This is a genomic window from Mycobacterium heckeshornense (assembly GCF_016592155.1).
GTDB classification, from domain to species: domain Bacteria; phylum Actinomycetota; class Actinomycetes; order Mycobacteriales; family Mycobacteriaceae; genus Mycobacterium; species Mycobacterium heckeshornense.
The window spans coordinates 4,408,190-4,638,875 of sequence record NZ_AP024237.1 but is presented as its reverse complement, the minus strand read 5'-3'; the positions used below and the strand labels follow the sequence as shown (position 1 = coordinate 4,638,875).

General features: G+C 66.3%; 205 protein-coding genes, 1 tRNA gene, 9 pseudogenes and 1 riboswitch (2 of these 216 cut by a window edge). Of the genes and pseudogenes, 115 read left to right on the top strand and 100 right to left on the bottom strand.

Going from position 1 to position 230,686, the window contains the following annotated elements; genetic code table 11:
- The 11 genes from eccA to eccE all read left to right on the top strand — a co-directional run.
- Positions 1-881, top strand: the final stretch of a protein-coding gene (gene eccA, locus MHEC_RS22380; protein WP_048890529.1) for a type VII secretion AAA-ATPase EccA. The gene continues 961 nt to the left of window position 1, outside the view; the window shows 881 of its 1,842 coding nt (coding positions 962-1,842); its start codon lies beyond the left edge, outside the window; it ends in the stop codon at positions 879-881.
- A complete protein-coding gene (eccB, locus tag MHEC_RS22375; RefSeq protein WP_048890530.1) occupies positions 878-2,473 on the top strand; it encodes a type VII secretion protein EccB in 1,596 nt (531 codons plus the stop codon). The genes eccA and eccB overlap by 4 nt, the downstream gene beginning before the upstream one ends.
- Positions 2,470-6,429 carry a type VII secretion protein EccCa gene (eccCa, locus tag MHEC_RS22370; protein WP_048890531.1) on the top strand — a complete coding sequence of 1,320 codons (3,960 nt, stop codon included), beginning with the start codon at positions 2,470-2,472 and terminating at the stop codon, positions 6,427-6,429. Before eccB ends, eccCa begins: the two co-directional genes overlap by 4 nt.
- 24 nt (positions 6,430-6,453) lie before the next feature.
- Positions 6,454-6,762: a PE family protein gene (locus tag MHEC_RS22365; protein ID WP_048890532.1), complete on the top strand. Its 309-nt coding sequence runs from the start codon at positions 6,454-6,456 to the stop codon at positions 6,760-6,762.
- A 2-nt stretch (positions 6,763-6,764) separates the two neighbouring features.
- On the top strand, positions 6,765-8,279 hold the full coding sequence (locus tag MHEC_RS22360) for a PPE family protein (protein ID WP_048890533.1): 1,515 nt from the start codon (positions 6,765-6,767) through the stop codon (positions 8,277-8,279).
- Positions 8,280-8,328: 49 nt separating this feature from the next.
- A complete protein-coding gene (gene esxG / locus MHEC_RS22355) occupies positions 8,329-8,622 on the top strand; it encodes a type VII secretion system protein EsxG (RefSeq protein WP_048893952.1) in 294 nt (97 codons plus the stop codon).
- Positions 8,623-8,653: 31 nt separating this feature from the next.
- A complete protein-coding gene (locus MHEC_RS22350) occupies positions 8,654-8,944 on the top strand; it encodes a WXG100 family type VII secretion target (RefSeq protein WP_048893951.1) in 291 nt (96 codons plus the stop codon).
- 15 nt (positions 8,945-8,959) lie between these two features.
- Entirely contained in the window at positions 8,960-9,820 is an 861-nt protein-coding gene (locus MHEC_RS22345) for an ESX secretion-associated protein EspG (RefSeq protein WP_048893591.1), read from the top strand.
- 63 nt (positions 9,821-9,883) lie between these two features.
- Positions 9,884-11,293 carry a type VII secretion integral membrane protein EccD gene (gene eccD / locus MHEC_RS22340; RefSeq protein ID WP_048893590.1) on the top strand — a complete coding sequence of 470 codons (1,410 nt, stop codon included), beginning with the start codon at positions 9,884-9,886 and terminating at the stop codon, positions 11,291-11,293.
- Positions 11,290-12,678, top strand: a complete 1,389-nt coding sequence (gene mycP / locus MHEC_RS22335; RefSeq protein ID WP_048893589.1) for a type VII secretion-associated serine protease mycosin — start codon at positions 11,290-11,292, stop codon at positions 12,676-12,678. Before eccD ends, mycP begins: the two co-directional genes overlap by 4 nt.
- Entirely contained in the window at positions 12,675-13,682 is a 1,008-nt protein-coding gene (eccE, locus tag MHEC_RS22330; RefSeq protein ID WP_082170022.1) for a type VII secretion protein EccE, read from the top strand. Before mycP ends, eccE begins: the two co-directional genes overlap by 4 nt.
- Positions 13,683-13,689: 7 nt before the next feature.
- Here eccE and MHEC_RS22325 read toward each other — a convergent pair whose 3' ends face one another.
- Positions 13,690-14,622, bottom strand: a complete 933-nt coding sequence (locus MHEC_RS22325) for an amidohydrolase family protein (protein ID WP_048893588.1) — start codon at positions 14,620-14,622, stop codon at positions 13,690-13,692.
- Positions 14,623-14,699: 77 nt separating this feature from the next.
- Here MHEC_RS22325 and MHEC_RS22320 point away from each other — a divergent pair, with 77 nt between their 5' ends.
- A complete protein-coding gene (locus MHEC_RS22320; protein WP_048893592.1) occupies positions 14,700-15,464 on the top strand; it encodes a trans-aconitate 2-methyltransferase in 765 nt (254 codons plus the stop codon).
- Positions 15,465-15,475: 11 nt separating this feature from the next.
- Here the strand turns inward: MHEC_RS22320 and stf0 are convergent.
- A pseudogene (gene stf0, locus MHEC_RS22315) lies at positions 15,476-16,255 on the bottom strand (trehalose 2-sulfotransferase).
- 123 nt (positions 16,256-16,378) lie between these two features.
- Positions 16,379-17,803 (bottom strand): sulfatase family protein, encoded by a 1,425-nt coding sequence (locus MHEC_RS22310; protein WP_048893586.1) that lies wholly within the window; start codon positions 17,801-17,803, stop codon positions 16,379-16,381.
- A gap of 148 nt (positions 17,804-17,951) precedes the next feature.
- Between MHEC_RS22310 and MHEC_RS22305 the strand changes: the two genes are divergently transcribed.
- On the top strand, positions 17,952-18,167 hold the full coding sequence (locus MHEC_RS22305; protein WP_048893585.1) for a hypothetical protein: 216 nt from the start codon (positions 17,952-17,954) through the stop codon (positions 18,165-18,167).
- Here the strand turns inward: MHEC_RS22305 and bluB are convergent.
- Positions 18,129-18,830 (bottom strand): 5,6-dimethylbenzimidazole synthase, encoded by a 702-nt coding sequence (bluB, locus tag MHEC_RS22300; RefSeq protein ID WP_048893584.1) that lies wholly within the window; start codon positions 18,828-18,830, stop codon positions 18,129-18,131. The genes MHEC_RS22305 and bluB overlap by 39 nt on opposite strands.
- 234 nt (positions 18,831-19,064) lie before the next feature.
- Between bluB and MHEC_RS22295 the strand changes: the two genes are divergently transcribed.
- Positions 19,065-19,697: a phosphatase PAP2 family protein gene (locus MHEC_RS22295; protein ID WP_048893583.1), complete on the top strand. Its 633-nt coding sequence runs from the start codon at positions 19,065-19,067 to the stop codon at positions 19,695-19,697.
- Here MHEC_RS22295 and MHEC_RS22290 read toward each other — a convergent pair.
- From MHEC_RS22290 to MHEC_RS22235, 11 genes and pseudogenes are all read right to left on the bottom strand, one after another.
- A complete protein-coding gene (locus MHEC_RS22290) occupies positions 19,694-20,608 on the bottom strand; it encodes a hypothetical protein (protein WP_071700568.1) in 915 nt (304 codons plus the stop codon). The two genes, MHEC_RS22295 and MHEC_RS22290, sit on opposite strands and share 4 nt — an antisense overlap.
- Before the next feature lie 4 nt (positions 20,609-20,612).
- A complete protein-coding gene (locus MHEC_RS22285) occupies positions 20,613-21,731 on the bottom strand; it encodes a DUF5632 domain-containing protein (protein ID WP_142358651.1) in 1,119 nt (372 codons plus the stop codon).
- A 1,106-nt stretch (positions 21,732-22,837) separates the two neighbouring features.
- Complete coding sequence (locus MHEC_RS22280; protein ID WP_071700565.1) at positions 22,838-23,332, bottom strand: hypothetical protein; 495 nt, start codon at positions 23,330-23,332, stop codon at positions 22,838-22,840.
- Between the two features lie 418 nt (positions 23,333-23,750).
- Positions 23,751-24,257 carry a hypothetical protein gene (locus tag MHEC_RS24585; protein ID WP_235434994.1) on the bottom strand — a complete coding sequence of 169 codons (507 nt, stop codon included), beginning with the start codon at positions 24,255-24,257 and terminating at the stop codon, positions 23,751-23,753.
- A pseudogene (locus MHEC_RS22270) lies at positions 24,230-26,117 on the bottom strand (TNT domain-containing protein). The gene MHEC_RS24585 and the pseudogene MHEC_RS22270 overlap by 28 nt, the downstream one beginning before the upstream one ends.
- 566 nt (positions 26,118-26,683) lie before the next feature.
- Positions 26,684-28,200, bottom strand: a pseudogene (locus MHEC_RS22265) (IS1634 family transposase).
- Positions 28,201-28,684: 484 nt separating this feature from the next.
- Positions 28,685-29,182, bottom strand: a complete 498-nt coding sequence (locus tag MHEC_RS22260; RefSeq protein WP_048893881.1) for a hypothetical protein — start codon at positions 29,180-29,182, stop codon at positions 28,685-28,687.
- 929 nt (positions 29,183-30,111) lie between these two features.
- A pseudogene (locus MHEC_RS22250) lies at positions 30,112-32,001 on the bottom strand (TNT domain-containing protein).
- 47 nt (positions 32,002-32,048) lie between these two features.
- Positions 32,049-32,537, bottom strand: coding sequence for a hypothetical protein (locus tag MHEC_RS22245; protein WP_099869037.1), 489 nt, complete (start codon positions 32,535-32,537; stop codon positions 32,049-32,051).
- Positions 32,538-32,647: 110 nt separating this feature from the next.
- A complete protein-coding gene (locus MHEC_RS24580) occupies positions 32,648-32,830 on the bottom strand; it encodes a hypothetical protein (RefSeq protein WP_235435027.1) in 183 nt (60 codons plus the stop codon).
- Positions 32,831-33,229: 399 nt separating this feature from the next.
- Positions 33,230-33,373, bottom strand: coding sequence for a hypothetical protein (locus MHEC_RS22235; RefSeq protein ID WP_201399633.1), 144 nt, complete (start codon positions 33,371-33,373; stop codon positions 33,230-33,232).
- Between the two features lie 155 nt (positions 33,374-33,528).
- Here MHEC_RS22235 and MHEC_RS22230 point away from each other — a divergent pair, with 155 nt between their 5' ends.
- Positions 33,529-34,875 carry an IS256 family transposase gene (locus MHEC_RS22230; RefSeq protein WP_081235376.1) on the top strand — a complete coding sequence of 449 codons (1,347 nt, stop codon included), beginning with the start codon at positions 33,529-33,531 and terminating at the stop codon, positions 34,873-34,875.
- A 196-nt stretch (positions 34,876-35,071) separates the two neighbouring features.
- Here MHEC_RS22230 and MHEC_RS22225 read toward each other — a convergent pair.
- From MHEC_RS22225 to MHEC_RS22205, 5 genes and pseudogenes are all read right to left on the bottom strand, one after another.
- A pseudogene (locus tag MHEC_RS22225) lies at positions 35,072-35,450 on the bottom strand (putative alpha/beta hydrolase); the annotation flags it as partial.
- Positions 35,451-35,496: 46 nt separating this feature from the next.
- Positions 35,497-35,985: a hypothetical protein gene (locus MHEC_RS22220; RefSeq protein WP_071700573.1), complete on the bottom strand. Its 489-nt coding sequence runs from the start codon at positions 35,983-35,985 to the stop codon at positions 35,497-35,499.
- Positions 35,986-36,097: 112 nt separating this feature from the next.
- Complete coding sequence (locus MHEC_RS22215; protein ID WP_048893116.1) at positions 36,098-38,038, bottom strand: putative alpha/beta hydrolase; 1,941 nt, start codon at positions 38,036-38,038, stop codon at positions 36,098-36,100.
- The gene (locus tag MHEC_RS22210) at positions 38,020-38,334 is read right to left on the bottom strand and encodes a DUF2563 family protein (RefSeq protein WP_048893117.1); all 315 of its coding nucleotides are present in this window, start codon (positions 38,332-38,334) and stop codon (positions 38,020-38,022) included. Before MHEC_RS22210 ends, MHEC_RS22215 begins: the two co-directional genes overlap by 19 nt.
- A gap of 78 nt (positions 38,335-38,412) precedes the next feature.
- Entirely contained in the window at positions 38,413-40,773 is a 2,361-nt protein-coding gene (locus MHEC_RS22205) for an ATP-binding cassette domain-containing protein (protein WP_048893141.1), read from the bottom strand.
- Between the two features lie 381 nt (positions 40,774-41,154).
- On the opposite strand from MHEC_RS22205, the gene MHEC_RS22200 reads away from it, so the two are divergent.
- A complete protein-coding gene (locus MHEC_RS22200; RefSeq protein WP_275999891.1) occupies positions 41,155-41,799 on the top strand; it encodes a L,D-transpeptidase family protein in 645 nt (214 codons plus the stop codon).
- Here the strand turns inward: MHEC_RS22200 and MHEC_RS22195 are convergent, their stop codons facing one another.
- Positions 41,800-42,273: a nuclear transport factor 2 family protein gene (locus MHEC_RS22195; RefSeq protein WP_372507358.1), complete on the bottom strand. Its 474-nt coding sequence runs from the start codon at positions 42,271-42,273 to the stop codon at positions 41,800-41,802.
- Positions 42,273-42,899 (bottom strand): TetR/AcrR family transcriptional regulator, encoded by a 627-nt coding sequence (locus tag MHEC_RS22190; RefSeq protein WP_048893120.1) that lies wholly within the window; start codon positions 42,897-42,899, stop codon positions 42,273-42,275. Before MHEC_RS22190 ends, MHEC_RS22195 begins: the two co-directional genes overlap by 1 nt.
- 38 nt (positions 42,900-42,937) lie before the next feature.
- Between MHEC_RS22190 and MHEC_RS22185 the strand changes: the two genes are divergently transcribed.
- From MHEC_RS22185 to MHEC_RS22160, 6 genes are all read left to right on the top strand, one after another.
- Positions 42,938-44,167, top strand: coding sequence for a hypothetical protein (locus MHEC_RS22185; protein ID WP_048893121.1), 1,230 nt, complete (start codon positions 42,938-42,940; stop codon positions 44,165-44,167).
- A 156-nt stretch (positions 44,168-44,323) separates the two neighbouring features.
- A complete protein-coding gene (locus MHEC_RS22180; RefSeq protein ID WP_048893122.1) occupies positions 44,324-46,261 on the top strand; it encodes an Hsp70 family protein in 1,938 nt (645 codons plus the stop codon).
- 297 nt (positions 46,262-46,558) lie between these two features.
- Entirely contained in the window at positions 46,559-48,016 is a 1,458-nt protein-coding gene (locus MHEC_RS22175; protein ID WP_048893123.1) for a DUF7159 family protein, read from the top strand.
- Between the two features lie 89 nt (positions 48,017-48,105).
- A complete protein-coding gene (locus MHEC_RS22170; protein ID WP_048893124.1) occupies positions 48,106-48,498 on the top strand; it encodes a hypothetical protein in 393 nt (130 codons plus the stop codon).
- 144 nt (positions 48,499-48,642) lie between these two features.
- Positions 48,643-49,470: a glycoside hydrolase family 16 protein gene (locus tag MHEC_RS22165; protein ID WP_275999895.1), complete on the top strand. Its 828-nt coding sequence runs from the start codon at positions 48,643-48,645 to the stop codon at positions 49,468-49,470.
- Between the two features lie 174 nt (positions 49,471-49,644).
- On the top strand, positions 49,645-50,487 hold the full coding sequence (locus tag MHEC_RS22160) for a glycoside hydrolase family 16 protein (RefSeq protein WP_048893126.1): 843 nt from the start codon (positions 49,645-49,647) through the stop codon (positions 50,485-50,487).
- Between the two features lie 11 nt (positions 50,488-50,498).
- Here MHEC_RS22160 and MHEC_RS22155 read toward each other — a convergent pair whose 3' ends face one another.
- Complete coding sequence (locus MHEC_RS22155; protein WP_142358650.1) at positions 50,499-51,998, bottom strand: glycosyltransferase family 39 protein; 1,500 nt, start codon at positions 51,996-51,998, stop codon at positions 50,499-50,501.
- Between the two features lie 518 nt (positions 51,999-52,516).
- On the opposite strand from MHEC_RS22155, the gene MHEC_RS22150 reads away from it, so the two are divergent.
- Both MHEC_RS22150 and MHEC_RS22145 read left to right on the top strand, forming a co-directional pair.
- A complete protein-coding gene (locus MHEC_RS22150) occupies positions 52,517-53,182 on the top strand; it encodes a hypothetical protein (protein WP_200902209.1) in 666 nt (221 codons plus the stop codon).
- 181 nt (positions 53,183-53,363) lie between these two features.
- The gene (locus MHEC_RS22145; RefSeq protein WP_201399631.1) at positions 53,364-53,954 is read left to right on the top strand and encodes a hypothetical protein; all 591 of its coding nucleotides are present in this window, start codon (positions 53,364-53,366) and stop codon (positions 53,952-53,954) included.
- Positions 53,955-54,058: 104 nt separating this feature from the next.
- Here MHEC_RS22145 and MHEC_RS22140 read toward each other — a convergent pair whose 3' ends face one another.
- Positions 54,059-54,865, bottom strand: coding sequence for a L,D-transpeptidase (locus tag MHEC_RS22140; protein WP_048893129.1), 807 nt, complete (start codon positions 54,863-54,865; stop codon positions 54,059-54,061).
- A gap of 440 nt (positions 54,866-55,305) precedes the next feature.
- Between MHEC_RS22140 and MHEC_RS22135 the strand changes: the two genes are divergently transcribed.
- A complete protein-coding gene (locus MHEC_RS22135) occupies positions 55,306-56,136 on the top strand; it encodes a hypothetical protein (RefSeq protein WP_235434963.1) in 831 nt (276 codons plus the stop codon).
- On the opposite strand, the gene MHEC_RS22130 is transcribed toward MHEC_RS22135, so the two are convergent.
- Together MHEC_RS22130 and MHEC_RS22125 are read right to left on the bottom strand one after the other, a co-directional pair.
- Positions 56,133-56,273, bottom strand: coding sequence for a hypothetical protein (locus MHEC_RS22130; protein WP_160315070.1), 141 nt, complete (start codon positions 56,271-56,273; stop codon positions 56,133-56,135). The genes MHEC_RS22135 and MHEC_RS22130 overlap by 4 nt on opposite strands.
- Positions 56,274-56,580: 307 nt before the next feature.
- On the bottom strand, positions 56,581-57,747 hold the full coding sequence (locus MHEC_RS22125; RefSeq protein ID WP_048893130.1) for a hypothetical protein: 1,167 nt from the start codon (positions 57,745-57,747) through the stop codon (positions 56,581-56,583).
- A gap of 167 nt (positions 57,748-57,914) precedes the next feature.
- Between MHEC_RS22125 and MHEC_RS22120 the strand changes: the two genes are divergently transcribed.
- The 8 genes from MHEC_RS22120 to MHEC_RS22085 all read left to right on the top strand — a co-directional run bounded on the left by MHEC_RS22120 (position 57,915) and on the right by MHEC_RS22085 (position 66,745).
- Positions 57,915-58,184: a hypothetical protein gene (locus tag MHEC_RS22120; RefSeq protein ID WP_142358649.1), complete on the top strand. Its 270-nt coding sequence runs from the start codon at positions 57,915-57,917 to the stop codon at positions 58,182-58,184.
- On the top strand, positions 58,184-58,906 hold the full coding sequence (locus MHEC_RS22115; protein WP_048893131.1) for a hypothetical protein: 723 nt from the start codon (positions 58,184-58,186) through the stop codon (positions 58,904-58,906). Before MHEC_RS22120 ends, MHEC_RS22115 begins: the two co-directional genes overlap by 1 nt.
- A gap of 851 nt (positions 58,907-59,757) precedes the next feature.
- Entirely contained in the window at positions 59,758-60,024 is a 267-nt protein-coding gene (locus MHEC_RS22110; RefSeq protein WP_048893133.1) for a hypothetical protein, read from the top strand.
- Between the two features lie 177 nt (positions 60,025-60,201).
- The gene (locus MHEC_RS22105; protein WP_236591515.1) at positions 60,202-62,493 is read left to right on the top strand and encodes a bifunctional DNA primase/polymerase; all 2,292 of its coding nucleotides are present in this window, start codon (positions 60,202-60,204) and stop codon (positions 62,491-62,493) included.
- 1,033 nt (positions 62,494-63,526) lie between these two features.
- Complete coding sequence (locus tag MHEC_RS22100; RefSeq protein ID WP_048893135.1) at positions 63,527-63,766, top strand: hypothetical protein; 240 nt, start codon at positions 63,527-63,529, stop codon at positions 63,764-63,766.
- A 29-nt stretch (positions 63,767-63,795) separates the two neighbouring features.
- Positions 63,796-64,440: a recombinase family protein gene (locus MHEC_RS22095; protein ID WP_048893136.1), complete on the top strand. Its 645-nt coding sequence runs from the start codon at positions 63,796-63,798 to the stop codon at positions 64,438-64,440.
- Positions 64,440-65,876, top strand: coding sequence for a tyrosine-type recombinase/integrase (locus MHEC_RS22090; protein ID WP_048893137.1), 1,437 nt, complete (start codon positions 64,440-64,442; stop codon positions 65,874-65,876). Before MHEC_RS22095 ends, MHEC_RS22090 begins: the two co-directional genes overlap by 1 nt.
- 146 nt (positions 65,877-66,022) lie before the next feature.
- Positions 66,023-66,745 (top strand): DNA methyltransferase, encoded by a 723-nt coding sequence (locus MHEC_RS22085; RefSeq protein WP_071700527.1) that lies wholly within the window; start codon positions 66,023-66,025, stop codon positions 66,743-66,745.
- Here the strand turns inward: MHEC_RS22085 and MHEC_RS22080 are convergent.
- Positions 66,683-67,633 (bottom strand): hypothetical protein, encoded by a 951-nt coding sequence (locus tag MHEC_RS22080; protein WP_048893138.1) that lies wholly within the window; start codon positions 67,631-67,633, stop codon positions 66,683-66,685. The two genes, MHEC_RS22085 and MHEC_RS22080, sit on opposite strands and share 63 nt — an antisense overlap.
- A 98-nt stretch (positions 67,634-67,731) precedes the next feature.
- A tRNA-Gly gene (locus MHEC_RS22075) sits at positions 67,732-67,805 on the bottom strand.
- 76 nt (positions 67,806-67,881) lie between these two features.
- On the opposite strand from MHEC_RS22075, the gene dcd reads away from it, so the two are divergent.
- The 8 genes from dcd to MHEC_RS22035 all read left to right on the top strand — a co-directional run bounded on the left by dcd (position 67,882) and on the right by MHEC_RS22035 (position 75,640).
- The gene (dcd, locus tag MHEC_RS22070) at positions 67,882-68,490 is read left to right on the top strand and encodes a dCTP deaminase (RefSeq protein ID WP_048893139.1); all 609 of its coding nucleotides are present in this window, start codon (positions 67,882-67,884) and stop codon (positions 68,488-68,490) included.
- Between the two features lie 103 nt (positions 68,491-68,593).
- Positions 68,594-70,087: a DUF7159 family protein gene (locus MHEC_RS22065; protein ID WP_200902210.1), complete on the top strand. Its 1,494-nt coding sequence runs from the start codon at positions 68,594-68,596 to the stop codon at positions 70,085-70,087.
- A gap of 207 nt (positions 70,088-70,294) precedes the next feature.
- The gene (locus tag MHEC_RS22060; RefSeq protein ID WP_201399661.1) at positions 70,295-71,749 is read left to right on the top strand and encodes a DUF7159 family protein; all 1,455 of its coding nucleotides are present in this window, start codon (positions 70,295-70,297) and stop codon (positions 71,747-71,749) included.
- Between the two features lie 92 nt (positions 71,750-71,841).
- Positions 71,842-73,167, top strand: a complete 1,326-nt coding sequence (locus MHEC_RS22055) for a UDP-glucose dehydrogenase family protein (protein WP_048889406.1) — start codon at positions 71,842-71,844, stop codon at positions 73,165-73,167.
- A 4-nt stretch (positions 73,168-73,171) separates the two neighbouring features.
- Positions 73,172-73,927: a maleylpyruvate isomerase family mycothiol-dependent enzyme gene (locus MHEC_RS22050; RefSeq protein WP_048889407.1), complete on the top strand. Its 756-nt coding sequence runs from the start codon at positions 73,172-73,174 to the stop codon at positions 73,925-73,927.
- A 25-nt stretch (positions 73,928-73,952) separates the two neighbouring features.
- A complete protein-coding gene (locus MHEC_RS22045) occupies positions 73,953-74,327 on the top strand; it encodes a nuclear transport factor 2 family protein (protein ID WP_048889408.1) in 375 nt (124 codons plus the stop codon).
- A 10-nt stretch (positions 74,328-74,337) separates the two neighbouring features.
- Positions 74,338-75,204, top strand: coding sequence for a glucose-1-phosphate thymidylyltransferase RfbA (rfbA, locus tag MHEC_RS22040; RefSeq protein WP_048889409.1), 867 nt, complete (start codon positions 74,338-74,340; stop codon positions 75,202-75,204).
- 25 nt (positions 75,205-75,229) lie between these two features.
- Entirely contained in the window at positions 75,230-75,640 is a 411-nt protein-coding gene (locus MHEC_RS22035; protein ID WP_160315024.1) for a DUF732 domain-containing protein, read from the top strand.
- Between the two features lie 11 nt (positions 75,641-75,651).
- Here MHEC_RS22035 and MHEC_RS22030 read toward each other — a convergent pair whose 3' ends face one another.
- The 10 genes from MHEC_RS22030 to MHEC_RS21985 form a co-directional block, all read right to left on the bottom strand.
- The gene (locus tag MHEC_RS22030) at positions 75,652-76,944 is read right to left on the bottom strand and encodes a pyridoxal phosphate-dependent aminotransferase (protein ID WP_048889411.1); all 1,293 of its coding nucleotides are present in this window, start codon (positions 76,942-76,944) and stop codon (positions 75,652-75,654) included.
- 15 nt (positions 76,945-76,959) lie between these two features.
- Complete coding sequence (locus MHEC_RS22025; RefSeq protein ID WP_275999899.1) at positions 76,960-79,605, bottom strand: heterodisulfide reductase-related iron-sulfur binding cluster; 2,646 nt, start codon at positions 79,603-79,605, stop codon at positions 76,960-76,962.
- Positions 79,606-79,967: 362 nt separating this feature from the next.
- Positions 79,968-80,510: a hypothetical protein gene (locus MHEC_RS22020; protein ID WP_071700190.1), complete on the bottom strand. Its 543-nt coding sequence runs from the start codon at positions 80,508-80,510 to the stop codon at positions 79,968-79,970.
- 57 nt (positions 80,511-80,567) lie between these two features.
- Complete coding sequence (locus tag MHEC_RS22015) at positions 80,568-81,497, bottom strand: LLM class F420-dependent oxidoreductase (protein ID WP_048889414.1); 930 nt, start codon at positions 81,495-81,497, stop codon at positions 80,568-80,570.
- 22 nt (positions 81,498-81,519) lie between these two features.
- Positions 81,520-82,029: a hypothetical protein gene (locus MHEC_RS22010; RefSeq protein WP_201399660.1), complete on the bottom strand. Its 510-nt coding sequence runs from the start codon at positions 82,027-82,029 to the stop codon at positions 81,520-81,522.
- Between the two features lie 120 nt (positions 82,030-82,149).
- On the bottom strand, positions 82,150-82,863 hold the full coding sequence (locus tag MHEC_RS22005) for an oxygen-binding di-iron domain-containing protein (RefSeq protein ID WP_048889648.1): 714 nt from the start codon (positions 82,861-82,863) through the stop codon (positions 82,150-82,152).
- Positions 82,864-82,954: 91 nt separating this feature from the next.
- Entirely contained in the window at positions 82,955-83,446 is a 492-nt protein-coding gene (locus MHEC_RS22000; protein WP_048889416.1) for a (2Fe-2S)-binding protein, read from the bottom strand.
- Positions 83,443-84,324 carry an FAD binding domain-containing protein gene (locus tag MHEC_RS21995; protein WP_048889417.1) on the bottom strand — a complete coding sequence of 294 codons (882 nt, stop codon included), beginning with the start codon at positions 84,322-84,324 and terminating at the stop codon, positions 83,443-83,445. Before MHEC_RS21995 ends, MHEC_RS22000 begins: the two co-directional genes overlap by 4 nt.
- A complete protein-coding gene (locus tag MHEC_RS21990) occupies positions 84,321-85,010 on the bottom strand; it encodes an SRPBCC family protein (RefSeq protein ID WP_048889418.1) in 690 nt (229 codons plus the stop codon). Before MHEC_RS21990 ends, MHEC_RS21995 begins: the two co-directional genes overlap by 4 nt.
- On the bottom strand, positions 85,000-87,327 hold the full coding sequence (locus tag MHEC_RS21985) for a xanthine dehydrogenase family protein molybdopterin-binding subunit (protein WP_048889419.1): 2,328 nt from the start codon (positions 87,325-87,327) through the stop codon (positions 85,000-85,002). The genes MHEC_RS21990 and MHEC_RS21985 overlap by 11 nt, the downstream gene beginning before the upstream one ends.
- Positions 87,328-87,456: 129 nt before the next feature.
- Between MHEC_RS21985 and MHEC_RS21980 the strand changes: the two genes are divergently transcribed.
- From MHEC_RS21980 to MHEC_RS21970, 3 genes are read left to right on the top strand one after another with little or no spacing between them, the layout of a single operon-like run.
- Positions 87,457-88,584: an XdhC family protein gene (locus MHEC_RS21980; protein WP_048889420.1), complete on the top strand. Its 1,128-nt coding sequence runs from the start codon at positions 87,457-87,459 to the stop codon at positions 88,582-88,584.
- Positions 88,581-89,120 carry a nucleotidyltransferase family protein gene (locus MHEC_RS21975; protein ID WP_048889421.1) on the top strand — a complete coding sequence of 180 codons (540 nt, stop codon included), beginning with the start codon at positions 88,581-88,583 and terminating at the stop codon, positions 89,118-89,120. Before MHEC_RS21980 ends, MHEC_RS21975 begins: the two co-directional genes overlap by 4 nt.
- 44 nt (positions 89,121-89,164) lie before the next feature.
- Positions 89,165-89,773: a TetR/AcrR family transcriptional regulator gene (locus MHEC_RS21970; RefSeq protein WP_048889422.1), complete on the top strand. Its 609-nt coding sequence runs from the start codon at positions 89,165-89,167 to the stop codon at positions 89,771-89,773.
- A 4-nt stretch (positions 89,774-89,777) separates the two neighbouring features.
- Here MHEC_RS21970 and MHEC_RS21965 read toward each other — a convergent pair whose 3' ends face one another.
- Positions 89,778-90,533, bottom strand: a complete 756-nt coding sequence (locus MHEC_RS21965) for a cutinase family protein (protein WP_048889423.1) — start codon at positions 90,531-90,533, stop codon at positions 89,778-89,780.
- Positions 90,534-90,786: 253 nt separating this feature from the next.
- Here MHEC_RS21965 and MHEC_RS21960 point away from each other — a divergent pair, with 253 nt between their 5' ends.
- Complete coding sequence (locus tag MHEC_RS21960; protein WP_048889424.1) at positions 90,787-91,191, top strand: MmpS family transport accessory protein; 405 nt, start codon at positions 90,787-90,789, stop codon at positions 91,189-91,191.
- Positions 91,188-94,070 (top strand): MMPL/RND family transporter, encoded by a 2,883-nt coding sequence (locus MHEC_RS21955; RefSeq protein WP_048889425.1) that lies wholly within the window; start codon positions 91,188-91,190, stop codon positions 94,068-94,070. The genes MHEC_RS21960 and MHEC_RS21955 overlap by 4 nt, the downstream gene beginning before the upstream one ends.
- A gap of 51 nt (positions 94,071-94,121) precedes the next feature.
- Here the strand turns inward: MHEC_RS21955 and MHEC_RS21950 are convergent, their stop codons facing one another.
- Positions 94,122-95,663, bottom strand: a complete 1,542-nt coding sequence (locus tag MHEC_RS21950; protein WP_048889426.1) for an amino acid permease — start codon at positions 95,661-95,663, stop codon at positions 94,122-94,124.
- A 377-nt stretch (positions 95,664-96,040) separates the two neighbouring features.
- Here MHEC_RS21950 and dnaK point away from each other — a divergent pair, with 377 nt between their 5' ends.
- From dnaK to MHEC_RS21920, 6 genes are all read left to right on the top strand, one after another.
- A complete protein-coding gene (gene dnaK / locus MHEC_RS21945; protein ID WP_048889427.1) occupies positions 96,041-97,906 on the top strand; it encodes a molecular chaperone DnaK in 1,866 nt (621 codons plus the stop codon).
- Positions 97,903-98,628, top strand: coding sequence for a nucleotide exchange factor GrpE (gene grpE, locus MHEC_RS21940; RefSeq protein ID WP_048889428.1), 726 nt, complete (start codon positions 97,903-97,905; stop codon positions 98,626-98,628). Before dnaK ends, grpE begins: the two co-directional genes overlap by 4 nt.
- A 63-nt stretch (positions 98,629-98,691) precedes the next feature.
- A complete protein-coding gene (gene dnaJ, locus MHEC_RS21935; RefSeq protein ID WP_048889429.1) occupies positions 98,692-99,870 on the top strand; it encodes a molecular chaperone DnaJ in 1,179 nt (392 codons plus the stop codon).
- The gene (locus MHEC_RS21930; protein ID WP_048889430.1) at positions 99,870-100,241 is read left to right on the top strand and encodes a heat shock protein transcriptional repressor HspR; all 372 of its coding nucleotides are present in this window, start codon (positions 99,870-99,872) and stop codon (positions 100,239-100,241) included. Before dnaJ ends, MHEC_RS21930 begins: the two co-directional genes overlap by 1 nt.
- Positions 100,242-100,278: 37 nt before the next feature.
- Positions 100,279-101,436 carry an oxygenase MpaB family protein gene (locus MHEC_RS21925; RefSeq protein ID WP_048889431.1) on the top strand — a complete coding sequence of 386 codons (1,158 nt, stop codon included), beginning with the start codon at positions 100,279-100,281 and terminating at the stop codon, positions 101,434-101,436.
- Between the two features lie 114 nt (positions 101,437-101,550).
- Positions 101,551-102,384, top strand: a complete 834-nt coding sequence (locus MHEC_RS21920; RefSeq protein WP_048889432.1) for a DUF5995 family protein — start codon at positions 101,551-101,553, stop codon at positions 102,382-102,384.
- Between the two features lie 10 nt (positions 102,385-102,394).
- On the opposite strand, the gene MHEC_RS21915 is transcribed toward MHEC_RS21920, so the two are convergent.
- Positions 102,395-105,583: an ATP-binding protein gene (locus tag MHEC_RS21915; RefSeq protein ID WP_048889433.1), complete on the bottom strand. Its 3,189-nt coding sequence runs from the start codon at positions 105,581-105,583 to the stop codon at positions 102,395-102,397.
- Positions 105,584-105,623: 40 nt separating this feature from the next.
- Between MHEC_RS21915 and MHEC_RS21910 the strand changes: the two genes are divergently transcribed.
- Positions 105,624-106,082, top strand: coding sequence for an IS5/IS1182 family transposase (locus MHEC_RS21910; RefSeq protein ID WP_048889434.1), 459 nt, complete (start codon positions 105,624-105,626; stop codon positions 106,080-106,082).
- On the opposite strand, the gene MHEC_RS21905 is transcribed toward MHEC_RS21910, so the two are convergent.
- The 3 genes from MHEC_RS21905 to MHEC_RS21895 all read right to left on the bottom strand — a co-directional run bounded on the left by MHEC_RS21905 (position 106,079) and on the right by MHEC_RS21895 (position 108,914).
- Positions 106,079-106,966: an aldose 1-epimerase gene (locus MHEC_RS21905; protein WP_048889435.1), complete on the bottom strand. Its 888-nt coding sequence runs from the start codon at positions 106,964-106,966 to the stop codon at positions 106,079-106,081. The genes MHEC_RS21910 and MHEC_RS21905 overlap by 4 nt on opposite strands.
- Positions 106,967-106,991: 25 nt before the next feature.
- The gene (locus MHEC_RS21900; protein WP_048889436.1) at positions 106,992-108,158 is read right to left on the bottom strand and encodes an FAD-binding oxidoreductase; all 1,167 of its coding nucleotides are present in this window, start codon (positions 108,156-108,158) and stop codon (positions 106,992-106,994) included.
- Positions 108,159-108,242: 84 nt separating this feature from the next.
- Entirely contained in the window at positions 108,243-108,914 is a 672-nt protein-coding gene (locus MHEC_RS21895; protein ID WP_048889649.1) for a GAP family protein, read from the bottom strand.
- 20 nt (positions 108,915-108,934) lie between these two features.
- On the opposite strand from MHEC_RS21895, the gene MHEC_RS21890 reads away from it, so the two are divergent.
- The 9 genes from MHEC_RS21890 (at position 108,935) to MHEC_RS24895 (ending at position 118,183) form a co-directional block, all read left to right on the top strand.
- Positions 108,935-109,105, top strand: coding sequence for a hypothetical protein (locus MHEC_RS21890; protein WP_235434704.1), 171 nt, complete (start codon positions 108,935-108,937; stop codon positions 109,103-109,105).
- A 161-nt stretch (positions 109,106-109,266) separates the two neighbouring features.
- Complete coding sequence (gene clpB, locus MHEC_RS21885; RefSeq protein ID WP_048889437.1) at positions 109,267-111,813, top strand: ATP-dependent chaperone ClpB; 2,547 nt, start codon at positions 109,267-109,269, stop codon at positions 111,811-111,813.
- A gap of 151 nt (positions 111,814-111,964) precedes the next feature.
- Positions 111,965-112,780, top strand: a complete 816-nt coding sequence (gene ttfA, locus MHEC_RS21880; RefSeq protein WP_048889438.1) for a trehalose monomycolate transport factor TtfA — start codon at positions 111,965-111,967, stop codon at positions 112,778-112,780.
- Between the two features lie 43 nt (positions 112,781-112,823).
- Positions 112,824-113,600, top strand: a complete 777-nt coding sequence (locus MHEC_RS21875) for an SDR family NAD(P)-dependent oxidoreductase (RefSeq protein ID WP_048889439.1) — start codon at positions 112,824-112,826, stop codon at positions 113,598-113,600.
- Position 113,601: 1 nt separating this feature from the next.
- Entirely contained in the window at positions 113,602-114,135 is a 534-nt protein-coding gene (gene pyrE / locus MHEC_RS21870) for an orotate phosphoribosyltransferase (protein ID WP_172442083.1), read from the top strand.
- Positions 114,136-114,149: 14 nt separating this feature from the next.
- Complete coding sequence (locus MHEC_RS21865; RefSeq protein WP_048889650.1) at positions 114,150-115,046, top strand: hypothetical protein; 897 nt, start codon at positions 114,150-114,152, stop codon at positions 115,044-115,046.
- The gene (locus tag MHEC_RS21860) at positions 115,043-115,687 is read left to right on the top strand and encodes a TrmH family RNA methyltransferase (protein WP_048889441.1); all 645 of its coding nucleotides are present in this window, start codon (positions 115,043-115,045) and stop codon (positions 115,685-115,687) included. The genes MHEC_RS21865 and MHEC_RS21860 overlap by 4 nt, the downstream gene beginning before the upstream one ends.
- Positions 115,688-115,703: 16 nt before the next feature.
- Positions 115,704-116,837, top strand: a complete 1,134-nt coding sequence (locus MHEC_RS21855; protein WP_048889442.1) for a glycoside hydrolase family 76 protein — start codon at positions 115,704-115,706, stop codon at positions 116,835-116,837.
- Entirely contained in the window at positions 116,834-118,183 is a 1,350-nt protein-coding gene (locus MHEC_RS24895) for a 3-oxoacid CoA-transferase (protein ID WP_048889443.1), read from the top strand. The genes MHEC_RS21855 and MHEC_RS24895 overlap by 4 nt, the downstream gene beginning before the upstream one ends.
- Here the strand turns inward: MHEC_RS24895 and MHEC_RS21845 are convergent, their stop codons facing one another.
- Positions 118,184-118,861 carry a VTT domain-containing protein gene (locus MHEC_RS21845; protein ID WP_048889444.1) on the bottom strand — a complete coding sequence of 226 codons (678 nt, stop codon included), beginning with the start codon at positions 118,859-118,861 and terminating at the stop codon, positions 118,184-118,186.
- Positions 118,862-118,981: 120 nt separating this feature from the next.
- Here MHEC_RS21845 and fbaA point away from each other — a divergent pair, with 120 nt between their 5' ends.
- Positions 118,982-120,016: a class II fructose-bisphosphate aldolase gene (gene fbaA, locus MHEC_RS21840; protein WP_048889445.1), complete on the top strand. Its 1,035-nt coding sequence runs from the start codon at positions 118,982-118,984 to the stop codon at positions 120,014-120,016.
- Here the strand turns inward: fbaA and MHEC_RS21835 are convergent.
- Positions 120,013-120,921: an Rv0361 family membrane protein gene (locus tag MHEC_RS21835; RefSeq protein WP_048889446.1), complete on the bottom strand. Its 909-nt coding sequence runs from the start codon at positions 120,919-120,921 to the stop codon at positions 120,013-120,015. The genes fbaA and MHEC_RS21835 overlap by 4 nt on opposite strands.
- Positions 120,922-121,080: 159 nt before the next feature.
- On the opposite strand from MHEC_RS21835, the gene MHEC_RS21830 reads away from it, so the two are divergent.
- Entirely contained in the window at positions 121,081-121,497 is a 417-nt protein-coding gene (locus MHEC_RS21830; RefSeq protein ID WP_048889447.1) for a DUF3151 domain-containing protein, read from the top strand.
- A 9-nt stretch (positions 121,498-121,506) separates the two neighbouring features.
- Here MHEC_RS21830 and MHEC_RS21825 read toward each other — a convergent pair whose 3' ends face one another.
- The 4 genes from MHEC_RS21825 to MHEC_RS21810 form a co-directional block, all read right to left on the bottom strand.
- Complete coding sequence (locus tag MHEC_RS21825; protein ID WP_048889448.1) at positions 121,507-122,451, bottom strand: GNAT family N-acetyltransferase; 945 nt, start codon at positions 122,449-122,451, stop codon at positions 121,507-121,509.
- 12 nt (positions 122,452-122,463) lie between these two features.
- Positions 122,464-123,351 (bottom strand): cation diffusion facilitator family transporter, encoded by an 888-nt coding sequence (locus tag MHEC_RS21820; protein WP_048889449.1) that lies wholly within the window; start codon positions 123,349-123,351, stop codon positions 122,464-122,466.
- A 41-nt stretch (positions 123,352-123,392) separates the two neighbouring features.
- A complete protein-coding gene (locus MHEC_RS21815; RefSeq protein ID WP_048889651.1) occupies positions 123,393-124,118 on the bottom strand; it encodes a site-2 protease family protein in 726 nt (241 codons plus the stop codon).
- A 63-nt stretch (positions 124,119-124,181) separates the two neighbouring features.
- A complete protein-coding gene (locus MHEC_RS21810; protein WP_048889652.1) occupies positions 124,182-124,772 on the bottom strand; it encodes a hypothetical protein in 591 nt (196 codons plus the stop codon).
- Positions 124,773-124,878: 106 nt separating this feature from the next.
- On the opposite strand from MHEC_RS21810, the gene MHEC_RS21805 reads away from it, so the two are divergent.
- From MHEC_RS21805 to MHEC_RS21790, 4 genes are all read left to right on the top strand, one after another.
- Positions 124,879-126,177 carry an adenylosuccinate synthase gene (locus tag MHEC_RS21805; RefSeq protein WP_048889450.1) on the top strand — a complete coding sequence of 433 codons (1,299 nt, stop codon included), beginning with the start codon at positions 124,879-124,881 and terminating at the stop codon, positions 126,175-126,177.
- Positions 126,174-126,809 (top strand): PaaI family thioesterase, encoded by a 636-nt coding sequence (locus MHEC_RS21800; protein ID WP_048889653.1) that lies wholly within the window; start codon positions 126,174-126,176, stop codon positions 126,807-126,809. The genes MHEC_RS21805 and MHEC_RS21800 overlap by 4 nt, the downstream gene beginning before the upstream one ends.
- Positions 126,810-126,992: 183 nt before the next feature.
- Positions 126,993-127,238, top strand: a complete 246-nt coding sequence (locus MHEC_RS21795) for a hypothetical protein (protein WP_048889451.1) — start codon at positions 126,993-126,995, stop codon at positions 127,236-127,238.
- Positions 127,225-127,620: a type II toxin-antitoxin system VapC family toxin gene (locus tag MHEC_RS21790; RefSeq protein ID WP_048889452.1), complete on the top strand. Its 396-nt coding sequence runs from the start codon at positions 127,225-127,227 to the stop codon at positions 127,618-127,620. Before MHEC_RS21795 ends, MHEC_RS21790 begins: the two co-directional genes overlap by 14 nt.
- An 86-nt stretch (positions 127,621-127,706) precedes the next feature.
- Here MHEC_RS21790 and MHEC_RS21785 read toward each other — a convergent pair whose 3' ends face one another.
- Both MHEC_RS21785 and MHEC_RS21780 read right to left on the bottom strand, forming a co-directional pair.
- Positions 127,707-128,522: a class I SAM-dependent methyltransferase gene (locus tag MHEC_RS21785; RefSeq protein ID WP_048889453.1), complete on the bottom strand. Its 816-nt coding sequence runs from the start codon at positions 128,520-128,522 to the stop codon at positions 127,707-127,709.
- Between the two features lie 64 nt (positions 128,523-128,586).
- Positions 128,587-129,045: a winged helix-turn-helix transcriptional regulator gene (locus tag MHEC_RS21780; protein ID WP_048889454.1), complete on the bottom strand. Its 459-nt coding sequence runs from the start codon at positions 129,043-129,045 to the stop codon at positions 128,587-128,589.
- Positions 129,046-129,140: 95 nt separating this feature from the next.
- On the opposite strand from MHEC_RS21780, the gene purT reads away from it, so the two are divergent.
- The 4 genes from purT (at position 129,141) to MHEC_RS21760 (ending at position 133,396) form a co-directional block, all read left to right on the top strand.
- Positions 129,141-130,448 carry a formate-dependent phosphoribosylglycinamide formyltransferase gene (gene purT / locus MHEC_RS21775; RefSeq protein ID WP_048889455.1) on the top strand — a complete coding sequence of 436 codons (1,308 nt, stop codon included), beginning with the start codon at positions 129,141-129,143 and terminating at the stop codon, positions 130,446-130,448.
- Between the two features lie 19 nt (positions 130,449-130,467).
- The gene (locus tag MHEC_RS21770; RefSeq protein ID WP_048889456.1) at positions 130,468-130,881 is read left to right on the top strand and encodes a rhodanese-like domain-containing protein; all 414 of its coding nucleotides are present in this window, start codon (positions 130,468-130,470) and stop codon (positions 130,879-130,881) included.
- Entirely contained in the window at positions 130,878-132,098 is a 1,221-nt protein-coding gene (locus MHEC_RS21765) for an O-succinylhomoserine sulfhydrylase (RefSeq protein WP_048889457.1), read from the top strand. The genes MHEC_RS21770 and MHEC_RS21765 overlap by 4 nt, the downstream gene beginning before the upstream one ends.
- A 143-nt stretch (positions 132,099-132,241) precedes the next feature.
- A complete protein-coding gene (locus MHEC_RS21760; protein ID WP_048889458.1) occupies positions 132,242-133,396 on the top strand; it encodes a glycoside hydrolase 5 family protein in 1,155 nt (384 codons plus the stop codon).
- Positions 133,397-133,411: 15 nt separating this feature from the next.
- On the opposite strand, the gene MHEC_RS21755 is transcribed toward MHEC_RS21760, so the two are convergent.
- The 4 genes from MHEC_RS21755 to MHEC_RS21740 all read right to left on the bottom strand — a co-directional run bounded on the left by MHEC_RS21755 (position 133,412) and on the right by MHEC_RS21740 (position 139,681).
- Entirely contained in the window at positions 133,412-134,794 is a 1,383-nt protein-coding gene (locus MHEC_RS21755) for an NAD(P)/FAD-dependent oxidoreductase (RefSeq protein WP_048889459.1), read from the bottom strand.
- Positions 134,791-137,691 carry an aminotransferase class I/II-fold pyridoxal phosphate-dependent enzyme gene (locus tag MHEC_RS21750; RefSeq protein WP_048889460.1) on the bottom strand — a complete coding sequence of 967 codons (2,901 nt, stop codon included), beginning with the start codon at positions 137,689-137,691 and terminating at the stop codon, positions 134,791-134,793. Before MHEC_RS21750 ends, MHEC_RS21755 begins: the two co-directional genes overlap by 4 nt.
- Before the next feature lie 91 nt (positions 137,692-137,782).
- Positions 137,783-138,640 (bottom strand): SDR family oxidoreductase, encoded by an 858-nt coding sequence (locus tag MHEC_RS21745; RefSeq protein ID WP_048889461.1) that lies wholly within the window; start codon positions 138,638-138,640, stop codon positions 137,783-137,785.
- A gap of 42 nt (positions 138,641-138,682) precedes the next feature.
- Entirely contained in the window at positions 138,683-139,681 is a 999-nt protein-coding gene (locus MHEC_RS21740) for a YihY/virulence factor BrkB family protein (protein WP_048889462.1), read from the bottom strand.
- 113 nt (positions 139,682-139,794) lie between these two features.
- Here MHEC_RS21740 and cysD point away from each other — a divergent pair, with 113 nt between their 5' ends.
- Both cysD and cysC read left to right on the top strand, forming a co-directional pair.
- Positions 139,795-140,739, top strand: a complete 945-nt coding sequence (gene cysD, locus MHEC_RS21735) for a sulfate adenylyltransferase subunit CysD (RefSeq protein WP_235434705.1) — start codon at positions 139,795-139,797, stop codon at positions 140,737-140,739.
- Positions 140,739-142,646 (top strand): adenylyl-sulfate kinase, encoded by a 1,908-nt coding sequence (gene cysC / locus MHEC_RS21730; protein WP_048889464.1) that lies wholly within the window; start codon positions 140,739-140,741, stop codon positions 142,644-142,646. The genes cysD and cysC overlap by 1 nt, the downstream gene beginning before the upstream one ends.
- Before the next feature lie 23 nt (positions 142,647-142,669).
- Here cysC and MHEC_RS21725 read toward each other — a convergent pair whose 3' ends face one another.
- From MHEC_RS21725 to MHEC_RS21715, 3 genes are all read right to left on the bottom strand, one after another.
- Positions 142,670-143,008 carry a P-II family nitrogen regulator gene (locus MHEC_RS21725; RefSeq protein WP_048889465.1) on the bottom strand — a complete coding sequence of 113 codons (339 nt, stop codon included), beginning with the start codon at positions 143,006-143,008 and terminating at the stop codon, positions 142,670-142,672.
- A gap of 7 nt (positions 143,009-143,015) precedes the next feature.
- Complete coding sequence (locus MHEC_RS21720; RefSeq protein WP_048889466.1) at positions 143,016-144,467, bottom strand: ammonium transporter; 1,452 nt, start codon at positions 144,465-144,467, stop codon at positions 143,016-143,018.
- A 573-nt stretch (positions 144,468-145,040) separates the two neighbouring features.
- A complete protein-coding gene (locus MHEC_RS21715; RefSeq protein WP_048889468.1) occupies positions 145,041-145,673 on the bottom strand; it encodes a TetR/AcrR family transcriptional regulator in 633 nt (210 codons plus the stop codon).
- A 240-nt stretch (positions 145,674-145,913) separates the two neighbouring features.
- On the opposite strand from MHEC_RS21715, the gene MHEC_RS21710 reads away from it, so the two are divergent.
- Positions 145,914-146,387 carry an LGFP repeat-containing protein gene (locus MHEC_RS21710; RefSeq protein WP_235434706.1) on the top strand — a complete coding sequence of 158 codons (474 nt, stop codon included), beginning with the start codon at positions 145,914-145,916 and terminating at the stop codon, positions 146,385-146,387.
- Positions 146,388-146,956: 569 nt separating this feature from the next.
- Here MHEC_RS21710 and MHEC_RS21705 read toward each other — a convergent pair.
- The 4 genes from MHEC_RS21705 to MHEC_RS21690 are packed head-to-tail and all read right to left on the bottom strand — an operon-like array spanning position 146,957 to position 150,646.
- Entirely contained in the window at positions 146,957-147,604 is a 648-nt protein-coding gene (locus MHEC_RS21705) for a TetR/AcrR family transcriptional regulator (protein WP_048889469.1), read from the bottom strand.
- Entirely contained in the window at positions 147,604-148,749 is a 1,146-nt protein-coding gene (locus tag MHEC_RS21700; protein WP_048889470.1) for an acyl-CoA dehydrogenase family protein, read from the bottom strand. The genes MHEC_RS21705 and MHEC_RS21700 overlap by 1 nt, the downstream gene beginning before the upstream one ends.
- Positions 148,746-149,915 (bottom strand): acyl-CoA dehydrogenase, encoded by a 1,170-nt coding sequence (locus tag MHEC_RS21695; RefSeq protein ID WP_048889471.1) that lies wholly within the window; start codon positions 149,913-149,915, stop codon positions 148,746-148,748. Before MHEC_RS21695 ends, MHEC_RS21700 begins: the two co-directional genes overlap by 4 nt.
- Positions 149,912-150,646, bottom strand: a complete 735-nt coding sequence (locus MHEC_RS21690) for an SDR family NAD(P)-dependent oxidoreductase (RefSeq protein WP_048889472.1) — start codon at positions 150,644-150,646, stop codon at positions 149,912-149,914. The genes MHEC_RS21695 and MHEC_RS21690 overlap by 4 nt, the downstream gene beginning before the upstream one ends.
- A gap of 206 nt (positions 150,647-150,852) precedes the next feature.
- On the opposite strand from MHEC_RS21690, the pseudogene MHEC_RS21685 reads away from it, so the two are divergent.
- Positions 150,853-151,781, top strand: a pseudogene (locus MHEC_RS21685) (SAM-dependent methyltransferase).
- A gap of 18 nt (positions 151,782-151,799) precedes the next feature.
- Positions 151,800-152,294, top strand: a complete 495-nt coding sequence (locus tag MHEC_RS21680; protein ID WP_082169458.1) for a GNAT family N-acetyltransferase — start codon at positions 151,800-151,802, stop codon at positions 152,292-152,294.
- Between the two features lie 111 nt (positions 152,295-152,405).
- Here the strand turns inward: MHEC_RS21680 and MHEC_RS21675 are convergent, their stop codons facing one another.
- A complete protein-coding gene (locus MHEC_RS21675; RefSeq protein ID WP_048889475.1) occupies positions 152,406-153,149 on the bottom strand; it encodes an MBL fold metallo-hydrolase in 744 nt (247 codons plus the stop codon).
- 62 nt (positions 153,150-153,211) lie between these two features.
- Here MHEC_RS21675 and fgd point away from each other — a divergent pair, with 62 nt between their 5' ends.
- The 4 genes from fgd to MHEC_RS21655 are packed head-to-tail and all read left to right on the top strand — an operon-like array spanning position 153,212 to position 159,348.
- Positions 153,212-154,222 carry a glucose-6-phosphate dehydrogenase (coenzyme-F420) gene (gene fgd / locus MHEC_RS21670; RefSeq protein WP_048889476.1) on the top strand — a complete coding sequence of 337 codons (1,011 nt, stop codon included), beginning with the start codon at positions 153,212-153,214 and terminating at the stop codon, positions 154,220-154,222.
- Between the two features lie 6 nt (positions 154,223-154,228).
- Positions 154,229-156,304 carry a phosphate acetyltransferase gene (gene pta, locus MHEC_RS21665; protein ID WP_048889477.1) on the top strand — a complete coding sequence of 692 codons (2,076 nt, stop codon included), beginning with the start codon at positions 154,229-154,231 and terminating at the stop codon, positions 156,302-156,304.
- Positions 156,297-157,463, top strand: a complete 1,167-nt coding sequence (locus MHEC_RS21660) for an acetate kinase (protein ID WP_048889478.1) — start codon at positions 156,297-156,299, stop codon at positions 157,461-157,463. Before pta ends, MHEC_RS21660 begins: the two co-directional genes overlap by 8 nt.
- A complete protein-coding gene (locus tag MHEC_RS21655; protein WP_048889479.1) occupies positions 157,456-159,348 on the top strand; it encodes a serine/threonine-protein kinase PknD in 1,893 nt (630 codons plus the stop codon). The genes MHEC_RS21660 and MHEC_RS21655 overlap by 8 nt, the downstream gene beginning before the upstream one ends.
- A 21-nt stretch (positions 159,349-159,369) precedes the next feature.
- On the opposite strand, the gene MHEC_RS21650 is transcribed toward MHEC_RS21655, so the two are convergent.
- Genes MHEC_RS21650 through glnX form a run of 3 tightly spaced genes read right to left on the bottom strand, consistent with a single transcriptional unit; the run spans position 159,370 to position 163,942 of the window.
- Entirely contained in the window at positions 159,370-161,613 is a 2,244-nt protein-coding gene (locus MHEC_RS21650) for a serine/threonine-protein kinase PknG (RefSeq protein WP_071700542.1), read from the bottom strand.
- A complete protein-coding gene (locus tag MHEC_RS21645) occupies positions 161,613-162,596 on the bottom strand; it encodes a glutamate ABC transporter substrate-binding protein (RefSeq protein WP_048889655.1) in 984 nt (327 codons plus the stop codon). The genes MHEC_RS21650 and MHEC_RS21645 overlap by 1 nt, the downstream gene beginning before the upstream one ends.
- Positions 162,596-163,942, bottom strand: a complete 1,347-nt coding sequence (glnX, locus tag MHEC_RS21640; RefSeq protein WP_048889481.1) for a protein kinase G-activating protein GlnX — start codon at positions 163,940-163,942, stop codon at positions 162,596-162,598. Before glnX ends, MHEC_RS21645 begins: the two co-directional genes overlap by 1 nt.
- Before the next feature lie 182 nt (positions 163,943-164,124).
- Between glnX and MHEC_RS21635 the strand changes: the two genes are divergently transcribed.
- Positions 164,125-164,757: an NUDIX hydrolase gene (locus MHEC_RS21635; RefSeq protein WP_048889482.1), complete on the top strand. Its 633-nt coding sequence runs from the start codon at positions 164,125-164,127 to the stop codon at positions 164,755-164,757.
- On the opposite strand, the gene thiE is transcribed toward MHEC_RS21635, so the two are convergent.
- Complete coding sequence (thiE, locus tag MHEC_RS21630) at positions 164,729-165,400, bottom strand: thiamine phosphate synthase (RefSeq protein ID WP_048889483.1); 672 nt, start codon at positions 165,398-165,400, stop codon at positions 164,729-164,731. The genes MHEC_RS21635 and thiE overlap by 29 nt on opposite strands.
- A 178-nt stretch (positions 165,401-165,578) precedes the next feature.
- Between thiE and thiO the strand changes: the two genes are divergently transcribed.
- From thiO to MHEC_RS21595, 7 genes are all read left to right on the top strand, one after another.
- Complete coding sequence (thiO, locus tag MHEC_RS21625; RefSeq protein ID WP_048889484.1) at positions 165,579-166,601, top strand: glycine oxidase ThiO; 1,023 nt, start codon at positions 165,579-165,581, stop codon at positions 166,599-166,601.
- The gene (thiS, locus tag MHEC_RS21620) at positions 166,598-166,795 is read left to right on the top strand and encodes a sulfur carrier protein ThiS (protein ID WP_048889485.1); all 198 of its coding nucleotides are present in this window, start codon (positions 166,598-166,600) and stop codon (positions 166,793-166,795) included. The genes thiO and thiS overlap by 4 nt, the downstream gene beginning before the upstream one ends.
- Positions 166,788-167,546 (top strand): thiazole synthase, encoded by a 759-nt coding sequence (thiG, locus tag MHEC_RS21615; RefSeq protein ID WP_048889486.1) that lies wholly within the window; start codon positions 166,788-166,790, stop codon positions 167,544-167,546. Before thiS ends, thiG begins: the two co-directional genes overlap by 8 nt.
- A 53-nt stretch (positions 167,547-167,599) precedes the next feature.
- Positions 167,600-168,364, top strand: coding sequence for an SGNH/GDSL hydrolase family protein (locus tag MHEC_RS21610; RefSeq protein WP_048889487.1), 765 nt, complete (start codon positions 167,600-167,602; stop codon positions 168,362-168,364).
- A 79-nt stretch (positions 168,365-168,443) separates the two neighbouring features.
- Positions 168,444-169,409 carry a sensor histidine kinase gene (locus MHEC_RS21605; protein ID WP_048889488.1) on the top strand — a complete coding sequence of 322 codons (966 nt, stop codon included), beginning with the start codon at positions 168,444-168,446 and terminating at the stop codon, positions 169,407-169,409.
- A 97-nt stretch (positions 169,410-169,506) separates the two neighbouring features.
- Entirely contained in the window at positions 169,507-171,009 is a 1,503-nt protein-coding gene (locus MHEC_RS21600; protein ID WP_048889489.1) for a M28 family metallopeptidase, read from the top strand.
- A complete protein-coding gene (locus MHEC_RS21595) occupies positions 171,006-172,469 on the top strand; it encodes a M20/M25/M40 family metallo-hydrolase (protein WP_048889490.1) in 1,464 nt (487 codons plus the stop codon). The genes MHEC_RS21600 and MHEC_RS21595 overlap by 4 nt, the downstream gene beginning before the upstream one ends.
- Before the next feature lie 905 nt (positions 172,470-173,374).
- Here MHEC_RS21595 and MHEC_RS21590 read toward each other — a convergent pair.
- From MHEC_RS21590 to thiC, 5 genes are all read right to left on the bottom strand, one after another.
- Positions 173,375-174,859: a flavin-containing monooxygenase gene (locus tag MHEC_RS21590; protein WP_048889492.1), complete on the bottom strand. Its 1,485-nt coding sequence runs from the start codon at positions 174,857-174,859 to the stop codon at positions 173,375-173,377.
- A gap of 117 nt (positions 174,860-174,976) precedes the next feature.
- Entirely contained in the window at positions 174,977-175,354 is a 378-nt protein-coding gene (locus MHEC_RS21585; protein WP_048889656.1) for a MerR family transcriptional regulator, read from the bottom strand.
- A 179-nt stretch (positions 175,355-175,533) separates the two neighbouring features.
- The gene (locus MHEC_RS21580) at positions 175,534-176,157 is read right to left on the bottom strand and encodes an alpha/beta hydrolase family protein (RefSeq protein WP_048889493.1); all 624 of its coding nucleotides are present in this window, start codon (positions 176,155-176,157) and stop codon (positions 175,534-175,536) included.
- Positions 176,154-176,984, bottom strand: coding sequence for a bifunctional hydroxymethylpyrimidine kinase/phosphomethylpyrimidine kinase (gene thiD, locus MHEC_RS21575; protein ID WP_048889657.1), 831 nt, complete (start codon positions 176,982-176,984; stop codon positions 176,154-176,156). Before thiD ends, MHEC_RS21580 begins: the two co-directional genes overlap by 4 nt.
- A gap of 50 nt (positions 176,985-177,034) precedes the next feature.
- Positions 177,035-178,681 carry a phosphomethylpyrimidine synthase ThiC gene (gene thiC, locus MHEC_RS21570; RefSeq protein WP_048889658.1) on the bottom strand — a complete coding sequence of 549 codons (1,647 nt, stop codon included), beginning with the start codon at positions 178,679-178,681 and terminating at the stop codon, positions 177,035-177,037.
- Positions 178,672-178,781, bottom strand: a riboswitch (TPP riboswitch). It overlaps the preceding gene by 10 nt.
- A gap of 159 nt (positions 178,782-178,940) precedes the next feature.
- Between thiC and MHEC_RS21565 the strand changes: the two genes are divergently transcribed.
- Both MHEC_RS21565 and MHEC_RS21560 read left to right on the top strand, forming a co-directional pair.
- Positions 178,941-179,597, top strand: coding sequence for a PAS and ANTAR domain-containing protein (locus MHEC_RS21565; protein WP_048889494.1), 657 nt, complete (start codon positions 178,941-178,943; stop codon positions 179,595-179,597).
- 159 nt (positions 179,598-179,756) lie between these two features.
- Positions 179,757-180,128, top strand: a complete 372-nt coding sequence (locus tag MHEC_RS21560; RefSeq protein ID WP_048889495.1) for an STAS domain-containing protein — start codon at positions 179,757-179,759, stop codon at positions 180,126-180,128.
- A gap of 3 nt (positions 180,129-180,131) precedes the next feature.
- Here the strand turns inward: MHEC_RS21560 and MHEC_RS21555 are convergent, their stop codons facing one another.
- Entirely contained in the window at positions 180,132-180,410 is a 279-nt protein-coding gene (locus tag MHEC_RS21555) for a hypothetical protein (protein ID WP_048889496.1), read from the bottom strand.
- A gap of 60 nt (positions 180,411-180,470) precedes the next feature.
- Between MHEC_RS21555 and MHEC_RS25160 the strand changes: the two genes are divergently transcribed.
- Positions 180,471-180,758 (top strand): Rv1535 domain-containing protein, encoded by a 288-nt coding sequence (locus MHEC_RS25160; RefSeq protein WP_372507361.1) that lies wholly within the window; start codon positions 180,471-180,473, stop codon positions 180,756-180,758.
- Here MHEC_RS25160 and MHEC_RS25155 read toward each other — a convergent pair.
- The 5 genes and pseudogenes from MHEC_RS25155 to MHEC_RS21530 form a co-directional block, all read right to left on the bottom strand.
- Positions 180,727-182,886: pseudogene (locus tag MHEC_RS25155) on the bottom strand (cation-translocating P-type ATPase); the annotation flags it as partial. The gene MHEC_RS25160 and the pseudogene MHEC_RS25155 overlap by 32 nt on opposite strands.
- 2,137 nt (positions 182,887-185,023) lie before the next feature.
- Positions 185,024-185,527: a hypothetical protein gene (locus MHEC_RS21545; RefSeq protein ID WP_162838773.1), complete on the bottom strand. Its 504-nt coding sequence runs from the start codon at positions 185,525-185,527 to the stop codon at positions 185,024-185,026.
- Between the two features lie 187 nt (positions 185,528-185,714).
- Positions 185,715-186,632, bottom strand: a pseudogene (locus MHEC_RS21540) (exodeoxyribonuclease III).
- Entirely contained in the window at positions 186,625-187,533 is a 909-nt protein-coding gene (locus MHEC_RS21535) for an N-acetylglutamate synthase, CG3035 family (protein ID WP_048889498.1), read from the bottom strand. Before MHEC_RS21535 ends, MHEC_RS21540 begins: the two are co-directional and overlap by 8 nt.
- Positions 187,533-188,126 carry a peptide deformylase gene (locus MHEC_RS21530; RefSeq protein ID WP_048889499.1) on the bottom strand — a complete coding sequence of 198 codons (594 nt, stop codon included), beginning with the start codon at positions 188,124-188,126 and terminating at the stop codon, positions 187,533-187,535. The genes MHEC_RS21535 and MHEC_RS21530 overlap by 1 nt, the downstream gene beginning before the upstream one ends.
- A gap of 212 nt (positions 188,127-188,338) precedes the next feature.
- On the opposite strand from MHEC_RS21530, the gene MHEC_RS21525 reads away from it, so the two are divergent.
- Genes MHEC_RS21525 through MHEC_RS21505 form a run of 5 tightly spaced genes read left to right on the top strand, consistent with a single transcriptional unit; the run spans position 188,339 to position 191,701 of the window.
- The gene (locus MHEC_RS21525) at positions 188,339-188,647 is read left to right on the top strand and encodes a DUF3263 domain-containing protein (RefSeq protein WP_048889500.1); all 309 of its coding nucleotides are present in this window, start codon (positions 188,339-188,341) and stop codon (positions 188,645-188,647) included.
- A 52-nt stretch (positions 188,648-188,699) separates the two neighbouring features.
- Complete coding sequence (locus tag MHEC_RS21520) at positions 188,700-189,176, top strand: LytR C-terminal domain-containing protein (protein ID WP_048889501.1); 477 nt, start codon at positions 188,700-188,702, stop codon at positions 189,174-189,176.
- 35 nt (positions 189,177-189,211) lie between these two features.
- On the top strand, positions 189,212-189,919 hold the full coding sequence (gene sodC / locus MHEC_RS21515; protein ID WP_048889502.1) for a superoxide dismutase[Cu-Zn]: 708 nt from the start codon (positions 189,212-189,214) through the stop codon (positions 189,917-189,919).
- The gene (locus MHEC_RS21510; RefSeq protein ID WP_071700521.1) at positions 189,900-191,051 is read left to right on the top strand and encodes a glutamate--cysteine ligase; all 1,152 of its coding nucleotides are present in this window, start codon (positions 189,900-189,902) and stop codon (positions 191,049-191,051) included. The genes sodC and MHEC_RS21510 overlap by 20 nt, the downstream gene beginning before the upstream one ends.
- Positions 191,051-191,701 carry an LON peptidase substrate-binding domain-containing protein gene (locus tag MHEC_RS21505; protein ID WP_048889504.1) on the top strand — a complete coding sequence of 217 codons (651 nt, stop codon included), beginning with the start codon at positions 191,051-191,053 and terminating at the stop codon, positions 191,699-191,701. The genes MHEC_RS21510 and MHEC_RS21505 overlap by 1 nt, the downstream gene beginning before the upstream one ends.
- Positions 191,702-191,710: 9 nt before the next feature.
- Here MHEC_RS21505 and MHEC_RS21500 read toward each other — a convergent pair whose 3' ends face one another.
- From MHEC_RS21500 to MHEC_RS21475, 6 genes are all read right to left on the bottom strand, one after another.
- A complete protein-coding gene (locus MHEC_RS21500; RefSeq protein ID WP_235434707.1) occupies positions 191,711-193,060 on the bottom strand; it encodes an HNH endonuclease signature motif containing protein in 1,350 nt (449 codons plus the stop codon).
- Between the two features lie 248 nt (positions 193,061-193,308).
- Positions 193,309-195,447 (bottom strand): AAA family ATPase, encoded by a 2,139-nt coding sequence (locus MHEC_RS21495; protein ID WP_048889505.1) that lies wholly within the window; start codon positions 195,445-195,447, stop codon positions 193,309-193,311.
- Positions 195,444-196,304 (bottom strand): CDP-alcohol phosphatidyltransferase family protein, encoded by an 861-nt coding sequence (locus tag MHEC_RS21490; RefSeq protein ID WP_048889660.1) that lies wholly within the window; start codon positions 196,302-196,304, stop codon positions 195,444-195,446. Before MHEC_RS21490 ends, MHEC_RS21495 begins: the two co-directional genes overlap by 4 nt.
- Positions 196,304-197,002, bottom strand: a complete 699-nt coding sequence (locus MHEC_RS21485) for a phosphatidylserine decarboxylase (protein ID WP_071700087.1) — start codon at positions 197,000-197,002, stop codon at positions 196,304-196,306. The genes MHEC_RS21490 and MHEC_RS21485 overlap by 1 nt, the downstream gene beginning before the upstream one ends.
- Before the next feature lie 9 nt (positions 197,003-197,011).
- Positions 197,012-198,223 carry a molybdopterin molybdotransferase MoeA gene (moeA, locus tag MHEC_RS21480; RefSeq protein WP_048889506.1) on the bottom strand — a complete coding sequence of 404 codons (1,212 nt, stop codon included), beginning with the start codon at positions 198,221-198,223 and terminating at the stop codon, positions 197,012-197,014.
- Between the two features lie 11 nt (positions 198,224-198,234).
- Positions 198,235-199,158, bottom strand: a complete 924-nt coding sequence (locus tag MHEC_RS21475) for an SDR family NAD(P)-dependent oxidoreductase (protein WP_048889507.1) — start codon at positions 199,156-199,158, stop codon at positions 198,235-198,237.
- 101 nt (positions 199,159-199,259) lie between these two features.
- On the opposite strand from MHEC_RS21475, the gene MHEC_RS21470 reads away from it, so the two are divergent.
- The 3 genes from MHEC_RS21470 (at position 199,260) to groL (ending at position 203,155) form a co-directional block, all read left to right on the top strand.
- A complete protein-coding gene (locus MHEC_RS21470) occupies positions 199,260-199,769 on the top strand; it encodes a PH domain-containing protein (RefSeq protein ID WP_082169445.1) in 510 nt (169 codons plus the stop codon).
- A 23-nt stretch (positions 199,770-199,792) separates the two neighbouring features.
- Positions 199,793-201,211, top strand: a complete 1,419-nt coding sequence (locus MHEC_RS21465) for a PH domain-containing protein (RefSeq protein ID WP_048889663.1) — start codon at positions 199,793-199,795, stop codon at positions 201,209-201,211.
- A gap of 321 nt (positions 201,212-201,532) precedes the next feature.
- Complete coding sequence (groL, locus tag MHEC_RS21460; protein ID WP_048889508.1) at positions 201,533-203,155, top strand: chaperonin GroEL; 1,623 nt, start codon at positions 201,533-201,535, stop codon at positions 203,153-203,155.
- 116 nt (positions 203,156-203,271) lie between these two features.
- On the opposite strand, the gene MHEC_RS21455 is transcribed toward groL, so the two are convergent.
- Positions 203,272-203,679: a hypothetical protein gene (locus MHEC_RS21455; protein WP_048889509.1), complete on the bottom strand. Its 408-nt coding sequence runs from the start codon at positions 203,677-203,679 to the stop codon at positions 203,272-203,274.
- Positions 203,680-203,727: 48 nt separating this feature from the next.
- Between MHEC_RS21455 and MHEC_RS21450 the strand changes: the two genes are divergently transcribed.
- Entirely contained in the window at positions 203,728-204,591 is an 864-nt protein-coding gene (locus MHEC_RS21450) for a DUF559 domain-containing protein (RefSeq protein WP_235434708.1), read from the top strand.
- A gap of 85 nt (positions 204,592-204,676) precedes the next feature.
- Here MHEC_RS21450 and MHEC_RS21445 read toward each other — a convergent pair whose 3' ends face one another.
- Positions 204,677-206,407, bottom strand: a complete 1,731-nt coding sequence (locus MHEC_RS21445) for an N-acyl-D-amino-acid deacylase family protein (protein WP_048889510.1) — start codon at positions 206,405-206,407, stop codon at positions 204,677-204,679.
- Positions 206,408-206,562: 155 nt separating this feature from the next.
- Here MHEC_RS21445 and MHEC_RS21440 point away from each other — a divergent pair, with 155 nt between their 5' ends.
- Genes MHEC_RS21440 through MHEC_RS21430 form a run of 3 tightly spaced genes read left to right on the top strand, consistent with a single transcriptional unit; the run spans position 206,563 to position 208,130 of the window.
- Positions 206,563-207,093, top strand: a complete 531-nt coding sequence (locus MHEC_RS21440; RefSeq protein WP_048889511.1) for a mycothiol transferase — start codon at positions 206,563-206,565, stop codon at positions 207,091-207,093.
- A 29-nt stretch (positions 207,094-207,122) separates the two neighbouring features.
- Complete coding sequence (locus MHEC_RS21435) at positions 207,123-207,287, top strand: hypothetical protein (RefSeq protein ID WP_160315025.1); 165 nt, start codon at positions 207,123-207,125, stop codon at positions 207,285-207,287.
- Positions 207,288-207,293: 6 nt separating this feature from the next.
- A complete protein-coding gene (locus MHEC_RS21430) occupies positions 207,294-208,130 on the top strand; it encodes a hypothetical protein (protein WP_048889512.1) in 837 nt (278 codons plus the stop codon).
- A 17-nt stretch (positions 208,131-208,147) separates the two neighbouring features.
- Here the strand turns inward: MHEC_RS21430 and MHEC_RS21425 are convergent, their stop codons facing one another.
- The 8 genes from MHEC_RS21425 to MHEC_RS21390 form a co-directional block, all read right to left on the bottom strand.
- On the bottom strand, positions 208,148-208,846 hold the full coding sequence (locus MHEC_RS21425) for an anti-sigma factor (RefSeq protein ID WP_048889513.1): 699 nt from the start codon (positions 208,844-208,846) through the stop codon (positions 208,148-208,150).
- Entirely contained in the window at positions 208,843-209,406 is a 564-nt protein-coding gene (locus MHEC_RS21420; RefSeq protein WP_048889665.1) for a sigma-70 family RNA polymerase sigma factor, read from the bottom strand. Before MHEC_RS21420 ends, MHEC_RS21425 begins: the two co-directional genes overlap by 4 nt.
- Positions 209,407-209,441: 35 nt before the next feature.
- The gene (locus tag MHEC_RS21415; protein ID WP_048889514.1) at positions 209,442-210,224 is read right to left on the bottom strand and encodes a DUF1295 domain-containing protein; all 783 of its coding nucleotides are present in this window, start codon (positions 210,222-210,224) and stop codon (positions 209,442-209,444) included.
- Positions 210,221-211,492 (bottom strand): class I SAM-dependent methyltransferase, encoded by a 1,272-nt coding sequence (locus MHEC_RS21410; RefSeq protein ID WP_048889515.1) that lies wholly within the window; start codon positions 211,490-211,492, stop codon positions 210,221-210,223. The genes MHEC_RS21415 and MHEC_RS21410 overlap by 4 nt, the downstream gene beginning before the upstream one ends.
- The gene (locus tag MHEC_RS21405) at positions 211,489-212,187 is read right to left on the bottom strand and encodes a DUF1365 domain-containing protein (protein WP_048889516.1); all 699 of its coding nucleotides are present in this window, start codon (positions 212,185-212,187) and stop codon (positions 211,489-211,491) included. The genes MHEC_RS21410 and MHEC_RS21405 overlap by 4 nt, the downstream gene beginning before the upstream one ends.
- Positions 212,181-213,488: an NAD(P)/FAD-dependent oxidoreductase gene (locus MHEC_RS21400; RefSeq protein WP_048889517.1), complete on the bottom strand. Its 1,308-nt coding sequence runs from the start codon at positions 213,486-213,488 to the stop codon at positions 212,181-212,183. Before MHEC_RS21400 ends, MHEC_RS21405 begins: the two co-directional genes overlap by 7 nt.
- A gap of 41 nt (positions 213,489-213,529) precedes the next feature.
- Positions 213,530-214,000: an SRPBCC family protein gene (locus MHEC_RS21395; protein WP_048889518.1), complete on the bottom strand. Its 471-nt coding sequence runs from the start codon at positions 213,998-214,000 to the stop codon at positions 213,530-213,532.
- A gap of 176 nt (positions 214,001-214,176) precedes the next feature.
- On the bottom strand, positions 214,177-216,204 hold the full coding sequence (locus MHEC_RS21390; protein WP_048889519.1) for a prolyl oligopeptidase family serine peptidase: 2,028 nt from the start codon (positions 216,202-216,204) through the stop codon (positions 214,177-214,179).
- 57 nt (positions 216,205-216,261) lie between these two features.
- On the opposite strand from MHEC_RS21390, the gene exaC reads away from it, so the two are divergent.
- The 5 genes from exaC (at position 216,262) to MHEC_RS21365 (ending at position 219,932) form a co-directional block, all read left to right on the top strand.
- Positions 216,262-217,785, top strand: a complete 1,524-nt coding sequence (gene exaC, locus MHEC_RS21385; RefSeq protein ID WP_048889520.1) for an acetaldehyde dehydrogenase ExaC — start codon at positions 216,262-216,264, stop codon at positions 217,783-217,785.
- A gap of 10 nt (positions 217,786-217,795) precedes the next feature.
- Positions 217,796-218,305, top strand: a complete 510-nt coding sequence (locus tag MHEC_RS21380) for a DUF779 domain-containing protein (protein ID WP_048889521.1) — start codon at positions 217,796-217,798, stop codon at positions 218,303-218,305.
- 30 nt (positions 218,306-218,335) lie between these two features.
- Positions 218,336-218,614 (top strand): putative holin, encoded by a 279-nt coding sequence (locus MHEC_RS21375; RefSeq protein ID WP_048889522.1) that lies wholly within the window; start codon positions 218,336-218,338, stop codon positions 218,612-218,614.
- On the top strand, positions 218,607-219,131 hold the full coding sequence (locus MHEC_RS21370) for a hypothetical protein (RefSeq protein ID WP_048889523.1): 525 nt from the start codon (positions 218,607-218,609) through the stop codon (positions 219,129-219,131). The genes MHEC_RS21375 and MHEC_RS21370 overlap by 8 nt, the downstream gene beginning before the upstream one ends.
- 159 nt (positions 219,132-219,290) lie before the next feature.
- On the top strand, positions 219,291-219,932 hold the full coding sequence (locus MHEC_RS21365) for a TetR/AcrR family transcriptional regulator (RefSeq protein ID WP_048889524.1): 642 nt from the start codon (positions 219,291-219,293) through the stop codon (positions 219,930-219,932).
- Between the two features lie 17 nt (positions 219,933-219,949).
- On the opposite strand, the gene MHEC_RS21360 is transcribed toward MHEC_RS21365, so the two are convergent.
- A complete protein-coding gene (locus MHEC_RS21360; RefSeq protein WP_048889525.1) occupies positions 219,950-220,972 on the bottom strand; it encodes a zinc-dependent alcohol dehydrogenase in 1,023 nt (340 codons plus the stop codon).
- Complete coding sequence (locus MHEC_RS21355; RefSeq protein ID WP_048889526.1) at positions 220,969-222,153, bottom strand: sulfotransferase family protein; 1,185 nt, start codon at positions 222,151-222,153, stop codon at positions 220,969-220,971. The genes MHEC_RS21360 and MHEC_RS21355 overlap by 4 nt, the downstream gene beginning before the upstream one ends.
- Positions 222,154-222,211: 58 nt before the next feature.
- Between MHEC_RS21355 and MHEC_RS21350 the strand changes: the two genes are divergently transcribed.
- Complete coding sequence (locus MHEC_RS21350) at positions 222,212-223,456, top strand: alkyl sulfatase dimerization domain-containing protein (protein WP_048889527.1); 1,245 nt, start codon at positions 222,212-222,214, stop codon at positions 223,454-223,456.
- Positions 223,453-223,923: a VOC family protein gene (locus tag MHEC_RS21345; RefSeq protein ID WP_048889528.1), complete on the top strand. Its 471-nt coding sequence runs from the start codon at positions 223,453-223,455 to the stop codon at positions 223,921-223,923. Before MHEC_RS21350 ends, MHEC_RS21345 begins: the two co-directional genes overlap by 4 nt.
- A 98-nt stretch (positions 223,924-224,021) precedes the next feature.
- Here the strand turns inward: MHEC_RS21345 and MHEC_RS21340 are convergent, their stop codons facing one another.
- Positions 224,022-224,201 (bottom strand): hypothetical protein, encoded by a 180-nt coding sequence (locus tag MHEC_RS21340; RefSeq protein WP_048889529.1) that lies wholly within the window; start codon positions 224,199-224,201, stop codon positions 224,022-224,024.
- Between the two features lie 169 nt (positions 224,202-224,370).
- Here MHEC_RS21340 and MHEC_RS21335 point away from each other — a divergent pair, with 169 nt between their 5' ends.
- The 4 genes from MHEC_RS21335 to MHEC_RS21320 are packed head-to-tail and all read left to right on the top strand — an operon-like array spanning position 224,371 to position 229,018.
- The gene (locus tag MHEC_RS21335; RefSeq protein WP_048889530.1) at positions 224,371-225,741 is read left to right on the top strand and encodes a cryptochrome/photolyase family protein; all 1,371 of its coding nucleotides are present in this window, start codon (positions 224,371-224,373) and stop codon (positions 225,739-225,741) included.
- Between the two features lie 13 nt (positions 225,742-225,754).
- Entirely contained in the window at positions 225,755-226,234 is a 480-nt protein-coding gene (locus MHEC_RS21330) for a TspO/MBR family protein (protein WP_048889531.1), read from the top strand.
- 55 nt (positions 226,235-226,289) lie between these two features.
- The gene (locus MHEC_RS21325; RefSeq protein ID WP_048889532.1) at positions 226,290-227,648 is read left to right on the top strand and encodes a TIGR01777 family oxidoreductase; all 1,359 of its coding nucleotides are present in this window, start codon (positions 226,290-226,292) and stop codon (positions 227,646-227,648) included.
- 20 nt (positions 227,649-227,668) lie between these two features.
- Positions 227,669-229,018, top strand: a complete 1,350-nt coding sequence (locus MHEC_RS21320) for a DUF2867 domain-containing protein (protein ID WP_048889533.1) — start codon at positions 227,669-227,671, stop codon at positions 229,016-229,018.
- Between the two features lie 27 nt (positions 229,019-229,045).
- Here MHEC_RS21320 and MHEC_RS21315 read toward each other — a convergent pair whose 3' ends face one another.
- Positions 229,046-230,056 carry a DUF5914 domain-containing protein gene (locus tag MHEC_RS21315; RefSeq protein ID WP_048889534.1) on the bottom strand — a complete coding sequence of 337 codons (1,011 nt, stop codon included), beginning with the start codon at positions 230,054-230,056 and terminating at the stop codon, positions 229,046-229,048.
- A pseudogene (locus MHEC_RS21310) lies at positions 230,053-230,686 on the bottom strand (FAD-dependent oxidoreductase) (it continues 892 nt past the right edge of the window). Before MHEC_RS21310 ends, MHEC_RS21315 begins: the two are co-directional and overlap by 4 nt.

Below are 230,686 nucleotides of genomic sequence, written 5' to 3'. Positions count from 1 at the left end.
GCGAGCTCGACGAGTTCATCGGCCTGGACAAGGTCAAAGACCAGGTGGCCCGATTGAAAAGTGCGGTGGCCATGGAGGTGGTGCGCAAGCAGCGCGGTTTGGAAGTGGCACAGCGCACCCACCACCTGGTGTTCGCCGGCCCGCCCGGGACCGGTAAGACCACCATTGCCCGGGTTATCGCCAAGATCTATTGCGGGCTGGGCTTGTTGAAGAAGGAAAACATCCGGGAAGTGCACCGCGCCGATTTGATCGGCCAGCACATCGGGGAGACCGAAGCCAAGACCAACGCGATTATCGACAGCGCGCTGGACGGTGTGCTGTTTCTCGACGAGGCGTACGCGCTGGTGGCCACCGGCGCGAAAAACGACTTCGGGCTGGTCGCCATCGACACCCTGCTCGCGCGGATGGAAAACGACCGCGATCGCCTGGTGGTGATCATCGCCGGCTACCGCGCCGATCTCGACAAGTTCTTGGACACCAACCAAGGTCTGCGGTCGCGCTTTACCCGCAGCATCGACTTCCCGTCCTACAAACCGGCTGAGTTGATCGAGATCGCCAAATTCATGGCCGCCAAGCGTGACAGCGTCTTCGAACAGGCCGCCCTCGACGATCTCGAAGCGTTGTTCGCCCATCTGGCCGACATCTCCAAGCCCGACGCGGCCGGCGTTGAACGCCGCGGCCTAGACATTGCCGGTAACGGGCGGTTCGTGCGCAACGTCGTCGAAAAATCCGAAGAAGAACGCGAATTCCGGTTAGACCATTCTGAGCACGCCGAAACCGGCGAGTTCACCGACGAGGAGTTGATGACGATCACCGCCGAGGACGTCCGCAATTCGGTAGAGCCGCTGCTGCAAGGCCTCGGCTTGCTGGAGCTCGCATGACCAGGAATGAGCTCGACGACGAGCGTCGCTCGTTCGCCTCGCGCACACCGGTCAACGAAAACCCGGACAAGGTGGTGTATCGGCGCGGCTTCGTCACCCGCCACCAGGTAACCGGCTGGCGTTTCGTCATGCGGCGCATCGCTTCCGGTGTCGCCCTGCACGACACCCGGATGCTTGTCGACCCGCTGCGCACCCAGTCGCGGGCGGTCCTGATGGGCGCGCTGATCCTCGTCACGGGATTGATCGGTTGCTTCGTGTTCTCGCTGATCCGGCCCGGCGGGTCGGCGGGCACCAACCCCGTATTGGCCGACCGATCCACCGCCGCCCTGTACGTGCGGGTCGGCGACCAGCTTCACCCAGTGCTCAACCTCGCGTCAGCCCGGCTGATCGCCGGTCGGCCGGTCAATCCCACCACGGTGAAAAGCACGGAGCTGGACAAGTTTCCGCGCGGAAATTTGATCGGTATTCCCGGTGCCCCGGAACGCATGGTGCAAAACACCTCAGCGGACGCGGACTGGACGGTATGTGATGCGATCAGTGGGCTGGGGCACGCGGCACACAGTGCTGGTGTCACGGTCATCGGCGGCCCCCTGGACACCAGTGGCGCGCGGGCCGCGGCGCTAGGTGCCGGGCAGGGGCTGCTTGTTGACAACGGCGCCGGTACGTGGCTGCTCTGGAACGGCAGGCGCAGCCGCATCGATCTGTCCGACCACGCCGTCACCACCGCCTTGGGACTGGGCACCGATGTGCTTGCCGCGCGGCCGATCGCGTCGGGCCTGTTCAACGCGGTTCCGGAGGCCCCCCCGTTGACGCCGCCGGCCATCCCGGACGGGGGCCGCCCAGCGCATTTCCCGTTGCCACCGAACGTGCCGATCGGAGCGGTGGTGGTGGCTCACGCGTTAGAGACCAACTCAGATCACGGAGTGGTGTACTACGCGGTGCTGCCGGACGGGTTGCAGCCGATCTCGCCGGTGCTTGCCGCGATCTTGCGCAACACCAATTCCTATGGCCTGGACCAGCCGCCGCGGCTGGCCGCTGATCAGGTTGCACGGCTTCCCGTTTCACGGATGCTCGACACCTCACGCTATCCGGACCAGCCGATCAGCCTCGTCGATGCGGCAAAGGCGCCGGTGACCTGCGCCTACTGGAGTAAGCCGGCCGGGGCTGCCACCAGCTCGCTGACGGTGCTGTCCGGGTCTTCGCTGCCAGTGCCCGACGGGGTGCGCACCGTGGAGCTGGTGAGCGCCGGCGCTGGCGGGACCGCGGCTCGCGTCGCGCTGAGACCCGGTCGCGGGTATTTCGCTCAGACCGTCGGCCAGGACGCGTCTTCGCCACCCGCGGGGTCGCTGTTCTGGATCGCCGACACCGGTGTCCGATACGGCATCGACAACGAAACCGGTCCGACTGGACACGCCAAAGCCATTGAGGCGCTTGGCCTGAACCCGCCGCCGGTTCCGGTCCCGTGGTCGGTGTTGTCGCTGTTTGCACCCGGCCCCACGCTTTCCCGGGCCGACGCGCTGCTGGCCCACGACGGGTTGCCGCCTGACTCTCGACGCAGCCGCGAAGCTTCAGCCCAACAGGAGACCCGATGAGCCGCCTGATTTTCGAGGCCCGCCGCCGGCTGCCGCCTCCCGCGACCCGCCAGGGAACGATCGCCATCGAGGCACCGCCGGAGTTGCCGCGGGTGATCCCGCCGTCACTGCTGCGGCGCGCACTGCCGTATCTGATCGTGATTCTGATCGTCGGGATGATCGTGGCGATGGTCGCCACCGGGATGCGACTGATTTCGCCGCAGACACTGTTCTTCCCGTTCGTGCTGCTGCTGGCCGCCACCGCGTTGTACCGGGGCACCGACAACAAGACACGCACCGAGGAGGTCGACGCCGAACGCGCCGACTACCTGCGTTACTTGTCGGTGGTTCGCGACAACATCCGCACCCAGGCTGCCGAGCAACGGGCGGCCGCCGAATGGTCACACCCTGACCCCGCGGAGCTGGCCAGCATCCCCGGCTCGCGTCGGCAATGGGAGCGCGACCCCAACGACTCCGATTTTCTGGTGGTGCGGGCCGGCCGGCACACCGTGCCGCTGGCCACCCCGGTGCGAGTCAACGACATTGCCGACGAAGTCGACTTAGAGCCGGTGTGCCACAGCGCATTACGCAGCCTGCTGGACACCCAGCGCACGGTGCGGGACGTTCCGGTAGGAATCGATTTGGCCAAGGTCTCGCGCATCACCGTACTGGGCGAAGCCGGCGAGGTGCGCGCCATGCTGCGGTCCCTGATCGCCCAGGCGGTGACGTGGCACGACCCGACGGTGCTCGGAGTTGCTTTGGCCACACCGGATTTGGAAGACGCGGACTGGTCGTGGCTGAAGTGGTTGCCGCATGTCGACATTCCCGGCGAGCTGGACGGCGTCGGCCCGGCCCGCTACCTGTCGACCAACCCCGGTGAGCTGTGCCGGTCGCTCGCTGCGGCCCTGGCGGATCGTCCGGCGTTCACCGGTGGCTCGGCTGAGGCGCTACGACACCTGCTAATCGTCGTCGACGACCCCAACTTCGACATTAACTCCTCGCCATTGGCGGCGGCGCGGGCCGGAGTCACTGTGATCCAGCGCTCCGCAACACCTCCGCACCGCGAACAGTATCCGGATCCCGAGCGTCCGATTCTGCGTATCGCGCACGGCCGTATCGAACGTTGGCAGTCCGGCGGCTGGGCGCGCTACATTGACGAGGCCGACCAGCTCGACGCCGACGAAGCCAGCCACCTGGCTCGTCAGCTTTCCCGCTGGGATTCCAACCCCACCCATGCCGGGCTGCGCTCGGCGGCCACCCGGGGCGCGACGTTCACCACGCTGCTGGGCATCCCCGACGCGTCAGCGCTCGATGTTCCCGCGCTGTGGGCGCCGCGACCCCGGGAGCAGGAATTGCGCGTGCCGATCGGGGTCACCGCCACCGGCGAGCCGCTGATCTTCGACCTCAAAGACGAAGCCGAGGGCGGGATGGGCCCGCACGGGCTGATGATCGGGATGACCGGCTCCGGTAAGTCGCAGACCTTGATGTCAATCTTGTTGTCGTTGTTGACAACCCACTCGGCTGACCGGCTTATCGTGATCTACGCCGACTTCAAGGGGGAGGCCGGCGCCGATAGCTTCCGCAACTTCCCGCAGGTCGTCGCGGTCATCTCGAATATGGCCGAAAAGAAGTCGCTGGCCGACCGGTTCGCCGAAACGCTGCGCGGCGAGGTGGCCCGCCGGGAGGTGCTGCTGCGGGAAGCCGGCCGGCGCGTGCAGGGCAGTGCATTCAATTCGGTGACCGAATACGAGAACGCCATCGCGGCCGGACACGACCTTGCCCCGATTCCGACGTTATTTGTGGTCGCCGACGAATTCACGCTGATGCTGGCCGACCATCCCGAGTACGCCGAGCTTTTCGACACCGTGGCCCGCAAGGGCCGATCTATGCGAATCCACATCCTGTTCGCGTCGCAGACGCTGGATGTGGGCAAGATTAAGGACATCGACAAGAACACCTCCTACCGAATCGCGTTGAAGGTGGCCAGTCCCGCGGTGTCCCGCCAGATCATCGGCGTCGAGGACGCCTACCACATCGAATCCGGCAGGGAGCACAAGGGTGTGGGCTTCCTGGTGCCCGCACCCGGTGCGGCGCCGATCAAGTTCCGCAGCACCTACGTCGACGGTATCTATGAGCCGCCACGGACCACGAAAACCCTTGTGGTGCACGCGGCGCCGGAGCCGAAGCTGTTCACCGCCGGGCGGGTCGAGCCGGATCCGGAGACAGTCCTCACCGCGGGAGACGAGGAACAGCCAACCGGTCCGCCGCGCAAGCTGATCGCTACGATCGGCGACCAGCTGGCCCGCTACGGGCCCCGCGCGCCCGAGCTGTGGCTGCCGCCGCTAGACGATCCCATCCCGCTCAACGCGGTTCTCGCGCGCGCTGCGATACCGCCAGGGCGATGGCGATGGCCGCTGGGTGAGATCGACAAACCGTTCGAGATGCGCCGCGACCCACTGATTTTCGACGCGCTCTCCTCAGCCGGCAACATGGTTATCCATGGTGGCCCGAAGTCGGGCAAGTCGACCGCATTGCAGACGTTCATCCTGTCGGCCGCCAACTTGCATTCGCCCCGCGAAGTGACCTTCTACTGCCTGGACTACGGCGGCGGCCAGCTGCGAGTGCTGGAAGACCTGGCCCACGTGGGCAGCGTGGCGGCGCCGCTGGAACCCGAACGTATCCGTCGCACCTTCGGTGAGCTCGAGCAACTGCTGCTGTCTCGCCAGCGGCGGGAGGTCTTCAGAGACCGGCGAGGCAACGGCTCCGGGCCCGACGACGGCTACGGGGAGGTGTTTCTGGTCATCGACAACATCTACGCGTTCGGCCGCGACAACACCGACCAGTTCAACACCCGAAACCCGTTGCTGGCGAAGGTGACCGAGTTGGTCAATATCGGTTTGGCGTACGGAATCCACGTCGTGATCACCACTCCGAGCTGGCTCGAGGTGCCGCTGGCAATGCGCGACGGCCTGGGCTTGCGCCTGGAGCTCAAGCTGCACGACCCCCGAGACAGCAATGTGCGGGTTATCGGTGCGCTGCGTCGTCCGGCCGAGGCCGTGCCGGCCGACCAGCCGGGCCGGGGGCTGACGATGGCCGCTGAGCACTTCCTGTTCGCCGAACCCGAGCTCGACCAGATTGCCGAGATCAACGACCGCTACCCGGGTGTCAGCGCACCGCCGGTGCGGTTGCTGCCGACGAATCTGCCGCCCAGCGCGGTTGGCGACATCTACCCGGGTCCGGAGCGGGTGGTCATCGGTCAGCGCGAAGAAGACCTGGCGCCAGTCGAAGTCAACTTCGCCGAGAATCCACTCCTGATGGTGTTGGGCGACACTAAGTCCGGCAAGACCACGCTGCTGCGCCACATCATCCGCACCGTTCGTGACCACTCCACTTCCGACCAGGTCGCGTTCACGGTGGTGGATCGCAGACTGCACCTCGTCGACGAACCGCTGTTCCCAGACAACGAATACACGGTCAACGTCGACCGGGTGCTGCCGGCGATGCTGGGGCTATCGGCGCTCATCGAGTCGCGGCGCCCGCCGACGGGTATGTCTGCGGCGCAACTAACCAACTGGAGCTACCAGGGACACACCCACTACCTGATCATCGATGACGTCGACCAGATACCCGACACCCCGGCCATGACCGGCGCATTCGCCGGCCAGCGGCCGTGGACCAGCCTGATCGGGTTGTTGTCACAGGCTGGCGACCTGGGATTGCGGGTGATCGTCACCGCGCGCGCTACGGGATCGGCGCACGCGTTGATGACCAGCCCGCTGCTGCGCCGGCTCAACGAACTCCAGGCGACCACCCTGCTGCTGTCAGGCAACCCGCAAGACGGCGGCAAGATTCGCGGCCAGCGGTTCGGCCGCCTGCCTGCAGGACGCGCAATCTTGCTGGACGACAACGATATTCCGACTTATGTGCAGTTGGTCAACCCGCTGGTCGACGAAAGTGTGAGCGTTGACGGTCGGTGAGATTCACCGGAAGGAGTAGATGCTATGACGCTACGAGTTGTTCCCGAAGGCCTGGCCGCGACCAGTGCCGCGGTCGAGGCGCTGACCGCACGTCTAGCGGCCGCGCATGCCAGTGCCGCCCCGCTGATCACCGGGGTGGTGCCGCCGGCGGCTGACCCGGTGTCACTGCAGACCGCGGTTGGATTCAGCGCCCAGGGCGCCGAGCACGCCGCCGTGGCGGCCGAAGGTGTCGAAGAGCTGGGCCGGGCCGGTGTCGGGGTCGGGGAGTCCGGGGCAAGCTACGCTGCCGGCGATGCGGCCGCGGCGTCGACCTACCTGATTGCCGGCTCCTGAGCATGACCGCACCGATCTGGATGGCGTCGCCGCCGGAGGTGCATTCGGCGTTGTTGAGCGCCGGTCCGGGCCCGGGTTCATTGTTGGCGGCGGCGGGCGCGTGGTCGTCGTTGAGCGCCGAGTATGCCTCGGCGGCAAGTGAACTGAGCGCATTGGTGGCACAGGTTCAAGCCGGCTCGTGGGAGGGGCCCACCGCGGCGCAGTACGTGGCCGCGCACATGCCCTACCTGGCATGGCTGACCCAGGCCAGCGTCAACAGCGCGGGGGTGGCCGCCCAGCACGAGATTGCGGCGGCGGCCTACACCTCCGCCTTGGCCGCGATGCCCACCTTGGCCGAGTTGGCCGCCAACCACGCCATCCACGCAGTGCTGGTGGCGACAAACTTCTTCGGCATCAACACGATTCCGATCGCCCTCAACGAAGCCGACTACGTGCGAATGTGGATACAGGCCGCCAGCACGATGGCCACCTACCAGGCGGCCTCCGGTATGGCGCTGGCCTCCGCGCCACGCACCGCCCCAGCACCAATAGTGGTCACGCCCGGCGTCTCTGAAGTCGGCAACGCCGTAGCCACTGCGGCCCAGACGGGCGCGCAGGCCCAGGCAACCCAATCCGGTTCGTCGCTCAATCTCTCAGACATCTTGTCGCAACTACTGCAGTTTCTGCGGGATCCGCTCGGCAGCTTCCAGCAGATGCTCAGCGCCTTCGCGGCGAATCCGTTAGCGGCACTGGTGGCCTACGGACCGTTTCTGTTCTTCGTCGGTGCCTTCGCCGCCTATGAAGTGCTCTCACCGATAGCGACCTACGGGCCCATGCTTGCACTGGCGGTGGCACTGCCGATCATCCTCGGGCTGGGCCTCAACTACCTGCAGTCGTTGACCCAACCCGTGGCCGCTGCCGGCGTGCCCGCCGTCGTCGGTCCCGCCGCGGCGACCGCAGCCGCCCAGCCCGCGATGTGGCCCGTGGCTGGATTGGCGACAACCGGTGCCGCGCCGGCGGTTTCCCCCGCACCGACCGCCGCGGCACCGGGTACCGCTGCCGCCGCGACAGCACCGGCGGCAGGCACGGCTGCGGCGGCCTACCTGGTTGGCGGCATCGGTCCGGACGACGGGCCCGGACCGACGCTGCGGGACCGAGAGGAAACCAAAGCTCCCGCTTCGCCAATCCCGGCCGCTGCCGTTGTGGGAATGTCAAGCCGGGAGAAGGCGCGGGCGCGCCGGCGCCGGCGGGCGGCGATGCGCGATTACGGCGACGAATTCGCCGATATGAATATCGAGGTCGACCCGGACTGGGACGCGCCGCGCGACCAGGAAGCAGCCCCCTCGGCGGCGGCCTCCGACACTGGAGCCGGGCCGCTGGGCTTCAGTGGGACCGTGCGCAAGGAAGCTGCCGCGGAAGCCGCGGGGTTGGCGACGCTGGCCGGTGATGAGTTCGGTGAGGGGCCGCGGATGCCGATGGTGCCCGGCAGCTGGGAGCTTGACCGGCCCGCCGACGGGGAGGGGGGAAAGCGCAACTGACGAACAGCATTGTGGATCAGTCTGAGCAGTCGAAGAGAAAGGAAGTGTGATGAGTTTGTTGGATGCTCATATTCCGCAGTTGGTGGCCGCGCAGTCGGCGTTTGGTGCCAAGGCGGCGTTGATGCGCTCGACGATCGGGCAGGCCGAGCAGGAGGCGTTGTCGGCGCAGGCGTTTCACCAGGGGGAGTCGGCGGCGGCGTTTCAGGCCGCCCATGCCCGGTTTGTGGCGGTGGCGGCCAAGATCAACACGCTGCTGGATATCGCGCAGGCCAATCTGGGTGAGGCGGCGGGCACCTACACCGCCGCCGATGCCGCGGCCGCGTCCACCTACACCGGGTTCTGAGCGGTCAAGGTTTGAAGCGAAAGGGGTTGTGATGTCGCAGATCATGTACAACTACCCGGCCATGCTGGCGCATGCTGCCGATATGGCCGGTTATGCGGGGACCCTGCAGGCGCTGGGGTCGGATATCGCCAGTGAGCAGGCGGCGTTGTCGGCGGCCTGGCAGGGCGATACCGGGATGACCTATCAGGCCTGGCAGGCGCAGTGGAATCAGGCGATGGAGCAGCTGGTGCTGGCGTATCGGGCGATGGCCGGCACCCACGAAACCAACACCACCGCCATGCTGGCCCGCGACCAAGCCGAAGCCGCCAAATGGGGCGGCTGATCACCCATCACCTCGATGGACGCTGAGCCCAACGCCGTCGAGCTGACCGTAGAACAGGCGTGGTGCATCGCCGAAACTGTCGGTGCGGGAACCTTTCCGTGGGTACTCGCGATCACCACGCCGTACTACGACGTCGCGCACCGAGCCGCGTTCATGGATCAGCAGACCGCCGAGCTGAAGCGGATGGGCCTGATGTCGCCGGACGGCGTCGTCAACCCGGCGGTGGCGGAATGGATCCGGGTGGTGTGCTTCCCGGAGCGGTGGCTGGACCTGCGATACGTGGGACGGTCCCGGACCACCGGTGCCGACGAGATGCTGCGCGGCATCGTCGCCCGCCGCGACGATAAGACCGTGGTCGCGCTGCGCAACGCGCAGCTGGTCACGTTCACCTCGATGAAGATCGACGACCCCCGCGCACTGGTCCCGGTCCTCGGCGTCGGCCTTGCGCAGCGCCCGCCGGCGCGGTTCGACGAGTTCAGCCTTCCGGCCCGGGTCGGCGTCCGCGCCGACGAGCGGTTGCGTGCCGGCGCACCACTCACCGAAGTCCTTGACTACCTGGGTATTCCAGCGTCCGCGCGGCCGGTTGTGGAGTCTGTGTTCACCGGTCCGCGCAGCTATGTCGAGGTGGTCGCCGGCTGTCGCCGCGACGGCCAGCACACCACCACCGAGGTCGGGATGAGCATCGTCGACACCACAGCCGGGCGGATACTAGTCAGCCCGTCGAGAGCGTTCGACGGCGAATGGGTGTCGACATTCCGGCCCGGGACACCATTTGCGATCGCCGTCGCGATCGAGCAGCTGACCTCCGAATTACCGGACGGCCAGTGGTTTCCGGGTCTTCGGCTGTCCCGGGATTTCACCACCCAGTCGCCCTAACGAATATCCGAAGAGAAGAAAGAGAACTCATTTTCATGTCCCACCAACTCTTGAGGCCCCCGTATGTCTAGCGCCGTGATGCCAATCGTGCGGGTCGCCATCCTTGCCGAAAGCCGGCTGACGGAAATGGCATTGCCTGCGGAACTGCCGTTGCGCGAAATCCTGCCCGCGGTCCAGCGGTTGGTGGCTCCAGACGGTGACACCGACTCCGAGGTGTCGACGACACCGGCGCGGCTGAGCCTTGCCCCGATCGGCGGGGCGCCATTCAGCCTGGATGCCAGCTTGGACACGGTAGGGGTTGTCGACGGCGATCTGCTGGCGCTGCAGCCGCTGTCTTCCGGGCCGGCCGCACCGGGCATCGTCGAAGACGTCGCCGACGCCGCGGTGATCTTTTCCGCTTCGCGGTTCAAGCCGTGGGGCATCGCCCATATCCGGCGCGGGGCGCTGACCGCCGTCATCGGTGCGGTGCTCGCGGGCACCGGCCTGGCGGCCACCCACCACGTCGTCACCAAGGCGCCCGTGGGGCTGGTCGCCGTTGGTGCGATCGCGGTGCTCGCCGCGCTGGCCGGGCTGGTGGGCAGGGCGCGGTCACCGCGAACCGGCGTCGCCGTGTCAATCGCCGCGCTGGCGCCGATTGCCGCCGCCCTCAGTTTGGCGGTGCCCGGCGAATTCGGGCCCGCACAGGTGATGCTGGGCGGCGCGGGCGTCGCCGCGTGGTCGTTGATCAGCCTGATCCTTCCCACCCGTGAGCGTGAGCCCGCCATCGCGTTCTTCACCGCAACTGCGGTGTTGGGCATAGCGGTTCTGCTGGCAGCCGGGGCCGAATTGCTTTGGCAGTTACCGTTATTGAGTATCGGCTGCGGCCTGATCGTGGCGGCACTGCTGGTCACCATCGAAGCCGCCCAATTGTCAGCGCTATGTGCGCGGTTCCCGTTGCCCGTCATTCCCGCGCCCGGAGACCCCACTCCGTCGGCGCCGTCATCGCAGGTCCTGCAAGACCTGCCGCGGCGGGTGCGCGTCAGCGACGCCCACCAGAACGGCTTCATCGCCGCCGCCGTGCTGCTCAGCGTGCTTGGCTCGGTGGCAATCGCGGTGCGACCGGAAGCGGTGCCGGTAGTGGGCTGGTATGTCGTCGCCGCTACCGCCGCGGCCGCCGCGCTGCGGGCACGGATATGGGATTCGGCCGCCTGCAAGGCCTGGCTGCTGGCCGAGCCATATCTGGTCGCCCTGGCCCTGCTGGTGCTCTACACGGCAACCGGACGCTATGTGCCGGCGTTGGGCGCGGCCGCGGCACTTGCCGCGCTGGTGTTGGTGTGGGTGGTGGTCGCGCTGAATCCGCGAATCGCCTCACCGGATAGCTATTCGCTGCCGCTGCGCCGGTTGCTGGCGTTTGCCGCGGCAGGGCTCGACGGCTCGCTGATACCGGTCATGGCCTACCTGGTCGGCCTCTTCAGCTGGGTGCTCAATCGATGACAGTGACCCGTTTGGGTTGTGCTGCTGCGGTTTTCACTACCGCCGTGATGTGGAGCTGCGCCCCGGCGCTGGCGATCAGCCCCCCGGTCGTCGACCCCGGTGTCAAGCCGCCCAGCGGCGCCCCCGGGCCGGTGCAGCCGGTGGAGCGGCGTGCTGAATGCAGCAGCTCCGCCGTCATGCCGGGCACCGACCCCGGCGTCACGACCCCGAACCAGGTGATGCTGAATTTGCCTGCGGCATGGCGGCTTTCCCGTGGCGAAGGCCAGCTGGTGGCCATAATCGACACCGGTGTGCGGCCGGGGCCGCGGCTGCCCAACGTCGTTCCCGGCGGTGACTACGTGGAAACGACCGACGGGCTGACCGACTGCGACGGCCACGGAACGCTGGTCGCCGGCCTGGTTGCCGGCCAGCCGGGCGACGACGGGTTCTCCGGTGTGGCACCGGCCGCGCAGGTGCTGTCGCTGCGAGCCGCCTCCGGCAAGTTCATGCCGAAGATTGCTGGCGGCGACCCGATGCTGGCCCAGGCCTCGGCCGATGTGGCCGCGTTGGCCCGGGCGATCGTGCATGCCGCCGACCGCGGCGCCCGGGTGATCAACATCTCGACGGTCACTTGCCTGCCAGCTGATCGCGGCGTCAACCAGGCGGAGCTGGGGGCGGCGATCCGGTATGCGGCGGTGGACAAGGACGCGGTGATCGTGGCCGCCGCCGGCAACACCGGAACCACGGGTTCGTTCGGCGGGGCAACCCCTTGCGAATCCAACCCGCTCACCGACCTGAGCCGCCCCGACGATCCGCGTAACTGGTCGGGTGTCACCTCGGTTTCCATTCCGTCGTGGTGGCAGCCCTACGTGCTGTCGGTGGCCTCGCTTACGCCCGAGGCGCAACCGTCGAAATTCACCATGGTCGGGCCGTGGGTGGGTATCGCCGCGCCCGGTGAGAACATCGTGTCGGTCAGCAATCGCGATGACGGTGGCCTGGCCAACGCGCTGCCCAACGACAAGCAGCAGTTGGTTCCGCTCAACGGCACCAGCTACGCGGCCGGCTACGTGGCGGGCGTCGCGGCACTGGTCCGCAGCAAGTACCCGCAACTGACCGCCGCCCAGGTCGTGCAGCGCATCACCGCGACCGCGCACAACGCGGCCCGAGCGCCCTCCAACCTCGTCGGCGCCGGCACCGTCGACCCGGTCGCCGCCCTGACGTGGGAGCTGCCGGCGAGCGGTGACTCGCACGCACCGGCGGTCAAACAGCTTGCCGCCCCGTCCGAACCGGCACCCAAGGATCCCACACCGCGAGTCGTCGCCTTCACCGGCACCGCGGTACTCGCGCTGGTCGTCGTGGTCGTCGCTGCGATTGCCGCGCACCGACGAAAGGAGCCCACCCCGTGAGCCTGCGCCGATCCTCCCTCTGGCCGGGAACCGGACGGGTGACGCTGCTGTTGCTGGCCGCCGTGCCCGCCGCGATGGCGTATCCGTGGCAATCGATGCGTGACCGTTGGGTGCTGGGCATCGGCGCCGCGGTGGCGATTCTGCTTCTGGGCCGGTGGCGCGGGCTTTACGCCACCACGATCCTGCGCCGCCGGATGGCAATGAGCAGTCGCAACAGCGGGCTGCGGCGAGCCCGGGATCCAGGCATCGATGTGCGGGCCACCGCGCTGCTGCATGTCAGGCCGTCGGCGGAAACCGTTGACGTGCTTCCGCTTCCGCTGATCACGCGATACCTGGACCGCTACGGCATTCGCGCCGATGCGGTGCGTATCACCAGCCGCGACACCGGGTCGGACACCGGGGTGCTGCAGCGGGACACCTGGATCGGCATGACAGTTTCGGCCGTGGCGAACCTAGCGGCACTGCAGGCGCGGTCACCGCAAATTCCGCTACTGAAGACCACCGAGGTCGCAGTGCGCCGACTTGCCGACCATTTGCGTGAGTTGGGCTGGAGTGCCAGTACTGTTGGAGCCCAAGATATTCCGCCGCTATTTAATCGATCTGCACGGGAGACCTGGCGGGGTGTCCGCGACCAGCGCACGGAGTACGTTGCGGCATACCAGGTTAACGTCGATTCGGCGCTGCCCGACATGCTCGCAGCTATCCGATCGCACGTCGCGCGCGAGACTTGGACGTCGTTGGAGATCAGCGGCACCGAAGAGCGGACCACGGTGGCGGTGGCATGTGCGTTCCGCACCGAGGGCCGGCCCAGCGGTAGCGCACCTCTGCCCGGGCTGACCCCGCAGAACGGAAACCACTGGCCGGCGCTGACGGCACTGGACCCGTTGTCGACGCGCCGGCTCGACGGACACACCGAGCTGCCCGCGAGTCTGCTGGAACGGTTGCGCTGGCCCAGTGTCGCGGGTCCCGCGCCGTCGAGGCCACGGCACGCGGCCGCGGTGTGACGCTGAGCTACTGCGCGAGCCCGTCGAACAGCCGCGCGGCGTTCTCGTAGAACACGCCGCGCAACCAGGCGTCGTCGATACCCGGGAGCCGGGTGAGTGAGCGCATTGCCTCCAGGTAGCCGTAGGGAATGTTGGGAAAGTCGCTGCCGAACAGAATTCGGTCACCGAGTTGGCGCAACCGGTGCCGCTCAGACCACGGGAACGGCATGGTTTCTTCGGCGAACGAAGTGAAGACCATCGTGGTGTCCAGCCTCACCTCTGGATGGCGCTCGCAGATGTCGAAAAACTCGGCGTACTCGGGCATTCCCATGTGTGCGATGATTAACCGCAGTCGCGGGTAACGGTGCAGCAGGCGCTCGATCGGCTCGGGCCCGGTGTGTTCACCTGGCGTCGGGCCTGATCCGCAGTGGATGACGACCGGTAAGCCAGCGTCTTCGATGGTTCCCCAAACCCAATCAAGCAGTGGATCATTCGGGTCATAGCGGCCGACCTGGATGTGCGCCTTGAAAATCTGGGCGCCGCCACGGATGGCTTCCTCGACATACTCGGCGGCGTCGGGTTCGGGGTAAAATGTCGCAGTGGCAAGACAATCCGGCGTGTAACGGGCGAACCGGGCGGACCACTGGTTCAGCCATGCCGCCATTCGCGGCTTGTGCGGGTACACCAGCGCGGTGAACCGCCGCACCCCGAACTGCCGTAACGTGTTTACTCGCTGAGACTCGTTGTCACGATATGTAATTGGCCAGGTACGCCCGACCAGCGGACCGGCCGAGTCGAAGTAGTGCCACACCTTGTCCAGCACTGATTTGGGCATGAAATGGGTGTGCACATCGATCACCCCGCGCAGTCCCAGCGTCGACCAAATCTGCCGCACCTGGGTGGTCTCGTCGGTTAGCACGGCGCGGCACCCGGTTGTCGATGGTGGCGGGGCATCGGTCATCCTCGCTTGGTAAGTATCCGGTAATACGGTTTGTCTATATCAGCCGGCGCGTGGCGGTGTTGATCAGGAGGGCCGACATGTGGGATCCCGACATCTACCTGGTCTTCGCGGATCAGCGCGCCCGCCCGTTTTACGACCTGCTCGTCCGCGTCGGCGCCGAACGGCCGCGCCGGGTCGTCGATCTTGGCTGCGGGCCGGGCAACCTGACTTTGGAGCTGGCGCGGCGCTGGCCCGACGCGGTGATCGAGGCGCTGGACAGCTCCCCGGAGATGGTGGCCGCGGCCCGCGAGCGGGGGGTTGACGCCACCGTCGGCGACCTGCGGGACTGGAAGCCGCGGCACGACACCGACGTGGTGGTGAGCAACTCGGCGATGCAATGGGTGCCCGAGCACGCCGAGCTGATGGTTCGCTGGGCCAGCCAGCTGGGCTCCGGCTCGTGGATCGCCGTTCAGATGCCGGGCAATTTCGAGTCGCCGTCGCACGCCGCGGTACGTGCGGTCGCCCGCCGCGAGCCCTTCGCGAAAGCGTTGCGCGACATCCCATTCCGGGTCGGGGCGGTCACCCACGCGCCGGCCTATTACGCCGAGCAGCTCATCGACGCCGGGTGCACGGTCGACGCCTGGGAAACCACCTACTTGCACCAGCTGACCGGCGAACACCCGGTGCTGGACTGGATCACCGGCACCGCGCTGCTGCCGGTTCGCGAACGGCTCAGCGATGAAGAATGGCAACACTTTCGCAGCGAGCTCATCCCACTGCTCGCCGACGCCTATCCCACTCGCCGCGATGGCACCACGTTCTTTCCATTCCGGCGGGTGTTCGTCGTCGCCCAAGTAAACTGACCGCCCAGCGCTTACAGGGGAAGCCCTTTTTGCTGCGCTTCCTGACGGTAGCGGTCTACCCATTCATCCGAGCGCTGGTCGGCTTGACGTTCCAGCACGGGCTCGGGCGCCAGCCGCGGATCAAGGCCCAGCGCCTCCAGCACGGTGCCGACGATCGCGCTCAGGTTGCGCCAGAGCACCGGATACGCCACCTCGATCGGGGTGATGTTCTCCTCGGCGAACCAGGTGCGCCAGCCCTTCTCCTGATCGCGCAGCATTGTGACGATATGGGCGATGGCGCCGGCGTGGTATTCGGCTCGCTTGTCACGCTCGGGATCGCCGCGACCCCGCCACACCTGGGTTTGCACCGCGCGCCAGAACGAGACCGCCTGCGAGACCACGTCGGGTCGATAGACGTGCACGAACACCGGCTCGCCGCCGATTACGTCGCGAATGGCCGAACGCAGCCCGTCACCGGAGCGGTCGGGAAGCCCCGCCGCGCGCTGCAGCAGCAGGGGGGGTCTGATTCCACATCAGCTTGCCCCCCCCCATACCCCGTTGGGGGTGCGGCCCGAACTGCGGATGTGTTCGCGCCAGGCAACCGGGGTTGACATGTCAGGTGTGCCGGGCTTGAGTGGGTCGAGCAGCCGCAGGATCGACTCGTCGTCGACGCCGGCAAACCAGTCTCGCGGTTGGGGTGCCATGCCGGTGCTCGGTAGGTACTGAAAGAACTCCTGCGGCTCGCCGGCGCTACCGGTTGCGCGCAGCGATTCGACCAGCAACGTGCTGCCGCTGCGCTGGGTAGCCAGCACCAGATACGACTTCGAAGTCACGGCCACGACGTGAGCGTAATGCCCGATACGCCCGGTGGTGCATCGGTGCCGGGCCAGCGGGTGCGGCTGGCTTGACGACTACCCCCGGCCCGCCCTGCCAACCTAGTCCTCGGCGTGTTTGACCTCTTCCTCGATGCCGCGGTCGGCGGCGATTGCCGAGCGGCTGGTCGGTGCCCGGTGGTGGATCTGCAGATAGGTCTGGGTGTAGCGCTCTGAAATCCGTGTTCCGGCGAATTCCGACGGGATGACATCACCGGTCCGCTGCCGCCAGTCATTCAGGCGCACCGCCAAATCGTCGGCAATCGCCTGGGCGCCATCGGGATTGGCGTCGGTGAGCAGGTTATTGGCCTCACCGGGATCGGTACGCAGATCGTAGAGTTCGCGTTCCGGTCGTGGCACCGTCACCAACGGCGCGACGACTTTCCCGGACGGGCTCTCTTCGATGTCCCAGGGCAGGTCCAGCAGTGGACGCCGCGCGTAGTTCTCGATGTAGCTGTATTCCTTTGTACGGATGGCGCGGATGGGATCGAACGAGTCGTGGTAGGTCTTCATGGTGTACACGTGGTCCCGCGCCGGAGTGGGGTGCGGGTGGGAAGCGACAAGGTTTTGCGCGTGTGACACCCCGTCGACGTCGCTCGGCACGGCGAGACCGAGTAGTTCGAGCAGCGTGGGGACCAGGTCGACACCGCTGAACAGCTCGTCGTAGACACGCGGCGCCAGCCCAAGCCGGGCGGGTGGTCGGATGATCATCGCAATGCCCGTTCCGGCGTCATACAGGGTGGATTTCGCGCGCGGGAAGGCCGGACCGTGGTCGGTGAAAAACACCACCCACGTGTTGGTGTCCAGACCGGTGGCGGCGAGCGTATCCAGCAGCTGGCCGACGGCGGCGTCCGCGGTGGCGATGGACCCGTAGAAATCGGCGAGATCCTGGCGAACCTCCGGCGTGTCGGGCAGGTAGTCGGGCGGCCTGACCGCGGCGGCGTCGGCCGGTTGGTAGCGGTCGTGCGGGTAGGGGCGGTGGGTTTCGAAGAACCCGGCGGTTAACAGGAACGGCTGGCCGCCGTCGTGGTGGCGCAGCCACGCTTGCGTCTTGTCGACGACGTAGTCGCAATACGAATTCGACACGTCGAACTCATCGAAGCCCAGCCGGGTCGGATACGACGTCTCGTGCTGCATCCCGAAAAGTGCTGAGTACCAGCCAAATTCGGACAGAATCTGCGGAAGTGTGCGGACACCGGAGCGGTACTCCCAGCCGTGGTGGGCCAGACCGAGCAGCCCATTGCTGTGCGGGTAGCGCCCGGTGAACAGCGAGCCACGCGACGGCGAGCACAGCGGGGCGGTGGCGTGTGCTCGGGTAAACAGGATTCCCTCGTTGGCCAGCTTGTCCAGCCGCGGACTGGACACGTCGGTGTGGCCATATACGCCGAGATAGCGTCCCAGGTCATGCCAATGCACGAGCAGCACGTTGTCGCGTCCGGGCTGCCTCGCATCGCGCTCGCTGATTGCCGTCACGTCCCTAGCTTGCATCGGGGCACCTTGGGGCTTGCTGTGCCCCCCTTTTTCCGGTCGTGATTTTTATGCACGAGCACAGCTGATCGGCCCGGTGCGCCGACCAACCGGTGGTGGGTCGAGCGCCCGTTGTGGTCGAATCGCAGCACAGAAAGGAGTTCTGCCTGTGGCATCGTTTGTCGTGCACCTGGCCAGCGGCGAGTCGATGACTGTTGACGGCGAATTCGCCATCGGGGGTAACGGTGTGCTCACCGTGGTGCGAAACCAGCCCCTGCGTCCCGCCGTCACGATGCACTTCGCGCCCACGGCATGGATCTCCGTCGAGGCCGCCAGCCAGCCCCCGCTAGCGGCTGCGGTCGACGCCGCCGAGTCCGTCGGGTAACACGGCCGGCTGCGGCGAGCTGCTCCAGCCGTTTTCCGAAACGAACTCTGCTAAGGGGCGGCCGAAGGCCCAGCCGTCCAACTCGAGCGCCGGTCGATCGGGAAAGTCGGGCACCGGCCCGAGGCACAGGATCGCCACTGGTTCGGCGTCGTCGGGCATGGACAGCAGGGCGGCCAGCCGCCGGGGATCGAACAGCGACACCCAGCCCATGCCAAGCCCCTCCGACCGGGCCGAGAGCCACAAATTTTGGATGGCGCATGACACCGACGCCAGGTCCATCTGCGGCAGCGTGCGCCGCCCGAACACGTAGGCGTCCCTCCCGTCGCACAGCGCCACCACCAGCAACTCGGCGCAGTCGAGGATGCCCTCCACTTTGAGCCGCAGAAATTCTTGGGCGCGTGTTCCCAGCGCTTGTGCGGTGAGCTGGCGCTCCTCGTCGACGATCGCGTGGATGCGCCGCCGCAGCGCGTCGTCGGTGATGCGGATGAACCGCCACGGCTGCATCAGGCCCACGCTGGGCGCAGCGTGCGCGGCCCGCAGCAGTCGCTGCAACACGTCGTCGGGGATCATGCTGCCGGGCAGGAATCGGCGCATGTCCCGCCGCTCGAAGATGACCCGGTACACGGCGGCGCGTTCCTGCGGGCTAAACGCGTGGCCGGTCATGCAGCCATCGTAGAAACGACCCGTCGCCCACCGATGACGTTGTGCGGTGCGTCTTCGGTGAGCCGTCTCGTACGGCCGACGGCACCGCCGTCACCGCTGCCGCCCGGATCGGACCGAGTCATGGGACCGAGTCGAACAACGACTGCCGTCACCCAGCACGGCCTCGGGCGCGGCGGCTATGTGCTTTGCGCTGATGCGCTCGTGAGGATCGCTTTCGCTGGTAGGGATGTAGGCATGCGTTCGGTCCAGACCGTCGTGGCGCCTGTTGCTGCGGTGCTTGCAGTAGTGGTGTATGCGTTGATGTGGCTGGGGTTTCACTGTCGATGGGGCTGGCTGGCCTGGCTGGACCGCTCGTCGTTACAGGTTTTCTACGACGTCGGCCTCAAGCACCCGGTGTGGATACGGTTTTGGGACAGCGTGTGCACGGTGTTCGGCCCGAACGCGTTTCGGCTATTGGGCGCGGTGGCTGTGGTGGTTGCGCTAGCCAAGCACCGGCTGCGGGTAGCGCTGTTCTTGGTGGCCACCATGGAATGCAGCGGGCTGATCACCGAGATCGCCAAGCTTGCGGCGCATCGGCCGCGGCCGGTGACGACGCTGTCGAACGCATCTTCTTGGTCGTTTCCCTCAGGGCATGCCCTGGGCGTCATGGTTTGCGTGCTGGCGTTGCTGATCGTATTGGTGCCAGTACTGAGCCATTGGATGCGCGTGGTTACGGTTGCGTTGAGCGCGTTGATAATCGCAGCGGTCGGGTTCGGCCGTGTTGCGTTGAATGCGCATCACGTCTCCGACGTGCTGGCCGGCTGGGCGTTGGGATATGTGTATTTTCTGCTGTGTTTCTTGGCTTTTCGACCGTTGCGTAGAAACTAGCGTTCTGGGTCAGCGCTGTTTTCGTCAGATTTCTGGTCGGGCGCAAGTATGCGACGGGTCGTAACCGGCTTGCCCTCCAAGCGCTTTACCACGTCCGGTACGGTCGGGGGAGCGGTAACGCGTCCCTGTACCGGGGCGCCGTTTTTCACCGACGGGGGAACGACACGCTTGGTGTCGGCCTTGGCATCTTTGTTTGTTCCGTCGCCGCCGTGCATCGCACCTGGGGGCACCATCGGCATGCCCGCCATCCCGCCCCTGGGAGCCGTGGTCTGCTCGGGTGCGGTCGACGGTGCCGGCGGCGTGGTTGGCGACGACATCGGGACCGTACCGGCCGATGGAGCCGGTGGCGGCCCGAGCATCGCGGCCGGTGTGGTGCCGCCCAGGCCTCCAGCGCCGCCACCTCCTGCCCCGGCTAATTCGGCCGCGCCACCGCCAGCGCCGCCGCCCGCGCCGAGCAGCTCGCCGGGGATCGCCTCCGCCGCCGCGGCACCGCTGCCGGCTCCGTGTTGGAACGCGCCCATTCCGGCTTGCATGGCCTGCATACCGGCCTGGGCCACCTGTTGGGGAATCTGGGTCATGGGTTGGAGCGCACCGCCGAGGGCACCAGCGATTCCGCCTGCAAGCCCGGAAGCCATCTGCGGGATTTGCTGAAGCATCTGTGCCGACTGCTCCTCATTGGCGGGAAATTTCGTCAGCGCGTCGGTGACCTTGGCCTCGCGTTCGGTCTGATTCTTCTGGCTCTCCGCATTGTCGGCGGGGTCGCCGCTGTTTGCGGCCAGGCCTAGCGCCGCAAGAGCTTGGTCGAAGGGAACGCCGCCAGGGACTACCGGATCGGACGTGCTCATGGGCGGCGGCGGAAGCCCTAACGCGCCCGCCAATTCTTCAATAATTATCCGGAGGTCTGGTGGCATTACCTCACCCTCCTGTTGTCACTTGGCTCAGCGCCTGGAACCAGGCGAAGTGGTAATTGGCCCCGGTCTTGTCACCCTCAACGAGTGCGTTGATCGACGCAAGCAACTGCCAGTTTCCCACAGCGGCGGCGTCGACATCGTCTGGATACGAGTCAAGGACTCGATCGCGGGCGTCGGTCAGCAGCTCGCGAAGCGTCTCGATTTCAGTGTCGAGCACCCCGGTTCCTCGCGAGGCGGCCTTGGCCAGGGTGTGCGCCAGCCGCGGTAAGCCGTCGCGCCAATTGGTGGCCTGCCCCAGCTCCCAGCCGAGTTCTTCGATCGCAGGTACCTGGCGGGCTCGGGGCGAAGTCGGGACCGGCTCGTCATCGTCTGCCGGAGGCACGTGATGAAGACGGGTGTAGCTGACGGTGATTGTCACCTCACCGAGAAGTGCTTCCAGGTCACCGCGACGCTTGGCCGGATCACGCAGCTGCACACCGACCGGGATGTCGATGCCCGGCGGAATCCAACCGCTGGCAAGGTCGGTCACCAAGACGGTGGTGCCGTCGGGCCGGTCTCCGGCGGCCCAATTCAGCCGCGGCTCTTGGCGGGCGACGAAGTCGACAAGCTGCTGCAGCCGGGCCCGGGCCGTCGCCGCCGCGGAGGCGACTCCGGCGCTGGCGCCACCAGCGGTGGCGACGGCCGTCTGCTCGCCCATTCCCATCGGTGTTGGTGACGGTGGGGGCACGGCGTCAGGTCGACGCACGACCGCAGGCTGGCCGATGCCGCCAGCACCGCTTGAGGGAGTGACCGGCGCCGACGCCGCAGCTGCCGGGGGTGGAGCCGCCGGCGCGGTTGCAGGTGCAGCAGCCGTCGGTGCAGCGGGCCTGATGTCGGCGCCGTAGGCCGGCAACGGGCCGGCCGGTGCCGCCGCAGCGGACGGGTTCGCTGTCGGGGCGGGCCCGGCCACGTAGGTCGTTCCCGCTTCGCTTGTCGGAGTGTGGGTGGTCGGCGCTGGGGGTGCGACATCGGCGGCCGGTGTATGCGGGGTATCGAATACCGGAACATGAGCACTCGCCGGTGACGTCGACGCGACAGCCGGTGCTGCGGGCGGGTTCGGTATTTGCGGCTCCGCCGGAGTCATGGGCGGCACCGCGTTTGCCGCCGCCGACATCGGTGCGCCCATCTGTAGCCCCTGGTCAAAACTTTGCAACAAACCGTTCGGCGTCAATCCAGTCGGCGCAGCTGGGGGCGACGCCGACGGCGCCGACGGCATGCCCGGCATGCTGAGTGCGGAGACGGGTGGGGCGGCATTCGTGGCGGGGATCGACGGCCTGACTGGGCTAGCGGGCGGGGAAGCGGGAACGGCAGGTGCGGCCGTTGGCAATGTCGGCGGCGGTGCTGCTCCAAAGTTCGTGGGTGGGGTTGTGTATCCTGCGGCGGCCGAGGATGGTGGTGTGGGCGGCTGCGCTGCCCCAAAGCTTGTTGGTGGAGTTGCGGGTGGAGCGGTGGTGGCATTGGGTGGCAGGGTTGTTGGAGGAGTCAGACCCAGGCTTGATACTTGATCTTCCAGCGGTGAAGAGGGGGCGTCCGTTGGCGAAGACTGGTTGCCTAACGGTTGAATACTCCCAGGCGTACTAGATGGATTGAGCGCTGTCTCCACTTGCTCCCGCAATGCGTCCTTATTCGGCGATCCGAAGCTGCCAGAGAGGTCGATCCCATGGTCTTTGGCAAACTGCCGAGCCGACGATGGCATACCCCGCCCGTCGAGGATTTTCTGAATCTCATTAAACACGTTATCTACGTATGTCGCAGCTTTGACATTAGCCTCAGTCTGGCACTCGACTACGACATCAGTGATTTTGCCAATTTTAATCGGAAGCGGGTCATTAGAGCTTTGGATCTGTTTGATCCTGGAATTTCCTTCTTGGGCGATGTTGTCCAGTTGGCGTGTTAATTCAATCCCCGAGTCGTAGGCGGATTGGTAAGAGGATTTTATTATATCGTTTATTTCTCCAACGTGACGGTGATGCTGCTCGCTGTTGTAGTGCACTTCTCGAATATCGTTCGCACTTATGCCTTCTTGATTGAGCAGCGAGGTGAACTGCTGTTGTGCTAGTTGGTCGGCAAATAGATTATGCGCGGCTGCGTTGCCCCCCCGACTAGATGCGACATTACTGATAATTTCCAAACCCCGCGGTCGCTGGTGACCCACGAGAATTTCGGTCCAATCTACATTAGAGGAAGCGCTCACTTGCATAACTCATCTATCTTCGAGATATCGCTGTCTACGGCGTGGCGTAATGGGTCTAGAGCCGCGCTAGGCTCATCGTTGAGAATACGCATCGCGGCTTGTTCATATGAGTTGGCAAGCGACCGCACAGCGTCTGCTAGTTCAGCGGGAGTAGCGGGCTGTGCTGTCAGACGGGTCAGAAGATAATCTCCTGCAGCGTAAAGCGACAGGCGTTTCATAGTAGCCGCCGCGAGCGAGCCAACCGGGTCTCCTTCAAAATCCGGTCGGTGGGTGTTTAACGCCACTTCGTTTTTCGCGTAGTTGTAAGCAACGCAAACATCCGTTTTCGCGTTGGCGATTTGTTGATCGCTGTACGCGGGTGCGGTCGGGGCCTGCTCGTGAATCTCGTGCGGCAGTGGTCGAAACCATCCAGTAATCCCCACCCCTAGGCCGATAATCGCGATCGCTAGGGCGGCGAAGCTTGGCCAGCGTGAGGGACTGCGAAACGACATCGGTGGCGGGGGGACCCACCAGGGAGATGCGGTTGTCGGAGCCGAAAGCCCAGGATTACTGTATCCTGGGGGGACTCCAGAGGAGGGCGTCGTATCCGGCATGGGGCTATGGTATCGCCGATTGCCGATTCCGCTATCCACCTGCGCTGGCTGCGTGATGTCAGTCAGTCGAGGCTGGTGATTTAGCGAATGCTGATCCAAGAGCCAGTAAAAGTCGGGTAAAATACAGATCGCCACATCAGCGGAATCTTCAAGGCCCGCATTGTTAAGCGGGGTTGGCCAAGGTCCGGATGGCATTAATCGCTCCTGCCAACACGTTGAAGCAAAAGCGATGCGGTTTGTACGTACGCGAACGTGCCGATAGCTTTTACAGCAAAGTCGAGGCTGACAGCCCCCATTTATCGACGGCCATTCTTAGCTACTTAGCTAGATCCTCCCTCACCATCTGCTCTATCTCATTGATCGACTTTGACATCAGATGACTAAAAATCGTCGCATTAACCACGGACAGTATGGCGCAATCATTACGTAAACATATTTTGTAACCACCGTTAGCCGGAGTAACCTCGACGCCAGTTGCGTATCCTCGCCTGGCGAGTTCAGTGCCTAGACGCCCGGAAGCAAGGCTCGAACGCGCGGTGGTTGCCCAGTCCCAGATAAGATATTTCTCTGTCAGATCGAAACTTGACAGTTTGGCAGCACCATTCCGGCGCTGTCCACGGTCGTTGACCGTGTCCACGACCCACCATGACCCATCAGTGCGGAGATGCACTGAATAATCGTCCGAGCTGAAGAAAATTTGGCAGTCTTCGCAGTCGGTCGAGACAGATATATTGCCCCCACCAATCTCCGGTGCCCAATGACGCCAGTTTGTCGATAAGCGGGAGAAATCCACCATCAGTTGATCCTCCTCAGGTGCCCCCACCTGACTAGTTCCTCAACGCTACCATTGTTTCCGAATTCATCAATAATTCGGTATTGTGTGCCGCCGCCGGGTTGATGAAACCATGGGGCTGCTTGGGATTGTTCGATGTGCCAGCCGGGTGGGAGTGCTGTGGGGTCGTTGACGACGTATCGGTAATACGGTTTGGCGGCGCTTTCCGGGGGAGGGAGAGTTGTGCGAAGGGGGTTCCTTCGGGGGCTAGGTAAGAGCCGCCGGGGTAGCCGAAGCGGCCAAGCTCGGTGCCTGCAGGCAGGTGCGCGTCGGGGATGACGGTACTGGGTATGGCGTAGGGCTTGCTGGGCAGGCTGTCGTCGGGGTAGATGAGGCTGCCGTCGGCTCTGGTGAATTCCGGGCCGGGTTCGATCGGGTGATATCCGTGAAACAGCGGCGAATCGGAGGGCAACGGGTGCGGCACCTCGCTGCCCGGTATAGGCGCGGTGTGCGGGCCGCCGCCGGGCTGCGCTGGCTCGTGCGCGGTTGGCCCTGCTGGATGTTCGCTCGCGGTTAACGGGGTCGGGTGCTCTGAATTTGTGGTGGGCGAAAAGTGAAGCGGGTGGTCGGTGGTGAGACTTTGGGCGACGGCGTGGGCGCGGGACTCGGCTGCGTCGGCGGCGCGACCTTCACGGGTGAATAGTGCCTTGAGGCCTTGCCAGGCGGCCTCGGCGCCGGCTTTGCCGGCCACAAGGGTGGGGCCAGCACCTACGGCGGTGACGAAGGCGTTTTGCAGTAGTTGGTCGTCGGGGATGGCGCGGCCCTCATCGAGCGTGCGAATGCCGGTGAGTTTGCCGTTTGTGAACGTGTAGTACGTCTGCGTGCGCTGATCGAAAATCTCGCCGGTGCCATTCTTAAGCTGACCGGTGACCTGCACGGGTTGCCCGTCGACGGTGTAGCCAAAGATGAAACGGCCATCGGGGCTGCTGCGCAGGGTGCTGGGATCGATGTTGCTGTAGTCGGGCAGTTTGCCCAAATCGATGAGCGCGTCGGCGAGGTTCTTTGTGAGTTGGGGCAGACGCGCAAGCGCGGCTTGTCCCTCCGGGGATCCTTGGCCTGTGGTGTAAGCCGTGGCGGCGGCATCGTCGATGGCCTTTTGTGCTGCGCGCACTTTGGCCATCTGATCCAGCACAGCCTGATTGGTGAGCCGTTTGATATCGGCCAGCTTGGTGGTCTCCAGTCCAGACGGTGGAATATCTCCGGGGACTGGATCTTTGGGCTGTTCGGCATCCACACCGTGGATCGCATCCGGGTCGTATCCATCGGTGCGCAGGCTGGCCAGCGACTTCTGTAGATAGTCCGAGTAGCCGGCCCGGATCGACTGCAGTTGGGCCAGTGTGGATTTCGTGTCGTCAATTGCGGTGTGTTCGAGGCTCGCGATGAGTTGATCAACCGCCTCCTTATCCGCGGCGGACAGGTGGCTGGTTGTTTCGAGATCTTCCGCTGCGCCGATCTTTTGGTCGATGTCTGTTAGTTGCGTCTCCAGTGTGGAGATCAGCGTGGCGCAGCTACGTTGGGCTTCGGCGAGGGTGGCGGCGATATTTTCCAGGTCGACGGCGATCTTGGGCAGTTGGGCCACTTGCCCCGCAGTGATCGGATGGTGCGCTGCACTTCGGCGGAGTCATTGATCGGGTGCTCCCCGTTCTCCCGGTTCCACGACACCTCGAACCGGCGATACGCCTCAACAAACGCGTTGTCGGCCTCGGCGGTGCACTGACCGGCACTATGAAACGCTTGCCCCAGCTCGGCGATCTGGGCCGGTCGTCCACTTTGAATGCTGGCATTGACGTGCCAGGGATCACCGCCAGCCGCCGCGATGAGTTTTCCGAGATCTATATGTTGTAGCTGCACCTACCGATCCAATGTCCAGATCCCTCGCAGGCATGCCGACCGGGAGTTCAGGCTTGACGAAGTTGGCCGGTGATCTCGAAGCCCATCACCGTGCCGTTCTCGCGATGCTTGGTCATGTTGCGGCACTCAGATGTCCAGACCTCTCGGTCGCTGATGGCCTACCAGAATTTCCGACCAATCACCAGATGTTGAAGCGTTCATTTGCATAACCGATCTATTGTTCCCACATCTGAGTCGAGATCTCGGCGGAGCGGATCTTGAACGGAATCGGGCGCATCGGCGAGGGCTACGATGCCGAACTTCTTCAGCGTTCTCGCGAGTGCCTGAACTGCAGTCGCTAAGTCAGCGGGAGTTGCGGGCTCTGCCGCGAGCTGGTCCAGGAGGTAATCACCACCGGCGTAGAGAGCGAGACGTCCGTTCGCAACTGCTGCCAGTGAGCCGGTTTCGTCGTCGGGTTTGGGGCGGTGGGTGTTTAATCTCACTGCGTCGGCCACTGTCTTATAAGCGCCGCAAACATCCGCCTTCGCGTCGGTGACTTCTTTTTCAGTGACCCGACTTGGGCCAAATTAGTGCGCACCGTCGGTGCGGATCTTGGCGAGTGCTTCGGCGAGGTCGTCGGGTAGGGCGTCGGCGGCGGTGAGGATTTGTCGTCCGGCGCGAATCTGCACGGTGCGGTAGCGGCGTGCGGTGCGGACGAATTTCTTGATGCTCCAGCCGGTTTGGCGTTCGATCCAGTGCGATACAGCCATGGCGGCGAACACGACGCTGAGGTGCGCCTCGATCGAGTCGCGAGTGCGGTGGTAGATCGGGCGAGCTTGAAGGTCATGCTTGGACATTCGGAAGGCCTTCTCGATGCGCCACAGCTGGTGGTAGGCGTCGATGACGAACTGCGCGGGTTGTTCGACCAAGTTGGTGGTGTAGCCCTTCCAGCCGCCAGCGCACGGGTCTTGGCCTCCAAGGCGCGGTTGACCGATTTGGTCGCACCGCTGAGTTGGATGTAGCGGTTGCGCTTGACCGGGGCATGCCCATCCACGGCGCGCTGGGCCTTGGCGATCTGCTCGTCGATGCCGCGCAGGGTGCGCCGGGCCCGGTCATGTCGGTACTGGTAGTAGATGACCCGATCCGGGATACCGCGGGCTTTCTCCGCTGAGGTGGCCGGCCACGGCTGGGTTAACACCAACCCGTCCGGGATGACCTCGTCCGGGTGCTTGGCGCGCCATTCGGCGATCACGTTGGGCAGCAATGAGATCCGGGTTCCCAGAATGAACGACAACCCCGCGGCCTGCAGGGCGATCTGGTTGGCTTCAGAGATCATCCCGGCATCAGCGACCACGGTGACCTCGCTCAAGCGGTGGGCGGTCTTGAACGCGTTGATCACCGGCAACATGGTCGCGGTCTCGGCCTTGTTGCCCTCGAAGGCAGCCACTGTCAGCGGGAACCCAGTCGCATCGGTCAACAAACCCAGGGTGATCTGTGGATCGAGTCGACGTTCCTTGGAAAACCCGGGCTCGCGAAACCCATCAACGGCATCGGTTTCAAAGTGCAGGGTGCTCACGTCGTAAAGCACCAGGCTGGCCGGACCCAACGCAGCGTGCGCTGCACATGCAGCCGAAAGTGCCTGCCGGAATTCGGGTTTGGCGAAAATCGGCAGCCGCCGCTTCACCGTCCGATAGGCCGGCGAATCCACCCCGGTCTCCGAAAGCACCCGCAGCGCATCGACCTTGCTGGTCGGTTCGATGATTCGGGCGCCCACCAGGTCCCGAAACACCTCATCTCCATCGGTGGCGGCATCAAAGCCCAGCACCCGATAGGCATGACACAACGCCTCCCACAGGTGCTCAGAACAGGAGGCCACGATCTCCAGCGGCCGGCCACCGCCGGCAGCGGCCTGCTCGAGTCCCAAGTCCAGGCTCTGCTGACCGGCAGCCACGCGCTGAGCCGCAGCCGCCTTGAGCGCCTCCAGCTGGGCCTCACTGTGCGCCGAGCCGAGGTGCTCAATCTGGCGCGATCCCCGCCGCGAAGACCACACGATCTGCACCGCGGTTGCTCCCGAGGCCGTCTTCACCGTGCGCACATACGCCACCAGCGCACACTAAAGAACTTCAATTAGTGCAGACCTTCCGACCCGCCGCGACCGAAAACCCCAGCTCAGCGACTCGCAACCACCCCGATCCTCCAAAAGTGGCCCAAGTCAGGTTATAAGCGCCGCAAACATCCGCCTTCGCGTCGGTGACTTCTTTTTCAGTGAAGGTAGGCGCTGGCGGGGTCGGCGGTGGACTGTTCTGCGGCGTCGGACGTAACCACCCCACTACGCCAACCGCTACACCAATCAGCGCGATCACGAAGGTAGCGACAGTTGGCCAGCGTGGCGGCCTGCTAAACACCATCGTCGGCGGGGGACCCCACGCAGCGGAGGGAGCTAGGTGGGCTGGCACTCCTGATGCGGGTGGAAGCCCAGCGGGAGGCGTATCCGGCACGGCGCCATGGTATCGCTGATCACCGATTCCGGTATTCAGCTTCAGGGTGACCTACAAGGATTTCTCGCCAATCTGGCGGACCTAAACTGCTCATTTGCACAGCCCATCGATCTTAGCTATGTCTGTGTCAATCTCATGGCGAAGCGGGTCAAGAGCTGAATTTGGCTCGTAATTAAGGGTGCGGATTCCGGCTTCCTCATACAAGTTGGCAAGGGCTTTGACCGCGTCCACCAAGTTTGACGGCGTTGCGGGCTCTGTCGCCAAACGCTTTAGCAGGTAATCGCCCCCGGCATAGAGTGCGAGTCGACCGTTGGCAGCAACGGCTAGCGCGCCGATCTCGTCGCCTTCTACTGGGTTCGACCGGTGCGTGTTAACAAACACCTCATTTTTCGAAATGTGGTAAGCAGCACATATATTCGTTTTCGCGTTCGCGATTTGTTGATCGCTGTACGCGGGTGCGGTCGGGGCCTGCTCGTGAACCTCGTGCGGCAGTGGTCGGAACCATCCAGTAATCCCCACCCCTAGGCCGATAATCGCGATCGCTAGGGCGGCGAAGCTTGGCCAGCGTGAGGGACTGCGAAACGACATCGGTGGCGGGGGGACCCACCAGGGAGATGCGGTTGTCGGAGCCGAAAGGCCAGGATTACTGTATCCTGGGGGGACTCCAGAGGAGGGCGGCGTATCGGGCATGAAGCTATGGTAACGCTCGCTGCCGATTCCGGTATTCAGCATCGGTAAGGCGCAAGAGTGCAGCTCGATCGTGCTAGAGCCGGAATGTTGCCATTGAATTTGGGCAAGCCTGGACCTGGCTTACGTGATACCTTCGCGCACAATCTGCTCGATCTCATCGTAGATTTCGACATTAGGTGACTTAAGATCGTAGCGATACCTCCAAACCAGAACGGAACAAGCCTCATGCAGGCATATCTTGATATGCGCATCGCACACGCGCAAAACCGCAACTTCAGAAGCAGATCCCTGCTTGTATAAGTCTTTAAAGGTCCGGCCGCGAGGCATGGACGAGCAAGTGTTAAGCTAGGCGATCCCCTCCCTGACCATCCGCTCAATCTCATCCACTGACTTCGACATCAGATGACTAAAGATCCTAGAGTAAGGCTCGGATAGGATTGCGCTTCCAGCAGATGATTTTAGCTCTACACTCCATTCGCTATCGGTCGGCGCTACAATTACCTTCGGATTGTAGCCGGACTTGTAAAGTGGAGGACCCAGACTCTCTCTGCCGATCGCGCTCCGCGCTGTATTTCCCCAACGCCATATCAAGTATTTTTCTGCCAAATCAAAGGTAGAGAACTTAGCAACGTCATTGTAGCGTTTCCCGCGGTCATCAACCGTATCTATAACCCACCAGGAGTTTTCTCTGTGCAAGTGTACCGAATAGTCGTTGGAGCTGAACAGAATTTCGCAGTCATCGCAATTCGTCAACACAGCTATATCCGCGAGCTGCGCCATATTAGACCATTCAACCCAGTTTGTTGATAAGCGAGAGAAATCTACCATTAGCCGACTATTCTCCTTAGATATCCGCAGTCGACGAGTGCCTCCACGGACGCCTCCTCTCCGGGCGGTGCGATAATTCGGTATTGTGTGCCGCCGCCGGGTTGATGAAACCATGGGGCTGCTTGGGATTGTTCGATGTGCCAGCCGGGTGGGAGTGCTGTGGGGTCGTTGACGACGTATCGGTAATACGGTTTGGCGGCGCTTTCCGGGGAGGGAGAGTTGTGCGAAGGGGGTTCCTTCGGGGGCTAGGTAAGAGCCGCCGGGGTAGCCGAAGCGGCCAAGCTCGGTGCCTGCAGGCAGGTGCGCGTCGGGGATGACGGTACTGGGTATGGCGTAGGGCTTGCTGGGCAGGCTGTCGTCGGGGTAGATGAGGCTGCCGTCGGCTCTGGTGAATTCCGGGCCGGGTTCGATCGGGTGATATCCGTGAAACAGCGGCGAATCGGAGGGCAACGGGTGCGGCACCTCGCTGCCCGGTATAGGCGCGGTGTGCGGGCCGCCGCCGGGCTGCGCTGGCTCGTGCGCGGTTGGCCCTGCTGGATGTTCGCTCGCGGTTAACGGGGTCGGGTGCTCTGAATTTGTGGTGGGCGAAAAGTGAAGCGGGTGGTCGGTGGTGAGACTTTGGGCGACGGCGTGGGCGCGGGACTCGGCTGCGTCGGCGGCGCGACCTTCACGGGTGAATAGTGCCTTGAGGCCTTGCCAGGCGGCCTCGGCGCCGGCTTTGCCGGCCACAAGGGTGGGGCCAGCACCTACGGCGGTGACGAAGGCGTTTTGCAGTAGTTGGTCGTCGGGGATGGCGCGGCCCTCATCGAGCGTGCGAATGCCGGTGAGTTTGCCGTTTGTGAACGTGTAGTACGTCTGCGTGCGCTGATCGAAAATCTCGCCGGTGCCATTCTTAAGCTGACCGGTGACCTGCACGGGTTGCCCGTCGACGGTGTAGCCAAAGATGAAACGGCCATCGGGGCTGCTGCGCAGGGTGCTGGGATCGATGTTGCTGTAGTCGGGCAGTTTGCCCAAATCGATGAGCGCGTCGGCGAGGTTCTTTGTGAGTTGGGGCAGACGCGCAAGCGCGGCTTGTCCCTCCGGGGATCCTTGGCCTGTGGTGTAAGCCGTGGCGGCGGCATCGTCGATGGCCTTTTGTGCTGCGCGCACTTTGGCCATCTGATCCAGCACAGCCTGATTGGTGAGCCGTTTGATATCGGCCAGCTTGGTGGTCTCCAGTCCAGACGGTGGAATATCTCCGGGGACTGGATCTTTGGGCTGTTCGGCATCCACACCGTGGATCGCATCCGGGTCGTATCCATCGGTGCGCAGGCTGGCCAGCGACTTCTGTAGATAGTCCGAGTAGCCGGCCCGGATCGACTGCAGTTGGGCCAGTGTGGATTTCGTGTCGTCAATTGCGGTGTGTTCGAGGCTCGCGATGAGTTGATCAACCGCCTCCTTATCCGCGGCGGACAGGTGGCTGGTTGTTTCGAGATCTTCCGCTGCGCCGATCTTTTGGTCGATGTCTGTTAGTTGCGTCTCCAGTGTGGAGATCAGCGTGGCGCAGCTACGTTGGGCTTCGGCGAGGGTGGCGGCGATATTTTCCAGGTCGACGGCGATCTTGGGCAGTTGGGCCACTTGCCCCGCAGTGATCGGATGGTGCGCTGCACTTCGGCGGAGTCATTGATCGGGTGCTCCCCGTTCTCCCGGTTCCACGACACCTCGAACCGGCGATACGCCTCAACAAACGCGTTGTCGGCCTCGGCGGTGCACTGACCGGCACTATGAAACGCTTGCCCCAGCTCGGCGATCTGGGCCGGTCGTCCACTTTGAATGCTGGCATTGACGTGCCAGGGATCACCGCCAGCCGCCGCGATGAGTTTTCCGAGATCTATATGTTGTAGCTGCACCTACCGATCCAATGTCCAGATCCCTCGCAGGCATGCCGACCGGGAGTTCAGGCTTGACGAAGTTGGCCGGTGATCTCGAAGCCCATCACCGTGCCGTTCTCGCGATGCTTGGTCATGTTGCGGCACTCACCGGAGACTTGGATGGTGCCTTCACCGTTGGCTGCGTCCTGGTTCATGACCGCCACCACGCCGTCTTTGTTGATCACTCGTCCGTATGAATGCCAATCAGGCGGCGGACCGTTGTTCCACCCGTAGGCGGCCATCGTCGTGGCCAGCTTGTCGAAGTACATATCGGGGTCGACCTCGGTCGGGTAGCCCTTGGAATCTTCCATAGGCCACTTGAATCCGATCGTCACAAGTCCGCGGTAAGGCGGATCTCCTTGGTCATTGCATGATTCCCAGTCGAAGTGTCCCGTCGGATCCTGCAGCCCACTTATTTTCACAATCTGCTTGGCGGGATCGATCACCTGAGCCGTGGCTTGTTGGTCCGACAGGGGATTGGCTGGGTGGTCGATGTCATGTCGGTGGCCAAACATCGCCGAACATCCTCCTATCACCAGCGGCAGGCCCCACGCCACCAGAACGAGTACTAAAGACCACGATCGGCTTCGACGGTTATTAGGGACGCTCATGCGGCTGTCATCCGTTACCGCGGTTGGAGGAGTTCGGCTTTGATATCGACTGGGAGTATCGAGTCGTCAGTGCGGTGGTCGAACATGTCGCGGCATTCGCCGTTGACATCGACCCACGCGTGGCTTTTGCGTTCGACTCCCGCAGGGAAGTGCGCCGGTAGCACGGTGAGGATGACGTTGACTTTGCCTTTGCGCAATGTTGGAGCATGAGATGTGAAATCGGAGTTGGTACTCCAGCCATTGCGGACTAGCGGCCCGATCACCGCCTGTGGGTCGGCTGACTGATTATGCGGTACGCCGGGTACCCAAAATGACACTTTCGCTACCCCCCGGAAGGGGGGGTCTCCCTGATCGTTGCACGATTCATAGCTGAACGTCGCTTCAGTCACCTCGGCACTGAGTGTAGTGACAATGTCTCGCGCAGCGTCGACGACTTGGGAGCGGGCCTGCTGCGGGGAAATGGGGTTCGACACGGCGTTAGCACACCCACTGAGTGCAAGGCCGATCAGCACCGCGGTGCCAGCAGCTCTGCCTGGCAGGATCCACACCCGTCACTTCCTTTCACCCGTCGTTGATGCCCACCGGCGGATTGCGGTTTAGCCCGTCGGCGCGCTGTGCTGGTGCCCGCTGGTTCCTGGCCGGATGGCTTCGGGGTCGACCCAATCCGGCAAGAAGTATTCGCCTCGGTGATGTGCGGTCATGCCGTCGTGCTGGAGCGCGTCGCCGTGGCCGGACACCACGTCGGCGATGCTGAACAGCGATTCGGAGCCTTTGTCGAAGTAGTGGGAATGATCCTCGAGCGGATTGGCCGGGTCGTGTCCCTCCCGCGGTGTAAAAGAATCCGGACGTAGGTTCCCTCGAAGACCGGCAAGTCTGATGGAAGGAGCCCACGTCCGTGTTGAAGAGGGTATCGCCTGTGCAGCGGTTGCAGGCAGAAATTGATGGTGTGTTCGCTGGCGGCGAGGACCTGGCGGGTGCGATCGAGGAAGTAGCCCGGCTCGGCGCCCGATTGCTGCTGCAGACCGCGATCGAGGCCGAGGTGAGCGAGTTCCTCGGCCGGGACCGCTACCAGCGAGCCGCGAGCTGCGACGACGCCCGCGCTGGGATGCGCAACGGATATTGCCCGACCACGGTGAAGACCACCGCGGGACCGGTAACGCTGGCCCGGCCGAAGGTGCGCGGCACCACCGAGCGGTTCGCCTCCCAGCTGTTCGGCAAGGGAGTGACCAAGACCAACGCCCTGGAGTCGCTGGTGATCGCCGGGTTCGTGCGCGGCCTGTCGGTCCGCGACGTGGAGGCCACTTTGGTCGAGGCGCTCGGCGAGGCCGCCGCGGTGTCGAAGTCGACGGTGTCGCGGATCTGCGAGGACATCAAGACTCAGTTCGAACAATGGAGCGCCCGCCGCCTCGACGACGTCGAGCTGGATTACCTGTTCCTCGACGGCAGCCACTTCAAATATCACGCAAACGCCGCGGCCGAGCCGGTGCTGGCCGCCTGGGGCATCGACACCGACGGCAAGCCCGTGTTCGTCGGGCTGGACGCGGCATCCTCGGAGTCCGGCGACGCGTGGGAAGGGTTCCTGTCCGGGCTCGGCGAGCGTGGGCTGGCGTGTCCGCTGCTGGTGATCAGCGACGGCGCGCCCGGGTTGATCGGTGCGGTCGAGCGCACGATGGGCACGGCGTTGCGGCAGCGCTGCCTAATTCATCGCGCCCGCAACATCATTGCCAAGGTGGCTAAAAATGCGCAGGCCGACGTCAAAGCCGATTACTGGGCGATCTTCGACCTGCCTGAGGACGTCGAACCCGGCATCGAGGCGGTCAAACTCGCCCAGAACAGGATCGACGTGTTCGCCAAGCGCTGGCGCGACTCTTACCCGGCGGCGGTGCGGGCCCTGCTCGCTGACCGTGAATCGCTGACGGTCTATCTGCGGTTTCCGCGCGAGCATTGGACCCGCGTGCGGCATTCGAACTTCATCGAGCGCACCTTCGGCGAGACCCGCCGCCGGGTCAAGGTCATCGGCAGGCTGCCCGGCGAGTACTCCTGCCTCAAACTGGTGTGGGCGGTGCTCGACCGCGCCTCGGCCGGATGGCGCGGATTCACCATGACCCCGGCCGGCCTGCGGCTGCTGGCCGACCTACGCAGATCGCTGCATGACCCACCAACCGAACTGCCGCAAAGGAATTCGGAAACAAACCCCGAAACCGGCATGGTCCCAAGTGAACCTGCCAGCGCCACCGCATAGGATCATGAACGCAAGCGAGCGGGACCTACGCCAGGCCACTTTTACACCGCTCCTGGGACGCCACCATTGGCCGAGAAACCGGGTACTTCAGCTTTGAACCGCGTTGAGCCGAAGCCATCCACGGCAGGGTCCGGCCCGAGCCCTCCCAAGGGGATACCGGTCCCCGCCATCGTCACATGACCAGGAGACCACGTAACCGGGTCGTCTGAGGCGGCTCCGACGTAGAGGTGCCCACCAGGGTTCAAGTGGAAATCCGCTGCCGAATGCGCCAGGTCTGTGCCCGGAGAGCCGACCAACACCACATCATCGGCATGCATGCCGTATGCCGCCGCTGCATCCGAGACCGTAGTTGATCCGTAGGAGTGGCCGACCACTGTCATTTGGGTTGGCGCACCTTGGTGTGTGACCGCCAGCGCGTTGTCGGCCTCGGCGGTGCACTGACCGGCACTATGAAACGCTTGCCCCAGCTCGGCGATCTGGGCCGGTCGTCCACTTTGAATGCTGGCATTGACCTGCCAGGGATCACCGCCAGCGGCCGCGATGAGTTTTCCGAGATCTATATGTTGTAGCTGCACCTACCGATCCAATGTCCAGATCCCTCGCAGGCATGCCGACCAGGGTTCAACCTTGACGAAGTTGGTCGGTGATTTCGAAGCCCATCACCGTGCCGTTCTCGCGATGCTTGGTCATGTTGCGGCACTCACCGGAAACCCGGATAACCCCCCTGCCATTGGTAGGGTTCTGAGTCATGACCGCGACCACGCCGTCTTTATTGATGACGCGTCCGTATGAATGCCACTCGGGCGGCGGACCGTTGTTCCACCCGTGGGCGGCCATCGTCGTGGCCAGCTTGTCGAAGTAAGTGGTGGGGTCGACCTCGGTCGGGTAGCCCTTGGACTGGTCCATAGGCCACTTGAAACTCATCTCTACAAGTCCGCGATAGGGCGGATCTCCTTGGTCATTGCATGACTCCCAGCGGAAACCTCCTGTGACGTCTTGAAGCCCAGCAACTTTGACGATCTGCTTTGCAGGATCGATCACCTGGGCCATGGCTTGTTGGTCCGACAGGGGATTAGCCGGGTGGTCGATGTCATGTCGGTGGGCAAACATCGCCGAACATCCTCCTATCACCAGCGGCAGGCCCCACGCCACCAGAACGAGTACTACGGACCACGATCGGCTTCGACGGCTATCAGGAAACGTCGCGTGTGCAGATTTGTGATCATTCATATGCGGGATATGCGTGGTTGTCTTTGATCGTATCGGGTGGGCGGTCGGCTTCAGGGTCGATAAACGCCGGTAGACCGGGTATTCGGAGGGGGCCGACGTGCGGCTGGTGCCTGCCTTCGGCGAGCATCCCGTCGGTTGCCAGACGCTCGGGGTGGCCGCTGGCGATGTCGGTCATGCTGCGCAACGCCTCACTGCCCATTGCGTAGTAATGCGAATGGTCGTGTTCGCTGATCCCCCCATGGCCCGGCACTTCCGCATGAAATCGGATGGAACCGAAACCGTTGCCTGCCGGATCGGTGCCTAATCCAGCATCCGGGGGGACCGGGATGTGGTAGTCCCTCAGATACTCCTTGAGGATTTCGCGCGGCAACCCGTTCGAATTGCCGATCCAGCTGACCGGGTCGCTGGATGCTGAGCCGACGTAGACGTGTCCGCCGTCGAGGTGGAAATCGGCAGCGCTATGTGCCAGGTCTGTTCCAGGACAACCGATTAGTACCGCGTCGTTGGCGTGCATGCCGCTGTGGGCGAACGCATCGGAGACGGTGGTCGATCCATAGGAGTGCCCAATGACCGTGATGTGCTCAGGGGTCAGCCCGTTGTGGGTCACCCAGAGGCCATTGACATCCTTGGCCAGCAGATCTCCGCCGGCACGTGCCAACCCGGGCTCAGTGACCCGGACGTCAGAGAAACCGTCAGGCGCGTCATAACCCATCCAGGCGATCACCGAGGTGTAGTGGTGGTCGGGATCGGCGGCCAAGGACTGGTCGTAGAGGTTGATCGCGTCGTCGTGTCCGGTCATCCACCCCTGTGCCACGCTGCTGCCCGTGCCGGGCACGATGACGGCGGTGTTGCGCGCGTAGTCCGGGTTACCGACGGCGATTGCCGCCTTGCCCTGGCCATTGAAGGCCAACGGGTCGTACTCCCACAGCATGACGGGCCTCAGGTTGTTGGGATCCGTACCAGCGTCGTACTTGAGGCCGTCCCGCGTCTTGACCGCGTTGCTGTAACGGCCGACATCTGTGGCTGTAAGCCCATAGAGTGCGGGGTTCTTGACTACGTCCTCGTTCGAAACACCGAACCGCCTGGCGACGTCCTCGACGCGATGGATGTCGTCGTTCATCACCGCTTGATTGACTGCGTCGCGCGCGATGGCAGGAATGCCATTGAGATTGCCCAACTCTGGTGGATGTTCAGCGATCAACCGGTCGCGTTCCTCGCTGAGCGAGTTCCACCACTTGTTGACATCTTCGGCGCTGGTATTTGGAGGCGGAAGGGTAGGTTCTTCTGGTTTTAGAGGCGTCTCCGGCGCGTCCAGCCCCTGGATGGCGGCCGGGCCATATCCGTCGGACCGCAGATTGGCCGACGCCCGCTGGAGATAGTCCGAGTAGCCGGCTCGGATCGACTGCAGTTGAGCCAGAGCCGATTCGGTGTCACCGATGGCTTGGTCTTCCAGCGCGGTGATGAGTTGATCGAGCTCCTGTCTTTCGGCCCCAGACAAGTGGGGGTTCTTCTCCAGATCAAGCGCCTGGCCGATCTCGTTGTCAAGCTGCTGCAACTGGCACTCCAGCGTCGAAATCAACACACCCGAAGTGCGCTGTGCCTCTGCGAGGGTGGCAGCGACGTTCTCCAAGTCGACCGCGATCTTGGGTAGTTGCGCGGCCTGCACACGCAGCGATTGGGTAACCCGCTGCACTTCAGCCGAGTCGTTGATCGGATGCTCACCGTTCTCGCGAGTCCACGACGCCTCGAAGCGGCGGCGTGCGTCCAGAAAAGCGTTCTCCGACTCCGTCGTACAGACACCGGCGTTATGAAATGCCTGCGCCAAATCCGAAATCACTGCCGGACAGCCACTTTGGAGACTGGCGTTGACTTCCCACGGGTCACCACCGGCCTCCGCGACAAGCTGCGGGACGCTTATGTATCGGAGTTGCAACGCACCGCATCCAACTTCACCGTGTTGCGTTCCTCCATATCGGTGAACGCCGTCGCAGCGGTGCGCGCTTTGTCACCGACGTCGCTGAGGACCTGTTGGTGGGCCCGCAGTTTCCTGGTGTGGTGGATATGGGCTTGGCTGACCGCTTGGTGAAACTCGTGCGCCGCCGCGAAGTCACCGAACATCCCCGCCGCCGGGGAGGCTGCGGCCAGGTGATCGGCGCCGTCGCCGGCATGCCCGCCAGCCCGGTGAGAATCATGAGCTCCCGAATACAGCAAACCCGTGTCGACGAACATGGATCACCCCTTCCGAAGCTGCGGGTAACGCTACTCCGGGTCGCCGCGCCGTCAATTCACCTCGGGCGGAACCAGGGCTTACCGAGAGTGACCGCGCGCAGGCAGCCGCAGCCGAAACCGGACGAAACCCGTGGCTGCCAGGCCCAACGCCACCAGCATTCCCATGTCCAGCAGCCAATAACGCGGCGAGTGCAGCCACAACCGGTCAGCGGGCAGGTCCATCTCGATGTGACGCAGATCCACCGTCGAGGCTGAGGCGGCGAACCCCCACCGCGCCGGCACGAGCCACGAGACCTGAGACAGCCCCATGCGACCCGTCACCGGGATCAGCCCGCCCGCCAGCACCATCGACACCATGATCGCCACCACCAGCAGCGGAAGGATCTGTTCAGTCGAGCGCGCCAGCGACGACAACACCAATCCCACCATGGCGGAGGCGATTGCCGTGGCCGCCAGCGTCAGGTAGAGCTCGGCCGTCCCATTGCCCAACAGTACCGCACCGCGGGTGGGCGCACCTTTTCCAGCTATCAAAATCGTTGTCACGACAGCGGTTTGGATCACCGCCGCAACGGTGTAGGCGAGCACCTTGGCCAGCAGATACGCCGACGCCGACAGACCCACGGCCTGTTCGCGTTTGAAGATGGTGCGTTCACCAACCAGATCGCGAATGGTCAGGGCCGTCCCCATGAACACCGCGGCAATGTTGAGCAGAATCAGGATCTCGCTGGGCTCATCGGGTTGCGATCCGCGTGGATCGGCGAAACCCAGTCCCGTATTGCCGGGAACTGCCAGCAACAGCGCGCCCAACACGAAGGGCAATGCGGCCAGGAACGCGAAATAGCCGCGATCAGCGGCGATAAGCCTAATCTGGCGGCGTGTGATCGTCGAAATCTGGCGCCACAGACTGGTATGCGGCGCAGCCCCAAGCGGAACGGTGCCGGACGTGGTCGACGGTGCCCGCGGTGGGGCGGGATGCCGCGTCAGGTATGCCCGGTGCACACCGTCCGGATCGGTGCTGACACGGGCGAAGATGTCGGCCCAATCGGTGGTTCCCATCACCTGCCTGATCTGTGCCGGCGGCTCGGCGAACGCGGTCTTGCCGCCGGGCGCCAGTAGCACGAGCTGGTCGCACATGGTGACGTAGCTCAGCGAATGGGTGACCACAATCACCACCCGGCCGGCGTCGGCGAGCCGGCGCAGCATCGTCATCACCTGCCGGTCCAATGCCGGATCCAGCCCTGAGGTCGGTTCGTCGAGAATCAGCAGCGACGGACCGGTCAACAACTCCATCGCCACCGAGGCCCGCTTGCGCTGGCCGCCGGAAAGCTTGTCCACTCGCGTCTTTCGGTGTGGTGTCAGCTCCAGCTCATCGAGGACTCGTCTGACGACCGCCCGGCGATCAGCAGGCGAGGTGTCCGGCGGCAACCGCAGTTCGGCGGCATACCCTAATGCCTGCTCGACGGTCAGTTGGCGGTGCACCACGTCGTCTTGGGGCACCATCCCGATCCGGGAGCGCATCGAGGCGTATTCGGTGTGCACGTCATGTCCGTCGAAGCTGACCACACCGGCGGTGGGCGCCATGATGCCACCAATCAGCTTGACCAGCGTCGATTTCCCGGCACCGGATGGTCCGATGACCGCCGTCAGGGTGCCGGGCCGGGCGGTGAACGAGACGTTGGTCAACAGCGTGTGCCCGTCGATGCTCAGCCCCAGCCCGTGCGCATTGAGCCCGCTGCCGCGCGCGGGGCCGCGCGGCAGCAGAGTGGTGCCCGATGCCACTAGGTCGGTGTTGCCGATGGTGACGACGTCGCCGTCGCGCAGCAATGCGCGAGTGATGCGGGTGCCGTTGACGAATGTGCCGTTGCTGCTGTTGTTGTCGCGAATTTCGACGCCGTGTGGGGTGGATAGCAGCACCGCGTGCTTACGCGATGCCAACGCGTCATTAACGACGACGTCGTTGGTGGTGGCCCGGCCGATGGTCTTGGATCCAGGCGGTGCGGCGCCAGGGCGAGGAGGCAACAAGAAACGCATTGTGTCGCCGAGTCGTTCGCGATGACGCGGCTGCGGCCGGGCCACGCGCATCGTGTTGGCGTTAGCGCTCCGAGCCGCAGTACCCGTCAAGCGATTCAGCGTGGGTGGGTTGCGCAGCTCGCGAGCCTCGGGAGAAGTCGCGACCCGAAAGGTCAGCTGCGGGCCGTGTGGGCTGCCCAGCGCGATCTTTTGACGGTCGCGGATGGCCACCATCGAGGACCGCACACCATCGACGAAAACACCGTTCTGGCTTTTGTCCACGGCAACCCATTGCGCCCCGTCGAACCGCAATATCGCGTGCATCCGCGAGATCAGCCCCAGCCCGGCACGATCGCGATCGTGCAGGCAGATATCACAGTCGCGGTCGCGACCGATGGTGATGTCGCGGTCGACGGGAAAGATATACATCGCCGATCCGAGCCAGACGGTCAGCGGCGGTGAGCTCGCCTGGCTCACCACCGCATGCGGTGAAGCGTAATTCTGCCGAAACGGTAGGCCGCCGCCCTTCGTCGGTGTCATCGGCGCTCTCAACTACCTTCGCAATGCGCTGGATGACCGGCGCGGAAGTCCACCGCTGAGTGGAATACCAACCATGGCGTTCCTAAGACGCAGGTAAAGTTCAATCGTGACAATGGGTTTCGCTGATTGGATAAAGACATCGGGGCCGATCATATAGGCCGATGCGCTAAGGAGCCGATGGTTGGAGACGGCTTGGTGACCGAATCGAGTCGAAACCTTTACTTGACCCTTGGACCCTGAGCCGCCGATCATGAAGCGGTGCGCCAAGTGATGGCTGTGCTGTCTGCTGTGCTGTGCGCAGTCGGCATCACGCTGGCGTTCGCGCCGTTGACCGCTGCGGTGGTAAACCCGTGGTTCGCGCATTCTGTCGGCAACGCCACGCAAGTGATTTCTGTTGTCGGAATTGGGGGTTCGAACGCCAAGATGGATGTCTATCAGCGCGGCGCAGCCGGCTGGCAGGCGATCGCGGCTGGCATTCCCACACACGTCGGATCGGCGGGCTTGGCACCGCAGGCCAAGAGCGGATATCCAGCCACCCCGATGGGCATCTTCACGTTGCCGTATGCCTTCGGCACCGCACCGAATCCCGGTGGCGGTCTGAAATACGTTCAGGTCGGGCCCGACCACTGGTGGAGCGGCGACGAGCGTAGCCCCACCTTCAACACGATGCAGGTCTGCCGAAAAGATCAGTGCCCGTTCAACACGGCGGCAAGCGAAAACCTCGACATCCCACAGTACAAACACGCGGTGGTGATGGGTGTCAACACCGCCCGCGTTCCCGGGAACGGTGCGGCATTCTTCTTCCACACCACTGACGGCGGGCCCACCGAGGGGTGTGTGGCCATCGATGACGACACCCTGGTGCAGATCATCCGCTGGCTTCAGCCGGGCGCGCTGATGGCGATCGGCCAATAGTTACGCAAGTGCTCGGCCAGGCTTCACTTTAAAGTCTATGCCGGTCAACGACATTGTAGCCTCGTAGGTCCGGTCGTAGCCGGTGGCGCTGATCTTCCAGCTTCCGTCGGTGCGCCGGTAGCGGTCGCGGTAGAACGCGGCTCCGATCAGCATGAAATTGAGTTCGGGAACGATCACCCGGTCTTGCAGGTACCAGATACCGGATGCCTCGTCGCCGCTGACCGTGATCTCGGGATGAGTCACCCGATGCTCGGTGATGATGCCGGAAGCCAGCGCCGAGCGCATGTAGTTCACCAGATCGGCGCGGTTGGTGAAGTGCAGCTCCTCTCCGAGCGAGGATCCGTAGTCGCCTTTGACGTCCTCGGTGAGGGTGTCGGCGAACTCGTCCCAGTGCTTGGTGTCCAGTGCCCGCAGGTAGCGGTATTTGACCTGTTTGATCGCTGCTATGTCGGCGGTGGCGTCGTCACGGCTCATCACGTCATTGGAGCACAACGGTGCAGGTAATGGGTGACCATATCGATCAGTGCGCGCCGCTCGCGCCGCCAGTCGATGGGCATTCCGGTCAGCATCTGTGCCAGCACCACGCCTCGTAGCGTGGCCCAAATCACTTCGGCAACACCGTCATTGGCCGGGTCGTCGGAGATCAGCATGCCGAGCCGGTTGATCGCGGAATTCATCTCACGCAAATGATGCCGCGAGGACTGGCCGAGGCCGCCGCGGGTGGCCCGCAGAATTTCGAAGGCCGCCATCGAGGTGGGGCTGCTATAGCACGCCCACGCCGTATCGACGACGACCTCGATGCGTCGGCGCAGCGGCAACTCGCTGACATCGGCCGACGACAGACTGCCGAGCAGCTTGGCCACCCCGTCGTCGACGACGGCCATCAGCAGACCGTTGCGGTCACCGAAGTGGTACTGGATGACTCCCCACGTCACACCGGCACGTTCGGCGACGTGTTTGGCGGTCGCGGCTTCGAAGCCCTCCTCGATGATGCAGCGCACCGTCTCGTCGATGATCTTCGCGCGGGTGTCGTCTCCGCGCTTGCGGGGCGCGCTGGTACGGCGGGTGGGAACCACTGGGCGACCTGACGCGACGGACATTATTGACTTTATAACATAGACGGCTCTATTTTTGGTGCGTGACCCGATCCCGGTATGCACGGCTGTCCCGCGAGCAGCTGGCCGATCTTGTTCCCGAGCTGCTTCTGATCGGGCACATGATTGATCGCTCCGGGATGGCTTGGTGCATTGAGGCTTTCGGCCGCGAGGAGATGCTGCAGATCGCCATCGAGGAGTGGGCGGGCGCGAGCCCGATTTACACCAAACGCATGCAGCGGGCGCTGAATTACGAGGGCGATGACGTGCCGACCATCTTCAAGGGGCTTCAACTTGATATCGGCGCACCGCCGCAGTTCATGGATTTCCGCTACACCGTGCACGACCGTTGGCATGGTGAATTTCACCTCGACCACTGCGGCGCGCTGCTCGACGTGGAGCCGATGGGTGACGAGTACGTCTTCGGCATGTGTCACACCATCGAGGACCCGACGTTCGACGCCACCGCGGTGGCAACCAACCCGCGGGCGCGGATGCGTCCCATCCACCGGCCACCCCGGGTGCCGTCGGATCGGCATCCGCACTGCGCCTGGACGGTGATCATCGACGAGTCGCACCCGCCGGCCGAGGGTATCCCCGCGCTCGACATGGTTGGCCGGACCCGAGCGGCGAGCTGGGAACTTGGTGCGATCGATCGATCCCAGGAGGGCCTGGCCGACTACTCCGGGCCGCTGGTTTCCGACCTCGACTTCGGCGCGTTCTCGCATTCGGCGCTGGTGCGCATCGCCGACGAGGTGTGTTTGCAGATGCATTTGCTGTACTTGTCATTCGCGATGGCGGTTCGCAAACGCGCCGGGGCTGACGGCGAACTGGCCACCTCGGTGTGCACCCGGCAGCTCACCGGCGTCGCGGGGCTTGGCGCCCAACGCATTCATCGGGCGTTGTCGTTGCCGGGTGGTGTCGAGGGCGTCTTGAGGGTCCTGGAATTGCATCCGCTGTTCAACCCTGCCGGGTACGTCGCTGCTGACATCGCCGACGAGCGGCTAATCGTGCATCGCTCACCGGCTCACGACGACGGCGCCTGGATTTCGTTGTGTGCACCAGATTCCACGCTGCCATTGCAGTCGATCGCCACCGCGGTAGACCCGCATGTCCAGCCTCGCGTCGCTGGAACGACTAGCGACTGGGCGGCCGAGTTCATCGAAACCGACACCGCTGCCGCCGAATTGCCCGAGGTGTCGGTGGCCAAGCTCAGTCGCGGATCGACATTTCGGTTCCAGCCGAGACGATCGTTGCCGCTCACCGTGGTGTGAGCCCTGGGCGACCCTGTCAAGATGCTTGAGGTCTCGCTTCGGTGACACAACAGCATCGAGCGCATACCAATGAGGTTGCCGCAGATCCGCATCGGCACGGACTGTGGCTATGGTTGACGCTGGCCACCGACGGTTATCGACGAAAGTATTCGCTTTATGTACGACCCACTGGGGTTGTCGATCGGGACCACCAACCTAGTCGCGGCGCGTAACGGCACTCCACCCGTCACGCGTCGCGCCATGTTGACCCTCTACCCGCACCGCGCACCTGAACTCGGTGTCCCCGTGGAGGATTCGAATTTCTCCGAAAAAGGGATCCTGATGGCCGGTTTCGTGGAAAGGGTCGGTGAGGCCAAGACACTGGCATCAGGCACCGGCTCGACACACGACCCGGCCCTATTGCTGGTCGAAGCACTCGACGCGCTGATTGGCACGATAGGCGCCGACCCCGCGGCCGCAGATATCGCGATTGCCGCACCCGCGCACTGGGAAATCGATGCGCTGCGAGCGCTGCAGGATGCACTAAGCACGCATGCGGGTTTCGTCCGAATTGGGGTAGCCCCGCGTCTTGTCTCCGATGCGATGGCGGCGTTGACGGCGTTGAACTCGCAGGCGCGGTTGCCGGCCGACGGTGTGGTCGCTTTGTTCGATTTCGGTGGTGGCGGCACCAGCATCACGTTGGCTGACGCCGCGTCCGGGTTCACGCCGATCGCCAAAACGCTTCGCCATTCCGGATTCTCCGGCGACACCATTGACCAGGCGCTGCTGATGCATGCACTGGACGGCATCGGCCATAGCGCTCAGGCCGATCCCGCCAGCACCGCTGCGGTCGCAGACCTGACTGGGCTCCTCGAGGAATGCCGCCGCGCCAAGGAGCGGTTGTCCACCGAGCCGGCGACCGAACTAGCGGTCGACGTTCCAGGCAAAAACGGTCGAATCCGGGTCAGACGATCCGATCTGGAGAGTTTGATACACGATCGACTCAACGGTGTGTTCTGCGCATTCGACGACATGCTGGCGCGCACCAAGATCGGCCGCACCGGCCTCGCCGCGGTGGCGATGGCCGGTGGTTCAGCCAGAATACCGATTGTGGCAGAACGCCTTTCGTCTCACACGAAGCTTCCGGTCGTGACCGCTTTGCAACCCGAACTCGCCGCTGCGGTCGGAGCCATGATGCTCGCGGCGCAACCCCGAGCCGAGGCGGTCGATGAGAAGCTCGAAGCGCCGACGGCGATCGCAGCAATGGCTGGTGCGGTCACCGGCAGCATGCGTTCGTCGACCGGCGGGTTCACCTCGCCTCCGGACAATTTGAACACGGTAGAGGGCGGGGTCAGCACGCTAGAGGACACATTCGGGTTGTCTACCGGTGGTTTCGGCGCGATCAACGGCGATGTGCTTGCCGGTGACGACGCCACGCCGCGACAGCTGGCCTGGTCGGAGGCCGACGACACCGGCAACGAACCGGTGCCGTTTACCGGCTCGTTTTACAGCTTCTACGACGACGATGGCCGCGCCACGCCGTCGCAGCTGCTGCCGACCATTAAACCGCCGGTCGAGCGACAGCGGCGAAACCGCCTGCCGCAGTTGCTCGTCGGGCTCGCGGGTCTGGTCTCGATGACCGCGATCGGCGGGGTGGCGTTGTCGTTGACGAGCACGACCGAACGACAGGTGCCTCCCGCGTCGCCGAGCCCGACGACTGTGGCGCCGCTGCCCGCACTCAGCTCCCCGCCGCCGTCACCGAGTCTCGCGCCCCCGCCGCCGAGCGCGGTGCCGCCACCGAGCAGCGTTGAAGAGCCACCGCCCCCTCCGCCGTCTTCCGAACCGCCACCGCCGCCGCCGCCGGTGACGACGACATACCGCGCGGCGCCGACGACCACGACCCAGCCGACCACGACGACTACGACCACCACGACCACGACGACGACGACCACCACGCCGTCGCCCACCACGACGACGACCACCACCACGACGGTGCCCATGACCACCGAGTGGTTGACGGTGCCGTTGGTGCCCGTCCCCATACCCATTCAGGTTCCGCAGTCTCAGGCGCCGAACCCCCCGCAGAACCCCTTTGTGAATCCCGGCGGTTACTGACCGCAAAACTGCCCGACCGGGACCGCCCAGGCCGCAACGCGGCTGGGGCGGCACAGCTATGTCGGCCGATCCATCTCGCTGTCCGGGTCCCTGTCCGCACGTCTGCGGGTAGGGTTGAACTACCCAGGTCGGCGGGGTCCATCGGGTGCCGCTGCCGTCTCACTTCGACAAGAACTTCATAGGTCCAGCTAATCGGGTGTAACGCCGCATCCGGATGCGGCGACGAAGTTTGCAGATGGCGGCCCGCGCGGTGCACTCCTCCGCCAGACCGTGGCAGCAAAGTACTTTGGAGGAGTTGTGGACATCGTACTCGGGGTGTCGACGGCACCCACTACGGTCCGCATGGTGCTGGTCGAGGGCGAAAACGCGGACGGCGTCACCGTCGACGAAGACCACTTCGAGGTGACGGTCGACGGCGAGTCGGCAAGCGCAGCGGTGGCGGATCAGGTGATCGCAGCAATCCTGGGCACCCGCGAAGCCGCGCTGGAGGCCGGCTATCGGTTGACGTCGACCGGCGTGACGTGGACCGACGCCGAAGACGCTCCCGTGTTGCGCGATGCCCTGGATAGCCGGCAAATCGACGGAGTGATGCTGGTCGGTCCGTTGCTGGCTGCCGCGGCCCTCGCGCAGACGGTCGGCACCGCACTGGGCTACCAGCACATCGCGTTGCTGTTCGCCGAGCCGCGAAGTGCCACCTTGGCCGTCGTCAACTGCACCGATGGCTCGATCGTTGACTTGCATCGACGGCTCGTGAACACGGTCTGGGGCGAAGGCGACACGGCCGAGCTGGCGGCCGACGCGGCGGAGCTGACGTCGATGGTGTCTGGCCTGGAGTCGCTGGGACCTCGCCCGGAGGGTGTGTTCATCGTTGGCTGCGGCGTCGACGTCGTGCCCATCAAGCCCCGCCTGGAGGAGGCGACGACTCTTCCCGTGAGCGCGCCCGAGGAGCCGGACACGGCCTTGGCCCGGGGGGCGGCGTTAGCGTCGGCGAACGCCCCACTGTTCGCCTCGTCGACCGCGGCTTTGGCCTACGCGCAAGATCCGGGCACCGGTGAGGTCGATCAGTACGCGGTCGCCCCGACCTACCTCGACGTTTCCGGGCAAGCCGGCCCCGCCAGCGGGGCGCTGGCGTATAGCGCGCTGCCCGAAGACACCGACGAGCAGACTCCGCGGCGGCACCGGCCGATCCTGCTGGTCGGCAGTGCGGCGGCCGCGGCGTTCCTCATTGGCGTTGTGGCGCTGGTCGTTTCGCTGGTCGTCGACGTGCGGCCGACGGTGAGTCAGCGACCGCAGCCTGGCGGGGGCGTGGTCATCCCGACCGAACAGGCACCCGCGCCGCCGACCGCGCAACCGCCGGCCCCGGCCGCCTCTGCGCCGCCGGCTGCACCGCCACCGGTCGCGTCGCCTGCGCCGCCCGCCGCGCCTGCCCCACCGACCGCAGCACCGTCCCCGCCGCCCGAAACGATCCCGGAGCCGGCACCGGTCGTGGCTCCGCACCCCGCCCCGGTGCATCGGACTCCGGCACCTCAAGCACCGGCCTATGTGGCGCCCGCCGCCCCGGCACCGCAGCCCGCCCCGGAAGCGCCGCCTGCACCGCCGGCCGCGCCACCGGCCGCGCCGCCGCCACCACCTCCGGCCGCGCCGCCACCTCCGGCGCCTGCCATGCCGCCGATGACGATGTATCTGCGACTGCCGTTCGTCACCGTGCCGATCCCGATCAACCCGCCCCCGCCGGCACCGCCGCCGGGACCGTAGGGGACATCCCCCGTCCGCAACTGGACGTGGCGCGACTTCGTGTGCTGCGCGCACACTGAAGGTGGCCGGTGCGGCAGAAGGGTTGTGTGATGCGCGACGACGGTGCGTTCGGATTCGATCCCGAAGATTTCGATCGGGTAATCCGCGAGGCGGGCGAAGGACTTCGTGACCTGTTCGAGCGGATCGGCCGATTCTTGACCGGACCCGGCGAACGGGCGGGATGGTCGGCGTTTTTCGAGGACATGGCGCGGCGCTCGCGACCCGAGCCGGAAACGACGGGCGAAACCGGCGACGGGGTGTGGGTGATCTACACCGTGGGAGACGACGGCGGCGCCCACGTCGAGGAGGTGTACGCGACCGAGCTCGATGCGCTGCGCGCCAACAAAAACAACACCGACCCGGCCCGCAAGGTCCGGTTCCTGCCGTACGGCATTGCGGTCAGCGTCCTCGACGATCCAGACGAGACGGAAGGGACGTCGTAACGGTGTCGCACGGCTGTCGCCCGTGGCTGCGGTCCTGACCTGCGAAACGGTCCCTCGGCGCGGACCCAGCGGCGGGCCAGTCTGCGCGCCCCCACGGCGCATGGTTTCATTCGAGCTGTGGCTGAGTTGAATCGTCGCAGTCTGATGCTGATGGCGGGGGTCGGTGTGCTGGCTGCCGGGGTGCCCGTGCCATCTGCCGGGGCGTCGGCATCCGGACACGGCGCACCGGCGAACCGGGTGCCACCCCCGGCAGCACCGCCCGGCAACGCCGCGGCGGGCAGTTACCTGTTCCACGACGAATTCGATGGCCCCGCGGGTTCGGCCCCTGACCGGTCCAAGTGGACGGTTGCGCGTGCCCGCGAGTCGATGAAGGATCCGACGTTTTGGGAGAGGCCGGAGAACGTCGGGCAATACCGTGACGATCGCAGAAATGTGTTTCTCGACGGCAAATCCAATCTCGTGATCCGTGCCGCAAAAGACGGAAACACCTACTACAGCGGTAAAATCCAAAGCCCGTGGCGGGGTGGCATCGGTCATACCTGGGAAGCGCGGGTAAAACTGGACTGTCTCACTGCGGGTTGCTGGCCGGCCTTCTGGTTGGGTAATGACGATCGGGGCGAAATCGACGTGTTCGAATGGTATGGCAACGGCAACTGGCCTTCGGCAACCACGGTGCACACCAAAGCAAACGGCTCCGAATGGGCGACGCACAAGATAGCGATCGACACCGGATGGCACACCTGGCGCTGCCAGTGGGATGAGGCCGGTATCCGCTTCTGGAAAGACTACGTGGACGGTGCACCACCGTACTTTGAAGTTCCGGCGAAATCACTTGCCGATTGGCCGTTCAATGACCCTGGCTACCAGGTATATCCGGTATTGAACCTGGCCGTTGCCGGCTCGGGTGGCGGCGATCCGCGGCCGGGTACCTATCCGGCCGACATGCTGATCGACTGGGTCCGGGTGTGGTGAACAGCCGCATGCGGTCCGGTGGCATCGGCGATGTGCGGGGTAGGCGCATATCCGGAATTCGTCACGGCGCCACGGAGTCAAATGGATCGATTCCAGCACCGTTTGCAAACGTTGAGCTCACAGCGTTTTGCGTCCGATCTGATTTTCAGCTTGTAACGATTGGTGGTTTGTGAAATGGATCGTCGCAGCATGTTGTTGATGACGGGGATTGGCGCGCTCGTGGCGGCGATGCGCTTGCCCCAGGCGTGGGCTCACCCATCTTCTCCCAACGCACCTGCTCCGGTACCGCCGCCAGCCGCGCCGGCTGGCTCCGCCGGCGGGAAATATATTTTCTCAGACGAGTTCGACGGCCCGGCGGGCTCGGGTCCCGATCCGGCCAAGTGGACGGTGCAGACCTGGCAGGACGACGTGTTCCCGCCGGTCGAGGGAATCTACCGCGCCCAAAACGTGTTTCTCGACGGCAATTCCAATCTCGTGTTACAAGCCACCCGAGAGGGCGACCAGTATTACAGCGGCAAAGTGCGAGGCAACTGGCGTGGCCCCATCGGTCACACGTGGGAAGCCCGCATCAAGCTCGACTGTTTGTATCCCGGCCTCTGGCCGTCGTTCTGGACTGTTCAAGAGGATCCTCTGCCGGATGGGGAGGTCGACATTTTCGAGTGGTACGGCAACGGCGAATGGCCTCCGGGAACCACCGTTCATGCGGCATCCAACGGGAAAACGTGGGAAGGCAAATCGATTCCCGGCTTAGTGGACGGCGGCTGGCACACCTGGCAAATGGGATGGTATGAGGATGGTTTCCATTTCTCGCGAGACGGGGTGCCTTACTTCAGTGTGCCGCCCAAGCCCATCCACGTCTACGGCGGCCCTCCTGACGACATGCGGTGGCCGTTCAACAACCCCGGTTACTGGATGACACCTATGTTTACTCTTGCTGTCGGTGGAGTGGGTGCCGGCGATCCTGCGCTTGGCACCTTCCCGGCGCAAATGCTCATCGACTACATCCGCGTCTGGTAAGCTCCTGCGGCTCAAGGTCGTTTCAGCCTAATAACGTTGCTGCGGTGCAGAATCCACTGGTGATCCACCGTGAAGCCCTGCTGCTCGGCTACATTCACGGCAGGTGATGGTGTCGAGCGGTCAATCACGGCCCACAACACCGTGCAACGCGCCAGCCGGGGCTTAACCGCGTCACTATCGAGCGGAAGGTCCTGGGTCCACAGCTGGGCGGCATAGGAACCTGGGGTGCCGGCCGCCACATCGTCGAGGTGCCTGAACGCATCAGGGCGGGCAGCGGCCGCCGCGCGCAGCGGTTCATGGTTTGCAGCGGCGAACACGACGCAGTCATGGGGTCGGGAATTTGTTTTGATGACAGTGGCGATTTCGGAATAGTCAGCGCCGCCGGGCTTTCCGTACTTACTGCGCTGGGTCAGGAACGCGGTGCTTGAACTGAGCGCGAGAAGCACCAGAAGCGCGATCAGGGCGCGCGATCGCTGCCTCGCGATCGCCGCGATGCACACCCCCAACAGCAAGCCGACGCCGGGTGCGGTGTAGGTCAAATATCTGGGTGAGTAGATGTTGCTTCCGAGGACCGAGTATCCGACTAACATGCCGGTCGGTACGACAACCCACGGCAGTGCTACCACAAGCGCGCCACCGCCAGTCTTTCGGGTAATGAGAAGGACCGACCCCCAGAGCAACACAACCACGGCCGCGCACATGAAAAGACGTGAACCGACAAGCCATTGCTGCCACACCACCCCGCTGATGTAGCGACCCTCACCGATCCACCACAGCTGGGTGTGACGTTGACCGGCGGCCAGTGCGATCAACGGTGAAGCCAAGACAAGTCCGGATGAGACCGCGATGCTAAAGGGCAACAGCTGCCACCACTTTCGCATCAGTATGAGCGTGATGGCGTGGGCCATCACCAACAGGATCAGATAAACGTAGGTGACGGTGGCCAGCGCGAGCGTCAGAGCATACAAAGCCCAGAGCGCACATCCGCGCCGAGCGGCGGCGATGAGGAGCACCACTGTCAACCACACCGCGATGGCGGTGGTCAACGCATAGGAGCGGGCCTCCACCGCCGACCACAGCGTGCGCGGCAACACGGTAAACGACACCGCCGCGCCCCATGCCGTGGGACGATCGGCGACCAGCCTGCCCAGCACGATCAGTCCGGCAGCGGCGATGCCGACCGCCGCCGCACTGGGCAGTCGCGCGGTGAACTCGTTGATCGGCACCCACGACAACCACGCATGCATCGTCAGGTAGTAGAGGCCATGGACGGCATCGAAATTCAGCAGCAACCGTAGGATGTCGATCTCCGACCGGTTGGCGGCGGCGATGGTGGCAGCCTCGTCGAACCAAAACGACGGCCGCCACGACAGCGCCATGCCGACGAGCGTGGCCGCGACCCCGGCCAGCCATGGATCGGCACGATCAGGAATGCGGTACCACCGGATCGACCTGCTGCGGGCATGACCGATGGTTGCGGAGCCGTCAGGGGCCTCCGGTGGATCGTTCATGCGTGGAATGGTGTCATTTGCATCGGATACCTGGCGCCCGCCCCGCCACGTCGACTCGGTCGGTTCCACTCGTCCGAAGCAAACCGGCACGACTCTCGCCAACGAGGCGTGACTTTCCGTGCCTTCGATCGATACGAATATGCTGCGGTACGGCATCGACTTTGCGTCACCACGGTGTCGACGAGTTCGCTACGTCCACGGCGTGCTTACGGCGCAACGTGTGCAGCAACGACGATGCCGTGCAGGTTCTCGGGGGCAGAAGGCGAGTTTATCCGCAGGTGGCGTTGCGCTACACAGGGATTCATCGCAGCGTACTCGCGTCGCAAACATGTGGTGGGTGACTCGACACCCGGTCGAGCCCTGGCAAGCCCGTCGAGCCCGCCGCTGTCGAGCAGGCCGGTGACTTTGTACTCATGTTAAGTAGCTGGTACGTATAGGCGACCTCCGTAAGCCAGCTGTCATGGCCGGTTCGTTATGATTCCGTGACCCTTCCTGTATTTGCTCGTGAGGTGGTTTTCGTGGGACGACATCGGCTGGCTAGTCAAAGACCAAGGTCGTCGATGATCGTGGCCGCCATGGGTGGCCCTGTCGCAGCCGTATTCTTCACCGTCAGCGGAAGCGGCCATCCGCTCCGAGCTGGCGGCGAGGCCGAGCCGACCGGCGACGGCCGTGGCACGTGCTGCCTGCAGGTCGTGGCGGCAACACCGGGCCCGGTGTCGTCGGCTCGCCGCAAAGAACAGACCGGGCCCGGCGAGTTGATGCCGGCATCGAGGTTGCGGGTGGTCCGCGAGCATGCCCCGCAGTTGCTGCCCCCCGGCAAAGCTCCGGAGCGGGGCCTGCAGGTCAAGACCATCCTGGTGGAGCGCAGCATCAGCGCGATCTTTCCCGAGATTCAAAGCATCGGCGGTGTTCGGCCGGATGCGCTGAGGTGGCATCCTAACGGCTTGGCGCTCGACGTCATGATCCCCAACCCCGGCAGCGCCGAGGGAATCGCGCTGGGCAACCAGATCGTCGCATTCGTCCTCCAGAACGCTGGTCGCTTCGGGATACAAGACGCGATCTGGCGCGGCGTCTACTACACACCTGCCGGTCCGCAAGGTTTTGGGTACGGTCACTACGACCACGTCCACGTCACGACGACCGGCGGCGGATATCCGACCGGTGATGAGGTCTACATCCGCTGAAGCGGAGGGCAGCGTTACGTCGCCGAACATCACCGTTTGGAAACGACCCGGTGCGCCGCTTCTGGTGTTTCACATCGGCTGCTCACAATTAGCCAGTCGTCTAACACGACATCGGTACGGCTATGCGGTTTCGCAGCGCGTATTGATTGCGGAACGTGTGAGCGCAAAGGAGTTGACGGTGATGACGAGCTTTCATCGCTTCAACATGAAAGTCGTTGCCGGCGCTGGGTTGTGCGGGGCCGCTATAGCCTTAGCTCCGGATACGGCAGCCGCCCCGCTGATCACGGGCGGATATGCGTGCATCCAGGGCCAGGCGGGCGAAACTGCACCGTCGGCAGCCGCCGGCGGAGCGGCAGCGGCCGCGTGTAGTCCGGCCAGCGCACCGCTAACCGACATGGCCGGCGCGGCCTTGGCCGCACCCGGGCCGGTGGCTGCGCCGGCAGGTGCGCCCGTGCCGGTGGGTGCGCCCGTGCCGGTGGGTGCTCCGGTGGGTGCGCCCGTGCCGGTGGGTGCTCCGGTGGGTGCGCCCGTGCCGGTGGGTGCTCCGGTGGGTGCGCCCGTGCCGGTGGGTGCTCCGGTGCCGGTGGGTGCTCCGGTGGGTGCGCCGGTGCCGCTGGGTGCTCCGGTGGGTGCTCCGGTGGGTGCTCCGGTGCCGGTGGGTGCTCCCCTCATTGACCTATCGGGCAGCTACGGGGGTAAAGGTCAGTCCACTGGTGCTGCACCGGCTAGCGGCCCGGTGCCCGGCCAGCCAGTTTTGCCCGGTCCTTCGTAGGCCGCGACTGCCCCGCGCGACTGAGCCTGTCTCGGCTTGGTTCGGCCGGGCCTGTCCTGGCTGTAGTGGACCAGATGAAGTAGCGAGAACCGTGAAGCGAGCCGTCAATCCTGCACTATCACCGGATCGCCGATGTTGACCGTGTTGAAGTACCACTCCGCGTCCGCTGGACTGAGGCTAATGCAGCCGTGGCTGACATTCTCATACCCGAGAGAGTTGACCGCCCACGGAGCTGAGTGGACGTAGAGACCGCGTCTGCTGATACGGACCGCATAGTCCACCGGAATCCGGTAACCCTCGGGATCGGTGAGGGGAATGCCGACGCTGGTCGAATCCATGATCACCGAGCGGTCTTTGGAGATCACGGCGTAAGACCCCACCGGCGTCGGGAAGTGCGGCCTGCCCATCGACGCTGGCATCACCCCCTCTTCACCCCAGTGGGGCCGGTGGTGCGGCGCTGGGAGCCGGGGCGGCGGTCCCGCCGCGACCCCGTCGATGCTCACAGTGAATGTGTGCTCCGAGATGTCGGCAACGCCGAGGACGGCAGGACCGGTTTTGAAGTCCGTCGACAAGCCGCCCACCGTGAGCTTGACCGTGCTATGCGCTGGCCAGAATCGGTCGGGAACCCACTGCACAACATTGTTTTCCAGCCATTGGTACTTGCCGCTCACCGGGGGGGCCGTTTCGACCTTGATGGTGCGCTGAGCAGCGTTCCGATCGTTGACGGGACCGCTGAACGTCACCACCACGGGATGTGCGATGCCGACCACCTCACCACGGAGGGGTAAAACCGATACGACGGTAAGCCGGTACGGCTGGTTTGCTGCCGCGAGCCTGACATCGGCCGGCCCGGTTACCACAATTGCCGCGATCGCGATGATGACAAGAACACACCGGACGACCGCCCGCATTGCCCCAACCCCTTTTAGTTGACAAAGTTGTAATAGCGATGCTAGTGGTGAGTGACAGGCTGGAACTGCAAGGGCGCGTAAGCGATTCGATCAAGCATTTGTCACGTTTCGGCCACAGCGATCAACCCGTGGCGATGTGATCGCCAGCCACCGTGGTCAACGTGGAGCCGATGACGGGAATCGAACCCGCGTTCTCAGCTTGGGAAGTATTTTCGCTGTGCGAACAAGTGAGCGATAGCCGCTGGTGGGCGACGGCTTGAGCAACTCCGAAATCTATCGCTACCAGCGAATCAGTGGGTTCTGGCTACGGCTAGGGTTCGGGTCGGGTCCGTCTACAGTTCGCCTACGTCTAAGGGACCGTTAGGGGACCATCGAACACACGGGCGACACGAAGCGCGACACGCCGGAAGGTTGTCGGTCAGCAGTCATAGGCTGAAGCAATGCCAGCTCTCGATCCTCGCGACCGTGTTCAGCGGTTCGTTCTGCGCGCGCGAAGGGTGCTGGCGCATTCTCTCGTGCGCGACCATCTTGACCTCCTGAGCAAAACGGCTCAGGGCACCATCACCGTCAACGTGGAGTGGAACCACGTGACGGGTGAGGGCAAGCACCGACTACAGATGAAGCTGCCGCCCGAAGAGCAATTTGAGTCGTTCGCCGCAAGACTGCGGCCGTTCGTCATGCGCAAGGAATCTGTCTACTGGGCGGTGGTCCTCGATGCGGTCGAGAAGCTGCTGAGCAAGGAAACCCTGGCCGACCTTGTCGATATGCAAACCCTCCGCGACTACTGGTCAGAAGTCGTTGACGGCTCTCAAGTGGCCGCGCAGGCCTACTACGTAATGACCGACAACGGCCAGCTCTCAGATGTTCAGTTGGCAGACCTGTGGCTGAATTCTGATGCGCTCCATACGCAACCCATTCAGTCAGCCATCGGCAAGGACATGAGCCTGAACGAGCGATATAAGGCGGCTGCGGGCGTCTACTCACGCATCGGGGCGTGTCTGCAATACACCTACATCTTCGTGAACTATTTGGTCAGCGAGGGGCTGCTTGAGCTCGACCGGTCGGCGTTCACCGAACCAGTGGTTGCCGATAGCGAAATTGACCAACCGACTCAGGCCTATTGCGTCCCATTGGGTGGTGCTCCGATGCCCACCGATATGACAGAGCTTGACCTCACTAAGTGGAAGCCCGTCCACGAGGACCCCGAGTTGATGAGAGTGGTGCGAGGGAAAGTACAAGCGGCCGAGGAGGGAACGCCCGAGGCTTCTTAGACCGTCCAGGGTGTGCCGTTTACCAGCCCGACGTGGCCGCTCCGGTGTGCGCGGGGCACCGGCAGCTCGGCGGCACTGGTGCGGTGGGTGGCCAGGGCGGGCACCGGGTACGAAAACCCGCCCCGGCCACGACTCATGGGGCCACCTGCTCACCGGGGTAGCCACGCGCCTCGTCGGGTGGCCTGGGGTGCCACCTGGGCCGTCCCACGCGGTCCTCATTGCGCGGCGGGTCAACCCTTGGGCTGCGACCCCTGTAAACCCCGCCCTCGCTGGGTGGCCGGCCATTGAGGTGTGGCGCAACCGGCCCTGGCCCCCATGAAAACTCTGTGCTTTGGTCGCCGGGGTGGTCACGGTGGAGCCGCAGCGGTTCGCAGGCACCGCCATACCGCTGCTGGCCTGGGGGCGGGTCAGGCTCTGGGTAGGGGTTGTGGGTGTAGTGGGGCATTACGTCTCCACAACCGGCGCGGTGTAGGAACCGTTGGTGGTGATCTGAGCGACGACAGCAGCGCCCCGGTGCCGCGTGCCCGTGCCGAAGCCGCGCACAAAGAACGAATCCACGAGCGGGTACGGCCCATGGCCAGGAATGTGCCTGAGCCCCTGGTATGCCGCGTTGACGTGCTGACGGAAGCCAACGGGGTTGGCGTCGCTGTTCGGCCCGCCCGTAGCGGCTACGATGGCATACCCCTGCGGTAGGTAGTAGGACTGAATCACCAAGGCGTTCTTGTAGCTACCCCACACACGCAGGCCGTTGTAGTCCGCGTTGGGGATGGGGCCGTGGATGGTTTCGTTGCTGATCCACGCGGGCATCAGCGCGCTTGGGATGAAGTCAAATTGCGGCGTCTGGCCGGGGCGAATCTCGATGCCCGCTTTCCACGCCGAAATCTGGCTTGTCTCAAAGTCCACCGGGTTGAGCAGCAGCACGAATTGCGTCTCTGGGTGATATCCGTAGCCGTGCTCAAACACGTGCTGAATCATGTTCTCAACGTCGGCGGGGTCGAGAGTTGTTGAGGCCGTGGTGAGGTAGTGCGAGTGCGAGCCGTCGAACGTTTTGCCGAGGAATGGCGGCGGCACCATGCCGTCCGCGTTCCATAAGCCGTAGCAGGTGTGCTGCCATTCGTTCAACACGGTTGCCGGATTGAGCAGCCGGTTGAACACAGTGCCGGTGGTGAGCTTGTTGTCCGCCTCGTACACGCGCTGTAGGTGAGCTGTAACTTGCTCGGCGCTGGCTTCGCACAGGAACTTCCAGGTGAAGCTGGTCCGCAGGTCCCAGTCCTTGAAGTTGTACCCAAGCTTCAGCACATCGCTCGGAGGCCGAATCGCCGCCGGGATACCAAATTCTGTGGCTTCCTCGAAGCTGGCAGATGTGATCGACTGCGCGATGGCGTCGGCAACGTTGACGGTTTGAAACGACAGGATGTCGGTGATGCTCTTGCGCTCGGCGTTCCAGAGCGAATTAACCTCCTGTACCTCAGCCCAGATTTGGTTGAGGTCAACGCCGTCAGCGGTCATGTTGACGAGCACGTCACCGCGCGTCGCAACACCTTTCGTGTCGCCGACGCCGGAACCGCCCCAAATGCGGAAGCGACTGTTGGCCGTGAGTTCCTGTGTCATGCTATTCCACCTAAGTCTCTCGTTGCGTGCGTTAGGCGAGAGCGTACGCTTCGAAATACGTTGTGGCCGTGCCGAAAACACAGCGCTGAGTGTTTACGGGAGGCTTCCGGGGTAGTAGCGGAGTATCGTAGGGATACCGCGAATACGCTTGCGTAAAAGGATGTTTAATGGCGCGAACGCCAATAATTCCCAAGCCGCCGACGAATGCTGCTGCTGCAACGACCAAGCTTGACTTGTCTACTGACCCGACGATCAAAGGCAAGTCTGGCGCGGTTGATTGGTACCGAGATGTCATGGGGCTAACCAATGTCGGCCTTGGTCTAGCGACCAAGGCGACCAACGACCGCACCTTGCCGAGCCGCATGATCAGCGGCGCCATCTGGTACAGCACCGTAGACCTCTACAACTTCATTCAGACCATGAGGAGGACTGCGTGATGGACGAACAACGCCGCCAACGCCTTGCGGACAAGTATGGTCACAACAACCCGCCTGATCCGAACAACCCCATCGCTACCGCTGCCTTGGCAGCTGAGCAGATAGCCGCTGGGGTGCATGGCCGCAACAGCGCGCCGCTGTTCGATGCGGCTTGGTCGCCGGCCATGTGGGAGCGCGCGAACACCGCGATGAACGACCTATCGACGAGAATTGCCTTGCCGAATGATGACCCGGACCGCATACGGCTCAGTGACATCGCCGATGTGACCGAGCTAGACCACCTGCTCGACGATGCCGTGGTGGTGTGGCGTGTGGGCGCGACCAAGGCGGATGTGGGGCGCGCACGGCAACAGCAAATTGACTGGTTTACATGGGCTTTGCAGTTCGCTCAGCAGGTTGACGACTACTGGCGCTACACCAGCGCGGATGCCATGCGGGAACACCCGGCAGATTATGACCTGCGCTGCACCGTGAACATTGCACCGGATTGCACCGCCCCGCTCAGCCGCGATGTAAGCGACTATGGCGGCGGCACGACACGGCTCATGGTCGTGCACCGTGGTCGGCATGTCCTACTGTTCCGTTGTTGCCTCGCGTGCGAAGCCCTGGCCGGGCAGACCGCCGACCGCAAGTACAAGGACCGTGTGGTGGCCCGCCGCGCAGACCTGCCAAAGGGCGCGGCGATCCTGCCACCGGGCGGTGCCGTAGACCTGGCCGAGTAGGCCGCTAACGTGTTGCCGCGTGGCGGGCGGGTAAGGCCGCTAGGGGCGGGCCGGCAGCCGTAGGGCCGTGACCTGGCACGATGCCGGCCCACCAGGCGTTACACGAATCACGGCGTTTTGCGCCGGTACCGAGTGGCCCGGCGCGGTTGTCGTTGCTGAGCGTGGCTTCTGGGGCCAGGAATGGCGTTCTCCGTTTGACCCTGCGTTGGCCCGAACGTGGCTAGAGCATCCGAGGGCTAAGGCAAGCGACTCAGTTCAGTTAGCACAGTTTAGGTGTCGACTGTTGTGGCCCGGTTCGGGCCAGCCGTGGCCTAGACCGGGCTAGGCCACCTGAAACGTAAAGCGGCATTTGAAATCAGCTGGTGCGCCTTATGTTTCGTCGATTGTGGCCCGGTTCGGACACGTAATTGATTGGCGTGCATTTGGTTTCGGCTGAGGGTACATGTGGTGTGCGCCGCAAAGCGCGGCATACAACACTAAAGGAGCGAAGATGAGAATGATCGAGCACGACGACGACGTAGCGCGCACGAGCGCAAGCAACGACCCATGGGCGAAAATAGTGACGTTGCATATGAACGATGTGTGCATACGCACCAGCAGCGATGTGGAAGTGAACTACTTTGATCACAAGGCTAATGAAGGGGTGAGGATTGAGGTGACCGTTACATGCACGACGTAACCGCATTGGTGGCATAAGCCCACCTAAACCACTGCGACACAGCCGCGTTCGCTGTCTAGGCGACGCGGCGGCAGCTGGGGTACGCTTAGAAGTCGGCCCTTCGGGGCGGCCTGGGACGTTAATAGCTGGCGGGCAACCTCTCTCAACATCGAGAGAAGGAAACACGTTTCAAATGAAGCATGATGATCCTGTCTTGACGGAACAGGAGTTATTCGAGTATCTGCGCTTCGAGCGCAATCTGGTGGAGGTAACCCGCAGATCAGTCAAATTCGCGGTGCAGCGGCGTGCCATTGTCCCGACGCAGATCGCTGGTCGTAACTACTTCAGCAAGCATGACGGCGACGAATGGATAAAGGCGTGCAAAGCGCCTGAGCCACAGCGGTTTGTTGGTGTAAATGCTGGGCGCGCACCAAAAGCTATTGCGGGAGTGAAGAAATGAGTTCACCCCCAACCCCACACCTGGCGGGCGTGCTGAGGGCGAACCGCGAGACCCAACTGCTCCAACAATCAAGGTCTGGCCTTTATGATACCCGCTGAAGGCGACGGCGGAAAGCCGATAGGTGACGGCAGCGGCAGCGGCCTTACTGCAGACGAGTTCATCGCGACGGCAAATGAATTGCTGGACAAGGGCTACCACCCGATTGCGATTGGCCGCATTGATCCGTCGCGCCCAGATGCCCCACCGGGCAAGATTCCTTGGCACAGCGGAGTAACGGGATATGACGGTGACGATGCTGACGCCGACGAGGTTGAGAGGTGGCCGGAAGATGTTGCGACCCGAATCCGTAACGGCGAACGCGGCATCTTGAACATTGGCACGCGAATGCCTGTCGGCGTTGTTGGAATTGATGTTGACGCCTATGACGGCAAGCGCGGCCTAAACACCATTGGCGAACATGAAGCCCGCCTTGGCCCGCTACCAACAACATTCGTATTGACAGCGCGGCCATACCACGGCGGCAGCGGTATCCGGCTGTACCGGGTACCGGACGACTGGCGCGGCATGACTGTGCTGAAGGCCGATGACGGCTCCAATGGTCATGTCGAGCTGATCCAACGACATCACCGGCTCGCTGCGGCACCGCCGAGCTACCACTACACCGGGCAGCGGTACAAGACTTATGACCAATGCACTGGGCAGTCGGTTCCATTGCCGCCGATGCAAGAGTTGCCCAAGCTGCCCGACGTATGGCTGGACGGCCTGCGAGTTGACGCGACCAAGGCGGTGTCTGGTGAGGCGACGGATGAGACGGCGGAGCAGTTCGCCGCCGAGCACACCAGCAACGCCCAGCCTTGGCACCTGACCAAGTACGTTGTGCCGCCGGTACGGAAAGCAACCGCCGAAACACGCAACGCGGCGTTCGACGCGTTGCACGAAGCCGCGCGCTGGGCGCGGGTGGGTTGGTACCCGTGGGCGACGGCGGTAGCCGAGATTGAGGCCGCTGCCCGCGACAGCTACGCCCAGCGGGACAGCAGATTTGATGAGGCTGACTTCGCACGGTCGGCGCGCTATGCGGTGGACGCGGCCAATGCGGAGGACCTAGCCGACCTCGAAGGCCGCGCTAAGCGGCGGCTGGCGCAAGAGCGCAACAGCGAGCTGGCTGACCGGACATTGGCGCCTGGCGGTCGATGGCACCCCGACACGTTGGACGAAAAGCTGCGCGCGCTGCCTGTTGAACCGGGCGACGATTGCGGCGGCGAGGACGATGTGCCGTCATGGCAGCCCGTCGACATTGCTCGTGCCCGGCGCGGTGCCGGGGCGGCTCCGCCAACAATTCTGAAGCGCTCAGACGGCGCGTGTCTGTTCTATCGCGGCAAAGTCCATTCGGTGCACGGCGAGTCAGAATCGGGCAAGTCCTGGCTCGTACAGTGCGCAGCCGCAGAGTGTCTATTAAACGGCGAGCCGGTGCTGTACATCGACTTTGAGGACGAGGCCGGGGCAGTAGCGGAGCGACTGATTCGGCTGGGCGTGCCCGCGGAAATTGTTGAAAACACGGCCCTGTTCATGTACGTGCACCCTGAAGCGCCACCAACCACCGATGCGGAGCGTGCAGCATTCCACGCGCTGTTGGCCAGCACATACAGCTTCGCAGTGATAGATGGAGTTACCGACTCGATGGGCATGTTCGGGTTGTCGGCCAACGATGCCGATGATGTGGCCCGTTGGCACCGCGTATTGCCAAAGGCCATTGCGCGCGACACCAACGCGGCTGTCGCATGCGTTGACCATGTCGCCAAGGACACCAACACTCGTGGCCGGTTCGCGCTCGGCAGCCAACACAAAATACCGGGGCTGAGCGGCGCGGCGTACGTCGTGGAGATGGAACAGCCGTTCGCGGTCGGCCAAGCCGGGGTGGCGAGTGTGCGCGTTGGGAAGGACCGGCCGGGGCGGGTGCGGGGTTTGGGTGGACGGTGGCGGAAATCAGACCGCACTCAACACGTCGCCGACCTGCATTTGGACTCGACCGATGCTGACCGGAGCGTTTGGGCGTTGGAGATGCCGCACGGCATTGGCAAGTCAACAGATATTGATGACGCCAAGTCCACCAAGACCAAAAAGACATTTCGCCCAGCATGGTTCATGGAGCAAGTCAGCCGGTACTGGGAGGAAGCCGACGACCCCGCCGACCGCACCAACAACAAGACCGTTAATGCGATGTGCCAAGAGCGCAAAGAACAGGGCAAGACTCAGCACCGCGAACATTGGCGAAACGCGATCAAGTTCCTGGTGGACGAAGGCTTTGCAAAGACCGAAAAAGGGGCGCGCGACAGTGAGATTCACGTCGTTGTAAAGCCGTATCGGCAACATGAAGACCCGCAATGTGATGCGTATTCCGACACGGCGGAGGTTGATGTGGAGAACTGGAAACGGAAGCTGAGCGACCTCAAGGAGACCGACGAGACATGACCGCGCCGTCTACGCCGACGACTACGCCGACCGCGCGGACGGCGCAGTGGGCTAGCGACCACGCGAACGACTACGCCGTCTGCGCCCTCCCCCGTAGGGGGCGCAGGCGTAGTCGGCGCGGTCGAGCGGCTAACTCGGCGCGGACATCTCGGCGGGGTAGAACCGGGCGCGGTCACCGCCTTGGCCGAGCCACACCAAAAGCTCCCACGACCGATTGGAGATTGCAATGAACGTCTACACCCCGCCGATGCCGCCGTATCGACTAGCGGCCTATCTGACGCGGAGACCAAACCGGCCACCCCGCAACCCGATAGCGCCGCCTTGGCCATGCGACCGCACAAGACCGGGTGAGCGATGAGCGAGCAACCTAAGAATGCTAGGGCTTTAAATGCATTGACGTATGAGCAGCGCCTCAACCACCCACGCAGGTGCACCGCGCGACGGCAGCGAGATGGTAAACCGTGCGGGCGCTTCGCGGTACGTGGCCACCACGTGTGCGGTCTCCATGGCGGCAATTCACCACAGGCACAACGAAAAGCAAAGCAGCGCTTGAATTTCGCCAAGGCCATCATGCTGGAGCGCGCCGTGCGCGGTATAGCACCTGACCCGAGGGTGTCGCCCGCCGATAAGCGGCTGGCGAAGGCCGTGGGCCAGCGCGCGGGCAAGCCAATCCGCCGCGCTGCCAAGCGCCCAGCAGGGCCACCAATTCCGCCCAAAACGGCGGCACCGGCGTTCCAGCCCGAGCTAGCGGGCACCGAACCACAGGCCGAGCGGCCCGCTACGCCGTTGCCGGCCGCCGAGCGGCCCGCGCCACTGCGACCCGCGTTCGCAGAGCCTACGGAGCCGCCGAAGCGCGCCCTGACGACAGCGGAGGACGCCCTGGCCGATGTAGCGCGGGCGAACCGCCGCGCGGGTGCGCTTAACCAGGGTAAGCGCAGGCGTAGGCGATGAGTGAACGACTGTTCACCCAATGGCGTAGCGTTCGGGGCGTAAGGCGGTGACGGTCGTTTCCGCCCCGACGAGAGGAAACGAAGTGAGCAGATTCAAACCCGGCGACCGCGTACGCGTGGTCTCGGTGACCGATGAGGGCCGCGAACCAATCACTGACGCGGCACACCCCGACGCAATCGACTGGACCGGAACGCCGCTGATCGGTGCGGTGGGCGTTGTCACCAACGTGTTCGCGGACCGTCAGACGCGCAACAACATTCGGCTAGACCACCTGGTGGAGGCCGTGGCTTTCCCTGACGCGGGCCTGGAGCCAGAAGCGTGAGCGCGGCACGAAATCCACAGGGCACGCTTATGTTCGGCTACTGCCGGGTCAGCACTGAGGAGCAAGCCGAGAAGCGCAATGGCCTCCAAGCGCAGCGCGCAACCATTGACGCCGAAGCCGAGCGCCGAGGTTGGGCCGTGGAGCATTACACGGACGCTGGTGTCAGCGGCAAGGTGATTGGCCCGCAACTACGAGAAGTGTTGCAGTTGTTGGCTAGCGGGCAGGGCGACGGGCTAGTGGTCGCCAAGCTAGACAGATTGTCGCGGTCGATTGTCAACGCGGCCAACATAATCGAAGCCGCGCACGCCCAAGGCTGGTCGCTGGTGGTGCTGGACCTCGGCGTTGACCTGACGACGGCAGCGGGCCGCATGGTGGCCATGAACCTGGTCAACTTCGCACAGTATGAGCGCGAGCTGATCAGCGAGCGCACAAAGGCCGGTCTCGCGGCGAAGCGGGCACGCGGCGAGCGCCTTGGCCGGCCCAGGCAGGCAACACCGGGCGTCGTGCGGCGAATCGTCATGGACCGCAACACCGGCCTCAGCTTCGCCAAGATCGCGACCACCTTGGCAGCCGAGGGCATCTTGAGCCCAGCTGGCCTGCCCACCTGGCAGACCTCGACTGTGCGGCGCATCTATGCGAGCGCCACCGCCGCAACAGGAATGGACGCAAGCTGATGGCAAGTATTCAAAAGCGCGTCCGCAGCAGTGGGACAACAACATTCGTCGTTCGGTGGTATACACCGGATGGTGCTCAGCGCACAAAGGGCGGGTTCCGCACCCGCAAGGACGCGAAGGCGTTCGCCGCCAAGGCCGATGCCGAGTTGTTGGCGGGCATGGACTTCGACCCCGGCAAGGGCAAGATGCTGTTCCGCGACGCGGCGGCGATCTGGTTGGAGTCCCGCAAGGCCGACACCCGCAACAATGCCGAGAACCACCGCTACGCGCTCGCCCCGGCCACAGCCCGGCGCGGCGACGGCAAGGTGCTCGGCATTGACGCGGTGTTCGGCGGCTACCCGCTAAACAAGATCACTCGCGAGTACATCCAGGCGTGGGTGAACCGGCTCACCGACGCGGGCAAGAAGCCGTCTACAGTGCGGCACGCGTTCTGGACGGTCCGCATGGTGTTGGAGCAGGCGGTGGTGGATGGCCGGCTGGCGAAGAGCCCCGCCGAGCACATCAAGTTGCCCACCGAGACAGGCACCAACGGCGGTCAGGTCGGGGTAGTCGTGGACCGGGCCATGTTCCTCACTCCCGCACAGGTCTCCGCGCTCGTGGACGCGACGCCCTGGCCGTACAACGTGCTGGTTCATGTCGCGGCGTGGACGGGGTTGCGCGCGGCGGAACTCGGCGGCCTCACCATAGCCAACGTCGAACTCCCGAACCCGCCATTGAACCCGAACGCCCCGGCTAAACCCGGCGCGCTGCGGGTCGAGCAGGCCGCGCGGGCGAAGGGTGCGGCCATCGAGTACGGCCCGCTCAAGACTAAGCAGAGCTACCGCCGCGTGCCGTTGACCGCCGAAACGACGGCGCTGCTGCGCGACTACCTCGCCCAGCACCCACGCGGCGACGAAGCCGACGCCCCGCTATGGCCCGGTATGTCGCTGACACGGCTCCGGCCTACCGGAGTACGGGCGACACCCGCCAACACAGGAGCGGTCACTACGGGTGTGGAAGCTGCACCGCCGAGCACCACCGCCAAGGCCCGCGCGCGGCGGCAGGCCGAAGCCTTGGCAGAATTGTCGGTGGAGGACGCCGAGAAGCGGTTGGTGCTCGACTGGACCTCGCCGCTACGCCACGCGACGTTCTACAAAGCGGTCTACCGACCGGCGGTGTTGCGCGCCAACAGGCTTACGCCGACCGCGAAGCTGGACCCGGCCCAGTTGTTCCACAGCCTGCGCCACACGTACGCCAGCTTGTGCCTCGCGGCGGGCATCCGACCCATCGACATCGCGGAGCTCATGGGGCATCGGGACGTCAAGACGACGCTGACCGTCTACGCGCACCTAATCAACACGGACGACCACACCGGCAACATGGCCGCGCTCGGTGCACTCACCGCCCCGGCGGCAACGCCCGAGTACGGCGCCAACGTGATACCGCTACACGGCTGATCAGCCTGTGGATAACTCTCAAATCGAACACATGTACGAATAGACTCGATTGAATCAACGCAACTCGCCGAGCATGAGCCTCCGAACAGCGGAGGACTTAGGGTGTGATCCTTAACGGCGAGTCTTGGAAGAGTGGAGAGGGAGCAATGGCAGCTAGTGAGAAGCCCGCCCCAGGACACGTTCGGGGCAGCCGCAAGCAGCAGCAAGGGAAAGCAACAAACGATCTAGTTCTTTCGTCGCATCTTGGAGTCAACGCCGACCTGTTCCATCAGATTCTCGACCTGTACGTCAGTACGGGCGCGACGGTCGCGGACGTGACATACGGCTCGGGAGCGTTCTGGAAAAAAGTCAAGCGGGACGACATCAACCTCCTCGCGACCGACCTCGCGGAGGGTGTTGACTGCCGGAAACTTCCATACGAGGACGGTTCGATCGACGCGGTGGTTTTGGACCCGCCGTATATGCACACGCCTGGTCAAGGCGCCCATGTCGGGCACCAGAATTTTGAGACGTATTACCGGAACAACGCCACCGCGAATACCGGCGGAAGTAAGTACCACGAAGCGGTGTTAGACCTCTACTTTGCAGCGGGTAAGGAAGCCTCACGCGTCCTGAAGGACGGCGGAATATTCATTGTTAAGTGCCAAGACGAAGTTTGTGCCAACAGGCAACGGCTGACCCACGTTGAAATCATCAACGAATACGAGGGTTACGGCTTCCAGACAGAGGATCTCTTTGTGGTGACACGGCCGCATCGGCCCGGGCTAAGTCGGATGATGAGGCAACGGCATGCGCGGAAGAACCACTCATACTTCCTCGTTTTCTGGAAGGCCGACAAACGACGGCGGTGGCCCGGCCGCCTCGACTGAGCTCGATACGGCGAGGTTGGGGCGCACGATTTCGTCTGCCTCGTAGAAGAAGTCCGCGAACGGTTTGACTTCAAGGAACGGGTACTGGTCGCGCAGTGCCCGGTACTTCTCTGGCACGTCGAAATAGTACACGCGATGAAGCTGTGCGATGTACATCTGGTAAGCCATCCACTGCTTCGGAAGGCACACTTCGGCAATCGAGTTCGTTCTCGTTTGCCGGTTTGTTTCGGCAAGTACGACCAGGAGTCCTCGAAAGCGATTCACGCCGTGCATGCCGTCAAGAACACGCTGGTGCGCCCAGACCTGAATGACCCGCTCACGCGTGGACGTCTTGATCGGCAGGTGTATTCGGCTCTTGGTTGGGCCAAGGTCGAATACAAAGTCAGTAGGCAGCGACACTTCGATGTCCAACGTTGGCGCCACAACTGACTTCGTCGGGGCGACGCCGAATGTCGTTGCGACCAGATGGCCTACGAAGTTCTCCAAGAACGTGCCGGGCGACTTCTTGTCGCCGTCTTTCGTGACGTCGGTTCCAGCCGGGTATGAGATAGCCGCTGTGTACAGAGCTTCGTGAAGCTCGATGGGATCGGCCGGAACCTCGCCGTTGATGATCTTGGTGACGGTTCTGAGGACCTCGTCGATGTTGTCGAGAAACAGGTCCTCGTTGATTCCGCGTGATGTACGTACCTTCGGAGTGGTTTTGGTGAAGGCGAAGTACTCCTTGCCCGGCACGTTGGAGACGAGCGGGGACCGAGCTGTGTCAGCCAACAGTTCGAGCGATTGGGCGATGCAGTCAATGAGCGCTTCGCTCACGGCGGGATGGCCAAGGCCGTGTGCTGTGGCCTGGTTCGACAGCTCGGTGTAGCTCGGCTCCAGCGGGGATGCCATCGCCGCAGTGTATGCGTCGGGCGCGTCATCGTAAGGGACCGATAGGGGACCGCGTGCCGCTCGCCGAGAACTCAGATGGACAAACGCCCTGGTCAATGTGGAGCCGATGACGGGAATCGAACCCGCGTTCTCAGCTTGGGAAGCTGATGTTCTGCCATTGAACTACATCGGCGCGGTCGCTTCGGAAGGCTAGCATCCGCGGCCGCGTCGCACATCAACGGCGCGCTTTCAACGGATACGCTCGTCGGGTGCTGCTCTCCGATCGCGATCTTAGGGCCGAAATCCAGGCTGGTCGCCTGATCATCGACCCGTTCGACGATGCCCTGGTGCAGCCGTCCAGCGTGGATGTGCGTCTTGACAGCCTGTTTCGGGTGTTCAACAACACCCGCTACACCCATATCGACCCGGCCCAGCGGCAAGACGAGCTGACCAGTCTCGTGGAACCGGCCGAGGGCGAGCCGTTCGTCCTGCATCCGGGGGAGTTTGTGCTGGGCTCGACACTGGAGCTGTGCACGTTGCCGGACGACCTCGCGGGCCGGTTGGAGGGCAAATCGTCGTTGGGCCGGCTGGGCCTGCTGACCCACTCGACGGCGGGCTTCATCGACCCCGGCTTTAGCGGTCACATCACCTTGGAGCTGTCCAACGTCGCCAACCTGCCGATTACGCTGTGGCCGGGCATGAAGATCGGTCAGCTGTGCATCCTGCGCCTGACCAGCCGCGCCGAGCACCCATACGGCAGCGCTGGGGTTGGCTCCAAATATCAAGGTCAGCGCGGGCCGACACCGTCGCGCTACTACCAGAACTTCAGCACCGACGGCCCTCGCCGCGACGAGCGTCCATGCCGCACCCGACAGTAGACTCGAGACACCGGGGGAAGCCGTCCATACCCGCTCCCGTCGTGACGTAAGCGAAGAGCGGGTGCGTCGGACCGGCGAGGTGGGCAACGCGACTGGAGGGGAAGTGGACACCGTACTTGGCGTGTCGATGGCACCCACCACGGTCCGCATGGTGTTAGTCGAAGGCGAAAACGCCGACGGCTTGACCGTCGACGAGGAGAACTTCGACCTTTCTAGCGACGACGAGTCGGCGCCGTCGACGGGACCCGACCAGGTTGTCTCTGCGATCCTGGGCACCCGCGAGGGTGCGGCCGAGGCCGGTTATCAGCTGCGTTCAACCGGTGTGACCTGGACAGACCCGCTCCAGGCCAACGCACTGCGGGACATGCTGGTCGCCCGCAAGATCGAGAACGTCATGCTGGTGTCGGCGTTCTTGGCCGCCGCGGCGCTGGCGCAGACGGTGGGGAGCGCCACCAACTACGAGCACACCGCCCTGTTGTACGTCGAACCCGACAGCGCAACGCTGGCCGTGGTGAACACCGCTGACGGATCGATCGCCGACGTGCGTCGTGAGCAACTGCCTGACGACGACGACGAAGCGGTCGCCAAGCTGGTCGAAATGGTCTCGGGCGCCGGGAATCTCGAGGCGCGTCCGGAGGGCGTGTTCGTCGTCGGCTCGGGCGTCGACATCCCGCTGATCAAACCGGCGCTGGAGGCGGCCACCGCCCTGCCGTTAATCGCGCCAGAGGAGCCGGAGACGGCGTTAGCAAGGGGGGCGGCGCTGGCGTCGGCGAATGCCCCGCTGTTCGCGTCGTCGACGGCCGCGCTTGCCTACGCCCAAGATCCGGGCACCGGCGCGGTGAATCCCTACACGGTCATCCCCGGCTATGTGGCCGCCGCGGAGGTGGCCGGCGGCGCGGACAGTAATGAGGCCTTGGCCTACAGCGCGGTCCCCGACGACGACGCCGAGGCTTTCACGGTCGCCGCCGACGACAATGCCAGCCCGTACGCCGCGGCGGCTGACGAGGAAAACTTCGCCACCGGCATGTTCCCCGACTTCGGGGTCCAGGGTGCGGAGCGGCCCAGCCGCCAGCCGTTCCTGGCCGCTATGAGCGTGTTGACGATCTTCGTGGTCGGGGTTGTGGCGCTGGTACTTTCGCTGGCGGTCGCCATCCGCCCGCACGTCGCCCAGCGGCCGAGCCTGGGTCATAACGTCGTCGCACCAAGGCCGGCACCACCGCCACAAGCCGCGGTGCCGGCCCCGCCTGCCCCCGCTCCCGCGCCGGCACCCGCACCCGCCGCGGCCCCGGCACCGGTTCCTGCTGCCGCGCCTGTTCCCGCTCCCGCCCCGGCGCCAGCACCCGTTCGGATACCCGCGCCGGCGCCGGCTCCAGTTCTACCGGCTCCGGTGCCACCGCCCATCCTGCCGCCCCTGATTCCACAGATCATTGCTCCTCCCGTTCCAGGGCCGCCGATTGCACCCCGCGGCGGCGACCACGGCGGCGGCGGTTGGGGTCACGGCGGCTTCGGGATTCCGGGCCTCGGCGGCGGCCATGGCGGCGGCTTCGGTGGCGGCTTCGGTGGGGGCTTCGGCGGCGGCCACGGTCACGGTCGGTAAGTCACCGACGGGGCGGCGCTTGGGGTCTTGCTAGCGTCGAAGTGCTGGGCCGAGCGCCGGGCCGACCGTCCTCGCCCCCGAACGGAGCTAACCTGGAATCGGTGATGCCGCAGCCTATTTGCGGTGACGAACGTTGTGGTTGGCAGCCCACGCGGCGTGCCGCCGGGCTCCGGGCGCAGGGCAGGTAGCAAAGACTTCGGAGGGGTAGTGGACACCGTACTGGGCGTGTCGATGGCGCCGACGACGGTGCGCATGGTGCTGGTGGAAGGTGAGAACGCCGACGGCGCGACCGTTGACGAAGAGCAATTCGAGATCTCTGTCAACGGTGAGCTGCCGACGGTGCGGGCATCGGATCAGGTCGTGTCGGCGATATTGGGCACCCGCGAGGGTGCGGCCGAGGCCGGTTATCAGTTGCGCTCGATCGGCGTGACGTGGAGTGACCAAGCCCAGGCGGCCGCGCTGCGCGATGCGTTGGCGACCCGCAAAGTTGAAAACGTCATGTTGGTGTCGGCGTTTCTGGCCGCCGCTGCGCTGGCTCAGGCGGTGGGCAACGCCACCGGCTACGACCAGACTGCCTTGCTATACGTCGAGCCGGACACCGCGACGCTGGCCGTGGTCGATACCGCCGACGGGTCGGTCGCTGACGTCCATCGCGAGAAACTTCCGGAAGACGACGACGAAGCCGTGGCGAAGCTTGCCGAAATGATCGCTGGCGCAAAGGATTTGGATGGGCGGCCAGGCGGTGTGTTTGTCGTCGGGTCTGGTGTTGACATTCCGATGGTCAAGCCGGTGCTGGAGGCGGCGACATCGCTTCCGGTGAGTGTGCCGGAAGAGCCGGAGACGGCGTTAGCAAGGGGGGCGGCGCTGGCGTCGGCGAATGCGCCGCTGTTCGCCTCGTCGACAGCCGCGCTGGCCTACGCACAAGATCCCGGCACCGGTGCGGTTGACCCGTATGCGGTGTCCCCGGGTTATGTGACTGTCGCGGCTGCACCGGCTGAACAGGGCTTGGCGTATAGCGCGATTCCCGATGAGGAGGCTGATGCCTACACCCTGGCGGCCGGAGAGGACCCTGGCTTGGCTGCCGAGGCGACGGAGCAGCCTAGCCGCAAGCCATTCCTGGTGGCCATGGGCGTGTTGACGATTTTCGTGGTTGGTGTTGTCGCGCTTGTGCTTTCGCTGGCGCTCAGCATCCGCCCGCATGTCAACCAGCGGCCGGACGTGGGTCAGCACGCGGTTGTCCCAACCGAGCAGGCCGTGGCTCCGCCGGCGCCGAAAGCCCAGATGCCCGCACCGCCCGCCCCGGCCCCAGCACCCGCGCCCGCACCGGCCTCCGCGCCGCCCGCACCGGCCCCCGCGCCCGCACCGGCCCCCGCGCCCGCTCCGGCCCCCGCTCCAGCCCCAGCGCCCGCCCCGCCCGTGCCCGCTCCGGTGCCCGCGCCCGCGCCAGCCCCTGCACCGCCACCACCGCCCCCAGCGCTACCGCCGCTGCCGCAGCTGCTCGCGCCCCCGCTACCGGGCCCGCCGATCCAACCCTGGGGTGATGACCACGGCGGCGGCGGTTGGGGGCACGGCCGCGGACGCGGTCACGGCGGCGTCGGCCCGGGCCCCGGCATCCAGGTTCCGCTCCCGGTACCCGGCCTCAAGCTGGGTATCGGGTTCTAACACCCGACACGCAGCTAACTGTCATCTGTCGTTCGTTTCCCGCTCAACACCACGATGCAGTCAGCTCATCGCGGCCGCCTACATAGGGCGGTATGAGATGCACCGTCATCGGTACGGGCTATCTGGGCGCGACCCATGCCGCCGGGATGGCGGAACTTGGCCACGACGTCGTCGGCGTCGACATCGATCCCGGTAAGGTCGCCAAGCTGGCCGACGGCGACATCCCGTTCTACGAACCTGGCCTGCGAAAGATGATGGCCGACAACCTCGCCGCGGGCCGACTGCGGTTCACCACCGACTATGACATGGCCGCCGACTTCGCCGATGTGCACTTTCTCGGTGTCGGTACGCCCCAGAAGAAGGGCGAATACGGTGCCGACCTGCGCCACGTGCATGCGGTCATCGACGCGCTCGTACCCCGGCTGACCCGGGCCGCGGTCATCGTCGGCAAATCAACGGTGCCGGTCGGGACGGCCGCCGAACTCGGCCAACGGGCCCGGGATATCGCCCCGCCAGGAGTCGACGTCGAAGTGGCCTGGAACCCAGAATTTCTGCGCGAGGGTTTTGCGGTGCGGGACACGCTGCGACCGGACCGTATTGTTCTCGGGGTGCAGCAGGATTCGCGACACGCCGAAGAGGCTGTTCGCGAGCTGTACCGACCACTGCTGCAAGCGGGCGTGCCATTTATCGTGACGGACTTGCAGACAGCGGAGTTAGTCAAGGTTTCCGCGAACGCCTTTCTGGCAACCAAAATCTCGTTCATCAACGCGATCTCCGAGGTATGCGAGGCCGCCGGCGCCGACGTCCGGGTATTGGCCGACGCGCTCGGACACGACCCGCGAATCGGACGCCAATGCCTCAACGCGGGCTTGGGTTTCGGCGGTGGCTGCCTGCCCAAGGACATCCGCGCATTCATGGCGCGCGCCGGCGAGCTGGGCGCCGACCAGGCGCTGACCTTCCTGCGCGAGGTCGACAACATCAACATGCGGCGCCGCACCCGGATGGTCGAGCTGGCGAGCATCGCCTGTGGGGGTTCGCTGCTGGGCGCCAACATCGCCGTTCTGGGCGCGGCGTTCAAACCCGAATCCGACGACGTGCGCGACTCGCCGGCGCTCAACGTCGCCGGCCAGCTGCAACTCAACGGAGCTGCGGTCAACGTCTACGACCCCAAAGCCCTCGAAAACGCCCAGCGGCTTTTTCCCACCCTGAACTACGCGGTTTCGGTGACGGAAGCCTGCGAACGCGCGGACGCGGTATTGGTGCTCACCGAATGGCAGGAGTTCGTCGAGCTCGACCCCGACGATCTTGCCGACCGGGTGCGCGCCAAGGTCATCGTCGACGGCCGCAACTGCCTCGATGTGCGCCGGTGGCTGCGCGCCGGTTGGCGAGTGCACTGTTTGGGGCGGCGCGTAGCCTAACCGCGTGGACTACGCGGCGGCATTCCTCGAGCAAAACCGAGCCTTCGGCGACGTCATCCGCAGGGGCGACCCGACCACCCCGGTGCCGACCTGCCCCGGCTGGACCTTCAAGGAGCTGTTTCGTCACGTCGGCCGCGGCGACCGGTGGGCGGCGCAGATCATCACCGACCGCGTCGACCACTTTCTCGACCCCCGCGCCGTCGAAGGCGGCAAACCTCCCGCGGACCCCGACGAGGCGATCTCCTGGCTGTATGACGGCGCGCAGCGCCTGATCGATGCCGTCGAACAGGCGGGACTCGACACGCCGGTCTGGACCTTCATCGGACAGCGCCCGGCGTACTGGTGGATCCGGCGGAGGCTGCACGAGACGGCGGTGCACCGCGCCGACGCCGCGTTCGCGCTCGGTATCGAGTACACGCTGCAACCCGAGCTGGCGGCCGACGCGATCAGCGAATGGCTGGAACGGGTCGCCGGCCAGGCCGACCCCGACGGCGCACCGCTACCCCTCGACCCGGGTACCACCATGCACCTGCACGCCACCGACCCCGGCCTGGGCGTGTCCGGCGAATGGACCGTCCACGCTGCTGACGACCGGATCACCTGGTCGCACGAGCACGGCAAGGGCACGGTCGCGTTGCGCGGCAGCGCCACCGATCTGATGCTGGCGATGACGCGCCGGGTTCAGACCGCCGACACCGACATCGCGGTGTTCGGCGACACCAGCGTCTGGCAGAACTGGCTGGACCGCACGCCTTTTTAGGGGCAGCGGCGGTACCTTGCACATCATGACCACATCGGAGATCGCCACCGTTTTGGCCTGGCACGACGCGCTCAACACCGGCGACCTCGATACGCTGGTGGCGTTGTCCAGCAAGGACATCGAAATCGGCGACGCCCACGGTGCCGGGCAGGGACACGAGGCGTTGCGCAAGTGGGCGGCCGCCACCAAAACCACCGCGGAACCGGGCCGCATGTACGTCCGCGACGGTGTCGTGGTCGTCGAGCAAAAGATCAGCATCCCGGACAACCCCGGCGCCACCGGGACTGCCGCGTCGGCATTCCGGGTCGTCCACGATCACGTCACTTCGGTGTTCCGCCACAACGATCTGGCGTCGGCGTTGGCGGCCACCGAACTCACCGAAGCCGACCTGGTCGACTGAGGAGTTATTGATGCGCGGAATCATCCTGGCTGGCGGTTCGGGGACGCGGTTGTACCCGATCACCATGGGTGTGAGCAAGCAATTGCTGCCGGTGTACGACAAGCCGCTGGTCTACTATCCGCTGTCCACCCTGATGATGGCCGGTATCCGTGACATCCTGGTGATCACCGCTCCCCACGATGCGCCCGCATTTCACCACGTGCTGGGCGACGGTGCCGTGTTCGGCATCAACATCAGCTACGCATTCCAGGACGAGCCTGAGGGCCTGGCGCAGGCGTTCGTTATCGGCGCCCACCACATCGGCACCGATACAGTGGCATTGGCGTTGGGCGACAACATCTTCTACGGCCCCGGTTTGGGCACCAGCCTGCGCCGCTTCCAAACAATCGATGGCGGAGCAATTTTCGCCTACTGGGTGGCCAACCCGTCAGCGTATGGCGTCGTCGAATTCGGTGAGGACGGCATCGCGCTGTCGATCGAGGAGAAACCGGCCACACCCAAGTCGAACTATGCGGTGCCGGGCCTGTACTTCTACGACAACGATGTGATCGAAATCGCCCGGGGGCTGGAGAAATCGGCGCGCGGCGAGTACGAGATCACCGAGGTCAACCAGATTTACCTGAACCAGGGACGGCTCACCGTCGAAGTCCTTGCCCGCGGCACCGCCTGGCTAGACACCGGGACTTTCGACTCGCTGCTGGACGCCAGCGACTACGTCCGCACGATCGAACGTCGGCAGGGCCTCAAAATCAGCATCCCCGAGGAAGTGGCGTGGCGGATGGGCTTCATCGACGACGAGCAGCTGGCCCGGCGCGCCCAAACCCTGCTCAAGTCCGGCTATGGCCGCTACCTGTTGGAGCTGCTGGAACGTCGCTGACTTCGCGCGGCCTCCGGCCTTGACGATGGCAACAACACAGCCCCCGCCACCGATCCGCGGATCGGCCGTGGTCATCGGGGTCGTGGTCGCGGTCGTCGCTGTTGCCGGAGTCCTGGTTTTCTCCTGGAAACACCAGCGTTTCGCGCCAATCGACGGTGCGCCAGATGCCCAGGCCCGATCCGCGCCACCCGCACCATCGACCGGAACGCTCGACAGGGACGGTCGATTTTTGTTCCTGCTGACCGCGCAGGGGCTTCAACTATCGGCGGCTCGCGACGTCACGATCAACGATGCGCATCGTGTCTGCTCTCGCTTGGAGCGCGGCGAAACCGAACAACAGATCGTGCAAGACATTGTCGACGGATCGCCGGGCATGTCGGTGGACACCGCCGCGGCCTTCGCCGACACCGCGATCAGCGTGTACTGCCCGGGCTGAATGGCCGCGCGTTACTGGCGGTAGCTGGCCAGGAAGTTACCCAGACGCTCGATCGCGTTCGCCAGATCGCGCGACCACGGCAATGTCACGATGCGCAGGTGATCAGGTGCGGGCCAATTGAATCCAGTGCCCTGGGTGACGAGTATCTTCTCTTGCAGCAGTAGATCGAGGACGAGCTGCTCGTCGTCTTCGATCTCATACACCTCGGGATCAAGACGAGGAAAAGTGTACAGCGCACCGGCCGGTTTGACGCAGGACACTCCCGGGATCTCGTTGAGTTTGCTCCATGCGACGTCACGCTGCTCGCGCAGCCGGCCACCGGGCAACACCAGATCCTCGATGCTCTGGTGACCGCCCAGGGCCACCTGAATCCCGTGCTGGGCAGGGACATTCGGGCACAGCCGCATGTTGGCCAACAAGCTGATGCCTTCGATGAAGCTGCTGGCGTGGTCTTTGGGGCCGGTGATCACCAGCCAGCCGGCCCGGTATCCGGCCACCCGGTAGGCCTTGGACAGTCCGTTGAAGGTCAAGCACAGCAGGTCGGGTGCCACCGAGGCCATGCTGATGTGCTTGGCGTCGTCGTAGAGGATCTTGTCGTAGATCTCGTCGGCGAGCAGCAACAGCTGGTGCTGGCGCGCCAAATCTGCCATCTGGGTGAGGATTTCGCGGCTGTACACGGCGCCGGTCGGGTTGTTCGGGTTGATGACCACCAGCGCTTTGGTGCGCTCGGTGATCTTTGACTCCAGGTCGGCGATGTCGGGCTGCCAGCCTTGGGTTTCATCGCACAGGTAATGCACGGGTGTGCCGCCGGCCAACGACGTCGACGCGGTCCACAGGGGATAGTCGGGCGCCGGGATCAGTACCTGATCGCCGTTGTCCAGCAAGGCCTGCAGCGTCATGGTGATCAGCTCGGAAACCCCGTTGCCCAGGTAGACGTCGTCGACGTCCAATTGCGGGAAGCCGTCGACGAGTTCATAACGGGTAACCACCGCACGGCGTGCCGGCAGGATGCCCTTGGAGTCCGAGTATCCCTGCGCGTAAGGCAGTGCCTGGATCATATCGCGCATGATCACATCCGGCGCCTCGAAACCGAACGGCGCCGGATTGCCGATGTTGAGTTTAAGGATGCGATGCCCTTCGGCCTCCAGCCGCGCGGCGTGAGCATGCACCGGGCCGCGGATCTCGTAGAGAACATCCTGCAGCTTGGACGACTGCGCGAACGTGCGCTGCCGGTGGTGATGGGCACTGGTATGCCAGGGCAGCTGATGCGTAGTCACGTCAACCATAGTGCCACCCCTGTCCACCGAAATTTGCTGACTTCAGCGTTTACCCGGTGGACGAGCACCGCGGGCAATGCCCAAGCCTTTCACGGGCGGCGTCTGAGATTCCTGCTCACCGTCCTGGCCGGAAACCCCCGATTCGGTTTCCGGTTTCTGCTCAGGCGGAGCACCTTGAGCCGGGGCCTTTTTCGCGCCGGGTCGCTTGACGCCGGCAGCGATTCCCAGGCCCTTGGCCGGCGCTGGTGCCGGCTTAGCTTCTGCTGCTTCGGTTTTGGCTTCTCGTTGCGGGGCAGTCGCGGGTTGTGTTGAGGCAGCAGCTTTTTTGGCCCCGGGCCGCTTGGCGCCTCCGGCGATGCCCAGGCCGGTGACGGCTTTGGCGGGTTTTTGCTGTGTGGGCGCAGCAGTTTCAGCCGGCGCCTCGGCGGTCGCCTTGGCCGGTGCGGACGGTGCGGACGGTGCGGCCGCGGCCTTGGGAGCGGCCTGGGCGGCCTGCTTGGCGGCCGTGCCCTTGGCCGGCAGCGTCACCGCGCTGCGGTCGATCGATTCCAGTAGCAGGTTGGCCACGTCGCGCACGTCGACGTCCTCACGGCCGGCCGCTTCGGCGCGGTCGTCGACACCGTCGCTGACCATCACCCGGCAGAACGGGCACGCGGTGGCGACCGTGGTGGCCCCGGTGGCCAGCGCCTCGTCGACGCGCTCGTGGTTGATCCGCTTGCCGATGTGTTCTTCCATCCACATCCGTGCGCCGCCGGCGCCGCAGCAGAAGCTGCGGTCGGCGTGCCGCGGCATCTCGGTCAGCGTCGCGCCGGAGGCGCCGATCAGCTCACGCGGCGCTTCGTAAACCTTGTTGTGCCGGCCCAGATAACACGGGTCGTGGTAGGTGATCGACGGTTTGCTGCCGTCGCCGTCGACCGGCTTGACCGGGACCAGCTTCTTGTCCCGGACCAGCCGGTTGAGCAGCTGAGTGTGGTGCAGCACGGTGTAGTTGGCGCCCAGTTGGCGGTATTCGCGGCCCAGGGTGTTGAAGCAGTGCGGGCAGGTGACCACGATCTTGCGGTCGACGGTCTCCACACCCTCGAACACCCCATCGAGCGTCCCGACGGCTTGGGCGGCCAGCTGCTGGAACAGGAACTCGTTGCCGGAACGCCGCGCGGAGTCGCCGTTGCAGGTCTCGCCGGTACCCAGCACCAGGAACTTGACGCCGGCGGTGGCCAGCAGCTCGGCGACCGCCTTGGTGGTCTTCTTGGCCTTGTCGTCGTAAGCCCCCGCACAGCCGACCCAGAACAGGTACTCGAACCCGTCAAAGCTGTCGACGTCTTGGCCGTACACCGGCACGTCGAAGTCGACCTCGTCGATCCAGTTGGTGCGGTCGGAGGCGTTTTGGCCCCACGGATTGGCTTTGGTCTCAAGGTTTTTGAACAGCACCGAGAGCTCAGCGGGAAACTCCGACTCCATCATCACCTGGTAGCGGCGCAGGTCGACGATGTGGTCGACGTGCTCGATGTCCACCGGGCACTGTTCGACGCAGGCACCGCAGGTCACACACGACCACAGCACGTCGGGGTCAATCACCCCGCCCTGTTCGGCGGTGCCGACCAGTGGCCGGTTGGCCTGCTCGGGCCCCGAACCGGGCACCCGGCCAAACCCGGACTCGGGTACATGGTGGCCCTCGCCGCGACCGGACTCGATGTAGCCGCCCACGACGTCGGCCTCCTTTTGGCCGAGGATGTAGGGCGCCTTGGCCATCCAGTGGTCACGCAGGTCCATGATGAGCAGCTTGGGGTTCAGCGGCTTGCCGGTGTTCCAGGCGGGGCATTGCGACTGGCAGCGGCCGCATTCGGTGCAGGTGGCGAAGTCGAGCATGCCCTTCCAGGTGAAGTCCTCGATCTTGCCGCGGCCGAATGTGGCGTCCTCGGGCGGATTTTCGAAGTCGATCGGCTTGCCGTCGGCCTCGATGGGCAGCAGCGGGCCCAGCCCGTTGGGCAGCCGCTTGAAGATGACGTTGATCGGCGCCAGGAAGATGTGCAGGTGTTTGGAGTGCAGCACGATGATCAGGAACGCCAGCATGACGCCGATGTGCAGCAGCAGGGCGACCGTTTCCAGGACTTCGTTGCCGGTGTGGCCGAGCGGTTTGAGGATCACGCCGAACAGTTGCGACAGGAACGCCGCCTTGCCGTAGGGCAGCGTCGCGTTGTTGACCGCCGAACCGCGAACCAGCACGTAGGTCCAGATCACGTTGAAGATCATGAACAGGATCAGCCAGGCGCCCCCGGTGTGGGAGCCGTAAAACCGTGATGTCCGGCCGATCTCACGCGGGCTGCGCAGGATGCGGATGACCGCGAATGTGGAGATGCCGACGAATACCGCCGTCGCGAAGAAGTCCTGCAGGAAGCCCAGGACGTCCCACCGGCCGATGATCGGGATGTGGAAGTTCGGCTGAAACAGCAGCCCGTAGGCCTCGATGTAGACCGTCAGCAGAATAAAAAAGCCCCACATCGTGAAGAAGTGGGCCAGGCCCGGGATCGACCATTTCAGCAGCCGACGCTGCCCGAACACTTCGGAGAGCTCGGTCCAGATGCGGGTGCCGAGCCGGTCGGTGCGCCCGGTGGCCGGTTGCCCGGAGAGCGTCAGCTTCACCAGCCAGCTGGCGCGCCTGGCGGCGAACAATCCCACGATCGCCGTCATGCCTAGGCCCACTACGAGTCTGATCAGCGTCTGCGTATCCACGGAGCGTTTCTCCAATTCCGGCGTTACTGAGCGGTAACTAAGCCGATGTTACTAACTGGTAACTTGGCTGCTGCCGCTGCTGAGGTGCTGCTCGGCCTGCCCATAGTGACATCTTCGCGGGCTTTGCCGCGACAAAGGCTGCCCTAACTTGTGCCGCTGGGCGGTGGCCCGGTCCGTCGTCGGGGTTCGGTCCGGTATTGCGGCGCCGCGGGTGGAAGCGGCGTCTGGGGTAGCCGTGGTGATCGACCCGGTGGTGGTTGTGCTGGTCTTCGACGGCGATCCTTCACACGCCGAAAACACCACGGTGTCGCGAACCTCCGTTAACGCCCGAGGTGAGGCGGCAGCGTTATGACGGTCGGCACCTGCGGGATCGTGATCACCGACGGCAGCGGCAGCCGCGGGATCTGCTCGGGCAGGTGCGGCCGCCGTGGAGGCTGCTGGCCCGACGGTTGCGGCACCTGCTGCGGCGGCTCAGTGGCGCCACCGGCGGGCGGCGGCGCGCTCGATTCGCTGCTGGAGGTGGTGGTGCTGCTGGTGGTCGGTGTGGTCGTGGTGGTGGTGGTGGTCGTGGTCGACGAGGTGGTAGACGGAACGCCACCGCCGCCACCACCGGTGGCCAGCTCGATCAGGCCATACACGATCAGCGCGATCAGCAGCAAAACCAGGGCACCCCAGCCGGCCAGCACCGCTCGCTTGCGATACCACGGAGTAGGCGCGGACTGGGCTTCCAGTTGTTCGGTGATGCCTGGCTGGCCGGCGGTACCGAAACGATCCGAGCCAGGCGGCCATTGCCCGCCCGCGCCGTACTGTGCCAGTTCGGTGGGCCGGTTGCTGGGGTCGTCGGGGCCGGCGTCACGTGCCACGGGTTCGATCGTACTGACGGCGCGCAACCACGTGGGGCTGCGCCGACGCCGGGCTCGTCAGAGCTGCCGTATCACCTCGGCGGCGAACAGCTCCAGGTGGTCCAGGTCAGCCAGGTCCAGCAGTTGCAGGTACACCCGCTCCACACCGGCGGCGGCGAACGGGCCAAGGCGCTCGACAATTTCGGCCGGCGTGCCCACCAGCGGGGAGTTGGAGCGCATCTCGGCAAGCTCGCGGCCGATGGCCGCCGCCCGGCGGGTGAGCTCGGCGTCGTCCCGCCCGGCGCAGAGCACAAACGCCGCGGAATACGTCATCGAGTCCGGGGAACGGCCGACCGAGTCGACCGCGTCGGCCACCCGCTGGTACTGGGCCGCCACGGTGTCCAGCCTTGCGAATGGCACGTTGAACTCGTCGGCGAAGGTTGCGGCCAGCGCCGGCGTGCGCCGGGTGCCGAGCCCGCCGATGATGATCGGCGGATGCGGGCGCTGCACCGGTTTGGGCAGCGCCGGACAGTCACACAGTGCGTAATGGGTTCCGGCGTAGTCGAATGTCTGGCTCGGCGGCGTGTTCCACAGTCCGGTGACGATTTCCAGTTGTTCGGTCAGCCGGGCGAACCGCTCACTTGGTGGCGGGAACGGGATTCCGTAGGCCTGGTGTTCGCGTTCGAACCATCCGGTGCCGATGCCGACCTCCACCCGGCCGCCGCTCATCGCGTCGACCTGCGCGATCGACACGGCCAGCGGCCCGGGGTGGCGAAATGTCGCCGACGTGACCAGTGTGCCCAGCCGGATCGACGAGGTTTCCCGGGCGAGGGCACCGAGCGTCACCCAGGAATCGGTGGGCCCGGGCATCCCGTCGCCGCTCATCGCCACGTAGTGATCGGACCGGAAAAACCCCGAGTAGCCCAACGCTTCCGCGGTCCGGGCGACGACAAGCTGGTCGGTGTAGCTGGCACCTTGCTGAGGTTCGACGAATACCCGAAAGTCCACGACGCTTAAGGGTACGGGCAGCTCAGAATGTTTCGACGTTGTCGATGCTGACGAACATGCCATGCCCGGTGCGGTCGTTGGTGAACCGGGTTCCGTCGACGCTGGCGGTGATCGTCCAGCCCTGCGCGGTGTAGGTGCGGTAGTCGATGGTGACGGCGGGGATCGCGCCCAGGTTGCCCAGCACCCACTGCACGGCGCCGCCGGCGGTGACGTTGACGCCGTTGGCGTGCTCGCCTTCGGTCATCGGCGAGTTGGTGAACGGGGCCTCACAACCCACACTGTCGGCATCGATCTGGCAGCGGGTCTTGCCGGATTTCGTCTCGATGAACACATAGCCGTTGTCGTCCGGCGGTAGAGGGATGGCGCCTGCCGGTGCTTGCGCGGGCGGCGTTGGGCGCGGTGGGGCTTCGGGTGCGGGCGGGCGGCTCGGTCGGGCGGAGGACGGCTCGCTTGCTCCCGCCCCGGGCGACGCGACGGGCCTGCCGTCGACCGTCGAACTGCATCCGGCGACCAGCAGGACGCCGGCCAGCAGCCACCCCGGCCGCGACGCAACGTTTGGTTGGTGACATCCCCATTGGTGTTCCCCTGCCCGCGCTACGAGTGCCCAGCTTACGCAGGAAGTGACGCAAGTGACGGCAGTGACGCGCCGAGGTCAGCCCGCCATGGCCGCATAGCCGCGGGCCAGACCGCGCAGTTGCGCGGCGCCGTCGCCGGCGATGGAGGCCCCGTGCATCAGCGCCAACGTGGTGGGCTGCATTTGCGCCAGCTGCTCGAGCATGGGCCCCAGGTTGGTGCTCAACGCGGTGGCATGGAATACCGCTTCGGCTGCCAAAGCTGGTGCGACGCAATCTGATTCAGTCAGAGCGGGACATTGACCGGTGTGGGTGAGCAGATCCCCGGCCAGCAGTGTGGAGGTGGTTTCGTCAAACCAGAGTGCGCTTTCCCAGTTGTGCGGCACGTGCGGGGTGGGGATGAAGCGCAGTCGGTGCCCGCCGATGTCGTGCGGCGCGTTTTCCGAAGCGACGACGGGCGGGCGGTCACACAAATCGTTCAGCGACACCATGCATGCCAGTGGCCCGTGGATGACCTCGGCATTCGGCGCGGCGTCGAGCAGCAGGTTGACCGCGCCGCACTCGTCGGCCTCGACATGGGCGAACGAAATCCAGCGCAGCCGCTCCAGCGGGATCACCTTGCCGATCGCTTCGGACACCAGCGGAAAGAGTTGCCGCATGCCGCAGTGGAACAGAAACGGCTGCTCACCGGTCAGTAGGAATTGGTTGAACGTGAACCCGTGCTCGGTGATGCCGGGTACCCAGGTGGAAAGCCGGAAAATGCCGTCGGCGATTTCGTCGACGACTGTGTGCAGCCCCGTGGTCATGGCCTCATCGTGCACCAGCTACGGCGAGCAGACGCAAACTCACCCAATTCCATAGCAAAAAGGGGGCTTTTGCGTCTGGTCACGAGCGAGCGGACGCGCCCGACATCAGTTCGGCGGCCCGGTGCACGGCGTTAATGATGCCCTGATACCCGGTGCAGCGGCAGAAATTTCCGGACAGGCCTTCGCGTATCTCCTGGTCGGTGGGATGGGGGTTGTCGCGCAAAAGCGCGGTGATCGAGGTGACGAAACCCGGTGTGCAAAAACCACATTGCAGACCGTGGCACTCGCGCAGCGCTACCTGCACCGGTGAGAGTTCACCGTGGGCACCGGCGATGCCTTCGACGGTGGTCACCTCCTGGCCGTCGACCTGGACCGCGAAGATCAGACACGACCGCACCGCCCGGCCGTCCAGCAGCACGGTGCAGGCCCCGCACGCCCCGTGTTCGCAACCCAGGTGAGTGCCGGTCAGCCCGCAGGTTTCACGCAGAAAGTCGGCCAGCGTTACCCGCGGTTCGACGGCCGCTTCGATACTGCGTCCGTTGACCGACAGCCGGACCGGTAGCTCATTCATCGCGGTTGCTCCTTTGCCTGCGCGGTGGCCGAGGCCCAGGCGCGCGCCACCATGGTGGCGCCGACCCTGGCGCGGTAGCGGGCCGAGCCCTGCAGGTCGGCGGGGATGTCGTCGAGACCGCTGAGCGCGAGGTGACCGATGTCGGCCGCCGTGATGTCGTCGACCCGCTGGCCCACGACCACCTGTTCGACGGGCAACGCGCGCCGCGGGGTCGAGCCGAGCCCCAGCAGCCCCACCCCACAGCGGCTCACCCGGTCGTCGCCGTCGAGCTGGACCGCCACGGCGGCGCCGGCGATCGCAAAGTCGCCGTGCCGGCGCGCGAGCTCCTCGATGGCAAATCCGGACCGCCCGCCCCATACGGGAAACGTTACGGCCGTCAGTATTTCGTTGGGCCGCAGCGAGTTTTCCCAAAGCCCGGTGAAGAAGTCGTCGGCGGCGATTTCGCGTGAGCCCGCCGACGACGCCGCCTCCATGCGCGCACCGAGTGCGAGCGCGACGGCGCCGTACTCCGCGGCGGGATCGGCGTGCGCGATCGCGCCGCCGAGCGTTCCCCGGTTGCGGATCTGGAAGTGCCCGATCAGCGGTGTGGCTCGGGTGAGCAGCGGAACGCCGTCGGCGACCTCGTCATCCATTTCGACGAACGCGTGCGGGGTGGCCGCATTGACGCGCACCTCGTCGCCGAACCGGTCGATGCCGATGAGTTCGTCAACGCGCGAAATGTCGACCAGGTTCTCAAAGTGGGTCAGGCGCATTGCCAGCATCGGCACGAGGCTCTGGCCGCCGGCCAGGATCTTCGCCTCATCGCCGTACTCGTCGAGAAGGTCCACGGCCTGCTTGACCGACTCGACGCGGTGATAGGCGAACGGGGCGGCCTTCATGACAGCAGCTGCGACAGCGCGGCCCGCAGCTCGTCGGCCAGCACCGCGGCCGGTCGTTTGTGTGCCCGGCGGCGGCCCAGCAGGAAGCCGATCGCCGTCCCGGCGGCGATGCCGGCGACCACCGGTGCCGCCCGTTTGGCCAGCGGCAGCGCGACCACCTTCACCAGATCCACCGACTCTTGTTCAGCTGACGTGGAAAGCTTTGCTGCAGAAATGGTTTCGTGCTTGTGCTGGCCTGAGCTGTCGCCTAGCAGCTCGGCTTCGAGCCGCTTGGCGAATTGCCCGACGAGGTTGGTGGCGACGTCGGCCAGCACGCCGCGACCGAATTGTGCGGCCTTGCCCGAAATGGTCAGGTCGGTGCTGATGAGCACCCTGCTGGCCTCGCCCTCGTCCTTGAGCTGCGCGGTGACCAGCGCCGCGGCGCTGCCGCTGCCGCGGGTCTCCTTGCCGGTGGCCTTGAGCACCAGCCGCCGGGCGGCCGCGTCCTTCTCCTGGAAGCACGCCACGCCTTGATAGGACACCGTGATCGGCCCGACCTTCACCTTGACGGTGCCGGTGAACTCGTCGCCGTCGACGCTCAGCACCGTGGCGCCGGGCAGACATGGGGCGACCCGCTCGACGTCGGTGAGCACCTCCCACGTCTTGGCCGCCGGCACCGCGACGCGAAACTCGTTGTTAAATTCCACCTTTGGTTCCCTGTTCGATCAGGTTGACGATCGCCGCCGGGCTGGCCGGCAGCGCGGTGAGCGTCACACCCAGCGGCGCCAGGGCATCGTTGATCGCGTTGATCACCGCGGGCGCCGAACCGATCGCACCCCCCTCGCCGACGCCCTTGTAGCCACCGACCCCCGGCCCGGGAATCTCGACGTGGCCGAATTCGATGGGCGGCACCTCGGTGGCCGTCGGCAGCAGGTAGTCGACGAACGTGCTGGCCAGCGGGTTGCCGTCGTCGTCGTAGACCATGTTTTCCAGCAGCGCGCCGCCGATGCCTTGCACTGTGCCGCCGGCGATCTGGCCCTCGACGACGTTGGGGTTGATCATCGGGCCGACGTCTTCGCTGACGATGTAGCGCAGCAGCTTGACCTGCCCGGTTTCCACGTCGACCTCGCAGGTGCAGGCGTGGGTGGCGTTGGCCCAGTGGATCGGCGCCTGCGAGGTGAAGCGCGCGGTGGCCTCCAGCGACGCCGACATGCCCGGCGGCAGCTGCTGCGGTTCGTAGTACGCGCGATAGGCGAGGTCGGCGAAGCTGACGCTCTTGGCCGGGTCGTCGCGGGCAACCGCACGCGAATTCGCCAGCTCCACATCGGATTCCGTCACACCAAGATAGTGGGCGGCGATCGCCACGATCTGACTTCGCAGGATGGTTCCGGCTTCGTTGACGGCCCCCGCGGTCATCGGGCCGCTGCGGCTGCCCTGGGTTCCCGCGCCGTACGGGGTGACCGCGGTGTCGCCCTGGATGGTGGCGACGTCGTCGATGTCGGCGCCCAGCGCGTCGGCGGTCAACTGCACGACGGTGGTTTCGATGCTGTTGCCCGTCGACCCACCGTTGACGTAGACGTTGATCTTTCCGGTCGGGGTCATGCGGATGGTGGCGCCCTCGGTGGCCAGGTGCCCGGTCGCCGCGCCGGTCGGCTCGATGTAGGCGGCGAAGCCAAGGCCGAGGTAACGGCCGTGCGCCAGGGCTTCGCGCTGTTCTTTCCGGAAGCCTTCGTGGTCAAGGATTTTCACGGCCTGCTCGAAGGTCTCGCTCGGCGCGACATGGTCATAGGGCATCCCGTTGGGGTTGAGGTAGGGCATCTCGTCGCGGCGCAGCAGGTTCTTGCGGCGCAGCTCCACCGGGTCGATACCGAGCTTGCGGGCGGCGATATCGAGCACCACCTCGCGGGCCAGCGACTCGAATTGCCACGGGCCCCGGTAGGCCGCCAGGCCGGCGGTGTTCGAAAATACCGTCCTGTAGGAGAAGCTGGCTTTGGGAACGCGATACGGGCCGGGAAAAAACATGCCGATGGCGGCCGTGGTCAACACCGGGTAGGGCGTCGGATAGGCGCCCACATCCTGGGTGAAGTTGATGTCGGCGGCCAGGATGGTGCCGTCGTCGTCGAAAGCCATTCGGGCGGTGCCGTCGATGTGGCGGGCCTGCCCGGCCGACATCAGGTTTTCGCGGCGGTCCTCGATCCACTTCAGCGCCGCGGGCACTTTGCGCGCGGCCAGCATGATGCACATGTCTTCGCGCATCGGGACGACTTTCTGACCGAAGCCGCCGCCGGTGTCGCGCATGATTACCCGCACCCGCTGGGCCGGGATCCCCAGCAGCCGCGCCGCGAAGGCGCGCAGCTCGTGCGGAGTCTGGGTGGACGCCCAGATGGTGAGTTCGTCTGCCGCGGAAGACCATTCGACCACGATGCCGCGCGTCTCAATGGGTACCGGCAGGTAGATCTGCTGCGAGATGCGCTCCGAGACGACACAAGCGGCGGCCGCGAAGGTCTCTTCGTCGGGCGGCGCGCCGGACATGCCGCCGGCGACGTTGTCGGGGTAGGCCTCGTGGACCACCACCTCGGCGCCCTCCGCCCGCGTGAAGTCGGCGATAGCCGTCAGCGGCTCGTAGTCGACCTCGACCAATTCGATTGCGTCCTCGGCGATATACCGGCTGTCAGCGACCACCAGCGCGACCGGGTCGCCGACGAACTTCGCCTCACCTTCGGCCAACGGCGGGCGCGGGGTGTCGGGAACGTCCTTGCCCGCGACGGCGTGCCAGGCCTCGTGCACGTCGGGGTTGAGGTCGGCGGCGGTAAACACCGCCCGCACCCCGGGCAGCGCCAGCGCGCCCGACGCGTCGATGCCGTTGATGCGGGCCCGCGCGAACGGGCTGCGCACGAAACAGGCGTGCAGCATGCCCGGTCGCGAGATGTCGTCGACGAAGGTGCCGCGGCCGGTGAGCAACCGGGTGTCTTCCACCCGCTGGACCCGGGTGCCGGCATACCGTGCCGCGACGGCTTCAGTCATCCCCGTGCACTCCAGTTCCTCGGACAGTCCGGCATGGTCGGCTGCTATCGGATTATGAGAAGCACAGTATCATTTTAGAGAGTGCCATTATCGCACGTAGAAGCGGGCCAGGAAAGGGTACGAGCGCGGGTGCGGGAGGTACTGCCCGAATTGCTGCCGATCTGGCGCGCCGGCGAAACCGCCGGTGTCGCGACGGTGGTGCGCACCACGCGCTCGGCGCCGCGGCCGCCGGGTGCGGTGATGATGGTCGCCCCCGACGGGACGGTTACCGGCTCGGTGTCGGGGGGCTGTGTGGAGGCGGCGGTCTACGAGCTGGCCACCGACGTGATGCGAACCGGGCGTCCGGAGCTGCAGCGCTACGGCATTAGCGGCGACGATGCGTTCGCGGTGGGGCTCACCTGCGGCGGGGAGATCGAGGTGTTCGCCGAACCGGTGTCGCGGCGCACTTTTCCGCAGCTGCAGGCGGTGGCCGACGACATCGCCGCCCACCGCCCGACCGCCGTGGCCACCGTCATCGCGCATCCGGACCCGGCCCGGGTGGGACGGCGGTTGGTGCTCACCGCCGACTCGGCCGACGGCTCGGTCGGCTCGGTGCGCGCCGACGCCGCGGTCATCGACGACGCCCGGGGACTGCTCGCGGCGGGCCGGACCGCCGTGCTGACCTACGGTGCGGATGGTCAACGCCAGGACGCCGGGATGGAGGTGTTCGTCGCCAGCCACGCTCCGCCGCCGAGGATGCTGATCTTCGGCGCGATTGACTTCGCGGCGGCGCTGGCCCGTCAAGGCGTGTTCCTGGGCTACCGGGTCACCGTGTGCGACGCTCGCCCGGTGTTCGCCACCGCCGCGCGCTTCCCCGACGCCGACGAAGTGATCGCCGACTGGCCCGACCGCTACCTGCGGGCCCAGGCCGAGCAGGGCGAGATCGACTCCCGCACGGTCGTGTGTGTGCTGACCCACGATCCGAAATTTGACGTCCCGGTTCTGCAGGTGGCGCTTCGGCTTCCGCAGCTCGCCTACGTCGGGGCCATGGGATCTCGCCGCACACACGCAGATCGGTTGAATCGGCTGCGCGAGGCGGGGCTGACCGAGGCCGAACTGCGCCGGCTGGCCAGCCCGATCGGGCTGGACCTCGGTGCCCGCACACCCGAGGAAACCGCGGTGTCAATTGCCGCGGAGATCATCGCGCGCTGCTGGGGTGGCGGCGGTCGCCCGCTGACCGAAATCGACGGCCGCATCCACCATGACGCCATCCGATGAGCGCGCGCGTCGTCGGGGTGGTGCTGGCCGCGGGCGCCGGACGACGGTATGGCAAACCGAAAGTCCTTGTCGACGATTGGCTGACCACCGCGGTGACGGCCCTGCGTGACGGTGGCTGCGACGACGTCATCCTGGTGCTCGGCGCGGCCGAGGTGCCCCCACCACCGGGTGTCACGGCGATCAGCGCGCCCGGCTGGCGGGACGGTCTCAGCGCTTCGGTGCGCACCGCTTTGGCGCACGCCCACTTGCTGCAAGCCGACTACGCCGTGCTGCATGTCGTTGACACCCCCGACGTCGGAGCCGCCGTTGTCGCGCGAGTTCTCAAGCGCGCCTTGGCATCTCAGAGCGGACTTGCTCGTGCCTACTTCAACGACCGGCCCGGGCATCCGGCCGTGCTGGCCCGCCGACACTGGCCGGCTGTGCTAGCCACCCTCCGCGGAGACCAGGGGGCGGCCGCATTCCTGCGCGGCCGCGACGACGTCGAAAACGTCGACTGCACTGACCTAGCCACCGGACGTGACATCGACGAACCGTAGCAACCAAACGGTACGGTACTGGCCTGTACTACCGGAAGGGTTCTATCGTGGGCGCTGTGACCCAAATCGCCGATCCCGCCGAGGCGCCCACACCCTGGTCCCCTCGGGAGACGGAGCTGCTCGCGGTGACACTGCAGCTGCTACAGGAACACGGTTACGACCGATTGACGGTCGACGCCGTGGCGGCCACCGCTCGGGCCAGCAAGGCCACCGTCTACCGGCGCTGGCCGTCGAAAGCCGAACTGGTGTTGGCCGCGTTCATCGAGGGCATCCGCCAGGTTGCGGTCGCACCCGAGACCGGCACGCTGCGCGGTGATTTGCTGCGGCTCGGCGAGGTGATCTGCAGGCAGGCCGCCCAGCACGCGACCACGATACGTGCGGTGCTTGTCGAAGCGTCGCGTAACCGCGCACTGAACGACGTCATGCAGCACGAGTTCCTCGACCAGCGAAAAGCCTTGATCCGCCATGTCTTGCAGCAAGCCGTCGACCGCGGCGAGATCGACGCGGCCGCCATCAGCGACGAGCTCTGGGACCTGCTGCCCGGCTACCTCATCTTCCGGTCCATCATCCCCGGCCGGCCGCCGACCCCTCAGACCGTGCAGGCCCTGGTCGACGATGTGATCATCCCGAGCCTCACGCGGCCCATCGGCTAACCGGTCACAGGCGACTCACGACGAAGGCTGCGGCATCGTTTGTCATGCCGTTCGTCAGGTACGCCAGGTGCGCGAAGGACGGTTGGCCGCCGGGCGCACCATTGCAGATCGCGTCATCGGGAGCGCACAAGTCGATGGTCTTGGGCGCATACGCCGGGCCGATCGTGATCGGCGGTGCGCCGTTCTCGGTCAGAAACTGATTCGAGGGTCGTCCGAAGAGCGTCACCGCCGCAACATGGTTGGCGATCTGCGGCGGCAGCGGCTTGGGCAGGTACTCGACGTACTGGGCAGGTACTTCCTTCGGTATGGCAGCCGAAGTGACGAACCCGGCCAGCGCCGCGCCTTGCGAATACCCGCCGAGCACGATCCGGGTGTTGGGGCAGTTCGCCGCCGTGGACGTGATATGAGCACCCGCGTCATAGAGCCCGTCGACAAAGGTCCTGGCGAAGTCGATGCCTGCCCCGAAATCGCTGCTGGCCGCGTAGTTGACCGGGTACACACTGACCGACCTCGACCCGACTTGCGCGTTGAGCGCGTCGACGAATGCTTGTCCGACACCGCCCACGCCCGGCGGCTCGGCGGTGCCGCGGGCGAACACCACCTCGACGTCCGGGCACGGCTGTGCAAACGCGGGCGCGGCGGACGCGCTGACCACGGCCGCGCCCGCGGTCACCGCAGCACCGAGGAGTCGAAGGCCGGCGGGCACCGCTGACCTGAGTCGGCGCGCCCACAGGCTGCGTATCGATACGACGTCGTTCATTGCCCACCTAAAACTGTTTGGACTCGTTCCGAATAGTTCTCCACGCTACAGAACGGCGGCGCGACCAGTGAGCAAATCATCGGCGCAGACCGCGCCATCCCTTGTAGTGTCCGGTCCCGTACCGTACTGTTATAGCCGTCTTTCCCGGCGCACCGCGCCGGGAAGGACGGCCCTGACTAGCGATGTGTCATCGGTGCCGGAAGGCCAACGCGTGCAAAGGATTTCACTAACGCGTCTGGTGAGACGCAGATGGATGGTGCTGGTAGCGGCGGCGGTGGTCGCTGTCGCCGGGCTCGGCGTCTATCGGTTGCACGGCATCTTCGGATCGCACAACGACACGTCCACTCCGACCGGCGTGCTCAACGAGAGCGTCCCGTTCAACCCCAAGCACGTCGTCTACGAGGTCTTCGGTGACAGCGGGGCGGTGGCGACCATCAACTACCAGGACATCCACGCCGCGCCGCAGCGAGTGGACCACGCTCCACTGCCGTGGAAGTACGAGGCCACCACCACAGACCCCGCGGTGATCGCCAACCTGACCGCGCAAGGCAACAGCGGCACACTCGGCTGCCGGATCATCATCAACGACGAGGTCAAGGACGAGAGGATTGTCAACGAAGTGAACGCCTACACGTTCTGCCTGGACAAGTCCGGATGAGCAATCACGACGCCGTACCCCACAGCATCCGCCGGCTTGGGGTGCCGATCATCCTGTTGTGGCTGGGCGTGGCCGCCGTCACCAACATCGCGGTACCGCGACTGGAAGCCGTAGCAGAAGCGCATCAGGTGGGCATGAGTTCCCCTGACGCGCCGGCGTTTCAGGCGATGAAACGCATCGGCAAGGTGTTCAAACAATTTGATTCCGACAGCGCGGCGATGATCGTGCTGGAGGGCGATAAACCGCTTGGCGACGATGCTCACCGGTTCTACGACACGATGATCCGTCGGCTCGAGGCGGACACGAAACATGTCGAGCACATCCAGGATTTCTGGGGAGATCCGCTGACCGCGTCCGCGTCGCAGAGCAACGACGGCAAGGCGGCCCTGGTTCAGGTGTATCTTGCCGGCAATCAAGGCGACGCGTTAGCGGGTGAATCCGTCAACGCGGTTCGCGACATCGTTGAGCACACGTCTCCGCCCAACGGGGTCAAGGCCTATGTCACCGGCCAGGCGCCACTGATCACCGATCAATTCCAGGTCGGCAACAAGGGATTGCTGAAGGTAACCCTGATCACCCTGTTAGTGATCGTGCTGATGCTGCTTTGGGTCTACCGGTCTGTGATCACCACGATGATGGTGCTATTCGCGGTCCTTGTCGAACTGGTGTCGGCGCGGGGAGTCGTGGCCGTGCTGGGGAACCTTGGCTTGATCCAGCTTTCGACCTTCGCCGTCAACATCCTTACGTTGCTGGCGATTGCCGCCGGCACCGACTACGCGATATTTGTGCTCGGCCGATACCACGAGGCGCGGGGAGCCGGCGAAGATCGAAAGACGGCCTTCGACACCATGTTTCACGGCACCGCCCACGTGGTCTTGGGTTCGGGCCTGACCATCACCGGGGCGGTCTTTTGCCTGACGTTTGCGCGCCAGCCTTATTTCCACTCGATGGGCGTTCCCGCCGCGGTGGGGATGCTGGTTTGCGTTCTGGCCGCGCTGACCCTGGCCCCGGCCCTTCTTGCGGTGGGCAGCCGGTTCGGTCTGTTCGAACCGAGGGTCACGATGAGGACCCGAGGATGGCGACGCATCGGCACCGCGATCGTGCGCTGGCCGGCGCCGATTCTCACCGTCACGATCGCCGTCGCACTCATCGGGTTGCTCACCTTGCCGGGATACAAAACAAGTTATGACTCCAAGCCGTATCTGCCCGCAGCGACTCCGGCCAAGGTCGGATATGCGGCTGCCGAGCGGCACTTCTCGCAGGCCCGGCTGAATCCCGAGCTGCTGATGCTCGAAGCGGACCATGACCTGCGGAACCCCGCCGACATGCTCGTGCTGGAGCGGGTGGCCAAAAACGTCTTCCACACTCCGGGTATCGCAAAGGTGCAGGCGATCACCCGGCCCTTGGGAACGCCGCTCGACCACAGCTCGATACCGTTTCAACTCAGTCAGCAAAGCGTCGGCCAAGTCATGAACCTGACATACCAGAAAGACCGCGCTGCCGATCTGCTCAAGCAGGCCGGCGAGCTGAGGAAAACGATCAACATACTGCGCCAGCAATATGCCCTCCAACAGCAGAGTGCCGCCGCGACGCACGAGCAGACTCAAAGCTTTCACGACACGATCGCGACGATCAACGAACTCCGCGACAAGATCGCCGATTTCGACGACTTCTTCCGACCGATTCGCAGTTACTTCTACTGGGAGAAGCACTGCTACGACATCCCGGTTTGCTTCGCGCTGAGAAGCGTCTTCGACGCGATCGACGGCATCGACGAACTCGCCGACCAGTTCGCCAGCATCACGGCGTCGTTGGACAAATTGGATGCGCTCCAGCCGCGACTGGTGGCGCTGATACCGCCCCAGATCGACAGCCAGATGACGAATCTGGAATTGACGCTCTCGAACTACGCTACTAATTCCGGGATCAACAACCAGTCGGCGTATGCGAACGACAATCCGGCTGCGATGGGACAAGCCTTCGACAAGGCCAAAATTGACGATTCATTCTATTTGCCTCCGGAGGTCTTCTCGAACCCCGATTTCAAGCGCGGTGTGAAACTCTTCATGTCGCCGGATGGCAAGGCCGCGGAAATGATCATCACCCATGAAGGTATTCCAGCGACCCCGGAGGGCATCAAGCACGTCGACCTGATCAGGAACGCCGCGAAAGAGGCGGTGAAAGGGACGATTCTCGAGGGGTCCCACATCTATCTCGCCGGAACGGCGGCAACCTACAAGGACATCCAGGATTCGGTCAAATATGACCTGATGATCGTCGGCATCGCAGCATTGAGCCTGATCATGCTCATCATGATGTTCATCACCCGAAGCCTGGTTGCCGCGATCGTCATCGTGGGGACGGTCGCGCTGTCGCTGGGCGCCTCGTTCGGGCTGTCCGTGCTGGTCTGGCAGGACCTTCTCGGCATCCAGTTGTATTGGGTCGTGCTGGCGCTGGCCGTCATCCTGCTGTTGGCGGTCGGATCCGACTACAACCTGCTGCTGATCTCGCGGTTCAAAGAGGAAATCGGGGCCGGACTGAAGACGGGCACTATCCGCGCGATGGCCGGCTCTGGTTCGGTGGTCACCTCTGCCGGTCTGGTGTTTGCCGCCACCATGGCGACCTTCGCGTTCAGCGCCTTGGTGATTCTCGCCCAGGTCGGCACCACCATCGCGCTGGGCTTGCTGTTCGACACACTGGTCGTGCGGGCCTTCATGACGCCGTCGATCGCCACCTTGCTGGGCCGCTGGTTCTGGTGGCCGCAGCGAGTGCGGCCGCGCCCCGCCAGCCAGATGCTTCGCCCGTACGGACCGCGCCCGGCGGTGCGCCAACTCCTGCTGTGGGAAGACGGCGACGCAGTGGCGACGTCCGCGAGGTAATCGTCAGCGCTAACGACTGCGACCCTGAATTTCGGCCTCGATGCCCTCGGGTCAATCGTCGGGCTCTGCCGCCTGTTCGACGACGACCGGGGCGGCCATTGGGATATCTTGTGCGACAGGGGAATCGCTGTTGACCGCATCGACTGTCGGGCCGGCGAATCCTTGGGCCGCCGCCGTCACCCGGTTGCGGACGATGAACCAGCCGCCGACGAGTGCGGGAATGCCGAGCACCAGAGTGGCGATGATCCACGGACCTCGCTGGGCGTCCAGCACCATCAGCACTAGCACACCCGCCAGGAAAGCCAGGGTGACGTAGCCGCTGTAGGGGGCCAGCGGCATCCGGAATCGCGGCCGCTGCATCAGGCCGGCCTTTGTCCGGCGATAGAGGCGCAGCTGGCACGCCACGATGGTGGCCCACGCCGCCATGATGCCCACTGCGGCGATGTTCAGCACGATCTCGAAGGCTTGGCCGGGCTTGACGGCGTTGAGTACGACACCGAACAGCCCGATCGTGGCGGTGAGCAGGATTCCCCCGTATGGCACACCGTTTTTCGACATCCGCGCGGTGAACTTGGGGCCGCTGCCGTTGACTGCCATCGACCGCAGGATGCGGCCGGTGGAATACAGTCCGGCGTTCAGGCTCGAGAACGCCGCGGTGACGACCACGAGGTTCATCACGCTGCCGGCGCCGGAAAAACCGATGTGGGAGAAAAACGTAACGAATGGGCTCTCGTGTTGTTTGTACGTGGTGTAGGGCAGCAGCAGCGCCAAAAGCAGGACCGAGCCGACGTAGAAGATTGCGATACGCAGCACCACGGAGTTGATCGCGCGGGGCATGACCTTCTCCGGCTCCGCCGTTTCCCCGGCGGCGGTGCCGACCAATTCGACTGCGGCATAAGCAAATATGACACCTGAAGTGACCAGGACCAGCGGTAACAGCCCGGTCGGCAACAAGCCCCCGTTGTCGCGCCACAGGCCGAAGCCGGTGCTTTGGCCGTCGACCTGGAAGCGCCCGGCCAAAAATACGGTCCCGACGACCAGGAAAGTGATGAGCGCCAGCACCTTGATCAACGCGGCCCAAAACTCGAACTCGCCGAAGGCCTTGACGGAGATCAGGTTCACCGACACCACCGCCAGCAGCGCGATCAGCGCAAGCGTCCACTGCGGAATCACTTCTAGCGCCGTCCAATAGTGGAGGTAGTTCGCGATAGCCGTGCTGTCGACAATGCTCGCCATCGCCCAGTTCAGAAAGTACATCCAGCCGGCGACGAAAGCAGTTTTCTCCCCGAAGAATTCGCGGGCATAGGACACGAACGAGCCAGACGACGGGCGGTGCAACACGAGTTCGCCGAGTGCCCGCAGGATCAGGAACACAAAGGCGCCGCAGACCGCGTAGACGATGAACAAGCCGGGCCCCGCCGAAGCGAGCCGTCCGCCCGCGCCGAGGAACAACCCGGTGCCGATGGCGCCGCCGATCGCGATCATCTGCAGCTGCCGGCGATGCAGGTCGTGGTGGTAGCCGGCATCTTCGCGGGTGAGCAAGTCGCGTGCGCCGGCCCCGACGGCGGGTCCAGTGCGGGGCGGCGGTGACATCAACTTCCTATCGTGCGGCTTGGTGCACCGCGGCAAGGCGGGCACTGCGGAGAAACGGATTGGTTGCAAGGCTATCCGACAGCCGTCGCTGAGCGGCCGCCCGGCCTGGCCAGCCGGACGCTGGCGAGGGTGGTCGGCGCGGGGACGCTGACGCTGCGCGTCCACCGCGCGCCGCCCCGACCTCGGTGTCGGTGCGCGGCTCGGGGCGCGCCGGGCCGGGAACAAACGGCCCGCCCGCGCCGTTACTCCGATCGACAACTTGAGTGTGCCAGGCTCAAGCCTGGGTTGACAGCATTACCCGGGCTGACACTAGTCTTGAGCGGGGTTCACTCAGCATAGTGCAGTGAAGAAGCTCGACTACTCAGGGAGGATTCACCATGGCTCGTGCGGTCGGAATCGACCTCGGGACCACCAACTCCGTCATCTGTGTCCTCGAGGGCGGCGATCCCACCGTCATCGCCAACTCGGAGGGCTCCCGGACCACCCCCTCGATCGTCGCGTTTGCGCGCAACGGTGAGGTGCTGGTCGGTCAGCCCGCCAAGAACCAGGCGGTGACCAACGTCGAGCGCACGGTGCGTTCCATCAAACGCCAGATGGGCACCGACTGGAAGATCGAGATCGACGGTAAGAAGTACACCCCGCAGGAGATCAGCGCCCGCATCCTGATGAAGCTGAAGCGCGACGCCGAGGCCTACCTGGGCGAAGACATCACCGATGCGGTGATCACCGTCCCGGCGTACTTCAACGACGCCCAGCGCCAGGCCACCAAGGAAGCGGGTCAAATTGCCGGCTTGAATGTGCTGCGCATCATCAACGAGCCGACCGCGGCCGCACTGGCCTATGGGCTGGACAAGGGCGAAAAGGAACAGACCATCCTGGTGTTCGACCTCGGTGGTGGCACCTTCGACGTGTCGCTGCTGGAGATCGGCGAGGGCGTGGTCGAGGTCCGGGCCACCTCCGGTGACAACCACCTGGGCGGTGACGACTGGGACCACCGGATCGTCGACTGGCTCACCGACAAGTTCAAGAAGCAGACCGGCATCGACCTGACCAAGGACAAGATGGCGATGCAGCGGCTGCAGGAGGCGGCCGAGAAGGCCAAGATCGAGCTGAGCTCGTCGCCGAGCACGTCGATCAACCTGCCCTACATCACCGTGGACGCCGACAAGAATCCGCTGTTCCTCGACGAACAGCTGACCCGGGCCGAGTTCCAGCGGATCACCCAAGACCTGCTGGACCGTTGCCGCAAGCCGTTCCAGCAGGTGATCGCCGACACCGGCATCTCGGTGGCCAACATCGACCACGTCGTGCTGGTCGGCGGCTCGACCCGGATGCCCGCGGTGACCGATCTGGTCAAGGAACTCACCGGCGGCAAGGAGCCCAACAAGGGCGTCAACCCCGACGAGGTTGTCGCAGTGGGTGCTTCGCTGCAGGCCGGTGTGCTCAAGGGTGAGGTGAAAGACGTTCTGCTGCTTGACGTTACGCCACTGAGCCTGGGCATCGAGACCAAGGGCGGGGTGATGACGAAGCTGATCGAACGCAACACCACGATCCCGACCAAGCGCAGCGAGACGTTCACCACCGCCGACGACAACCAGCCGTCGGTAATGATCCAGGTCTATCAGGGTGAGCGCGAAATCGCCGCGCACAACAAGCTGTTGGGCTCCTTCGAGCTGACCGGTATCCCACCGGCGCCGCGCGGCGTGCCGCAAATCGAGGTCACCTTCGACATCGACGCCAACGGCATCGTGCACGTGACCGCCAAGGACAAGGGCACCGGCAAGGAGAACACGATTCGTATCCAGGAAGGCTCGGCCCTGTCCAAGGAAGAGATCGACCGGATGATCAGGGACGCCGAGGCACACGCCGAAGAGGACCGCAAGCGCCGCGAGGAAGCCGACGTCCGCAACCAGGCCGAGACGCTGGTCTACCAGACCGAGAAGTTCGTCCGCGAGCAGCGTGAGGCCGAGGGCGGCTCGAAGGTTCCCGCCGACGTCCTCAGCAAGGTCGACGCCGCGGTCGCCGACGCCAAGAAGGCGTTGGAGGGCACCGACATCGGCGCGATCAAGTCGGCGATGGAAAAGCTGGGCCGCGAGTCGCAGGCGCTCGGCCAGGCGATCTACGAGGCCACCCAGGCCGCGCAGGCCGCCAGCGGAGCCAGCGCCACCAGCGGCGACGGGTCCGGCGGTGCCGAGGACGTCGTTGACGCGGAGGTTGTCGACGATGACCGGGAGGCCAAGTGACAGAAGGTAATGCACGCGAACAGGTAACGGTCACCGACAAGCGGCGAATCGACCCCGAGACCGGCGAGGTGCGCCATGTCGACTCCGGGTCGGCGTCCAGCGCGCCGACAGCGGCGGAGGCGCCGGCTGCTTCGGCACCGGGCCCGGCGCCAGCCTCGGCGGTGGCCGAGGACAAAGTCGCCGAGCTGACCGCTGATCTGCAGCGAGTCCAGGCCGACTTCGCCAATTACCGCAAGCGCGCCTTGCGCGACCAGCAGGCGGCCGCCGACCGGGCGAAGGCCATGGTCATCAGCCAATTGCTGGGCGTGCTCGACGATCTCGACCGCGCCCGCAGCCACGGCGACCTGGAATCGGGTCCGCTGAAGTCGGTCGCCGACAAGCTGACCAGCGCGCTGAGCGGACTGGGGTTGAGCGCGTTCGGCGCCGAGGGCGACGACTTCGACCCGGTGCTGCACGAAGCCGTCCAGCACGAGGGCGACGGCGCGGAGGGCACCAAGCCGGTGATCGGCAGTGTGCTGCGGCAGGGCTACAAGCTCGGCGACCAAGTCCTGCGGCACGCGTTGGTGGTCGTCGTCGACACCGTCGTCGAGGATGGTGCCGACGTTGCCGCGGAGACCGAGAGCGCTGAAGCTGTTCCCGCAGTGGCCGAAACAGCGAGCGGGTCGGATACCGAGGCGACCGCGGGGGAGCAGCCCGCAGAGGCAGAACCGCCGGCCGACTAACCGCGGCCGGCGGTGCACAACTTCATCGGAAGCCAGAGGAAGGCGGGAAGGGGGTGACGCGGTGTGGCCCAACGCGAATGGGTCGAGAAAGACTTCTACAAGGAGCTAGGCGTCTCCCCTGATGCCAGCCAAGACGAGATCAAGCGCGCCTACCGCAAGCTGGCGCGCGAACTGCACCCCGACGCCAACCGCAACGATCCTCGCGCTGCAGAACGGTTCAAGGCGGTGTCGGAAGCGCACAGCGTGCTGTCCGACCCGGCCAAACGCAAGGAGTACGACGAAACTCGACGGTTGTTCGCCGGCACTGGCGGGTTCGGCCGCCGCTTCAGCGGGGCCAACTTCGGCGGTTTCGGCATGGGCGGCGACGGCGTCGAGTTCAACCTCAGCGATTTGTTCGACGCCGCCAGCCAGACCGGCGGCAGCACCATCGGCGACCTGTTCGGGGGCCTGTTCGGTCGTGGAGCCTCGCCCCGGCCGAGCCGGCCGCGTCGCGGCAACGACCTCGAAACCGAAGCCGAGCTCAGTTTTGTGGAGGCCGCCAAGGGTGTGGCGATGCCGCTGCGGCTCACCAGCCCGGCTCCATGCACGAACTGTCATGGCAGCGGCGCGCGGCCGGGGACCAGCCCGCGAGTCTGCCCGGCATGTAACGGCACTGGGGTAATTAGCCGCAACCAGGGCGCTTTCGGGTTCTCCGAACCCTGCACCGACTGCCGCGGCAGCGGGTCGATCATCGAGCACCCGTGCACCCAGTGCAAGGGAACGGGTGTCACGACGCGGACCCGCACGATCAACGTGCGGATTCCGCCGGGCGTCGAGGATGGTCAGCGCATCCGGTTACCCGGACAGGGGGAGGCCGGGCTGCGCGGCGCACCCTCGGGCGACCTTTACGTGACGGTGCACGTGCGCCCGGACCCGGTGTTTGGCCGCGAGGGGGACGACCTCACCGTTACCGTGCCGGTGAGCTTTAGTGAACTTGCTTTGGGCACAACACTTTCGGTGCCCACATTGGACGGCAGGGTCGGTGTTCGGGTGCCGAAGGGCACTGCGGACGGGCGCATCTTGCGGGTACGTGGTCGCGGTATACCCAAGCGCGGCGGCGGCAGCGGCGACTTGCTGGTGACGGTCAAGGTTGCGGTGCCGCCGAACCTCGACGGCTCCGCCAAGGAGGCACTGGAGGCGTACGCCGCTGCGGAGCGGGCCAGCGGCTTCGACCCGAGAGCCGGATGGGCAGGTAATCGCTGATGGCTGAGAAAGACGAATCGCGCACGTTCTTGATCTCGGTGGCGGCCGAGCTGGCCGGCATGCACGCTCAGACGTTGCGGACCTACGACCGACTCGGTCTGGTCCGTCCGCGGCGCACTTCCGGTGGGGGGCGCCGCTATTCCGAACACGACGTCGAGTTGCTGCGTGAGGTGCAGCGGCTCTCCCAGCACGAGGGCGTCAACCTTGCCGGTATCAAACGCATCATCGAGCTGACCAACCAGGTGGAGGCGTTGCAGGCCCGGCTCAAGGAGCTCACCGAGGAGGTCGAACGCCTGCGGGCCAACCAGCGACGCGACATCGCGCTGGTGCCGAAGAGCACCGCTCTCGTGGTGTGGAAACCGCGCCGTTAGGCCACGGCGAGCCCGCAACATCTGCAAGGCTGTCGGCATGGCGGGCAGATGGACCGACGGGCTGCTCGACCGCATGCGGCAGCTAGGCGATCCGGTAGCGGACATACCCGTCGCGGCCGTACTCGACCGGGGAGGCGTGGCCGACGTCAACGCGATCCTGCGCACGCTGGTGCGCAACGACCAGCCGGTCGCGGCGGGGCTGCCCGCGGAGATACAGGCCTACCTGGCCCAGACTGTCTCCCTGCCGCCGTGGGCCGACATGCGCAAGATCAAGCGTGGGCAGCAGTTATTCGAGACATGGGGCGTGCAGATCGCAATCTGCCTGTTCTGTGCGTCTCTGCCGTCGTCGTACGCGGCGGCCAATGGCGTCAAGGTCCTGTATCTGACCGCCCGGCTCGATACCGATGCGCGTCGGCGTGTGATGGAAACCGGCCAGTTCCTGATCGACGCGCTCAGCATGGGCGGCCTCGACGAACACGGCAAGGGGCGGCGCACCATCCAGCGGGTCCGCCTGATGCATGCCGCTGTGCGCCACCTGATCGAAGCCCGCAACCAGCAGCAGCCCGGCCTGTGGGATCCCGCGTGGGGCACACCGATCAACCAGGAGGACCTCGCCGGGACTCTCCTGGCGTTCTCGTATGTCGTTGCCGACCCGTTGCGGCGGCTGGGCGTGCATGCGTCCGCCCAGGATGTCGAGGCGTACCTGCATCTCTGGAACGTCATCGGCCACCTGATGGGCATCCGGGACGAGCTGCTCGTGCGCGACGTCGACGATGCCGCCGCGCTGGTCGCGACGATACGGCGCAGGCAGTTCCAGGCGTCGCGTGAAGGGCAGGCGATGACCAAGGCGCTGCTCGATCTGCTTGACGAGATGACGCCCTTCCACCGGTTCGACGACACGATCCCTCCGCTGATCCGGCACCTGATCGGCGACGAGGTCTCCGACCTGCTGCTCGTGCCGTCATCCGATCTCGTCGACGACCTCGGGCGGCTCGCGCGTATCAGCAACTGGTTCTTCGTCCACGTCTTCGGACGGAGCGAGCGTGGCTCCCCGCGCTACCAACTTGTGTCGCGCCTAGTTCGCCCATTCGGGCATGACTTGCTACACGGTTTGTTCAGGCTTCAACGAGGTGGGCAGCGGGCGCCGTTCAACATACCCGATCACCTCGCCCGCAGCTGGGAGCTGTCGGCGTGATGCACGGATCAGCCCGCTCGAGACCCGAGCGGTGCAAGGTCGCGACGCTTGGGGCGACCCGCGCTGTAAAGACGGACAGCGTGTCGATCGGATTGAACGGGAGGTCCCACTGAGATGACTGCCGCCCTGCCTCCTAGCCCCCAACCGCCGCTGGGCCGACTCAAACAACCCAGCACCATCGACGATGTTTTGCGCAATATCGATCAGATCATCAGCTGGTCGATGAAAGCCAAAAGTGGCATCGGGTACTTCGCTGTTTTGTACAGGCGGGTCACCCTCGCCATCCGCGAAGCGATCAACGAGGGGAAATTCGATGACGGACGTCGCATGCAAGACCTCGATGTCGCGTTTGCCCAACGCTACTTCGACGCGCTGAATGCCTACTTCTATCGGGGGCACTACCAAGGCCTGACGTTGCCTTGGGAGGTCGCGTTTGTCGGTGATCAGGACGGTCAGGCAATCATCGTGCAACACATGATGGCCGGACTGAATGCGCACATCACTTTCGATCTCGGCCACGCGCTCGTGAAGGTGGCGCCCAGGTCGCTGGAGGCGCTCAAGAACGATTACAGCCGCGTCAACGACCTGCTCTGCCTGCAGATTCCGGACATTGTCAAAGTCGTCGAGCGGCTTTCCCCGGATCTTCGCTGGACCCGCTGGCTGATGCCGTACCAGGTGCGTCTCCTCCAGCGTGCGTTGACGAAATTGCGTGAAGGGGCTTGGCTTTTCGCGATTTACATGGCGATGAACCCGCTGAGCGCGCCGGAGAAGTCATTGCACCAGCAGGCCTGGACAGCCGCGCTGAGTTCCTGGTATCTGCATCCGCCCGAGCGGTGGACACCGTTCCCCAGGATCATCAGCGCAGTCGCCAGGCATGAGAGTACCGATGTTGCGGGCAATATTCGGACGCTCGAAGAAATCTCCCAGCGCCCCAGGAAAATCAGGTAGCGACGGCGGATCACGTAAGAATCGCTTGCGCCCGTGCGAATTCCGGCCAACGAGCGTCACCAGCGAAGCGCCGGACAGCGTCGGCCAGCTCGGAAGTATTCCCTTCGTCGGTAAGGTCGAAAAAGTCTAAAAGACAACGCATTTCGAATAAAGTCGCGCCCTGGCGACGGGCGAACTCAAGCGCGGCACCCAGCGCATCACGGCGGCAGGTCAGGTCTGTCATGGTGTGTGCGCGCAACCGCATCAACTCGGCGTCGTGGAAGTGCATGCCCGTCTCGTGCGCATGCCGCAGCGCCATCTCCAATCGCTCGCGTGCTTTCGTCAACTTGCCCGCCGCAATCAGCAGGCGGCCGATGACCGCGTCGTGAAACGTCAAGTAACTGTTGAGGTGTAGTAAGCGCGATCCGTCCACGAGTCGGGCGATCTTCTCGGCGCGGCCGGTCAGCGTGGCAGTGTCGGCGCCCGAACCCAGCGCGGCCAGCGCCTTGACCGTGGCGTGTTCGGTGGCGCCCACCAAACGCCACAAGTCGAGCCCCGACCGCTCGCTTTGGCTGCGAAGCTCCGCGGCCAGGGTGGCCGCTTGCTCGAGTTGGCCGCTCTCTAGTCGGATCCAGATTTCCATGAAGTACGTATGTGCCCTGTTGTGGGCATTCTGCGGAAACCCCAAGTCCTCGCAGCGCCGCCGTGATTCGGTCAACTCTGTGTTGGCATGGTCGAGGTCTCCGCAGAGCATATGCGTCAGCGCCAGGAAGACGTGTGCCGACGAAATTGGGTCGACGGCCACCCACCAAGCAGTTTCGAGGACCCGAGGATCGGCGGCAGAACGATCGGCCAACGCCCGCAACAGGTGTGCGCGTGCGGCGGTGAAGTCACCTTCCAGCCAGGTGACGCAACCCAATGATGACGCGATGGCCGGATAGCTCCAGGGCCGGTCCTTGGTGATGCGGGCAGACAGCGAGTCAAGCAGTTCATGCGCGCGGCGCAGTTCGGCGCGCGGCACGTAGTAGCTGATCAGTGCGGTGAGCGTGGCGAACAACCCATCCTCGTAGTTGCCGCCGCTCGCCAACTGCAGGCACTGTTGCAAATCGGCGGGTGCCTCACCGGCCTGGCTGCCTTGCGTGGCACCCGCCAAGGAAGCGCGTTCCAACCGGATCGCGATCTCCTTGTGGTCCCGCGTCGAGCCCGCAGCGCAGCTGGCAAGCGCGCTGAGCGCGGTCGTTAAGTAAGCCAGCGCTTCTGGGAGAGCACCGCGCCGCCGGGCGCTCGCCGACGCCTTCTGATAAGCGTCCACGGCATCGTCGTATCGTTGCGCCTGCTCGAGGTGGGCTGCCACCACACCCCAATCCGGTTCGACGCGGGCCGCCGCGTCGGCCAATGCGGAGGCCGCGCGTGCATGCAGGTCACGGCGCAGGGACGGCGGTGGTAGCTCGGCCGCGACTTCCCGGAGCAACTCGTGGCGGAATCGCCAGCCGTCGGCCCCGCGTCGTTCGAACACACGCGTTCGCACCAATTCGGAAACGACGTCGTCAACCTGTCCGGCATCGCATCCGACCACTGAACGAAGCAAGTGGAGATCGCCTGCGCGCCCAATCACGGCGGCCGCCCCCACCACACGCGCGACATCGGAGTGGGAGTGCGGCAGCCCGGCGAACAGCAGCTCGTACAGTGCCTCCGGCACTCCAGACTCGGCTCCGTCGAGCTCGCCGACAACGTGCTCGATGTAGAACGGTATCCCGTCGCATCGGTTACGCACTGCGGTCCGCTGGGCGTCGGTCACTGAGGGGTCCAACGCATTGATTAGCGCGTCGGACTGCTCATCGTTCAGCGGCGCAAGATCGAAAAGTGTTACCGGCCAATCGGTTCGCAGCCAATCTCCGTCACGTCCGGTTACGACCACCAGCAGACGCCCATCCGCCGCCGCGAGCAGGCAGTTGAGCAGCTCGAGGGTGGACGGGTCGAACCAGTGCACATCCTCGGCGACCAGCAATCCGCTTTGATCACCGATGCAGGCCAGCACGTATCGCCGAACCGTCGCGGCAATCAATTCGTACAGTGTTCGGCCTTCCACGGCCGCCGGCTGGTAGCCTTGTTCGGGGCCGACGCCAATCACCGGCGCTAGCAATGGAACAGCGCTGTGGGGATCCATTCCGTGGGCGCTTAGTTCGGCTTGTAGTAATTGCAGACGATCGCGGCCGTCGGTGTGTCGGGTGATGCCGCAGCGGCGCTCCACAAGCCTGCGCACCGGATGCAGGCCGGTGTCGGTATGCAGCGGCGAGCCGAACAGCTCGATCACCGACCCGCCCGCGCTGCGGACCAATTCGGCCGCCTCAGTCGCCAGCCGGGTCTTGCCGATTCCCGGTTCACCCCGAAATATCACACCGGGGGTGCTCAGCGCTCCAGCGCAGGCCCGCTGCCAGCTCTGCTGCAGCCAAATGCGCTCGCGCTCACGTCCGATCAGTGGCGGCGACTGCAGCGGAGTTGCTTCCGCCCGCTCGCCGAGCACGTGGCAATGGCCGATCAAGCCCTCGACACCCTTCACCGGGACAGGTGCGTGCGTTTCGAGTTCGAACGAATCGGACACCAACGGTGCGACCGCATCTGACACCGTCACCATGCCCGGCTCTGCTACGGCGCAGAGGCGGGCCGACAGGTTGACGGCAAACCCGTAGACGTCGTCCTGATCGGTGTCGAGATAGACCAGGCCGCGGTGGATGCCCACGCGCACATTGATCGCCACCCCAAACTTGCGTTGCGCCTGCTCGCTGAGCCGCGCCACGAGCCGGGTGATGTCCAGCCCTGCAGCGACGGCACGCCGCACGTCGTTCTCATGCGCAATGGGATGGCCGAACACCGCTAACAGTCCGTCGCCCTTAATCGAGCTGATGTGGCCCTCGTATCGATTCACGATTCGGCGCACCTCATCGCGGTAACGGCCGACCACCGTGTGGTACGTCTCTGGTTCCAAGCGGGTGGACAGCGCCGTCGAGTCGACCAGATCAACGAACATGATTGCCAGTCGGCGGATTTCACCGTAGCGGTCGGGGGTGGCCAGCAGATCCTCGGCTTCAGGGTTGCCGTGGTCGGCTGATAGAACCCGCCCGGCCAAGCTTGTCGCGGTCGCACGGTCGCCGGCATTTATGGCCCGCACCGCGCGGTCCAGCAATTCGTCGATCGAGGCACTGTTTTCGCCGGGACTCACCTGTCCCTCCTGCCCGCAATTTGCTAAGGGTACCCGCGTTGTGCCTGATGTTCGCGGCAATTGGCAGGAGATCTTGGCAAGGGCCAAGCGCCTGTGTCTGCTGGCCTCCGCCGGTGTGCTGGTCGCCGCTATCGTCACACCAGCCGACGTGACCGACCGGGCTGCATTCCCGACGCTGCTGCGCAAGGCAAGGCGGGTCGCCCCCACCATCAGCCACCTGTGGGTGGATAAGGGCTACACCGGGCGGGCCGTGATCAGCGCCGCTGCCGGAGCCGGTGTCACCGTCGAGGTGATCTCCGGGCCGAAACCCGGCCGCGGGTTCATCGTCCAACCCCGACGCTGGGTCGTCGAACGCACCAACGGCTGGATCAACCACTGCCGCCGCATCGACCGTCACTACGAAACCACCCTGGCCGCACACGAAGGCTTCCTCTACCTCAGCCAAATCGCCCTACTACTTCGACGACTCGACCGCAGCCAGTTGTTCGACACGCTTTAGACGCGGATGGAGAAGACCGCGACGGCGGGGTGACCGGGCTGCGCGCATCGGTAGCCGCCGCGACGCAGCGCATCGGTGGGTGCGGCCATCGGCTCAAAACACACCACGTCTTCACCGGCCGGAGCGAAGATCTGCGCCGCCGGATAGCCCTGTTCGAAGTGGACCTCGATGCGGCGTCCGCCGCCGCAGACCGCGAATACCGCGCCGTCGGGCACCTCGTCATAGCTGTCGTCAAAAGCCTTGTCGCCCAACGCCTCATGAATTGGCGGTTGCTCTGCGACGTCCCCGGTCGGCAGACCGCGTTCGTCGAGAAACAGGTGCCGCAGCCGTGGGGTCTCGATGACCCACTGGGCGCGCGGCGCCTCGGGCACCTGAAGATACGGGTGAAAGCCGAAGCACAGTGGCACCGGTTTTCCCAGCGCCGACACCGTACTGCGGACCGTCAATGACCGGTCGGCGAGCCTGACCCGCACCACCAGCAGGTGCGGAAAGGGAAAGCTGGCTAACAGCGCCGAGTCGGCACCGAAGTCCAACTCGGCCGTCAGCTCGTTCGCCGATTCCGTCATTACCCGCCAGCGCGGATAGCCGGCCAGCAGCCCGTGGATCGGCAGGCCGTTGGGGTCGGTACGCACACCGAACGCGTCAGGTTCCAGCGTGACTTCCTGGCCGCCGACTCGGTAGCGGCGCTCCCCGAGCCGATTGGCCCATGGGTAGAGGATGGGAATGCCCATCGTCTTGCCCGCCGCCAGGTAGGCGTCCAGACCGCCGCGCTGACCCAGCAGCTCAACGCCTGAATCGGTCAGCGAGATGCCGATCATGCCGGCGCTGGGCGCGTAGCGTGCCACGACCGGCGCCGACGGGTCGCGCAGCGTGACGATGTGCACGCCCGCCAGCCTAGTGCGCTGCGATCTAGCTACAGAGCGGGTCGTGCTGAATACGTTCCGGCGGTGCGCCTTTCGCGATGAGCGCCTTCTTGGTGGCCTGCACCATGTCGGGTCCGCCGCAGATCAGGATCTGCCGATCGCTCCAGCTGCCGTATTTCGTCACCACTTCGGGCAGCCGGCCGGTCTGACGCACGTGCAACCCGCGTGGCGGAGTGACATCGGGATATTCGCTCGCCCACGGCGGGTCGGCGGTGTACTCCGACACCGGTGAGACCGAAAGCCACGGATTTTGCGCCGCGATCTGCCACAGTGTTGGCAGGTCGTAGAGCTCGCACGGGTAGCGGCCACCGAAGAACACGTGCACCCGCGGGTTATCGGCCCAGCGGGCGAGGTCCATGATGATCGAGCGCATCGGCGCCAGCCCGGTGCTGCCGGCCACCATCAGCACGTCACCACCGTCGCGGTCGACCTGCAACCCACCGTGCGGGCTCGACAGCCGCCAGCGATCTCCGGGCCGCGTTTCGCCCACGATCGCGGTGCTGACCAGACCACCGGTAACGGCCCGGACATGGAACTCGATGGCACCGCTCTCGTCGGGCGGAATGGCCGGGGTCAAATAGCGCCACCGCCGCGGGCATTGCGGTATCGAAACGTTGACGTACTGGCCCGGGTGATAGTGCAGCGGTCGGTCCAGCTGCAGCCGCACCACCGCCAGGTCACGTGACACTCGCAGGTGCTCGATCACCGTGCCGTCCCACCAGGCGGGCCCATCGTCGGCGTCAGCGGCACCGCTCATCACCCCGGTGATCAGGTTCAGCGATTGGCGAGCGGCCTCGTCGACGGCGTCGGACCACTCGTCGGCCAGATCGCTGCGGAGCGTCGCATACAGCGCCTCACGCAGCGTCTCGTAATGCGCTTCGGTGACACCGTATTTGCGGTGGTCTTTTCCCAGCTGGGCCAAAAACTGGACCGGCTCCTCTGCGCGCTGGGCCACCAGCTCGCCGTACACCCAGTTCAGCGCGTGCGCGAATGCGGCGCGCTGGCCGGCCATATCGGGCGGAAACTTGTCGCGCAGCGAGACGTCGAGAGCAAACCAGCGGCTATAGAAGCGGCGGATCATCTCGTCACACGCAGGCCCTTTTCTGAACGCGGCATACAAGACGCGCAGCGCATCCCGGTCGTCTAGGCCCACGGGCGATGATTTTAGGCCCGCGATGCAACGTCCGGCGATCGCTGTCGCAAAGCAGACGTGGGCGATCGTCGGCTGACGATCTTGTTACAGAGCGTGAATTCCCTTGTACAGCACTAGGATTCCGATCACAACAAGGATTCCCGCGACCAGCGCGCCGTGGTGACGCTCCATCCACTCTTTGATGCGGGCAATCGGATGGCGCAGCCGCTCACCGGCAGCGGCGTAGGCCAGTATCGGGATGGCCACGGTCGACGCAGCTGCCGTCACAAAGATGGCCGCCGATACCCACGCGCGCGTGACACCCAGCCCTGCGCTGCCGATCGCCAAACCCGCTGCCGCGCAAACGAAGAGCACCTCGGGTCGCAGTACCGCCAACGCTGCGCCCGTCATCACCGCGCGTGCGGGAGTAAGCTCGGTCAATGACCGCATCCAGCCCGGTGTCGCAGTGTGGCGCTGGCGGGTCAGCCACCTGATGACGCCGAAGACGATCAGCGCCGCCCCGACGACGATGCGCAGCCACGACGCCCACGTCGGCGGCGACTTGTGCAGGCCGCCGAGCAGGCCGGAAACCGCGAGGAAGATCGCCGTGAGGGCGGCCAGGCTCACCAGCCACCCGGCCAGAAATGCCAGGCTGCTGGCCTGCGCTCGCGGCGCCTGCAACGCCAGCACCGCGGGGATGATCGACAACGGCGACAGCGCGATCACCAGCGCGAGGGAAACAAGCCCGGTCAACTCCGAACTCCAGCCGGTTGCCACGCGAGAACGGTAGCCGATCATTGCCATGTGCCAACCCGACCCGCCGCGACATCCTCGACATGTTGCTCGGCGGCGAGCGGGCTGTGGTCGCGATCGCCGAGCGCTTCGACATGGCCCGCGCTGCCGACCCCACCGTCACCGAGGCCGACCAGTGCTCTCCGCCGCGGCGCCGAGCGGGTTCGCGCCAATAAGCGCGTCGACTGTGCGGCTTATGGGTGCCGTCACGCGGGTTTGGGCACCACAAGCTGCACAGTCGGTGCTGAGAATTCACCAAACTTGAGCGGAACAGACTCAACCTTGACGGCGTTGGAGTACACGACAAGCATTTTTCAAGTATCCGAATGGAGGTGTCGTGGACTCTTTCAACCCGACCACCAAGACTCAGGCGGCGCTGACCTCGGCGCTACAGGCGGCATCGGCCGCCGGGCATCCCGAGATCCGGCCCGCTCATCTGCTGATGGCATTGCTGACGCAGAACGACGGGATCGCCGCGCCGCTGCTGGAGGCAGTCGGCGTCGAACCGGCCACCATCCGCGCTGAAGCTCAGCGCCTGATCGACCGGCTGCCGCAGGTCACCGGGGCCAGCTCGCAGCCGCAGCTGTCCCGCGAGTCGCTGGCTGCGATCACCGCTGCCCAGCAGCTGGCTACCGAGATGGACGACGAGTACGTCTCCACCGAGCACCTGATGGTCGGCCTGGCCACCGGTGACTCCGACGTCGCCAAGCTGCTGACCGGCCACGGCGCATCCCCGCAAGCGTTACGGGAGGCGTTCGTCAAGGTGCGCGGCAGCGCCCGGGTCACCAGCCCCGACCCCGAGGCCACCTACCAGGCGCTGGAGAAGTACTCCACCAACCTGACCGCCGCTGCCCGCGAAGGCAAGCTCGACCCGGTCATCGGCCGTGACACCGAGATCCGCCGTGTCGTGCAGGTCCTCTCGAGGCGCACCAAGAACAACCCGGTGCTCATCGGTGAGCCCGGCGTCGGTAAGACCGCGATCGTCGAGGGCCTGGCCCAGCGCATCGTCGCCGGCGACGTGCCGGAAAGCCTGCGCGACAAGACCATCATCGCCTTGGACCTCGGCTCAATGGTGGCCGGCTCGAAGTACCGCGGCGAATTCGAGGAGCGCCTCAAGGCGGTGCTCGAGGACATCAAGAACTCCGCCGGGCAGATCATCACGTTCATCGACGAGCTGCACACCATCGTCGGCGCCGGCGCGACCGGCGAAGGCTCGATGGACGCCGGCAACATGATCAAGCCGATGCTGGCCCGCGGCGAGCTGCGGCTGGTCGGGGCGACCACGCTCGACGAGTACCGCAAGCACATCGAAAAAGACGCCGCGCTGGAGCGGCGCTTCCAGCCGGTCTACGTCGGTGAGCCGTCGGTCGAGGACACCATCGGCATCCTGCGCGGCCTGAAGGACCGCTACGAGGTGCACCACGGTGTGCGGATCACCGACTCGGCGCTGGTCGCGGCGGCCACTTTGAGCGACCGCTACATCACCGCGCGGTTCCTGCCGGACAAGGCCATCGACCTGGTCGACGAGGCCGCGTCGCGGTTGCGCATGGAGATCGACTCCCGCCCGGTCGAGATCGACGAGGTCGAGCGGCTGGTGCGCCGGCTGGAGATCGAGGAGATGGCGCTGGCCAAAGAGGAGGACGAGGCGTCACGCGAACGCCTGGAGAAGCTGCGCGCCGAGCTGGCCGACCAGAAGGAGAAGCTGGCCGAGCTGACCACACGCTGGCAGAACGAGAAGAATGCCATCGACACCGTGCGCGAGCTCAAGGAACAGCTCGAGACGCTGCGCGGCGAGTCCGAGCGCGCCGAGCGCGACGGCGACCTGGCCAAGGCGGCCGAGCTGCGCTACGGGCGCATCCCCGAGGTGGAGAAGAAGCTCGAGGCTGCGCTGCCGCAGGCGCAGGCCCGTGAGGCCATGATGCTCAAGGAAGAGGTCGGCCCCGACGATATCGCGGAGGTGGTGTCGGCGTGGACCGGTATCCCGGCCGGGCGGCTGCTGGAAGGCGAGACCGCCAAGCTGCTGCGGATGGAAGACGAGTTGAGCAAGCGGGTCGTCGGGCAGAAGAAGGCAGTGCAGGCGGTCTCGGATGCGGTGCGGCGCAGCCGGGCCGGCGTGTCCGACCCCAACCGACCGACCGGGGCGTTCATGTTCCTTGGCCCGACCGGCGTCGGAAAGACCGAGCTGGCCAAGGCGCTGGCCGAGTTCCTGTTCGACGACGAGCGTGCGATGGTCCGCATCGACATGAGCGAGTACGGCGAGCGGCACTCGGTGGCCCGGCTGATCGGGGCCCCGCCCGGCTACGTCGGCTACGAGTCCGGCGGCCAGCTGACCGAGGCGGTGCGCCGACGGCCCTACACGGTGGTGCTGTTCGACGAGATCGAGAAGGCCCACCAGGACGTGTTCGACGTGCTGCTGCAGGTGCTCGACGAGGGTCGGCTGACCGACGGTCAGGGCCGCACGGTCGACTTCCGCAACACCATCCTGATCCTGACGTCCAACCTCGGGTCGGGCGGCAGCGAGGAGCAGGTGATGGCCGCGGTGCGGGCGACGTTCAAGCCGGAGTTCATCAACCGGCTCGACGACGTGCTGATCTTCGACGGGCTCAACCCGGAGGAGCTGGTGCAGATCGTCGACATCCAGCTCGAGCAGCTGGGCAAGCGGCTGGCGCAGCGGCGGCTCACCTTGGAGGTGTCGCTGCAGGCCAAGCGCTGGCTCGCGCAGCGCGGGTTCGACCCGGTCTACGGGGCGCGCCCGCTGCGGCGCCTGGTGCAGCAGGCCATCGGCGACCAGCTGGCCAAGATGCTGCTCGCCGGCCAGGTGCACGACGGTGACACGGTGCCGGTCAACGTCAGCCCGGACGGCGATTCGCTGATCCTGGGCTAACGGCCGGACCGCGAAAGACGCAGAATCGCACCCGCAAGGCCTTGCGGGTGCGATTCTGCGTCTGCTCGGCGAGGGCGGCTAGCAAACCTTCATTCGGTTGTGACCTGCTGACATTCCCGGTTCGGGGCTAACAGCAGATACGCTAGCTGGGATGGTCCCGCTGTGGTTTACGCTCTCCGCGCTGTGCTTCGTCGGTGCAGCGGTGCTGCTGTACGTCGACATCGATCGGCGTCGCGGGCGGGGCAGGCGGCGTAGGTCATGGGCGCGCTCCCACGGCTTTGACTACGAACCGGAGAACAGCGAACTGCCCAAGCGCTGGACGCGCGGCGTGATGTCTACCGTCGGTGACGTCCCGGCCCGCAATGTCGTGCTGGGGCAGATCCGCGGCGAGGCGGTCTACATTTTCGACCTCGAAGAGGTTGCCACCGTGATCGCGCTGCACCGCAAGGTGGGCACCAACGTCGTGGTCGACTTGCGGCTCAAAGGCCTGAAAGAGCCACGCGAAAGCGACATTTGGCTGCTCGGGGCGATTGGGCCGCGGATGGTGTATTCCACCAATCTCGACGCCGCGCGGCGCGCCTGCGACCGGCGGATGGTCACTTTCGCGCACACCGCGCCCGATTGCGCCGAGATCATGTGGAATGAGCAGAACTGGACATTGGTGAGCATGCCGATCTCCAGCGGGCGGGCCGAATGGGACGAGGGCCTGCGCACCGTGCGCCAGTTCAACGACTTGCTGCGGGTGCTGCCGCCGGTGCCCCAGCAGCTGTCGCAGCCTGCGCCCCGCCGCAACGCCGCGCCGAGCCGCCCGCTGGCTGCCGCCGGCCGCGGCGAGGTTGGGGCCCGTGCCGATGCGGTTCGTCGGACGCCGGTCGAGCCGGCGCGGCCCGACAAGGGTCGCTCGGCACCCCTCCAGCGCCCGCCCACCGGGCGAAACGGCCAGCAGGCGCCGCACTACCAGCGGTGACGGGCGCCCGGCCCGCGTCGTCGTCTTCGCTACGCTGTCGGTCATGCCCCGTCCTGTCGCCCTGATCACCGGGCCCACGTCGGGGATCGGCGCCGGGTTTGCCCGACGCTATGCCGCCGACGGTTTTGACCTCGTGCTGGTGGCCCGGGACACCGAACGGCTGGCGCAGCTGGCGGGTGAATTGCGCGACGAAGCCGGTTGCGGTGTCGAGGTTTTGCCCGCCGACCTGGCCGACGCCGCCGACCGCGGCAAGGTCGCCGACCGGCTCACCGCCGGGGTGCAGGTGCTGGTCAACAACGCCGGCTTCGGCACGTCCGGCGAATTCTGGACAGCGGATCCCGCCCTGCTGCAAGCCCAGCTGGACGTCAACGTGACCGCGGTGATGCAGCTGACCCGGGCCGCGCTGCCGCCGATGCTCGCCGCCGGTGTCGGCACGGTGATCAATGTGGCCAGTGTTGCCGGTCTGCTCTCCGGCCGCGGCTCGACATATTCGGCTTCGAAGGCGTGGGTGGTGTCGTTCACCGAGGGCCTGGCCGGCGGGCTGAAGGGCACCGGTGTCGGCGTGCATGCGATATGTCCCGGCTATGTGCGCACCGAATTCCACTCGCGGGCCGGGATCGACATGACGTCGCTGCCGTCGTTCATGTGGCTCGACGTCGACGACGTGATCCGGGAAAGCATGGCCGACATCGCCCGCGGAAAGGTGGTCAGCATCCCCGGGGTGCGCTACAAGGCGCTGGTCGCAGGCGTGCGGCTGATGCCGCGAACCCTGGCGCGGGCCGCGGTGAACGCGATGGGCCGGGGCCGTGGCCGCACCTGACGTGGCTGACCGCCAGGAGTTGGCCGAGCTGGTGCGCCGGCTGGCAGTGCGGCGCGGGCGCTTTACCCTGTCGTCGGGAAAGCAGGCCGACTACTACGTCGATTTGCGCCGCGCGACGCTGCATCACCGCGCCGCCGCGCTGATAGGTCGCCTGATGCGCGAGCTCACCGCCGACTGGGACTATGCCGCGGTCGGTGGCCTGACGCTTGGCGCCGACCCGGTCGCGACCGCGATCATGCACGCGCCCGGTCGCCCGGTCGACGCGTTCGTGGTGCGCAAATCGGTGAAACCCCATGGCATGCAACGACTTATCGAGGGAGCCGACGTCTCCGGGGTGCCGGTGCTGGTGGTCGAGGACACCAGCACCACCGGCGCGTCGGCGCTGACGGCGGTGCGCGCGGTGCGCGACGCCGGCGGCGACGTGGTGGGGGTGGCCACCGTGGTCGACCGCGACACCGGTGCCGCCGAAGCCATCCAAGCCGAGGGTCTGCCCTACCGCAGCCTGCTGGGCCTATCGGATCTGGGGCTGCACTAGATTTGTTGCGCGCCGTGCGGGCTTTCACTGCGATGTCGACGACGCTGGCCGTGGTGTGGGCGGCGGGCTGCTCGGGCGCCGGCCGGCCCGACAAGATCTACGGCGCGCAATCCGTGCAGCTCGGGCAGTCGGCGGCAGTGTTGGGCTGGAACATGTCGGTGTCGAACCTGCGTTGGAGCGCCGACTACGTGCTGGTTGACGTCGACGCGGCCCCGAGCGAGCCGGCGGCGCCGCACGCCAAACCCGACGACATCCGCTTCGGGCTCTACGGCGCGCTGGCACACCCGCTGGAAGCCACCGGCATTGGCAGTTGTGACAGCGCGAAAAACATTGTGGTGCAAGCATTGTCGACGCCGATGCCGGATCGGCTAACCGGCACGGTATGCCTGGGGCCGCTGCAGGACCGCAGCGCCGTGCGCGGCGTGTACACCTATTCGCCGCGCGACCGGATCCCGGGCACGGCGGCAGCCTATCCGGCGGCGTTTCCGGTGGGAATGTTGCCGACCAACCAAAACGACACCGGCCTGGTGGTCAAGACGACCAGCGTGTCAGCGTGGCGCGCCGACGGCACCCAGCTCAGTCAGGCCTCGCTCGGTGATCCCGGGGTGTTCGCCGGCAACGGTTACATGCTGCTGGGATTGTCGGTTGACGCGGTGGCGGCCCGCTACCGAGACGACTCGGCGGCGCGCGGCGGGCCGATGATGCTGCTGGTCGCGCCGACGCTGCCCGGCCCGGGGTTGAGCCCGGCGTGTGCCGCCTACGGCGCGTCGGTGTTGATTTTGCCGGAGGCGTCGCTGGACGCGGTCCACGTCAGCCCGTCGTTGTGCACCCAGGGTGAGATCAATGAGGCCGTGTTGTACGCCACGGTGTCCGTGGTGGGCACCCATGCCGCAGTGTGGACGGTGAAATGAGCGAGTCCGGCCCAACCGAGTGGGGCGTATCAGGCGACGGCGTCGGGCCGTGGCAGGGCCCGCTGCCCAGCGACCCGCGCTATGACCCGGTGTTGTTGCGCGAAGGGGATGCTCGCAATGTCGTCGACGCCTACCGGTACTGGACCCGCGAGGCGATCATTGCCGACATCGACAAGCGGCGACATCCGCTGCACATCGCGATCGAAAACTTCGGCCACGATGCCAACATCGGCGCGGTGGTGCGGACCGCCAACGCGTTCGCCGTCGACACCGTGCACATCGTGGGCCGGCGGCGCTGGAATCGCCGGGGCGCCATGGTCACCGACCGGTACCAGCGGCTGCGCCACCACGACACCACCGCCGAGCTACTCGACTTCGCCGCAGCCACCGGGCTGACCGTCGTCGCGATCGACAACGTTCCCGGCGCAGCACGCCTGGAACAGACCCGGCTGCCGCGACACTGCCTGATGGTCTTCGGCCAGGAAGGACCCGGGATCACCGACGAAGCGAAAACGGGCGCGGCGCTGACCGTGTCGATCGCCCAGTTCGGGTCGACGCGCAGCATCAACGTCGCCGTCGCCGCGGGAATCGCGATGCACGCCTGGATCGGCCAGCACGCAGACATCGGCCAGGCGTGGTAAGGCAGTATCTCCAGACATGGAACAGGTGTGGGCAAACCGAGCCGCCAGTGCTGAAGCCGCTGTCACACACCGACACCTCGAACGGCTCTGGGCGCTGCCGGGCACCCAGCTCGGCGTGGTGGCCTGGCCGCCGGCCCGACGCGACAGGTTGTTCGGTCACTGGCACTACTGGTGGCAGGCCCACCTGCTGGACTGCCTGGTCGACGCGCAGCTACGTGATCCAAAATCAGAGCGCCGCAAGAGGATTCGTCGCCAGATCCGCTCGCACCGGCTGCGCAACGTGGGCAGGTGGGTCAACGACTATTACGACGACATGGCCTGGCTGGCGCTGGCGCTGGAGCGGGCCTCCCGGGTGGTCGGCATCGACTGCCACCGCGCGCTGGATAAGCTGACCGACCAGTTCGTCAACGCCTGGGTGCCCGAGGACGGCGGTGGCATCCCGTGGCGCAAACAGGACCAGTTCTTCAACGCCCCCGCCAACGGGCCGGCCGCAATCTTCCTCGCCCGCTATGGGAATCGGCTCAAGCGGGCGCAGCAGATGGCCGACTGGATCGATGCCACGCTGATCGACCCCGAGACGCATCTGGTGTTCGACGGCATCAAGGGCGGTTCCCTGGTGCGCGCCCAATACACCTACTGCCAGGGCGTGGTGCTCGGCCTGGAAACCGAATTGGCCGCGCGCACCGGCGATCCGCGGCATGCGCCGCGGGTGCACCGGCTGGTCGCCGCGGTCAACGAGCACATGGCACCGGGCGGGGTGATCAGCGGTGCCGGCGGCGGAGACGGCGGCCTGTTCGCCGGGATCACCGCCCGCTACCTGGCGCTGGTGGCCACCACGCTGCCGGGGGCCTCCGCCGAGGACGTCGGCGCCCGGGATACCGCGCGCTCGCTGGTGTTGTCCTCGGCGACCTCAGCGTGGGACTACCGTCAGACGGTCGACGGGTTGCCGCTGTTCGGGGCGTTTTGGGATCGCACCGCCGAACTGCCCACAGTGGGTGGCGAGCAGGCGGAATTCGTCGAGGGCGCCGTCACCGGATCGGAAACCGCCGAACGGGATCTCTCGGTACAGCTGTCCGGGTGGATGCTGATGGAGGCCGCCTATAACGTGTCCACTGCCGAATCGTCGGACGAATCGAGGAGCATTCCGTGAACAAAGTCCACCCCGACGCCGTGTCGGCGCTGCAAGGCGTGCTGAAGGATGGCATCACCGTCGCAGCCGGTGGCTTCGGCCTTTGCGGCATTCCGGAGAACTTGATCCGCGCCCTGGTAGACAGCGGCGTCAAGGATCTCACCATCGTCGGAAATAACGCCGGCGTCGACGATTTCGGCATGGGCCTGCTGCTCAAGGGCCGGCAGGTGAAAAAGGTGATCGCCTCCTACGTCGGCGAGAACAAGGAGTTCGAGCGCCAAGTGCTGGCCGGCGAGCTGGACCTCACCCTCACCCCGCAGGGCACGCTGGCGGAGAAGTTACGCGCTGGCGGCGCAGGCATTCCCGGCTTTTATACCCGCACGGGCTACGGCACTGTTCTGGCCGAAGGCAAGGACACCCGGGTTTTCGACGGTACCGAATATGTCCTGGAGGAAAGCATTCGCGCCGATTTGGCCCTCGTCAAAGCCTGGAAGGGCGACGCAGCGGGCAATCTCGTCTATCGCAAGACCGCGCGAAACTTCAACCCGATGATCGCCACTTGCGCTGACGTCACCGTGGCCGAAGTGGAAGAGCTGGTCGGAGTTGGCGAGCTCGATCCCGACCTGGTGCATACCCCCGGCATCTATGTGGATCGCATCATCGAAGGACGCGACTACGAAAAGCGCATCGAGTTCCGCACCACCACCGGTGGTACCGCGCTGAAGAACTACAGCCCCATCCGGGAGTTGATGGCCAGGCGCGCCGCGCAGGAATTGCGCGACGGCTACTACGTGAACCTGGGCATCGGGATTCCGACGCTGGTGGCCAATTTCATTCCGGAGAACATCAACGTGACACTTCAGTCGGAGAATGGCCTACTCGGCATCGGTTCCTACCCGGCCGAAGACGAGGTCGACCCCGACCTCATCAACGCCGGCAAGCAGACCATCACCGCGATTCCCGGGTCGAGCTTTTTTTCCAGCGCTGATTCCTTCGCCATGATCCGCGGTGGTCACATCGACCTGTCAATTCTGGGCGGGCTGGAGGTGGCCGAGAACGGAGACCTGGCCAACTGGATGGTGCCGGGCAAGATGGTCAAGGGGCCCGGCGGTGCGATGGATTTGGTGTCGGGCGTAAAACGGGTGATCGTGGTGATGGATCACACGGCCAAGGACGGCAGCCCAAAGATCCTCAAGCAATGCACGCTGCCGGTCACCGGCAAGGGCGTGGTCGACATGATCATCTCCGACCTGTGCGTCTTCGACGTCGAGCCAGGGCAGGGGCTCACGCTCACCGAACTGCATCCCGGAGTGACAGTCGAGCAGGTGCGCGCCAAGACCGGCTGCGATTTCCGTGTGGCGATCTGATCACTCCGCCAGCGGCACGGGCTCGTCCTTGGGGGCGCGGCGACGGTTCAGATAGGCCCGGGCGGCCGAGATGAAGGCGGGCGTGAGTGACACGAACAAGATGCACAGGATGATCGTTTCCAGGTTCTTGTTGACGAACGGCACGTTGCCCAAAAAGTAGCCCGCCAGCGTCGCACCCGCGCCCCAGGCGACACCGCCGACGATGTCGAAGCCCAGAAACAGCGGGTAGCGCATGTAGGACACACCGGCGACCACCGGGACGAACGTCCGCACGAACGGCGCGAAGCGGGCCAAGATCACCGTCACCGGCCCGTACTTCTCGAAGAATGCATGCGACTCGGTCACATAGTGCTGTTTGAAGAAGCGGGAGTCTTCCTTTTTGAACAATGCCGGCCCGATCCGTCGGCCGATGAAATACCCGGTTTGGTCACCGAGCACCGCCACAATCGCCACACAGGTGGCCAACACCTCGATGCTGACCGGTGGATGCGTGCTGGCCGCGAGCAGGCCACCGGTGAACAACAGCGACTCGCCCGGCAGCAGTGGGAACATCAGCCCGGTCTCGATGAACACGATCAGCAGGATGCCGGGCAGCACCGCGTGGCCGAACACGCCGTGCGCGCCCAACCAGTACATGGGGTCCAGCAGGTCGGGCAGGGCCAGCACGGCGGTGTCCATGACCTCACAACATACCGGGGTCGGCTGGACGGGCTGTTTAACATGCCGGGCTTCTTGGGATACTGAAGGGGCACACGCCCGCGCGTGGACCCCCGCCGAACTCGCCAGGAAGGAAGTTTTATGCCTATCGCAACGCCCGAGGTCTACGCCGAGATGCTGGAGCGTGCCAAGCAGAACTCGTACGCGTTCCCGGCCATCAACTGCACGTCCTCGGAGACCATCAACGCTGCACTCAAAGGTTTTGCCGACGCCGGCAGCGACGGCATCATCCAGTTCTCCACCGGCGGCGCGGAGTTCGGCTCCGGCCTCGGGGTGAAGAATATGGTGACCGGCGCGGTGGCGTTGGCGGAGTTCGCCCACATCGTGGCGGCCAAGTATCCGATCAACGTCGCGCTGCACACCGACCACTGTCCGAAGGACAAGCTGGACGGCTATGTACGCCCGTTGCTGGCCATCTCGCAGGAGCGGATCTCCCAAGGCAAGAATCCGCTGTTCCAGTCGCACATGTGGGATGGTTCGGCGGTCCCGATCGACGAGAATCTCGCGATCGCCCAGGAACTGCTCAAGGAGGCGTCGTCGGCCAAGATCATCCTGGAGGTCGAGATCGGCGTGGTCGGCGGTGAGGAGGACGGCGTCGTCGGAGAAATGAACGAAAAGCTGTACTCCACCCCGGCCGATTTCGAGAAGACGGTGGACGCGCTGGGCACCGGCGAGCACGGCAAGTATCTTCTGGCCGCGACGTTCGGCAACGTGCACGGCGTCTACAAGCCAGGCAACGTCAAGCTGCGGCCCGAGATTCTGGCCGAGGGCCAGAAGGTGGCGGCGGCCAAGCTGGGCCTGCCAGCCGGCGCGAAGCCGTTTGACTTCGTGTTCCACGGCGGCTCGGGCTCGCTGAAGTCGGAGATCGATGAGGCCGTGCGCAACGGCGTGGTGAAGATGAACGTCGACACCGACACCCAGTACGCGTTCACCCGCCCTGTCGCCGGCCACATGTTCACCAACTACGACGGCGTGCTCAAGGTCGACGGCGACGTGGGCCGCAAGAAGGACTACGACCCGCGCAGCTACCTCAAGAAGGCCGAAGCCTCAATGACCGAGAGGGTGATCGAGGCCTGCAACGACCTGCACTGCGCTGGAAAGTCGCTGTCGAGCTAGCCGCTGGACTGGCAGATCTTCCACTGGTTGTCGCGGAACTGCAGGTCGAAGCTGCGGGTTGAGCGGACCTGCGGGTCATACGCCATGAACGCGGTGACGTTGGCCTCGGCATGCTCTCCGTTGACGACGACCTGGTCGATGCTGGCCACCACCGGGTACTGCTTGGCCGCCGCGATCTTCCGGTAGGTCTCCTGCCAGGCCTGCTCGTCATAGTTGACGTAGCCGTCGCGTGCGCTGCCGCAGGTGATGCCGCGCAGCGTCGCCAGGTTGCCGGTTTGCACGGCGACGTCGAAGTTTTGGATGGTGGTGCGGACCTGGTCCTCTTGGGAAACCTTGTGGTGTTTCCCGCGGGTGAGCAGCACGGTGCCAAGGACGGCCACCGCGGCCAGCGCCAAAATGATCAGGATCAGCGCCAGCACCCAGCCCCAGCTGCGTTGGACGGTGGGCCGCAGTTTCGCACCAAGCCGAGGCGGAATCACTTGTGGCGTCGCCGTTTTCGGCGGCAGATTCATCGGGCTTATCGGTTTTGGTTGAGACGGCTCCTGCCGCGTGCGGAAGACCTCGGTGGCCGGCTCCGCGGCGGTTTCGATGACCACCGTCTCCTTGGCGTCGAAACCCGGTGCGGTGAAGCGACGTTCACCGCGTTTGCGTTGCGGCTTGGCGGCCTGGTGCCCGGCCTCCTGATCGGGCTTAGCCATGACGTCGGTGGCGGGCTCGGCATCGCCACCGGCCGTCGGGTAGCTCTGGGTGACCTCGTCGTCGGGTTCGGGCTCGGCCGTCTGCTCGTCGACCGGGCCGGTCTCGGACGCGACCGGATCGGAACCGCCCTCCTTGTCGACGGCGTCCGGCTCGGGTCCGGCCGCGGTCGGCGTGTCGTCCCGGTCGGGCTCTGATGGGGTGGGCATGGGCGCTGCTGTCCTCCGGCTGGTAAGTCAGTATTTGGAGCTTAGCGACCCTGGAACGCATGTGATGTGCCCGACGATAATGCTGCGCCGCACAACGGCACAATGAAACCCGTGACCGCCGGCGATGACGCACGCGAATGATGAGGAGGAGCGGCGCTGATGGCACCGACGCGTGATCTTTTGGGGCCCGATCCGATCCTGCTGCCCGGCGACCGCGACGCCGAGGCCGAGCTGCGCGCCAACCAAAACCCTGCCATCGTCGCGGCCGCGCACCCGGCGGCCTCGGTCGCGTGGGCGGCGCTGGCCGAAGAAGCGTTGGCCGAGGACAAGGCCATCACCGCCTATGCCTTCGCCCGTACCGGCTACCACCGCGGCCTCGATCAGCTGCGTCGCAACGGGTGGAAGGGCTTTGGCCCGGTGCCGTATTCGCACGAACCCAACCGTGGATTCTTGCGCTGTGTGGCCGCGCTGGCGCGGGCCGCCGACGCCATCGGGGAGACCGACGAGTATCAACGCTGCCTGGAGCTGCTCGACGACTGCGATCCCGCTGCGCGCTCGGAGCTCGGTCTGCGATGAGCCGATGGTTTACCGCAAATCATCGACGACGTAGACATCCGGTCCGTTGTATGCGGGCGAATCTGGCCGGTGCATCGAGATTCCGTACATGTCCGCCCGATATCCGCGCTGGAGCATCGCCCGGTAGGCCCGACTGCGATTGAGGTTGACGCCGGCTTCCAGGCGGTGCAGGCCATGCTGTGCGGCCAACGTCTCGCAGGCGCTGAGCAACTGACCGAAAACCCGCTCAGCGTCGGCTCCGGGCCGAACGGCGCCGAATTTGATGTAACAGGTGTCCTCGCCGGCTTCCGTGCCTGCGCCGAGATGGCAGACGGCGAATGCGTCGAGCGCGTCTCCGCTCCCCAGCAGCACGGTGTCGCCGAGTCGTTGCTCGTAGACCGAACGGATCTCGGAGCCAACGTCCAGGCCGTCGTAAATCGCGTCGGTAAGTCCCCGGCAGCAGTCGACGATGGTGTGCCGGTCATCGTCGGTTGCTTCGGCATACCTGGACCATGGGGCGGGCGGCTGCGCAGTCGGTGACTTCGAGAGGACGGCGGTCAGGAAGCGCGGCCAGAAGCCGAACCTCTCATAGAGGTGGATATGGCGTGGACTGTGCGCGAACGTGAACAGCGCGGCGTCTTTCACCCGCCAGCCGTCGAGCAGGTCGACCGTCGCGCCCAACAGGCGCTGCGCCGCTCGCTGATTCCACCACGCCGGTTCTACGGTGAGCGGTCCGAAAAATCCGAAACTGCCCCAGCGGGTCACCAGGTTCGAACCCACCAGCGAGCCGTCCACTTCCGCTGCCAGCGCGGCCGCGGGATCCGTGCGCCAGCGGCTCCGCACGTACTCGCGATCGGCCCAGAAGGTGCCGGGATCAGGCGCGCCGAGAAACGTTCCGAATGCTCGTCGGCAGATCAGGCTGGCGGCCGGCAGGTCCGCTTCCCGCAGCGGGCGAATGACCACATCGCTGGCCATGGGCGCCGCAATTCACCAACTCACCGAGCAGTCGCCGGCTCCGCCAGGCGGCTCCACTTGCACCGTGGCGTGCTCCAACCCCCGCGTCGCCAGCACGGCGCGCGCATCGGCGAGCACCCGGGTCGCGTCGGCGCGGCTGGTCAGGTGCGCGGTCGCCACGTCTTTGCCGGGCACGAGCGTCCACACATGCAGGTCGTGAACCTCGGTCACACCGTCGACGGCGCGCAGCGCCGCACGCAGTTCGTCGACGTCGATGTGGGTCGGCGATGATTCGGACAGGATGCGCAGCGCGCCCGCGGCCAGCGACAGCGCGCGCGGCAGCACCCATAGCGCGACAAAAACGGCGACCACCACGTCGGCGTAGGGCCAGCCCGTCGTCAGGGTGATCACCCCGGCGACGAGCACGCCGAGGCTGCCTACCATGTCGGCGACGACCTCGGTGTAGGCGCCCTTGACGGCCAGGCTGCGCGCGGACTGCGACCGCAGCAGCAGCGCCGCCGCGGTGTTGGTGGCCAGCCCGCCGAGTGCGACGACAGTCAGCGGGACGCCCGGAATGGCCGGGGCGTTGCCGAGCCGCCGGACCGCCTCGACGAGGATGAACGCCGCGATCCCGACCAGCAGTACCGCGTTGACCACCGCCGTGAACACCTCGGTGCGGTGCCAGCCGTAGGTGCGCCGGGGCGAGGGGCTGTTGCGTTGGACCAGCATCAGCGCGCCCAGCCCCAGCACCGCGGCGGCCAGGTCGGTCAGCAGATGCCCGGCGTCGGCCAGCAGCGCAATCGACCCGATGAGCAACGCCGTGCTCAGTTCCACCACGAAGAAGCCCGCGAGGAGCACGGCGGCGCACAGCATCCGCGATATCCGGGCGTCGGCGTTTGTATGCGTGTGGCCGCCACCCATGCCCGCAATATATGCGTGTTAGCGCATATATTGCAAGACGCTCAGAACCAGGCGCTCCAGAATCGGGTCAGCGCGCTGCCCAGGCGTGCCAGCATGGCGGGCACCCCGGACAGCTCGAAACACCAGTCGACGACACCGAAGAACCACTGGTTCAGCGCCGGCGCGAGGAAGAGCAGCAGCACGAACAAGAACCCGAACTGCTTGGCCGGTTCCAGCGCGCGCTGCGTTTCGGGGCTCAGGTGCGGTTCCAGCGCGCCGTAGCCGTCGAGGCCCGGGATCGGCAGCAGGTTGAGCACCACCGCGGTCACTTGAAGAAAACCCAGAAAGGCCACCCCGGCCCACAACACCGGGTGCGCGGGCTCGTAGTACAACCGGACCAGCGCCAACAGCAGCACGGCCAGCACGAGATTGGCGAACGGTCCGGCCAGGCTCACCAGGGTGCGTCGCGCTGGCGTCATAAACGAGGTCCGCACGTAGACGGCCGCGCCCGGCAACCCGATGCCGCCGAGCGCGATGAACAGCATCGGCAGGCCCAGCGACAGCATGGGATGGCTGTAGCGGCGCGGGTCGAGCGTCAGATACCCGCGCACCGCGACGTCACGGTCACCGAAACGCCATGCGGTGACGGCGTGCCCGAACTCATGCAGGCACAGCGATACCAGCCAGCCCGCGATCACGAAGATGAACACCCCGACATAGGCCAGCGCCCGGGTGCTGGCCCCGGCCAGCCACGCCAGCATGCCGCCGCAGGCCGTCAACCCTACCATTGCCAGGAAGATGGGGCTGGGTCGCACCGACTCGTGCAGGCCGCGAACGCTCACCGTTCGAAACTACCGGACCAGCAACCAGCCCCGGGTGTGCCGGTAGAACGTCGAGCGCCGCGCCGGCCGGCCGGCGGGCACGCCGTCGCGGGTAACTACCACGCCGGTGCAGCCCAGCTGCGCAGCCCGCCCGGCCACCCAACGGCGCGGCCAAGCACCGAGCACCCGGGCCCGCAGGCCGGGCAGAACCGCGGTGGGCTCGACCCGCACCCCGGCGACGTCGCCGTCGAAGAGCGTGGTGTCGTCGACGACCGCCTCCCCGTGCAGCGGTCCCTCGGCACCGCGCCACACCGCGCCGCCCACGATCACCGCCCCGGTCTCGTCGCGGATCAGCGGCATCAACCGTGCACGACCCCGCCGCGCCCGCCGTGCGGCCCGACGTCCTGCCCGCAACCCGTAGACCCGGGCGGCCGCGCTGCACCGCCGGGGCACGAAGCCGACCTCGATGTCGAGCCGGTCGGCGCGCAGCAGCCGGGCCAGCACGGCTGCCAAGTCGGCATCCTCACCGACCACCACCAGGCGGCGAAACTTTCCGATCGCGGCATCGATGTCGGCGGGACCGTCGATGCGCACCAAGGGCAGGCCGGTCAACGGGCGCATGACGGGTCGGTCGCCGAACACCAGCACCGCCGTGTTCCAGACGTCCTCGCAAACCACTGGGATAGTGTGGGTCACCGGCTGGACCACAATAGCCAGGAGAAACACCATGCCGGCAATCGTCCTCATCGGCGCCCAGTGGGGCGACGAGGGCAAAGGCAAGGCCACCGATCTGCTCGGCGGGCGCGTGCAGTGGGTGGTGCGCTATCAAGGGGGCAACAACGCCGGGCACACCGTGGTGTTGCCCACCGGCGAAAACTTCGCGCTGCACCTCATTCCCTCCGGCGTGCTGACACCCGGGGTCACCAATGTCATCGGCAACGGGGTGGTGGTCGACCCCGGTGTGCTGCTCGACGAGCTGGCGGGCTTGGAGGCCCGCGGCGTGGACACCTCGCGGCTGCTGATCTCCGCCGACGCCCACCTGCTGATGCCGTATCACGTCGCGATCGACAAGGTCACCGAACGCTACATGGGCAACAAGAAGATCGGCACCACCGGCCGCGGGATCGGCCCGTGCTATCAGGACAAGATCGCCCGCATCGGAATCCGCGTGGCCGATGTCTTCGACCCGGACTTGCTGACCCGCAAGATCGAGGCCGCGCTGGAATTCAAAAACCAGGTGCTGGTCAAGATCTACAACCGCAAGGCGCTCGAGCCCACGCACGTGGTGGACGCGCTGCTGGCGCAGGCCGAGCGTTTCAAGCACCGCATCGCTGATACCCGGCTGCTGCTCAACGCGGCGTTAGAGCGCGGTGAGACGGTGTTGCTGGAAGGATCGCAGGGCACCCTGCTCGACGTCGACCACGGCACGTATCCCTATGTGACGTCGTCGAATCCGACCGCGGGCGGCGCGGCCGTCGGCTCCGGCATCGGTCCGACGCGGATCAGCACCGTGCTGGGCATCCTCAAGGCCTATACCACCCGGGTGGGATCGGGGCCGTTTCCCACCGAGTTGTTCGACGAGAACGGTGAATACCTGTCCAAGACCGGCGGCGAGGTCGGGGTGACGACGGGCCGGCGCCGCCGCTGCGGCTGGTTCGACGCGGTGGTGGCCCGGTATGCCACTAGGGTCAACGGCATCACCGACTATTTTCTGACCAAGCTCGACGTGCTCTCCAGCCTGCAGACCGTGCCGGTGTGCGTCGGCTACCGCATCGACGGCAAACAGACCCGGGATATGCCGATGACCCAGAGCGAACTGGCGCGCGCCGAACCCGTCTACGAGGAGCTGCCCGGCTGGTGGGAGGACATCTCGGCAGCGCGAAAGTTCGACGACCTGCCGGCCAAGGCGCGTGACTATGTCTCCCGACTGGAAGAGCTTGCCGGAGCGCAGGTTTCGTGTATCGGCGTGGGCCCGGGCCGCGATCAGACCATCGTGCGCCGCGACGTGTTGCAGGCGTGCCGATGACCGACCAACCGGAGGCGTTGGACCACGAATACCAGCATCACGGCGGGTTCCCGCGCTATGAGCCCGCAGAGCCAGGCCCGGGTTTCGCCAAGTTCGTCGCCGCCATGCGACGCCTGCAGGACCTGGCCGTGTCGGCGGATCCGGACGGTGACACCTGGGACGAAGCCGCCGAGCGGGCCGAAGAGCTGGTCAAGCTGCTCGACCCGTTCCAGGCGGCGGAAGGGGTCGCCCCCGCGGGACGGGTGCCGTCGCTGCCCGGCATGGGCAGCCTGCTGATGCCGCCGTGGACGATGACGAAGTTCGACGCCGACGGTGTCGAAATGCGCGGCCAATTCAGCCGCTACTACGTCGGCGGCAACATGGCGGTGCACGGTGGGGTGATACCGCTGGTGTTCGACTGGCTGTGCGGGATGGTGGTGCACGCCGCGGGCCGGCCCATCAGCCGGACCGCTTACCTGAAGGTCGACTACCGTAAGGTCACCCCGATCGACACCCCGCTGACCACCCGCGGGCGCATCACCGAAACCGAGGGCCGCAAGGCGTTCATCTCCGGCGAGCTCGTCGACGAAGACGACACCGTGCTGGCCGAGGTGCACGCCTTGATGGTGCGGTTGCTGCCGGGCCAGCCCTGAGGCCGGCCATCTGGGACGCGCGAACCCGGTTACGTCCCAACATCGCCGCTTAGTTCGTCGTTCACTGCCCGGCGTCGAAGTCGAGGGGCACGCTGAGCGGGCCGATGATTCCACCGGAGCACGCTCGCGACTTTGCCGCACTTGCACATGTCGTCATGCGTACATGCATGATACGATGCAATTATGCCTAAGACTGTTCAGATTCGCGACATCGACGACGATGTCTATGCGGCCCTGGTGCGTCGCGCCGGGGAAGAGGGCATCACCGTGCCGGAGTTGCTGCGCCGGGAGGCTGCCCGGTTGGCGGCGCGGCCGTCGGTCGCCGAGTGGCTGGCTCGCACCGGCCGGCGACCCTCGGCGGTATCCACGGCCGAGGTGCTGGCGACGTTGGACGAGTGGCGCGGCCAGTGGCCAGATGCTGGTCGTTGACGCATCGTGCCTGTTCGAGGTCGTCGCTGACACGCCACGGGCGGGTGAGATCGCGGCCCGGCTGGCCGCTGATACCGACCACGTAGCGCCGCACGTCATCGACGTTGAGGTGATGGGCGTGATCCGCGTCCAGCATCTGCGCGGGCGGCTCGACGGCACGGCCGCCCGGCAGGCGGTAGCCGATCTGCGGGATTGGCCCGGCGAACGATTCGGGCACCGCTGGCTGCTGGAGCGGGCGTGGCAACTACGCGACTCGGTACGCGGATGGGACGCGTTCTACGTGGCGTTGGCGGAGGCATTCGATGCGACGCTGCTGACGCTGGACGCGCGGCTTGCGCGCGCCCACGGGCCGAGTTGCCGGATCGAGGTTCTCGATCACTGATCGTGGCGGGCCAATACTGGACTGCGGCGGCCAACCCTACGCCCCGGCCGACGCTTTCGGTGCGGGCAGGTGGACCGCAAACGGTCTTACACCCGGGCCCAGGCGCTGATCAGCGCGGGCATCACCACGATGGCCCCGCTGGCGGTGACTTCCTCGTGTAGCCGCTCGGCAAGCCTGTCCGGGTGGGCGAGTCCGTCGTCGACGACGCCAAGTTGCTGTGCTGCCGGCAACAGCGAACGCCAGGTCTCGGCCACGAAGGCCACCGTGTCGGGGTCGTCGCCGGTGCCCACCGGTGCGCCCAGGGTGAGCCGGGGCGCACCCAGCCCGGCACGCCGGAACAGGGTATGCAGCGTGGTGCCGAAGGCCGGGTCGAGGCCCATGCCGGTGAACGTCGCGGCGATACCGTCTCGGGCCGCCCGCCAGTGCGGCAGATCCGGGACACTGGTTGCCGCCGTCGTGTCGAATTCCGAAAACGCGATCAGCCCGCCGGGTCGCACCAGCGTCGCAAGCTGGCGCAACGCCCCGACGGGGTCGGGCAGGTGCATGAGAATCAACCGCCCGATCACCGCGTCGACGGGCTCGTCGAGGGCGATTTCGGCGATCGCACTGCGCTGGAATCGCACATTCGACAGCCCCTCTTCTGCCGCACGGCTGCGGGCGAGCTCGACGATGTCGGCGGCATCCACGCCCAGCACCGTGCCGGTCGAGCCCACCAGCCGCGCGGCCACGAACGACACATCACCGGGTCCGCAGCCCACGTCGAGCACCCGCATCCCGGGTTGCAGGCCGGCCCGTCGCAGGGCCGCCGCGGTGTAGTCGTCGTAGAGCCGGGCCTGCAGGAGCAGTCGGCGAACTTCGGCGTCGGCATGACCCAGAAGGTAGCCGATACTCGATTGCGTCATGCAATTCACTATGTCAGAGTGGCTTGCATGATGCAATGGACTGGGCCTGCGCAGGACGCGAGGGTCAACTGGCGCGCGTGGCGCCCGGCCCGGGCGCGAGCTCGACATCGTGCGGCCCTAGCTGCGCTGCGCAGGTGGCACACGTCAGCTGCGGGGTGAGACGGCCCCCGCAGTGGCGGTGCAAGACGAGCAGCGGCGGACCGTCCGGCGCCAGGTAACGATCACCCCACAACAGCAGCGACATCAACACCGGCCACAGGTCGAGACCCTGCTGGGTGAGGCGGTACTCGTAGCGAGCCGGCCGTTGCTGGTAGAGGCGGCGCTCGAGCACACCGGCCTCGGTCAGCCGCGACAGCCGATCACTGAGCACGTTGTGCGCGACGCCCAGCCGGGCGCGGAAATCGTCGAACCGGCGCACACCGCGCAGGGCGTCGCGAACGATCAGCAGTGTCCAGCGGTCGCCGATAAGTTCCAGGCTGCGGGCGATGGAGCAGACCTGGTGCTGGTAACTGCGTGGCAGCATACGACCATATTAGTTGCGTCACAAAAGTGACACCGGGCCGTCGTCGTAGCCAACGGCCCTATCCTGAGCAGGATGTTGCAGCAAGGGGCGAGTTCGTGGCCGAGGATCTGACCGGCGAACCTCACCAGGCGCACGACGCTCATGGACAACATGAGCGGGAGGCCAATCGCGGAAACGAAACCGACGCGTCCCACGCCGACAGCCCGCGCCGCAAGGTGATGCTATTGGGGGCCGGTGAGCTCAGCCGGGAACTGGCCATCGCCGTCCAGCGTCTCGGTGCCGACGTCATCGCCGTCGAGCGATATGCGGACACGCCGGCACACCGGATAGCCGACCAGTCGCTGGTGGTCGACATGACCGACGCCGAGGAGTTGACGGGAGCGATCGGGCGGCTCCGGCCGAATCTCGTGGTGACCCTCACCGACGCGGTGGCCGCCGATGCGCTGGCCGCGGCGGGCGAGACCGGTGTGACCGAAGTGCTCCCCAGCGCCCGCGGCGTGCGGTTGTCCACCGATGGCGAGGGACTGCGGCGACTGGCAGCCGACGAACTGGGACTGCCCACCGCGCCATTCTGGTTCGCCGGCTCGCTCGACGAACTCAAGGCCGTGGCCGCACATGCCGGCTATCCGCTGCTGGTCAAGCCGGTCAGTGTGGTCGGCCGTCAGGCCAGCTCGGTGGTGTCCGGGCCCGACGACGTCGAACCGGCCTGGCGGCGTGCAGCGGCAACCGGCGGGCGCGTGAGCCACCCCCGGGTGCTGGCCGAGACGCTGGTCGAGGTGGACTACCACGTCACCCTGCTCACGGTGTGCACCGACGGTCCGAACGGGCCGGTGTTGGAGTTCTGCGCGCCGATCGGTCACGGCGAAGTCGCCGGCGAGGTATTGGAATCCTGGCAGCCGCAACAGATGAGCGACGCCGCGCTGGATGCCGGCAAGTCAATCGCCGCACGGATTGTCAAGGCGCTCGGCGGGCGCGGAGTCTTCGGCGTGGAACTGATGGCCCGCGGCGACGAGGTCTACTTCTGCGACGTCACTGCGCGGCCCCGCGAGAGCGCTCTGGTGACGCTGCGCACCCAACGGCTTTCCGCATTCGAACTGCAGGCCCGCGCGATCCTCGGTCTGGCGATCGACACGATCATGATCTCGCCGGGTGCGGCGGCGGTGCTGTATGCCGGTGCCGGGGCGCACCAGGCCAGGCCCGATCCCGGCGTCCTGGCCGACGCGCTGCGGGTGCCCGAAAGCGACGTCCGGGTTTTCGCTCACCACGAGCCGCAAACGCCGCGCAGGCTCGGTGTGGCACTGGCCACCGCGGCTGACGTGTCGGTCGCGCGTGACCGTGCCCGGCAGGTGTCGGCGGCGCTGCGCCGGCTGTGGCCGCCGGCGAATTCGCCGGGGTCAGGCTGAATATGCGAGACTCACGCAAGTGAGCTACGCAGGAGATATCACGTGCCAGCAGGCCTGGAAGCTGCTCAGTGATCATCCCGAGGCGGTGCTGGTCGATGTGCGCACCGACGCCGAATGGCGGTTTGTCGGGGTGCCCGACCTGTCCAGCCTCGGCCGCGAGGTTGTCTACCTCGAGTGGAATCGTGTCGACGGGACGCGCAACGAGAACTTCGTCGCCGAACTGCTGGAGCGGGTCCCGCCCCGGCAGGACCGGCCGGTGATCTTCCTGTGCCGCTCGGGCAACCGTTCGATTGGTGCGGCCGAGGCCGCGACCGCGGCGGGCATCACACCGGCATACAACGTGCTCGACGGGTTTGAGGGTCATCTCGACGCCGCGGGTCATCGCGGCGGCTCGGGCTGGCGGGCGATCGGTTTGCCCTGGAAGCAGTCATGACCGACCAGCGCTCGATCCGCACACCAGCGCCGCTGCCCGAGGGTGTCGGGCCGGCCACCCTCGGGGTGCGCGGCGGGATCATGCGGTCGCGGTTCGACGAGACCGCCGAGGCCATGTATTTGACCTCGGGCTATGTCTATGAGTCTGCGGCCGCCGCGGAGCAGGCGTTTGCCGGCAGGATCGACCGCTACGTGTATTCGCGCTACGGCAACCCCACGATCAGCATGCTCGAGGAGCGGTTGCGCCTGATCGAGGGAGCGCCGGCGGCGTTCGCCACCGCCAGTGGCATGGCCGCGGTGTTCGTGTCGCTGGGCGCGCTGCTGGGCGCCGGTGACCGGCTGGTGGCCGCGCGCAGCCTGTTCGGCTCGTGTTTTGTGGTGTGCGACGAGATCCTGCCCCGGTGGGGAATCCGGACCGTCTTCGTCGACGGCGACGACCTATCCCAGTGGGAGCGGGCGCTGTCCGAGCCCACGCAAGCAGTGTTCTTCGAGACACCGTCCAACCCGATGCAGTCGCTGGTAGATATCGCCGCGGTCACCGAATTAGCGCATGCTGCTGGCGCGAAAGTGGTCCTGGACAACGTTTTTGCCACTCCACTGCTGCAGCAGGGCTTTCCTCTCGGTGTCGATGTGGTGGTCTACTCGGGTACCAAGCACCTCGACGGACAGGGCCGGGTGCTGGGCGGGGCCATCCTCGGCGACAAGGAGTACATCGACGGCCCGGTGCAGAAGCTGATGCGGCACACCGGCCCGGCTATCAGCGCCTTCAATGCCTGGATTTTGCTCAAAGGCCTTGAGACACTTGCTATTCGGGTCGAGCATGCCAATGCCTCAGCGCAGCGGGTGGCCGAATTCCTCGAAAGCCATCCTGCGGTTAGCTGGGTGCGTTATCCCTACCTGGCGTCGCATCCGCAGCACGACCTGGCTAAGCGGCAGATGTCGGGCGGCGGCACCGTCGTCACCTTCGCGCTCGACGCGCCGGAGCCGGCGGCCAAGCGGCGGGCTTTCGAGGTACTCGACAAGCTGCGGCTGATCGACATCTCCAACAACCTCGGCGACGCGAAATCGCTTATCACCCACCCGGCGACGACCACTCACCGCGCGATGGGCCCCGAGGGCCGGGCCGCTATCGGGCTGGGCGACAACGTGGTGCGCATCTCCGTCGGGCTGGAAGACACCGACGACCTGATCGCCGACCTGGACCAAGCCCTGCGCTGAAATACCGGGTTCGCCGCGACCGGCGCCGGGTGACCCGAACTGCCCTTCGCCCAACGACGCCAATGAGATAACGATTCTGTACGCGGATCGGACTCGCCCGGTAAATACCGGGGATCGCGCCGTGGGCAAATTATGGTCTTTTCGTGTACCGTCGAACGGTCCTGAAGCTCCCACTGCTATTGGCAGGAGGCGCTGCACTGGCTCGAGCACCTCGCGCTACTGCGGAACCGCCCCGCGCGTCTGGTGAGTCACTGCGGTGGTCGGCGGACCGCGCCCACCGGTGGTATCAAGCTCAAGGCTGGCTTGTCGGTGCGAACTACATCACCTCCAATGCGATTAACCAGCTGGAGATGTTCCAGCCCGGCACCTACGACCCCCGGCGCATCGACACCGAATTGTCCTGGGCGCGGTTTCACGGGCTCAATACGGTGCGGGTGTTCTTGCACGATCTGCTGTGGGCCCAGGATCACCGGGGCTTCCAAGTCCGTCTCGCGCAGTTTGTCGCAATTGCGGCACGCCACCACATCAAACCGCTGTTCGTGCTGTTCGATTCCTGTTGGGACCCGTTGCCGAAGCTGGGCCGGCAGCGTGCACCGCGACCGGGGGTGCACAACTCCGGCTGGGTGCAAAGCCCGGGCGCGGAACGCCTCGACGACCGCCGCTACATCCGCACGCTGTACGACTATGTCACCGGCGTGGTGAGCCAATTCCGCAACGACGACCGGGTTTTGGGTTGGGATTTGTGGAATGAGCCAGACAATCCCGCGCGGGTCTACAGCTCGGTCGAAAGGAAAGACAAGCAGCAGCTTGTCGCCGACTTGCTTCCCCAGGTGTTCCAGTGGGCACGTTCGGTCAACCCTAGCCAACCGCTCACCAGCGGCGTTTGGGACGGCGAGTGGGCAGATCCCGCACGCCGCAGCACAATTGCCGCAATCCAACTTGATAACGCCGACGTGATCACATTCCACTGTTATGGCGAGCCGGGAAATTTCGAAAGCCGCATCAACGAGCTAACCCCACTGGGCAGGCCCATCCTGTGCACCGAATACATGGCACGCTCGCTCGGCAGCACCATTCAGGGCGTGCTGCCAATTGCGAAGCGCTACAACGTCGGTGCACTCAATTGGGGCTTGGTTGCCGGCAAGACCCAGACTTATTTGCCCTGGGACTCCTGGGATCACCCGTATTCAACGATTCCCAACCCGTGGTTTCATGACCTGCTGCGTCCCGACGGACGGCCATTCCAGGACAACGAGATTCAAACGATTCGGGCGCTGAGCGTCGGTGCGCCGTCGTGACCGCACCAGGCAGGGCTAGCCGGCTGCCTCTTTCTCGGCTTGCTCGGCGGCCGCCAACGCGCCCTGCTCTTGCTCGCCGAGCCTGCTCATCGCCAGCCTGGCATAGATCATCTGGCTGGTGATGGCCATTTGACTGCGGCCGCGGCCCAGGAACGTGACCGCCCAGTGGATCAAAGTGGTAAAGCGGTTCTTGAACCCGACCAGATAGACCAGGTGCAGCACCAGCCAGGCCAGCCAGGCGATGAAGCCGCCGAATTCCAGCTTGCCGACCCGTGCGACCGCGCTGAACCTGGAGACCGTGGCCATGCTGCCCTTGTCAAAGTAGGTGAACGGCGCGCGATGTGCGGGATCGTCACGGTCCTTCAGCGCGCGCTTGATGCACTTCGCCGCATACTTTGCCCCTTGGATCGCGCCTTGCGCCATCCCGGGCACACCGGGTACGGCCATCAGGTCACCGACGACGAAGACATTCGGGTGTCCCTCGACGGTGAGATCGGGTTGTACGAGAACTCGTCCGGCGCGGTCGATTTCGGTTCCGTCGGATTGCTCGGCCAGGATCTTGCCCAGTGGGCTGGCCTGGACGCCGGCCGCCCACACCTTGCACGCGCACTGGATGCGCCGCTGACTGCCGTCCTTGTCTTGGACGGTGATGCCGTAATAGTCGACGGCGGTCACCATCGCATTCAGCTGGATTTCGACGTCCATCTTCTCCAGCCGGCGTTGGGCCTTCAGCCCCAGCTTCTCGCCCATCGCGGGCAACACCGCCGGTGCCGCGTCCAGCAAGACGACCCGGCAATCACTCGGCTTGATGGAACGAAACGCCCCCGCCAGCGTGCGCTCGGCCAGCTCGACAATCTGCCCGGCGACCTCAACACCGGTCGGTCCCGCGCCAACCACCACGAAGGTCAACCGGCGCTGCCGTTCGACGGGGTCGGTGCTGACCTCGGCGGCCTCGAACGCACCCAGGATCCGGCCGCGCAGCTCCAAGGCGTCGTCGATGGTTTTCATGCCGGGTGCGTAAGTGGCGAAATGGTCGTTGCCGAAGTAGGACTGCTGGGCGCCGGCGGCGACGATGAGGCTGTCGAACCGCGTCACGGTGCGCATGGTCATCAGGCGCGACGTCACCGTCTGCGCGGTGAGGTCGATGGCTTCCACCTCGCCCAGCAGCACCCGGACGTTTTTCTGTTTGCGCAGGATCAGCCGTGTGGTCGGGGCGATTTCGCCCTCGGACAAAATCCCGGTAGCCACCTGATAGAGCAGCGGCTGAAACAGGTGGCTGGTGGTCTTCGAGACCACGACGACGTCGACGTCGGCCCGCTTCAGCGCCTTGGCCGCGGTGAGCCCACCGAACCCGGAGCCGATGATGACCACACGGTGCCGGCCGGCGGGCCCACTCACAGCTCTGCCTTCCGCGGCTCCGGCGGACCGGCGGGCTCAGCTGCCGTCGGACCCGTCGACGATGGCTGCGGTTTGTGTTGAGCCGCAGGGCTTTCCACGTCCAGACGCATTCCCGATCCGCTGGGCACCTGGCGCCCGTCACTGACCCGGCTCCACGGGCGCAGGCTGGCCTCGGCCATCTCCAGGGCCTTGTCGGTGAACACCCGATACCCCAGATGTGGCTTATAGCCGTGGATTTCGGCGATATCGAGGCTGCGCATGAACGATAGGATCTGTCGACTGAAGACCTGCCCGGGAACCAGGACCGGGAATCCCGGCGGATAGGGGGTGACGAAGGTGGCCGAGACCACCGGCCGGTCAGCCTCCATCTTTTCCTCGACTTCGTCGGCGCTGAGGTACTCGCACAAGCTGTCGTCGTAGCCGAGGTAGAACGCCCGGCGCAGGTCACCATCCGGTGTGGACCCAGTGTCCTCGCCGTTCTTTTCCAGGAAGCATGCGTGGAACCCGCTGAAATCGGGTAGCGGCGCCGACGGAGTCGTCAACCGCAGGACCGCGCGCTCGTGGTGCGCGCGATCGGTCAAGCTCATGTCGGCGATCCGATCGTCGAGTTCCTGCGCGATCTTGACCAAAATCTCCACCAGGTAGGCGACCGAGCTGCGGGTGGTGCCGATGTTGGTCATGAACAGCACGGTGTTGCGGGAGGTTTTGTTGATCTGCACCCCGTAACGATCCATCAGCTCGGTGCGTTTGAAGGTATCCCCGTCGATGCCGGTGGGCCCGATATACAAGGTGATGCGGCTCGGGTCCAGGACGAATTCGTCCTGCTCCCAAGCGGTGGCCATGTTGCGCAGCCCGGTGCGCAACGGTTGGTCCAGGCCTGACGGACGAAACTGGTCGGGAATCATTTCCGCCGTCGACAGGCAATGCATGTAGCGGCTCAGCAGCGGGTGCTTGTCGATCGCGTCGCGCAGCTGCATCGCGTTCTCGACCTGCTTTTGCACCAGCTCCATGCCTTCCAGGTCGGCTTGTCGGCGGCCGATGTCCAGCGAAGCCAGGACTTGGTAGTTCGGTGAAGTGGAGGTGTGCGCCATGTACGCCTCGTGGAAGGTCTCCTGCACCTTCTGGTCGAAGTCCTGGTCGAACACGTGGATCATCGAGCCTTGCCGCAGCGACGTCAGCGTCTTGTGGGTGGACTGGGTGGCATAGACCCGGACCCGGGCGCGGGCCGGATCGGGCATCAGGCGGGTATTCAGCAGCGTTTCGTCGTCGGCACCGGCGATCTGCTCGGCGAAGTCGCGGTAAGTCTGCCGATACTGCGGCGAGCGCAGCCGCTCGCGGATCACCCGTGCTGCGTGCATCGCCGTGCGCCTGCGATAAACGTGGTGGAACCTGGCGAAGGCGAACCATGCTTCGTCCCAAAGGAATACCAGATCCGGCTTGATTGCCAGACATTCCTCCATCACCCGCTCGACGTCGTAGACGATTCCGTCGAAGGTGCAGTTGGTCAGGCACAACAGCTTGACCCGTTCCAGCTTGCCGGTCGCGCGCAGCGCCAGCAGCCGAGACTTGATCTCGCGCAGCGGCACCCCGCCGTACATCGAATACTGGTTCAGCGGATAGGCATCCAGGTAGGTGACTTGAGCGCCGGCCATCATCAGCCCGTAGTGATGGGACTGGTGGCAGTTACGGTCGATCAGCACGATGTCGCCGGGCGCGACCAGCGCCTGCTCGACGACCTTGTTGGCCGTCGAGGTGCCGTTGGTGACGAAGTAGGTCTGCCGTGCACCAAATGTCTTGGCCGCCAGCTGTTGTGCGTCTCGCAGCGGTCCGGTCGGCTCCAGCAACGAGTCCAAGCCGCCGCAGGTTGCCGAGGTCTCCGCCAAGAACAAATCCAGCCCGTAGAACTGCACCATGTCGGCGATCCAGTGCGAGTTGACGATCGACTTGCCCTGCGAGATCGGCAGCGCGTGAAACACCCCGGTCGGCCGGTGGCTGTATTCGCGCAAGGCGCTGAAGAATGGTGTGCGGTACCGGGCCGCGACCCCCTCCAGCAGCGACAGGTGCCGGTCCAGTGTGCCTTCCCCGGCGTGGAATACCCGCCGGAAATGGTGGCCGAGCCGGGCGGCGACGTCCTCCACCTCGAGTTCGGTGATCAGATACAGGTCGATTTCCGGTCGGGTTTCGCGCAGCACTTTGGCCAAGATCTCGGCTCGTTCTTCCGGCGAGTGATCGGCGAGGTCCTCGGCGACGTGGGCGTCGCAGAAGTGCTCCAAGGCCGACAGGTCCCGTCGCGAGCGATGCGAGAATCGCCGGGTGATCGCGCACGCCTGCACGTTGGAGTTGAGCCGGGCCGCGATCACCGCTTCGTCACCGCTGCCGACCACCACGATCTCGTAGATGAACGCGTCGTCGGGTCGGCGCCAGCTGCGAATCTCGTTGGCAAGTGCGTGTTCTTGGGCCTCGTTCATCGTCGCTACGACCAGCAGCTCGAAATACGGCCGGGTTGGCCGGTGGTGGCCCAGCACTTCGGCAATCACCGGGGCCGCAGTCAGCGCCTCGTTTTCGCCCTCCAGCGGTGATCCCAGCGTTCCGGTGCGGTAGGACTCGGTGACCAATGCGCGGTTGATTTTGGCGACCGTTCTGCCGAACTTGTCGAAAGCACCGGTGGCAAAGAGACGGTGCGTCTGGTTGAACACATGAATGCCCGGGAACGCCCAGTAGCGTTCGAACGGCCGTAGCTGCGCGAGTAGCCGCTCCACCAGCTGCATGCACGGCGCGGGATCGCGTCCGCGGGCCGCGGCGGTCGACAGCCGTTCGCTGGCTTCCTCGAGCCGGCACCAGGCGTCTGCGCGGAACTGCCACGCGGTGTTGTAGGCATGCGGGTTCACGTCTGTCATGTCAAGCCTCCACCCCGCTTCGTCGTTATGCCCCGAGGCTATGCCGTCGCCGCATGTCAGGGAGGCTTTTCGGCGAGCGTTAACCGACCGGTCAGTCCGTGTGGTCGCGGATGCCCATCGCCGACTGTGCGCGCTGCTCGTAGGCCTGCCGGGCCTGCGGGTCGAAGTCGAGGAAGATGCGGTCGATTCCCGTGCGCTTGCTCAGCCAACGACGAGCACGCGGACCCAGCATGGAGGTCGACGCGGCGATGAATCGTGCCGAACCAGGCACGGACACATGGGTTTTGGGCTTATCGAGGACCTTGACGATCGCCGCGGCGATTTTCTCGGGCTGCACCGGTTTGCTCGCCCCGGAGGTTTTGGTGCCGGAGATCAACTCGGTGTTGGTAAACGGTGGCATCACCACCGTCACATCGACGCCATGCGGGGCGACCTCGTCGGCCAGCGCGGTGGACAGCCCGACCACGGCGAACTTGGTGCCCGCGTAGACCACCTGGCCCGGCACGGCGACCATGCCGGCCATCGACGCGATGTTGACGATGTGTCCCCTGCGGCGTTTGACCATCTCCGGCAGCACCAGCTGGCAGCCGGTGAGCACGCCGTAGAAGTTGACCTCGACGGCGGAGCGAATCGCCTGCTGCGACTGCTGCATGAACGGGCCGACCGGCATCACTCCGGCATTGTTGATCAGCACGTCGATCCGCCCCCCACCGTCGGCGCGGGCCTTGTCGAGAAACGCCGCGAACGATTCGCGGTCGGTGACGTCGAGCGGGTGACCCGACACCGACCCCGGTCCGCTCAGGTCGGTGACCGCCTGGTTGAGGACATCGACGTCGCGGTCGCCGATCACCACCCGAGCACCGCGTGCCAGCAGCGCCTTGGCGGTGGCGTAGCCGATGCCGCGGGCCGCGCCGGTGATGACGACGGTGTTGGCCCTGATGTTGTCCATGACGACGGACTTTACAGCCGTCAAATTCGGGGCCGTCGACCCTTACCCGGTGGGTGAGTCCTCGTCCTGCTCGGCGGCGTCGTAGGCGATGTCGAGCCGCTGTTCGGGCCGGCGTGTTTCGGTGCGCAGCGCTTGGCTGTAGTAGGCCTTGTCGGCCTCGATCAGCGGCGGCTGCACGATGCTGCGGGGCCACAAGCGGTTGGTGCGCACGACGTCGAATTCGATCGCGTAGACCAGCACCGTCGCCTGCAGCGCCAGCCACGCCAGCAGCCCGAGCACCGCACCGAAGAATCCGGCCACCGCCTGGGCGTGGCGCAGCTGGTGGGTGACGATGTCGCCGGCCGCGGTGAGCAGCAGCTGCCAGCCCACGGCGCTGATCAGCGCGCCGGGAATCATGGCGCGGGTGTCCACCTGTTTGGCCGCCGCGACCCGGAACAGCGCCAGGAAAAACCCTGTTCCCAATGCGCTGCCCACCACGAAGCTGACCGTCCGCGCGGGCCAGCCGCCGAAGCCCCAGGACGCCGCTTTGATGGCCGCCGCGCTTGAGGCGCCGGTGACCACGACGATCAACCCCAGCATCAACAGCGTCGCGACCGTGCGCAGGTATCGGTGCGGAAAGCCGGGCCAGTCGACCTTGGGGACCGCCCACAGTGTGTTGAGGGTGTTCTGCAGGGAGTAGGCAAAACCGCGCGCACCGTACAGGGAGCCCAGTATCCCGATGGTCAGCGTGAGGGTATTCCCGAAGTGGGTGACGCCCAGCTGCTGGTGAATCTGCCCGCCGACGATCGGAAACTCGGCGAATGCCGAATTCACCAGGTGCTCTTGCAGTTTCGGGTGTGACCGCAATACCACACCGACGATCGCGGTCAGCGCCAGCAGCAGTGGAAACGCCGCCACGAAGCCGTAGTAGGCCAACAGCGAAACGTGGTAGCCGGCCTGGTCGTCGCTGAATTTCTTGACCACGGCGATCGGAAACCCGGCCACCGGATGCCGCTGCTGCCAGCCATCGAAGGCACGAGCGGCACGCTCTATGGGGTTCATCGTGTACCAGCCACCTTCTGCTACCGTCGCGGACCAGACACAGCCCAGAGTTTTGCTCACTGTGAACGTAATCCATCCCGGCGGTCGGATTTGCGTCCGGTTAGTCTTTGTTGGTGCCCAATAGCCTGCACGTGACGCCGCAATGCGCGCCGACCGACGCGCGCCGCGTCGACGAACTGCGGCTGCTGGAAGCCGAGGCGGTGCACATCATCCGCGAGGTGGTCGCCGAACTGGAGCGCCCAGTGCTGCTGTTTTCCGCCGGCAAAGACTCGATTGTGTTACTTCGGTTGGCGGAAAAAGCTTTTCGTCCGCTGCCGCTGCCCTTTCCGGTGATGCACGTCGACACCGGTCACAACTTTCCCGAGGTGATCGAGTTCCGCGACCGGCGGGTCAGCGGCCACGGGCACAAGCTGATCGTCGCCTCGGTGCAGGAATCCATTGACAGCGGGCGCGTGCCCGACCCCGGGCCCGGAGCCTCGCGCAACCGGGCGCAGACCCGCACACTGCTCGATGCGCTGGACGCCGGCGGTTTCGACGCGGCGTTCGGCGGCGCCCGCCGCGACGAGGAACGTGCCCGCGCCAAGGAACGGATTTTGAGCTTCCGCGACGAGTTCGGTCAGTGGGATCCCCGTGCACAACGCCCGGAGCCGTGGTCGCTGTACAACGGCCGAATCAAAAAGGGCGAGCAGGTGCGGGTGTTCCCGCTCAGCAACTGGACCGAATTGGACGTGTGGCGCTACATCCAGCTGGAAAACCTTGAGCTGCCGTCGATCTACTTCGCACACCAACGCGAGGTCTTCGAACGCGACGGCATTCTGCTGGCGGTCTCGGACTATGCCAGACCCGCTGACGGCGAGCGTGCCTCGGTGGAGTGGGTGCGCTACCGCACCGTGGGGGATCTGACCATCACCGGGGCGGTACGCTCGCACGCCACCGACATCGCGGGCGTCATCGCCGAGATCTCCGCGGCGACGGTATCCGAGCGCGGCGAAACCCGCGCCGACGATCGCACGTCTGCCGCTGCGATGGAGGACCGCAAGCGGGAGGGCTATTTCTGATGGTCAGCGCGGAAAAAACGTTGCTGCCCAAAGGCATCACGCGCCAATTGCTGCGCATTGCCACCGCGGGTTCGGTGGACGACGGCAAGAGCACGTTGATCGGCCGGCTGCTGCACGACACCGACAGCCTGCCACTGGACCACCTGGCGGCGGTCACCGGCGAAGACGGCATCGCTGATCTGGCGGCTCTCTCCGACGGGTTGCGCGCCGAACGCGAGCAGGGCATCACGATCGACGTCGCCTACCGATTCTTTTCCACCCAATCCCGCAGCTACATCCTGGCCGACACGCCCGGCCATGAGCGCTACACCCGCAACATGTTCACCGGCGCATCCAACGCACATGTGGCGATCCTGCTGGTCGACGCGCGCGCCGGAGTGCTGCGCCAGACCCGCCGACATGCCTGGATCGCAAAGCTGTTGGGTATCAAGCATCTCGTCGCGACAGTGAACAAGATCGACCTCATCGAGTTCGACCGGGTCCGATTCGAAGCGGTGGAGGACCAGCTGCGGCAGATGGCGGCGCGTCTTGGCGGCGTGCAGATCACGGTGATCCCGATCGCAGCCAAACATGGCGACAACGTGGTGCATCGCTCCGAGCGCACGCCGTGGTACTCCGGGCCGACCCTGTTGGAATACCTGGAAGGCGTCGAGTTGGCGGCGCCGCAAGCCGAGGCGTCGCGGTTGCGGCTGCCGGTGCAATGGGTATCACGGCCCACCGCCGAGATCCGCCGCCGCTACACCGGGCGGCTCGCAGCGGGTACGCTCAGCGTCGGCGACCCGGTGGTGTCACTGCCCGCGGGCACCGGTTCGACGGTGACGGTATTGGACGTCCTCGATGATGACCGCACGACAGCCGTTGCGCCGCTGTCGGTCTCGGTCGAGCTGGCCGACGACATCGATGTGGGCCGCGGCGACATGCTCGTCAGCGGGGCCGACGACGCGGTTAGGCCGGTGCTGGCCCGCGAGCTCGACGCGACGGTGTGCTGGTTCGTCGACACTCCGCTGCGGGCAGGCGATCGGCTAGCCCTTAAACAGACCACCAAGACCGTGCGGGCAACCGTTCAGGAGCTGCATTCGCGGGTAGATCCTGAAACGCTCGACGAGCTGGACAACCCGGTTGAGTTGGCGCTCAACGACATCGGCACCGTGACCTTGCGGACCAGCTCGGTCGTCGTCGCCGATGCCTACGCCGACAACCGCGATACCGGCGCGTTCATCTTGATCGACGAGTCCACCAACGACACCGTCGGTGCCGGCACCATCCTCGAGGCGCGGGAGGTTAAGCCGGGCGCGCATCCACGCACCGATATCCGCTGGCATCCCTCATCGCTGGACCGCGGCTACCGGTGGCAGGCCACCGGGCAGCCAGGTGCGACGATCTGGTTCACCGGCCTGCCGGCCTCCGGCAAGTCGACGATCGCGGTGGCGGTGGAGCGCGCGCTCGTCGAATCTGGGCGGGTGGCCTATCTGCTCGACGGCGACAACCTGCGCCACGGCTTGTCCGACGACTTGGGTTTCTCGCCCGGCGACCGCGCTGAAAATATCAGGCGGGTAGGGCATCTGACCCGTCTTCTCGCTGATGCGGGCGTGGTGGCGCTGGCGTCGCTGGTGTCGCCCCTGAAGTCGGACCGCGAGATCGCCCGCGCGCTCAACGACGCTGCGAAACTGCCCTTCATCGAGGTCTACGTCGCCACGCCGCTGGCCGAATGCGAAAAGCGTGACCCCAAAGGCCTGTACGCGCGCGCTCGCAGCGGCCAGCTTGCCGGTCTGACCGGTGTGGACGCGCCCTACGAGCCACCCGATCGTCCGGATCTGGTGCTCGACACCACCGACGCCGACATCGAGCAACTGGCCGCGCAGGTCATCGATCTGCTCAACGAGCGAAGCCCGCGCTTGCCTCGCTGATCTGGGGTGCGCCGAGGTGATGGTCAGATGGCTTCTGCGCCGCGCTCACCAGTTCGCACCCGCACCACCGTGTCGACGGCGGTCACCCAGATCTTCCCGTCACCGATCTTGCCGGTGTGGGCCGCTTTGATGATCCCGTCGACCACACGGTCCACCGATTCCTCATGTACCAACACGTCGACCTTCATCCTGGGAATGAAGTCGACATGATATTCGGCACCCCGGTAGATCTCGGTGTGACCTTTTTGCCGACCGTAGCCGCGCACCTCGGTGACGGTCAGGCCAAGCACACCCGCGCGTTCAACGGCGGCTTTGATGTCGTCGATCGTAAAGGGCTTGACGATCGCGGTGACCAGCTTCATCGCGGCGTCAGCTCTCCGCTGGTTCGGCATGTTTCGCCGCGCCGTGCCTTGTTGGCGTTCCGGCGATAACAGTCTCGTCGAGACGGCCGGTAACGATGGTTTCGTCGGGGTAGGCCTCTTCTTGATGCACGCCAATGTCGCCGAGCTCCAAGGTCTCGTCGTCTGCGCGCAGCTTCATGAACAAGCCGAGGATGCGCAGGATCGCGAAGGTGATGAAGGCGTCCCACGCGATGATGGTGAGCGCGGCGCCAAGCTGAATCAGGATTTGTTGGGGGTGGTGGCCCCACAGCCAGCCCGCTGCGGTGACGTCGGCGACATCTTTGCCGTTACCGAGATAAAAAACGATGTGGGGGTCGGCCAGCACGCCGACCAGCAATCCACCGGTCAGGCCGGCCACGCCGTGGGTGTGCACGACACCGAGCGTGTCGTCGACCTTCTTGAAGGGCCGGGTGCGGCCCAGCCAGTTCCAGGACATCCACACCACCGAGGACGCCACCACGCCGATGACCATGGCGCCGAAGCTGGTGACGAAGCCGGCGGCGGGGGTGATCGCCACCAACCCGGCGATCATTCCGTTGATCGCGCCCAGGAACGTGGGTTTGCGGTCGCGGCTGGCAAAGATGTCCCAGATCACCCACGTCAGCAGGGCCACCGCAGTGGTCAGGTTGGTGTTGAGCACGGCCAGCGAGGCATTGGTTCCGGCGAAGTACGGGTCGCCGCCGTTGAACCCGTTCCAGCCCAGCCAGAGGATGCCGGCCCCCACCGCGGCCATCGGCAGGTTGTTGGGCACTGCGCGTTGGCGGTCGCGGGCCAGCCGGGGCCCGATCACCGCGGCGGCGACAAAGCCGCTGGTGCCGGCGGCCAGGTGGATCACGTAGCCGCCCGAAAAGTCCAGCGCCCCAGTGGTCCACGCTTTGACTGCCCCGGCATGTGGCTGCGCCCAAAAGCCGCCGCCCCACATCAGGAAGGCATTGACCGAATAGGCACACGTCGACCACAGCGGAACGAATATCAGCCACACCTTAAAGTTCATCCGGCCGACCACACTGCCCAGGAACAGCAGCGGGGTGATGGCAGCGAACACGAACTGGAAGTAGGCCAGGGTGGTCTCGGAGAACCGGAACTTCGGCATCCCGCTGTCGAGCAGTGGGATGGATGCCTGATGCTGATTGTCGGCACCCAGGATGGACCGCGGCTTGCCCACCGCGGACTGCAAGATTCCCGGGCCGAGCTTGAGGGGCTGGCCGAAGCCCATTTTGAATCCCCACAGCACCCACACCACCAACACGAGCGAAAATCCGGTGAACGCCATCAGCATTGTGTTGACCGCCCACTTCTTTTGGACGAGAGCCCCGTACAGCACCGCAATGCCGGGGATACTCATCAACCCGACCAGGGTCGCGGCCACCAACTGCCAAGCGTTATCGCCCGAGTTGATCCAATCTGGATAAGGGTTCATCGGCCGTACCCTCCCGGTCAGCTGCCGTACGGGCTCCAGCGAACGGTCAAACTATCGCACCGGGGGGTTTCTGCCGGATAACGGATTATTAAATCTGAATTTCCGCCGCGCCTGCTGGTGCGTCAGCGCGGAAATGCAACTGCGGCCCGGTCACTTGGCCGTCGACGCGGTGCGTGACGGGCCTACGGCCGAATGCCCGCGACCCGGCACTGCGCCTGAACTGCCAGCGCGTGCGCGTCTTGCCGGGCGCCGGCAGTGCGGCACCAGTCGTGCGCGGCCGCACCGCATTGATGCTCGATCCCCCCACCCATCGAGCTTGGAAATGCGACTGTCACGCAGCCATCGCCGGAGCCGTCAAATCCCGGTGAGCGACCACCGAGGGCCCACCAGAGCGCAACCGCTGCAACGGCACTCGCGATGACACCGAGCACTATCGACGCGGCGCGGCGTTCGCCGGACGTAAGCGGGTCACTCGGTGGCGTCTTGCCGGTGTTGGCCGTCGAAGGCTCCTTTTCGGCGAGCTCGATGCGTCCACAATAACCGCTAGAAGCAACGCCGAAGCTGCCGCGCTCATCACTTGTTCTGCGCAAGCGACGCCATCAACGTCGCGGCAAAGGTCTCCAGACGTTTCCTCGGATAGGCCTCAGGATGGCGAAGGGCAAGGCGTCCCAGCATCTCGGCGAACGACAGCAGGGTGTGGGCGAGCAGGTGCGGATCGACGCCGGCCAGTTGCGGCATGAGCGTGGTCCCGGTGCGCGCCAGGTCTTCGGCTTGGGCCAGGATCGCCGAACGGGTGCGACGCAGCGAGTCGCGGTAGGCGCGAGGGGCGCTGTCGGGCGCGGTCAGGATCAGCCGCCAGCGCGTCGGGTTGGCCAGCACGGCTTGCAGAAACGCCGTGATGGACGCGGCGTAGGCGCCGGCCGGTCCCGGTGTTGTCAGGTCGGTGGGCATGGCCGCGGCAACCTGGGCAATTCCGCGCTGGTGCTCGCGGGCCAGGAGCTCTGCCACCAGCTCCGCTTTCGTCCGGAAAACGGTGTACACCACGGGCTTCGCGATGCCAGCCGCGGCGGCGACGGTTTCCATGGCGAGCTCGTGCAGTTCGCAGCCGGCCAGCACGTCCAGCGCCGCGTCCAATAGCTGAGCCCGGCGTGCCTCGCGTGATAGCCGCGGTGCGTATTTGCGGCGCGGTCGCTCGTGCGTCGCCACGGCTGCAATTTTACGGCCCCGTTGTATTGGGGGTCCCGGTAATGCTACGGTCGCGTTCTATTGCACCGAAGGGGATACCGCGATGGTCCAGGGATCCACGCAGCGTGCGCTGACCGACCCGCGGTCGGTGGGTGCCCCCACGGCGCGGCTGATCCACCGTGTCAGCCGGGCCGACTCGGCCGAAAGAGCCGCTGAAATCCGTTCTGTCGCGACGAATTTAACGCTTAGGGAGAGGCCAACATGACCGTCAGCCGGCTGGCCCTGGCGATGGCGGTCGCGGGACTCGTCGCGACCGGCTGCTCGAGTACCGCAAGCTCGAGCAGTCCGGCCAGCGCGGCCGGCATCACCACCCAATGGTTTGCGGCCACCGCGGGCAAATTCCTGGTGCAAGGCGCGATCCTGCAGAAATACAACGAGGTCGGGGCGTCGAACAGCCCGCTAGGGTCGCCGATCAGCAATGAGCAAGCGGGCCCCGGCGGGGGCCGTTACACCAAATTCGAAGGCGGCGGAATCTACTGGACGCCGCAAACCGGCGCACACATCGTGATGGGCGCCATCCGCGACACCTGGAAACACGACTACGGCGGCCCAGGGGGGCCGCTGGGCTACCCGACCCGCGACCAGCAGGACATCCCCGGTGGCTGGCGGCAGACTTTCCAGCACGGCACCATCACCTACACCAACGGCAAAACGCACGTCCAACCGCAGCCCTAGTTGCCGGCCGCGCGTTATCCAAAGGGCGCAGGGCCGTTCATGTGATCGCCGAGTAGGCCAGCCTGGATGGCGGGGCACCAACTCCGGGTACGACGATCGGCGCCGCCGGCCTCATCCCACCCGAGCCGGTGGCTGAGTTGGCCCGCACGGCCAAGCTGCACCCGCTGATTCATCCGGGCGACGTCACGCCCACGCCCTCACGCGGGTTGGCCCATTTCGTGCGTTGCGGGGACATGACGTGTCGCTTCCCCGGTTTGTGATCGCCCCGCGCTGCGCGGTGATATCGACCATACGATCACCTACACCGAGGTGGACCCACACCTGCATCGAAGCTGAAATGCCTTTGCCGCCTTAACCGTTTGCTCAAAACGTCTGGGGCTGGCACGACAAACAGCTACCCGACGGCACGGTGATCTGGACGGCTCCAGCACCGATCGTTGCCGTGATCGCGGCGTGACGATGCCTAAAGCGGCGACGCACCCGCGCCCAAAACCGCGCCAACGCCGCGAAACAGCCCGGTCGGGTCCGCCCCACCGGGCGACGACGAACCGCCACCGTTCCGACACGGATCAGCCTCTCGGGTCAACCCCCAGCGCGTTGAGCACATGGCGCGTTTGTAGGCGGATGTACTCGTCGAGGCTGTAGATCGGCCCGAAATGCCAATGCTTCAACGCCCATCCGTGGGCGAGCAACATGATGTCGAACACCACCAGGTCGACGTCGGCGTCGCGGAATACGCCTTCGGCGATTCCGGCCTCGATCGCAGAGCGCAGCGGCGCGGCGGTGGCGATTTCGAACTCCTTGATCCGGGCGCGCCCGGCCGCGTCGAGGGTGCGGCTCTCGCGGTAGGTCAGCACCACCGCATCCAGGTTCTCGTCGACGATCTCGATGTAGCGCCGGATGCCGGCCGCCAACTGCTCGACGGGGTTCTCGCCGGCGGCTTGCATGGCCGGGGCGAGCTGGTCGCGGAATGCCTCCTGGATGCGCACAATCGTCGCCAGCAGCAGATCCTCCTTGCCGCCGAAATACTTGTAGATCAAGCCGACGCTGACGTTGGCTTCGCTGGCCAGATCCTGCATGGACATCTGGTGAAACCCGGTCTTGCTCATGACCTTGACCGCGGCGTCGAGCACCTGTCGGCGCCGCGAGTTCGTCCGGGCCGCGCGCACGGCCTCCTCGACTGGAAGGTCCGCGTAATCGCCGAAATGAACTGTCATCACAGACCGAGGTCTTTGGCGATGATGGTCTTCATGATTTCGGTGGTCCCACCGTAGATGGTTTGAATGCGGGCGTCGACGAAGGCCCGTGACACCGGGTATTCGCGCATGTAGCCGTAGCCACCGTGCAGTTGCAGGCAACGGTCAGCGGTGCGCACCTGCAGCTCGGTCGTCCACCATTTCAGCCGGGCTGCCCGAGCGGCGGTGAGCCCACCGTGCAGATGCTCTGCGATGCAGTCGTCGAGATACGTTCGCGCAATGTCGATTTCGGTGGACAACTCGGCGAGTACGAACTGGGTGCTCTGCAAACTTGCGATCGGGGCGCCGAACGCCTGCCGTTGGCGGACATAGTCCAGGGTTTCGGCCAGTACACCTTCCGCAGCGCCGACCGCACCCACCGCCAGCGAGAGTCGTTCCTGCGGGAGGTTGTTCATCAACTGATAAAAGCCCATGCCCTCTTCTTCGAGAAGGTTGTCGACGGGTACCCGCATGTCGGTGAAGGTCAGCTCGCTGGTGTCCTGGGCGTGCAGGCCGATCTTCTCCAGATTGCGGCCGCGGTCAAACCCCGGTGTTTCGGCGTCGACCACCAGCAGCGACAGCCCCTTGTGCCGGTCCGGCCCGGTGCGCACGGCGACGACGAACAGGTCACCGGTTTGCCCGTTGGAGATAAAGGTTTTCGCGCCATTGACGACATAGTGGTCGCCGTCGCGCACCGCCGTGGTGCGAATCCCGGCCAGATCGCTGCCGGCGCCGGGCTCGGTCATCGCGATGCCGAGCACCGTCTCGCCGGTCACCACACCGGGCAGCCAGCGGCGCTTCTGTGCCTCGGTCGTCAAATCGACGAGGTAGGGCAGCACAATATCGTTTTGCAGCGAGAACGCGACCGCCTCAGCCGCCGCACCGGCCCGTTGGAGCTCCTCGATCAGGATCGCGTGGTAGCGAAAGTCGTCGACTCCTGGTCCGCCGAACTCCTCAGGCACCGGGAAGCCCAACAGCCCCAGTTTCCCGGCCTCGGTGAACAGCGATCGGTCCCAGCATCCGGCGCGTTCCCAGTCCTCGTGTGCCGGTAGGACGGTCTGCCGCACGAAATCGCGGACCAGTTCCCGGAACTGCTGGTGCTCGGACGTGTAGGTCAGCGCGCTCATCGGAAGGCATCCAGACCGGTGAGCGCCTGGCCCAGCACCAGCTGGTGCATCTCGGCTGTGCCCTCATAGGTCAGCACCGATTCCAGGTTGACCATGTGCCGGATCACTGGGTATTCCAGTGATATCCCATTGCCGCCCAGAATAGTTCGAGCGGTGCGGCAGATCTCGATAGCCTCCCGGGTGTTGTTGAGTTTGCCGAAACTGACCTGTTCGGGCCGCAGCCCGACACTGTCTTTGAGCCGACCCAGATGCAGCGCCAGCAGCTGACCCTTGTGCAGTTCGACCGCCATGTCGACGAGTTTGGCCTGTGTCAGCTGGAATCCGGCGATCGGACGGCCGAACTGGGTGCGCTGGATGGCGTAGTCCAGTGCGGCCTGCCACGCCGACCGCGCCGCGCCCATCGCTCCCCAGATGATTCCATAGCGTGCCTCCGACAGGCAGGCCAGCGGTCCACGCAGGCCGATCGCCTTGGGCAGCAAGGCATCCTGAGGTACCCGCACGTCGTCGAGCACCAATTCGCTGGTGATCGACGCCCGCAGCGAGAGCTTGTGGTGGATCGTGTTGGCGGTAAAGCCCGGCGCATCGGTGGGAACGATGAAGCCGCGGATGCCGTCGTCGGTGATCGCCCACACGATCGCAACGTCGGCGACTGAGCCGTTGGTGATCCACGTCTTGCGGCCGTTGAGCACCCAGTCCGAACCATTCCGTCGCGCACGGGTTTTCATCGCCGCCGGGTCCGACCCTACGTCGGGTTCGGTCAACCCAAAACAGCCGAGCAGTTCGCCGGCCGCCATGCCGGGCAGCCATTGCTGCTTCTGCTCCTCGGAGCCGTAGTTCCAGATCGCGAACATCGCCAGCGAGCCCTGCACCGACACCAGCGACCGGATTCCCGAGTCGGCGGCCTCGAGCTCCAGGCAGGCCAATCCGTAGTGCACCGCTGACGCCCCGCCGCAGCCGTAGCCCTTCAAATGCATGCCGAGTAAACCCAGCTCGCCGAAGCCTTTGGCGAGTGCGCGCACCGGCAGGTCACCGATCTCGAACCACTCGGCGACGTTGGGAGCGACATGCTCGGCGCAGAATTCGCGCACCGTGTCGCGCACTGCGAGCTCGTCGCTGGACAGCGACGCATCCAGGTTGAGCGGATCGGCCGGGTTGAAGCTGGTCATCCGGCCATGGTAAGGCCGCCGCTGACGCTGATCACCTGGCCGGTGATGAACGACGCGCAATCCGAAGCGAAGAACAGCACCGGCGCCGCGACCTCCTCGGGTCGTGCCAACCGCCGGAACGGAATCGCCTTGATCAGAGCGGCTCTCAGCTTCTCGGGCATTGCCGCGAACAGCGGGGTGTCGGTCGGGCCGGGGCACACGCAGTTGACCGTGATCCGGTGGCGGGCCATCTCCCTCGCAAGCGACTTGGTGAACGCGATGACACCGCCCTTGGCGCCGGCATAGATGGTTTCGCCGGCGCTGCCAACCCGGCCGGCGTCGCTGGCCAGGTTGATCACCCGCCCGCCGCCGCCCGCCTCGATCATGCCGGGCAGGAACGCGCTGCAGACGTGCACCGGTCCGAGGTAGTTGATCGCCACCACCCTTTCGGTGAATTCTGTTGTGGCATCGAGAAACTCGTGACTGCGATCCCAGCCCGCGGCGTTGACGACGACGTTGGGCACCCCAACCTCGGCGTGGGCCCGATCCCGCAATGTGTCCACTTGCGCTCGGTCGGCCACGTCGACCGGCAGCGCGGTGATCAACCCGGGCTGCTCTTTGGCGGTGGCCTGCGCGGCCGCCTCGTCGATGTCGGCGGCAACGACCCGGTGGCCTTGAGAAGCGAAACCCAGCGCGATCGCCTTGCCGATCCCGGAACCGGCGCCGGTCACCAGCGCGAGCTTGTCCGTCATACGTACCCGGGTGAATCGGTATTCATTGCCGACGAACTTACATTCATCGTGCGGCTGCGATCAAGGTGGCAGGTACTGTCACGGCATGGTGCGTGCCGGCTGGCAGGGTGTCGACGTGGTGTGTGTGTCGGTGTTCTGCGCGCCCGGACGCCGGCGCGCGGCGGTCGCGGCGACGTGGCGCCGCTGTGACGCGTCGAGGGAGCGAGATGGTGCGAACTGACAACGACAGCTGGGACCCGGCCACCAGCGTCGGCGCCACCGCAACGATGGTGGCGACTGCCCGGGCGGTGGCCACCAAGCGCGGCCTGATCAGTGATCCGTTCGCCGAACCGTTGGTGCGGGCCGTCGGCGTCGACTTTTTTTATCCGGCTGGCCGCCGGCGAGCTTGACATGGTCGACCTCGGCGACGATTTCGTGTTCGGGACGATGACCGATCTGTTCGCGGTGCGCACCCGGTTCTTCGACGGCTTCTGCGCCGACGCCGCAATCGCGGGCATCCGCCAACTGGTGATCCTGGCGTCGGGCCTCGATGCCCGCCCGTACCGGCTGTGGTGGCCGCCCGGCACCACGGTCTACGAACTCGATCAGCCCGACGTGATCGAGTTCAAGACCCGGGACCCTGCGCTCTCTTGGCGCCGCCCCGACGGCGAAACGCCGCGCGGTCGGCGTCGATCTGCGGCGGGGCTGGCCCGCGGCGCTGCGCCGGGTCGGCTTCGACGCCAACCAACCCAGCGCCTGGATCGCCGAAGGCCTGCTCATCGGATTCTTGCCGCCGGACGCGCAGAATCGGTTGCTGGACAACGTCACCGCGCTCAGCGCGGCCGGTAGCCGGTTCGCCGCCGATCACGGCCCGAGCCACCTGCAGGCCCGCCACGAGCCCGCCCTGGCCGCGCGGTGGCGAGAACACGGCCTGGACATCGACATGAGTGAGCTGACCTTCCCCGGCGAGCACGACCACGTCGCCGCATACCTGGCGGCGCACGGCTGGGAGACGGTCGACACCCCGCTGGCGGATGTATGCGTCGCCACCGGCCTGCCCGGGCTTCGGCGCGGCGCGCGGGCCGACGCGCCGGTGTCAAGCCTTTACGTCACCGCAGTGTTCGGCGGGCAAGCCCGGAATGCGGTCGGCCGATAGGCGTTAAACGGTTCAATGATGTCTGCACCGCGCGCGACCAGCCAGTTGCGTTTCGTCTCGGCCGACCAGGACGACCCGCTGGCCCAACCGCTCTTGACCGAGTTGGCCGCCGAATACGCGCAACGGTACGGCGGCACGCCGCAGACCCATCTGAGCTGGCTGCGGGTGCCGGCTGCCGAGCTGGCACCGCCCGACGGCGGGCTGGTAATCGGTGTGCTCGACGGGGCCCCGGTCACCGGTGGGGCATTTCGGCGCTACGACGCCCACACCGCGGAATTCAAGCGGATCTGGACCGACCGAGCGCACCGCCGCCGTGGTTACGCCGCGGCGCTGCTGGCCGAATTGGAGGCGCAGACCGCGGCGCGCGGATATCGGCGGGTGTACCTGATCACCGGCAACCGCCAGCCTGAGGCCGAGGCGCTCTACCGCGCCGCCGGCTATACCCGCCTCGACGAGCCGCTACCGTCCTGGGGGCCGTTTCATCCGATCGCGTTCGAGAAGTGGCTGCGCTGAGCGACCGGCTACCCCGGGGCGTCGCGCTCGACGGCTAGGGCCGGCATCCGCAAGCACGGGCGGGCGGCGCCGGCCGCCAACGGCTGCCGGGAAGTAGGCGTGACCGGATTGTCACCCGCGGGCCAGTGCGGCGGCCTGCTCGGTGGCTTCCCGGATCGGGCCGCGCCACAGCTCACCGTGCCCCGGTGCCAGGAGCTCGGTCTCCAGCAGCGCCAGTGCGGCCAGGCTGCGGACGCAGTCGGCTGGGTTGTGGCTGAACACCGCCGGCAGCATTTGCGGACCGCTGCGGCGGCACAGCGGGTGCCCGGTGACCAGGGCGTCGCCGCTGGCCAGCACCCCGTCGACCACGTACGAGCAGTGCCCGCTGGTGTGCCCCGGGGTGGGGATGGCCATCGGGTGGCCGGGCAGCTGGGCGGCGATGTCGGTGGTCAACGGTTGCACGGTCGGGATACCGTCGCGGATCAGGCCGCCGTTGCGCACCACGTGCGCGGCCCACATCGCCCAGCGGGGCCGCCACACCCGCAAGGCGACATCGACCGGCGAGGCTTGTTGCAGGTACTCGCGTTTGGCGTGTCCCACTTCATCAGCGTGGCAATACACCGGGGTGCCATGCTGTTTGGCGAACCAGATTGCCGTGCCCAGGTGGTCGACGTGGGCGTGCGTCAGCAAGATCGCCCGCACGTCGCGCGGCTCGTGGCCGAGTTGGCGCAGCGAGGCCAGCACGTCGCCGCGGTCGCCGGGATAGCCCGAGTCGATCAGCATGACGCCGGTGTCGTCGCGGACGACCAGCCAGTTGACCGCTTCCCCCTGCACAAGGTGCACCGCCTCGGTGACGGCGTGGAGCACCGGTGCCATGTCCGCGAGCTTAGCCAGCAGGCGCAGCGGCTGACCCGAAGGCAGGGGAGTAGAAAAGACGGGTGGCTGAACTCAAACTCGGTTACAAGGCGTCAGCGGAACAATTCGGGCCGCGAGAGCTCGTTGAGCTCGGGGTCGCCGCCGAAGCGCACGGTATGGACAGCGCCACGGTCAGCGACCACTTCCAGCCATGGCGGCACAAGGGCGGGCACGCCCCGTTCTCGCTGTCGTGGATGACCGCGGTCGGCGAGCGCACCGAGCGCATCCAGCTGGGCACCTCGGTGCTCACCCCGACATTCCGGTACAATCCCGCCGTCGTCGCCCAGGCGTTCGCCACCATGGCCTGCCTGTATCCGGGCCGGGTTTTCCTCGGGGTGGGTACCGGGGAGGCGCTGAACGAGATCGCCACCGGCTACGAGGGCGCCTGGCCGCAGTTCAAGGAGCGGTTCGCCCGGCTGCGCGAAGCGGTGCGGCTGATGCGCGAGCTGTGGCGCGGTGACCGGGTCGACTTCGACGGCGACTACTACCACCTCAAGGGCGCGTCGATCTACGACGTTCCCGAGGGCGGGGTGCCGATCTACATCGCCGCGGGTGGCCCGGCGGTGGCCAAATACGCCGGCCGCGCCGGCGACGGATTCATCTGCACCTCCGGCAAAGGCGAGGAGTTGTACCGGGACAAGTTGATCCCGGCCGTGCGGGAGGGCGCCGGGGCGGCCGATCGTAACCTCGACGACATCGACAAGATGATCGAGATCAAGATCTCCTACGATCCCGATCCCGAGCTGGCGCTGGAGAACACCCGGTTCTGGGCGCCGCTGTCGCTGACCGCCGAGCAAAAACACAGCATCGACGACCCGATCGAGATGGAGAAGGCGGCCGACGCGTTGCCGATCGACCAGGTCGCCAAGCGCTGGATCGTCGCTTCGGATCCTGACGAAGCGGTTGAAAAGGTCCGGGCCTACCTCGACTACGGCCTCAACCACCTGGTGTTCCATGCGCCGGGTCACGATCAGCGGCGTTTCCTGCGGCTGTTCGAAAAAGATCTCGCGCCGAGGCTGCGGCGGCTGGCCTGAGCGGGCATGCCCAGCATCTACATCGCCGCGCCGGAGGGCGACACCGGCAAGTCGACGATCGCACTGGGGATACTGCACCGACTGACCGCGACGGCGCCCAAAGTCGGGGTGTTCCGGCCGATTACGCGCCTCGGCGAAGATCGCGACTACATTCTCGAGCTGTTGCTGGCGCACGCCAGCGCCGGCTTGCCGTATGAGCGCTGTGTCGGCGTGACCTACCAGCAACTACACGCCGACCGTGACGCCGCGATCGCCGACATCGTCGAGCGTTACCACGCCATGGCTGATCAGTGCGACGCGGTGGTGATCGTCGGCAGCGACTACACCGACGTCACCAGCCCCGCGGAGTTGTCCGTCAACGCGCGTATCGCGGTCAACCTCGGCGCGCCGGTGCTGCTGGTGGTGCGGGCCAAGGGCCGCAGCGCCGACGACGTCTCGCATGTGGTCGAGGTGTGCCTCGCCGAGCTGGCCGAGCAGCGTGCCCACCCGGTGGCGGTGGTGGCCAACCGCTGTGAACCCGCGCAGCTTCAGGCCATCCAGGAAAGGTTGAGCAAGACGCCGGCCGGGTCAACCCCGCGGGCCTATGTGCTGCCCGACGAGCCGCTGCTGGTGGCACCCACGGTTGCCGATCTGCAGCGCGCTGTGAACGGACGTCTGCTCAGCGGTGACCCCGCGCTGATGGGGCGCGAAGTGATGGGTGTGGTAGTCGCCGGGATGATCGCCGAGCATGTGCTGGAACGACTTTCCGACAGCGCCGCAGTGATCACCCCCGGCGACCGCTCTGACGTCGTGCTGGCTGTCGCCAGCGCCCATGCCGCCGAGGGCTTTCCGTCACTGTCGTGCATCATCCTCAACGGCGGGTTTGGGCTGCATCCCTCGATCGCGGCGTTGGTGGCCGGACTTCGGCTTCGGCTGCCGCTGATCGCCACTGAGCTCGGCACTTTCGACACGGCCAGCGCGGTGGCGTCGGCACGCGGCAGGGTCACAATCGGCTCACAGCGCAAGATCGACACTGCGCTGCAGCTGATGGAGCGCCACGTCGATATCTCGGATCTATTGGCGCAGCTGGCTATTCCGATACCAACGGTAACAACGCCACAGATGTTCACCTATCGGCTGCGCGAACGGGCCCGCGCGGACCGCAAGCACATAGTGCTGCCCGAAGGCGACGACGATCGCATCCTCAAAGCCGCCGGGCGGGTGCTACAGCGCGGCATCGCCAACCTGACCATTCTCGGCGACGAGAGCCGAATCCGTTCCCGGGCAGCTGAACTCGGCGTCGATATCGACGACACCGCGGTGGTCGATCCCCACGCCAGCGAGTTGTGCGACCACTTCGCCACCCAGTACGCGGAGCTTCGCAAGGATAGAGGCGTTACCGTCGAGCACGCCCGCGAGATCATGCACGACGTGTCGTATTTCGGCACCATGCTTGTCCACAACGGTCATGTCGACGGCATGGTGTCAGGTGCCGCGCACACCACCGCGCACACCGTGCGGCCGGCCTTCGAGATCATCCGGACTGCGCCGGGCGTGTCCACCGTGTCCAGCATCTTCTTGATGTGCCTACCGGATCGCGTGCTGGTATACGGGGACTGTGCGATCGTGCCGGATCCGACACCCGAGCAGCTTGCCGACATTGCGATCAGCTCCGCACGCACCGCCGGGCAGTTCGGCATCGAACCGCGGGTCGCCATGCTGTCGTATTCCACTGGCGAATCCGGCACCGGCGCCGACGTTGACAAAGTCAGGGCCGCAACGCAATTGGTGCGAAGCCGGGTGCCCGATCTGCTGGTCGAGGGGCCGATCCAGTACGACGCCGCGGTGGACCCGTCGGTGGCGGCAGCCAAGATGCGCGAGTCGCAGGTCGCGGGCCGTGCGACCGTGTTGATCTTTCCCGACCTCAACACGGGCAACAACACCTACAAGGCCGTGCAGCGCAGCGCCGGTGCCATCGCGATCGGTCCGGTGCTGCAGGGGCTGAACAAACCGGTCAACGACCTGTCCCGCGGTGCGCTGATCGAGGACATCGTCAACACCGTGGCCATCACCGCGATCCAGGCGCAACAAACACATGGCTGAGCCTGTAGTGCTGGTGATCAACGCCGGCTCGTCTTCGCTGAAATACCAACTGTTGGAGCCTGTTTCAGGAAGATCCCGAGAGGGTGGCATCGTCGAGCAGATCGGGGAGCCCTCGTCGCCGGTCGCCGACCATGACGCGGCGCTGCGTTGCGTGTTCGACCGGTTCGCAGAGTCCGGGATCGACCTGAAGACCTGCGGCCTGGCCGCAGTCGGCCACCGGGTGGTGCACGGCGGCACGAGGTTTTATCGTCCCACCGTCGTCGACGACGAGCTGGTGGCCAGGCTCACGGAGTTGGCGCCGTTGGCGCCGCTACACAACCCGCCCGCGATGCAGGGGATCGAGGTCGCGCGCAGGATGCTGCCCGGGGTGCCGCATGTGGCCGTGTTCGACACCGCGTTCTTTCACGACCTGCCCGTCGCCGCCGCGACGTATGCCATTGACCAAAAGCTCGCCGAGAAATGGCAGATCCGGCGCTACGGGTTCCATGGAATGTCACACCAATACGTCAGCGAGCAGGCCGCTGCCTTCTTGGGTAAGCCGTTAACTGCCCTGAATCAGATTGTGCTGCATCTGGGTAACGGTTCCTCGGCATCGGCAATTGCCGGTGGTCGGCCGGTCGACACGTCGATGGGGTTGACTCCGATGGAGGGTCTGGTGATGGGCACCCGCAGCGGTGACATCGACCCCGGCATCGTCAGCTATCTGTGGCGAACGGCGAGCATGGAAGTCGGTGAGATCGAGTCGATGCTCAACCACCGCTCCGGCGTGCTCGGAATCGCCGGCGAACGCGACTTTCGCCGATTGCGTAAAATGATCGAATCCGGCGATACCGCAGCACAGTTGGCCTACGACGTGTTCATCCACCGGTTGCGCAAGTACATCGGCGCCTACCTCGCGGTGCTGGGGCACACCGATGTGGTGAGCTTTACCGCCGGCATCGGTGAAAACGCCGCGGCGGTGCGCCGCGACGCGCTGAGCGGGATGGCGGGCCTCGGCATCAAGCTCGATGAGCGCCGCAACACCACCGCGGGCACCGGCGCGCGCCGAATTTCCGCGGACGACTCGCCGGTCACGGTGCTGGTAGTCCCCACCAACGAAGAGCTGGCCATCGCCCGCGACTGCCTAATCGCAATCGAGACAAGGGCACACGATGGGTGAGCCGTCAGCTGACGAACGGATCGGGACGCGATTCGGGCGCTACCGGATACGGGCGATAGTCGGCCAGACCGGTGTGGGCCGTCTCTACGACGCCCTCGACACGGCGGACGACCACCCGGTCGCGCTTACCCTGTTGCCTCCCGCCGTGGACCGCCAGCGGTTCGCCGCCGAGATGCCCATCGTCGCCCGGCTGGCTGAACCCCATGTCCTACAGATCCGGGATTGGGGTGAGGTCGGCGGCGTGTGCTACGTCGCCGCACCGTTGATTGCGGGCCAGACGCTGTGGTCGCTGCTGGCGACGTTCGGGCCGGTGAACCCCGAGCGGGCGGTGGCGATGATCGAGCAGGTCGCCGCGGCCCTGGATGCGGCGCGCGGTCATCGTCTGATCCATCGCGATGTCAGGCCGGAGAACATCCTGGTCACCGACGATGCCGCCTACCTGCTCGGCTTCGGCGTCGCCGACCCGGAGCTGAGCGCACCGCGCCCCACCGCGGGCACCTATGCCTACACGGCGCCCGAGCGATTCGACAACCAGCGGCCCAGCAGCCGCGCAGACGTGTATTCGCTTGCCTGCGTGCTGAGCGAGCTGCTCACCGGAGAGCGGCCATTCCCGGCTGCGGCCACCGTGGGCCAGGTCATCAAGGCGCATCTGACCGCGGCACCGCCGAAGCCGAGTCGCATACGGCCACAAGCTATTTCACCACGCTTCGACGCGGTGATCGCGCGCGGGATGGCGAAGGATCCACGGCACAGGTTCGCTACCGCCGGCGACCTTGTGCGTGCCGCCCGCGATGCGCTTTCGGCGCAAACCCTTGGCGACCAGCCCACCATGGTGGGCCGGGCCAGTGACCTCGCCGCGATGGTCGCGCGACGGCGCCCGCCGGACCGTCCCGCTGAGCAGCAGCCCGACCTGGATTCCTACCCGGAGTCCTACGCCGACTCCTACCCCGACTTCTACGCCGATTCCTACCCGGATGAGTACACCGCGCCGGCCTGGCGGCGCTCGAAGCTGCTGCCCCTGGCCATCGCGGTGGTGGCGGTGCTGGTTTTGACCGCCGCCGGCATCGTGGTGTGGCGGCTCGCCTCGAACCTGTCCACCCAGGCGTCCGGGCCGACCAAACCCGCACCGACCGCTTATCGAAAGACGGTGCTACCGTTCACCGGTTTGACCGGACCACAGGGTGTGGCGGTCGATTCGGCGGGCAGCGTCTATGTTTCCAACGTCGAAAACGATCGGGTGATGAAGCTGGCCTCCGGGTCGACGACACAGACCGTGCTGCCGTTCACCGGGCTGAAGGAACCGTACGGATTGGCGGTGGACAAGGACGCCAGCGTCTACGTCGGCGACACCGACAACGATCGGGTGGTCAAGCTGCCGGCCGGCGCCGGCAGCCAGACCGTGCTGCCGTTCACCGGCCTCAACCGGCCGGAGGGCTTGGCGGTGGATGCGTCGGGCAGCGTGTACGTCGTGGATACCGGCAACGATCGGGTGGTGAAGTTGGCGGCGGGGTCGTCCGCTCAGACGGTGCTGCCGTTCGCCGACCTCGAGCGTCCCAAGGGTGTCGCGGTGGACAAGGAGGGCAGCGTCTACGTCGCCGACACCGGCAACAATCGCGTGCTGAAGTTGGCGGCGGGCGACACCCGTCAGACCGTGCTGCCGTTCACCGGCCTGAAGGATCCGTCCGGGTTGGCGGTGGATGCGTCGGACAGCCTCTACGTCACCGACGGCAGCCGGGTGTTGAGGTTGACCGCGGGCGCGACCAAGCAGGTCGTGCTCCAGGTCCCCGACCTCAGCTACACCGAGGGCGTCGCGGTGGACAGGGACGGCAGCATTTACGTCACCGATTACGGCAACGATCAGGTCGTCAAGCTGCTGGCAACCTGACCAGCCGTGCGCCCGCGGACGCTAGAACGTGCTGGTGGGCCGCACCCGGTTCGCCATGTCGACCAGGGTGTAACGGTGCGCCTGGGTGGGGGCGACCCGCGCCAGGCTGCGCAGCGACGCCTCGACCCCGAGCCGCAGTCCGTGCCTGGTGAACGGGTAGCCGAGGATGTGATTGGTACTGGCCTCGTGGTTCTCCAGCCAGTCCATCGCCGTGCCCAACACCAGGGCGCGGATCTGCAGCACCCGGGGCTCGGTGGGCGGCAGCGCCTCCACCCGTCGAGCAGCGTCGCGGATCTCCTCCTCGGTGATCTCTTTTCGCGAACGCGCCGACAGCAGCGTCACCGCACTGGTCAGCCGCGCAGTGGTGAAATGCCTTGAGGTGGCTGGCACTTCGTCGAGGGTGCGCACCGCGCCGGCCCGGTCGCCGGCGGCCAGCAGCGCCCTGGCCAATCCGAATGCCGCCGAGATCACCCCATTGTCGGTTTGCCAGACAGCGCGGTAGAACTTCTCCTGCTCGCCGGTGCCGGCCAGTTCGTGGGTCGCCGCCAGCGCCATCTTGGGCGCCAGCTCACCGGGGAAGGTGTCCAGCACTTCGGTGAAATGCTGGATGGCTGAGTCGTAGTCGCCGGTCAGCAGCTCCGATACCGCCCGATACCACACCAGCCGCCACCGCCAGCCGACCCGTTCGGCCAGGTCGTCGAGTTTGCGGGTGGCGTTGCCGACGTCGCCGAGGTCGAGCAGCGCCCGCACTTCCATCAGCGGCAGCTCGACCGACTCCGACAGGTCGATGCCCTCGTCGTCCAGGGAGCCGTGCCGGAACGCGCGCAACGAATCGAGGGTCTGCACCGGCTGCGAGAGCACGGTGGCCTGCAGCAACGGCGCGGCTACGTCGGCCGGGTCGACCAGCGGCACCTGCAGGGCGGTGACGATCTCCCTGGCGGTCAGCTTCTCCGAATGCACCTGCCCGTCGAGGTACACGTCGGTGTGTGCGACCAGCAGGTCGACCCCGAACGTGGAGCGGGAGCGGGAAAAGATCGTCGACAGCCCCGGCCGCGGCACCCCGGTGTCGTGGGCGACTACCTCGCGCAGCACCCCCATCAGCTGTCCGGACATCTCCTCGGCGCTGCTGAACCGCCGCCGCGGGTCGGGGTCGATGGCCCGGCGCAGCAGCCGGGCGAACGAGTCGTATGTGGCCAGGACCGGGTCGTCGTCGGGCAGCCCTTCCACGTAGCGGCCGTTGCGGGTGCGCAGATGCACCGTCAACGCCGCCAAGGTGCGTCCCACCGTGTAGATGTCGGTGGCCACGGTCGGGCCGGTCCGAACGATCTCCGGGGCCTGATAGCCGGGGGTGCCGTAGAGGTAGCCGAACGAGTTGATCCGCGACACCGCGCCGAGGTCGATGAGCTTGAGCTGCTCCTCGGTCAACATGATGTTCTCCGGCTTCAGATCGTTGTAGACCAGGCCGATGGAATGCAGGTAGCCGAGCGCGGGCAGGATTTCCAGGATGTAGGCGATCGCCTCGGCGACCGGAAGCTTCTCGCCCTTGGCCCGCTTGAGCGATTGCCCGCCGACGTACTCCATCACGATGTAGCCGACCGGCTCGCCGTGCCGGTCCGGGTGCTGGACGAAATTGAAGATCTGAACGATCGACGGGTGCACCACCTCGGCCAGGAACTGGCGTTCGGCCATCGCCATCTTCTGTGCCTCGGCGTCGCCGGAATGCACCAGGCCTTTGAGCACCACCGGGCGGTCGTTGACGTTCTTGTCGAACGCCAGGTATACCCAGCCCAGCCCACCGTGCGCGATGCAGCCCTTCACCTCGTACTGTCCGGCGACGATGTCACCCGGATTCAGTTGCGGCAGAAACGAATACGGGCTTCCGCAATACGGGCACCAGCCCTCAGAGGCCGCTTTCCCGTCCGGGCCGGAGCGGCCCACCGGCCGGCCGCAGTTCCAGCAGAACCGCCTCGACTCCGGCACGACCGGGTTGTCCATCAAGGCTTCGAGCGGGTCGGTGTAGGGCACGCGCGGCACCTCCACCAGCCCGCCACCCAGCCGTCGCACCGGCGGGACCGCGCGCGTCGCGGTGACCGGCAACCGCTGCTGCGGCTCGATGTCGACCGTGGGCACCGAGGTGCGCTCGGAGTCGTCGAACTCCGGGCGGAAGATCGCACGGGTGGACATGGCGCGCCGCATCGAGGCCGAGTCGGCCGGGCTCTCGTCGTGCCGGCCCTGCTCTTCGCGTCGGTCCCTCGGTTCGGCCATCAGTCCAGATACCTCGCGGCGGGCGGGGCCGGTGCCGGGCCCAAGACCGTTAACCACTTGCGGTACAAGGTGTTCCAGGTGCCGTCGCGGCGGATGCGTTCCAGCGTGCCGTTGACGAACCGCACCAGCCCGGTGTTGTTGAGATTGATCCCGATGCCGTAGGGCTGGGTGTCCATGTTGGGCCCGACGATGTGCAGGTAGGGATCCTGCGACACCAGGCCGGCCAGGATGGAGTCGTCGGTGCTGACGGCGTCAACCTGGCGCTGCTGCAACGTCACCAGGCAGTCGGCCCAGTTCACCACGGACACGATGATCGGTGGCGGCGCGATTTCCCGGATCCGCCGCAGCGACGTGGTGCCCTTGGCCACGCAGACCCGCTTGCCGGGCAGGTCGGCGGGTTTGGTGATCGCCGAATCACGCGGGGCCAGGATGCGCTGGTAGGCGTCGAGATACACGGTGGAGAAGTTGACCAGCTTGCGCCGCTCGCAGGTGATCGTCATGGTCTTGACGACGATGTCGACCAGTGACTTCTGCAGCGCGGTCACCCGTTCGTCGGACGACAGGATCCGGTACTCGACCGCTGACGGGGTGCCGAAGATGTCGCGCGCCACCTCGCCGGCGATGTCGACGTCAAAACCGGTGATCTCGCCGGTGATCGGATCGCGGAAGCTGAACAGGTTGCTGCCGATGTCGAGCCCGACGACCAGCCGGCCGCGGGCGCGGATGCCGGCCACCGCGTCGTCGGCTTCGGCCTTGGTGGGAAACGGGCGCAGGCTCGCGGTGAGATCGCAGTCGGCGCGGGAGTTCGTCTCCGGGAGCGGCGGCTGCACCGGCAACTCCTGCATACCGGCCGGCGTGGGCGGCGGCAACGTCGGCACCGACTCCACCACCCGCGGCGCCGGCTGGCCGCAGCCGGCCAGCACGGTTGCCGCGGCGAACACCAGGGCTATCCACCGTGGCCGGATCGTCGGCATGCGCGTCATCACCGGTACTCGTTCAGCCGGGGCCACAGACCCAGGGCGACCGCGATCGCGGCCCCCAGGCTCAGCACCACGGCGCCCACCGTGGCGCCGGACAATCCGCGGCGCGCATTGAGGATGTCGGTGCGCAGTTGCTCGCGACTCTGCTGCATGGTCTTGCCCAGCGCCTCGTCGAGCTTGTCGAACGCGGGGGTGGAGTCGTCTTCGCCGTGGCCCAGCGCCACCTCGGTGGCGGCCCGGTAGTTGCCCACAGCGATGTAGGAGTTGATCCGCTCGTTGGCCTGCCGCCACCGGTCCAGCAACTGGTCGGCGCCTTGCAGGTCGCTTCGGTCGACGGCATCGGGTCGCGACAGATACTGCGCGAGCTGCTGATGCATGCTGTCGATGCGTTGGTAGAAGGACTGTTTGCGGACCTCTTCGTCGCCGCGCCGGATCAGCGCCAGGGTTTCGTCGGCGCGCGCCTGCTGGGCGGTGATCGCGAGGTTCGTGATTGTCTTAAGTGATTCTGCCGCAGTGTCTTTCGCGCTGCGGCTGCCGGTCGTGGAAATCGTCAGCGCCGTCCCCACCCAAACCACCATAACTAGGATCGCGAGCGCGCCCACCACCAGACCGGGGTTGATCCGCCGTCTGGTGCGCCGGGCCAGCCAGCGGTGTGCATACGCACCAAAGACGATCGTGGTGGCGACAACCAGGATCACCGGCGCGGGGATCTGGGTTGAGGCGGTGGTTTCGGTATCCACCCGCGCCGAGGTCGCCTGGTAAAGGCATTGCGCGTCGGGCAGAATCGTCGACTGCATCAACGCCGAGGCCTCCGACAGATACGACGCGCCGACCGGGTTGCCCGCCCGGTTATTGGTGCGCGCGATCTCGATCAGCCCGGTGTAGACCGCCAGTTCGGCGTTGATTCTGCCAAGCATCAACACCGCCGACTCGGTGCGACCGCACTTGCCCAGTGGCTCGTCGGTCAGCCCGCTCGAGGCTCGGGTCACCGCCACCGCGGCGTCGGTGATCGCCTGCTCGTAGCGCTGACGTACGGTGCGCGGCTCGGCTTGGGCGATGAATGCGGTCGCGGCTGCGGCATCGGCCACCGACAGCGTGGTGTAGAGCCGGCCGGCGGCGAACGCCAGCGGCTCGGTGTGGTTGAGCACGGTGGACAGCGCCTGCTGGCGGTGGTTGATGGTGGTGGAGGTGGCGAATGCGCTGGCCCCGCCGAGCGCCGCCAAGATGATGCCGATGGTGAGGATGCGCCCCGGTGTGGTCGCGATGAACCACCAACGGGGGTGAGCCGGTTCGGTCGGCGACCGTGACCCCAACGGCTCGGTCGACGGGTGCGCCAACTCCACGGTCACGTCTGTTCGGACCTCATCATCTTTCCGCCGTCCGCACCATGCACCGAACGAACTCTATAAGCGAATTCTAAGAGCCCTCGTGGTCGGCCGCGTGCCTTGCATTTATGTCGTGTCCGGCCGGCTGCTGCTTCCTCCGGCGCCGCGGGACGCATCGTCGCCGGGCGGGCACCTATCCTGAACGCGTGCGCGGCGACGGTGACGGATGGGTGATCTCCGACAGCGGCGCCCGCTACTGGGGTCGCTACGGTGCGGCGGGTCTGCTGCTGCGCGCACCGCGCCCCGACGGCACCCCCGCCGTGCTGCTCCAGCACCGGGCGTGGTGGAGCCACCAAGGCGGCACCTGGGGTCTGCCCGGCGGCGCCCGCGACAGCCATGAAACCCCGGAGCAGACCGCGGTTCGGGAGGCCTGCGAGGAGGCGGGCCTGCCCACCGAACGCCTCGCGGTGCGCGGCGTGGTGGTCACCGCCGAGGTTTTCGGGGCCCGCGGAGCCCACTGGACCTACACCACCGTCGTGGCCGACGCGGCCGAGTTGCTGACCGCGGTCCCCAACGGCGAAAGCACCGAGCTGCGCTGGGTTGCCGAAGACGAGGTGGCCGACCTGCCGTTGCATCCCGGTTTCGCCGCCAGCTGGCAGCGGCTGCGCACCGCCCCGGCCACCGTGCCGCTGCACGCCACCGACGAGCGGCGGCTACGGCTGCCGTGCACGGTGGAGGTCGAGGCCGGGGTGTTCGTCTGGTGCATGCCGGGCCCGCCGGATCAGGCGCCCTCGCAGCTGAGCAACCGGATCAGCGCGCTGCTGCAAGCGCCGAACTGAGCTTTCTCGCCGCGGCCTTCGGGTCGTCGGCCGCCGTGATGGCCCGTGCCACCACGACCCGGCGGGCGCCGGCCTCGAGCACCTGCGGCAGCCGCAGCGTGTCGATGCCACCGATGGCGAACCACGGCTTCTCGCCGGCCAATTCGGCGGCGGCGCGCACCAGCTGCAGGCCCGGCGCCGGGCGGCCCGGCTTGGTGGGGGTGGGCCAGCAGGGGCCGACGCAGAAGTAGTCGACGTCGTCGGCGACCGCGGCGGCGACCTGTTCGGCGCCGTGCGTGGACCGGCCGATCAGCGTCCGGGGACCCACGATCTCGCGCGCCACCGCCAGCGGCAGGTCGTTTTGGCCCAGGTGCAGCACGTCGGCACCGGCGGCGCGGGCGATATCGGCGCGATCGTTGACCGCGACCAGGGCCGCGTGCCGGCGGGCGATGTCGGCGAGGATCTCCAGCGCCGCGAGCTCGCCGCGCGCTTCGAGTGGGCCGAACCGCTGCTCGCCCACCGACCCCTTGTCCCGCAGCTGAATGATGTCAACCCCGCCGGCCAGCGCGGCCTCGGCGAACTCAGCCAAGTCACCACGCTCACGGCGCGCGTCGGTGCACAGATAGAGGCGGGCTGCGGCCAGACGGCTTCGGGGTTCGTGCACACCGCGACGCTAGCGGCTAGCGTGGGTGATCGACACGGGAGTCCCAGGGCCCGGTGACGACGCGGGCCGCAAGGCCCGGGCAGGAGCCGGGCAAGCAGCGCAAGCCGGGGGCTGAGAGTGGGCGCGCCCGCCCTTACCGTCGAACCTGATCCGGATCATGCCGGCGAAGGGAGCAAGGATGGCACCGGGCCCGGGATCGCTGGCCGTCGTCGGCGGCGGCGTCATTGGGCTGTCGGTGGCGCGCCGGGCGGCCCAGGGCGGCTGGTCGGTGCGGGTGCACCGCAGCAAAGAACGCGGCGCCTCCTGGGTGGCCGCCGGCATGCTGGCCCCGCACAGCGAAGCCTGGCCCGGTCCCGGTGAGGAACGGCTGTTGCACCTGGGTCTGGAGTCGCTGCGGCTGTGGCACCAGGGCGATTTTCTCGAAGGGCTGTCCTCGCAGGTGATCACCGCCCGCGAATCGCTGGTGGTGGCCGTCGACTCCGCCGACGCGGTCGAGCTGCGCACCGTCGCGGACTGGCTGTCCGCCCAGGGCCACCCGGTGGTGTGGGAGTCTGCTGCCCGTGACGTGGAACCCCTTCTAGCGCAAGGAATCCGGCACGGCTTTCGGGCGCCCACCGAGCTTGCGGTCGACAATCGTGCCGTCCTGGACGGGCTGGCTGCGGCCTGCGAGCGACTCGGCGTGCGGTGGGCCGGGCCCGTGCCCGAGCTGGACAGCGTCGACGCCGACGCGGTGGTGATCGCCAACGGCATCGACGCCCCGGCGTTGTGGCAGGGTCTGCCCATCCGGCCGGTGAAGGGCGAGGTGCTGCGGCTGCGCTGGCGCAAGGGCTGTATGCCGGTGCCGCGGCGGGTGATTCGGGCCCGGGTGCATGGTCGGCAGGTGTATCTGGTGCCACGCGCCGACGGGGTGGTGGTCGGCGCCACCCAATACGAGCGCGGCCGTGACACGGCACCGGTCGTCTCCGGTGTCCGCGATCTGCTCGACGACGCCTGCACGGTGCTGCCGGCCCTCGGCGAATACGAGTTGGCCGAGTGCACCGCGGGACTGCGGCCGATGACACCGGACAACCTACCGTTGGTGCGCCGCCTGGACCAACGCACCCTGGTCGCCGCGGGGCATGGCCGCAATGGTTTCCTGCTGGCGCCGTGGACTGCTGAACAGATTGTGTCCGAACTGATTCCGGTGGGAGCACACAGATGATGGTTCTGGTCAACGAGCAGCGGGTCCAGGTCGACGACGAAATGACGGTCGCCGGGTTGCTGCGGGCGCTGGGCTACCCCGACCGGGGTATCGCGGTGGCGCTGGATCGGACGGTTCTTCCCCGGAATCAGTGGCAGACAGCACTTTTTGATGGTGCACGGCTCGAGGTGGTGACGGCGGTGCAGGGTGGCTGATTCGAAGTTGACGATCGCCGGCCGCAGCTTTTCGTCGCGGCTGATCATGGGCACCGGCGGGGCGACCAACCTGGCGGTGCTGGAGGAGGCGCTGGTCGCATCGGGCACCGAGCTGACGACCGTCGCGATGCGCCGGGTCGACGCGGAGGGCGGCACCGGGATGCTCGATCTGCTGAACCGGTTGGGCATCACGCCGCTGCCCAACACCGCCGGATGCCGCAGCGCCGCCGAGGCGGTGCTGACGGCGCAGCTGGCCCGTGAAGCGCTGGGCACCGAATGGGTCAAACTGGAAGTCATCGCCGACGAGCGCACCCTGCTCCCCGATCCTGTCGAATTAGTAAGGGCCGCAGAACAATTAGTCGACGACGGTTTTGTGGTGCTGCCCTACACCAACGACGACCCGGTGCTGGCCAAACGGCTGGAGGACACCGGGTGTGCGGCCGTGATGCCGCTGGGCTCACCGATCGGCACCGGGCTGGGCATCGCCAACCCGCACAACATCGAGATGATCGTCGCAGCCGCGGGTGTTCCGGTGGTGCTCGACGCCGGCATCGGCACCGCCAGCGATGCCGCGCTGGCCATGGAGCTGGGCTGCGACGCGGTGCTGCTGGCCAGCGCGGTGACCCGGGCCGCCGACCCGCCCGCGATGGCCGCAGCCATGGCTGCCGCCGTCACCGCGGGCTACCTGGCCCGCCACGCGGGGCGCATCCCGAAACGGTTCTGGGCGCACGCCTCCAGCCCACCACTGTGAGGATGGCGGCGAGAAAGCTGGGCTTGCGAGCAAGGAGCCGGAGCAGTTAACTGATGAAACGGTATGTGGCGCTGGGAAGTTCGATGGCGGCCGGCCCGGGCATCCGGCCGCGCGCCACGGGCGCGCCGTGGGGGTCGGGCCGATCAGCGCGCAACTACGCGCATCTGGTCGCCCGGCGGCTGAACCTCGATCTGGTCGACGTCACCTTTTCCGGCGCCACCACCGCACACATCCTGGCCGAACGCCAGCGCGGCACGCGGCCGCAGATCGACGCGCTGGACGGTTCGGAGGCACTGGTCACCATCACGATCGGCGGTAACGACGTCGGCTACATCCCGCTGCTCATGGCCGCCGCTATGCCCCGGGCAGCGCGGATACTGCCCAACGTCCGCACCCTGCTGGACCGCGATGCCCGCGAGCAGGCGCTCACCCGGGTCGGCGACTCGCTGCGCGCGGTCGGTGCGGCGGTGCGCCGGCGCGCCCCCGCCGCGCGGGTGCTCTTCGTCGACTACCTCACGCTGCTGCCGCCGGCCGGGCACGGCGCGCCGCCGCTTTCGCCGGCCGACGCCGACCTGGGCCGGCACGTCGCGGCACGCCTGGAGGAACTCACCGCCTGCGCCGCCCGGGCCAGCGGCTGTGAGGTGGTGCGCGCCGGGCAGGCCAGCCGCGAACACCACGCTTGGTCGCCGGATCCCTGGACCGTCGGCGCTGCCTGGCCGCTGCCGTGGCGGCCGGCTCCGTTTCACCCCAACGCCGCGGGTATGCGCGCGATCGCGGATCTGGTGACAGCACAGGTGGGCGTCGGCGCGGTTGATTAAGGAGCCGTCGCATCGGGTAAGCCCCCGGCGGGACCAATCATCGCGGCCACCTGCAGCGTCTACCGACTGGAGCCGTCACATGACCACGATCACCCCGGCTCAAGACGCCAGCCTGGTGCACTCGGCGCTGTTCTACCGCTCCCAGCGGGAATGCCTGGATTCTGTGGTAGCGGCCGTGCAAGACGGGGTGCGCAACTACGAGCCGGTGTGGGTCGGCGTGCCCCGCGACAAGCTGGCATCCCTGTCGGACGCCTTGGGGCCGGTGGCCGACGACACCGAGGTGACACTGGCCGACATCACCGAGGTGGGCCGCAACCCGGGCCGGCTGCTGGGGCTGGCGGGCGCCTTCGTGGAGCGCCATCGTCACCGGCCCGTCCGGCTGATCGGCGAACCGGTGTGGCCGGGCCGCCGGTCGGTCGAATACCCGGCCTGCGTGCAGCACGAGGCGTTGGTCAACCTGGCCTTCGCCGATCGGCGCGTGACCGGAATCTGCCTGTACGACGCGTCCCGGCTGGCCGACCGGGTGCTGGCGGATGCCCGCGTCACGCATCCGCTGATTTGGGTGGACGGCCGGCACCGGTCCAGCCGCGACTACGCGGTCGACGTGGCACTTGAGCGCTGCAACGAGCCGCTGACTACCAACCCCGCCGCGGTGACCTACCCGGTCGCGGCATTCGCCGACCTTCGGCCCGCCCGGCGGTACGGCGGCCGGTATGCCCGGTTGCTGGGCATGTCCGACGAAGCGATCGCGGACCTGCAGTTGATCATCACCGAACTGGCCACCAACAGCCTGGACCACTCCGGTGGGCCGTGCCGGCTGGCGTTGTGGCACACCGACGGCTACGTGGTTTGCGAAGCACGTGACGACGGGCAGTCGGCCGATCCGTTGGCGGGACGCCGACCGCCGGCCGGCGCCGGGTCGGGACCCTACGGGCTTTTCGTCGTCAACGCGGTGGCCGATCTGGTGCGCACCCACATCTCAGCGGACGGAACCACCATCCACGCCTACCTGCGCCGCGACCGGTTCGCCGGCGCGACGGCGTGATTCGCCCGCAGGGTGCGGTCAGCAGCGCCGCAGGGCACCATGCCTGCGGGCTGATGCACCAGTCCTCTCCGCTGCTGATACCGCTGAGCCGTCTAACGTGGTCGACGTGGAAAACGCATCGAAGGCGATCCTTTCGACAGTTGCCGCCGTCACGGTTTTGGTCGGCGGTTGCGCTCGCCCGCCGAGCACCTCGGCACCGGCAGGCGAGAAACCCGCCGCGGTGCGGTTCGCCGAAGGGCTCCGCGGCCGGATCAGCACCGAGGCGATGATGGCCCACTTGTCGAAGCTGCAAGAGATCGCCGACGCCAACAACGGCACCCGCGCGGTGGGCACCCCCGGTTACGAGGCAAGTGTCGACTATGTCGCGAAGACTTTGCGGGACAATGGTTTCGATGTGCAAACCCCGCAGTTTTCCGCCCGAGTGTTTCACGCCGACCCGGGATCGGTGACCGTGAGTGGCAGGACGGTGGAGGCGCATGCGGTGCAGTTCAGTCTGGCCACCCCGGCGGACGGGGTGAGTGGCCCGCTGGTGGCAGCGCCCGCCGACGACAGCCCCGGCTGCACCGCCTCCGATTACGATGGCTTGCCGGTGCAAGGTGCTGTGGTGTTGGTGGACCGCGGTACGTGCCCGTTCGCGCAGAAGGAAAAGGTGGCTGTGGAGCGCGGTGCGGTGGCAATGGTGGTGGCCGACAACGTCGATGAAAAGGAGATGGGCGGCACGCTCGGCGAGAACACCGACGTCAAGATCCCGGTGGTCAGCGTCACCAAGGCCGACGGTGCACAGCTGCGTGCCCAGCCCGGACCAACCACCGTCAAGCTCAAGGCCGAAACCCAGACGTTTCAGGCCCGCAACGTCATCGCCCAGACCAAGACCGGTTCGACCACCGATGTGGTGATGGCCGGCGCGCATCTCGACAGCGTGCCCGAAGGGCCCGGCATCAACGACAATGGCTCTGGAGTGGCAGCGGTATTGGAAACCGCTCTACGGCTTGGAAATTCGCCGAAAATTCACAACGCCGTGCGATTCGGCTTCTGGGGCGCGGAGGAACTCGGGTTGATCGGGTCGCGCAAGTACATCGAATCGCTCGATGTCGACGGGCTCAAGGACATCGCGCTGTACCTCAACTTCGACATGCTGGGTTCTCCCAACCCTGGCTACTTCACCTACGACGGGGACCAATCGCTTCCGGCGGACCAGCGGGGTAACCCGGTGGTTCCGGAGGGCTCGGCCGGTATCGAGCGCTCGTTGGTTGCCTACCTGAAGTCGGCCGGTAAGACCGCGCAGGACACCTCATTCGACGGCCGCTCGGACTATGACGGGTTCACGCAGGCCGGCATCCCGTCGGGTGGATTGTTCTCCGGGGCGGAAAACAAGAAGTCCGAAGAGCAAGCCAAGCTGTGGGGCGGAACGCCCGGCGAGCCGTTTGACCCTAACTACCACAAGAAGACCGACACACTGGACCAGATCGACCGCACCCCGCTGGGCATCCTGGGCGGGGGTGTCGCCTACGCGGTCGGTCTGTACGCGCAGGATCTCAGCGGGCGCAACGGTGTCCCGATCCGGGAAGACCGCACCCGCCACGCGATCACCACGTCATGATCCGTCCCGCGGGTGCGACCCTGGCGCTGACGGTCGGCCTGCTGGCGGCGTGCTCGTCGTCGCACCCGGCATCGCCGCATTTCGGTGATGTTTTGGCGGCCAAGGTGACCGTGGACGCGATGTTTGCCCATCTGCGCGCCTTGCAGGACATCGCAAATGCCCACAAAGGCAATCGAGCCGAGGGCACGCCGGGTTTTGCTGCGAGCGTCGACTATGTCGCGAAAGCACTGCGCAACAAGGGCTTCGATGTATCGACGCCGCAATTCGACCGGCTCTACACAGCTTCGGCAGGCCAGCCGAGGCTGACCATCGCCGATCACGACTATGCCGTTGACCAGGCGTCGCTGCTGGTGCAGACACCGCCTGGCGGGATAACGGCCCCCGTGATGCGACCGGCTAAGGCGGCCGGTTGTGCGGTCAGCGACTATGCGGGCGCAGCCCCGAAAGGCGCGATCGCCGTCGTCGACGACAGCGGCTGCACCGTGGTCGACAAGCAGAAGGCCGCCGCAGCCAAGGGCGCCGCCGCGCTGGTCGTCACCAGCGAGCCCGGCCACGCAGGCGCGCCGCCCAAGCTGTTCAACCCCGGCTACTACGACCAGCTCACCATGCCGGTCGCGGTCGTCGGCGCCGAGGGCGCGGCCGCTCTGCGCGACACCACCGGGCCGGTGCGGCTCACGCTGGACACCGCCACCGTCAAGATCACGTCGCGCAATGTCTTGGCGCAGACCAAGACCGGGTCGGCCCACGACGTCGTGATGGTGGGTGCGCATCTGGACAGCGTGCCGCAAGGGCCGGGGATCAACGACAACGCGACTGGCGTAGCCGCGGTGCTGGAGACCGCGCTGCAACTGGGCTCGTCCCCGCGGCTGACCAACATGGTGCGATTCGCGTTTTGGGGTGCGGAGGAATCCGGGCTCAACGGTTCACTGGACTACGTGTTCGGCTTGGGCCGCGACGAACTCAACGACGTTGCGCTGTACCTGAATTTCGACACGCTGGGCTCAGCGAACGCGGGATTCTTCACCGACGACGGCGACCAGTCCGCGCCGGGCGGTTCCGGCGGTGCGCCGCAGGAGGTGCCGACCGGCTCGGCCGGTATCGAGCGCACCCTGGCCGGTTATCTGAACCTGGCCGGCAAGCGGCCCTTCGATCTGCCGCTGAGCACCAAAAGCGACTACAGCCCCTTCCTGGTTGCGGGCGTGCCGATCGGCGGCATGACCTCCGGTTCGTCGCAGACGAAAACCACCGTGCAAGCCCGGATTTGGGGCGGTCAAGCAGGAGTGGCCTTCGACCCGAACTACCACAGTGCCCGCGACACGCTTGACAACGTGAATCGAGATGCCCTTGCCATCATGGGCTCCGGCGTGGCGTTCGCCGTGGGTACCTACGCCCAGTCCATCGACGGCGTCAACGGTGTCCCGGGCCACGATCAGCGGCACCGAAAGCAGGTGCGGCCATAGCCATGCCGCATCAGAACGGTGGTGGGTCGTCGTTGTTGTCGGGTGGGGGCAGGTTGGAGTAGTTGGGGTTTTTTCTTGGCGGGCGAGGCGTGCTTGGCGGTTGTGGCGGCGTTCGGTGGCGATGCGCTGTGCGCGGTCGTGGGCGCGGGTGCGCCGGCGTTTGGGCATCATCGCGCTGCGGTCCCCGCAGTAGTGCTGGGGTGGGCTGGCTGGCGGGTCGGCTGTTGCGCCGGTGGGTTGGCAGAGGGCCGGGACCAGCAGCGCGCTGCCCGGGGTGGTGACATAGGTGTGTCCGGTCGGCACTGTGGCCACCCCCGCAACCTGCGTAAAGCAGCACCGCAACAGCCCAAGATCGTCGCTGCGCGCCGTCCGCGGCCGGTGACGTACGGGCCCGATGTCACCGCCGCGCCAACCGTCTGCCGGACAGTGCTCGAAACGCCAGCCAGCAAACGGCTTGTGGCTACCTCGTTCGCCAACGCGGGAGTTGGCGGGAGTTGGCGGCGATCTGTTACACCGAGCGGGTCAACGTGACTCCGGCCGACCAAGAGCTGCTGCGCAACGTATAGCAGTCGACGATCGACTCGTGGGTGCGGCTGCCCACTGCGACGCGGCCGTCACTAACACCCGGGCAGGCGCGGTTTTGGTGCATTCCGCCATGGCGCTGCCGGTCGACTTGGAACAGCTGGTGCACCACGAAAGGCAACTGCGCTATTCGGCGCTCACGAATTGCGATGCCGACGAGATAAGCGGCTTTAACGATCAGCCCGACGATGGTCAGGCTGCGGGTCTTCGGATCGGTGAAGCCCAGTCCGAGTATCGTCTCTATTCCGCCGTCGGTGCAGCTATGGCGTCGAGTGCGGCGGTCAAGCCAGACCGTAGAACCGCGCGATGCGCCTGGATTCCCCTTAGGCGAATGTGTAGTCGCTCAACGGAAATCGCGAGCCTTCCCGGACAGCGTTGCGCGTGGACGTGGGTCGCAGCAGCGCCGCCTCCCCGCTGCGGTTGAAATAGTATGACCGTGACGATGCACAGTCACCGGCGTAAAACACCGAGTCGTCAAGTAGTCTGGTCATCCGGTCCAGAAATCGCGCGTTGGCCTCTTCGGTGACCTCGAATGTGGTTGCGCCCCTGCGCTTGAGTTCGCTGAACAACCGGTCCATGTGCCGCATCTGATATTCCATCGTGTTGAAGAACGACAGACCGGAAAAAGCGTACGGGCTGGCCAAGCTGAGGTAGTTAGGGAAGTAGGGGATGGACACTCCTTGGTAGGCCTGGAATCGGTTCTCCCGCCACCACTTTCCGAGGTTTCTGCCCTGCCGGCCGATCAGCTCGATAGCCGGGAAGTTGGCGTCCCACAGGTCGAATCCGGTGGCCAGCACCAGGGTGTCGATCTGGGTCTTGTGGCCGTCGCCGGTGACGATGCCGTCGGGCTCGACTCGCTCGATCGAGTTGGTCTCCAGGTGCACATGCGGTCTGGTGAAGGTGCGGTAGTAGCTGTTGGACCAGGTGGGCCGCTTGCAACCGAAGTCGTAGTCGGGCGTGAGCTTGCGGCGCAGCTCCTTGTCGCGCACCGAGACGAAGCGGTTGATCTTGGCAAGATCGGCGGCGGCGATGTTGAGTCGGCGGAACTGGCGGTAGTGCAGCACACCGGTCACCGTCATCATCTCGAAGAGCGTGTCGGTCACCAGCCGGAAGGCCCGGTGCACCAGCGGCAGCCTGGCGAACGTTTCCTGCAACCAGGGTGGGATTGCGAAGTCGATCTTGGGGACGACGTGAATGGCGGTGCGCTGATAGACGGTCAGGTCGGCGACCTGCTTGGCCAGTTCGGGGACCAGCTGCACCGCGGTGGCGCCGGTTCCGATGAGACCGACGCGACGGCCCGCGAAGTCGTAGCTGTCGTCCCAGGCGGTGGTGTGGATGATCTTGCCGTTGAAATCGGCGATGCCCGGGATATCCGGGGTGTGGGGCTGAGACAAAAACCCGGTTGCGGTGACCAGGAATCGTGTGGTGAGGGTTTCACCGCCGGCGAGCTGCACCAGCCAGACCCGCGCCTCGTCGTCCCAGCGGGCACCGTCGACGGCGGTGTTGAACCGCATGTGGCGGCGCACGTCGTACTTGTCGGCGACCCCTTCGGCGTACCGCTTGAGTTCCGGACCCGGTGCGAATAGCCGCGACCAGTACGGGTTGGGTTCGAACCAATACGAGTAGGTGGTGGACGGGATGTCGACGGCCAGTCCGGGATAGCGGTTGACGTGCCAGGTTCCGCCCAGATCCGCTTCGCGATCAACAACGAGGAGGTTGTCGTATCCGAGCCGCTTGAGCGCAATGGCCGCCCCAATACCACCAAAGCCCGCGCCCACGATCACGACGTCGAACTGCTCGGCGTTCATGCTAACGAACCGTACCTTGACTCCCGAGTAACCTGCTAGCCGCCGCGCTACCGGCCGCAGCGATGATAGCGAGTCGTTACCCCCGGCTTTTGCCCGCGGCGAAGCCGGCCGGCGCCGCTATGTACCCGGGTGATCGTCCCGCACGGTCTTGCTTCGACGGGCAGTCGAACCGGGGCGTCGGCCGCGCTTGCCGGATCGCAGCCGCATGATGTCGGCGCGCAGCGCCGCGTTGTCGTCCTCAAGGTCGAGGATTCGGGCGACGCCGGCCAGGTTGACGCCGGCCGCGACCAATTCGGTGATGCGCTGCAGCCGGGCCAGATCGTCCGCGCTGTAGCGACGGGTCCCGCCCTCGCTGCGAGCGGGGCTGACCAGGCCGTAGCGTTCGTAGAGTCGCAGCGACTGGGCGCCCGCCCCGGACAGCTCCGCGGCGACGGAAATGCCGTACACCCCCTGATCGGGGGCCGGCACGCCGGTGGGCAGGCGCCGATCGCCCATTGCGGCATCGTGGGAATCGCTCACAGAAAACCTATTTACCACACTTGCGTCGTATTGGCGGAAGCGATTGATGAAATCTATGTAGAATGACATAGATTTCTTGGCAGATGCAGACGTCGGAGTGGGGCTCGAGGTGACCACCATGCTGTCTGCGGCCCGTTGCGCGAGGCGAGATCGCCTCACTTGTGCTCGAGCAATTGCATCGCCGCGTGCACCGCCAGGGCGGGCACGTCAACGTCCTTGCACCGCAAATCGTGACGAGCGCCGACGATCTCGACGACTCGCGTCGGCGCCGGTATCAGCGCAGCGGCGGCGCGCATCTCGCCGAGTGTGCCGAATGGGTCGGATGCGCCGTGGGTGAACACCGTGGGCACCGTGATCTCGGACAGGTGTTCGGTACGGGCGCGCTCAGGCTTGCCCGGTGGATGCAGCGGGTAGGAGAACAGCATCAGCAGCTGCACCTGCGCCCGGCGACAGGCCACCACCATCGACGTCTGCCGGCCGCCGTAGGAATGGCCGCCGGCGATCAGCGGCCCGTCGGCCAGGCCCCGGCACGTCTCGATGGCCTCGACGATGCCGGCGCGGTCAGCGGTGCCCGAACCCGACGGCGGGCCGGTCGGCCGCCGCCGCCGGTATGGCAGGTTGTAGCGCACCGCCAGCCAGCCCCGGCGTGCCCATTCGTCGCAAACCTGATGCAGCAGTGTGGATTCCCGGCTTCCGCCAGCGCCGTGGGTCAACACCACCACACCGCACGGGGTGCCGCGGGGTTCGTGCGCGACGCCGCCGATCTGCTGGAGATTCATCGGCCCAGCCGAAACAGCGGCGAGACGGGGCCGTGGCCGTGCCCGAGCGGGTATGCGGCCCGCAGGCATTCGGTCACCCACCGCTTGCCGAACGCAACCGCGTCCGGGACGGGGTAGCCGTGCGCAAGCGCGCACGCCACCGCGACCGACAGCGTGTCACCGGCACCGTGGTCGTGGCTGGTGTCGATGCGCGGCGAGTCGAATTCGCGAAACTCGCTGCCGTCAAACAGCAGGTCGGTGCTGGACGCCGATGGTCGCAGGTGCCCACCCTTCACCAGTACCCACTGGGCCCCCAGCGCGTGCAGGGCCCGGGCCGCCTCGCGCTGCGTGTCGGTGTCGACGACGTCGATGCCGACCAGCAGCCGGACTTCGTGCAGGTTGGGTGTGACCAGTGTCGCCAACGGAAACAACTCGGCGCGAAGGGTTTCCAGCCCGCTCGGTTCTAGCAGCGGATCACCGTGCATGGACGCGCACACCGGATCGACAACCAGCGGCACATCCGGGCTGTGGTCACGCCAGGCCGAGGCGACGACTGCGATGATCTCCGGCGATGCCAGCATGCCGGTCTTGGCCGCCTGAAAGCCGATGTCGTGTGTCACGACCTCGACCTGCGCGGCGATCACCTGCTCGGGAACCAAATGGAAACCCTTGACACCCAAGGAGTTTTGCACTGTCACTGCGGTTACAGCGCACAGCGCGTGCACACCCAGCAGCGTGCAGGTGCGGATGTCGGCTTGCAGGCCGGCACCGCCCCCGGAGTCCGATCCGGCGATCGTCAGCACCCGCGGCGGGGTTGCACCGGAGCGGGGCAGCGGCAGGTAAGTCACCGGGCTCGATGAGCGGCGACCCGCGTCGCCCGGCTCCGCCGCGCGTGCGATCACCGCTGGGCGATGGGCAGATACACGCGGTTGCCGTGCTCGGCGAACTCGCGCGACTTCTCGGCCATCCCGGCAGCCAGGACGGCTTCGATGTCCTCTTCGGTTTCCAGTCCATGCGCGGCGGCGTAGTCACGGACGTCCTGGGTGATGCGCATCGAGCAGAACTTCGGCCCGCACATCGAGCAGAAATGGGCGGTCTTGGCCGGCTCGGCCGGCAGCGTCTCGTCGTGGAACTCCCGGGCGGTGTCGGGATCCAGCGACAGCGCGAACTGGTCGTTCCACCGAAACTCGAAGCGGGCCTTGCTCAGCGCATCATCCCGTTTTTGTGCGTGCGGGTGGCCCTTGGCCAGATCGGCCGAGTGCGCGGCGATCTTGTAGGCGATCACCCCGTCCTTGACGTCCTTGCGGTCCGGCAGGCCCAGGTGTTCTTTCGGGGTGACGTAGCACAGCATCGCGGTGCCGGCCTGCGCGATGATCGCCGCGCCGATCGCCGAGGTGATGTGGTCGTAGGCCGGGGCGATGTCGGTGGCCAGCGGGCCGAGCGTGTAGAACGGGGCCTCGTCGCAGCACTCCTCTTCCAGGCGCACGTTCTCGACGATCTTGTGCATCGGGATATGCCCCGGACCCTCGATCATCACTTGCGCGCCACGAGCTTTCGCGATCTTGGTCAGCTCACCCAGGGTGCGCAGCTCGGCGAACTGCGCGGCGTCGTTGGCGTCGGCGATCGACCCGGGCCGCAGCCCGTCGCCCAGTGAGAACGTCACGTCGTAGCGGGCGAAGATGTCGGCCAGCTCCTCGAAGTTGGTGTAGAGGAACGATTCCTGGTGATGGGCCAGGCACCAGGCGGCCATGATCGACCCGCCGCGAGACACGATCCCGGTCACCCGCTTAGCGGTTAACGGCACATACCGCAGCAGCACCCCGGCGTGCACGGTCATGTAGTCCACGCCCTGCTCGCACTGCTCGATGACGGTGTCGCGGTAGATCTCCCAGGTCAGTTTGGTGGGATCGCCCTTGACCTTCTCCAGCGCCTGATAGATCGGCACCGTGCCGACCGGTACCGGTGAGTTGCGCAGGATCCACTCCCGGGTTTCGTGGATGTCCTTGCCGGTGGACAGGTCCATGACGGTGTCCGCCCCCCACCGAGTGGCCCACACCATCTTGTCGACCTCCTCGGCGATCGAGCTCGTCACCGCCGAATTCCCAATGTTCGCATTGACTTTGACGGCGAACGCTTTGCCGATGATCATCGGTTCGGCTTCGGGATGGTTGTGGTTGGCCGGGATCACCGCGCGCCCGCGGGCCACCTCGTCGCGCACCAGTTCGGCCGGCATGCCTTCCCGCACCGCGATGTAGGCCATCTCCGGGGTGATCTCCCCGGCCCGGGCCCGCTGCAGCTGGGTGCCGCGGTCACGGACCACGCCCGGACGCGGCGGCAGGCCGCAATGCAGGTCGATCACCGCGTCGGGATCGGTGTAGGGACCGGAGGTGTCGTAGAGGTCGAAATGCTCTCCGGTGGACAGGTGCACCCGCCGAAACGGCACCTTTGCACCGGGAACGTTGTCGACGTCGCGGTAGACCTTGCTGCTGCCGGCGATGGGGCCGGTGGTCACGGACGGTGCGACGGAAACGGACAGATCGGTCATGAGCATCTCCCTACGACGGCATTACCCGGTCAGGTTCGGACGGTCGACGGCCCCAGCCGTCCTCTCAGCGCACTCGGCGCGCGCTCCCGCGTGGATTTATTGGATGGCACCACGCTAGCGCAGCCCGGCAGCGGTGCCCAGCCCGCCGCGGGCGGCCGCACATCTCGGCCGAAGCTATGGCTGCCGGTATTCGGCGTGGGATGATCGCGGCGTGGCACACAGGCCGACCGAGACAGCCAGGAAAACGGTGGGTGGGGCGATGGCGTCGGTGGTCGGTGAGTACTTGACCGTGGGGGAGTTCCGTTTCTGGTTCGTCGGTCAGCGCTGGGAGTGGTCCGACGAACTGGTCCGAATGCACGGCTACCAGCCGGGGTCCGTGCAGCCGACAACCGAACTAGTGTTGGCGCACAAGCATCCCGACGACCGCGCTCATGTCCAGGAGCTTTTGGACCAGGCACTGCAGTCGCAGACCTCGTTCTCCAGCCGTCACCGGTTTCTCGATACAGCAGGCAATGTTCACGACGCGATCGTGGTGGCCGACCGGATGTTGGACGACAACGGCGCGGTGGTGGGCACGGAAGGCTACTACATCGACCTCACGGGCGTCTTCGATGAGGCCCGCGACGAGACCCGTCAGGAGGTCCTCGACGAGACCCTGCCTGAACTGCTGGAATCCCGGGCGGTGATCGAGCAGGCCAAAGGCATGCTGATGGCCGTCTACCGGATCAGCGCCGATCAGGCCTTCCGGGTCCTGCGGTGGCGGTCGCAGGAGACGAACGTCAAACTGCGTGCGCTGGCCAAGCAGCTGGTCGGCGAAGTGGTTGCCGCCGCCCCGGTGTCGTCGACGGTCCAGAACCAGTTCGACCACCTACTGCTGACCGTTCACCACCGCGTGCCGGCGGAATCGGCATCGTAGCGGCAAAAACGATTTGCCACTTTTGAGTCAAGCCGCCGAGCTAAGCTGTGAACCACCCCAGGACGGCGAAGACGGCGGATTCGGGCACCGCGCTTTGTCTCTCGACCGGACGCTGCCCACACGGTCTTCGGACCGGCGGATAAATTCGAGGCAACACCGATGGAATTGTTGGCGGTTGACCGCGAGGACCGCGAGGACTGCATCGTCGTTCGCGTCAAGGGCGACATTGACTCTGGTACCGTCGGCGAACTGGTCTCCGCGCTGACGACGGCGCTGGACGAGGCATCCACGCATCCGGCCCGGATGCTGGTCGTCGATCTACAGGCGGTGACCTTCTTCGGCAGCGCCGGCTTGAACGCGGTGCTCGATTGCCACCACGCGGGTGCCGCCGCCGGGACGTCGGTTCGACTGGTCGCCGACAACGCCCAGGTGATTCGCACCATCGAGGTGACGAACCTGGACCGGGTGCTCGACGTCTATCCCACCCTCACCGAGGCGCTGCGATCGTCCGATTCCGACCAGCAGCGCTAAGCGTCAGACGTCTTCCATCGCTTCGCCAAGCTGCTCCAGGAGGCGGTTGTGGTGGCTGTTGGCCAGGATGTGTCCGGCGGCGATGACCAGGGCGACCGGCCAGTCGATGAGCTCGAACATCGCCAGCGCGGCCAACCCGCCGAAATAGGCCAGCTGTTCGGGCCGCGGAATTTCGATTTGGCCCACCACCGGGAGATTGACGGCGAACGTCTCTCCGGCGCGTATCTCTTCCACCGCTTCGCGTTGGGATGTGCGGAGGCGTGACTTCCTTTCAACCATCATTTGCCTTTCGGTAACGAAGGATTTGCCGCCGAGCCGGGTGCTGCGGTCACTGTCGGACGTATGGCGACGGATGCTCTGGCCGATCCGCTGGCTTCAGCGCTGGCACCGTTGCTGACTGTTCCCCTGGTTGAGCTGTACGCGGTGCTGTGGCGCGTCGGCGTCCTGGAGGTCGTGCACGCTGATCGTTCACCGGCTCGGCTCGACTCGTCTGCGGCGCTGGCAGTGCTGCTCGCGGCGCGCCGACAAGGCGGTTTATCACGCCCACCGCGGCGGTGGCAGCGGTCGCCGAACCCAGCGCCTGCGCCCACGCCACCGGACCAAGCGGCGTGCAGCCAAGCAGCTGGCTGACCCCGGGAATACTGATCAGCGTCCCCATCACGACAAGAGAGCCGCCGGCCGTGAGCACCACCAGCGGAGCGCGCGAATCCAGCAGCGTCTGACCCAACTGAGTGGCGACCAGCGCGACCAGCGCCGCGGTCGACGCACGTTGCGGCCGCCCGGTGACACTGGCCATCGCCCACGCCGCCGTGGCCGCGGCCGCCGTCGTCGCCCCCCGAACGCCCACCGCGCGCCACAGGACCTGCTCATCTAGGCCGCGTGTGCCGCGCTCGCCGGCGCTGGTTGTCGGGCTCACCGCGAGCGCCGCGGCCGGCAGCGCGTCGGTCAACATGTTCACCAGCAGCAGCTGGCGGGTGTTAAGCGGCGAACGCCCGGTGATCGCGCTGCCGATGATGGCGAACACCACCTCCCCGGCGTTGCCGCCGAGCAGCACCGACACCGCCGCCTGTACCCGTCGCCACAGTTCGCGGCCCTCGTCGATGGCTTGTGGCAGCGCCTCGATGCGGGCGTCGGTGAGCACCACGTCGGCGACGGTGTGGGCCGGGTCGCTACCGCGCGCCACCACGCCGATTCCGACGGTGGCGGCCCGGATCGCGGCGGCGTCGTTGGAGCCGTCGCCGACCATCGCGCACACCCGGCCCGCCCGCTCCAGGGTCTGCACGATCTGCACTTTGTTTTCCGGTGACATCCGGGCGAAGACCACCCGTTCGGCGACCGCGCGCTCCTGGTCCTTGCGCGACATCGCGTCCCACTCCGAGCCGCTGATGACCTGATCCACGGTCACCGGCATACCCAGCTCCTGGGCGATCGCCGCCGCGGTAATCGGATGGTCGCCGGTGATCAGTCGGATGTCGACATCGCGGTCACGCAGATCGGCAAGCAGGCCCGGGGCCTCGGCCCGCATGGTATCGGCGAGCCCGAGCAGTCCGACCAGCGTCAACTGGCCGGCGCATAACTCGGCGATGGCGTCGTCGGGGTCGTCGTCGACGGCCCGGATCTGCGCCGGGTCGAGCTGCCGGCGCGCCACCGCGATGACCCGCAAACCGCCGGCCGCCAGTTCCCGAACCGTGCGCTCCACGTCCGCGCCGGCATCTGGGCAGCGGGCCAACACCACTTCCGGTGCGCCCTTGACCGTCAGCTCGTCGTCGGTCACCGACGCCGAGAACGACCTGCCGGAACGGAACGGCAGATGGGCGTCGGGTTCGCCGGCGGGACCCGAACCGTCGACGGCCAGCGCCGCCTCGGTGATGGCCACGTCGGTGGCGTGGATCTGCGGGCCGCCGTTGGCCGCCGGTGCCGCGTGCGCCGCGCACCGCAGCACCTCTTCGCGGGAGTGCCCGGACACCGGGTGGACCCGGGCCACTCGCAGCCGGTTCTCCGAGAGCGTCCCGGTCTTGTCGAAGCAGACCACGTCGACCCGGCCCAGCGCCTCCACCGAACGCGGAACGCGGACCAGCGCACCGAAGTTCGTCAGCCGCCGCGCCGAGGCCTGCTGCGCCAGGGTGGCCACCAGCGGCATGCCCTCGGGAACGGCCGCCACCGTGACGGCGATGCCGCTGGCCACCGCCTCGCGTAAACCCCTGCGCCGCAACAAGCCCAGCGCGCTTACCAGCGCGCCGCCGGTCGCGCTGATGGGCCATGCCCGATTCGTGAGCTGGCTCAGCTGATGCTGCAGCCCTATTTCGGGCAACTCGCTGGATACCAGTTCGGCAGCGCGGCGCACCTGGGTCTCGGCGCCGACGGCGGTCACCAGCGCCGTCGCGGTTCCCGCCACCACGGTGGTGCCGGCGTAGAGCATGCAGCGCCGCTCGGGCAGGTCCGCGCCCGGTGTGGGTTCGACCTGCTTGGGCACCGACAGCGACTCCCCGGTGAGCGTGGCCTCGTCGACCTCGAGGTCCTCCTCCTCGATGATTCGGGCGTCCGCGGGCACCACCTCGTGGGTGCGCACCTCGATCACATCACCGGGCCGCAGTTGCTCGGCGAGAACCCTGGTGTAGACCCGGCTACCGTCGGCACGGGTTTCGACTTTTCGGGCCGGCGGAACCTGTTGAGCCAGTAGGCGATTAAGCCGACTCTCGGCGCGCAGCCGCTGGCTGGCCGCCAGGATCGAATTGCCGGTCAGCACCGAACCGACCATCACCGCGTCGACGGGTGAGCCCAGTATCGCGCTGGCCGCGGAGCCGAGCGCCAGCACCGGTGTCAGCGGATCCGACAGTTCGGCGCGAACGGCCTTGAGGAACTGCCATAGCGCGCGAGTTGGTGTCCCGGTGACTTGCGCGCCACGTTGCGCGGTGGCCAGTGCGCGCGTTGCCATCGGCCGGTGTCGCGGCTCCGCCGCCTCAGCGACATCCGGCGGCGGCAGCATCTTGCGGACCTGCTCGACCGTCATCGCATGCCATTCGTGGACCGGGGTGGGTATTGGCGCGGGCGCGGTAACCACCTTGCGGGCGAGCAGGTAGCCGGAAAACAGGCCGGCCGCGGCGCCGGTGGTCACCGGTCCGGGCCCGCGGCCGCGGACACCGGGCAGCATGAACAGCGCGCCCAAAGCCGACGCGCCCGCCGATATCTCGATCCCGCGCCGGCTCGCCGATTTGGCCGCGGGCAGCGCGTGCAGCACCCGCCAGGCCGCCGCCAAGTCGGGCAGCAGCAGGTGGGCGAACCACGGCGGCGGTTCGGCGTCGTCGTCGGGCACCACCCCCAGCGCCAGATCGGCACGGGAAAGCGCTTGCGCGCCGGCCGACGACAACACAGCGACGGTATGGCCGGCACGTTGCCACGCGGTCACCGCGGCGGAGAGCGCGTCGTCGAGGGACTTGTTTTCCCGCGGCTGGATCTCGTCGAACGCCGGTCGTAGCTCGCCGAGGTCGTCGGTGTCGACGGAGACCAGCTCGACCCCGCAGTGGCGGGCCTCGGTAACCACGGCCGAGGCCAGCGGGTCATGGGCTGGGCAGATCAACGCCTCGACGTCGCCCGGGGTTCCGGGCACCCGGTGCCAGCCGGCACGAAGATCGGGGTTGTCCAGCAGGGACTGGGCTCGGGCCCAGGCGGGGGACAACTCGTCTTCGTCGGCACCGCGGACGCGCACCACGCGCAGCCGGTCGGTGCACAGCACCCTCGGGTCGATGATCAGCACGTCGACCCGGTCCAGCCGGCGCAGGATCTCCGGGCGCAGCGGCAGGACCGAATGCTGGTCGGCCAGTCCGCGCCCGAGGGTCGCTGCGAACGACTCACGCGTGGTGCGGCTGGCCTTCGGCGCGGTCACCAATGTCGCCGTGGCGGCCCTGTCGACGCTGCGGGTGGCGGCGCCGACCAGCGCGGCAGCGACCGCCTGCACGACGGCGGCGGCGGCGGCGTGGCGGTCGGCGGGCGTCGCCGGCGGCGGCGCGGGCCGTGACGGCAGGTGGCCGGTCGCGTTGTCGGCGTGCCGGGCCAGCCGCGGCTCAAGCCGGTGCCACGCTTTGGCCTCGGCGACTGATTCGGCGGCCTTCAGCGCCTCGACCGTCACATCCACCGCCAGTGATCCCAGCGACAGCGTCATGGTTTCGGCCGCGGCCATGGCCAGTTCCAGCACCGTGTCGGCGGCGGGGCGGCCAATGCGGTCTTCGAGCAGGCGGCGCAACCGTGGCTGGTAGGTCGCGACCACAGCGGCCGCCACGACCGCGTTGGGCATCGGCGGCCATCGCAGCGCTCGCCCGATCAGGGCCGCGCCCAGCCCCACCGCGTTGGCGCTGACCGTTGCCATCCGGGTCGCCAGCAGCAGGCCGTCCCCCGGCAGGCTGGCGGGGCGCGCCGACCGGTCGCGAGGTGGCCGGGGGTATCGCGCTTCGGCGTCTGCGACTGCGCGGCACAGATCGCGCAACGACACCCGCTCGCCGTCGATGTCCACGACCACCCGTGATAGCGGGCGGTTCAGTCTGGCGGCGGTGACCCCGGGCTGCGCGGCGACCCCGTCGAGCACGACGCGGCCGAGTTCGTCGCCGTCGGGACCGGTGAGCCCGCGTACCTCGATCCAGGCGCGGTTATCGCCGCGCCAGCAGTGCCGGGTAAGGGTCGCACCGGAAAGCCCGCGGGAAAGCACCCTGGCCCCTTCGCGAACCGGCATGGTGGCGATCCCGATGCCGGCGGAGGCCAGTGACGTCACGGCGGTGGCTGCGGTATTCACCGATGCGCCGACGAGTGCTGACGTTGCCTGTAGTCCCATCGTGATCCCGCGCAGCGGCATGGATCTTCCCACCGATCCGACGGTACTCAATCGTTACTCAATGTCCTCTGGACTACTGCCTGCCCCGTGCTTGGCCGCTTCGTGGTCGCCGCGCGGGCGCCTTCGCGGCCTTGGTTGTTGTCTGCTTCCTCGGCGATTGCGAAGCCTTCCTTGGCGATTGAGCGGTCGCGGCCGCGCTCGCTTGGGTGGGCGCGGCCTTGACCGGCGCTGCTTTGGCGGGCGCTGCTTTGGTCGGCACTGCTTTGGCCGCCGTCCTCGTCGCGGCGGATTGCCGGTTAAGTTGCCGCAGCACCAGCGCGGTGCCGCCGATCGCCAGCACCAACGGCCACTCGACCAAACCGGTGACGCCGAGCGCGCCTAACGTCAACGCCGCAGCCGGCGTCGAATGGCTTCCACTGGCCAGGCCGCGCTGAACCCCGGCGGCCGCTCCCTGCACAGCGCCGACGACTCCGTTGACCGCGGCCCCGCCGACCGCGCCCGCGGCCATCGTGGTCGCATTTGCGGCACGACCGACTGCCCGACCTACGCCGCGTACCGCGCCGCCGACACCCATCATCGCTCCCTGACCCTTGCTTGAATCCGCAGCAGACCGGTTCGCCACGGTATACCCGCAAACGCGTCGTCCTCACGGAAACAGCAAGATTCTGACCATTATCTATAAACCGTGCGTCCCGCAGCAAGCAAACACGCAGCCGACCCACAGCTGGTTGTCAGTGACCGGGCCGGTGTTGTCGCCGTGCGGCTCAATCGCGGCGCAGGTCCACCACTACCGGAGCATGGTCGCTGGGCGCCTTGCCCTTGCGCTCCTCGCGCACGATCTGCGCGTTGACGACCCGCACCGCCAATGCGGGGGAAGCGAGGATGAAGTCGATGCGCATCCCCTGGTCTTTCGGGAAACGCAGCGCCGTGTAGTCCCAGTAGGTGTAGACGCCCGGGCCGGGGGCGAAAGGCCTTACCACGTCAGTGAATTGGGCGTCGATGATGGCGTTGAACGCTTTGCGTTCGGGTTCGGAGACATGAGTGCAACCCCGGTAGAACTCGATGCTCCAGACGTCGTCGTCGGTGGGGGCGATGTTCCAGTCTCCGGCCAGTGCGATCTGCGCCGACGGATCCTCTCGCAACCATCCTTCTGCTGTATCACGCAGCGCGGCAAGCCAATTCAGCTTGTAAATGTAGTGCGCGTCGTCCAGAGCGCGGCCGTTGGGAACGTAGAGGCTCCACACCCGCACACCGGCGCAGGTTGCGGCCAGCGCGCGGGCTTCGGCTGCGGCCGTCGCGTCCGTTGGTCAGGGCGGCCCGCTGCGTCCGGCTCCGCCGGGCCTGCGATCACCTCGCGGGCCGCTGCTCCAGGTGGGCTGCCCGGGAAAGCCGACTTGGATGTTGTCGAGGCCCACCCGCGACGCGATCGCCACCCCGTTCCATTGGTTGAACCCGCAGTGCGCCACCTCGTAGCCCAGTTCGAAGAACGGCAGGGTGGGGAACTGGTCGTCCGCACACTTGGTTTCCTGCATGGCCAGCACGTCGACGTCGGCGCGGCGCATCCAATCGAGCACGCGGTCCAAGCGGATCCGAATTGAGTTCACATTCCAGGTCGCCAGCCGAAGTAGCGGCGCTCGCAAGCGCGGCGAAGCCGGATGCAGCGGGTCGTCCCCGTCAACCATGGCCCGACCATAGCTCGGGCGGCACTGTCAGATAGCGGCCGCGATGGTGCAGCGCAAAGCCCAGTGATTCGGCCGCACTGGCGGCGAGCGTGTCGCCGTCGTGGACGCGCAGATAGCCGCGGGTCGCGCCGCGGCCGGCACCCCAAGACAGCAGCGTCTGGCACAGCCGCATAGCGTGCGGCGTCCCGTCTGGATCGTCGGTTGCTGCCAGCGCCGACAGGCCCACCCAGCGGGTGCCGTCCGGCGCGTCGGTTACCGCCGCGCGGGCCACCGCCATGCCGGCGCAGTTGCCGAACACCACTTCGCCGCCGAGGACGGCGGTCAGCACGTCGACCGGCACAGCGCGGGGCTGAAGCCGCAGCCAGTCGTCGTCGGGTTGCGCCGCCAACGTGACCGATGGCTGCCGATCCGCTCGGCCGACACCACGCACCAGCATCTGATGCGGGTGTTCGCCCGCCGCCGCTACGCGCAGCAGGCGATCGGGAACCGCCAGCCGCGGCGTCAGGCCCCGCTGCCGATACCAGTCCACGATCGCGGGGATAGCACTTAGGGCAGCTGAAATATCAAGCGGCACAGCTGAATTAGCTGAAACTGTGACGCCGTGTCCAGCGCGCAGCAGCCAGCCGTCCACCCAGTGCTGCTCGACACCGGGCCAGGCAAGCGCAGCGGCGTGCTCGAGTCCGCGGATCTGGGAGGTGCGTACCGGCATGTCGGTCAGCACCCGCAGTGCCACCGCGTCGCCGGGGGCGAACTGCACCACCGCTCCGGTCTTGGTCCGCACCCGCACCACCGGGTCGACCTGAAGCAGCTGGCCCACCGCGTCGGTCAGCGGCGGCACCGACCCGGGCGGTCGGCGGTAGCGCACCGTTACCCGCGTCCCCGGATCAGGCCACGACACCATCAGTGACCGAACGGGTCGGGCCCCTCACCCGGTGTCCAGGAAAGTCCCGGCACTCCCCAGCCGTGCGCTTTGATCGCCCGTTTCGCGGCGCGGGCGTGTCGGCCAATCAAGCGGTCCAGGTACAAAACGCCGTCCAGATGCCCGGTCTCGTGCTGCAGCATCCGGGCGAACAGTCCGGTGCCCTCCACGCTGACCGGATTGCCCTCGGCGTCGAGTCCGGTGACCCGAGCCCATTTCGCGCGTCCGGTCGGGAACGACTCCCCGGGCACCGATAGGCAACCCTCGTCGTCGGTATCGGGATCGGGCATGGTTTCTGGTATTTCGGAGGTTTCCAGCACCGGGTTGACGACCACGCCACGGCGGCGGGCGGTTTGGCCGCGCTCATCGGCGCAGTCGTAGACGAACAGCCGCAGCCCCACCCCAATCTGGTTGGCGGCCAAGCCTACCCCGTAAGCAGCGTCCATGGTGTCGTACAGAGTGGCGATCAAGTCGGGCAGATCGTCCGGCAACGAGCCGTCGGGACCAACCGGCACCGGGGCGGTCGGAGTGTGCAAGATCGGGTCGCCCACGATGCGAATAGGTACGACGGCCATGGCAATGCAGCTTAGGCGGTGCGACGATGCGCGCTGCGAAGCGGCGGGAGGAGGAGCATCGCTGTTGGGTTGGGCGGACAGAACTGAGCCGACTCGCGGGGCTTGGTTACGGCCCAACAGTTGCGGGCATGGTTGAATATCGCCGAAGCATGCCACTTCATAAAGACATTCGACAGATTGAGGAATTCGCCGGAAGGGTCCAGGGAAGCGATATGGACGGCGCCATGGCGCGGGCAAATCGATCGGGGGACGACTCTGAAATCGCCGATGGCCTGACCCGCCGCGAACACGACATCTTGGCGTTCGAACGCCAATGGTGGAAATACGCGGGGGCCAAGGAAGAAGCCATCAAAGAGTTGTTCTCGATGTCAGCGACACGCTACTACCAAGTACTCAACGCGCTGATCGACCGGCCCGAGGCGTTGGCTGCCGACCCCATGCTGGTCAAACGGCTACGGCGGCTGCGGGCAAGCCGGCAGAAGGCCCGCGCCGCGCGGCGGCTCGGCTTCGAGGTCACCTGACGCTGCGTTTGTATTTGCGGCGCTGCGGGCACCGCTGGCTACAGTTGGCTCGATGAACGAACGCGTCCCCGACTCCTCGGGATTACCCCTGCGGGCCATGGTCATGGTGCTGCTGTTTTTGGGTGTGATCTTCCTGCTGGTCGGGTTTCAGGCCATGAGTTCGGCCGGCAAATCCGATGACGACGACTCGACGTCGGTTTCCACGGTGACGACGAGCACGCCCGCGCCCCGCACTTCGGCCAAGGGCGCCGCCGCCCAACGGTCCGATGTGCGGGTGTACAACATCTCCGGGCAAGACGGTGTCGCCGCTCGTACCGCCGGTCAGCTCAGGAGCGCCGGCTTCAACGTCACCGAGATCGGCAACCTCTCGCTGCCCGACGTCGCGTCCACCACGGTCTACTTCAGCGACGCAGCGGGCGAGCGCGACACCGCCGACGCGGTCGGTAAGCAGTTGCATGCACCGGTGGAGCCGCGGATATCAGCGGTTGCCGACCAGCCGCCGGGCGTCATCGTGGTGGTCGCCGGCTAGACGCGCCGGCCGCGGCCAGGCGATAGGCTCTCGATATGGTCAAGCCCGCAAGGAGCCGCACGGTTGCTGCCGCAACCGCATTGGCGGTGCTCGCTGTCCCGGTCACATTGCTGGCAGCATGCACCCCGAACCAGCCCCCGGCGACTACACCCGGCACCACACCGTCGGTGTGGACGGGCGCACCTGCACCGCCGAAGACTCCGCCGGAAGGCGGACCGGTGCCGCCGGAGAGCATTACCACCCACCTGCGGGCACCCGACGGGACCCTGGTGGCGACGGCGAAGTTCGAGTTCGATCCGGGCTACGTGACCATCACCGTCCGGACCACCGGCTTGGGCCAGCTGACTCCCGGATTCCACGGGCTGCACATCCATGCGGTGGGAAAGTGCGAGCCCAACTCGGTCGCACCCACCGGTGGTCCCCCCGGGGACTTCCTCTCCGCCGGCGGGCATTACCAAGCGCCCGGGCATACCGGAGAACCCGAGAGCGGTGACCTGACCTCCCTGCAGGTGCGCAGGGACGGAGCCGCGCTGCTGGTGACCACGACCGACGCATTCACCAAAGAGGACCTTTTGTCCAAAGACAAGACTGCGATCATCATCCACGCCGGCCCGGACAACTTCGCCAACATCCCGCCGGAGCGCTACACACAGGCCAACGGCACGCCCGGTCCCGATGCGATGACGAAGTCGACTGGTGACGCCGGCAAGCGGGTGGCGTGCGGTGTCATTGGTTCCGGCTAGCCCACCGGCCAGCAGGGCAGCAGCCCGTATCGATTTCGCCGGGTCACCCCGGCCGACGGTCGGCGTGGAATGGGAGTTCGCGCTCGTCGACGCACAGACTCGAGACCTGAGCAACGAAGCCTCCGCGGTCATCGCCGAAATAGGCGAAAACCCTAGGGTGCACAAGGAATTGCTGCGCAACACCGTCGAAATCGTAAGCGGGATCTGCGATTGCACCGCTCAGGCGATGGAGGATCTGCGTGACACTTTGCACACCGCGCGCAAAATCGTCCGCGATCGGGGCATGGAACTGTTCTGCGCGGGCACCCACCCGTTCGCGCGGTGGTCAGCCCAAAAGCTCACCGACGCACCGCGTTACGCCGAACTAATCAAGCGAACCCAGTGGTGGGGCCGGCAGATGCTGATCTGGGGCGTGCACGTGCATGTCGGAATCTCCTCCGCGCACAAGGTGATGCCGATCATGACGGCGATGCTGCAGTGCTACCCGCACCTGCTGGCGTTGTCGGCCTCCTCACCGTGGTGGGGCGGCGAGGATACCGGCTATGCCAGCAACCGGGCGATGATGTTTCAGCAGCTGCCCACCGCCGGGCTGCCGTTTCATTTCCAGAAGTGGGCCGAGTTCGAAGGCTTCGTCTACGACCAGAAGAAGACTGGGATCATCGACCACATGGACGAGATCCGGTGGGACATCAGGCCCTCGCCGCACAAGGGAACTCTCGAGGTGCGCGTCTGCGACGGGGTGCCCAACGTGCGGGAGTTGGCTGCGCTGGTGGCGCTGACGCACTGTCTGGTCGTCGACCTGGACCGTCGCCTGGAAGCCGGCGAAACCCTGCCGAACATGCCACCGTGGCATGTCCAGGAAAACAAGTGGCGCGCTGCGCGCTACGGTCTGGACGCCGTGATCATCTTGGATGCCGACAGCAACGAACGCCTGGTCACCGACGATCTGATCGATGTGCTCAATCGTCTGGAGCCGGTGGCGAAGTCGTTGCATTGCGCCGACGAGCTAGCCTCCGTCGCCGACATTCCCCGGTTAGGGGCGTCGTATCAACGCCAGCGCCGGGTGGCCGAGGAGCACGACGGGGACTTGCGTGCTGTCGTCGACGCGCTGATTGCTGAGCTGGACATCTGATGGCGTCGGAACCCGTTGAATTACCGATGTTTCCGCTGGAATCGGCCTTCTTGCCAGGTGATGACCTGCCGCTGCGGATCTTCGAGCCGCGCTACACCGCTTTGGTGCGAGACTGTATGCGACAGGCCGATCCGCGCTTCGGTGTGGTGCTGATCTCCCGCGGCCGCGAGGTCGGCGGTGGAGATACCCGCTGCGACGTGGGCACGCTGGCTCATATCGCCGAGTGCGTGGACGCCGGCTCCGGTCGCTTTCTGCTGCGGTGCCGGATGGATGAGCGGATCCGGGTGTGCCAATGGCTGCCGGACGACCCCTATCCGCGGGCCGTCGTGCAGAGCTGGCCCGACCAGCCGGGCACGCCGGTCACCGATGCACAACTGGGTGAGCTCGAAGACCGGGTGCTGGCGTTGTTCGAACGAGTCGCGACCGCCCGCGGCGCCCGGGCACCCGACCGCGAAACGGTCCTGGGTTACCGTCGACAGAAAGCAGGCGATGCCGGCGAGCTGCTGTATACCTTGGCGTCCCGGCTGCCCATCGGGCCGGCCGATCGCTACGCCGTGCTGTCGGCACCGTCGGCGGCCGAGCGGTTGGCGGCGCTGAGCGAGGCCGTGGATTCCGTCGCCGCGATGGTGGAGTTCCAGCTCTCCGAATAGCCGCTCAGGCTAAGGATCATCGTCGTCATCGCCGTCGCGCAGGAGCCGTTCGGGGTAGTGAAACGAGTTGGTCCTCGCTTGGCCATGGTCGAGATGCGGCGGCGGAATCCATTCGGTATCAACGTTTTTGAGCTTGCGGGTTTTCCAGCCGCCCGAGGTGACCAGCTTGTGATGCGTGCCGCAGCCCTGGGTCAGATCATCGATGTTGGTTTCGCGGCAGGTAGCGAAGTCGGTGACGTGGTGGACCTCAGTGAGGTAGCCGGGTACATCGCAACCCGGGAACGTGCAGCCACGGTCCTTCGCGTACAACACGATTCGCTGGCCAGGTGTAGCGAGCCGTTTGGTGTGATATAGGCCGATCGCCTTACCTTTGTCGAAGATGGCAAGGTAGTGGTGGGCATGGGAGGCCAGCCGGATCACATCGGACATCGGCAGCAGGCTGCCGCCACCGGTGAGTGCGGTGCCCGCACCGGCCTCGAGTTCCTTGAGCGTGGTGGACACGATGATGGTCGCCGGCAACCCGTTGTGTTGTCCCAACGCACCGGAGGCCAGCAACGCCCGCCCGGCAGCGTTGAGCGCGTCATGGTTACGTTGTGCAGCGCTTCGGGTGTCGGACTCGATGGCCCGCTGCGATGGGGTGCCGCCGAGGCAAGGCGTGGGATCGGCCGGATTACACATGCCGGGGGCGGCCAGTTTCGCCAGCACGGCGTCGACAGTGGCACGCGCCTCCGGGGTCAAAAACCCGCTGATCGGGGACATCCTGTCGCTGCCTTGCTTACCGATAGTCAAGCCGCGTCGGCGGGCCCTGTCGTCGTCGGTGAAATCTCCGTCGGGATTCAGACAATCAGCGAGCTTGTCGGCCAGCCCGGCCAGCTGATCGGGCCGAAACTTCCTGCCCAGGCGGGCCAAATGCGCTTCAGCCTGCTCGCGAGTCGGGGCGTCGACGAAGTCGGGCAGTCGGTGGTAAAAGCTGCGGATCACCGCCACGTGGCCGGCTCCGAGCTGGCCGGCCCGCTGAGCGGCGGCGGTGGCAGCCAACACCGGTTGTAGCGGCTCGCCCGTCAGCGTGCGGCGCGGCCCCAGCTCGGCGGCTTCACCGATGCGCCGGGATGCTTCGGCGCGGCTGAGCCGCAACCGCTCGGCCAATGCCGACGGCAACTTGCCGCCCAACTCGGTCTCATCGGCCTGCGCGGCGACCTGATTGAGCAACGGGTGCTCGACGGCCGGCAGCCGGCGGCGCAGCCTTTCGCAGCGTTCCAGCATGGCCAGGCACTCCCGGGCGGTCAACACGTCAACCGACAGCCCCAGGGCGCGGTCCAAGCCGGCCTCGAGGGCGTCGAACACCTCGACGATCTCCACTCAGCTATTCGCTAGCATGTTCGAATGCTAGCGACCGCCACCGACATCGATGGCGGTCACGAGCGCCCACTGTGGATAAGAGCGCACCTGTGGAGGGCCCGGCGGGCTAATCCGGCGGGCATGCCACGACGAAGCTGCGGTCCCCAAGACGCCCGGCTGCCCGCGCGGTCGCCGACCTGACCTACGACGACCCGATGCCCGCGTGGCTGCAGGACGACGTCGCCGCGGCGGCGCGCGCTGCTGGTCAGCTATGGCGAGGCCGCGAAGGCGCGTAGCGACTCAAGCTGAAGTGGATCCAACGACGGCCGCACCGTTTCACGTGCGGCGGCGAGGTCGGCGGCGGTGACGTCCGCGGCGTCGATGCAGCGCCGCATCGCCGCCAGCGCGGCCTCACGCAGCAGTGCGACGCAGTCGGCGGCGCTGTAGCCGTCCAGCTCGGCGGCCAGCGCGTCGATGTCGACGTCGGCGGCCAGCGGGATCGACTTGCCGGCGGTGCGCAGGATGTCACGACGCGCCGCGGTGTCCGGCGGTTCGACGAACACCAGCCGCTCCAGCCGTCCCGGCCGCAGCAGCGCGGGATCGATCAGCTCGGGCCGGTTGGTGGCGCCCAGCACCACGACGTCGCGCAGCGGGTCGATGCCGTCGAGCTCGGTCAGCAGCGCGGCTACCACCCGGTCGGTCACCCCGGTGTCGAGGCTTTGGCCGCGCCGGGGTGCCAGCGCGTCGATCTCGTCGAGGAAGACCAGCGACGGCGCGGAATCACGGGCCCGCCGAAACAGTTCCCGCACCGCCTTTTCCGAGGCGCCGACCCATTTGTCCATGAGTTCGGAACCTTTGACCGCGTGCACGGAGAGCTGTCCGGTGCTGGCCAGGGCCCGCACCAGAAACGTCTTGCCGCAACCCGGCGGACCGTAGAGCAACACCCCGCGCGGTGGCTCGACACCGAGCCGGGCGAAGGTGTCCGGGTGCTGCAGCGGCCACAGCACCGCTTCGGTGAGCGCCTGCTTGGCGTCGGCCATGTCGCCGACGTCGTCGATCGTCACGCTGCCGACCGGCACCTCTTCGGCGGCTGCGCGCGACAGCGGTCGGATCACGCGCAGTGCGCCGGTCAGGTCGTCTTGGGTCAGGGCCGGAGGTGTTCTATCGGCGCTGGCTCTCGCCGCTGCCCGCAGCGCCGCCTCGCGCACCAATGCGACCAGATCGGCAACAACGAATCCCGGTGTGCGGCTGGCAATTTCGTTAAAATCCAGATCGCGTGTCGGCACCGACCGCAGCAGGGCAGCCAGCTGCGCGGCGCGGGTGGCCGCGTCGGGCAGCGGCACAACGAGTTCCCGGTCGCACAGGTCGGGTGCGCGCAGCCTGGCGTCGAGTCGGTCCGGCACCGCCGAGGTCGCGATGAATGCGACCCCACAGGTGGCCACCAGCCTACGCAGCTCGGCCAGGATCAGGGTGGCCACCGGCTCGGGGGTGGCGGGCAGCAGCGCGTCGACGTCGGTGATCAGCAGCACCCCGCCGTCGCGCACCGTTGCAGTCGCCGTCGTCACCGCCTTGAGCCGGTCGTCGGCGCCCAGCGCCCCGATCTGCGGACCGTCGAGTTCGACCAGTCGGCGACCGGCGCACACCGCGCGCACCAGCGTCGCCTTGCCCACACCCGCCGGTCCGGACACCAGCACGCCCAGGTGCGGCGATGCGCCCAGGGCTTGCAGCAGGTGTGGCTCGTCGAGCGAAAGCTTGAGCCATTCGGCCAGCTTGGCTACCTGCGGGTGGACGCCCTTGAGGTCGTCGACGGCGACCCGACGTGCGGTCGGCTCCGCCGCGCCTTGGGGCACACCGGTTCCCCAGGTCACCGAGGAGTTGGGTTGCACGCTCACCGGCCCGGCTGGGTCGACGCCGGTGACGGTCAACAACTCCGAGGTCCAGCTGATCCCGACGGCCGACGCCAGCGCGCGGCTGGCCGCCGACGTCGAGGTGCCGGGCCCCAGGTCGCGGGGCAGCAGCGACACCGCGTCGCCGACGGTGAGCACCTTGCCGAGCAGGGCCTGGCGGAGGGTGGTCGGCGCGATCGACCGCGTTGCCAGCGGTGAGCCGCTCAGCGTCACCGAGCGCGCTCCATGCACCGTGACCGGGGCGACGATCACCGCGGCGCCCTCACGCAGCCCGGCGTTGGACAGCGTCACGTCGTCGAGCAGGATCGTGCTGACCGGGACGTCGGCGCCCGCCATGCCGGCGACCGCGGCCGTGGTCCGCGACCCGGTCAACGATACCGCGTCCCATTCCCGAATACCCAGGGCGGCAACAGCTTTCGGGTGCATGCGGACGACGCCCCGGCGGGAGTCGACCGGCGAGGTGTTCAGCCGGGCGGTGAGGGTCAGCTGGGGGCGCGTCATGTCCGGCCGGCCGGCTTGCGCAGACCCAGCCGCGCCATCGACCGGCGGGTGGGCTGTGCCCGGCGGATCGCCCGCCGCACAGCGCGCCGCTGCTTGGGCCGCTCACCCCAGACCTCGGGATGCTCGGCGAGCCAGCGGTGACTGCGGACGGAGAACGGGATGTGGCACAGGTATGCGGCGACGGCCACCATCACCAGCACGTAGGGGAACAGGAACGCGGCCGCTGCGACGATCGCCAACGCCGCCAGCAGCACGGCGGCCAGGTTCGGCGGCACCGCCACCGCGTGCATCTTCTTCATCGGGATCCGGCTCACCACCAGCAGCGAACAGCTCGCCACCCAGGCGCACACCACCGGCGGGGAACTCCACCAGCCGCTGCCGAACTGAAGTTTGGCGGCCAGCGGCCCGAGCACCGCGATCGCGCCGGCCGGGGCGGGCATGCCGACGAAGAATTCCCGGGTGTAGGCGGGCAGGGTGGCGTCGTCGAGCAGCGCGTTGAACCGGGCCAGTCGCAGGACGATCGACACCGCATAGAACAACACCACCAACCATCCCGCTGGCCACGCGGACAGCAGCGACGCGTAAATCACCATCGCCGGCGCCACCCCGAAGTTCACCGCGTCGGCCAGGGAGTCGATCTCCTCGCCCATCCGCGACTCGGCGTCGAAGAAGCGGGCCACCCGCCCGTCGAGCCCGTCGAGGATGGCGGCCGCGGCGATCAGCGCCATCGCGGCGTGCGGCTGACCCACCAGCGCGAAGCGGATCGAGGTCAGCCCCGCACAGATCGCCAGCACGCTCATCGAACTGGGCAGGATGCGCAGGTTGACCGACGGCCGGCTGCGGGGCTTGGCGGTAATCACAGTTCGGCCAGCACGGTTTCGCCGGCGAGGGCCCGCTGACCGACGCTGACCAGCGGCTCGCATCCCGCAGGCAGGTAGGTGTCCAGGCGCGAACCGAATCGGATCAAGCCGTAGGTGTCGCCGATCGACAGCTTGTCGCCGGCCCGGGCCTCGCAGACGATGCGCCGCGCCAGCATCCCGGCGATCTGCGCGACGACGACCTCGGCGCCGGCTTCGGTGCGGATCAGCATGCTGGTGCGCTCGTTGCGTTCGCTGGCCGCGGCCAGGTCGGCCGAGCCGAAGCGGCCCGGCCGGTGTTGCACATCGATCACCGCGCCGCTGACCGGGGCGCGCTGCACGTGGGCGTCCAGCAGCGACAGGAAGATGCTGACTCGGGGTAGGGGCATGTTGGGAAGGCCGAGTTCGGCGGGCGGGGCGGCGGTGTCGACCAGACAGATCACCCCGTCGGCGGGTGCGACGACGACACCGGGCCTGCTGGGCGGCACGCGCGGTGGGTGGCGAAAGAAGCCCGCGCAGGCGCCTGCGGTCAACAGACCCGCGCGGCGCGCCCAGCTGTGACGGCGTCCGGCAACAGCCAGCGCCAGCCCCGCGCCGACGAACGGCAGCCCGGCCCGGTGCACCGGCGGAATCGTCGAGCGCAGCAACGCCCACAGCCGTTGCGGTCCGGTTGTGAGGTCGCCCGGGCGTCGTGCCACGCGGTCATCTTACGGAGCCGAGAGGTCCCAGACTTCGACCTGCGATCCGGCCGGGATTTCGGTGACCTCTTCGGGAATGTCCAGCAGGCAGTTCGCCGACGCCAGCCAGCGCAGATGGTGTGAGCCCGGCGGGCCGTAGCCGGTGACGGTGCCGGCGGTGGTGTCCAGCACCCCGCGGCGGAACTGCCGTTTACCGCTCGGCGAGGTCAGCGTCTCGGTGAGCACCGCCGACCGGCGCGGCCGCTCCGGCTCGGGCAGGCCCATCGCCCGCCGCAGCGCGGGGCGGATGAATACCTCAAAGGACACCAGCGCGCTGACCGGGTTGCCGGGCAGGGTGACGATCGGCGTGCCGGCGACTCGCCCGATCCCTTGCGGCATGCCGGGCTGCATCGCCACCTTGACGAACTGCACCCCTTGATCACCGGCCCGGCCGAACGCGTCCTTGACCACCTCATAGGCGCCCGCACTGACCCCGCCGCTGGTGATGATCAGGTCGGCCGCGGCGGCGTAGCGATCGAGCACGGCGACGAACTGGGCGACGTCGTCACCGGCGGTCGGGGTGGCGACGACGGCGGCCCCGGCATCGCGCAGCGCGGCGGCCAGCATGACCGCGTTGGATTCATAGATCTGCCCCGGCCGCAGCGGTGTGCCCGGCGACACCAGCTCCGACCCGGTGGAAATCACCAGCACCCGCTGTCGCGGGATCACGGGCAACTCCGGCAATCCCAGCGCGGCGGCCAGTCCCATCGCCGCCGGGGTGACCACTTGCCCGGCCCGCAGCACCGTGGTGCCCGCGGTGACGTCCTCACCCGCCCGCCGGATGTGGCGGCCCTCGCGGACGGCGGCGTAGATCGCGACCGTTTCGGTGCCCGCGTCGGTGTTTTCCACCGGCACCACGGCCGTCGCACCCTGCGGCACCGGGGCGCCGGTCATGATCCGGTGCGCGGTGCCCGGCGCGAGCGTGAGCGTATCGGTGCGGCCAGCCGGAATATCTTCGGCCACAGGCAATTTCACGGGATGCTCGGGGGCTGCTGACGCGATGTCCTCGGCGCGCACCGCATAGCCGTCCATCGCCGAATTGTCGAAAACCGGCAGCGACAGCGGGGCGGTCACGTCGTCGGCCAGGGCCAGGCCTTGCGCGTCGGCGAGCCCGGCGCGGATGCCCGGCGGGGCGGTGATCAGCTCCGCGACGACGCGCTGATGCTCTTCGACTGACCGCATCGGACCGGGACTCACACCGGGAAGGTGACGCCGGTGAGCTCTTCGGACACCGCCCACAGCCGCCGCTGCAGCTCTTCGTCGTGAGACTGCGCGCTCGACTCGACCAACTTCGGATGTCCCCGCTGCTGGGCTAAGCCGGCCGGGCCGTAGTATTGACCGCCCTGCACGTCTGGATCGGTGGCCGCCCGCAATGTCGGCAGCGCACCCATCGCTGCGCTTTGGAACGCCAGCGGGCCGAACACCGCCACAGCGGGTTTGAGCACCATGGGCAGGTTGCGGGTGAGCTCGGTGCTGGAGCTGCCGGGGTGCGCGGCCACGGCGATCGTCGGCGCATTCTTGGCCGCCAGCCGTCGCTGCAGTTCGTAGGTGAACAGCAGGTTGGCCAGCTTGGATTGCCCGTAGGCGGCGATCCGGTCGTAGCGGCGTTCCCATTGCAGATCGTCGAAATGGATGGCAGCACGAAACCGGTGCGCGTTGCTGCTGACGGTCACCACCCGCGACCCCCGCACATGCAGCAATTGGTCGAGCACCAGCCCGGTTAGCGCGAAGTGGCCGAGATGGTTTGTGCCGAACTGCATCTCGAAGCCGTCTCTGGTCAGTTGCTTTGGCGTATACATGACGCCGGCGTTGTTGATCAGCAGGTCGATGCGCGGATAGGCGTGGCGCAATGCTTGCGCGGCGGCGCGCACCGACTCCAGGGAGCTCAGGTCGAGTTCTTGCAGGGTGACGTCGGCATCGGGACTGGCGGCGACGATTTTGGCGAGCGCGGCGTTGCCCTTTTCCAGGTTGCGCACTGCCAGCACGACATGCGCGCCGCGCTGGGCGAGCACCGCGGCGGTGTGGTAGCCGATTCCGGTGTTGGCGCCGGTGACGACGGCGACGCGGCCGCTCTGGTCGGGTATGTCAGCGACGGTCCACTTGCCGTTGGCGCCCATGGCGCAAAACGATACCGACCTCGCGGCGACGACGCGCACCGCGCAGCGCGAGAGGGCGAGCCGGGCGATGGCCGCAGCCGCCGGGTGGCATTCTCGACGCTATGGACAACGGCACGTCCGGGCCGGTTGTGTCGCTGGCCGAACCGGCGCATCCGCCCAGCCGCAGGGCGCCGTTGTTGTGGGCGGTCAGCGGCGCGATTCCCTGGCTGGTCTTGGCCGTAGCTCAGGTGGCGTGGCTGGTGGTGGATCAGCGCCAGCCGTGTCTGCATGCCGTCGTTGCCGTCGGCACCGTGGCGGGCCTGGTGGTCTCGGCCGTGGTGGTGCCGGTGTGGCGGTATCGCGTGCATCGCTGGGAGATCAGCGCGCAAGCCGTCTACACCCGCACGGGTTGGCTGGTGCAAGAGCGGCGGATCGCGCCGATCTCACGAGTGCAGACGGTCGACACCGAACGCGGCCCGCTGGAGCGGCTGTTCGGGCTGGCCGATGTCACCGTCACGACGGCGTCGTCGGCGGGTGCGGTGCACATCGTGGCGCTGGATTGCCCCGTCGCCGATCAACTGGTCGCGCAGTTGACCGACATTGCGGCGATCGGTGCCGAGGATGCGACGTGAGCTGGCAGCGGCTGAGCCCGCGCATGCTGCTGGTGCATCCGGTGCATGAGCTGCTGCGGCAACTGCCGCTGCTCGTCGGCGGGATCGTCTTGGGTTCGACCACCGGCAACCCGCTCTGGGCGCTGGCGGCGCTGGCGGTGACAGCCCTGCTCGGCGTCGCGCGCTGGTTCACCACCGGCTACCGCATCGAGGCCGACGAGGTGCAGCTGCGAACCGGTGTGCTACAGCGCAAGGTGCTTTCGTTGCCGCGCAACAGGATTCGCTCGGTGCAGACCGACGCGCGGTTGCTGCACCGGCTGCTGGGGCTGGCGGTGCTACGGGTGAGCACTGGTCGGGAAGCCAAGGGCGACAGTGTCTTTGAGCTTGACGCCGTTGAGGTCGCGCAGGTGCCTCGGCTGCGGGCAATCCTGTTGAACGAGTCGCTGCAGGCTCCCGCCGTCGCCGAGCAGCCGGCGCCCGAGCTGGTGTTGGCCCGCTGGCAGCCGTCCTGGTTGCGCTTCGCGCCGCTCAGCGTTTCCGGGCTGGTCATGATCGGCGCCGCGGTGGGCGGCATTTATCAGACCGGAGTTGGTGTGGCGCTGCAACATTCGCGGGTGGCCCAGTCCGGGTTGAACGCGGTCGAGCGCTCCGGTGTGGTGGCCATGGTGATGGTGCTTACGGTGGTCGTGCTGCTGGCCTCGGTCGTGTTGGCGGTGCTGCGGTCGCTGGCCACCTACGGCAACTTGGTGCTCACTCGGCGCGCTGAGGTGCTGCATCTGCGGCATGGCCTTTTGCGGGTGCGCGAACACACCTATGACATGAGCCGGTTGCGCGGTGGGACGCTGCGTCAACCGCTGCTGGTCCGCATGTTCGGCGGTGCCCGGCTGGACGCGGTCATGACCGGTGTCGGCGGTGCCGGCGAATCGTCGATGCTGCTGCCGCCGTGCCCGGTTCACACCGCGGTGTCGGTGCTGACCGCACTCGTCGGGGATGCCGGCCCGGCCACCGGGCCGCTGCGCGGTCACGGCCGAAGGGCGGCGCTGCGACGCTGGACGCGTGCGCTCGGGCTGCCGGCGGCAGCCGGTCTGGCGCTGGTAGCGCTGACGGCAACGGTTGGCGTCGCGCCGTGGCTGTGGTTGGGGTGGGCGGTGCTGATGGGGTGCGGCGCATTGCTGGCCGCCGACCGCGTGCGCGCGCTGGGACACCGGGTTGATGGCGGTTGGCTGGTGGCGCAGGCGGGAAGCCTTGAGCGACGCCGCGATTGCGTCGCCGCTGCGGGGATCATCGGCTGGACCGTGCGGCAGACGCTACCGCAACGCCGTGCCGGGGTCGCCACACTGGTGGCGGCGACCGCCGCGGGCACCAAGCGCTACCACCTGATCGACGTGCCCGAGCGCCTGGCGTGGACGATCGCGGCGCAGGCTTCGCCGTGGGTGGCCGAGAGCAGGTGGGCGGTGGTGTAGCCGGGGCCCTCGGCCGTGGCGTTGCGCGCTGCCGGTGCGTCGATCCGCGCGGGCGGCGCCTCGGGGACCACGCGGTCACGTCAGGCTCGCCGACCAGGCAGCGCGGCGGTGGACAGGGCGGCACGACACGCGGCATCGCCTCGGTCCGCCCGGGTCCCAAGTTCTTGCACTCGGCATGGGCGAGTGCTAAGAATGAGTTGGCACTCGCGACCGGTGAGTGCTAGGTCGGGACGGTGAGACCGAGCTCAGCACGGTCGTCCGTCGCGGGCACTGCACCCGGCCAGGACGTGTCATCCCCGATCCGGGAGGAATCACTTCGCAATGGCCAAGATAATTGCGTACGACGAAGAGGCCCGCCGCGGTCTCGAGCGCGGCCTGAACAGCCTCGCCGACGCGGTACGGGTGACGTTGGGCCCCAAGGGCCGCAACGTCGTGCTGGAGAAGAAGTGGGGTGCTCCCACGATCACCAATGACGGCGTGTCCATCGCCAAGGAGATCGAACTGGAGGACCCCTACGAGAAGATCGGCGCCGAGCTGGTCAAGGAAGTCGCCAAGAAGACCGACGACGTCGCCGGTGACGGGACGACGACGGCGACGGTGCTGGCGCAGGCGCTGGTCAAAGAAGGCCTGCGCAACGTCGCCGCGGGCGCGAACCCGCTGGCGCTCAAGCGTGGGATCGAAAAGGCCGTGGAGAAGGTGACCGAGACCCTGCTCAAGACGGCCAAAGAGGTCGAGACCAAGGAGCAGATCGCCGCGACCGCGGCCATCTCCGCTGGCGACCAGGCGATCGGTGACCTGATCGCCGAGGCGATGGACAAGGTCGGCAACGAGGGTGTGATCACCGTCGAGGAGTCCAACACCTTCGGCCTGCAGCTCGAGCTCACCGAGGGTATGCGCTTCGACAAGGGCTACATCTCGGGCTACTTCGTCACCGACGCCGAGCGCCAGGAAGCGGTCCTCGAAGACCCGTACATCCTGCTCGTCAGCTCGAAGGTGTCGGCCATCAAGGATCTGTTGCCGCTGCTGGAGAAGGTCATTCAGTCCGGCAAGCCGCTGCTGGTCATCGCCGAGGACGTCGAGGGCGAGGCGCTGTCCACGCTGGTCGTCAACAAGATCCGCGGCACCTTCAAGTCGGTGGCGGTCAAGGCCCCCGGCTTCGGTGACCGCCGCAAGGCGATGCTGCAGGACATGGCCATCCTCACCGGCGGCCAGGTGATCAGCGAAGAGGTCGGGCTCACCCTGGAGAACGCCGACCTGTCGCTGCTGGGCCGTGCCCGCAAGGTCGTCGTCACCAAGGACGAGACCACCATCGTCGAGGGTGCCGGTGACACCGACGCCATCGCCGGCCGGGTGGCCCAGATCCGCACCGAGATCGAAAACAGCGACTCCGACTACGACCGCGAGAAGCTGCAGGAGCGGCTGGCCAAGCTCGCCGGCGGTGTCGCGGTGATCAAGGCCGGGGCCGCCACCGAGGTGGAGCTCAAGGAGCGCAAGCACCGCATCGAGGACGCCGTGCGTAACGCCAAGGCCGCCGTCGAGGAGGGCATTGTCGCCGGCGGTGGCGTGACGCTGCTGCAGGCCGCCCCGACATTGGACGAGCTCAAGCTCGAAGGTGACGAGGCCACCGGTGCCAGCATCGTCAAGTTGGCGTTGGAGGCTCCGCTGAAGCAGATCGCGTTCAACTCCGGTCTGGAGCCCGGTGTGGTCGCCGAGAAGGTGCGCAACCTGCCCGCCGGTCACGGCCTCAACGCCGCCACCGGCGAGTACGAGGACCTGCTCAAGGCCGGCGTCGCCGACCCGGTCAAGGTCACCCGTTCGGCGCTGCAGAACGCGGCTTCGATCGCGGGGCTGTTCCTGACCACCGAAGCCGTCGTCGCCGACAAGCCGGAGAAGGAGAAGGCCGCAGCGCCTGGCGCAGGCGGCATGGGCGACATGGACTTCTAGTTCGGCGACGATGCGCGCCGCGTAGCGGCGTGAGGAGGAGCCGGACAATCGAGCCGAAGTCCGTACCGGAAAAGCCGGAAAAGCCCGGTCCCCTTGGGGGCCGGGCTTTTTCGTTGCTACGCGCGTGCGGACGACGATGCCTTGAAGATCACGCAGTCGTAGGTGTGCCCGCGCTGACAGGTTGGGGAGTCGCCCGCGGCCGGTCGGTGCAGGAGTGCGCGGGTGGGCACCATCGTCACGGGTTCGGTCGTTTCGGGGTCGACGGGCTTTTCGGTGTCGGCGTCGACGATCAGCGAGTATTCGCCGGGGTCGCGTGGCGGCCAGACCAGGGTGGCGGTGCCGTGCCTTGCGAGGTTGGCGCGAGTGTGCCCACCGGCCGGTCCGATGTCGAACGCTCGCCCGTCGAAAGCCGGCTCGATTTCCACCGCGCGCACCCGGTAGTCGTCGTTGACGGTGATCAGGTAGGCGAACCCGTAGTTGCCGAGGGCGTCAGCCAGCCGGTCGAGGTCCACGTCTGCGCTCATGTGGATAACTGTAGGCGGGTTTCGCGGGCCGCGGTCATGCTGCCGGCTGTGGGCGGGGACGAGTGGCCATTTCTCGGGCGGCAGGCCGTGCGGCGGGGCGACATCTCGGAATACCAGCTGGAGAAGAACTACCGAGCTGTGTATCGCAATGTCTATGTGCCCAAGCACCAACCGCTGAGCGCGCTGACCCGGGCCCGCGCCGCCTGGCTGTGGTCCGGCGGCCGCGCCACGCTGGCCGGGCTGTCCGCAGCGGCGGTGCTGGGAACGAAATGGATCGACGTTGACAGTCCCGCCGAGCTGATCCGCATCAATCGGCACGTCCCGCCCGGCGTCGTCGTGCATTCCTACACTCTCGATGCTCGAGAGGTATGCCTCGTCAACGGGATCCGGATCACGACGCCGGAACGTACCGCCTTCGACATCGGCCGCACTATGCCCCGGGATCGTGCGATTCCGGTGCTCGACGCGTTGGCGAATGCGACCAATTTCACGGTCTCCGATGTTGTCGCACTCGCCGACGGCAAACCGGGCATTCGCGGTGTTCGCCGGCTACGAACAGCGTTGCGGCTGGTCGACGGCGGCGCTGAGTCACCGCAGGAAAGCCGGCTGCGATTGCTGCTCGTCGATGCGGGGCTGCCCGCGCCGGAAACCCAGATCCCGTTCGTCGACGAGTTCGGCGTCACCCGGATCCGCGTCGACATGGGCTGGCGTGCGTGGAAAGTAGCCGTCGAGTATGACGGCGTGCAGCACTGGTCGGACCGGTACCAACGGTCTTGGGACATCGACCGCGTCGCGATGCTCGAAGCGCTCGGGTGGGTTGTTGTCCGGGTCAGCGCCGAGATGATGACCCGTCCGCGGGTCATCATCGAGCGCGTGACCGCCAAGCTGCGGGTGGCGGGTTGCCCGCTTTAGCGCCGAGTGTGCAGGTTATGCCGACGATTTCGCCGATTCCTCACCAATAACATGCACAGTCGGCGCGGCTAGGCCGGCGGCGCGGCTAGGCCGCCGGCGCGGGTTGCCGGCCGCGCACCAGCCGTCCCGGCCGGGCGTCGGTCGGTACACCGTCTCGGGCGATGATCTCGCCCGAGACGATCGTCGCCACGTAGCCGTCTGCGGTCTGGTCCAGACGACGCCCGCCCGCCGGCAGGTCGTGGGTGACGATCGGCTTGTGCAGCCGCAGCCGCGCGTGGTCGATGACGTTGAGGTCGGCTTTGTAGCCGACGGCGATGCGGCCGCGGTCGCCCAGCCCGGCGACGCGGGCCGGCACCGAAGTGAGCTCGCGGATCGCCTCGGGGACGCTGAACCGCCCGGAGGCCCGGTCGCGGGCCCAATGCGCCAGGAAGTACGTCGAATAGCTGGCGTCGCAGATCATCCCGTAGTGGGCGCCGCCGTCGCCGAGGCCCAGCACGACGTCGTCGCGGCGCAGCAACTCGCCGACGGTATCCAGCGAATAGTTTTCGAAATTGCTGGTGGTGACCAGCAGCATCGCGTGGCCGTCGTCGTCGAGCAGCCGGTCGTAGGCCTCCTCGATCGGGCGCACCCCGCGGGCGCGGGCCCGCGCCGCGATGCTGTCCGAGCGCCGCGGCTCGTAGTTGGGGTCGTCGCCCAGCGGGAAGATCCAGTCCCAGGCCTGCGCCAGATACATCAGCGGATGGCCCTGCCCCGGCTTGTCGGCCAGAATGCGCTCACGCACGTCGGGTTTGCGCATTTCGGCGACGCGCTCGGGCAGCGGCAGCCCGGCGATCTCCCGGTAGCTGGGATACAGCACGAACGGGTTGGCGCTCAGCTCCAGCCCGATGATCAGCCCGATCGGGCGCGGCAGCAGCTGCGCGGTCACCGAGGGTCCGTCACCGCGGACGGCGTTGGCCTTCTCGATCATGGTGATGGCATCCGGCCACATGGGGTCGCCGGCGTTGCCGATCGCCAACGTGAACGTCACCGGAAGCCCGACGTCCTCGGCGACGTCGAACACCTGCTGCAGCACCGGCTGATACCCGCCCGCGGGCACGTCGGGCACGAACTGGATCAGCCCGCCGCCGCCGTCGACGACGCCCTTGGCGATCTCAAGGATCTCCTCGCGGGCCGCGTCGTAGCTCGGAATCGGCGAACCGCTGGCGGTCTTGTGGATCATCAGCCGCGACGACGCGAACCCCAGCGCCCCGCACTCGATCGCCTCCTTGGCCAAGGCCCGCATCGTCGCGAGGTCCTCAGCCGTGGCCGGTTCGCGGTCCGCGCCGCGCTGACCCATCGCGTAGACCCGCAGCGGCGAGTGCGGCAGGTAGGCTGCCACGTCAATATCGCGCTGTCGCGCCTCCAGCGCATCCAGGTATTCGGGGAAGGTCTCCCAGGTCCACGGCAGCCCGTCGGTCATCACCACGCCGGGAATGTCCTCGACGCCGGCCATCACGTCGACCAGCACCTCGTGGTCGTCCTGGCGGCATGGGGCGAAGCCGACACCGCAGTTGCCCATCACGACCGTCGTCACCCCGTGCGCCGACGACGGGTTCAACCGGTCCGACCAGATCGACTGGCCGTCGTAGTGGGTGTGCAGGTCGATGAAACCGGGCGTGACCAGCAATCCGGTCGCGTCGATCTCCGAAGCGCCGGTATCGTCGACCGCGCCGACGGCCCTGATGACGCCGTCTTTGACGGCGACGTCCCCGACAAACGGTTTACCGCCTAACCCGTCGACGATGCTGCCATTGCGAATCACCAGGTCGTAGGTCATCTAAACAATCTACGACCGGGTCGGCGGCTCATGCCAGGCTGAACCGCCGCACGCGCCGCGGCTCGGGCCCCTCCGCGCGTTCGGCCGCGATCCGGCGGCGACAACGGCGAAGCGGTCTTCGACCGAGCCGGCGGCGGGCCCGTAATCTCGCAGGTATGCCCAGCACCGATGCCGCCTCCGCCCAAGAGTTGCTGCGCGACCTGTTCACCCGGTTGATCGAACACGTCGACGAACTCACCGACGGGCTCACCGAGGAACAGTCCCAGTGGCGGCCGCACCCCGCCGCCAACAGCATCGCCTGGCTGATCTGGCACAGCGCGCGTGTGCAGGATGTGCAGGTCGCTGACATCGCCGGTGTCGAGCAGGTGTGGACGCGCGACGGCTGGGTGGACCGTTTCGGTCTGGACCTCCCGCGCGGCGACACCGGCTACGGGCACAGTCCCGACGACGTGGCCAAGGTGCGTGCCCCGGCTGAGCTGCTGGCCGGCTACTACCGCGCCGTGCACAAGCTGACGCTGGAGTACATCGCCAGCGTGACCGCCGACGAGCTGTCCCGGATCGTCGACGAGCGCTGGGATCCGCCGGTGACGGCGAGCGTGCGACTGGTCAGCATCGTCGATGACTGTGCCCAACATCTCGGCCAGGCCGCCTATGTGCGCGGGATTGCCTCCGAGGCGCGGATTTGACACCTGTCGACGCGGCTAGCATGACCGCTATGACCGCCACCACCGCACCACAGTCTCCCGGCACCGGCATCATCCGGACCCACCCCGCTGACGTCCCTGGCATCGCCGCCAGATTGGGTGCAGCGCAACGGGAATGGGATCAACTCGGCGCTGAAGGGTCCTGGTCGCGTCGCCAAAGCCGCCAAACCTGCTAGATAGCAGTGCGCTTCGTTGCGGCGGTGCTGTTGTGGTTGAGCACCACTGCGGCACTTGCGGTGGCGGTACCGGCGGTATGGGCACAGCGAAACATTGTCGATGCCGACGGCTATGCGGCGATGGCCCAGAAAGCGGCGGCTGATCCGGCGGTGCAGGCCGCGGTGGCATCGCAACTGGCCGCCGAGGCGTGTTTGCTGGTCAGAGAACACGGATCCCGCGCCGATCCCGGGCTGGTGCGCGATCTTGCGACGGCCTACACCGGCGGACCGTCATTTTCGCCGCAGTTCGTACAGGCCAACAGGATTGCACACGGTTGGGCGTTCGCCGGCACTGAGCCGGGGCCCGACCCATGGGTGATCGATTTGGCCCCCCTGCTGAACGACAGCTCTTTTCGCCAGACGCTGGCCGACAACGACATCCACATACCCGCTGTCACGGCCGTTCCCCTGACGGTATCCGCGCCAAAATCTTTGCGGCCCGGTCAATTACACCCACTGGCCATTTGGGGGCCGTGGGTGAGTCTCGGGGCGACAGTGCTGGCGGGGGGTGGCGCGGTGCTGACACTGGCCGCCGCGCGACGCCGCGGCAAGGCGCTGGCCAGCCTCGGCGTCGCTGCGTTGCTGGTCGCGGCGGTCGGCTATGCGGGCATCGAGGTCGGCCGCCGCCGCATCGACGACGTGCTTAACCGCACGGGCGGCGACACGCGCCGGATCGCTGAGGCGCTGCTCGGCTCTGCCGAAGCCAGCCTGCACCATTGGCTCAACGTCATCCTGGCGGCCGGTGGCGCGCTGGTGGCGCTCGGCGTGCTGGTCGCGATACTGGGTGGTCTGCGCAGGCGGTGACGCCACCGTGGCGCGGCTCAGGTCAGCGGCAACTCGGTCAGCATCCGCCCGGTCGGGCGTGGTGACCCGTTGCCGGGCTCGACGGTAAATGCCAGCGCGCTCGAACTTCCCAGATTAGGGATCACGGCGGTGGTCGACGGCGCAACGGCTTTGGTGTCCATCGTGCCCGCCGAGGTCGGGCCATGCGCGTCGAGCAGCCACATCTGATACACCGAGCCGGGCGGCGGCGGCGGGACGTTGTTCATCACCAGTACGCCGGCGTTCTTGTCGCGGGAGAACACGATTGTCGCGCTCCCGCCACTGAGCAGCGGGCCGGTGACCGTGCGGACATCCGGCGCGGTCAGCACCTGCTCAGCGACCGTGGGCGATGCGAACGGCCGCACGACCGCCCCGACACCGAATGCGGCCAGGCCCACCACAATCGCCGCTGCTGCAGCAATAAGTCCTGTGCGCCAACGCTTCTGGCGACGCCGATCGGAATCCACCGCTGCCAGCACGACCGAACGCAAGTGGGCCGGCGGCTCTGCGCCGGTGACCGCCGATACCACCGCCATGGTCTCACGGACGGCGCGCACCTGCTCGTGGAAGGCCTCGGCCACCGGCGGTGGGGCGGCTTGGACCTGCCGCTCGATGTCGGCGCGCTCGGTGTCGGAGACGGCGTCCAGGGCATACGGTGTGGCCATCTCGAGCAGGTCGAATTCGGTCGGCTCGGTCATGTCACACCCAGGCAGTTGCGCAGGCTACGTATCGCGTCACGCATGCGCGACTTGATCGTCGACAAATTGGCGGACAATTGCTGCGACACTTCGACATAGGTCAACCCGCCGTAATAGGCCAGTTCGATGCATTCCCGCTGGGCGTCGGTCAGCCCGTCCAGGCACTCGACCACCCGGCGGCGCTCGTCGCCGGCGATCGCCGAGTCGGCGACGACGTCGCTGGACGGGTCGACGTTGGCTGCGCTGTAGCGTGACTCACGCTGACTGGCGGCGTGCTCGCTGCGCACCCGGTCGACGGCGCGCCGGTGCGCCATGGTCAGCAGCCACGCCAAGGCGGAGCCCTTGGTGGAGTCGTAGTCTTTTGCGGTACGCCATACCTCGAGGTACACCTCCTGGGTGGTTTCCTCGCTGTAACCGGAATCGCGCAGGACCCGGGTCACCAGCCCGTAAACGCGTGCCCTGGTGCGATCGTAGAACTGGGCAAACGCATCCGCGTCGCGACGAGCCACCCGGCGCAACAATGCGTCCAGGTCGCTGCTCAGCCGCGGCGCTCCGGTCATCGACCGGTAGCCTATCCTCCGCTCCGCGACCATGGTCATCTGCGTGCCGATCTGGGCGGCCACGGGACGAAAAACGATGTCCGCGCCTGGTATTCGTCGAAGCCCGGGCGGCCCCGCATGTACTTCTCGGTGCGTCGGCCACCGGTCGCGTAGACCAGAAAATAGGTCATGAGCAGTGGTGAGGGCAGCGTGACCAGCGCAGTGCACCCGGTGATCGTTACCAGCCACAGCCCCCACCACACGCAGGCATCGCCGAAGTAGTTGGGGTGGCGCGTCCACGCCCACAGACCCCGGTCCATCACCTGGCCGCGGTGCGCGGGATCGGATTTGAACGCCTGCAGCTGCCGGTCGGCCACGGCCTCGACGGTGACGCCGACGGCCCACACCACCAGACCGATCGCCGGGATGGCGAGCAGCCGTCTGGGCGTGGGACCGGTGACTGCCGACAATTGCAGCGGCAATGAGACAAACCATGTCGCGCAGGCCTGGGCGACAAACACTTTGCGTATTACCTGGCTCACGGTGGCACCCCGCAGCAGGTCGGCATAACGGGGATCTTCACCGTGCCCGGCCGTTTTTCGGTATACGTGCCAGCTCAACCGCAGCGCCCAGAGGCCGACCAGTCCCAACAGCAGGTATCGACGCAGCACGTCACCTCGGCCGAGCACGGCCGCGGTGACGGCCACCGCACCGAAGCCTGCGCCCCAGGCCACGTCTACCACGTTGTAGCGCCCGAGTCGGCGGCCGATGCAGAAGGTCGCCGCGTGCAGCACGGCGAGCACCGCTGCCGACACCCCGGAGACCACTGCGAAGTTCATGGCCTGTGCTCTCGCACGAACGTCCACTGATAGACGTTGAGGTAACCCGACCGAAAGCCCGCCTCCGAATATGCCAGATACAACTCCCACATACGGGCAAAGACATCGTCGAAACCTGAGCCTGCCAATCGGTCTCGTCTCTGGCTGAACTTTTCCCGCCACAACCGCAGTGTCTCGGCGTAATGCGGCCGCATCGGCAGAAGGTCAACAGGGCGTAAAGTGGTGTGGCGCGCGGCGATTCCCAGAATTGCCTCGGCTGAAGGAATCAGGCCGCCGGGGAAAATGTATTTCTGCATCCAGGTGTGCGTCTTGCGGGTGGCCATCATCCGGGCATGTGGCATGGTGATCGTTTGAATCGCTACCCGGCCGCCCGGTTTCACCAGCCGCTCCAAAGCCCGGAAAAAGTGCGGCCACCAGCGGTACCCGATGGCTTCGATCATCTCAGCCGACACCACAGCGTCATAGCTGCCTGTCACGTCGCGGTAGTCGCACAGATCGATGTGCACCTGCCTCGACAGTCCCGCGGCGCAGACCCGTTGGCTGGCAAGCCGCTGTTGCTGGGCCGACAAGGTCACTGACCGGACGTGCGCTCCTCGAGCGGCCGCGCGGATGCACAGCTCGCCCCACCCGGTCCCGATCTCAAGCACGCGACTGCCGTTACGCACTCCGGCGGCGTCAAGCAGCCGGTCAATCTTGCGCCGCTGCGCCTCGGGCAGGTCGGACCACGACGCCGGCAGGTCGCTAAACAACGCGCACGAGTACGTCATGGTTTCGTCGAGAAACGCCGCGAACAACTCGTTGGACAGGTCGTAGTGCGCGGCCACGTTGCGCCGAGCCTGACCCCTGTTGTTGCGTCGGGGACGAGGTTGGACGGCGTGGGCGATCGGCCGCAACGATTGCAGCGGGGACGGCACGAGGTCTGACACCGCGGTCGCGAAGACCGTCAGCAGCCCGCAGAGGTCGTCGCAATCCCATTCGCCTGCCATGTAGGACTCGCCGAAGCCGATGAGTCCGTAGCGGCCGACCCGGCGCGCGAAACGGTCCGGCCGGGTGATCACCAACGTCGGTGAGGTCGCGTCGCCCGCGCCAAGGACGGTGCCGTCAGGGTAGGCGACCCGCAGTGGCAGCTCCGCGGCGGCCCGGCGCAGCAACCACTCGGCGACCACCCCGCACGCTGCGGCGACAGGACCCGACGGCACTTTCGCCACCGCCGGCCAGCGTCGGGCATCGATTGCCGACGGTCGTGGGCTGCTGACGGCGACGTTCATCGCGGCACCACGCGAACTCGTCGTAACCACAACTTGATTCCCTGCACCCGGATACGCAATGTCACCACCATCGGCGCCAGCGGCGCCACGATCTGCATTCGCAGCACCTGCCACACCGTGGCCGGTAATTGCTTGCCGCTCAGTGTCGCAACGAAAGCCGGCTGGTTGTCGCGGTGATACGACACCATGATCCGCAGGTGGCTGCCGGGCCTGGGCGCACGCACCGTGTAGTAGCCATCCACCGGATTGAACGGTGAGACATAGAACGTCTTCGCGACTGGCACCGGTGATTCGGCGGGCGGCAACAGGTAGGCGTGGCGATCGCCGTAGGTGTTATGCACCTCCGCGATCACGCGGCGCACGGTGCCGCCGCGGTCGTGGCACCAGAACAGCGACAGCGGGTTGAAGACGTAACCCAGCACCCGTGCCTGCAGCAGTGCAGTGACGGGCCCAGCGGGCGGCGTGATGTCGTGGTCGGCGAGGAACGCATATACCCTGTCGCGCAACGAATCACCGGATTGGCCGACGAGGTGGTCGCGCGGCTCGAACCGTGCGAAGGGGCTCAGCCACCACGGCAGCCGCGGCAGATCATCGATGTCGACATACCAGCTATAGCTGCGGTACCGAAAGCAGTGGCGCACCGGGGCCTGCCGGCTGTGGGTGATGGTGGTCCGATAGATCGCAGGTGTCAACATGCGACGACCTCTTTCGGTGCGGCAGGCGCCGGCCAGTCCACGCCGAGGCGCCGGGCCGCGCGGAGCCCCGACGCTGCCCCGTCCTCGTGGAACCCCCAGCCGTGATAGGCACCCGCGAATACCACGCGGTCGTCATCGATGGTCGGCAACATCCGCTGAGCCGCAACAGATTCCGGTGTATACAGTGGATGGGCGTAGATCATCTCGGCGAGCACCGATCGTGGATCGACCCGGTCATGGCCGCCGAGGGTCACCAAAAACCTTCGCCTGCCACAGATCCGCATGAGTCTGCTGACGTCGTAGGTGATCAGCACCTGGTCGCTGGCAGACGTGATCAGGTAGTTCCATGACGCGCGGGCGTGGCGGTGACGGGGCAGCAGCGACTCGTCGGTGTGCAGCAGGGCACGGTTGGGGGAGTAGCGGATCGCCCCGAGAACCGCGCGCTCGTACGGCGAGGGGTCGTCGAGCAGCAGCAGCGCCTGGTCGGGATGGACCGCGACGACGGCCGCATCGAAGAACCGCGGTGCGGCGTCGCCGGCCTGCACCTCTACCCCGGTGGGCAGCCGGCGCAACCAATGCACGGGCGTCCCGGTGGCGACCTCGTCGAGCCGCGCGGCGACGGCCGCCACGTAGGTTGCCGAGCCGCCGCTGACGGTGCGCCATCGTGGTGAACCGAACACCGACAGCATCCCGTGGTTGGCCAGGAAGACGAACAGATACCGCGCTGGATAGCGCAACGCGTCGCCGCCGCCACAGGACCACACGCCCGCCACCAACGGTGTGACGAAGTGGTCGACGAAATACCCGGAGAAACCGTGTCGGTCTAAAAAGCTGCCAAGGGTTTCGAGGTCGTCGTCGGCGCCCTGACGCAGCAGCCTGGTCGCGGCACGGTGGAAACGGACGATTTCGGCGAGCATGTGCAGATAACTGGGCCGAAGGCACTGCCAGGACGCGAAAATTCCCCGGATGCCAAGCGCGCCAGCATATTCAAGGCCGGTGTCCTCGTCGCGGATCGACATCGACATCTCGGATTCCTGTGTCGTCACCCCGAGCTCGTCGAACAGTCGACACAAGGTGGGGTAGGTGCGGTCGTTGTGCACCAAAAACGCCGAGTCGACCGCGACCGGCTCCCCGTCGCCGCGGTCGACGAAGTGGGTGTGTGCGTGCCCGCCGAGCCGGGCGTCGGCCTCATACAGGGTGACCCGGTCTCGCCGCGACAGCACATACGCCGCGGTGAGGCCCGCCACACCGCTGCCGATCACCGCGACGGAGCGTGCTGGTGCATCGAATCGTCGTCGCACATGAGGGATTCGGAGCCGAGCGGCGCGCGGACGGGGGCGGGTCAGCCGCCGTAGCGGTCCGCAAGCCGTCGCAGGGTGGCTTCGATGCCGGCCGCGTTGCGCTTGGCGAAGCCGGTCAGCTCGTAGTACTTGAGCCAGTTCTTCACCGGTCCGGCGTCGCGATAGTCGAAGGTTTCGGTGACCCGGGTTTTGCTGGGGGTGACCGCGGCGAACTCCCAGCGCCAGCGGTGGCCGACGGGGTGGCGCCATTCGATGAGCCGGTCGGGTTCGAACCCGGTCACCGTGCTGGTGATGCGATAGGGCACGCCGAACATCTTCATCTTGGTGGCAAACCGCGCACCTGCCTCGAGCCGCTCGGGTCCGCGGATGTTCGCTCCGACGGTGCCCGAGCCGTCGAGCTCATGGTGGCGGCGCGGGTCGGCGACGATGGCGAACAACTCGCTGGCCGGCGCGGCGACCTCAACCGCGCGACTCACCTGCTGAGGTCCGGCGTCGACGGTGATGACGGTCATGCCTTGAGGCTAGTCCTCGGCGTGGCGTTCCTGGTCCCATCGTTCGAGGCGCGCTTGCAGCTCTACTAGGCCAAGGCCCGCCACCGGGCCGCCAACCGACAGGCAGGCCAGCAGTAATGGACTCATCTCGACCTCCTCGACTCCTACGGGTGAGACGGTCGGCGAGGCCAAGAGGTTCAATGCTCCCCGCCGAGCATCCGCCACAGAAACGAGAAGCTTAGTGCCGCTTTGAATGCGATCTGTGCGTTGTCGGCCGCGCCGGCGTGTCCGCCCTCGATGTTTTCGTAGTACCAGACCCGGTGCCCGGCGGCCTCCAGCGCGGCAGTCATCTTGCGGGCATGCCCCGGATGCACCCGGTCGTCGCGCGTGGACGTCGTGATCAGCACCGGCGGGTAGTGCGCGTCGGCCGAAATATGGTGATACGGCGAATATTCGGAGATGAACTCCCAATCGGCGGGATTGTCGGGGTCACCGTATTCGGCCACCCACGACGCACCCGCCAGCAGCCGGTGAAACCGGCGCATGTCCAGCAGCGGCACCTGGCACACCAGCGCACCGAAAAGCTGCGGATACTGGGTCAGCATGATGCCCATCAGCAACCCGCCGTTGCTGCCGCCCTGGGCACCGAGCCGGTCGACGGTCGTGACGCCGCGCTCGACCAAATCCGTTGCCACCGCGGCGAAATCCTCGGCCACCAGGTGCCGGCCCTCCCGCATGGCCTGGGTGTGCCAGCGCGGCCCGTACTCGCCGCCGCCGCGGATGTTGGCCACCGCGTAGGTGCCGCCGCGGGCCAGCCAGAGCCGGCCCAGCACGCCGTCGTAGCCGGGCGTGCGCGCCACCTCGAAACCGCCGTAGCCGGACAACAGTGTGGGTCCCGGCCCCGAAACGTCGCGCGGCCGGACGACAAAATACGGGATCGCCGTGCCGTCCTTCGATGCGACAAAATGCTGTGTGACACTGATGTTTTTGGTTTCGAAGAAGGATGGCGTGGATTTGATTTCTTCCAGCGGCCCGTCAGGGGTGCCGCGCAACAGCCGCGACGGGGTGTCGAATCCGCTGAAGTCCAGGAAGAACTCGTCGCCGAACTCGTCGGCGGCGGCGATCACGGTCGTCGCCGCCGCGGGCAGGCCGGGCAGCGGTTGGCGCGCCCAGCTGCCCGGTATCACGGCCTCGACCCGGCTAGCCACGTCGGCCAGCGTGACCAGGAAAAGCCGGTCGCGGGTCCAGGCGTACTGGTGCAGGCAGGTGTGCTCGTCGGGCTCGAATACCACCTCTAAAGGCGCTGTCCCGGAGAGGAATTTCTCGTAGTCGGCGGCCAGCAGCGAGCCGGCGGCGTAACAAGCTGTGCCGGTCGACCAGTCGGTGCGCAGCTCGATCAGCAACCACTGTCTGTGCACCGACAGGGTCGCGTCGGTCGGCGCGTTGATTCGAATGAGCTCGTCGTCGCGCAGCTCGTAGACCTCGTCGTTGAAGAAGTCGATCGCCCGCCGCAGCAGGGTGCGCCCGAAACCGGGAGTGCGGTCGACCGAGGCCGCCACCACGACGTCGCCCCGCGACCCTTCGAACAGCGTCTGCGCCGCGGCCAGCGGCTGGCCACGCCGCCACCGTTTGACGATGCGCGGATAACCGGATTCGGTCAGCGAGTTTTCGCCGAAGTCGGTGCCCACCAGCACGGTATCCGGGTCGGCCCAGGTGATGTAGGTCTTGGCTTCCGGTAGTACAAACCCATCGGAGACGAATTCGCATGTGGCCAGGTCGAATTCGCGGATAACCGACGCGTCTGAGCCGCCCCGGGACAGGCCGATGAGTGCCCGGGTGTATTCGGGTTCGATGACAATCGCCCCGGCCCATACCCAGTTTTCGTCGTCGGCGCGGCTCAATTCGTCGACGTCGATCAGCACTTCCCAGTCCGGTTGTTCGCTGCGGTAGCTCGCCAGCGTGGTGCGCCGCCACACTCCGCGCGGGTTGGTCGCGTCGCGCCAGAAGTTGTAGAGAAATTCGCCCCGGCGACGCACATAGGGGATGCGGGCGTCGGTGTCGAGCACTTCCAGCGCTTCGCTGCGCATCCGTTCGAAATCCGGACCACCGAACTCGGCCACGGTGGGTTCGTTGTGTGCCCGTACCCAGTTCAGTGCGTCCTCGCCGGTGATGTCCTCCAGCCACAGATACGGGTCGCCCACCTGTTCACCGGCCATGGAACACATTGTGGCCGCAGCGGTACTGTGAGCTGTGTTACAGCAAGCGTCAAGGAGCTGATACCGATGACCGTCTACGCACGCCCGGGTTCGCCTGGGGCGCTGATGTCGTATGAATCCCGGTACGGCAACTTCATCGGCGGCGACTGGGCGCCGCCCGTGCACGGCCGCTACTTCGACAACCCGACGCCGGTGACCGGCCAGCCGTTCTGCGAGGTGCCGCGCTCCGACGAGGCCGACGTCGACAAGGCGCTCGACGCCGCTCACGCCGCCGCGCCGGCATGGGGCAAGACGGCGCCGGCCGAGCGGGCGGTGATCCTGGGCAAGATCGCCGACCGCATCGACGCCAACCGCGAAGCGCTCGCGCTGGCCGAAGTCTGGGACAACGGCAAGCCGATCCGTGAAGCGCTGGCCGCCGACATCCCGTTGGCCGCCGACCATTTCCGCTATTTCGCGGGGGCGATCCGCGCCCAGGAGGGCACGCTCTCCCAGATCGACGAGGACACCGTCGCCTACCACTTCCACGAGCCGCTCGGCGTCGTCGGGCAGATTATCCCGTGGAACTTCCCGATCCTGATGGCGTCGTGGAAGCTCGCGCCAGCGCTGGCGGCCGGCAATGCCGTGGTGCTCAAGCCGGCCGAGCAGACGCCGGCGTCGGTGCTGTATTTGATGTCGCTGATCGCCGACCTGCTGCCGCCGGGAGTGGTCAACATCGTCAACGGGTTCGGCGCCGAGGCCGGCAGGCCGCTGGCGTCGAGCCACCGCGTCGCCAAGGTGGCGTTCACCGGGGAGACCACCACCGGGCGGCTGATCATGCAGTACGCCAGCCAAAACCTCATCCCGGTGACGCTGGAGCTGGGCGGCAAGAGCCCGAACATCTTCTTCTCCGACGTGATGGCCGCCCACGACGACTTCTGCGACAAGGCGCTGGAAGGCTTCACCATGTTCGCCCTCAACCAGGGTGAGGTGTGCACCTGCCCGTCGCGCAGCCTGATCCAGGCCGACATCTACGACGAGTTCCTGGAATTGGCGGCGATCCGCACCAAGGCCATCCGGCAGGGCGACCCGCTGGACACCGAGACGATGCTGGGCTCGCAAGCCTCCAACGACCAGCTGGAAAAGGTGTTGTCCTACATCGAGATCGGCAAGAGCGAGGGTGCGGCGATCGTCACCGGCGGCGAACGCGCCGAACTGGGCGGGGATCTCTGCGGCGGCTACTACGTGCAGCCGACCATTTTCACCGGCCACAACAAGATGCGCATCTTCCAGGAAGAGATCTTCGGGCCGGTGGTGGCGGTCACGTCGTTCCGTGATTACGACGAAGCCATCGCGATCGCCAACGACACCCTTTACGGGCTGGGCGCGGGCGTGTGGTCAAGGGACGGCAACACCGCCTACCGGGCCGGCCGCGACATCCAGGCCGGCCGGGTGTGGGTCAACTGCTACCACGTCTACCCCGCGCACGCAGCCTTCGGCGGCTACAAGCAGTCGGGCATCGGCCGGGAGAACCACAAGATGATGCTCGACCACTACCAGCACACGAAGAACCTGATGGTGTCCTACTCCGAAAAGGCGCTCGGGTTCTTCTGATGCGTGCGTGATGAACGCGGCACCGCCCCGGGTGGTGATCACCGCCGCCGCCGCGCAGCTGCTGCGCCAGCTGCAGGAGCGCCACGGCCCGGTCATGTTCCACCAGTCCGGCGGCTGTTGCGACGGGTCGTCGCCGATGTGCTATCCGGACGGGGACTTCCTGGTCGGCGACCGCGACGTCCTGTTGGGCGTACTTGACATAAAAAACGGGGCCGGCGACGGGGTGCCGGTGTGGATCTCGGGTCCCCAGTTCGAGACGTGGAAGCACACCCAGCTCGTCATCGACGTGGTGCCGGGCCGCGGCGGCGGGTTCAGCCTGGAAGCACCGGAGGGGATGCGGTTTTTGAGCCGCGGACGCGCCTTCAGCGACACCGAGAACGCGTTGCTGGGCGCCGCGCCGGTGATCACCGGCATCGACTACGAGCGCGGCGAACGCCCGCCGTCGCGCGGCCCGGTCGTCGCGCAAGCCGCCGACGCGTGTCCGGTACCCGCAAGGCGCGCCGGGGAAGTGACGCGCTAGCCGACGGCTGCGGCAGTAAGGTCGTAAGGCGTGATTCCGCTTCCACGTGCCTGGCTGCTCGCCAGCGCCATGTTGGCCGGCACCGCAACGGGGTTGCTGGCCGCAGCGGCGGCCACTGTGGGTGTCCATGCCCGGGTGCGCCCGGACGTGGTGATCGCGTTGGTGGTCGGAGTGCCCGGTGCGCTGGGGCTGTTGCTGATCCTGTTGTCCAGGCATCGCTGGGTGACCGCCCTCGGGGCGTTCACCCTCGCGCTGGCGCCGGGGTGGTTCGGTCTGCTCGTCGCGATCCAGGTGGGTTCCAGTGCCTGACGACGAATCGCAGCCGAAGACCGAGCCATACACGCCGACCTTTGACACCGGCCCGATTTCTCAGCCGCTGGAATCCGTCGCGGGCCAGGCGGGCCGTGGGCGGCACGCGGCGCCCGATCCGGTTTCGACAGCCGGGGCACCGGGGTCTGAGCCCCTACCGGCGCCGGTCCAGCCGGTCATCGTGCCTGGCCGGTACCACTTCGTGAAGTGGTGGAAGCTCGCCTTGCTCGTCGGCGCGGTGTGGGTCGTCGCGGCACCGATCGGGTTGGGCCTTTTCTATTGGTGGTATCACTCGATCGACAAGACTCCCGCGGTATTCGTGGTCTTGGTCTACGTCGTGGTCTGCACCGTCGCGGGGTTGATGTTGGCGATGGTGCAGGACCGGCCGCTGCTTTCGGCGTTAGCGATCGCGGTGATGTCGGCGCTGTTCGCGTCGGTCGCGGCCGCGGCACCGCTCTACGGCTGGTACTACTGCCAGCGGATGCCGCACTGCCTGGTCGGGATCATCCCGGACTAACGCGGCTCCGAGGCGTGCCCGGGTTCGCTCGCGACGCAGCAGCCACGGCTGCGATCGGCCCGACCTCATGACCTCCGCGTGTTTGTGGCGGCCCGTCGAAGCACAAGGGTCCTGTGCCCAATCGGGCACGAGTTGACTCGTTAGACTGCCGTCACGGCGATGAGGAGAAAGCCAGATGCTGAGCAGCGGCGCCGTGATCTGTGCGATGCCGCGATCGAGTTGTTGGCCGAGGATGGGGCGCGGGGACTGACCCACCTGCGCGTTGACCGGCGCGCAGGGGTCGCCGACGGGACGACGTCGTTTTACTTCCAGACAAGAGCTGCTCTGCTGCGCGGGGCTACTGACCGGGTGGTGCAGCTCGACGTGGAGGACTTCACCGCCGCGATGAGCGCGATCGGTGCCTCCGGCGGCGATCGAGTCGACTCTCTTCTGTCTCGACTGGCCGAGCAGGCAATGAGGACCGCGGTCGAACCCGAACGATCACGTGCGCGTGCGCGTTTTGAGCTGCTGATGATCGCGGCGCGCGATCCGGAACTGGGTGCGGTGTTCCAGGGCCTCATGGATCGATTCGTCGCGATTAGCGAAGAAGCGGTGGCTCAAGTGCAGCCCGCCGGTGCGGTCGCCGATCGAGAGCTGATCAAGGAGCAGGCATTCGCTGTGGTCACATTCCTCGGCGGATTTCTCTTCCGGTTGGCCAACGGTCTGGCCCGGCTTGACGACGCCAAGCAACTCGAGGGGTACCTGCATGCCGTAATTACCGGCGTCGCCGCCGAACACACACGAATCCGGGCGGCGGGCTGACTCGCGCTGCGGGAGCGCTAGCGCGCACGCCGAATACTACTGTGCCGCTGGAGGTTTGGGTCGGCAGTGACGAGAACACGTCCATGCACACCGGCGTTGCGGACGAGATCGAAGGCGTCGGCGATTCGGTCCAGGCCGAATTGCGGCCCCATCATGCGGGCCGGCTCGATGTCTCCACGACTGAAGGCGGCGATCACCTCGCGGAACTCGTCAGGCCGGTAGCAGACAGAGAACCGGATTGTGAGCTCCTTGAGCAGCGCGGTGACGGGTTCGATCGGCACCGCCTCGGCGCAGGCCCCCGAGACAACGATGCGGCCAAGCGGGCGCACGACCGTCTGGCATGCCTGGAGAAGTTCGGGACGCCCGACACACTCGATCGACGCGTCATACGCACCGGCGGTGCACTCGGTGACCGAGCCCACCACATCGGTTGCGCCCATGACGCTGGCCAACTTACGGCGCTCGGGGTCGGGGTCGGCGGCCGTGATCCGCGCGGCTCCTTTCGCCGACAACCAGGCGATCGTGGTAAGACCAACACCACCCGCGCCGACAACCAGCACTTCGTCACCGGGCCGGATCTCAGCCGTGTGGACGCCGTGCAGCCCGACCGCGAACGGCTCAACCAAGGCCGCGCAAGCGCCGGTCAAATCGTCGGGCAGGGCGAACGCATGCCGCGCGGGGACGACAGCGAGCTCGGCGAACCCGCCCCGATCGGACCCCATGCCGATGTAACGGGTCTGAGCGCAGTGCGCGACTGCGCCGGCCACGCAGTAGCTGCAGGCGCCACAGCAAACAACCGGCAGCACAGCAACATTGGTGCCCTTGCGCCAGTTGCCGGCCTCCGATCCCACGGAGACGATCTCGCCACCCAATTCATGGCCCATGACGATGCCCGCAGGCATGAACGGCTGCGCTTTGACGTCCGAGCCGCAGACACCGCATGCCGCAACCCGGATCACCAACTCATCGGGACCCGGTGCCGGATCGGGTAGTTCGACGATCTCGAATCCGTGGGCCTCCGTCGTAACAGCCGCCCTCACGAGGTTCCTTCCATTTCGATGTCGAACGCCGAAAGGTATTGATCGAAGACCGGTTCCAGATCGGCAATGGTGACGCCGGAGCCGTCAAGCGAATAGGGCTGAACGCCAAAGCGGTCCTGCGGGTGTCGTTGCAGCCACGTGAGCATGGCGGCCTCGGTAGACGCGGTGAGCTCGTCGCCCGCCCACTCGTACAGCGAACGCATCACGCCGATCGGATCGCGCATAAGCGCGGCGTAGTGCAAATCAAAGAACCGTTCGTCGCCGATGCGCCGGCGCGCTTGCAGCGGTCGGGCGACGTGTGCGTGCAACTGGCGAAGCACGTTGGACACCACGTCGTCAACGTCGATGTCAGCACCTAGCACTGCGCGCGACAGATAGTTCAACCGCAGGAAGGATGCGGTGGCCTTGAACGGATCGCGGTGAGCCCAGACGATGCGCACATCAGGGAACGTCGACAGCAGCGTTTCGATGTGCACGGCGTGGGATGGCATCTTGAGCGACCACACACCCGGCGCCCGCGACTGCAGCATTTGCAACACCGATCGCTCGTAGGCATAGGTACTCGTCATGTCGGCCTCGAGCAGCCAGTCCGCGTAGGCGCTGGTCGGCATGAAAGCTTCCCACAGGTAGGCCTTGAAATCCTGGCTTTGCACGAACACGCACTCGGTGGGCCCGTCGGCCTCATCCCAGTGCACCATCGGGATGTTCGCCGCCTTCAACCCTTCAGCCATCATTTCCAGCTCGGCCTTCTTCTTCAGGCAGCGCGGATCGGTGCGTAATGTTTCAGGCGGTGCTGGCGGGACGGAGTTCTCCGCTTCCCACGTCAATAGCGACCGCCGGTTGGGGTCCTGATCTAGCAGATAGCTCGCCAACGATGTACCGGTCCGCGGCAGGCCAAGAACCACCAGCGGACGTTCGATGCGTTCCGCACCGACCTCGGGATGCCGCTTGAGGTAATCGACGACGCGCAGTCGGTTCCACAGGGCGTCGACGAACCGGCCGTAGACGTAGTCGCGTCCCCCGGCGGTCACACCGGGCGCGGATTCGACGGTCTGCACCAGAAGCGTCAGACCCTCGCGCCACGAATCACTACCGAAGTCGTCGAGGCCGGCGCGCTCGCACGCGCGGGCGACCAGGTGCTCGACTTCCGGAGTGTTCTGGGTGCTTCGCAAGGTCGCCATGCGACCAGAGACTATACGATCGTAGAGAACAAATGTTAGGTTAGGCAGCGGACGCGGCATGGGAGGTCGACTGCTGGTGCAATCGCTGGACTCGCTGGTGAAACAAGGCGAGGGCGATCAGGACGCCGTCGATGTTGGCGACGGCATATTTATGTCCAGAAACATCGCCAACAGCTACCTGGTGACGACGGCCGATGGCGACGTGCTGATCAACACCGGCACCGACTTCGAAGCCGCCCGAATCAAGGCGCGTTTTGACCGGGTGAGCAGCGGGCCGCTTCGAGTCATCGTCTTCACCCAGGGCCATCCGGACCATGTGGGTGGGTGGAGCACCTTCCACGGGCCCGGTGTTGAGACCATCGCTCAGGCGAACCACGCCGATGTCCGGGAGTACTGGCGGCGCCTGCACCCGTTTTACTCGCGGCGCATCATGAGGCTGTGGGGCGCATTCGTGGATGTCGATGCGACGTCGCTGAAACTACCGCCGGAACCAGCGCTCACCACCACGTTCATCGACAGCCATGCGTTCGAGCTCGCAGGCCGCCGGTTCGAGCTTTACTCCACCCCGGGCGGTGAGACCACCGACGCCCTTGTCGTCTGGATGCCTGAGCACCGGACCGCCTTCATCGGTAACCTGATGGGACCGTTCTTCGGTCATGTGCCAAATCTGTACACCTTGCGCGGGGACAAGATCCGCAGCGCGATGGCATTCATCCACTCGGTGGACCGGGTAATCGCACTCGGGCCCGAGACGCTCATCAACGGTCACGATGTCTTTCGCGGTGCCGACGAGATACGGCACACGATGACCACAGTCCGAGACGCCACGGCTTATCTGCGCGACCGGACCATCGAGGGGATGAACGCGGGCACCGACCTGTGGACCCTGATGCATGAAATCAGGCTGCCGGCCGATCTTGCGCTACCCCAGGTGCACGGCAAGGTGCCATGGATCGTGCGGGCAATCTGGGAAGAACACGTCGGCTGGTTTCGGTACGAGTCGACCACCGAGCTCTACGACGTACCGCCGTCGGCGGTATGGCCCGACATCGTCGATCTCGCCGGCGGTGTCGCCGCTCTCACCGAGCGTGCCCATACTCACGTCGAACAGGGACGTGCCCTGCAGGCGCTGCACCTGACCGATATCGTCCTTGGCCACTCACCCAGTGACCTCGGCGCATTACGGGTGAAGCGTGCTGCCCTCGAACAGCTCCTAGCCGCCTCCGGACGGGAGAACTTCAGCGAGACGCAATGGCTGGAGCAGGAAATCAAGAAGACCACCACCGATACGGACAGCGAATGAAGCCCGAGGACCTCTACCACACCGGCATCGTGGTCGACGACTTCGATGAAACCTTGGACTGGTTCATCAAAGTTGCCGGCTACCGGTGGACCGACGTGGTCGAGGTCGACCAGGTCGCCCAGACGCCGGACGGTGAGATCACCATTCCCATGCGAATGGCGTACTCGGGGAGAGAACCTCGGGTGGAGCTACTGCAGACAGTTCCCGGAACGATCTGGGTCCCTGCGGATTCGGGCGTGCATCATCTCGGCTACTGGTCCGACGACGTGGAGTCAGATCTTGCGACACTCGAGGCGACCGGCATGCGATACGAGGTGAAGGCATTCAACCCGGATGGGTCCGGGGAACTTCTGTGGGCGTACTGCAAAGGCCCGGCCGGACCGCGTATTGAGCTTGTCAGCCGGGCTATGGAACCGTTCATCCAATACTGGTTCGCCACTGCCGACACCGCCTCGCAATCAGGCTGACATGACCGTCACGTCACAAACGCATTTGCGCCATGGTTGCTTCGGCCCATCCGGTTCGGGCTTTCCAGGACGAGATCGTCGGGCCCGTGGGGTGGTGCTCACGGCGACCGCTGCGCAGCTGCCTCGCCAGCTGTAAGAGCGCCACGGCCCGGGGATGCGCTGCTTTCGGCGTTCGCGATCGCGGTGATGTCGGCGCTGTTGGCGTCGGTCGCGGCCGCGGCACCGCTGTACGGCTGGTAGTACTGCCAGCGGATGCCCCACTGCCTGGTCGGGATCATCCCGTACCAGAGCTAACGATGCACAAATGATGCAAAATCGGTTTAGCTGGGGCGCAGCGACGGGTAGATTCGCTAAGTGTGCCCGCCCGGCGCCGCAGTGCCGCGCGGCCCAGCCCGACCGCTGCCGCGTTCGAGCTGACGGCGGCTAGCGCGCGAAGGATGCGAAGCCATGACGGTGACGATGGCCCTGTTTACCAGGGACCTGCGGGTGCACGACAACCCCGTGCTGAGCGCCGCCCATCGTCGCGGCGGCGCGGTCGTGCCGCTGTTCGTCCTCGACGAAGCGATTCTGACCAGCGACTATGTCACGCCCAACAAGGCCGCCTTCCTGGTTGACGCGCTCACCGACCTCGACGACGAACTGCGCCGCCGAGGTGGCCGCTTGATCGTGCGGCGCGGACGGTTCGTCGACGAAGTGCTGCGCGTCGTCGAGGAGTTGTCGATCACCGACGTCCACGTCGCCGCCGACGTCAGTGCCTACAGCCGGCGCCGCGAACAGCGATTGCGCCGCGCGCTTGCCGGGCGTGGCTGCGCTCTGCACGTCCACGCCGGCTCGATCACGGTGGCCGAGCCGGGCAGCATCGTGCCGAGCGGCGGCGATCACTTCGCGGTGTTCACGCCCTACTACCGGCGCTGGCTCGCCACCCCGGGCCGCAAAGCGTTGCGGGCCCCGACGACGCTGACCGTTCCGCACTGCCGCGGCGAGCCCATTCCCCGCGCCGGCGAGCTGTGCCCGGGTGCCGCCTCGCCGCGGCTGGCCACGGGCGGGGAGAGTACCGGGCGACAGCTGCTGAGCCGCTGGCTGGACACCGGGGTCGACCGCTATGACAGCCGCCACGACGACCTGGCTGCCGACGCGACCTCACGCCTTTCGCCGTACCTGCACTTCGGGTGCCTGTCGCCTGCCGAAATCGCGCACCGGACAACGCAATCCAGCGAGGGACGGAAATCCTTTGTCCGCCAGTTAGCCTGGCGCGACTTCCATCACCAAGTCCTCGCCGCCCGGCCGGAGGCGGCCCGCCTCGACTACCGAACCCACCACGACCGGTGGCAGCACAATGGGCGGTGGTTCGACGCCTGGCGGGATGGACGCACCGGCTATCCCATCGTCGACGCCGGGATGCGGCAGCTGGCTGCCGAAGGCTGGATGCACAATCGCGCGCGTCTGATCACCGCAAGCTTTCTGACCAAAACCCTCTACCTCGATTGGCGACTCGGCGCCGCTCACTTCATGAGGCTGCTGGTCGACGCGGACGTGGCCAACAACCAACTCAACTGGCAGTGGGTGGCCGGAACCGGCACCGACACCCGACCCAACCGGGTGCTGAACCCGATACGGCAGGCCCAACGCTACGACCCCGACGGTGAGTACGTGCGGCGCTGGGTCCCCGAGCTGGCCGATATCTGCGGCCCTGACATCCACATACCGTGGCAACTGCCCGCGTCAGCCCCTGACTATCCGCCGCGCATCGTCGACCACATGGAAGCCGCCGCGCAGTTCAAAACCGCCCGAAGCGGCGCGACACCCGCCACGCAGTGAAAGGACAGTTGCGTTGAACAAAACAACATTGACCGGCACCGCCCTCGCGGTGGCCACCGCCTCGGGCCTGGGCAGCATCGCCAGCCGACGCGGCTCCGGGCAGTGGTACGCGCGATTGCGCAAACCACGCTACGTTCCGCCAAACTACGTGTTCCCGCTGGCGTGGACCACGCTCTACGGCGATATCGCGGTCAGCTCCGCCGCCGCGATCGACCGCTTGCAGGCCCAAAACCGCGGGCCACAGGCCCGAAAATTGGCTGCCGCGCTGGCCGCGAACCTCGCCCTCAACGCGGGGTGGAGTTGGCTGTTCTTCAGACACCGCAAGCTGGGTGCGTCGGCGGCCGCCGCCGCCGTGTTGACACTCAGCAGCTCGGACCTGGTCCGACGTGTCGGTGAAGCAAATCAGCCGGCCGGGATTGCGCTAACCGCCTACCCACTGTGGTGCGCGTTCGCGACGCTGCTGTCAACCCGGATTTGGTGGCTCAATCGTTAACGCCCGCAACGCTATTGCGCTGAGGGCCCGGCCTCTGGACCTTGGGAAGTCAGCCATGGGCATCGAGTACGAAAGCGTCGTCGAGCACCCGCAGAGCGATGTCTTCGCCTGGCATACCCGGCCGGGCGCGATGGCCCGGCTGATCCCGCCCTGGCAGCCGATGACGATCTTGGCCGAAGCCGAGTCCCTCGCCGAGGGGTGCGCTGTGCTGGGGCTACCCGGCGGGGTGCAGTGGGTGGCGCAACACTGCGCCGACGAGTTCGAGCCGCCGCGCAAGTTCGTCGACGTGATCTCGTCGGCGGGGCCACGGTCCTGGCCGCCGCGGTTGATCGGTTGGTGGCGGCACACACATGAGTTCAGCGACGCCGGCGATGGCACCACCCTGGTGCGCGACCGGGTCGACACCCCGGTGCCGGGTGCGGCGCTCAAGTCCACCTTCGTGTATCGGCATCGTCAGCTCGCCGACGACCTGGCCGCACACCGCGACGCCGCCGGGCATGTGACGAGGCCGCTCGTCGTGGCGCTCACCGGGGCGTCCGGTCTGGTCGGCTCGGCGTTGACCGCGTTTCTCACCACCGGCGGGCACCGGGTGATTCGGCTGGTCCGTCGACCGGCGACGTCAGCAGACGAACGCGAGTGGGATCCGGCCGCCCCGGCCGAGGGCCTGCTGCGCGGGGTGGACGCGGTCGTTCACCTGGCCGGCGCATCGATCGCGGGGCGGTTCACCGATCGGCACAAGGCGGCCATCCGCGACAGCCGCATCGGGCCCACCCGGCGGCTGGCCGAAGCGGCTGCGACCGCGAAAAACGGCCCGTCGGTATTCGTCAGCGCTTCGGCCATCGGCTACTACGGATACGACCGGGGCGATACGCCATTGGGTGAGGACAGTGCGCGCGGCACCGGTTTTCTCGCCGATCTGGTCGCCGACTGGGAAGCCGCGACGGCGCCCGCCGCCGACGCGGGTGTGCGGGTGGTGTCGGTGCGCACCGGGATCGTCCAGGCCGCCCGCGGCGGCACCCTGAAGTTGTTGCGCCCGTTGTTTTTTGCCGGTGCGGGCGGGCGGCTCGGCAGCGGCCGCCAGTGGCTGTCGTGGATCGGCCTGGACGATCTGACCGACATCTACTACCGGGCGCTCTACGATACCCGGCTGAGCGGACCCGTCAATGCGGTCAGTCCGGCACCGGTGCGCAACAGCGACTACACGAAAGCCCTTGCGCGCGTGCTGCACCGACCCGCCGTCTTGCCCGTTCCATCCCTGGCACCGCGAATCCTGTTGGGCCAGCAAGGCGCTCGTGAACTTGCCGAAGCCGACCAGCGGGTGCTGCCGACCAGGCTGCGAGAGCTCGGTCACCGGTTCCGTCACCCCACGGTGCAGCTGGCGCTGGCTCACCAGCTCGGACACGACGCGGACTGACGCGAAACGACGAGGATGAAATGCGCTGCTTGGTAACCGGGGCGACGGGCTACGTCGGTGCTCGTCTGGTGCCGAGGCTTCTCGGCCGAGGTTATGAGGTGCGGGTACTGGCCCGAAACCCGGGAAAGCTGGCCGAAGTTCCCTGGCGGGAAAGCGCTGAGGTGGTCTGTGCTGACCTCAGCGCCGCCGAAACCCTGCCCGCCGCATTCACCGGTGTCGACGTCGTTTATTACCTGGTCCATTCGATGGGTTCCAGCGCCGATTTCGCCGCGGAAGAGCGCCGCGCGGCGATGAATGTGGTCGCTGCCGCCCGTAGCGCCAACGTTCGCAGGCTGATTTACCTCAGTGGGCTGCATCCCGCAGGCACGCGGCTGTCCGCGCACCTTGAGTCGCGGACCACGGTCGGCGAGATTCTGCTCAGCTCGGGAATCCAGACTCTAGTGCTGCAGGCCGGGGTGATCATCGGCTCCGGCTCCGCCTCGTTCGAGATGATCAGACACCTGACCGACCGGCTGCCGGTGATGACGACACCCAAATGGGTGCACAACAAGATTCAGCCGATCGCGATCCGCGACGTCATGCACTACTTGGTCGAGGCCGCCGAGGCGCAAGTGCCGACGTCGCGAACCTGGGACATCGGCGGACCCGATGTGCTGGAGTACGGCGAGATGATGCAGGTCTACGCCGAGGTGGCCGGACTGCGGCGGCGTGTCATCGTCGTATTGCCATTCCTGACGCCGACGATCGCCAGCTGGTGGGTCGGCCTGGTGACGCCGATCCCGGCGGGGCTGGCCCGGCCGCTGGTGGAGTCGTTGCACTGCGATGCTGTCATGGCTGATCACGACATCGACACCGTGATCGCACCGCCGTCGGCGGGTCTTACCGGTTACCGCGATGCGGTCAGGCTGGCACTGCTTCGCACCACCCAGGCGAAGGTCGAATCCTCTTGGGGCTCCGCCGCATCCGACGGTGCGCCATCGGCGCCGTTGCCCAGCGATCCGAAATGGGCGGGTGAGGTCGCTTACCGGGCCAGCCGTTCGGCCTGGACACCTGCCACCCCCGCCGAGCTTTGGAAATCGGTCAATGACACGGCGGTTCAACATCGGTGGCGGCTGGAAAAGCACAAACCCGGCGAGTTGCTGCTTGTGCGCACCCATGCCCGAAGGCCGGGCCAGGCCTGGCTCGAGATGCGCGTGCGCGAGGCTACCGGATCCGGAAGCCACTATGAGCAACGCGCGATCTTCTATCCGCGCGGTATTGCCGGACGCGTCTACTGGTATCTCAGTCTGCCCTTGCACCGCAACCGGTTTCGTCAAATATTCCGAAAAGTGACTGCGCGCGCGGCCGCATCCCACAGCAACGGGTCGTGACGGTTTAGCCGGGCACTCGGGCCGGTGTCAGGTGAGACGGGTACGTAGCCGGTAGCGGCGTTCGGCGTAGGCGATATCGTCGCGCCATAGCCGCGCCGCGGCGCGCCGCATCAGCGGGGTGAGCAGTGGCGCGATCCGCAACGCGTGGGCGAAGCCGGGCCGGTCGGAGTGCGCGACGACGGCTTCCAGCACCAAAGTGCGGGGTACACCGTCTGAACCCAAACCCATTGGAGTAGCGTGGGTTTCGACTACGCTGCCAGCGCCTTCGCCGTCGACGATGCGCATCACGACGGTTCGCCGCTCGGGACTGGTGAATTCGGCGACCACGGGCACCCCGAACCGGCCCATCCGAAACGTCACCGCAACCAGGAAGCGATCGCATTCGTCGGACAGGTCGGCGCCGGGCGCGGGCGCGCTCAGCACGCGCAGCCGGCTAAAGGAGTACGGGTGCAGCCAGGCGCCGTGCCAGGGGTCGAAGCGATTGGCGAGAATGTCGCGCGGTTCGCACCGGCCAACCAGACGAGCCACGGCATGCAGGTGGGCCGTGACCGGGCGATCGGGTACCACCGGACATTCGCTCGGCGGCTCACCGCCGAGGTCATCAAGGCGCACCCAGGCCAGCACCCCGTCGTCGTACGCCGGGCACGGCGTCCAGCCGGGCCGTGGCGCGCCGTCGAGGCGAAGGCCGTGCCACGGACAGATCAGGACACCGCAGTCGACCGTGCCGGTGGACAAATCGGCGCCCAGATGCGGACATGTGCCGGGGCCGGCGTGGAGTTCGCCACCGGCGCCACGCCAGGCGACGATTTCGCGGCCGCCGACGGTCGTCCCGAACGGGCGACGGCCAATCTCGGCGCTGGCGGCAACCACATACCAGTTGCCGCTGGGCCGCCGCTGTGACCGGCGCACCGCGCCGTCGATGACGGCCGGTTGTGCGTCGGCGACCGTGGGTTGCTGCGCCGCCCATCGGGTGGCGGGCAACGGCTGCAGCGGCGAGGTTTTCGACCACCACAACTTCAGGCCGTCGAAGATGCTCATCGGCGCCGCCCCGCCCGCCGGGCAAGCCAGCGCAGCGCCGCCGAGCGACCCGCGGTCGGCACGGTCTGCAGCGGGTGGCCCGCCAGACCGAAATGCGTGAGCAGCCGGTTCGCCGCAGCCCAGCCCGTCGTCGCGGCCCGCTCCATCAGCGCGACCGGCACGTCGATCCGGATACCGTCGCCGGCCAGCGCCAGGCCCGGATGGGGCGTGACAACCCCCCGGGCGCCGGGCAAAATCACCGGGGGCAAATCGCGGGCAGTCGTTGGCGCACAGCACGCGTTGGCCGACACAGCGCGCGGACCCGGTCTCCGGGTACAGCTCGTGCAGCCGGCTCAGCATCTGCCCGGTCAGGCCGTCCAGCGGGCTGGTTACCGCGTACGAGTGCAGTTCGACGACCGAACCGCCGGTGCGGGTAACCCACGTCGCGGCTTGGTGTTCGTAGCGTTCCAGCACGCTGACGTTGTCCAGCGGCGGGCGCCCCCCCGGTGCCGAGGAAAGCCGCCCGCCCGGCGTGCACCGGCCGGTCGAGCCACAGTCGCTGAACCACGAACGGCGGCGCCGTGCGCAGCGCGGCGATGCGTCGCCGCCAATCGTCGGTGCCCAATCCCGCAGAATTGCTGACGATCTGGC

What these genes read in the sequence shown, in the direction of transcription:
- MHEC_RS21595 (WP_048889490.1), top strand. Translation starts at nt 171,006, where the DNA reads ATGATCCGTCCCGCGGGTGCGACCCTGGCGCTGACGGTCGGCCTGCTG.
- thiC (WP_048889658.1), bottom strand. Translation starts at nt 178,681, where the DNA reads ATGACCGATCTGTCCGTTTCCGTCGCACCGTCCGTGACCACCGGCCCC.
- esxG (WP_048893952.1), top strand. Translation starts at nt 8,329, where the DNA reads ATGAGTTTGTTGGATGCTCATATTCCGCAGTTGGTGGCCGCGCAGTCG.
- fbaA (WP_048889445.1), top strand. Translation starts at nt 118,982, where the DNA reads ATGCCTATCGCAACGCCCGAGGTCTACGCCGAGATGCTGGAGCGTGCC.
- MHEC_RS22085 (WP_071700527.1), top strand. Translation starts at nt 66,023, where the DNA reads ATGGCAGCTAGTGAGAAGCCCGCCCCAGGACACGTTCGGGGCAGCCGC.
- MHEC_RS21820 (WP_048889449.1), bottom strand. Translation starts at nt 123,351, where the DNA reads ATGGGTGGCGGCCACACGCATACAAACGCCGACGCCCGGATATCGCGG.
- MHEC_RS22090 (WP_048893137.1), top strand. Translation starts at nt 64,440, where the DNA reads ATGGCAAGTATTCAAAAGCGCGTCCGCAGCAGTGGGACAACAACATTC.
- MHEC_RS21695 (WP_048889471.1), bottom strand. Translation starts at nt 149,915, where the DNA reads ATGACCAGCTTCAACCCGGCCGATCCGCTCAACCTGGATGCGTCGCTG.
- MHEC_RS21720 (WP_048889466.1), bottom strand. Translation starts at nt 144,467, where the DNA reads ATGAACCCTTATCCAGATTGGATCAACTCGGGCGATAACGCTTGGCAG.
- MHEC_RS21785 (WP_048889453.1), bottom strand. Translation starts at nt 128,522, where the DNA reads ATGACGCAATCGAGTATCGGCTACCTTCTGGGTCATGCCGACGCCGAA.
- MHEC_RS21580 (WP_048889493.1), bottom strand. Translation starts at nt 176,157, where the DNA reads ATGAATCTCCAGCAGATCGGCGGCGTCGCGCACGAACCCCGCGGCACC.
- thiO (WP_048889484.1), top strand. Translation starts at nt 165,579, where the DNA reads ATGGCACCGGGCCCGGGATCGCTGGCCGTCGTCGGCGGCGGCGTCATT.
- MHEC_RS21335 (WP_048889530.1), top strand. Translation starts at nt 224,371, where the DNA reads ATGACGGTGACGATGGCCCTGTTTACCAGGGACCTGCGGGTGCACGAC.
- MHEC_RS21660 (WP_048889478.1), top strand. Translation starts at nt 156,297, where the DNA reads ATGGCTGAGCCTGTAGTGCTGGTGATCAACGCCGGCTCGTCTTCGCTG.
- groL (WP_048889508.1), top strand. Translation starts at nt 201,533, where the DNA reads ATGGCCAAGATAATTGCGTACGACGAAGAGGCCCGCCGCGGTCTCGAG.
- MHEC_RS21700 (WP_048889470.1), bottom strand. Translation starts at nt 148,749, where the DNA reads ATGAGCGCGCTGACCTACACGTCCGAGCACCAGCAGTTCCGGGAACTG.
- MHEC_RS21420 (WP_048889665.1), bottom strand. Translation starts at nt 209,406, where the DNA reads ATGACCGGAGCGCCGCGGCTGAGCAGCGACCTGGACGCATTGTTGCGC.
- exaC (WP_048889520.1), top strand. Translation starts at nt 216,262, where the DNA reads ATGACCGTCTACGCACGCCCGGGTTCGCCTGGGGCGCTGATGTCGTAT.
- MHEC_RS21345 (WP_048889528.1), top strand. Translation starts at nt 223,453, where the DNA reads ATGAAGCCCGAGGACCTCTACCACACCGGCATCGTGGTCGACGACTTC.
- MHEC_RS21985 (WP_048889419.1), bottom strand. Translation starts at nt 87,327, where the DNA reads ATGACTGAAGCCGTCGCGGCACGGTATGCCGGCACCCGGGTCCAGCGG.
- MHEC_RS21855 (WP_048889442.1), top strand. Translation starts at nt 115,704, where the DNA reads ATGGAACAGGTGTGGGCAAACCGAGCCGCCAGTGCTGAAGCCGCTGTC.
- MHEC_RS21925 (WP_048889431.1), top strand. Translation starts at nt 100,279, where the DNA reads ATGGCGGGCAGATGGACCGACGGGCTGCTCGACCGCATGCGGCAGCTA.
- MHEC_RS21765 (WP_048889457.1), top strand. Translation starts at nt 130,878, where the DNA reads ATGACCGACCAGCGCTCGATCCGCACACCAGCGCCGCTGCCCGAGGGT.
- MHEC_RS22280 (WP_071700565.1), bottom strand. Translation starts at nt 23,332, where the DNA reads ATGTCGTTTCGCAGTCCCTCACGCTGGCCAAGCTTCGCCGCCCTAGCG.
- dnaK (WP_048889427.1), top strand. Translation starts at nt 96,041, where the DNA reads ATGGCTCGTGCGGTCGGAATCGACCTCGGGACCACCAACTCCGTCATC.
- MHEC_RS22210 (WP_048893117.1), bottom strand. Translation starts at nt 38,334, where the DNA reads ATGTTCGTCGACACGGGTTTGCTGTATTCGGGAGCTCATGATTCTCAC.
- MHEC_RS22160 (WP_048893126.1), top strand. Translation starts at nt 49,645, where the DNA reads ATGGATCGTCGCAGCATGTTGTTGATGACGGGGATTGGCGCGCTCGTG.
- MHEC_RS22285 (WP_142358651.1), bottom strand. Translation starts at nt 21,731, where the DNA reads ATGACTCCGGCGGAGCCGCAAATACCGAACCCGCCCGCAGCACCGGCT.
- MHEC_RS22325 (WP_048893588.1), bottom strand. Translation starts at nt 14,622, where the DNA reads ATGACCGATGCCCCGCCACCATCGACAACCGGGTGCCGCGCCGTGCTA.
- MHEC_RS21930 (WP_048889430.1), top strand. Translation starts at nt 99,870, where the DNA reads ATGGCTGAGAAAGACGAATCGCGCACGTTCTTGATCTCGGTGGCGGCC.
- MHEC_RS22045 (WP_048889408.1), top strand. Translation starts at nt 73,953, where the DNA reads ATGACCACATCGGAGATCGCCACCGTTTTGGCCTGGCACGACGCGCTC.
- MHEC_RS22290 (WP_071700568.1), bottom strand. Translation starts at nt 20,608, where the DNA reads ATGCCACCAGACCTCCGGATAATTATTGAAGAATTGGCGGGCGCGTTA.
- MHEC_RS21995 (WP_048889417.1), bottom strand. Translation starts at nt 84,324, where the DNA reads ATGAAGGCCGCCCCGTTCGCCTATCACCGCGTCGAGTCGGTCAAGCAG.
- MHEC_RS22155 (WP_142358650.1), bottom strand. Translation starts at nt 51,998, where the DNA reads ATGAACGATCCACCGGAGGCCCCTGACGGCTCCGCAACCATCGGTCAT.
- mycP (WP_048893589.1), top strand. Translation starts at nt 11,290, where the DNA reads ATGACAGTGACCCGTTTGGGTTGTGCTGCTGCGGTTTTCACTACCGCC.
- MHEC_RS21475 (WP_048889507.1), bottom strand. Translation starts at nt 199,158, where the DNA reads ATGGGCGCCAACGGCAAGTGGACCGTCGCTGACATACCCGACCAGAGC.
- eccB (WP_048890530.1), top strand. Translation starts at nt 878, where the DNA reads ATGACCAGGAATGAGCTCGACGACGAGCGTCGCTCGTTCGCCTCGCGC.
- MHEC_RS21315 (WP_048889534.1), bottom strand. Translation starts at nt 230,056, where the DNA reads ATGAGCATCTTCGACGGCCTGAAGTTGTGGTGGTCGAAAACCTCGCCG.
- MHEC_RS21445 (WP_048889510.1), bottom strand. Translation starts at nt 206,407, where the DNA reads ATGACCTACGACCTGGTGATTCGCAATGGCAGCATCGTCGACGGGTTA.
- MHEC_RS22120 (WP_142358649.1), top strand. Translation starts at nt 57,915, where the DNA reads ATGGCGCGAACGCCAATAATTCCCAAGCCGCCGACGAATGCTGCTGCT.
- MHEC_RS22360 (WP_048890533.1), top strand. Translation starts at nt 6,765, where the DNA reads ATGACCGCACCGATCTGGATGGCGTCGCCGCCGGAGGTGCATTCGGCG.
- eccD (WP_048893590.1), top strand. Translation starts at nt 9,884, where the DNA reads ATGTCTAGCGCCGTGATGCCAATCGTGCGGGTCGCCATCCTTGCCGAA.
- MHEC_RS22190 (WP_048893120.1), bottom strand. Translation starts at nt 42,899, where the DNA reads ATGTCCGTCGCGTCAGGTCGCCCAGTGGTTCCCACCCGCCGTACCAGC.
- MHEC_RS22295 (WP_048893583.1), top strand. Translation starts at nt 19,065, where the DNA reads ATGCGTTCGGTCCAGACCGTCGTGGCGCCTGTTGCTGCGGTGCTTGCA.
- MHEC_RS22365 (WP_048890532.1), top strand. Translation starts at nt 6,454, where the DNA reads ATGACGCTACGAGTTGTTCCCGAAGGCCTGGCCGCGACCAGTGCCGCG.
- MHEC_RS22025 (WP_275999899.1), bottom strand. Translation starts at nt 79,605, where the DNA reads ATGACGGCGATCGTGGGATTGTTCGCCGCCAGGCGCGCCAGCTGGCTG.
- MHEC_RS21470 (WP_082169445.1), top strand. Translation starts at nt 199,260, where the DNA reads ATGGACAACGGCACGTCCGGGCCGGTTGTGTCGCTGGCCGAACCGGCG.
- MHEC_RS21690 (WP_048889472.1), bottom strand. Translation starts at nt 150,646, where the DNA reads ATGACGGACAAGCTCGCGCTGGTGACCGGCGCCGGTTCCGGGATCGGC.
- MHEC_RS22310 (WP_048893586.1), bottom strand. Translation starts at nt 17,803, where the DNA reads ATGCAAGCTAGGGACGTGACGGCAATCAGCGAGCGCGATGCGAGGCAG.
- ttfA (WP_048889438.1), top strand. Translation starts at nt 111,965, where the DNA reads ATGGTCCCGCTGTGGTTTACGCTCTCCGCGCTGTGCTTCGTCGGTGCA.
- MHEC_RS22135 (WP_235434963.1), top strand. Translation starts at nt 55,306, where the DNA reads ATGCCAGCTCTCGATCCTCGCGACCGTGTTCAGCGGTTCGTTCTGCGC.
- MHEC_RS21835 (WP_048889446.1), bottom strand. Translation starts at nt 120,921, where the DNA reads ATGCCCACCCCATCAGAGCCCGACCGGGACGACACGCCGACCGCGGCC.
- MHEC_RS21830 (WP_048889447.1), top strand. Translation starts at nt 121,081, where the DNA reads ATGGCACCGACGCGTGATCTTTTGGGGCCCGATCCGATCCTGCTGCCC.
- MHEC_RS21960 (WP_048889424.1), top strand. Translation starts at nt 90,787, where the DNA reads ATGGTGCTGGTAGCGGCGGCGGTGGTCGCTGTCGCCGGGCTCGGCGTC.
- MHEC_RS21325 (WP_048889532.1), top strand. Translation starts at nt 226,290, where the DNA reads ATGGGCATCGAGTACGAAAGCGTCGTCGAGCACCCGCAGAGCGATGTC.
- MHEC_RS21585 (WP_048889656.1), bottom strand. Translation starts at nt 175,354, where the DNA reads ATGGGCGATCGGCGCCTGCCCACCGGCGTGCCGGCCCCCGATCAGGGG.
- MHEC_RS22205 (WP_048893141.1), bottom strand. Translation starts at nt 40,773, where the DNA reads ATGTATATCTTTCCCGTCGACCGCGACATCACCATCGGTCGCGACCGC.
- MHEC_RS22180 (WP_048893122.1), top strand. Translation starts at nt 44,324, where the DNA reads ATGTACGACCCACTGGGGTTGTCGATCGGGACCACCAACCTAGTCGCG.
- MHEC_RS22170 (WP_048893124.1), top strand. Translation starts at nt 48,106, where the DNA reads ATGCGCGACGACGGTGCGTTCGGATTCGATCCCGAAGATTTCGATCGG.
- MHEC_RS21525 (WP_048889500.1), top strand. Translation starts at nt 188,339, where the DNA reads ATGGACGGCGCCATGGCGCGGGCAAATCGATCGGGGGACGACTCTGAA.
- MHEC_RS21740 (WP_048889462.1), bottom strand. Translation starts at nt 139,681, where the DNA reads ATGAACCCCATAGAGCGTGCCGCTCGTGCCTTCGATGGCTGGCAGCAG.
- MHEC_RS22000 (WP_048889416.1), bottom strand. Translation starts at nt 83,446, where the DNA reads ATGAATGAGCTACCGGTCCGGCTGTCGGTCAACGGACGCAGTATCGAA.
- MHEC_RS22220 (WP_071700573.1), bottom strand. Translation starts at nt 35,985, where the DNA reads ATGTTTGCCCACCGACATGACATCGACCACCCGGCTAATCCCCTGTCG.
- MHEC_RS22115 (WP_048893131.1), top strand. Translation starts at nt 58,184, where the DNA reads ATGGACGAACAACGCCGCCAACGCCTTGCGGACAAGTATGGTCACAAC.
- thiS (WP_048889485.1), top strand. Translation starts at nt 166,598, where the DNA reads ATGATGGTTCTGGTCAACGAGCAGCGGGTCCAGGTCGACGACGAAATG.
- MHEC_RS21355 (WP_048889526.1), bottom strand. Translation starts at nt 222,153, where the DNA reads ATGGCGACCTTGCGAAGCACCCAGAACACTCCGGAAGTCGAGCACCTG.
- MHEC_RS21425 (WP_048889513.1), bottom strand. Translation starts at nt 208,846, where the DNA reads ATGACCGAGCCGACCGAATTCGACCTGCTCGAGATGGCCACACCGTAT.
- MHEC_RS22345 (WP_048893591.1), top strand. Translation starts at nt 8,960, where the DNA reads ATGGACGCTGAGCCCAACGCCGTCGAGCTGACCGTAGAACAGGCGTGG.
- MHEC_RS21645 (WP_048889655.1), bottom strand. Translation starts at nt 162,596, where the DNA reads ATGACGCGCATGCCGACGATCCGGCCACGGTGGATAGCCCTGGTGTTC.
- MHEC_RS21790 (WP_048889452.1), top strand. Translation starts at nt 127,225, where the DNA reads ATGCTGGTCGTTGACGCATCGTGCCTGTTCGAGGTCGTCGCTGACACG.
- MHEC_RS22035 (WP_160315024.1), top strand. Translation starts at nt 75,230, where the DNA reads ATGGCAACAACACAGCCCCCGCCACCGATCCGCGGATCGGCCGTGGTC.
- MHEC_RS22130 (WP_160315070.1), bottom strand. Translation starts at nt 56,273, where the DNA reads ATGAGTCGTGGCCGGGGCGGGTTTTCGTACCCGGTGCCCGCCCTGGCC.
- MHEC_RS22260 (WP_048893881.1), bottom strand. Translation starts at nt 29,182, where the DNA reads ATGTCGTTTCGCAGTCCCTCACGCTGGCCAAGCTTCGCCGCCCTAGCG.
- MHEC_RS21605 (WP_048889488.1), top strand. Translation starts at nt 168,444, where the DNA reads ATGACCACGATCACCCCGGCTCAAGACGCCAGCCTGGTGCACTCGGCG.
- MHEC_RS22195 (WP_372507358.1), bottom strand. Translation starts at nt 42,273, where the DNA reads ATGAGCCGTGACGACGCCACCGCCGACATAGCAGCGATCAAACAGGTC.
- MHEC_RS21405 (WP_048889516.1), bottom strand. Translation starts at nt 212,187, where the DNA reads ATGTTGACACCTGCGATCTATCGGACCACCATCACCCACAGCCGGCAG.
- MHEC_RS21800 (WP_048889653.1), top strand. Translation starts at nt 126,174, where the DNA reads ATGACCGACCAACCGGAGGCGTTGGACCACGAATACCAGCATCACGGC.
- MHEC_RS21350 (WP_048889527.1), top strand. Translation starts at nt 222,212, where the DNA reads ATGGGAGGTCGACTGCTGGTGCAATCGCTGGACTCGCTGGTGAAACAA.
- MHEC_RS22055 (WP_048889406.1), top strand. Translation starts at nt 71,842, where the DNA reads ATGAGATGCACCGTCATCGGTACGGGCTATCTGGGCGCGACCCATGCC.
- MHEC_RS21435 (WP_160315025.1), top strand. Translation starts at nt 207,123, where the DNA reads ATGACCGCCACCACCGCACCACAGTCTCCCGGCACCGGCATCATCCGG.
- MHEC_RS21555 (WP_048889496.1), bottom strand. Translation starts at nt 180,410, where the DNA reads ATGATGGTTGAAAGGAAGTCACGCCTCCGCACATCCCAACGCGAAGCG.
- MHEC_RS21535 (WP_048889498.1), bottom strand. Translation starts at nt 187,533, where the DNA reads ATGGTGTCGTGGCCTGATCCGGGGACGCGGGTAACGGTGCGCTACCGC.
- MHEC_RS21655 (WP_048889479.1), top strand. Translation starts at nt 157,456, where the DNA reads ATGGGTGAGCCGTCAGCTGACGAACGGATCGGGACGCGATTCGGGCGC.
- moeA (WP_048889506.1), bottom strand. Translation starts at nt 198,223, where the DNA reads ATGCGGTCAGTCGAAGAGCATCAGCGCGTCGTCGCGGAGCTGATCACC.
- MHEC_RS22140 (WP_048893129.1), bottom strand. Translation starts at nt 54,865, where the DNA reads ATGCGGGCGGTCGTCCGGTGTGTTCTTGTCATCATCGCGATCGCGGCA.
- MHEC_RS21340 (WP_048889529.1), bottom strand. Translation starts at nt 224,201, where the DNA reads ATGATCCCGACCAGGCAGTGGGGCATCCGCTGGCAGTACTACCAGCCG.
- MHEC_RS21810 (WP_048889652.1), bottom strand. Translation starts at nt 124,772, where the DNA reads ATGCGCCCGTTGACCGGCCTGCCCTTGGTGCGCATCGACGGTCCCGCC.
- eccCa (WP_048890531.1), top strand. Translation starts at nt 2,470, where the DNA reads ATGAGCCGCCTGATTTTCGAGGCCCGCCGCCGGCTGCCGCCTCCCGCG.
- MHEC_RS21505 (WP_048889504.1), top strand. Translation starts at nt 191,051, where the DNA reads ATGGCGTCGGAACCCGTTGAATTACCGATGTTTCCGCTGGAATCGGCC.
- MHEC_RS21545 (WP_162838773.1), bottom strand. Translation starts at nt 185,527, where the DNA reads ATGATGGGTGTCGGCGGCGCGGTACGCGGCGTAGGTCGGGCAGTCGGT.
- MHEC_RS21845 (WP_048889444.1), bottom strand. Translation starts at nt 118,861, where the DNA reads ATGGACACCGCCGTGCTGGCCCTGCCCGACCTGCTGGACCCCATGTAC.
- MHEC_RS21590 (WP_048889492.1), bottom strand. Translation starts at nt 174,859, where the DNA reads ATGAACGCCGAGCAGTTCGACGTCGTGATCGTGGGCGCGGGCTTTGGT.
- MHEC_RS21365 (WP_048889524.1), top strand. Translation starts at nt 219,291, where the DNA reads ATGAGGAGAAAGCCAGATGCTGAGCAGCGGCGCCGTGATCTGTGCGAT.
- MHEC_RS21415 (WP_048889514.1), bottom strand. Translation starts at nt 210,224, where the DNA reads ATGAACTTCGCAGTGGTCTCCGGGGTGTCGGCAGCGGTGCTCGCCGTG.
- sodC (WP_048889502.1), top strand. Translation starts at nt 189,212, where the DNA reads ATGGTCAAGCCCGCAAGGAGCCGCACGGTTGCTGCCGCAACCGCATTG.
- MHEC_RS21780 (WP_048889454.1), bottom strand. Translation starts at nt 129,045, where the DNA reads ATGCTGCCACGCAGTTACCAGCACCAGGTCTGCTCCATCGCCCGCAGC.
- MHEC_RS21795 (WP_048889451.1), top strand. Translation starts at nt 126,993, where the DNA reads ATGCCTAAGACTGTTCAGATTCGCGACATCGACGACGATGTCTATGCG.
- MHEC_RS21520 (WP_048889501.1), top strand. Translation starts at nt 188,700, where the DNA reads ATGAACGAACGCGTCCCCGACTCCTCGGGATTACCCCTGCGGGCCATG.
- rfbA (WP_048889409.1), top strand. Translation starts at nt 74,338, where the DNA reads ATGCGCGGAATCATCCTGGCTGGCGGTTCGGGGACGCGGTTGTACCCG.
- MHEC_RS21710 (WP_235434706.1), top strand. Translation starts at nt 145,914, where the DNA reads ATGACCGTCAGCCGGCTGGCCCTGGCGATGGCGGTCGCGGGACTCGTC.
- MHEC_RS21390 (WP_048889519.1), bottom strand. Translation starts at nt 216,204, where the DNA reads ATGTGTTCCATGGCCGGTGAACAGGTGGGCGACCCGTATCTGTGGCTG.
- MHEC_RS22165 (WP_275999895.1), top strand. Translation starts at nt 48,643, where the DNA reads ATGCTGATGGCGGGGGTCGGTGTGCTGGCTGCCGGGGTGCCCGTGCCA.
- MHEC_RS21750 (WP_048889460.1), bottom strand. Translation starts at nt 137,691, where the DNA reads ATGACAGACGTGAACCCGCATGCCTACAACACCGCGTGGCAGTTCCGC.
- MHEC_RS21920 (WP_048889432.1), top strand. Translation starts at nt 101,551, where the DNA reads ATGACTGCCGCCCTGCCTCCTAGCCCCCAACCGCCGCTGGGCCGACTC.
- MHEC_RS21410 (WP_048889515.1), bottom strand. Translation starts at nt 211,492, where the DNA reads ATGAACGTCGCCGTCAGCAGCCCACGACCGTCGGCAATCGATGCCCGA.
- MHEC_RS21565 (WP_048889494.1), top strand. Translation starts at nt 178,941, where the DNA reads ATGGCGTCGGTGGTCGGTGAGTACTTGACCGTGGGGGAGTTCCGTTTC.
- MHEC_RS22080 (WP_048893138.1), bottom strand. Translation starts at nt 67,633, where the DNA reads ATGGCATCCCCGCTGGAGCCGAGCTACACCGAGCTGTCGAACCAGGCC.
- MHEC_RS21675 (WP_048889475.1), bottom strand. Translation starts at nt 153,149, where the DNA reads ATGGCACCGGTGCTCCACGCCGTCACCGAGGCGGTGCACCTTGTGCAG.
- MHEC_RS21975 (WP_048889421.1), top strand. Translation starts at nt 88,581, where the DNA reads ATGAGCGCGCGCGTCGTCGGGGTGGTGCTGGCCGCGGGCGCCGGACGA.
- MHEC_RS21455 (WP_048889509.1), bottom strand. Translation starts at nt 203,679, where the DNA reads ATGAGCGCAGACGTGGACCTCGACCGGCTGGCTGACGCCCTCGGCAAC.
- MHEC_RS21530 (WP_048889499.1), bottom strand. Translation starts at nt 188,126, where the DNA reads ATGGCCGTCGTACCTATTCGCATCGTGGGCGACCCGATCTTGCACACT.
- MHEC_RS21680 (WP_082169458.1), top strand. Translation starts at nt 151,800, where the DNA reads ATGTCTGCACCGCGCGCGACCAGCCAGTTGCGTTTCGTCTCGGCCGAC.
- MHEC_RS21465 (WP_048889663.1), top strand. Translation starts at nt 199,793, where the DNA reads ATGCTGCTGGTGCATCCGGTGCATGAGCTGCTGCGGCAACTGCCGCTG.
- MHEC_RS25160 (WP_372507361.1), top strand. Translation starts at nt 180,471, where the DNA reads ATGGCGACGGATGCTCTGGCCGATCCGCTGGCTTCAGCGCTGGCACCG.
- MHEC_RS21950 (WP_048889426.1), bottom strand. Translation starts at nt 95,663, where the DNA reads ATGTCACCGCCGCCCCGCACTGGACCCGCCGTCGGGGCCGGCGCACGC.
- MHEC_RS21825 (WP_048889448.1), bottom strand. Translation starts at nt 122,451, where the DNA reads ATGGCCAGCGATGTGGTCATTCGCCCGCTGCGGGAAGCGGACCTGCCG.
- MHEC_RS21560 (WP_048889495.1), top strand. Translation starts at nt 179,757, where the DNA reads ATGGAATTGTTGGCGGTTGACCGCGAGGACCGCGAGGACTGCATCGTC.
- MHEC_RS21875 (WP_048889439.1), top strand. Translation starts at nt 112,824, where the DNA reads ATGCCCCGTCCTGTCGCCCTGATCACCGGGCCCACGTCGGGGATCGGC.
- MHEC_RS21805 (WP_048889450.1), top strand. Translation starts at nt 124,879, where the DNA reads ATGCCGGCAATCGTCCTCATCGGCGCCCAGTGGGGCGACGAGGGCAAA.
- MHEC_RS22145 (WP_201399631.1), top strand. Translation starts at nt 53,364, where the DNA reads ATGACGAGCTTTCATCGCTTCAACATGAAAGTCGTTGCCGGCGCTGGG.
- MHEC_RS22350 (WP_048893951.1), top strand. Translation starts at nt 8,654, where the DNA reads ATGTCGCAGATCATGTACAACTACCCGGCCATGCTGGCGCATGCTGCC.
- MHEC_RS21320 (WP_048889533.1), top strand. Translation starts at nt 227,669, where the DNA reads ATGCGCTGCTTGGTAACCGGGGCGACGGGCTACGTCGGTGCTCGTCTG.
- MHEC_RS21395 (WP_048889518.1), bottom strand. Translation starts at nt 214,000, where the DNA reads ATGACCGTCATCACCGTCGACGCCGGACCTCAGCAGGTGAGTCGCGCG.
- MHEC_RS21745 (WP_048889461.1), bottom strand. Translation starts at nt 138,640, where the DNA reads ATGGACAACATCAGGGCCAACACCGTCGTCATCACCGGCGCGGCCCGC.
- cysC (WP_048889464.1), top strand. Translation starts at nt 140,739, where the DNA reads ATGGTCAGCGCGGAAAAAACGTTGCTGCCCAAAGGCATCACGCGCCAA.
- MHEC_RS21610 (WP_048889487.1), top strand. Translation starts at nt 167,600, where the DNA reads ATGAAACGGTATGTGGCGCTGGGAAGTTCGATGGCGGCCGGCCCGGGC.
- MHEC_RS21815 (WP_048889651.1), bottom strand. Translation starts at nt 124,118, where the DNA reads ATGGTAGGGTTGACGGCCTGCGGCGGCATGCTGGCGTGGCTGGCCGGG.
- MHEC_RS21495 (WP_048889505.1), bottom strand. Translation starts at nt 195,447, where the DNA reads ATGACGCGCCCCCAGCTGACCCTCACCGCCCGGCTGAACACCTCGCCG.
- MHEC_RS21965 (WP_048889423.1), bottom strand. Translation starts at nt 90,533, where the DNA reads ATGAACGACGTCGTATCGATACGCAGCCTGTGGGCGCGCCGACTCAGG.
- MHEC_RS22245 (WP_099869037.1), bottom strand. Translation starts at nt 32,537, where the DNA reads ATGTTTGGCCACCGACATGACATCGACCACCCAGCCAATCCCCTGTCG.
- pta (WP_048889477.1), top strand. Translation starts at nt 154,229, where the DNA reads ATGCCCAGCATCTACATCGCCGCGCCGGAGGGCGACACCGGCAAGTCG.
- MHEC_RS21955 (WP_048889425.1), top strand. Translation starts at nt 91,188, where the DNA reads ATGAGCAATCACGACGCCGTACCCCACAGCATCCGCCGGCTTGGGGTG.
- MHEC_RS21705 (WP_048889469.1), bottom strand. Translation starts at nt 147,604, where the DNA reads ATGACAGTTCATTTCGGCGATTACGCGGACCTTCCAGTCGAGGAGGCC.
- bluB (WP_048893584.1), bottom strand. Translation starts at nt 18,830, where the DNA reads ATGACCGGCCACGCGTTTAGCCCGCAGGAACGCGCCGCCGTGTACCGG.
- MHEC_RS22095 (WP_048893136.1), top strand. Translation starts at nt 63,796, where the DNA reads ATGTTCGGCTACTGCCGGGTCAGCACTGAGGAGCAAGCCGAGAAGCGC.
- MHEC_RS22320 (WP_048893592.1), top strand. Translation starts at nt 14,700, where the DNA reads ATGTGGGATCCCGACATCTACCTGGTCTTCGCGGATCAGCGCGCCCGC.
- MHEC_RS21650 (WP_071700542.1), bottom strand. Translation starts at nt 161,613, where the DNA reads ATGGCCGAACCGAGGGACCGACGCGAAGAGCAGGGCCGGCACGACGAG.
- MHEC_RS21725 (WP_048889465.1), bottom strand. Translation starts at nt 143,008, where the DNA reads ATGAAGCTGGTCACCGCGATCGTCAAGCCCTTTACGATCGACGACATC.
- MHEC_RS22200 (WP_275999891.1), top strand. Translation starts at nt 41,155, where the DNA reads ATGGCTGTGCTGTCTGCTGTGCTGTGCGCAGTCGGCATCACGCTGGCG.
- MHEC_RS22125 (WP_048893130.1), bottom strand. Translation starts at nt 57,747, where the DNA reads ATGACACAGGAACTCACGGCCAACAGTCGCTTCCGCATTTGGGGCGGT.
- MHEC_RS21380 (WP_048889521.1), top strand. Translation starts at nt 217,796, where the DNA reads ATGAACGCGGCACCGCCCCGGGTGGTGATCACCGCCGCCGCCGCGCAG.
- MHEC_RS22110 (WP_048893133.1), top strand. Translation starts at nt 59,758, where the DNA reads ATGAAGCATGATGATCCTGTCTTGACGGAACAGGAGTTATTCGAGTAT.
- MHEC_RS21860 (WP_048889441.1), top strand. Translation starts at nt 115,043, where the DNA reads ATGAGCGAGTCCGGCCCAACCGAGTGGGGCGTATCAGGCGACGGCGTC.
- MHEC_RS21440 (WP_048889511.1), top strand. Translation starts at nt 206,563, where the DNA reads ATGCCCAGCACCGATGCCGCCTCCGCCCAAGAGTTGCTGCGCGACCTG.